The 230686-nt window shown below is 67.4% G+C and carries 199 protein-coding genes, 2 tRNA genes and 1 pseudogene (2 of these 202 cut by a window edge); 142 read left to right on the top strand and 60 right to left on the bottom strand.

All coding sequences use genetic code 11. The features are described 5' to 3' along the window. The 14 genes from VL15_RS07090 to VL15_RS07025 all read left to right on the top strand — a co-directional run. Window positions 1-123: the final stretch of a flavin-containing monooxygenase gene (locus VL15_RS07090; protein ID WP_048244309.1), read on the top strand. It extends 1269 nt beyond the left edge of the window; the window shows 123 of its 1392 coding nt (coding positions 1270-1392); the start codon falls outside the window, past its left edge; it ends in the stop codon at window positions 121-123. Next, window positions 120-836 (top strand): ABC transporter ATP-binding protein, encoded by a 717-nt coding sequence (locus VL15_RS07085; RefSeq protein ID WP_048244307.1) that lies wholly within the window; start codon window positions 120-122, stop codon window positions 834-836. The genes VL15_RS07090 and VL15_RS07085 overlap by 4 nt, the downstream gene beginning before the upstream one ends. Continuing rightward, window positions 833-2242, top strand: a complete 1410-nt coding sequence (locus tag VL15_RS07080; protein WP_048244305.1) for an ABC transporter permease — start codon at window positions 833-835, stop codon at window positions 2240-2242. The genes VL15_RS07085 and VL15_RS07080 overlap by 4 nt, the downstream gene beginning before the upstream one ends. A 49-nt stretch (window positions 2243-2291) precedes the next feature. Then, window positions 2292-3071 (top strand): outer membrane lipoprotein-sorting protein, encoded by a 780-nt coding sequence (locus VL15_RS07075; protein ID WP_048244303.1) that lies wholly within the window; start codon window positions 2292-2294, stop codon window positions 3069-3071. Continuing rightward, window positions 3068-4393 carry a hypothetical protein gene (locus VL15_RS07070; RefSeq protein ID WP_048244302.1) on the top strand — a complete coding sequence of 442 codons (1326 nt, stop codon included), beginning with the start codon at window positions 3068-3070 and terminating at the stop codon, window positions 4391-4393. The genes VL15_RS07075 and VL15_RS07070 overlap by 4 nt, the downstream gene beginning before the upstream one ends. Window positions 4394-4409: 16 nt before the next feature. Continuing rightward, complete coding sequence (locus tag VL15_RS07065; protein WP_048244300.1) at window positions 4410-4826, top strand: DUF4345 domain-containing protein; 417 nt, start codon at window positions 4410-4412, stop codon at window positions 4824-4826. Between the two features lie 67 nt (window positions 4827-4893). Beyond that, window positions 4894-5991 (top strand): esterase/lipase family protein, encoded by a 1098-nt coding sequence (locus tag VL15_RS07060; protein WP_419188654.1) that lies wholly within the window; start codon window positions 4894-4896, stop codon window positions 5989-5991. 3 nt (window positions 5992-5994) lie between these two features. After that, window positions 5995-7011 (top strand): lipase secretion chaperone, encoded by a 1017-nt coding sequence (locus VL15_RS07055; protein WP_048244298.1) that lies wholly within the window; start codon window positions 5995-5997, stop codon window positions 7009-7011. Window positions 7012-7442: 431 nt separating this feature from the next. Further along, window positions 7443-8219 carry a Crp/Fnr family transcriptional regulator gene (locus VL15_RS07050; RefSeq protein ID WP_048244296.1) on the top strand — a complete coding sequence of 259 codons (777 nt, stop codon included), beginning with the start codon at window positions 7443-7445 and terminating at the stop codon, window positions 8217-8219. A 168-nt stretch (window positions 8220-8387) separates the two neighbouring features. Further along, window positions 8388-10787: a putative bifunctional diguanylate cyclase/phosphodiesterase gene (locus VL15_RS07045; RefSeq protein WP_048244294.1), complete on the top strand. Its 2400-nt coding sequence runs from the start codon at window positions 8388-8390 to the stop codon at window positions 10785-10787. Window positions 10788-10806: 19 nt separating this feature from the next. Further along, complete coding sequence (locus VL15_RS07040) at window positions 10807-11544, top strand: TenA family transcriptional regulator (protein WP_048244292.1); 738 nt, start codon at window positions 10807-10809, stop codon at window positions 11542-11544. Between the two features lie 111 nt (window positions 11545-11655). After that, window positions 11656-12405, top strand: coding sequence for a winged helix-turn-helix domain-containing protein (locus VL15_RS07035; RefSeq protein ID WP_048244290.1), 750 nt, complete (start codon window positions 11656-11658; stop codon window positions 12403-12405). A 339-nt stretch (window positions 12406-12744) separates the two neighbouring features. Beyond that, window positions 12745-14571: an acyl-CoA dehydrogenase gene (locus VL15_RS07030; RefSeq protein WP_048244288.1), complete on the top strand. Its 1827-nt coding sequence runs from the start codon at window positions 12745-12747 to the stop codon at window positions 14569-14571. Window positions 14572-14719: 148 nt separating this feature from the next. Further along, window positions 14720-15700 (top strand): NADPH:quinone oxidoreductase family protein, encoded by a 981-nt coding sequence (locus VL15_RS07025; protein WP_048244286.1) that lies wholly within the window; start codon window positions 14720-14722, stop codon window positions 15698-15700. Between the two features lie 52 nt (window positions 15701-15752). Here VL15_RS07025 and VL15_RS07020 read toward each other — a convergent pair whose 3' ends face one another. Next, window positions 15753-16670, bottom strand: a complete 918-nt coding sequence (locus tag VL15_RS07020; protein WP_048244284.1) for a LysR substrate-binding domain-containing protein — start codon at window positions 16668-16670, stop codon at window positions 15753-15755. 180 nt (window positions 16671-16850) lie between these two features. Here VL15_RS07020 and VL15_RS07015 point away from each other — a divergent pair, with 180 nt between their 5' ends. The 4 genes from VL15_RS07015 to VL15_RS07000 all read left to right on the top strand — a co-directional run bounded on the left by VL15_RS07015 (window position 16851) and on the right by VL15_RS07000 (window position 19110). Further along, window positions 16851-17549, top strand: coding sequence for a pirin family protein (locus VL15_RS07015; RefSeq protein WP_048244282.1), 699 nt, complete (start codon window positions 16851-16853; stop codon window positions 17547-17549). Window positions 17550-17598: 49 nt separating this feature from the next. After that, window positions 17599-18015, top strand: coding sequence for a DoxX family protein (locus tag VL15_RS07010; protein ID WP_048244280.1), 417 nt, complete (start codon window positions 17599-17601; stop codon window positions 18013-18015). Window positions 18016-18186: 171 nt separating this feature from the next. Beyond that, window positions 18187-18786 carry an NAD(P)H:quinone oxidoreductase gene (wrbA, locus tag VL15_RS07005; RefSeq protein WP_048244279.1) on the top strand — a complete coding sequence of 200 codons (600 nt, stop codon included), beginning with the start codon at window positions 18187-18189 and terminating at the stop codon, window positions 18784-18786. Between the two features lie 72 nt (window positions 18787-18858). Continuing rightward, window positions 18859-19110 carry a hypothetical protein gene (locus VL15_RS07000; protein WP_048244277.1) on the top strand — a complete coding sequence of 84 codons (252 nt, stop codon included), beginning with the start codon at window positions 18859-18861 and terminating at the stop codon, window positions 19108-19110. A 32-nt stretch (window positions 19111-19142) separates the two neighbouring features. Here the strand turns inward: VL15_RS07000 and VL15_RS06995 are convergent, their stop codons facing one another. Beyond that, the gene (locus VL15_RS06995; protein ID WP_048244274.1) at window positions 19143-19679 is read right to left on the bottom strand and encodes a PadR family transcriptional regulator; all 537 of its coding nucleotides are present in this window, start codon (window positions 19677-19679) and stop codon (window positions 19143-19145) included. Window positions 19680-19828: 149 nt separating this feature from the next. Between VL15_RS06995 and VL15_RS06990 the strand changes: the two genes are divergently transcribed. After that, a complete protein-coding gene (locus VL15_RS06990) occupies window positions 19829-21850 on the top strand; it encodes an FAD-dependent oxidoreductase (RefSeq protein WP_048244272.1) in 2022 nt (673 codons plus the stop codon). Between the two features lie 43 nt (window positions 21851-21893). Next, the gene (locus tag VL15_RS06985) at window positions 21894-22334 is read left to right on the top strand and encodes a nuclear transport factor 2 family protein (RefSeq protein WP_048244271.1); all 441 of its coding nucleotides are present in this window, start codon (window positions 21894-21896) and stop codon (window positions 22332-22334) included. A 34-nt stretch (window positions 22335-22368) separates the two neighbouring features. Here VL15_RS06985 and VL15_RS06980 read toward each other — a convergent pair whose 3' ends face one another. Then, window positions 22369-23802, bottom strand: coding sequence for a PLP-dependent aminotransferase family protein (locus VL15_RS06980; RefSeq protein WP_048244270.1), 1434 nt, complete (start codon window positions 23800-23802; stop codon window positions 22369-22371). A 173-nt stretch (window positions 23803-23975) separates the two neighbouring features. Between VL15_RS06980 and VL15_RS06975 the strand changes: the two genes are divergently transcribed. Both VL15_RS06975 and VL15_RS06970 read left to right on the top strand, forming a co-directional pair. Continuing rightward, the gene (locus VL15_RS06975; RefSeq protein ID WP_048244268.1) at window positions 23976-25136 is read left to right on the top strand and encodes a pyridoxal phosphate-dependent aminotransferase; all 1161 of its coding nucleotides are present in this window, start codon (window positions 23976-23978) and stop codon (window positions 25134-25136) included. Between the two features lie 56 nt (window positions 25137-25192). Continuing rightward, complete coding sequence (locus VL15_RS06970) at window positions 25193-25918, top strand: transporter substrate-binding domain-containing protein (protein WP_048244266.1); 726 nt, start codon at window positions 25193-25195, stop codon at window positions 25916-25918. A gap of 43 nt (window positions 25919-25961) precedes the next feature. On the opposite strand, the gene VL15_RS06965 is transcribed toward VL15_RS06970, so the two are convergent. Both VL15_RS06965 and VL15_RS06960 read right to left on the bottom strand, forming a co-directional pair. Next, the gene (locus VL15_RS06965) at window positions 25962-27029 is read right to left on the bottom strand and encodes a maleylacetate reductase (protein ID WP_048244265.1); all 1068 of its coding nucleotides are present in this window, start codon (window positions 27027-27029) and stop codon (window positions 25962-25964) included. Window positions 27030-27122: 93 nt separating this feature from the next. Further along, window positions 27123-28004 (bottom strand): intradiol ring-cleavage dioxygenase, encoded by an 882-nt coding sequence (locus tag VL15_RS06960; RefSeq protein ID WP_048244262.1) that lies wholly within the window; start codon window positions 28002-28004, stop codon window positions 27123-27125. Window positions 28005-28122: 118 nt separating this feature from the next. Between VL15_RS06960 and VL15_RS06955 the strand changes: the two genes are divergently transcribed. The 5 genes from VL15_RS06955 to VL15_RS06935 all read left to right on the top strand — a co-directional run bounded on the left by VL15_RS06955 (window position 28123) and on the right by VL15_RS06935 (window position 34303). Next, complete coding sequence (locus VL15_RS06955) at window positions 28123-29046, top strand: LysR family transcriptional regulator (RefSeq protein ID WP_048244260.1); 924 nt, start codon at window positions 28123-28125, stop codon at window positions 29044-29046. Between the two features lie 343 nt (window positions 29047-29389). Further along, entirely contained in the window at window positions 29390-31480 is a 2091-nt protein-coding gene (locus VL15_RS06950; RefSeq protein WP_048244258.1) for a TonB-dependent receptor, read from the top strand. A 20-nt stretch (window positions 31481-31500) separates the two neighbouring features. Further along, window positions 31501-32277 (top strand): ABC transporter ATP-binding protein, encoded by a 777-nt coding sequence (locus VL15_RS06945; protein ID WP_048244256.1) that lies wholly within the window; start codon window positions 31501-31503, stop codon window positions 32275-32277. Beyond that, window positions 32274-33266 (top strand): ABC transporter substrate-binding protein, encoded by a 993-nt coding sequence (locus VL15_RS06940; RefSeq protein WP_048244254.1) that lies wholly within the window; start codon window positions 32274-32276, stop codon window positions 33264-33266. The genes VL15_RS06945 and VL15_RS06940 overlap by 4 nt, the downstream gene beginning before the upstream one ends. Next, window positions 33263-34303 carry a FecCD family ABC transporter permease gene (locus VL15_RS06935; protein WP_048244252.1) on the top strand — a complete coding sequence of 347 codons (1041 nt, stop codon included), beginning with the start codon at window positions 33263-33265 and terminating at the stop codon, window positions 34301-34303. The genes VL15_RS06940 and VL15_RS06935 overlap by 4 nt, the downstream gene beginning before the upstream one ends. A gap of 63 nt (window positions 34304-34366) precedes the next feature. On the opposite strand, the gene VL15_RS06930 is transcribed toward VL15_RS06935, so the two are convergent. Together VL15_RS06930 and VL15_RS06925 are read right to left on the bottom strand one after the other, a co-directional pair. Beyond that, entirely contained in the window at window positions 34367-35743 is a 1377-nt protein-coding gene (locus tag VL15_RS06930) for an ATP-binding protein (RefSeq protein ID WP_048244249.1), read from the bottom strand. Then, window positions 35744-36469, bottom strand: a complete 726-nt coding sequence (locus VL15_RS06925; RefSeq protein WP_048244247.1) for a response regulator — start codon at window positions 36467-36469, stop codon at window positions 35744-35746. A gap of 245 nt (window positions 36470-36714) precedes the next feature. On the opposite strand from VL15_RS06925, the gene VL15_RS06920 reads away from it, so the two are divergent. Both VL15_RS06920 and VL15_RS06915 read left to right on the top strand, forming a co-directional pair. Next, the gene (locus VL15_RS06920; RefSeq protein ID WP_048244245.1) at window positions 36715-37461 is read left to right on the top strand and encodes a MipA/OmpV family protein; all 747 of its coding nucleotides are present in this window, start codon (window positions 36715-36717) and stop codon (window positions 37459-37461) included. Between the two features lie 247 nt (window positions 37462-37708). Next, the gene (locus VL15_RS06915) at window positions 37709-38038 is read left to right on the top strand and encodes a hypothetical protein (protein WP_048244387.1); all 330 of its coding nucleotides are present in this window, start codon (window positions 37709-37711) and stop codon (window positions 38036-38038) included. 168 nt (window positions 38039-38206) lie between these two features. Here the strand turns inward: VL15_RS06915 and VL15_RS06910 are convergent, their stop codons facing one another. After that, the gene (locus VL15_RS06910; protein WP_048244244.1) at window positions 38207-39430 is read right to left on the bottom strand and encodes a transglycosylase SLT domain-containing protein; all 1224 of its coding nucleotides are present in this window, start codon (window positions 39428-39430) and stop codon (window positions 38207-38209) included. A gap of 556 nt (window positions 39431-39986) precedes the next feature. Here VL15_RS06910 and VL15_RS06905 point away from each other — a divergent pair. Genes VL15_RS06905 through VL15_RS06890 form a run of 4 tightly spaced genes read left to right on the top strand, consistent with a single transcriptional unit; the run spans window position 39987 to window position 44948 of the window. Next, window positions 39987-40496 carry a sigma-70 family RNA polymerase sigma factor gene (locus VL15_RS06905; protein WP_048244243.1) on the top strand — a complete coding sequence of 170 codons (510 nt, stop codon included), beginning with the start codon at window positions 39987-39989 and terminating at the stop codon, window positions 40494-40496. Window positions 40497-40499: 3 nt separating this feature from the next. Then, window positions 40500-41486 (top strand): FecR domain-containing protein, encoded by a 987-nt coding sequence (locus VL15_RS06900; RefSeq protein ID WP_048244242.1) that lies wholly within the window; start codon window positions 40500-40502, stop codon window positions 41484-41486. Window positions 41487-41539: 53 nt separating this feature from the next. Next, complete coding sequence (locus VL15_RS06895) at window positions 41540-44119, top strand: TonB-dependent siderophore receptor (RefSeq protein ID WP_048244241.1); 2580 nt, start codon at window positions 41540-41542, stop codon at window positions 44117-44119. 55 nt (window positions 44120-44174) lie between these two features. Next, window positions 44175-44948, top strand: a complete 774-nt coding sequence (locus VL15_RS06890) for a hypothetical protein (protein ID WP_048244239.1) — start codon at window positions 44175-44177, stop codon at window positions 44946-44948. 34 nt (window positions 44949-44982) lie between these two features. Here VL15_RS06890 and VL15_RS06885 read toward each other — a convergent pair whose 3' ends face one another. Continuing rightward, the gene (locus VL15_RS06885) at window positions 44983-45873 is read right to left on the bottom strand and encodes a LysR family transcriptional regulator (RefSeq protein WP_048244237.1); all 891 of its coding nucleotides are present in this window, start codon (window positions 45871-45873) and stop codon (window positions 44983-44985) included. Between the two features lie 112 nt (window positions 45874-45985). Between VL15_RS06885 and VL15_RS06880 the strand changes: the two genes are divergently transcribed. Then, window positions 45986-46411, top strand: a complete 426-nt coding sequence (locus VL15_RS06880) for a VOC family protein (protein WP_048244235.1) — start codon at window positions 45986-45988, stop codon at window positions 46409-46411. Between the two features lie 132 nt (window positions 46412-46543). Then, a complete protein-coding gene (locus tag VL15_RS06875; protein WP_048244233.1) occupies window positions 46544-47128 on the top strand; it encodes a flavin reductase family protein in 585 nt (194 codons plus the stop codon). Window positions 47129-47167: 39 nt separating this feature from the next. On the opposite strand, the gene VL15_RS06870 is transcribed toward VL15_RS06875, so the two are convergent. After that, window positions 47168-48064, bottom strand: coding sequence for a LysR family transcriptional regulator (locus VL15_RS06870; protein WP_048244231.1), 897 nt, complete (start codon window positions 48062-48064; stop codon window positions 47168-47170). Window positions 48065-48161: 97 nt separating this feature from the next. On the opposite strand from VL15_RS06870, the gene VL15_RS06865 reads away from it, so the two are divergent. The 3 genes from VL15_RS06865 to VL15_RS06855 are packed head-to-tail and all read left to right on the top strand — an operon-like array spanning window position 48162 to window position 51169. Beyond that, entirely contained in the window at window positions 48162-49460 is a 1299-nt protein-coding gene (locus tag VL15_RS06865; RefSeq protein ID WP_048244229.1) for a CitMHS family transporter, read from the top strand. A gap of 39 nt (window positions 49461-49499) precedes the next feature. Next, entirely contained in the window at window positions 49500-50858 is a 1359-nt protein-coding gene (locus tag VL15_RS06860; protein WP_048244385.1) for an acyclic terpene utilization AtuA family protein, read from the top strand. Then, entirely contained in the window at window positions 50858-51169 is a 312-nt protein-coding gene (locus VL15_RS06855) for a hypothetical protein (protein WP_048244228.1), read from the top strand. Before VL15_RS06860 ends, VL15_RS06855 begins: the two co-directional genes overlap by 1 nt. 34 nt (window positions 51170-51203) lie before the next feature. On the opposite strand, the gene VL15_RS06850 is transcribed toward VL15_RS06855, so the two are convergent. Together VL15_RS06850 and VL15_RS06845 are read right to left on the bottom strand one after the other, a co-directional pair. Then, window positions 51204-52025, bottom strand: coding sequence for a carbon-nitrogen hydrolase family protein (locus tag VL15_RS06850; RefSeq protein WP_048244227.1), 822 nt, complete (start codon window positions 52023-52025; stop codon window positions 51204-51206). Window positions 52026-52216: 191 nt separating this feature from the next. Continuing rightward, a complete protein-coding gene (locus VL15_RS06845; protein WP_048244226.1) occupies window positions 52217-53014 on the bottom strand; it encodes a response regulator transcription factor in 798 nt (265 codons plus the stop codon). Between the two features lie 121 nt (window positions 53015-53135). On the opposite strand from VL15_RS06845, the gene VL15_RS06840 reads away from it, so the two are divergent. Beyond that, the gene (locus tag VL15_RS06840) at window positions 53136-53900 is read left to right on the top strand and encodes a hypothetical protein (RefSeq protein WP_196319548.1); all 765 of its coding nucleotides are present in this window, start codon (window positions 53136-53138) and stop codon (window positions 53898-53900) included. A gap of 61 nt (window positions 53901-53961) precedes the next feature. Next, window positions 53962-54786 (top strand): hypothetical protein, encoded by an 825-nt coding sequence (locus VL15_RS06835; RefSeq protein WP_048244225.1) that lies wholly within the window; start codon window positions 53962-53964, stop codon window positions 54784-54786. Between the two features lie 42 nt (window positions 54787-54828). Here VL15_RS06835 and VL15_RS06830 read toward each other — a convergent pair whose 3' ends face one another. From VL15_RS06830 to VL15_RS43095, 3 genes are all read right to left on the bottom strand, one after another. Beyond that, window positions 54829-55758, bottom strand: a complete 930-nt coding sequence (locus VL15_RS06830; protein ID WP_048244224.1) for a phosphatidate cytidylyltransferase — start codon at window positions 55756-55758, stop codon at window positions 54829-54831. 35 nt (window positions 55759-55793) lie between these two features. Beyond that, a complete protein-coding gene (locus VL15_RS06825) occupies window positions 55794-56426 on the bottom strand; it encodes a lysophospholipid acyltransferase family protein (protein ID WP_048244222.1) in 633 nt (210 codons plus the stop codon). Window positions 56427-56522: 96 nt separating this feature from the next. Then, window positions 56523-56753 carry a hypothetical protein gene (locus tag VL15_RS43095; RefSeq protein ID WP_230684360.1) on the bottom strand — a complete coding sequence of 77 codons (231 nt, stop codon included), beginning with the start codon at window positions 56751-56753 and terminating at the stop codon, window positions 56523-56525. A 123-nt stretch (window positions 56754-56876) separates the two neighbouring features. Between VL15_RS43095 and VL15_RS06820 the strand changes: the two genes are divergently transcribed. Genes VL15_RS06820 through VL15_RS06805 form a run of 4 tightly spaced genes read left to right on the top strand, consistent with a single transcriptional unit; the run spans window position 56877 to window position 61166 of the window. Beyond that, window positions 56877-57482, top strand: a complete 606-nt coding sequence (locus VL15_RS06820) for a CDP-alcohol phosphatidyltransferase family protein (protein WP_048244220.1) — start codon at window positions 56877-56879, stop codon at window positions 57480-57482. Window positions 57483-57541: 59 nt separating this feature from the next. Continuing rightward, window positions 57542-59311 carry a bifunctional alpha/beta hydrolase/class I SAM-dependent methyltransferase gene (locus VL15_RS06815; RefSeq protein WP_048244218.1) on the top strand — a complete coding sequence of 590 codons (1770 nt, stop codon included), beginning with the start codon at window positions 57542-57544 and terminating at the stop codon, window positions 59309-59311. After that, window positions 59308-60714, top strand: a complete 1407-nt coding sequence (locus VL15_RS06810; protein WP_048244217.1) for a phosphatase PAP2/dual specificity phosphatase family protein — start codon at window positions 59308-59310, stop codon at window positions 60712-60714. The genes VL15_RS06815 and VL15_RS06810 overlap by 4 nt, the downstream gene beginning before the upstream one ends. Next, window positions 60714-61166, top strand: coding sequence for a hypothetical protein (locus VL15_RS06805; RefSeq protein ID WP_048244215.1), 453 nt, complete (start codon window positions 60714-60716; stop codon window positions 61164-61166). The genes VL15_RS06810 and VL15_RS06805 overlap by 1 nt, the downstream gene beginning before the upstream one ends. 69 nt (window positions 61167-61235) lie before the next feature. Here VL15_RS06805 and VL15_RS06800 read toward each other — a convergent pair whose 3' ends face one another. Beyond that, window positions 61236-62258 carry a sensor domain-containing diguanylate cyclase gene (locus tag VL15_RS06800; RefSeq protein ID WP_048244381.1) on the bottom strand — a complete coding sequence of 341 codons (1023 nt, stop codon included), beginning with the start codon at window positions 62256-62258 and terminating at the stop codon, window positions 61236-61238. 483 nt (window positions 62259-62741) lie between these two features. On the opposite strand from VL15_RS06800, the gene bcsB reads away from it, so the two are divergent. From bcsB to VL15_RS06755, 9 genes are all read left to right on the top strand, one after another. Further along, window positions 62742-65054, top strand: a complete 2313-nt coding sequence (bcsB, locus tag VL15_RS06795) for a cellulose biosynthesis cyclic di-GMP-binding regulatory protein BcsB (protein WP_048244213.1) — start codon at window positions 62742-62744, stop codon at window positions 65052-65054. A 3-nt stretch (window positions 65055-65057) separates the two neighbouring features. Then, on the top strand, window positions 65058-66278 hold the full coding sequence (gene bcsZ / locus VL15_RS06790) for a cellulose synthase complex periplasmic endoglucanase BcsZ (RefSeq protein ID WP_048244211.1): 1221 nt from the start codon (window positions 65058-65060) through the stop codon (window positions 66276-66278). Further along, complete coding sequence (locus VL15_RS06785; protein ID WP_048244208.1) at window positions 66263-70171, top strand: cellulose synthase subunit BcsC-related outer membrane protein; 3909 nt, start codon at window positions 66263-66265, stop codon at window positions 70169-70171. Before bcsZ ends, VL15_RS06785 begins: the two co-directional genes overlap by 16 nt. 294 nt (window positions 70172-70465) lie before the next feature. After that, window positions 70466-72442, top strand: a complete 1977-nt coding sequence (bcsE, locus tag VL15_RS06780; RefSeq protein WP_048244206.1) for a cellulose biosynthesis protein BcsE — start codon at window positions 70466-70468, stop codon at window positions 72440-72442. Then, window positions 72439-72648 (top strand): hypothetical protein, encoded by a 210-nt coding sequence (locus VL15_RS06775; RefSeq protein ID WP_048244204.1) that lies wholly within the window; start codon window positions 72439-72441, stop codon window positions 72646-72648. Before bcsE ends, VL15_RS06775 begins: the two co-directional genes overlap by 4 nt. Beyond that, window positions 72645-73424, top strand: coding sequence for a cellulose biosynthesis protein BcsQ (bcsQ, locus tag VL15_RS06770; protein ID WP_048244202.1), 780 nt, complete (start codon window positions 72645-72647; stop codon window positions 73422-73424). Before VL15_RS06775 ends, bcsQ begins: the two co-directional genes overlap by 4 nt. Beyond that, the gene (bcsA, locus tag VL15_RS06765) at window positions 73421-75958 is read left to right on the top strand and encodes a UDP-forming cellulose synthase catalytic subunit (protein ID WP_048244201.1); all 2538 of its coding nucleotides are present in this window, start codon (window positions 73421-73423) and stop codon (window positions 75956-75958) included. Before bcsQ ends, bcsA begins: the two co-directional genes overlap by 4 nt. 27 nt (window positions 75959-75985) lie before the next feature. Then, complete coding sequence (bcsG, locus tag VL15_RS06760; protein WP_048244199.1) at window positions 75986-77551, top strand: cellulose biosynthesis protein BcsG; 1566 nt, start codon at window positions 75986-75988, stop codon at window positions 77549-77551. Beyond that, window positions 77533-77730, top strand: a complete 198-nt coding sequence (locus tag VL15_RS06755; RefSeq protein ID WP_048244197.1) for a hypothetical protein — start codon at window positions 77533-77535, stop codon at window positions 77728-77730. Before bcsG ends, VL15_RS06755 begins: the two co-directional genes overlap by 19 nt. 54 nt (window positions 77731-77784) lie before the next feature. On the opposite strand, the gene VL15_RS06750 is transcribed toward VL15_RS06755, so the two are convergent. Genes VL15_RS06750 through VL15_RS06735 form a run of 4 tightly spaced genes read right to left on the bottom strand, consistent with a single transcriptional unit; the run spans window position 77785 to window position 81007 of the window. Then, window positions 77785-78669, bottom strand: coding sequence for a pirin family protein (locus VL15_RS06750; protein ID WP_048244195.1), 885 nt, complete (start codon window positions 78667-78669; stop codon window positions 77785-77787). 31 nt (window positions 78670-78700) lie between these two features. Next, entirely contained in the window at window positions 78701-79093 is a 393-nt protein-coding gene (locus VL15_RS06745; protein ID WP_048244193.1) for an OsmC family protein, read from the bottom strand. A gap of 47 nt (window positions 79094-79140) precedes the next feature. Continuing rightward, the gene (locus VL15_RS06740; protein WP_048244191.1) at window positions 79141-80721 is read right to left on the bottom strand and encodes a cation:proton antiporter; all 1581 of its coding nucleotides are present in this window, start codon (window positions 80719-80721) and stop codon (window positions 79141-79143) included. A 25-nt stretch (window positions 80722-80746) separates the two neighbouring features. After that, entirely contained in the window at window positions 80747-81007 is a 261-nt protein-coding gene (locus VL15_RS06735; RefSeq protein WP_048244189.1) for a XapX domain-containing protein, read from the bottom strand. 275 nt (window positions 81008-81282) lie between these two features. On the opposite strand from VL15_RS06735, the gene VL15_RS06730 reads away from it, so the two are divergent. Continuing rightward, complete coding sequence (locus VL15_RS06730) at window positions 81283-81969, top strand: hydrolase (RefSeq protein ID WP_048244187.1); 687 nt, start codon at window positions 81283-81285, stop codon at window positions 81967-81969. 62 nt (window positions 81970-82031) lie between these two features. Here VL15_RS06730 and VL15_RS06725 read toward each other — a convergent pair whose 3' ends face one another. Next, window positions 82032-82955: a LysR family transcriptional regulator gene (locus VL15_RS06725; RefSeq protein WP_048244379.1), complete on the bottom strand. Its 924-nt coding sequence runs from the start codon at window positions 82953-82955 to the stop codon at window positions 82032-82034. A gap of 125 nt (window positions 82956-83080) precedes the next feature. Here VL15_RS06725 and VL15_RS06720 point away from each other — a divergent pair, with 125 nt between their 5' ends. The 6 genes from VL15_RS06720 to VL15_RS06695 all read left to right on the top strand — a co-directional run bounded on the left by VL15_RS06720 (window position 83081) and on the right by VL15_RS06695 (window position 88802). Beyond that, entirely contained in the window at window positions 83081-83248 is a 168-nt protein-coding gene (locus VL15_RS06720) for a DUF1427 family protein (protein ID WP_048244185.1), read from the top strand. Window positions 83249-83266: 18 nt separating this feature from the next. Beyond that, on the top strand, window positions 83267-85156 hold the full coding sequence (locus VL15_RS06715) for an amidohydrolase (protein ID WP_048244183.1): 1890 nt from the start codon (window positions 83267-83269) through the stop codon (window positions 85154-85156). 1 nt (window position 85157) lies between these two features. Further along, window positions 85158-85619 (top strand): DoxX family protein, encoded by a 462-nt coding sequence (locus VL15_RS06710; RefSeq protein ID WP_048244182.1) that lies wholly within the window; start codon window positions 85158-85160, stop codon window positions 85617-85619. A 26-nt stretch (window positions 85620-85645) separates the two neighbouring features. Then, entirely contained in the window at window positions 85646-86560 is a 915-nt protein-coding gene (locus tag VL15_RS06705; protein WP_048244181.1) for a glyoxalase, read from the top strand. Further along, entirely contained in the window at window positions 86557-87252 is a 696-nt protein-coding gene (locus VL15_RS06700) for a YoaK family protein (RefSeq protein ID WP_048244177.1), read from the top strand. Before VL15_RS06705 ends, VL15_RS06700 begins: the two co-directional genes overlap by 4 nt. Window positions 87253-87335: 83 nt before the next feature. Next, complete coding sequence (locus tag VL15_RS06695; protein ID WP_048244377.1) at window positions 87336-88802, top strand: alginate export family protein; 1467 nt, start codon at window positions 87336-87338, stop codon at window positions 88800-88802. A gap of 110 nt (window positions 88803-88912) precedes the next feature. Here the strand turns inward: VL15_RS06695 and VL15_RS06690 are convergent, their stop codons facing one another. Then, complete coding sequence (locus VL15_RS06690) at window positions 88913-90514, bottom strand: acid phosphatase (protein ID WP_329955933.1); 1602 nt, start codon at window positions 90512-90514, stop codon at window positions 88913-88915. A 209-nt stretch (window positions 90515-90723) separates the two neighbouring features. Here VL15_RS06690 and VL15_RS06685 point away from each other — a divergent pair, with 209 nt between their 5' ends. From VL15_RS06685 to VL15_RS06675, 3 genes are all read left to right on the top strand, one after another. Next, complete coding sequence (locus VL15_RS06685) at window positions 90724-92109, top strand: cytochrome-c peroxidase (RefSeq protein ID WP_048244175.1); 1386 nt, start codon at window positions 90724-90726, stop codon at window positions 92107-92109. A gap of 108 nt (window positions 92110-92217) precedes the next feature. Then, window positions 92218-92604 carry an RT0821/Lpp0805 family surface protein gene (locus VL15_RS06680; protein ID WP_048244375.1) on the top strand — a complete coding sequence of 129 codons (387 nt, stop codon included), beginning with the start codon at window positions 92218-92220 and terminating at the stop codon, window positions 92602-92604. A gap of 11 nt (window positions 92605-92615) precedes the next feature. Beyond that, complete coding sequence (locus tag VL15_RS06675) at window positions 92616-93086, top strand: NUDIX hydrolase (RefSeq protein WP_048244174.1); 471 nt, start codon at window positions 92616-92618, stop codon at window positions 93084-93086. Window positions 93087-93200: 114 nt separating this feature from the next. On the opposite strand, the gene VL15_RS06670 is transcribed toward VL15_RS06675, so the two are convergent. Further along, window positions 93201-94910, bottom strand: a complete 1710-nt coding sequence (locus VL15_RS06670; RefSeq protein ID WP_048244172.1) for a glutamine--tRNA ligase/YqeY domain fusion protein — start codon at window positions 94908-94910, stop codon at window positions 93201-93203. A 252-nt stretch (window positions 94911-95162) separates the two neighbouring features. Between VL15_RS06670 and VL15_RS06665 the strand changes: the two genes are divergently transcribed. Beyond that, window positions 95163-95372, top strand: coding sequence for an ornithine acetyltransferase (locus VL15_RS06665; RefSeq protein WP_006497729.1), 210 nt, complete (start codon window positions 95163-95165; stop codon window positions 95370-95372). A 145-nt stretch (window positions 95373-95517) separates the two neighbouring features. Continuing rightward, window positions 95518-96066 carry an RBBP9/YdeN family alpha/beta hydrolase gene (locus VL15_RS06660; RefSeq protein WP_048244171.1) on the top strand — a complete coding sequence of 183 codons (549 nt, stop codon included), beginning with the start codon at window positions 95518-95520 and terminating at the stop codon, window positions 96064-96066. Window positions 96067-96100: 34 nt separating this feature from the next. On the opposite strand, the gene VL15_RS06655 is transcribed toward VL15_RS06660, so the two are convergent. Further along, window positions 96101-97321 (bottom strand): CaiB/BaiF CoA transferase family protein, encoded by a 1221-nt coding sequence (locus tag VL15_RS06655; protein ID WP_048244372.1) that lies wholly within the window; start codon window positions 97319-97321, stop codon window positions 96101-96103. A gap of 254 nt (window positions 97322-97575) precedes the next feature. Here VL15_RS06655 and alaS point away from each other — a divergent pair, with 254 nt between their 5' ends. Next, the gene (gene alaS / locus VL15_RS06650) at window positions 97576-100200 is read left to right on the top strand and encodes an alanine--tRNA ligase (protein ID WP_048244170.1); all 2625 of its coding nucleotides are present in this window, start codon (window positions 97576-97578) and stop codon (window positions 100198-100200) included. A 211-nt stretch (window positions 100201-100411) separates the two neighbouring features. Here the strand turns inward: alaS and VL15_RS06645 are convergent, their stop codons facing one another. Further along, window positions 100412-101326, bottom strand: coding sequence for a LysR family transcriptional regulator (locus VL15_RS06645; protein WP_048244168.1), 915 nt, complete (start codon window positions 101324-101326; stop codon window positions 100412-100414). Window positions 101327-101454: 128 nt separating this feature from the next. On the opposite strand from VL15_RS06645, the gene VL15_RS06640 reads away from it, so the two are divergent. From VL15_RS06640 to VL15_RS06595, 10 genes are all read left to right on the top strand, one after another. Continuing rightward, window positions 101455-102693, top strand: coding sequence for a YbfB/YjiJ family MFS transporter (locus VL15_RS06640; RefSeq protein WP_048244166.1), 1239 nt, complete (start codon window positions 101455-101457; stop codon window positions 102691-102693). Window positions 102694-103127: 434 nt separating this feature from the next. Then, entirely contained in the window at window positions 103128-104771 is a 1644-nt protein-coding gene (locus tag VL15_RS06635) for a ShlB/FhaC/HecB family hemolysin secretion/activation protein (RefSeq protein ID WP_048244165.1), read from the top strand. Window positions 104772-104833: 62 nt separating this feature from the next. After that, window positions 104834-108112, top strand: coding sequence for a filamentous hemagglutinin N-terminal domain-containing protein (locus tag VL15_RS06630; protein WP_048244163.1), 3279 nt, complete (start codon window positions 104834-104836; stop codon window positions 108110-108112). 320 nt (window positions 108113-108432) lie between these two features. Beyond that, window positions 108433-108969 carry an NUDIX domain-containing protein gene (locus VL15_RS06625; RefSeq protein ID WP_048244161.1) on the top strand — a complete coding sequence of 179 codons (537 nt, stop codon included), beginning with the start codon at window positions 108433-108435 and terminating at the stop codon, window positions 108967-108969. Between the two features lie 139 nt (window positions 108970-109108). Continuing rightward, a complete protein-coding gene (locus VL15_RS06620) occupies window positions 109109-109546 on the top strand; it encodes an acyl-CoA thioesterase (RefSeq protein WP_048244160.1) in 438 nt (145 codons plus the stop codon). A gap of 9 nt (window positions 109547-109555) precedes the next feature. Beyond that, window positions 109556-110491: a branched-chain amino acid ABC transporter permease gene (locus VL15_RS06615; RefSeq protein ID WP_048244158.1), complete on the top strand. Its 936-nt coding sequence runs from the start codon at window positions 109556-109558 to the stop codon at window positions 110489-110491. Beyond that, entirely contained in the window at window positions 110484-111713 is a 1230-nt protein-coding gene (locus VL15_RS06610; RefSeq protein WP_048244156.1) for a branched-chain amino acid ABC transporter permease, read from the top strand. The genes VL15_RS06615 and VL15_RS06610 overlap by 8 nt, the downstream gene beginning before the upstream one ends. Beyond that, entirely contained in the window at window positions 111710-112462 is a 753-nt protein-coding gene (locus VL15_RS06605; protein ID WP_048244155.1) for an ABC transporter ATP-binding protein, read from the top strand. The genes VL15_RS06610 and VL15_RS06605 overlap by 4 nt, the downstream gene beginning before the upstream one ends. After that, window positions 112459-113163: an ABC transporter ATP-binding protein gene (locus VL15_RS06600; protein ID WP_048244153.1), complete on the top strand. Its 705-nt coding sequence runs from the start codon at window positions 112459-112461 to the stop codon at window positions 113161-113163. The genes VL15_RS06605 and VL15_RS06600 overlap by 4 nt, the downstream gene beginning before the upstream one ends. 161 nt (window positions 113164-113324) lie before the next feature. After that, entirely contained in the window at window positions 113325-114071 is a 747-nt protein-coding gene (locus tag VL15_RS06595; RefSeq protein ID WP_048244152.1) for an SDR family NAD(P)-dependent oxidoreductase, read from the top strand. Between the two features lie 56 nt (window positions 114072-114127). Here VL15_RS06595 and VL15_RS06590 read toward each other — a convergent pair whose 3' ends face one another. The 5 genes from VL15_RS06590 to VL15_RS06570 form a co-directional block, all read right to left on the bottom strand. Continuing rightward, window positions 114128-114622, bottom strand: a complete 495-nt coding sequence (locus tag VL15_RS06590) for a heme-degrading domain-containing protein (RefSeq protein ID WP_048244149.1) — start codon at window positions 114620-114622, stop codon at window positions 114128-114130. An 82-nt stretch (window positions 114623-114704) separates the two neighbouring features. Beyond that, on the bottom strand, window positions 114705-115523 hold the full coding sequence (iolB, locus tag VL15_RS06585) for a 5-deoxy-glucuronate isomerase (RefSeq protein WP_048244147.1): 819 nt from the start codon (window positions 115521-115523) through the stop codon (window positions 114705-114707). 53 nt (window positions 115524-115576) lie between these two features. Then, the gene (iolE, locus tag VL15_RS06580) at window positions 115577-116506 is read right to left on the bottom strand and encodes a myo-inosose-2 dehydratase (RefSeq protein ID WP_048244145.1); all 930 of its coding nucleotides are present in this window, start codon (window positions 116504-116506) and stop codon (window positions 115577-115579) included. 59 nt (window positions 116507-116565) lie between these two features. Then, complete coding sequence (gene iolD, locus VL15_RS06575) at window positions 116566-118449, bottom strand: 3D-(3,5/4)-trihydroxycyclohexane-1,2-dione acylhydrolase (decyclizing) (protein ID WP_048244143.1); 1884 nt, start codon at window positions 118447-118449, stop codon at window positions 116566-116568. A gap of 47 nt (window positions 118450-118496) precedes the next feature. Beyond that, a complete protein-coding gene (locus tag VL15_RS06570; protein ID WP_048244141.1) occupies window positions 118497-120452 on the bottom strand; it encodes a bifunctional 5-dehydro-2-deoxygluconokinase/5-dehydro-2-deoxyphosphogluconate aldolase in 1956 nt (651 codons plus the stop codon). A gap of 306 nt (window positions 120453-120758) precedes the next feature. Between VL15_RS06570 and VL15_RS06565 the strand changes: the two genes are divergently transcribed. The 8 genes from VL15_RS06565 to VL15_RS06530 all read left to right on the top strand — a co-directional run bounded on the left by VL15_RS06565 (window position 120759) and on the right by VL15_RS06530 (window position 129794). Continuing rightward, window positions 120759-121685 (top strand): sugar ABC transporter substrate-binding protein, encoded by a 927-nt coding sequence (locus VL15_RS06565; RefSeq protein ID WP_048244139.1) that lies wholly within the window; start codon window positions 120759-120761, stop codon window positions 121683-121685. Window positions 121686-121753: 68 nt separating this feature from the next. After that, window positions 121754-123349: a sugar ABC transporter ATP-binding protein gene (locus tag VL15_RS06560; RefSeq protein ID WP_048244137.1), complete on the top strand. Its 1596-nt coding sequence runs from the start codon at window positions 121754-121756 to the stop codon at window positions 123347-123349. Window positions 123350-123375: 26 nt separating this feature from the next. Then, the gene (locus VL15_RS06555; protein ID WP_048244135.1) at window positions 123376-124401 is read left to right on the top strand and encodes an ABC transporter permease; all 1026 of its coding nucleotides are present in this window, start codon (window positions 123376-123378) and stop codon (window positions 124399-124401) included. A 44-nt stretch (window positions 124402-124445) separates the two neighbouring features. Continuing rightward, window positions 124446-125357, top strand: coding sequence for a sugar phosphate isomerase/epimerase family protein (locus VL15_RS06550; RefSeq protein ID WP_048244134.1), 912 nt, complete (start codon window positions 124446-124448; stop codon window positions 125355-125357). A 59-nt stretch (window positions 125358-125416) separates the two neighbouring features. Then, window positions 125417-126430, top strand: coding sequence for a Gfo/Idh/MocA family oxidoreductase (locus VL15_RS06545; RefSeq protein WP_048244132.1), 1014 nt, complete (start codon window positions 125417-125419; stop codon window positions 126428-126430). A 39-nt stretch (window positions 126431-126469) separates the two neighbouring features. Beyond that, on the top strand, window positions 126470-127396 hold the full coding sequence (locus tag VL15_RS06540; protein ID WP_048244130.1) for a TIM barrel protein: 927 nt from the start codon (window positions 126470-126472) through the stop codon (window positions 127394-127396). A 43-nt stretch (window positions 127397-127439) separates the two neighbouring features. Further along, the gene (locus VL15_RS06535) at window positions 127440-128612 is read left to right on the top strand and encodes a Gfo/Idh/MocA family protein (RefSeq protein ID WP_048244128.1); all 1173 of its coding nucleotides are present in this window, start codon (window positions 127440-127442) and stop codon (window positions 128610-128612) included. A gap of 297 nt (window positions 128613-128909) precedes the next feature. Beyond that, window positions 128910-129794: a MurR/RpiR family transcriptional regulator gene (locus VL15_RS06530; protein ID WP_048244127.1), complete on the top strand. Its 885-nt coding sequence runs from the start codon at window positions 128910-128912 to the stop codon at window positions 129792-129794. A 64-nt stretch (window positions 129795-129858) separates the two neighbouring features. Here the strand turns inward: VL15_RS06530 and VL15_RS06525 are convergent, their stop codons facing one another. Continuing rightward, window positions 129859-131379, bottom strand: coding sequence for a CoA-acylating methylmalonate-semialdehyde dehydrogenase (locus tag VL15_RS06525; protein ID WP_048244125.1), 1521 nt, complete (start codon window positions 131377-131379; stop codon window positions 129859-129861). Window positions 131380-131487: 108 nt separating this feature from the next. On the opposite strand from VL15_RS06525, the gene VL15_RS06520 reads away from it, so the two are divergent. From VL15_RS06520 to VL15_RS06490, 7 genes are all read left to right on the top strand, one after another. Then, complete coding sequence (locus tag VL15_RS06520; protein ID WP_048244123.1) at window positions 131488-132423, top strand: LysR family transcriptional regulator; 936 nt, start codon at window positions 131488-131490, stop codon at window positions 132421-132423. 116 nt (window positions 132424-132539) lie between these two features. After that, complete coding sequence (locus VL15_RS06515) at window positions 132540-132767, top strand: sulfurtransferase TusA family protein (RefSeq protein WP_006402122.1); 228 nt, start codon at window positions 132540-132542, stop codon at window positions 132765-132767. Window positions 132768-132964: 197 nt separating this feature from the next. Then, window positions 132965-133399: a hypothetical protein gene (locus VL15_RS06510; RefSeq protein WP_048244121.1), complete on the top strand. Its 435-nt coding sequence runs from the start codon at window positions 132965-132967 to the stop codon at window positions 133397-133399. Between the two features lie 267 nt (window positions 133400-133666). Beyond that, window positions 133667-134371, top strand: a complete 705-nt coding sequence (locus VL15_RS06505) for a response regulator transcription factor (protein ID WP_006490421.1) — start codon at window positions 133667-133669, stop codon at window positions 134369-134371. Further along, window positions 134368-135729: a FecR family protein gene (locus VL15_RS06500; protein ID WP_048244119.1), complete on the top strand. Its 1362-nt coding sequence runs from the start codon at window positions 134368-134370 to the stop codon at window positions 135727-135729. Before VL15_RS06505 ends, VL15_RS06500 begins: the two co-directional genes overlap by 4 nt. A gap of 10 nt (window positions 135730-135739) precedes the next feature. Further along, window positions 135740-138127, top strand: coding sequence for a CHASE2 domain-containing protein (locus VL15_RS06495; RefSeq protein ID WP_048244117.1), 2388 nt, complete (start codon window positions 135740-135742; stop codon window positions 138125-138127). Window positions 138128-138164: 37 nt separating this feature from the next. Then, a complete protein-coding gene (locus VL15_RS06490; RefSeq protein ID WP_048244114.1) occupies window positions 138165-138779 on the top strand; it encodes a DUF4136 domain-containing protein in 615 nt (204 codons plus the stop codon). Window positions 138780-138833: 54 nt separating this feature from the next. On the opposite strand, the gene galU is transcribed toward VL15_RS06490, so the two are convergent. Both galU and VL15_RS06480 read right to left on the bottom strand, forming a co-directional pair. Next, window positions 138834-139718, bottom strand: coding sequence for a UTP--glucose-1-phosphate uridylyltransferase GalU (gene galU / locus VL15_RS06485; protein WP_048244112.1), 885 nt, complete (start codon window positions 139716-139718; stop codon window positions 138834-138836). Between the two features lie 87 nt (window positions 139719-139805). Beyond that, a complete protein-coding gene (locus VL15_RS06480) occupies window positions 139806-142673 on the bottom strand; it encodes a valine--tRNA ligase (RefSeq protein ID WP_048244110.1) in 2868 nt (955 codons plus the stop codon). Window positions 142674-142886: 213 nt separating this feature from the next. Between VL15_RS06480 and VL15_RS06475 the strand changes: the two genes are divergently transcribed. Together VL15_RS06475 and VL15_RS06470 are read left to right on the top strand one after the other, a co-directional pair. After that, entirely contained in the window at window positions 142887-145250 is a 2364-nt protein-coding gene (locus VL15_RS06475; protein WP_048244108.1) for a UvrD-helicase domain-containing protein, read from the top strand. Further along, complete coding sequence (locus VL15_RS06470; RefSeq protein ID WP_048244107.1) at window positions 145247-146044, top strand: 5'-methylthioadenosine/adenosylhomocysteine nucleosidase; 798 nt, start codon at window positions 145247-145249, stop codon at window positions 146042-146044. Before VL15_RS06475 ends, VL15_RS06470 begins: the two co-directional genes overlap by 4 nt. 66 nt (window positions 146045-146110) lie before the next feature. On the opposite strand, the gene VL15_RS06465 is transcribed toward VL15_RS06470, so the two are convergent. Next, entirely contained in the window at window positions 146111-147349 is a 1239-nt protein-coding gene (locus tag VL15_RS06465; protein ID WP_048244105.1) for an MFS transporter, read from the bottom strand. Window positions 147350-147753: 404 nt separating this feature from the next. On the opposite strand from VL15_RS06465, the gene VL15_RS06460 reads away from it, so the two are divergent. Both VL15_RS06460 and VL15_RS06455 read left to right on the top strand, forming a co-directional pair. Continuing rightward, window positions 147754-149427, top strand: coding sequence for a methyl-accepting chemotaxis protein (locus VL15_RS06460; protein ID WP_048244102.1), 1674 nt, complete (start codon window positions 147754-147756; stop codon window positions 149425-149427). Between the two features lie 225 nt (window positions 149428-149652). Beyond that, on the top strand, window positions 149653-150645 hold the full coding sequence (locus tag VL15_RS06455; protein WP_048244100.1) for an EpsG family protein: 993 nt from the start codon (window positions 149653-149655) through the stop codon (window positions 150643-150645). 36 nt (window positions 150646-150681) lie between these two features. Here VL15_RS06455 and VL15_RS06450 read toward each other — a convergent pair whose 3' ends face one another. Genes VL15_RS06450 through VL15_RS06435 form a run of 4 tightly spaced genes read right to left on the bottom strand, consistent with a single transcriptional unit; the run spans window position 150682 to window position 155567 of the window. Further along, window positions 150682-151557, bottom strand: a complete 876-nt coding sequence (locus VL15_RS06450; protein WP_014897260.1) for an HlyD family secretion protein — start codon at window positions 151555-151557, stop codon at window positions 150682-150684. Window positions 151558-151569: 12 nt separating this feature from the next. Further along, window positions 151570-151773, bottom strand: a complete 204-nt coding sequence (locus VL15_RS06445) for a DUF1656 domain-containing protein (protein ID WP_048244099.1) — start codon at window positions 151771-151773, stop codon at window positions 151570-151572. Then, window positions 151770-153974: an FUSC family protein gene (locus VL15_RS06440; protein ID WP_048244097.1), complete on the bottom strand. Its 2205-nt coding sequence runs from the start codon at window positions 153972-153974 to the stop codon at window positions 151770-151772. Before VL15_RS06440 ends, VL15_RS06445 begins: the two co-directional genes overlap by 4 nt. A 15-nt stretch (window positions 153975-153989) precedes the next feature. Beyond that, the gene (locus VL15_RS06435; protein ID WP_080970740.1) at window positions 153990-155567 is read right to left on the bottom strand and encodes an efflux transporter outer membrane subunit; all 1578 of its coding nucleotides are present in this window, start codon (window positions 155565-155567) and stop codon (window positions 153990-153992) included. A gap of 157 nt (window positions 155568-155724) precedes the next feature. Between VL15_RS06435 and VL15_RS06430 the strand changes: the two genes are divergently transcribed. Both VL15_RS06430 and VL15_RS42625 read left to right on the top strand, forming a co-directional pair. Further along, window positions 155725-156666 (top strand): LysR family transcriptional regulator, encoded by a 942-nt coding sequence (locus VL15_RS06430; RefSeq protein WP_048244095.1) that lies wholly within the window; start codon window positions 155725-155727, stop codon window positions 156664-156666. A 117-nt stretch (window positions 156667-156783) separates the two neighbouring features. Then, window positions 156784-156948: a hypothetical protein gene (locus VL15_RS42625; RefSeq protein ID WP_196319547.1), complete on the top strand. Its 165-nt coding sequence runs from the start codon at window positions 156784-156786 to the stop codon at window positions 156946-156948. A 59-nt stretch (window positions 156949-157007) separates the two neighbouring features. Here VL15_RS42625 and VL15_RS06425 read toward each other — a convergent pair whose 3' ends face one another. From VL15_RS06425 to wrbA (VL15_RS06410), 4 genes are read right to left on the bottom strand one after another with little or no spacing between them, the layout of a single operon-like run. Then, entirely contained in the window at window positions 157008-157838 is an 831-nt protein-coding gene (locus tag VL15_RS06425; RefSeq protein ID WP_048244094.1) for a metallophosphoesterase family protein, read from the bottom strand. A gap of 25 nt (window positions 157839-157863) precedes the next feature. Next, on the bottom strand, window positions 157864-159285 hold the full coding sequence (locus VL15_RS06420; protein WP_048244092.1) for an FAD-binding oxidoreductase: 1422 nt from the start codon (window positions 159283-159285) through the stop codon (window positions 157864-157866). 18 nt (window positions 159286-159303) lie between these two features. Further along, window positions 159304-159696, bottom strand: a complete 393-nt coding sequence (locus VL15_RS06415; protein WP_048244090.1) for a DUF2069 domain-containing protein — start codon at window positions 159694-159696, stop codon at window positions 159304-159306. Beyond that, a complete protein-coding gene (gene wrbA / locus VL15_RS06410) occupies window positions 159693-160304 on the bottom strand; it encodes an NAD(P)H:quinone oxidoreductase (protein ID WP_048244088.1) in 612 nt (203 codons plus the stop codon). Before wrbA (VL15_RS06410) ends, VL15_RS06415 begins: the two co-directional genes overlap by 4 nt. A 144-nt stretch (window positions 160305-160448) precedes the next feature. Between wrbA (VL15_RS06410) and VL15_RS06405 the strand changes: the two genes are divergently transcribed. After that, on the top strand, window positions 160449-161780 hold the full coding sequence (locus VL15_RS06405; RefSeq protein WP_048244086.1) for a YihY family inner membrane protein: 1332 nt from the start codon (window positions 160449-160451) through the stop codon (window positions 161778-161780). Window positions 161781-161787: 7 nt separating this feature from the next. Here the strand turns inward: VL15_RS06405 and VL15_RS06400 are convergent, their stop codons facing one another. Continuing rightward, window positions 161788-162105 carry an Mpo1-like protein gene (locus tag VL15_RS06400; RefSeq protein WP_047900495.1) on the bottom strand — a complete coding sequence of 106 codons (318 nt, stop codon included), beginning with the start codon at window positions 162103-162105 and terminating at the stop codon, window positions 161788-161790. Window positions 162106-162269: 164 nt separating this feature from the next. Between VL15_RS06400 and VL15_RS06395 the strand changes: the two genes are divergently transcribed. The 3 genes from VL15_RS06395 (at window position 162270) to aroC (ending at window position 166152) form a co-directional block, all read left to right on the top strand. Further along, window positions 162270-162725: a CBS domain-containing protein gene (locus VL15_RS06395; RefSeq protein ID WP_048244084.1), complete on the top strand. Its 456-nt coding sequence runs from the start codon at window positions 162270-162272 to the stop codon at window positions 162723-162725. A 139-nt stretch (window positions 162726-162864) separates the two neighbouring features. Continuing rightward, entirely contained in the window at window positions 162865-164799 is a 1935-nt protein-coding gene (locus tag VL15_RS06390) for an MFS transporter (RefSeq protein WP_048244082.1), read from the top strand. A 252-nt stretch (window positions 164800-165051) separates the two neighbouring features. Then, a complete protein-coding gene (gene aroC / locus VL15_RS06385) occupies window positions 165052-166152 on the top strand; it encodes a chorismate synthase (RefSeq protein ID WP_048244081.1) in 1101 nt (366 codons plus the stop codon). Window positions 166153-166288: 136 nt separating this feature from the next. Here the strand turns inward: aroC and VL15_RS06380 are convergent, their stop codons facing one another. Then, a complete protein-coding gene (locus tag VL15_RS06380; RefSeq protein WP_048244079.1) occupies window positions 166289-167962 on the bottom strand; it encodes an electron transfer flavoprotein-ubiquinone oxidoreductase in 1674 nt (557 codons plus the stop codon). A 178-nt stretch (window positions 167963-168140) separates the two neighbouring features. On the opposite strand from VL15_RS06380, the gene VL15_RS06375 reads away from it, so the two are divergent. Both VL15_RS06375 and VL15_RS06370 read left to right on the top strand, forming a co-directional pair. Then, a complete protein-coding gene (locus VL15_RS06375) occupies window positions 168141-168917 on the top strand; it encodes an SDR family oxidoreductase (protein ID WP_048244077.1) in 777 nt (258 codons plus the stop codon). Between the two features lie 32 nt (window positions 168918-168949). Then, window positions 168950-169390, top strand: coding sequence for an acyl-CoA thioesterase (locus VL15_RS06370; RefSeq protein WP_048244075.1), 441 nt, complete (start codon window positions 168950-168952; stop codon window positions 169388-169390). A gap of 106 nt (window positions 169391-169496) precedes the next feature. Here the strand turns inward: VL15_RS06370 and VL15_RS06365 are convergent, their stop codons facing one another. Continuing rightward, window positions 169497-170042, bottom strand: coding sequence for a LuxR C-terminal-related transcriptional regulator (locus tag VL15_RS06365; protein WP_048244073.1), 546 nt, complete (start codon window positions 170040-170042; stop codon window positions 169497-169499). A gap of 221 nt (window positions 170043-170263) precedes the next feature. On the opposite strand from VL15_RS06365, the gene VL15_RS06360 reads away from it, so the two are divergent. From VL15_RS06360 to VL15_RS06295, 14 genes are all read left to right on the top strand, one after another. After that, a complete protein-coding gene (locus tag VL15_RS06360; protein ID WP_011545238.1) occupies window positions 170264-170968 on the top strand; it encodes a CoA transferase subunit A in 705 nt (234 codons plus the stop codon). Between the two features lies 1 nt (window position 170969). Then, window positions 170970-171611 (top strand): CoA transferase subunit B, encoded by a 642-nt coding sequence (locus VL15_RS06355; protein ID WP_048244071.1) that lies wholly within the window; start codon window positions 170970-170972, stop codon window positions 171609-171611. A gap of 198 nt (window positions 171612-171809) precedes the next feature. Continuing rightward, window positions 171810-172706, top strand: a complete 897-nt coding sequence (locus VL15_RS06350) for an alpha/beta fold hydrolase (protein ID WP_048244069.1) — start codon at window positions 171810-171812, stop codon at window positions 172704-172706. 80 nt (window positions 172707-172786) lie between these two features. Further along, window positions 172787-173140, top strand: a complete 354-nt coding sequence (locus VL15_RS06345) for a RidA family protein (RefSeq protein ID WP_014897238.1) — start codon at window positions 172787-172789, stop codon at window positions 173138-173140. Window positions 173141-173179: 39 nt separating this feature from the next. Beyond that, a complete protein-coding gene (locus tag VL15_RS06340; RefSeq protein WP_048244067.1) occupies window positions 173180-175414 on the top strand; it encodes a RelA/SpoT family protein in 2235 nt (744 codons plus the stop codon). An 85-nt stretch (window positions 175415-175499) separates the two neighbouring features. Beyond that, window positions 175500-175576, top strand: a tRNA-Val gene (locus VL15_RS06335). A gap of 271 nt (window positions 175577-175847) precedes the next feature. Then, on the top strand, window positions 175848-177755 hold the full coding sequence (gene thrS, locus VL15_RS06330; RefSeq protein ID WP_048244065.1) for a threonine--tRNA ligase: 1908 nt from the start codon (window positions 175848-175850) through the stop codon (window positions 177753-177755). Window positions 177756-177804: 49 nt separating this feature from the next. Further along, window positions 177805-178329: a translation initiation factor IF-3 gene (infC, locus tag VL15_RS06325; RefSeq protein WP_071734130.1), complete on the top strand. Its 525-nt coding sequence runs from the start codon at window positions 177805-177807 to the stop codon at window positions 178327-178329. Window positions 178330-178518: 189 nt separating this feature from the next. Continuing rightward, entirely contained in the window at window positions 178519-178716 is a 198-nt protein-coding gene (rpmI, locus tag VL15_RS06320; RefSeq protein WP_004191477.1) for a 50S ribosomal protein L35, read from the top strand. A 30-nt stretch (window positions 178717-178746) separates the two neighbouring features. After that, window positions 178747-179106, top strand: coding sequence for a 50S ribosomal protein L20 (gene rplT, locus VL15_RS06315; RefSeq protein WP_004192938.1), 360 nt, complete (start codon window positions 178747-178749; stop codon window positions 179104-179106). Between the two features lie 149 nt (window positions 179107-179255). Then, window positions 179256-180269 carry a phenylalanine--tRNA ligase subunit alpha gene (pheS, locus tag VL15_RS06310; RefSeq protein WP_048244063.1) on the top strand — a complete coding sequence of 338 codons (1014 nt, stop codon included), beginning with the start codon at window positions 179256-179258 and terminating at the stop codon, window positions 180267-180269. A gap of 96 nt (window positions 180270-180365) precedes the next feature. After that, on the top strand, window positions 180366-182795 hold the full coding sequence (gene pheT / locus VL15_RS06305) for a phenylalanine--tRNA ligase subunit beta (protein ID WP_048244061.1): 2430 nt from the start codon (window positions 180366-180368) through the stop codon (window positions 182793-182795). A 73-nt stretch (window positions 182796-182868) separates the two neighbouring features. Then, window positions 182869-183255, top strand: coding sequence for an integration host factor subunit alpha (locus VL15_RS06300; protein WP_046545481.1), 387 nt, complete (start codon window positions 182869-182871; stop codon window positions 183253-183255). A gap of 62 nt (window positions 183256-183317) precedes the next feature. Beyond that, window positions 183318-183734 (top strand): MerR family transcriptional regulator, encoded by a 417-nt coding sequence (locus VL15_RS06295; protein WP_048244059.1) that lies wholly within the window; start codon window positions 183318-183320, stop codon window positions 183732-183734. A gap of 88 nt (window positions 183735-183822) precedes the next feature. Here VL15_RS06295 and VL15_RS06290 read toward each other — a convergent pair whose 3' ends face one another. Together VL15_RS06290 and VL15_RS06285 are read right to left on the bottom strand one after the other, a co-directional pair. Further along, on the bottom strand, window positions 183823-186033 hold the full coding sequence (locus VL15_RS06290; protein ID WP_048244369.1) for a lipoprotein: 2211 nt from the start codon (window positions 186031-186033) through the stop codon (window positions 183823-183825). 348 nt (window positions 186034-186381) lie between these two features. After that, entirely contained in the window at window positions 186382-187197 is an 816-nt protein-coding gene (locus VL15_RS06285) for a tyrosine-protein phosphatase (protein WP_268991178.1), read from the bottom strand. 396 nt (window positions 187198-187593) lie between these two features. On the opposite strand from VL15_RS06285, the gene VL15_RS06280 reads away from it, so the two are divergent. From VL15_RS06280 to VL15_RS06265, 4 genes are all read left to right on the top strand, one after another. Beyond that, window positions 187594-188307, top strand: a complete 714-nt coding sequence (locus VL15_RS06280) for a class I SAM-dependent methyltransferase (RefSeq protein ID WP_048244055.1) — start codon at window positions 187594-187596, stop codon at window positions 188305-188307. Between the two features lie 160 nt (window positions 188308-188467). Continuing rightward, window positions 188468-188544, top strand: a tRNA-Pro gene (locus VL15_RS06275). 140 nt (window positions 188545-188684) lie between these two features. Beyond that, window positions 188685-189896: an outer membrane protein assembly factor BamC gene (gene bamC, locus VL15_RS06270; RefSeq protein ID WP_048244053.1), complete on the top strand. Its 1212-nt coding sequence runs from the start codon at window positions 188685-188687 to the stop codon at window positions 189894-189896. Between the two features lie 526 nt (window positions 189897-190422). Further along, the gene (locus VL15_RS06265; protein WP_048244051.1) at window positions 190423-190713 is read left to right on the top strand and encodes a putative quinol monooxygenase; all 291 of its coding nucleotides are present in this window, start codon (window positions 190423-190425) and stop codon (window positions 190711-190713) included. A gap of 41 nt (window positions 190714-190754) precedes the next feature. Here the strand turns inward: VL15_RS06265 and VL15_RS06260 are convergent, their stop codons facing one another. The 3 genes from VL15_RS06260 to VL15_RS06250 form a co-directional block, all read right to left on the bottom strand. After that, window positions 190755-191012: a hypothetical protein gene (locus VL15_RS06260; RefSeq protein ID WP_034184019.1), complete on the bottom strand. Its 258-nt coding sequence runs from the start codon at window positions 191010-191012 to the stop codon at window positions 190755-190757. A gap of 136 nt (window positions 191013-191148) precedes the next feature. Beyond that, complete coding sequence (locus VL15_RS06255; protein WP_011351789.1) at window positions 191149-191427, bottom strand: hypothetical protein; 279 nt, start codon at window positions 191425-191427, stop codon at window positions 191149-191151. A 221-nt stretch (window positions 191428-191648) separates the two neighbouring features. Beyond that, window positions 191649-192365 (bottom strand): YdcF family protein, encoded by a 717-nt coding sequence (locus tag VL15_RS06250; RefSeq protein WP_048244049.1) that lies wholly within the window; start codon window positions 192363-192365, stop codon window positions 191649-191651. A 157-nt stretch (window positions 192366-192522) separates the two neighbouring features. Here VL15_RS06250 and VL15_RS06245 point away from each other — a divergent pair, with 157 nt between their 5' ends. Further along, a complete protein-coding gene (locus VL15_RS06245; protein ID WP_006495354.1) occupies window positions 192523-192840 on the top strand; it encodes a hypothetical protein in 318 nt (105 codons plus the stop codon). A 193-nt stretch (window positions 192841-193033) separates the two neighbouring features. Here the strand turns inward: VL15_RS06245 and VL15_RS43090 are convergent, their stop codons facing one another. Further along, on the bottom strand, window positions 193034-193285 hold the full coding sequence (locus tag VL15_RS43090; protein WP_048244047.1) for a hypothetical protein: 252 nt from the start codon (window positions 193283-193285) through the stop codon (window positions 193034-193036). Between the two features lie 201 nt (window positions 193286-193486). Next, window positions 193487-193882, bottom strand: a pseudogene (locus tag VL15_RS06235) (transposase); the annotation flags it as partial. A gap of 431 nt (window positions 193883-194313) precedes the next feature. On the opposite strand from VL15_RS06235, the gene VL15_RS06230 reads away from it, so the two are divergent. The 9 genes from VL15_RS06230 (at window position 194314) to truB (ending at window position 206521) form a co-directional block, all read left to right on the top strand. Beyond that, window positions 194314-195216 carry a LysR family transcriptional regulator gene (locus VL15_RS06230; RefSeq protein WP_034190148.1) on the top strand — a complete coding sequence of 301 codons (903 nt, stop codon included), beginning with the start codon at window positions 194314-194316 and terminating at the stop codon, window positions 195214-195216. Between the two features lie 75 nt (window positions 195217-195291). Continuing rightward, window positions 195292-196494, top strand: coding sequence for a pyridoxal phosphate-dependent aminotransferase (locus VL15_RS06225; protein WP_048244045.1), 1203 nt, complete (start codon window positions 195292-195294; stop codon window positions 196492-196494). Between the two features lie 272 nt (window positions 196495-196766). Further along, entirely contained in the window at window positions 196767-197813 is a 1047-nt protein-coding gene (scpB, locus tag VL15_RS06220; protein WP_048244043.1) for an SMC-Scp complex subunit ScpB, read from the top strand. Between the two features lie 60 nt (window positions 197814-197873). After that, window positions 197874-199640: a 23S rRNA pseudouridine(2605) synthase RluB gene (gene rluB, locus VL15_RS06215; protein ID WP_048244041.1), complete on the top strand. Its 1767-nt coding sequence runs from the start codon at window positions 197874-197876 to the stop codon at window positions 199638-199640. 458 nt (window positions 199641-200098) lie between these two features. Continuing rightward, window positions 200099-200557 (top strand): ribosome maturation factor RimP, encoded by a 459-nt coding sequence (gene rimP, locus VL15_RS06210; protein WP_006752291.1) that lies wholly within the window; start codon window positions 200099-200101, stop codon window positions 200555-200557. Further along, the gene (nusA, locus tag VL15_RS06205; RefSeq protein WP_048244039.1) at window positions 200557-202032 is read left to right on the top strand and encodes a transcription termination factor NusA; all 1476 of its coding nucleotides are present in this window, start codon (window positions 200557-200559) and stop codon (window positions 202030-202032) included. Before rimP ends, nusA begins: the two co-directional genes overlap by 1 nt. A 91-nt stretch (window positions 202033-202123) precedes the next feature. Next, window positions 202124-205063, top strand: a complete 2940-nt coding sequence (infB, locus tag VL15_RS06200) for a translation initiation factor IF-2 (protein ID WP_048244037.1) — start codon at window positions 202124-202126, stop codon at window positions 205061-205063. 113 nt (window positions 205064-205176) lie between these two features. Then, window positions 205177-205575, top strand: a complete 399-nt coding sequence (gene rbfA / locus VL15_RS06195; RefSeq protein ID WP_048244035.1) for a 30S ribosome-binding factor RbfA — start codon at window positions 205177-205179, stop codon at window positions 205573-205575. A gap of 13 nt (window positions 205576-205588) precedes the next feature. Then, window positions 205589-206521: a tRNA pseudouridine(55) synthase TruB gene (truB, locus tag VL15_RS06190; protein WP_048244033.1), complete on the top strand. Its 933-nt coding sequence runs from the start codon at window positions 205589-205591 to the stop codon at window positions 206519-206521. A gap of 83 nt (window positions 206522-206604) precedes the next feature. Here the strand turns inward: truB and VL15_RS06185 are convergent, their stop codons facing one another. The 4 genes from VL15_RS06185 to VL15_RS06170 form a co-directional block, all read right to left on the bottom strand. Beyond that, a complete protein-coding gene (locus tag VL15_RS06185) occupies window positions 206605-208164 on the bottom strand; it encodes a DHA2 family efflux MFS transporter permease subunit (RefSeq protein ID WP_048244031.1) in 1560 nt (519 codons plus the stop codon). Window positions 208165-208194: 30 nt separating this feature from the next. Further along, on the bottom strand, window positions 208195-209412 hold the full coding sequence (locus VL15_RS06180; RefSeq protein WP_048244029.1) for an HlyD family secretion protein: 1218 nt from the start codon (window positions 209410-209412) through the stop codon (window positions 208195-208197). A gap of 52 nt (window positions 209413-209464) precedes the next feature. Then, window positions 209465-210961: an efflux transporter outer membrane subunit gene (locus tag VL15_RS06175; RefSeq protein ID WP_048244027.1), complete on the bottom strand. Its 1497-nt coding sequence runs from the start codon at window positions 210959-210961 to the stop codon at window positions 209465-209467. Window positions 210962-211048: 87 nt separating this feature from the next. Beyond that, on the bottom strand, window positions 211049-211540 hold the full coding sequence (locus tag VL15_RS06170) for a MarR family winged helix-turn-helix transcriptional regulator (RefSeq protein ID WP_048244025.1): 492 nt from the start codon (window positions 211538-211540) through the stop codon (window positions 211049-211051). 325 nt (window positions 211541-211865) lie between these two features. Here VL15_RS06170 and typA point away from each other — a divergent pair, with 325 nt between their 5' ends. The 6 genes from typA (at window position 211866) to VL15_RS06140 (ending at window position 221546) form a co-directional block, all read left to right on the top strand. After that, window positions 211866-213692: a translational GTPase TypA gene (gene typA / locus VL15_RS06165; protein WP_048244023.1), complete on the top strand. Its 1827-nt coding sequence runs from the start codon at window positions 211866-211868 to the stop codon at window positions 213690-213692. Between the two features lie 319 nt (window positions 213693-214011). Then, window positions 214012-216876 (top strand): 2-oxoglutarate dehydrogenase E1 component, encoded by a 2865-nt coding sequence (locus tag VL15_RS06160; RefSeq protein ID WP_048244021.1) that lies wholly within the window; start codon window positions 214012-214014, stop codon window positions 216874-216876. A 135-nt stretch (window positions 216877-217011) separates the two neighbouring features. Beyond that, complete coding sequence (gene odhB, locus VL15_RS06155) at window positions 217012-218283, top strand: 2-oxoglutarate dehydrogenase complex dihydrolipoyllysine-residue succinyltransferase (protein ID WP_048244020.1); 1272 nt, start codon at window positions 217012-217014, stop codon at window positions 218281-218283. Window positions 218284-218364: 81 nt separating this feature from the next. Further along, the gene (lpdA, locus tag VL15_RS06150) at window positions 218365-219795 is read left to right on the top strand and encodes a dihydrolipoyl dehydrogenase (RefSeq protein WP_048244018.1); all 1431 of its coding nucleotides are present in this window, start codon (window positions 218365-218367) and stop codon (window positions 219793-219795) included. Window positions 219796-219893: 98 nt separating this feature from the next. After that, window positions 219894-220991, top strand: a complete 1098-nt coding sequence (zapE, locus tag VL15_RS06145; RefSeq protein ID WP_048244016.1) for a cell division protein ZapE — start codon at window positions 219894-219896, stop codon at window positions 220989-220991. A 144-nt stretch (window positions 220992-221135) separates the two neighbouring features. After that, window positions 221136-221546, top strand: a complete 411-nt coding sequence (locus VL15_RS06140) for a transposase (protein ID WP_048244014.1) — start codon at window positions 221136-221138, stop codon at window positions 221544-221546. Between the two features lie 102 nt (window positions 221547-221648). On the opposite strand, the gene VL15_RS06135 is transcribed toward VL15_RS06140, so the two are convergent. The 4 genes from VL15_RS06135 to VL15_RS06120 all read right to left on the bottom strand — a co-directional run bounded on the left by VL15_RS06135 (window position 221649) and on the right by VL15_RS06120 (window position 227316). Next, on the bottom strand, window positions 221649-222110 hold the full coding sequence (locus VL15_RS06135) for a DUF2147 domain-containing protein (protein WP_048244012.1): 462 nt from the start codon (window positions 222108-222110) through the stop codon (window positions 221649-221651). A 167-nt stretch (window positions 222111-222277) separates the two neighbouring features. Next, a complete protein-coding gene (locus tag VL15_RS06130) occupies window positions 222278-223963 on the bottom strand; it encodes a ShlB/FhaC/HecB family hemolysin secretion/activation protein (protein WP_048244010.1) in 1686 nt (561 codons plus the stop codon). A gap of 145 nt (window positions 223964-224108) precedes the next feature. Then, the gene (locus VL15_RS06125) at window positions 224109-225530 is read right to left on the bottom strand and encodes a collagen-like triple helix repeat-containing protein (RefSeq protein ID WP_048244008.1); all 1422 of its coding nucleotides are present in this window, start codon (window positions 225528-225530) and stop codon (window positions 224109-224111) included. A 40-nt stretch (window positions 225531-225570) separates the two neighbouring features. Beyond that, window positions 225571-227316, bottom strand: coding sequence for a collagen-like triple helix repeat-containing protein (locus tag VL15_RS06120; protein WP_048244006.1), 1746 nt, complete (start codon window positions 227314-227316; stop codon window positions 225571-225573). 677 nt (window positions 227317-227993) lie between these two features. On the opposite strand from VL15_RS06120, the gene VL15_RS06115 reads away from it, so the two are divergent. The 5 genes from VL15_RS06115 to VL15_RS06095 form a co-directional block, all read left to right on the top strand. Then, window positions 227994-228164, top strand: a complete 171-nt coding sequence (locus VL15_RS06115; protein ID WP_048244004.1) for a Flp family type IVb pilin — start codon at window positions 227994-227996, stop codon at window positions 228162-228164. Window positions 228165-228253: 89 nt separating this feature from the next. Next, window positions 228254-228748 (top strand): A24 family peptidase, encoded by a 495-nt coding sequence (locus tag VL15_RS06110; RefSeq protein WP_048244002.1) that lies wholly within the window; start codon window positions 228254-228256, stop codon window positions 228746-228748. Continuing rightward, on the top strand, window positions 228745-229239 hold the full coding sequence (locus tag VL15_RS06105) for a TadE/TadG family type IV pilus assembly protein (RefSeq protein WP_048244000.1): 495 nt from the start codon (window positions 228745-228747) through the stop codon (window positions 229237-229239). The genes VL15_RS06110 and VL15_RS06105 overlap by 4 nt, the downstream gene beginning before the upstream one ends. Window positions 229240-229334: 95 nt before the next feature. Next, complete coding sequence (gene cpaB / locus VL15_RS06100; RefSeq protein WP_048243998.1) at window positions 229335-230237, top strand: Flp pilus assembly protein CpaB; 903 nt, start codon at window positions 229335-229337, stop codon at window positions 230235-230237. 53 nt (window positions 230238-230290) lie between these two features. Continuing rightward, window positions 230291-230686 carry the beginning of a type II and III secretion system protein family protein gene (locus VL15_RS06095; protein ID WP_048243996.1) on the top strand. Its footprint extends 936 nt past the window's final position, so the window shows 396 of its 1332 coding nt (coding positions 1-396); it begins with the start codon at window positions 230291-230293; the stop codon falls past the right edge of the window.

Genomic DNA, 230686 nt, shown 5'->3' with positions numbered 1-230686 from the left:
TACCGGCTGCAATTGCGGCGACTGATCCGCACGCTGCCGGCCGTGTCCGGCGCCGCGGCGGCGGGCGCGGACGCATCGCAGCCGGCGCCCGTGCGCGCCGCGCACGCGGGAGGCACATCGTGAGCCTCGTCAACGTCGAGAACCTGTCGAAGACCTACCTGCTCGACAGCGTGCGCGTGACCGGTCTCGCCGACGTGTCGGCGACGCTCGACGCGGGCCGCTTCACCGTGCTGAGCGGCCCGTCGGGCAGCGGCAAGACGACGCTGCTGAACATGATCGGCTGCATCGACCGCCCCGACAGCGGGCGCGTGACGATCGCCGGTCACGACACGGCGGCGCTGTCCGACGACGCGCTGTCCGATTTTCGCGCGCGCCATGTCGGCCATGTGTTCCAGACGTTCAACCTGCTGCCGGTGCTGTCCGCGCACGAGAACGTCGAATATCCGCTGCTGATGGCGGGCTGGGCGCCCGTGCGGCGCGCGGCGCGGGTGCGCGACCTGCTCGACGCGGTCGGGCTGGCGGACAAGGCGCGGCACCGGCCGAGCCAGCTGTCGGGCGGCCAGCGGCAGCGTGTCGCGATCGCGCGCGCGCTGGCGGCCGAGCCGGCGATGGTCCTCGCGGACGAGCCCACCGCGAACCTCGACAGCGCGACCGGGCACGCGATCATCGAATTGATGCGCACGATCCGGCGCGAGCGCGACGTGTCGTTCATCGTGTCGTCGCACGATCCGCAGGTGGTGAGCGTGGCCGACGAGGTGATCCGGATTCTCGACGGCCGCATCGTCGGCCACGAACGGGCCGGCGACGGCGCGGCGACGCAGGAGATGTGCCGATGACCCATACGCTGATGCTCGCGCTGCGCAACCTGCAGCGAAACCGCCGGCGCTCGCTCACGACACTACTCGCGATGATCGTCGGCGTCAGCGCGATCCTGCTGTTCGGCGGCTTCAGCCGCGACATCACGCTCGGGCTGCAGACCGATTTCGTGCAGCGCAGCGGCCACCTGCAGATCCAGCGGCAGGGCTATTTCCTGTACGGCACGGGCGACCCGGCCGCGTACGGAATCCGCGATTATCCGGCGCTGATCCAGAAACTGCGGCGCGACCCGCAGCTCGCGGCGCTGCTGGAGGTCGTCACGCCGACGCTGCAGTTCGGCGGGATCGCCGGCAATTTCGCGGCCGGCGTGTCGCGCACCGTGATGGGGTTCGGCGCGATTCCGGACGACCAGTACCGGATGCAGCAGTGGAACGCGTACGGCTTCCCGCTGCGGCCGCGCACGTTCGCATTGCGCGGCACCGCCGACGACGCGGCGATGGTCGGCCTCGGCGTCGCGCGCGTGCTGCATCTGTGCGGGTCGCTGCGCGTGCCGGATTGCCGCGACGCGCCGCCGGGCCCGGCCGAGCCGGCGGCGGACGGGCCGGCCGCGAACGCGCCGCCCGACGTGCTGGCGCTCGCCCAGGGCGAGGCCGGCACGCAGCCGGCCGATGACGGCGCAACGCACATCGAGGTGCTGACCGCGAGCGCGGGGGGCGCGCCGAACGTCGGCCGCTTCTCGGTCGTGAAAGCCGAGCAGCAGGGCGTGAAGGAACTCGACGACGTCTATCTCGCGGTGCGTCTGGCACAGGCGCAGCGGCTCGTGTACGGCGGCGGTGCGCCGCGCGCGACCGCGATCGAGATCCAGCTCGCGCGCACGGCCGACCTGCCCGCGGCGCGCGCGCGCATCGAACAGTTGCTGCACGGCGGCTTCGACGGCCAGCCGCTCGACGTGGTCGATTTCGCGACGCTGAACCCGTTCTACGACCAGACCAACCGGATGTTCTCGGTGATCTTCGGGTTCGTGTTCGTGCTGATCAGCGCGATCGTGCTGTTCGTGATCAGCAACACGATGAGCACCGCGATCATCGAGCGCACGGTCGAGATCGGCACGCTGCGCTCGATGGGCATGCGCCGCGGCGGCATCCAGGCGCTATTCGTCTGCGAGGGCGCGCTGCTCGGCGTGGCCGGCGCGTCGCTCGGTGTGCTGGTCGCGCTCGCGATTGCCGCGGCCGTCAATCACAGCGGGTTGGCCTGGACGCCGCCCGCGCGGATCGACGCCGTCGCGCTGACGGTGCGCGTGTGGGGCGAGTGGCGAACCATTGCCGTCACGTTCGTCGGGCTCGCGTGCGTCGCCGGGCTGTCGGCATGGTTGCCGTCGCGCCATGCGGCGCGGCTGTCGATCGTCGACGCGCTGCGGCATGTGTGAAGCCGCGTGTGCCGCCGTTTTGATCCAATCCACTTTCGGGAGAGCGTTCGTGCGTCGCCTGTTCGTTTCATGCTGTCTGAGTCTTTCGTTCCTCGCCGGCGTCGCGCATGCGCAGCCGGCACCCGATCCGCAGAAGGTGCTCGCGGCGAGCGACGCGATCCGCACGCCGGAGAAATCGTTCGTGCTGACCGCGACGTTGATCGAGTACCGGTCCGGCAAGCAGGTCGACGGCAATACGCTGTCGATCTATTCGAAGCCCGACGCGCCCGGCGGCGCGTTCCGCACGCTGGTGCGCTTCGTCGCGCCGGCGCGCGACACGGGCAAGCTGATGCTGAAGAACGGCAACGACCTGTGGTTCTACGATCCGGCGAACCAGGCGAGCGTGCGGATCTCGCCGGATCAGCGGCTGCTCGGACAGGCCGCGAACGGCGACGTCGTGACGATCAATCTCGCGCACGACTACACGGCCGAGATGAAGGGCGTCGAGGACATCGCCGACGGCGACCGGCAGATGCGCCGCGCGTACCGGCTCGCGCTTGCCGGACACGGCGACGGGCTCACTTACCGCCGAATCGAGATCTGGATCGACGCGGCGAACAACCGGCCGTTGAAGGCGCGCTTCTATTCGGAAAGCGACCGACTGCTGAAGACCGCGTTCTATCGCCGCTACACGATGCAGCTCGGCGTCGAGCGGCCGACCGAAACCGTCATCATCGACGGGCTCGACAGCAACTGGGTCACGGTCATGCGCTTCTCCGACTACGCGTGGCGCGACATTCCCGACGCATGGCTGCAGCGCGACTATCTGTCCCGCTTCCAGGCGCAATGACGGCGCGGCGCCGATGCCGGATCGCCGTGCTCGCGTTCGCGCTCCTGCCGGTGCTCGTGCGCGCGGCGGATGCGGATGGCGCGGGCGGCGTGGATGCGACCGGCGTGGACACGGCCGACGCCGCGGCGCTCGATCTCGCCGACCGGCCGGCCGCGACGCCGCCCGACACCGCGAAGCCGTGGAAACTCGGCGTGCAGGACGCGCTGCGCACGAGCCGCTATCGCGACGGCGGGGACGCCGGCCGCAATCAGCTTTCGATCGAATTCGAGTACGGTCAGTGGCTGACGCCGTCGTTCGCCGCGCACTTCTCGATGCGCTTCGACCGCTTCGACCGCTTCGATCCGCTCGGGACGTCGAGCACGTCGTCGCGCGACGTGACGCTCGTGAAGGAGGCTTATGTGAGCTGGCGCGCGTCGCCCGCGTTCGTGGTCGACGCGGGGCGCGTGAACGAGCGGCTCGGCGCGGCGATCGGCTACAACCCGACCGACTTTTTCCGCGCGGGCGCGGTGAGCCTCGACGTGCCGCCCGATCCGGACAGCCGGCACACGAATCGGCTCGGCACGGTCGGGCTGCGCGCGCAGCAGGTGTGGGACACGGGTTCGCTCACGGCGCTGCTGTCGCCGCGTCTCGAGCGCCGCGGCCTGCCGGGCGACCCGGCCGCGTCGTCCGACCTGCAGCGGACCAACGGCGTCGACCGCTGGATGCTCGTCGCGAGCCAGCGGCTGAGCGCGGCGATCCAGCCGCAATGGATCGTCTACGGCGAAAGCGGGCAGGCGCCGCAGTTCGGCCAGAATCTGAGCGTGCTGCTCGGCAACTCGGTGGTCGCGTATCTCGAATGGGCGGGCGGCTACCGGCGCTCACTGATCGCGCGTGCCACCGGCGCGGCCGACGATCGTGCGTTCCGCACCAGCTCGTCGGTGGGGGCGACGTGGACGCTGCCGGTCGACCTGTCGCTCACCGCGGAATTCCAGAGCAACGGCGGCGGCGCGGACGCGGCGCAGTGGCGGTCGTTGCAGCGTGCGAACCCGTATGCATGGGGCAGCGCGGTGCAGACGTCGATCGCCGCGCAGGAGTTGCAAACCCGCCACGGACTGTTCGTGATGGCAGCATGGCGCAATGTCGGCGTGCGCCGCCTCGACCTGTCGGGCTTCATGCAGGCCGATCTCGGCGGCGGCCGGCAATACTGGGTCGAGCTGCGGCGGCGCTTCGACCGGTTCGACGTCGCGCTGCAATGGCTGCATCAGGGCGGGCCGTCGTGGAGCCGCTTCGGTGCGATGCCGGAGTCGACGAGTGTTCAGGTGCTGGGTATTTTTTATCGATGATGCAAGGAGAGTTCGAATGAGCAAACGCGCGCTTCAGGCGGCGACCGCCGTGCTTGCGCTGGTCCCGTCGATCACCGGGGTGCTCGGCATGATGGGCATCGGCGATCCGCTTTATGCCTCGCTCGGCATCGCGCTGCCGGCCGACGCGACGCTGGACGGCAACCTGCGTTTCTACGCGGGCGTCTGGCTCGGTGTCGGGCTCGCTGCGTTTTCGGTGATTCCGCGGATCGAGCGTCAGGGGCGGCTGTTCGCGACGCTGTGGACGATGATCTTCCTCGGCGGCGTCGGGCGGCTGATTTCGCTCGCGACGCTCGGGCTGCCGTGGCCGCCGTTCGTCGGCTTCACGGTGCTCGAAGTCGTCGGTGCGCCGCTGTTCATCATGTGGCAGCGGCGGGTGGCGGCGCATGCGGCCTGGGAGAGCGCGAATGCATGATATCGATCCGCGCATTGCGCCGCGCCGCCGTGCCGATGCCGCCGCACGGCGCACCGCGGCGGCCTTCCTGTCGAGCGTGTTACGCGCGGCGATGGCACGGCGCGTGCCGCGCGCGTGCATGCGGTTCGTCGCCCGCGTCGCGTTGCTGGCCTGTATCGGGTTGCTCGCGCCGCAAGCCGGCGCGCAGACGTCGGCCGCCACCGCGGTCGACGACTACGCGGCGACCCGCTATCCGATCATCCTCGTTCACGGCCTGACCGGAACGGACGACTATTTCGGTGTGCTGCCTTACTGGTACGGCATCCAGGCCGACCTTCAGCGGCACGGAGCGACGGTCTACGTCGCCGACCTGTCCGGTTTCCAGAGCGACCTCGGCCCGAACGGGCGCGGCGAGCAGTTGCTGGCTTATGTGAAGCAGGTGCTCGCCGTCACGGGCGCGGCCAAGGTGAACCTGATCGGACACAGCCAGGGCGGGCTGACATCGCGTTATGTGGCTTCGGTCGCGCCCGCGCTCGTCGCATCGGTCACGACGATCGCGACGCCGCACCGCGGCTCGCAGTTCGCCGACTTCGTGCTGGGTGCGCTGAAGCTCGACCCGACCGGCCTGTCGACGCCGGTGTTCGGCACGCTGCTGAACATCATCGGCATCCTGACCAGCGATACGCACAACACGAACCAGGACGCGATCGCCGCGCTCAACGCGCTCGACACGACCTATGCCGTGCAGTTCAACCGGTTGTTCCCGAGTCCGGGGCTCGGCGCCGGCGCGTGCGGCACCGGCGCGCCGGCCGAGACGATCGGCGGGAACGTGCACCTGCTGTATTCGTGGAGCGGGGCCGCGTACCAGCCCGTGTCGCTGCTCGGCATCGTGACGGGCGCCGTCGATACCAGCGTGATTCCGGTCATCGATCCGGCGAACGTGCTGGATCCGTCGACGCTCGTGTTCCTGACGGCCGGCAACATCATGGCACTCGCCGGCGCGGGCCCGAACGACGGCTTCACGTCGACTTGCAGTTCGCGGTTCGGCACGGTGATCTCGACGCGCTACCACTGGAATCACTTCGACGCGATCAACCAGCTGCTCGGCATTCGCGGCGCGTTTGCGGAAGACCCGGTCGCCGCGCTCCGCGTGCATGCGAACCGGCTGAAACTGCAGGGCGTCTGAGCGATGGAGGTCCGGACGACGTTGTCGCGCGCCGTGCTGTACGGCGCCACCGGCATGATCGCGGTCGCGGCCGTGTGGCATGCGCTCGGCAGGCCGACGCAGGCGCCCGAGGCCGCCGGCGCTGCGCGGGCCGTCGATGCCGCGTCGCCCGGTGCGGCGGCGCCACGGCCTGCGCTTGCGGCATCCGCCGTCGTGCTGCCCGCGTCGCTGGCGGGTTCGCGCGCGCCGCGCCTGCCGGTCGGCCCCGACGGGCACTTGGCGAAAGTGCGCGCGGTGCGGGAATTCTTCGATTACTTCTTGCTGGCGCAGCACGACCTGACGGCTGCCGAGCTCGATGCGCTGGTTGCGCGCGAGATCGCCGCGCAACCGGTCGGCGCGCAGGCACGGCGCGAAGCGCTCGACGTATGGCCGCGCTATCGCGCGTGCCTCGCCGCGTTCGCCGCACCGCCGGATGCCGCACCGCCCGGCGGGCGCATCGATCCGGACGGGATCGCGGGCGAGTTCGCACGGCGCGAGGCGCTCGCGAGCCGATGGCTCGGCGACTGGAGCACGCCTTTCTTCGGCGCGGAACGCCAGCGGCAGCGCGACGACCTCGAGCGGATCAGGATCGCGCGCGATCCGACGCTCACCGATGCACAGAAGCGCGAACGCCTCGCCGCACTCGACCTGTCGCTGCCGCCCGGCATGCGCGACGCACGCGAGCGGCTGGCGCGGCAGCACGACGAGATTGCGACGGTCGCGCGGCTCGAAGGGCAGCGCGCGACGCCCGATGCGTTGCGGGCACAGCTCGGCGCCGACGTCACCGCTCGCGTCGTGCGAATGCAGCAGGACGACGACGCGTGGCTGGCGCGCTATCGCGACTACGCGGCCGAACGCGAACGGCTCGACGCGCAGCGGCTTGCGCCCGACGCGCGCGATGCGCAGATCGCGCAATTGCGGCAACGCGACTTCCCGGACCCGGCGGACGCCCTGAGGGCTGCGTCGCTCGACGCCGGCAGCGCGGCGGCATCGGCGCACTAGCGCGCGACATCGCGCCCGGCTCCGGTGCGTGCATTTCCTGCCTGCCACACCCGTCGCCAGGGAAGTGTTGGATATGTCACTTATCCCGCATTGCGTCGATTCTGGAATTATTTTCAGTGATTGATTTTATTGAATTTCGAAGAATTGCTATTCACAAGACATTCGAACTTATTTATTTAGCAATCCTATTTATGCGATAGTTAATTAAATGACTAATCCTTGATTGACAATGCAAGGACATTCGGGTGCCGGATTGAAATGTCAAATTACTTCATGTAACGAAATTGGAATGTCGCGGACGGTTGGCCTGCGTGATACCTTTTTGCTCAATGTCACCGGGAAGAAAACGGAAAAACCGTCAAACCGGTCCGGTGAAAAATGGCATGAAGGTTCGGTGGCCGAGGGCAGGAATACAACGTACGAGGTGCGCCGTGACACATCAGGCAAACAACGTCATCGAGTTGCCGCATGCACTTGGTGCCAATCATTTCCTGTCCGCGCTTGACGGAATAAGTCGTTCGGAATTGGCACCCCATTTGCAGCTTTCGAATCTCAAGACCGGGCAGGTGCTGTGCGATGCCGGCGAGAATCTGGAGGCCGTCTATTTTCCCGTGACGGCCGGCATTTCCCTGCAATACACGGCGGGCGGCAAGACGACGCTCGGCGTAACGGAAATCGGTCGCGAAGGCGTCGTATGCGACGACGTCATCGGCAGTGCGATGCAGCGACGCGCCGTCGTCTATTGCGGCGGGTTCGCGTATCGGCTGCATGCGCGCCGGTTCGACGACGCGTGCGACGCATCGGCGGCCATCCGGAAGCAGGTGTTCGTGCGCATGCAGCTGATTCTTGCCCAGGCGTCGCAAGTGATGTTCTGCAGCCGCCACCACCTGATGCGCCATCAACTGGGCCGGTGGCTGCTGATCGCGTACGAGCGATCGCGCAGCATCGAAATCCCGGTCACGCACGGCATGCTGGGCCAGATGCTGGGCGTGCGGCGCGAGACTGTCACCGATGCCACGCGGCAGCTTCACGAGCTCGGTCTGATCCATCAGCACCGCGGTGCCATCGTGCTGACGGACCTGGCGAATCTCGAACGGCAGGGATGCGACTGTCATCGGGTCATCCGGGACGAAACGTGCCGCATCCTCACGGTCGATTCCGGTATCGAGGCCGGTGAATCGCCGCCGCGCCGCGTGCGGACGACCTAGTCCGTCGCGCCGCGCGGGAGGGCGCGGCCGGCAACGGCTTCTTGTGCCGCGATTGCATGAAAGGCGGCACGTCGCGAGCGTGCGGAATGGGAGATGCCTGAACGCCGGAAGTCCTGGCGTGCGCCAGGCCAGAGACGTCGAGAACAATCAGAAAAGCAGTCATCAGGTATGGAAAACATTTCGAAGCTCCCGAGTCAGCGCAGTTCGTTTCACGTGTGGCCATGGAGTCCGGCGCTGGGCATCCTGCCGATCGTCGTCGTGATCGTGGCGCTGGCCGGGTTCGTCGCCGTCAGCCTGATCGTGATCATGTCGCTGCGCGTGTATGTCGGTGGCGAAAGCAGCTGGTCGAAGGCGCAGAAGGACGAGATCATCCTGCTGAGCCGCTATGGCGAGACCAGCGACGAAAAGCTGTTCGGCGATTACCTTGCGGTCGACCGGACCCTCGTATTCCTCGGCATCGCGCGCCGGGCGATGGTCGGCGTGCCGGCGGATCACGGGGTGGCGCGCCGGGCGATGATCGAGGCCGGCATCAATCCCGTCGATGCGGCGGCGGTGGTGTGGTTCTATCCGATCCTGAGCAGCTTCGCGCGCCTGAACGCCGCGTTGCAGTACTGGGAAGACGCGGACCGGCAGCTGGTCGATCTGCGCCAGGCCGCGGACGCACTGCGCGAATCGGTGCATGCGGGCGACATCCGGCGCACGAGTCGTCTGAATCGCTCGATCTGGGACATCAATTCGCGCATCGAACCACTGCCGAAGCGCTTTTCCGACGAGCTGAGCGCCGAGTTCCGCTCGGCCGTCATCCAGCTGATCCTGTCGTACATCGCGGCGTCGCTGCTGATCATCCTGCTGTCGGTGCGATGGGCGAGCCGCGCGCAACGCCAGCAGCGGTCGATGCAGACCGAACTCGACCGGAGCCAGGCATTCGCGGAAGCCGCGCTTCGCTCGGTTGCCGACGCGATCGTCACGATCGGCCTCGCGCGCAGCATCGAAACGGTCAACCCGGCGGCCGAGCAGTTGCTCGGATCGTCTGCGGATCTGTGCGTCGGCAAGCCGATCAACGATGTGCTGGACCTGATCGACACGTCGACCGGGATGTCGATCAAGCTGCTCGCGTCGCTGAGCAACAGCGGCGACCACACGTTCACCCGCGATCTCGACCTGATTCGCGTATGCGGCTCCGCAGTGGCCGTTCGCGCGTCGCTGTCGAAGATGGACAACGCCGCGGGCCGCTGCGTCGGCTACGTGCTGATCCTGCGCGACATGACGCACGAATACCAGTTGATCGAGAAGCTGACCTGGCAGGCGTCGCATGACGCGCTGACCGGGCTGATCAACCGGACGGCGTTCGAGCTGCGCGTGGGCGAAGTGCTGGTGGAGCGGGCCGGCGGGATGCTGCTGGTACTCGATCTGGACGGCTTCAAGGAAGTCAACGACGTATGCGGGCACGCGGCCGGCGACGCGCTGCTGCGCGACGCGACGGCGGTGTTCCGGCGCTGTCTCGACGACGACGACGTGTTCGGCCGGCTGGGCGGCGACGAGTTCGGCATCCTGCTGCCAGGCAGCCGAAACGTCGCGCCGGACGGCGGCAAGGCGGAGCGGATCCGCGCGAGCCTCGACGACTTCACGTTCTTCTGGGAAGGTGAACCGTTCAAGATCAGCGTCAGCATCGGCGTGCTGGATCTCGCATGCCGCCCCGAGAGTGTCGAGAAGGCCATGCAGATGGCCGACATCGCATGCTATGTGGCGAAGGATCGCGGCCGCAACCGCGTGCACGTCGCGGATTCGCGCGACATGAATTCGAGCCGCCAGGCGTACCACAAGCAATGGAGCCGCCGCGTGAAGACGGCGCTCGAAACGAATTCATTCAAGTTGTACGCGCAACGAATCGTGCCGATCCAGGCCGCGCTCGGCGCACAGGAGCGCGCGGAGATCCTGCTGCGCATTCCGGATGCCGACGGCAAGCTGATCTCGCCGGTATTCCTGCCGGCCGCCGAACGCTACGGCCACATGACGATGATCGACCGCTGGGTCGTGCGCACCGTCATCCAGCGCCTCGCGCGGCTCGAACGGCGTCACTACGTCGAATACAACGTGAACCTGTCGGCGATGTCGATCACCGACGAACGCTTCGTCGAGTTCGTGATCGCCGAGCTGTCCGCGTCGGGGCTCGATCCGTCGCTGCTGTGCTTCGAAATCACGGAGACGAGCGCGGTTCGGAACCTGGAGGTCGCATCGCGCTTCATGTGCGAGCTGCGCGACCTCGGCTGCCGGTTCGCGCTGGACGATTTCGGCGCCGGCATGTCGTCGTTTTCGTATCTGCGCCAGTTGCCGATCGACTACCTGAAGATCGACGGCGGCCTCGTGTCGGACATGACGTCCGACAGCATCAAGCGCGGCATCGCATGCGCGATCAACGACATCGCGCACGTGATGCAGTACCGCACCGTGGCGGAGCACGTCGAGGATACGACGACGGCCGAGATGCTTCGCGCGCTCGGCGTCGACTATTGCCAGGGCTATTACTTCGGCCGCCCCGCGCCGTGGCAGGAAGGGGGATTCCATTGAAACAACGAGGAATGAACGCATGAGTGCTCCATTTGAACTGACCGGCGACCTGACGGATCTGGCCAGCTATCCGGCCTGGCTGCGCGACGTGGTCGGCGCGACCGACGAACTGAAGGCGCGTATCCGGTCGCATCCGGTATTCGCGGCCATGAGCGGCGGAACCCTGCGCGCGCCGCAGTTGCGCGCGTTCTTCGTGACCGGCTGGGCGGTGGTCAGCCAGTTTCCCGAGTACATGGCGATGAACCTGGTGAAGACGGCCGCGTATCGGTCGCGCGGCGACGAGAAGGCCAGGCGCTATCTGATCCGCAATATCCGCGTCGAGCAGAATCACGTCGATCACTGGGCCAACTGGGCCGTCGAATCGGGCGTGACCGTCGACATGATGCTGTGCGGCGACGCGCCGCTGGCCGGGTTCGCGCTGAGCCACTGGTGCTGGAAGAGCGGCAGCGCCGATGCGCTGGCGCCGAGCATCGCCGCGACCAACTATGCGATCGAAGGCGTAACGGGCGAATGGAGCGCGATCCTGTGCGCGTCGCCGTACGAAGAGCAGTTCGATCCGGCGGTGCGGCATCGCGCGATGCGCTGGCTGAAGCTGCATGCCGACTACGACGACCGGCATCCGTGGGAAGCGCTCGACATCGTCGCGACGCTGCTCGGCCAGTCGCCCGCGGCCCGCGACGTGCGGGACGTCGAGACGTCGATCCGCAAGAGCCTGAGCTATTTCCTGACGAGTCTCGATTGCTGCATGCATGTGTAGTCGTCGGCACCGCGCTGTCGCCGGTTCGTGCATGCCGGCCGTTCCGGTCGGCCGGCTGACCGGCGTGATGCCCGGATTCGCGGTCCAGGCTGTCGTGTTGGGCGATTTTCCATGGCCACCCAAGTTCTTGTTGTAGAGCCCGACGCGCGGCTGCGCGACATGATCGGCGTATTCCTGCGCGACTGCCAGATCGACACGTCGGTGCTGGAGGACGTGTCGATGCTGACGGCGCGCGTGGCGGCGGCGCCGCCGACGCTGATCGTGCTGCGCGTCGAACGGCCGACAACGGCGGCCTATATGGCGCTCGGCGCGCTGCGGCGCGCCGGCCACGACATGCCCGTGATCGTGCTCAGCCGTTGCGCGGGCGTGGCCGACAAGGTCGTCGCGCTCGAGATCGGCGCGGACGACTACGTCGTCGAGCCGTTCGAGCCGATGGAGCTCGTCGCACGCGTGCGCAGCGCGATGCGCCGTTATGCGCCGAACGGGTCCGGGCCGCCGCGCGAGCCCGGAATCGCGGAACCCTATGCGTTCGGCGACATCGAGGTGAATTTCGCGAGCCGGCGCGCGACCCGCGCGGGGCGCGATCTCGGGCTGCGCGTCAGCGAATTCGCGCTGCTCGAGCTGTTCATCTCGCAGCCGATGCGCGTGCTGTCGCGCACGGAGATCCTCGCGCTGCTGGGGCTGAAGGCGGCGGGACGCTCCGAGCGCGGGCTCGACGTGCTGATCTTCCGGCTGCGCAACCTGATCGAGCAGCCGGTCGGCGATTATCGCTACATCCGGACCGTGCGCGGGGAAGGCTACATGTTCGTGCCGCTCGGCACGTTGGCGGACGACGACACACCCCCGCCGCAACCCGCCTGAGCGGATCGACCGGGCGCAGGGGATCGCCGCGCGCCGCTTCCCGATCGCCAGGCGCCGGCATGAATCCGGATGAGCGGGCTTGTGCGTGCCGCCGTCGTCGCGGTTCGCCGGCGCGCACCCGGGCATTGTCGTTATAGAACGACCGTGCTAAATTTCCGCCAGCACTTGCAGTCACCGACCGATTCATCCGGCCCCGGCAACCGGAGCCCATGGGCGCGCCTGGAGCGCCGCCCGACAGGAGGCAGACGTGATGGAGCATGCATCGATCGAGCGCAGGCGGATCGACCGGCGGGCGCATGAGCGGCCGTCGCCGACGCGGGCCACCCGGAGGGCGGCACGATGAGCCTGTTGATGTCGCGACGCGATCTCGCGTTCCTGTTGTACGACTGGCTCGACGCCGAAGCGCTCGTCGCGCTGCCGCGCTACGCGGAGCACAGTCGCGAGACCTTCGATGCGGTGCTCGACACCAGCGAGCGGATCGCCGAAGACCTGTTCGCGCCGCATGCCGCGCGCGGCGACCGCGAGGAGCCGCATTTCGACGGCGAGCGCGTGACGCTGATTCCGGAAGTCGAACCGGCCGTGCGGGCTTTCGCGGACGCCGGCCTGATCGCCGCGGGCCACGATGAAACGCTCGGCGGCATGCGCTTGCCGAAGCTGGTCGAAGCCGCGTCGTTCCTGTACTTCCAGGCCGCGAACATCGCGACCGCCGCTTATCCGTTCCTGACCGTCGCCAATGCGAACCTGCTCGTCGCGCACGGCAGTCCCGCGCAGATCGATGCGTTCGCGCGCCCGGAACTGGACGGGCGCTTCCTCGGCACGATGTGCCTGTCCGAACCGCAAGCCGGCTCGTCGCTGTCCGACATCACGACGCGCGCGGATTTCGACGGCGACTCGCCGCTCGGCCCGCGCTACCGGCTGACCGGCAACAAGATGTGGATTTCCGGCGGCGAGCACGAACTGGCGGAGAACATCGTTCACCTCGTGCTCGCGAAGATTCCCGACGAACACGGCCGGCTGCCCACCGGCACGCGCGGTATCTCGCTGTTCATCGTGCCCAAGTACCTGCCGGCCGATGACGGCGCGCGCGGCGAGCACAACGACGTCGTGCTTGCCGGGTTGAACCACAAGATGGGTTATCGCGGCACGACCAACTGCCTGCTGAACTTCGGCGAAGGCACGCGTTATCGTCCGGAAGGGCGTGCGGGCGCCATCGGCTACCTGGTCGGTCAGCCGAACCACGGCCTGGCGTACATGTTTCACATGATGAACGAGGCGCGCATCGGTGTCGGCGCGGGCGCGGTGGCGCTCGGCTACACCGGTTATCTGCACGCGCTCGACTACGCACGCAACCGGCCGCAGGGGCGTCCGCTCGGCCCGGCCGGCAAGGACGCGGCCGCGCCGCAGGCGCCGATCGTCGCGCATCCTGACGTGCGGCGGATGCTGCTCGCGCAGAAGGCCTATGTCGAAGGCGGCCTCGCGCTGATCCTGTACTGCTCGAAGCTGGTCGACGAGGGGCGCGCGCACGACGACGAACAGGTGCGCGCCAACGCTGCGCGCCTGCTCGACATCCTGACGCCGATCGCGAAAAGCTGGCCGTCGCAGTGGTGTCTCGCCGCGAACGACCTCGCGATCCAGGTGCACGGCGGCTACGGCTACACGCGCGACTACGCGGTCGAGCGGCTCTATCGCGACAATCGCCTCAATCCGATTCACGAAGGCACGCACGGTATTCAGGCGCTCGACCTGCTGGGCCGCAAGGTCGCGCAGGACGACGGTGCATTGCTGCGCGCGCTCGACGCGCGGATCGGCGCGACCGTCGAACGCGCACGGGCGCTGGATGCCGACATGCGCGAGCAGGCCGATGCGCTGGCGCAGCGCTGGGCGCGGCTGTGCGACGTCACGCGACAGCTGGGCGCGATCGGCGATCCGCAACAGCGGCTCGCGAACGCGAGCGTTTATCTGGAAGCGTTCGGCCATCTCGTCGTCGCGTGGCTGTGGCTCGACGTGACGCTCGCCGCGCACGGGCATGACGGCGATTTCCACGACGGCAAGCGTGCGGCGGCCCGTTACTTCTTCCGCTGGGAATTGCCGAAGGTGGATGCGCAACTCGATCTGCTGTCGAGCGTCGACACGACGACGCTCGACATGCGCGACGCGTGGTTCTGACCGTCGCCGCGCCGATATTCCGGAATGCTGACGATGTGGCGGTTGCCGATCCTGCCGGCCACCGCGTATTCGTCGTGACCCGGCCGTGCGGGCGTGTCCCGCAGGCTGAACCGATCCGCGGCCACGCCGCGCAAGGAGAGAGAAGAGCATGAAAGCCCTGTTGTGTACCGCATTCGGCCCGATCGACCGCCTGCGTATCGAGGACGTGGCGATTCCGGAACCGGCCGTGGGCCAGGTCCGGATTCAGGTCAAGGCGGCGTCGCTCAATTTCCCCGACGCGCTGATCGTCCAGGGGTTGTATCAGGTGAAGCCGGCGCTGCCGTTCTCGCCGGGCGCGGAGTTTGCCGGCGTGATCGATGCGGTCGGTGAAGGCGTCGCCAAATGGCGGCCCGGCGATTCCGTGGTCGCGTTCACCGGGCACGGCGGGTTCGCGGAACAGTGCGTGGCCGACGTGCACCAGATCGCCGCGCTGCCGCCGGGCATGACGTTCGAGCAGGGCGCGGCGCTCGTGCTCGCCTACGGCACATCGCTGCACGCCCTGCAGCAGCGCGCGCGCCTGCAACAGGGCGAGACGCTGCTCGTGCTCGGCGCGGCGGGCGGGGTCGGGCTCGCCGCGATCGAGATCGCGAAGGCGCTCGGCGCGCGCGTGATCGCGGCGGCATCGAGCGCCGACAAGCTGGCGCTGTGCCGCGAAGCGGGCGCGGACGAGACGATCGACTATGCGACCGAAGACCTGCGCCGCCGCGTGGACGAACTGACCGGCGGGCGCGGTGCCGATGTCGTCTACGATCCGGTGGGCGGCGCCTACAGCGAGGCCGCCTTGCGCGCGACCGCGTGGCACGGCCGGTTCCTCGTGGTCGGCTTCGCGGCCGGCGAGATCCCGAAGATCGCGCTGAATCTGGCGCTGCTCAAGGAGCGCGACATACTCGGCGTGTTCTGGGGCGACGCGGTGCGCCGCGATCCCGCGCAGCATGTCGCGAACATGCGTCTGCTCGCCGAATGGTTCGCGGCCGGCAAGGTACGGCCCGCGATCACCGAGCGCGTGTCGCTGGCCGGCGCGGCCGACGCGATCGCGCGGATCGCGAACCGGCAGGTGAAGGGCAAGGTGGTGATCCTGCCGGACGCATGATCCGGTCCCGGCGCGCGTCATCGCGCTGCGTGTGCGGCCGTGCCGGCGGCCGCTACGCGATCCGGTTCAGTTCCTCGAAGCCCGCGACGAGTGCGTCGAGCAGATGTCGAACGGCGGGCACCATGCCGCGGCGCGTCGGGAAGATCGCGTGGACGAGCGCCGTCGGCGCCGACAGCGCGGGCAGCAGGTGGAGCAGCCGGCCGGCCTGAAGGTCGGCGCTCACCAGTTCGCGCGGCAATTCGGCGACGCCGATGCCGCCGAGCGCCGCAAGCCGCAGACTCCCCAGATCGTCGGTGGCCAGTCGCGGCCGATGCGCGAAAGAGATGGCCCGACCGTCGGCGTCGGCCAGGCTCCACACGTACTTGTCGCCGCTACTGGCCGTTGAAACCGTCGGCCAGTCCTTCAGGCTGTCGATCGACTCGGGTGCCGGAAAACGTGCGGCCAGTGCCGGGCTGGCGACGAGAATCCGGAACGACAGCCCCAGTTGCCGAACCGCGAGATCGGTGTTCTCCAGCGGCGGAACCCGGACCCGGATCGCGAAATCCAGGCCTTCCTCGACCACATCCACGCGCCGGTTGGTCGCATCGAGCAGCACCTGAACCTGCGGATTGTTCTCGATGTAGCGCGCCAGAATCTCCGCGACACCGGAACTCAGCAGCCCGACAGCGCAACTGATGCGCACGGTGCCCTGCGGCTGCGTCCGCGTGCGATCCACGATGTCCTTCGCGGCCTTCGATTCCGCGACCAGCGCGACGCAATGCTGATGGAACTGCCGCCCGGTTTCCGTCAGCGACAGGCTGCGGCTCGTGCGATTGAGCAGGCGCACGCCGAGCTCCTCCTCGAGCGCGCGAATGCGCCGGCTGAGCTTCGAGGTTTGCGCGCCGAGGCTGCGGGCGGCGGCCGTGAAGCTCCCGTGTTCCACCACTTCCGCAAAGAGCCGCAGATCGTTCAGGTCGGCGATGGGGTTCATGGCAACGGCTCCGTTCGATGAGATCGTTCTACTGGGAGCAATGATACGTTGCGATTCAGGAGATATGCGAGCGATCTTTGCGAATTTAGCATTCGTCCAACGTTCGGTGCTTCGCAGATTCCGGTGAGGCACCGCCAGGCAACCGCCCGTCGTTCGGGCAGCAGGAAACAGGAGGCGGACATGCTGACTCATCGACGCTGGGCATCACTGGATGCGGCGAACCATGGCTGGCTGCGTGCGAAATACCATTTCGCGGTCACGGCCGAGGGCACGCCGGAGCACGCGCCGCTGGGCCCGCTGATCGTCTGGAACGACGACGAGATCGCCGTCGGCAGCGGGTTCCCGATGCACGGGCACCGCGACGTGGAAATCATCACGTACGTGCGGCAAGGCGTGCTCGGCCATCGCGACACTTTGGGATCCGAAGGAACGATCAGCGCGGGCAACGTGCAGGTCATGAGTGCGGGAACGGGCATCCGTCATGCCGAGTTCAACCGGGGCGACATGCCGCTCAAGCTCTATCAGATCTGGTTGCTGCCGCGCACGAACGGCGGGGCGCCCGGGTGGGACACGAAGCAGTTTCCGAAAGGCGACCGGTCCGGACGTTTCGTCGTGCTGGCGAGCGGCTTCGCCGGCGACGACGGCGCGCTGCCGATCCGTGCCGATGCACGGGTGCTCGGCGCGACGCTGAAGGCAGGCGAGCAGGTCCGGCAAGGATTGGGCGCATCGCGCCGCGCGTATCTCGTCGCGGCTTCGGGGCGCATCGAAGTGAACGGAGAACGCGTGGGGCCGCTGGATGGCGTCGCGATCACGAACGAGGCCGCGCTCGAGATTGTCGCGGTCGAAGATTCCGAGCTGGTGATGGTGGACGCCGGCTGAGTGCCTTTATTTCCCAGTCCACCGAATCATTTCATTTCAGGAGTTCATCATGGATCGTTACAAGTATCTTCCGCTTCTCGGCCGCATTCTGATCGGCGCGCCGTTTCTGATGAGCGGGCTGAGCAAGCTCGCCGCGCATGCGACAACCGTCGGCTACATCGCGTCCGTCGGCCTGCCGGCGCCGTCGCTCGCTTTCGTGGTCGCGGTGCTGGTCGAGGCGGGCGGCGGCCTGCTGCTGATGTCGGGTTATCGGGCCCGCCCCGTGGCGCTGGCGATGGCGCTGTTCAGTGTGGTGACCGCGGTGTTCTTCCATCACAACTTCGCCGACCAGAACCAGATGATTCACTTTCTGAAGAACGTGATGATGGCAGGCGGCCTGCTGCAGATCGCGTACTTCGGCGCGGGCGCGTTCAGCCTTGACGCACGGATCGGGCGCACCGCGTTGCGTATCGCACCGGCGGCGTGAGCCGAACGGGCCGATCCTCCGGGGCGACTGGGCGCGTGACCGGCACGGCCGTCTCGTCAGGACCACCGCAGGGTGGTTCCGACTTTCATTCCGTCACACCACACGGCGTGCGTCAGCCGGCGCGCGTTGATACCGTCGCGACTGCCTCGCGATCATCGTTAGGAGTTCATCATGTCCAAGGTTCTCGTGCTGTATTACTCGTCGTACGGTCATATCGAGGCGCTCGCGGATGCGATGGCCGAAGGCGCCCGCTCGGCGGGCGCCACGGTCGACGTCAAGCGGGTGCCGGAAACGGTGCCGGAAGCCGTCGCCCAGGCAGCACACTTCAAGCTCGCCCAGCAGGCACCGGTTGCGACGGTGGCCGAACTGGCCGACTACGACGCGATCATCGTTGGCACGCCGACGCGCTTCGGCCGCATCTCGTCGCAGATGGCGGCGTTCCTGGATCAGGCCGGCGGCCTGTGGATGAGCGGCGCGCTGAACGGCAAGGTCGGCGGCGCGTTCACGTCGAGCGCGAGCCAGCACGGCGGCCAGGAAACCACGCTGTTCTCGATCATCACCAACCTGCTGCATTTCGGCATGACGATCGTCGGGCTGCCGTACACCCACCAGGGGCAAATGACGCTCGACGAAATCGTCGGCGGCGCGCCGTATGGCGCGACCACGATCGCGGGCGGGCAGGGGCAGCGCCTGCCGAGCGAGATCGAACTGGCCGGTGCGCGTCATCAGGGCGAACTGATCGCACGGACCGCGAGCAAGCTGTTCGACTGAACGTCGGCGCGCCCCGCGCGGTTTGGCGGGGGCCGCCGTACGCGATGACTTTCCGAATCAGAAGGGCTGACGATGAATAACGTTTCGAACGATGGCGGGCCGAGCGAGCACGTCGTGATGCATCCGCTCGATACGGACGATGCGGCGGTCGCGGCCGGCGTGGATGCGCGGCTCGACGTGTGGCGCGGGATGTCGCATGGATTTGCCGGCGGGATCGGCAAATTGAAGGCGTCCGCACAGGCGCTCGACGCGATCGGGCTGTTTCTCGTCGAACAACTGCAAGCCGGTGGCGGTGCGCGCGTCCGGCCGCGGTCCGCAGCCTGAACGCTACCGCGCGTGGTCGAGACGCGCGCGGGTCAATCCTTCGGCAGACGCAGCGTGTCGAGCGCATCCTGCGAGAACTCGACCCAGAACCGCTCGTTCGCGATGCCGGCCTGCAATACCAGGTGCTGAAGGCGCTTCGCGCGTGAATCGGCGCCTTCCGGGAAATCGCGCGCTTCGATCTGCAGATACAGGTCGAGCTTCTCCTGGTGGAGCGCGATGCGCCGCCTGATTTCTTCCTCGAGCCCCGCCGGGCCCAGCACCGCTTCCGCGCGCAGGCGCACCATCAGCGCTTCGCGCAGCGGCGTCGGATCTTCCGGTTCGGCGATCCAGCGCCGCAGTTCCTTCTTGCCGGCCGGCAGGATCCGGTACGCGCGCTTGCGGCCGCGCCCCGATTCGGCGGGCAGCGATTCGATCCAGCCCGTTTCCTCGAGACGTCCCAGTTCGCGATAGATCTGCTGGTGCGTCGCCTGCCAGAAATAGCCGATCGAGCGATCGAAGCGGTCGGCGAGTTCGGAGCCCGAACCGGGGCGTTCGGCGAGAGCGGTGAGGAGCGCGTGAGGCAGGGACATGTCGGGTCGGAAGCGGCGGCGGAATGAACCGCATCTTGCCATATCGGGGCCACAGTACAAGCGGGGAGTCTTGTTAGTGCAACATGTTGCATAAACAGAATCGGCGAGCTAATATTTCTGCAACTTGTTGCATTAACAGGAGCCGACCGATGACCCGCTATCCGCATTTGACGACCCCGCTCGAACTCGGCTTCACGTCGCTCAGGAACCGTGTACTGATGGGGTCGATGCACGTCGGCCTCGAGGAAGCGCCGAACGGCTTCGAGCGGATGGCGGCGTTTTATGCGGAGCGCGCGCGCGGTGAGGCTGGCCTGATCGTCACGGGCGGCTTCGCGCCGAACGAGCGGGGCCGTCCGGCGCCGGGCGGCGCGATGCTGACGACCGAAGCGGACGCCGAGCGCCATCGCGTCGTGACGCGCGCGGTGCAGGCGGAGGGCGGCAAGATCGCGCTGCAGATCCTGCATTTCGGGCGTTATGCGTATCACCCGGCGCTCGCGGCGCCCAGCGCACTGAAGGCGCCGATCAATCCGTTCACGCCGCATGCGTTGAGCAGCGACGAAGTCGACGAGACGATCGCCGATTTCGTGCGATGCGCGGCGCTTGCGCAACACGCGGGTTACGACGGCGTCGAGATCATGGGGTCTGAAGGCTACCTGATCAACGAATTCATCGCCGCGCGCACGAACCATCGCGACGACGCGTGGGGCGGCGCGTACGAGAACCGCATCCGCTTCGCGGTCGAGATCGTGCGGCGCGTGCGCGAGCGGGTCGGCACGAACTTCATCGTCATCTACCGGCTGTCGATGCTCGATCTTGTCGAAGGCGGCTCGACGCTCGACGAGGTGATCCGGCTCGCGCAGGCGATCGAGGCGGCCGGCGCGACGATCCTCAATACCGGCATCGGCTGGCACGAGGCGCGCATTCCGACCATCGCGACCAAGGTGCCGCGTGCCGCATACGCATGGGTGACGCGGCAACTGATGGGCAAGGTCGGCATTCCGCTCGTCGCGACCAACCGGATCAATACGCCGGAAGTCGCCGAGCAACTGCTCGCCGACGGCTATTGCGACATGGTGTCGATGGCGCGGCCGTTCCTCGCCGATGCCGCGTTCGTCCGCAAGGCGCGGGAAGGGCGCGCGGACGAAATCAACACGTGTATCGGCTGCAATCAGGCGTGCCTCGACCATACGTTCAGCGGCAGGATCACGTCCTGTCTCGTGAATCCGCGCGCCTGCCATGAAACCGAGCTCGTGATCCAACCCGCGCAGCAGCGCAAGCGGATCGCGGTGGTCGGCGCCGGGCCGGCAGGCCTCGGCTTCGCGGTCACGGCGGCCGAACGCGGTCACGCGGTGACGCTGTACGAAGCCGGCGCCGAGATCGGCGGCCAGTTCAATATCGCGAAGCAGGTGCCCGGCAAGGAAGAGTTCCACGAGACGCTGCGCTACTTCCGCCGGCAGATCGAACTGCGCGGCGTGACGCTTCACGTCAATACGCGCGCGACTGCCGAGATGCTGCTGCAGGGCGAATTCGACGAGGTGGTGATCGCGACGGGCATCGTGCCGCGCACGCCGCCGATCGACGGCGTTGGCCACGCGAAGACGCTCGGTTATCTCGATGTGCTGCGCGACCACAAGGCCGTGGGCCGCAACGTCGCGATCGTCGGCGCGGGCGGAATCGGCTTCGACGTCGCGGAATTCCTCGTCCATCGCGACGACGGCCCGCGCATCGACGTCGACCGGTTTTTCGCCGAATGGGGCGTCGATCAATCATACGCAAAGGCCGGCGGCTTGCGCGATGCGCAGCCCGAGCCGGCGGCGCGACACGTGCATCTGCTGCAGCGCAAGGCGTCGAAGGTCGGCGACGGGCTCGGCAAGACCACCGGGTGGATTCACCGCACGGCGCTGAAGGCGCGCGGCGTCGGGATGTCGTCGGCGGTGACATACCGGCGCATCGACGACGATGGATTGCACGTGACGATCGACGGCGTCGAGCAGACGCTGCAAGTGGACAACGTGGTGATCTGCGCCGGGCAGGAGCCGTCGCGCGAGCTGGCGGAGCAACTGCAGGCCGCCGGATGCAAGGTGCACCTGATCGGCGGCGCAGACGAAGCCGCCGAGCTCGATGCGAAGCGCGCGATTCACCAGGGCACGACGCTTGCCGCAACCCTATGAGACCAATTCGTTCTGTTTCCTCCCGACGCTACAGGAGTCTTCGATGACGCATTCACCGATGCATCTTCATCCCGCTGTCGCGACCTCGCTCGACACATGGCATGCTCTGATCGAACGCAAGGACCTTGGCGCGCTGGATTCGATTGTCCATCCGGACGCCGTGTTCCGTTCGCCGATGGCGTTCAAGCCGTACGGCCCGGCACCCGCGCTGCTGATGGCGCTGCGCACGGTGATCACGATCCTCGAGAATTTCACCTATCACCGCCAGTTCGTCGCCGACGACGGCAAGAACGTGGTGCTGGAGTTCAGCGCGAACGTCGGCGACAAGGCGCTGAAGGGGATCGACATGATTCGCTTCGACGACGACGGGCGGATCGTCGAGTTCGAGGTCATGATCCGGCCGTTCAATGCGTTGCAGGCGCTCGGCGCGGAAATGGGCGCGCGGCTCGGGCAGCAGCTTCCGGCGTTCAAGGTCGGCGGCTGAAACGGTCGGCTGCCGGGCGGCAACCGCTGTTCGATCAGCGCGCGAGCTGCGCGTGTGCGAGCCGGCCAAGGCGCCGGATGCCGTCCTCGATGCGTTCGTTCCACACGTGCCCCGCGCTCAGGCGCAGGCAGTGGCGAAAGCGCCGGCTGGCGGAGAAGACGTCGCCCGGTGCGAAGCAGATGCCCTGTTCGAGCGCGGCGTCGAACAGCGCGCGAGAATCGAAACGCTTCGGCAGTTCGAGCCAGAGCACGAAGCCGCCGGCCGGGCGGCTCACTTTGGTGTCGGCCGGAAAGCTGGCTTCGATCGTGCGCGTCATCCGCGCCAGGTTCTCTTCGAACAACCGCCGGATACGGCGCAAGTGCGCATCGTATGCGCCGCTCGCCAGGAAATCCGCGAGCGCGACCTGGAGCAGCGTGGGGCCGCAGAGGCTGAGCGCGAGCTTGCGCTCCATCACCTGTTGCGCGCGGGCGCCCGCGGCGATCCAGCCGATCCGGTATCCGGGCGCGAGGCTCTTGGAGAACGAGCTGCAATAGATCGTATTGGCGCCGCCGTCGAGTGCGATGAACGGCCTGGGCCGATCGCGCCCGAAGTGGATGTCGCCGTAGACGTCGTCTTCGATCAGCGGCACACGATGCCGCGCTAGCAGTGCGAGCAGCGCACGTTTGTCGTCTTCGGTCATCGTCGAGCCGAGCGGATTGCCGAAGCTCGACGACAGCACGCAGGCGGCGATCGGTTCCGATTCGAGCCGCTGCGCGAGCACGCCGACATCGACACCGCGCAGCGGGTCGGTCGGCAATTCCAGCGCCTTCATCCCCAACGCTTCCAGCGTGTGAAGCAAGCCGAAGTAAGTCGGCGATTCCACCGCAATCGTATCGCCGCGTTTCGCGACGGTATTCAACGCAAGCGTCAGCGCTTCGGTGCAGCCGTTCGTGACGAGGATGTCGTCGGCGGACAGCGGATGCCCGAAGCGCATGGCCCGCCTCGCGATTTCGCGGCGCAGCGCCGGCTCGCCGTAAGGCGGGCAGTAGACGTTGTAGCGCATGCCGTGCTGACGCGCCGCGCGAGCGAGTGCGAGATCGAGCCGTTTCGATTGCAGCAGCGCCGTATCGGGCACCGCGCAGCCGAGCGGCACGAGTGCCGAATTGGCGGCGTGTTCGAGCAACGCGGCGACGGCGCCGCTGATCGACACCGTCGACGCCTTCGCGCGTGAGCGCGACGCCGACGGCAACGCGAGCGACCCACCGCGTGCAGCCGCGACGTAAAAACCGGACTGCGGCCGTGACACGAGCACGCCGCGATCCTCGAGCAGACGGTAGGCCTGCAGCGCGGTGGAGACGCTGATGCGCTGCTGCTCGCTCACGGTGCGCACGGACGGCAGCCGCGCGCCGGGTGCGAGCGTGCCGTTGTCGATCATGCCGACGATGAGATCGGCCAGTTGCCTGTAACGGTACGGCGTATGCGTGTCCATGGGGCGCCTGCGGCAGGGGAGTGGCCGATTATCGATCGTGCGCAGGCATCTCGCCAAGCAGAATTGTGTTGGTCCAATCGTCGGAAAATTGTGGCTGTTATGGTTTTCGTGCGAACGCTACGATGGCGCTGTTCCGGTCGGTTGACCAGCAAAGCAAATTGAGGGGCAAGCGCATGCAAGCAACACAGATGCAATCCGGCGAGTGGCGCGGACGATTTCCGTACAACGAAATCATCTCGCTGCTCGATGTGAATCGAACCTTCAACCTGGCGGAGAGCACGTCGCAAGACCTGACGGTCGGCGAGCTGCTGGATCTGGCCGGTCTGGAGCCGGTTCGCAACCTGAAGCTCGGCTACAGCCAGTCGGCAGGCGCGGCCGCGCTGCGCGATGCGATTGCCGATACCTGCAACGTGCCGGCCGCGCAGATCGTGACGACGCAAGGCACCGCGCTCGGGCTGTTTCTGCTCGCCTACGAGCTATGCCGGCCCGGCGACGAGGCCGTGCTCGCGACGCCGTGCTTTCCGCCGAGTCGCGATTGCCTGGTCGGCGCCGGCGCGACGGTGCGCGAGGTGCGACTGTCGTTCGAGAACGGCTATCGACTGGACCTCGCGCAGTTCGAAGCGAGCCTGTCGCCGAAAACCCGGCTGGTCAGCATTGCGTCCCCGCAGAATCCCGGCGGCGTACAGGCGTCGCGCGCCGAGATCGACGGGCTGCTCGCGTTGATGGCGCGGCGCTGTCCGGACGCGATACTGTTCATCGACGAGACCTATCGCGAAGCGACCTATGGCGATGCCGCCGTGGCTGCCAGTTTTGCGGGTGTCGATGCACGCATCGTCACGGGCTCGTCGGTATCGAAGGCGCTGGGTGCGCCCGGTTTGCGGACCGGGTGGCTTACCGTGTCCGACGCGGGGCTTCGGGCGCGCTTGCTCGTGGCCAAGCTGAACACCGTGATCTCGGGTTCCGTACTGGACGAAACGCTTGCCGCCACCTTGCTGCGCAACCGGGAGCGTGTGCTCGCGCCCCGGCGCCGGCTGCTTGCCGATGCGCTCGACGTCGTGTCGGGCTGGTGCGAAGGGGAGCGCGGACGTGTCGAGTGGGTACGGCCGGATGCCGGTGCGTTGTGCTGCGTGCGGCTGCGCGCGGATGCATTCGACGAGCAGGCCGTGTCGCGCTTCTGGCAAGTGCTGCCCGAGTACGATCTGCAACTGGCGTCCGGCACCTGGTTTGGCGAAAGCAGCCGCGTGTTCAGGCTGGGCTTCGGTTATCTTCCACTGGAACGCCTGTCGCCGGCATTGTCGGCGCTGTCGCAGGCGATGGATGCGGCTGTGGCATGAACCGGTCGCCCGGCGGGCGAGCGGGGCGGACATCATTGAACGTCAGGAGTGACACGATGAAAGTAAGGATTGCGTATATCGAGGAGCCGCCGTTCTACTGGACGGCCGACGACGGGTCCGTGACCGGCGCGGATATCGAGCTGGCCGAGGTGGTGCTGCGCGCGATCGGCGTGACGGAAATCGAGTATCACCCGACCTCGTTCGACGCACTGCTGCCGGGCGTGCAGGCAGGCCGCTGGGACATGAACGTGCCGATCTTCGTGACGGCCGAACGCGCGCAGCACGTTGCGTTCAGCGCGCCGGTGTGGGCGATCGGCGACGGGTTTCTGGTTCAGGCCGGCAATCCGAAGGCGCTGACGAGCTACGCGGCCGTCGCGGCACGCGGCGATGCGCGTTTGGGCTGCGTTGCCGCGCAGGTGCAGATCGACTCGGCCCGGTCGGCAGGCGTGCGCGACGCCCAGATCGTCGTGTTCAAGGATCAGCCCGACGCAGTCGCCGCGCTGCTTGCGGGGCAGATCGATGCGTATGCAAGCACGGCGATCGGGAACCGCGTTGTCGCGGGTGCGAACGAAGGTGTGGCGGCCGTCGAACACGAGCGTGGCGCGGGCGCGGCGGTGCCGGTCGGGGCGTTCTCGTTCGGCAGGAACAACGATGCGCTCGTGCAGGCCGTGAATGGGAAGCTGCGCGAGTATCTCGGCTCGGCCGATCATCGCGAGCGGATGGCGAAATATGGTTTTACGCGGGCGGAGATCGACGGCGTGGTGGAGGGCGGTGGCGCGTAGTCGTAGGGTTGCACGCAACGTTACGCGCCAGCCGCAAGCGGGTTCAGCGGACGGTCGAGCGGGGCAGGCTGCCGTCGAATGCATCCTGCAGCAGCGCGCGCAGGCCGTCGCGTTCGATCGGGCGCGGGTTCCAGTACGGATTGGCGGCCGCGAGATCGGCCGCGCGATCGAGGTCGGCTTCCTGCATGCCGATCGCTTTCAACGAGACCGGTGCGCCGTTGTCGAGCGCCAGCGCGTAGATGCCGCGCGCCGCGTCGTGGGTGCCGATTGCGCGGGCGATCCGCTGCATCGCGTCCGGCGCATGCGCGGCGTTGTACGCGAGTGCATGCGGCAGCACGACCGTATGGGTCGGCGCGTGCGGCAGGTTGAAACTGCCGCCGAGCGTGTGACAGAGCTTGTGGTGCAGCGCCATGCCGACGTTGCCGAGGACCATGCCGCACAGCCACGCGCCGTAGAGCGCATCGCTGCGCGCGGCAAGATCGGCGGCGTTGCGGCGCACGCCGGGCAGGCCGCGCGCCAGCGCGCGAATGCCTTCCTCGGCGACGAGGCTCATGACCGGATTCGCGTTGTTCGCGTAGAGGCCTTCCGCCGCGTGCGCGATCGCATTGATGCCGCTCGTCACCGACAGCTCGACCGGCAGCGTGACGGTGAGCTCGGGATCGTAGATCACCGTCTTCGGCAACACGCGCGCGTCGGACCCCGTGCGCTTGACGCCGCCTTCGGTCAGGCCGTAGATCGGCGTCATTTCGCTGCCGGCGTAGGTCGTCGGTATCGCCAGGATCGGCAGGCTGCTTTCGAGCGCGATCGCCTTGCCGAGGCCGATCGTCGACCCGCCGCCGATCGCGATCGCGCAATCCGCGTCGCATGACCGGGCGAACGCCTGCGCATCGCGGGCGATTTCGATCGGCACGTGCATCGTCGCGCGGTCGTACAGCCCGGCGGAACGCGCACCGAGCCGCTCGACGATGCGTTGCGCGAGCGCGCGCTGCCCCGGCGTGCAGAGCACCAGCGCGCGCTGCGCGCCCAGCGCCAGCACTTCGCGTTCGAGATGTTGCAGGCTGCCTGCACCGAAGACGACGCGTGCGGGACGCGCCTGGTAGATGAAGTTCATGTGCTCGTTACTCCGTTGCGTAGTCGACCTGATGCCGCGCGATGCGCAAGCCCGTCAGCGCGTCGCGGTGCGTTCGCGCCCGGTCGTGCCGGATCATGCGGCGCGCTCCGCGCGATTCAGCACGAAGTCGTAATCGAGCGTGTAGAACGGCGTGTCCATGCGCGATCCGTCGGGCGCCGTGCCGGGCGCATGCCGGACCCAGTCGGCGACGAGCGTCGAACGCACGCCGAATACCGCATCGGAGTCGAGGTAGCGGTCCCCGTCGCGGAACACGTGCGTGATCAGCGTTTCGAAGCCGCTCGCCTCGATCATGAAGTGCAGGTGCGCGGGGCGCCACGGGTGGCGGCCGAGCGCATCGAGCATCGCGCCGACGGGGCCGTCGTGCGGAATCGGATACGGTTCGGCGAGGATCGAACGGAACGCGTAACGACCGTCGGCATCGGTTTGCAGCCGCCCGCGTGCGCGATGCGTGACCGAGCCGTCATCGGCCGGCTGTTGCACGTCGTAATGCCCGTCCTCGTCGGCTTGCCAGACTTCCAGCGATGCGTGTGCGACGGGCGTGCCGTGAATGTCGCGCACACGGCCCGACACGAAGCAGGGCTCGCCGCACGCGCCGTTAGCGATGTCGTCGAACATCCCGAACTCGGGGCTGCCTTCGACGTAGAACGGACCGAATACGGTCGCCTCCGTGCAGCCGGCCGGCTTCGCATGATTCTGCGCGGTCACGAGGGTCGACAGCCCGAGCACGTCGGACAGCAGGATGAACTCCTGCCGCTTGTCGTCGGTGATGTGCCCGACCGCCGTGAGGAAGCCGATCGCGGCTTGCCACTCGGCTTCGGTGAGCTTCGTTTCCCGTGCGAACGCATGCAGGTGCTGGACGAGGCTCGTCATGACCGTGCGCAGCCGCTCGTCGCGGCAGTCGCCCAGCGACGCGATCACGGCCTGCGTGATGGTGTCTTCGTTGAGATTGCGCATGGGGGGCGTCTCCTGATGTCGTTCGATCACGCATTGACGTAACATTAATTCCTCCTTTGATCGTAAAAAAGAGGGTTTGGAGGAGTTTTGTTCTCCGCCAGGTGGAAGAATCGAACGCATGGACAAGTGGACGCAGATCGAATTTTTCGTGCAGGTGGCCGAGCTGGGCAGCCTGTCGAAGGCCGCCGAGCGGCTCGGCATGTCGAGCGCGGCGGCGAGCCGCTGCCTGAATGCGCTTGAAGAGCGCCTGGCGGCGCGGCTCGTCGAGCGGACCACGCGCCGCTTGTGGCTGACCGACGCCGGGCACGAGTACCACCGGCGCTGCGTCGCGATCCTGACGGAGCTGTCGGAAGCCGACGCGGCGGTCAACGAGGCGAGCGTCAATCCGGCCGGCACGTTGCGCGTGACCGCGTCGGTGTCGTTCGCGTCGATCTATATCGCGCCGGCGTTGCCGGAGTTTCATCGGCGCTACCCGAACCTGAACGTGCAGATTGTCGCGGCGAACCGCTACCCGGATTTCATCGAGGCCGGCATCGACGTGGCGATCCGCACGCGCGAGCACGAGGCCGATTCGGGCATCACCGTGCGCAAGCTCGCGGAGACGCGGCGCGTGCTGGCCGCGTCGCCCGGGTATCTGGCGAAGCACGGCGCGCCGGCGACGCCCGACGCGCTGTGCGACCATCGGCTGCTGGTCTACAACCTTGCCAACGATCCGTACGTGCTGCATTTCCGCCGCGGTGCGAAGAAGCAGTCGGTCACGATCAGGAGCGTGCTCGATGCGAACGAAGGACAGGTGATCCGCGCCGCGGCGCTCGCCGGGCTCGGCATCCTGATCCAGCCGCTCTACATCATCCACGACGATATCGTCGCGGGGAAGCTGGTGCCGGTGCTTACCGACTGGCAACTACCGACGCTCACCGTCAACATCGCGTACCAAAGCCGCCGTCACCAGCCGGCGAAGATCCGCGTATTCACCGAGTTTCTGATCGAGCGCTTCGAACGCCTCGGACTCGCGCGCAAGTGGAAGGAAGTCGGCCGCTGAGCGCGGGCAGTCGCGATCGGTCCGCGGTTGCGTGACAGGTGGGGGCCTGAGTCGAGCATGGTCGTGAAGTATCGGCGCGTGTTCGCAGCGCGCAACCGGCTGCGGAGTTACAAGCTGACAAAAACCTGACGAATCAAGTTGATATATTGTATCATCGGACGTTTTCGTCGCCTGCCGCCCGGGCCGCCGGGCATGGCCGCGCGCGACGACACCATCCGAAGATCGATACGAAGTGACGAAAGCCAGAAACAAACCGGCGCGAGGGGAGCGGCACCATGCCGCGTCGCGCCGGAACACCGGCGCCTGGCGCGCACGCGGCTGCACGACCTTGCTGGGCTGCGCGATGGCGACCTCCGGCGCATGGGCCGCCGAAGCGGCAGCCCCCGCACCGGACGACCGGCACGCGTTGCCCGCGATCAACGTCACAGCGCGATCCGCGCCGATCGACCCGCTGACGCAACCGCTCGAAACGGGTTCGCGGCTCGGGCTGGCGAGCCTCGATACACCGGCGAGCGTCGAGACGGTCACGGCCGACACGATCGAGGCGCGCGGCGATCGCACGGTGCTCGACGCGGTCACGCGCACGGCCGGTTTCTCGAGCGCGATGGCACCGGGCACCGGCGGCACCGCGATGAGCGTGCGTGGCTTCAGCGGGCAGGAATCGGTGATGACGCTGCTCGACGGCGTGCGGCTCATGCCGGCGGCCGGCACGATCACGTTCCCGTTCGATACGTGGTCGGTCGAGCGCATCGAGGTGCTGCGCGGCCCGGCATCGGTGCTGTACGGCGAAGGGGCGATCGGCGGCGTCGTGAACGTGGTGCCGAAGCGGCCGCGGCGCACACGCGAGACGACGCTGCAGGTCGGCGTCGGCCCCGACGGCGCGAAGCGCGTCGCGTTCGATACGACGGGCGCGCTCGGCCCGCGGCTGTCGTACCGCTTCTACGCGAGCGATGCACGCGCGAACGGTCTCGCCGAGCGGGCCGATACGCATACGACGGCGGTCGGCGGCGCGCTGCGCTTCGACGTGAGCCCGCAACTCACGCTGACGCTCGACTACGACTATGGCCGCCAGATGCCGGCGACCTACTACGGCGTGCCCGCGCCGAACGCCGTGCTCGACCCGTCGCTGCGCAAGCTCAACTACAACGTCGGCGATGCGACGATCGCGTACTACGACCAGTGGACGCGCCTGTCGGCCAGCTACCGGCCCGCGCCCGGCGTGACGATCGACAACCAGCTCTACTACCTGACGTCGAACCGCCACTGGCGCAACGCCGAATCGTATGCGCTCGATCCCGCGACGGGGCGCGTCACGCGCGGCGACTATCTCGACATCGGCCACCATCAGCGGCAGATCGGCGACCGGCTGAGCGCGCGTTTCGACGGCACGCTGTTCGGTCGCGCGAACCGTTTCGTCGTCGGTACGGAATTCAGCCAGATCACGTTCGACGGCACCAACAACTCGCCGTACGGCGGCGAATCGACGGTCGCCGCGCATGGCTTCGATCCCGGCGTGTTCGCGAGCCCCGACCCGACTTTGCCGAAGTTCAGCACGCGTGCGCGGCAGGCCGCGGTGTTCGCCGAGAACCGGCTCGAGGTGCTGCCGCGGCTCGCGTGGGTGAGCGGCCTGCGTTACGACCACATCGCGTTCAGCCGCGAGCAGGCGGCGACCGGCGCGGGCTTCGACAAGCGTTTCGCGAACGTCGGCTGGCGCACGGGTTTCGTGTTCGAAGTCGCGCCGACGTTGAGCGCGTATGCGCAGTACACGACGGGCGCGGAGGGCCTCGGCTCGCTCGTGACGTTGTCCGCGTCGCAGGCGAACTACCGGCTCGCGACCGGCGAACAGTGGGAAGCCGGCGTCAAGCAGACGCTGCTCGACGGCCGCGCGTACTGGACATTCGCGGTGTACGACATCACGAAGCGCAACCTGCTCGGCACCGACCCGTTAAATCCCGCGCTGCGCCAGCAGGTCGGCAGGCAATCGTCGCGCGGCGTCGAGCTGACGGGCGGCGCGCGGCTGCCGCACGGCTGGACGATCGACGCGAACGTCGCGCTGCTGCGCGCGCGCTACGACGCGTTCAACCAGACGGTCGGCGGCGCGACGGTGTCACGCGCCGGCAACGTGCCGTCCAACGTGCCGCAGCAGACGGCGAACCTGTGGCTCGGCTGGGCGTTCGCCGAGCGCTGGCAGGCGAATGCAGGTGTGCGTTATGTCGGCGCGACGTACGGCGACGATGCGAACCGCCTGCAGGTGCCGTCGTACACGGTGTTCGATGCGTCGCTGCGCTGGCAGCCGACGTCGCGCACCGAACTCGCGCTGTATCTGCGCAATCTCGCGAATCGCACGTATGCAGTGACGACGTCGAACGGCGGCGAGCAATGGTTGCTCGGTCCGTCGCGCTCGGCGGAGCTCGTCGCGACGATGCGCTTCTAGTGCGGCGCGGCGAACCTCCCATGGCGCACATGCTCGAAATCGAACGCGTGAGCTGGTCTCCCGGCGGCGCGGTCACCGTGCTCGATGCGGTGACGCTGAACGTCGCCGAAGGCGAGTTCGTCGGGCTGATCGGCCCGAACGGCAGCGGCAAGACGAGCCTGCTGCGCTGCGTGTTCCGTTACGCACGGCCCGACGCGGGCGGTGTCGCGCTCGATGCGCAGGACGTGTGGCGCATGCGGCCGCGCGCGGTCGCGCAGCGCGTCGCGGTGCTGCAGCAGGAGACGCCGGACGATTTCGGGCTGACGGTCGACGAACTGGTCGGCATGGGCCGCACGCCGCACCAGCGGCCGTTCGATGCGGAGTCGGCCGACGATCGCCGGATCGTCGAATCCGCGCTGCACGACGTCGGTCTCGCCGAGCGCCGCGCGCAACGCGTCGCGTCGCTGTCGGGCGGCGAGAAGCAGCGCGCGCTGCTGGCCCGCGCACTCGCGCAGCAGCCCGAGCTGTTGCTGCTCGACGAACCGACCAATCATCTCGATCTGCGTCACCAGCTCGAACTGCTCGCGCGCGTGCGGCGCCTCGGCATCGCGACGCTCGCGACGATTCACGACCTCAATCTCGCGGCTGCGTATTGCGACCGGCTCCACGTGCTCGCGCACGGGCGGGTCGTCGCGTCCGGCGCGCCGGACGATGTGCTGACCGAAGCGCTGCTGCGCGACGTGTTCGGCGTCGCCGCGCTCGTCGACCGCCATCCCGTCACGGGCCGGCCGCGCATCACGCCGCTTCATCCGGAATGACCGCCATGCCGTTTCCTGTCTTGTCCGCCGTATCCCGCAGGGTTGTTGCTGCCGCCGTGCTCGGCTGCGCCGCCGTTCATGCGGGCGCCTATCCCGTCACCGTGCACAGTTGCGATCGCGACGTGACGTTCGAGCGCGCGCCGACGCGCGCGGTGAGCAACGATGTGAACCTGACCGAGATGATGCTCGTGCTCGGCCTGAAAAACCGGCTCGTCGGTTATACGGGCATCGGCGGCTGGAAGACGGGCACCGCGCGCGTGCGCGACGCGTTGCGTGGTGTGCCCGAACTGGCGAGCCAGTATCCGTCGCTCGAGGTGCTGGCTGCCGCGCGCGCCGATTTCTATCTGGCGGGCTGGAACTACGGGATGCATGTCGGCGGCGCGGTGACGCCCGCGACGCTCGCGCTGTTCGGCATCCGTACGTATGAACTGACCGAATCGTGCTCGCACGTGATGAAGCAAACGCCCGCGTCGTTCGACGACGTGTTTCGCGACCTGAACAATCTCGGCCGGATCTTCGGCGTCGAGGCGCGTGCCGCGCAGGTGATCGCCGCGATGCGCGACCGTCTCGCGGCTGTGTCGCGCACGATCGGGCGCCCTGAGCCGCTGCGCGTGTTCGTCTACGACAGCGGCACCGACAAGCCGATGACGGCGGGCGGGCTCGCGATGCCGACCGCGTTGCTGGCGGCGGCAGGGGCGCGCAACGTGATGGACAACGTGTCGCGCAGCTGGACGCAGGTGAGTTGGGAGAGCGTGGTCGAGCGCGATCCGCAGGCGATCGTGATCGTCGACTATTCGGCCGTGACGGCCGCGCAGAAGCAGCAGTTCCTGCTGAGCCAGCCGGCGCTCGCGCGCGTGGCCGCGATCCGCGACCGGCGCTTCGTCGTGATTCCGTACGATGCGGCGACGCCGGGGCCCGAGAATGTCGCGGCGGTCGAGACGCTGGCCCGCGCGTTGTATCCGGCCGCGTTCGCCGGGCCGGCGCGATGAGCGTGCGCGTGCAGGCGTCGCGGCTCGGCATGCGCGTGGTGCTGCCGGCGCTGGCCGTGCTGCTGATCGTGTCGATCGTCGCGTCGGCTGCATTCGGTCCGGCGCCGATCGCGATGCCGGTTGCGGTGCGCATCGTCGCTACGCACATCGCAGCGGCGTTCGGCGACGCCGGCGCGTTCGCGGCGGGCGCGGGCGACGACAGCATCGTGTGGCTGATCCGGATGCCGCGTGCGTTGCTGGCCGCGATCGTCGGCGCGACGCTCGCGGCGGTCGGCGTCGCGTTGCAGGCGGCGACCGCGAACCGTCTTGCCGATCCGCACCTGCTCGGCGTGAGCGCGGGCGCGATGCTCGGCGCCGTCGCGGTCACGGTGGTGGCCGGCGCGGCGTTCGGCCCGTTCACGTTGTCGGCCGCCGCATTCACGGGCGCGCTCGCGGCAACCGCGTGCGTCATCGCGCTCGCCTACCGGCGCGGCCGGCTCGAATCGGACCGGCTGCTGCTCGCGGGCGTATCGGTGTCGTTCATGATGGCCGCGTTCGGCAACCTGCTGCTGTATCTCGGCGACCAGCGCGCCGCGTCGTCGGTGCTGTTCTGGATGCTCGGCGGCGTCGGCCTCGCGCGCTGGGATCTGTTGCCGGTGCCGGCGGTGTGCGCGGTGCTCGCGGGCGGCGCGCTGTACGCGCGCCGGCGCGAACTGAATGCGCTGATGTCGGGCGATGCCGCCGCGGCCGGGCTCGGCGTGCCGAGCGCGCGGATGCGGCGCGAGGTCTTCGTCGTCGCATCGTTCGCGACGGGCGCGATGGTCGCGGTGAGCGGCGCGATCGGTTTCGTCGGGCTCGTGACGCCGCATCTGTGCCGGCGCGTCGTCGGCGCCGAGCACGGCAGGCTGCTGCCGGTCGCTGCGCTGACAGGGGCGATCCTGCTCGTGTGGGCCGACGTCGCCGCCCGCACGCTCGCGGCGCCGGAGGACCTGCCCATCGGGATCGTGACCGCGCTGTTCGGCAGCCTGTTCTTCGTTGCGTTGCTGCGTCGCCGCTGAGCGGCGTGCACGCGCCGGCGGCAAGCCGTCAGGCAAGGGCGAGGCGGTGGCCCGCCGCGCGATTCATCGCGGCGGCGTTGCCCTGCTCGAGCCGTTGCCGAGCGCGTCGGTGTGCGCGATGGTGCCCGCCACGTCGAAGAGGCTATCCGGCAGCGCGCGCGCGGGCAGCGTGATCACGAAGCGTGCGCCGCCGAGCGGCGAATCCTCGAGCCGCACGTCGCCGCCGTGCACCTGCGCGACGCGCCGCACGATCGCGAGCCCGAGCCCGAAGCCGCCGGTTTGCCGGTCGCGGCTCGAGTCGAGCCGCTGGAACGGTTCGAACACGCGGGCGCGTTCGTCGACCGGAATGCCGGGGCCGTCGTCGTCGACGCTCAGCACGAGTGCGCCGGACCGGTCGGCGACCGCGGCCAGCACCACCGTGCGCTGCGCGTAGCGCGCGCTGTTGCGGATCAGGTTCAGCAACGCGCGGGCGACGAGCTTCGGATCGCACACGTGGGTCGCGGGCGCGCCCAGCGTCGACACGTCGAGCGTGACGCCGCGATCGGCGATGTCGTTCGCGACGTTGCCGGCGACGCTGTCGATCAGCGCATCGACGACGACTTCCATCGGCGCGAGCTGGCTCGCACCCTGTTCGAGCCGGCCGATCGTCAGCAGCTCGGTGACGAGTTCGTCGAGTTCGCGCACGTCGCGCCGCAGCGCGTCGCGGCGTTCGCGCATCCGCGCCGATTCGTCGGGCTCGGCGAGCAGCGCGAGCCCGAATTCGAGCCGCGCGAGCGGCGTTTTAAGCTCATGCGAGATGCCGTGCATCATTTCGCGCTGCTGCTTGATCGACGCCTCGATGCGCTCGGCCATGTCGTTGAACTGCTGCGACAGTTCGTCGATGTTCGACTTGCCCGACAGTTTCACGCGCGTCGACAGCATGCCGGCGCCGAACGCGCGTGCGGCGTCCTGCAGCTTGCGCAGGTCGCGCCAGTGGTAGTGAATCCACAGCACCACCGCGAACAGCGTGCTGATCGCGAGCAGCAGGTACGCATAGATCCTGATGTCGAGATCGGGCGCTTCGACCGGCCGTGCATGCAGCACCGTGCCGTCCGCGAGCGGCATGTAGTAATCCTTGCTGTTGTAGCTGATCGCGATCTTGCCGGCATCGAGATCGCGCAGCGGCGCGCCGCTCAGTTGCGCGCGGGCGGCGGCCATCGACATGAAACCGAACCCTTCGTTGCCGTGCTTCGCGAGCTCCCGTAGCGCGAGCTCGCGCTGTCCGCCCGGGTGGCGTTCGAGGTAGTCGTTGAGCACGAACGCGTAGGTCGTCAGCGAGTCGCGCTGCGCCTGCGCGGTGCGCTCGTAGAAGATCCGGTCGAACGACAGCTGGATGAACATGATCGCCGCGATGACGAACAGGATCACGACGAGGTACAGCCTGATCAACGGACGCAGCATTTATTCGTCCCACGCGGAAGGGCTGAACAGGTAGCCGCGGCCCCAGATCGTCTTGATCTTGTGCGGCTCCGATGAAGCATCCTCGAAGCGGCGGCGCAGCTTCGAGATGCCGGAATCGACCGAGCGGTCGAGCCCGTCGAACTCGATGCCGCGCAATTGCTTCAGGATGTCGTCGCGGCTCAGCACGGTGCCGGCCGCGCGCGCGAGGATCAGCAGCAGGTTGAATTCGGCGGTCTTCAGGTCGACCGGCTCGCCGCGCCACGTAACGGTGCGGTTCGGCGGCGAGATCACCAGTTCGCCGAATACGAGCGCCTCGGGCGGCGCAACGGGTGCATCCGCGGCGGCCGGCTGTGCGCGGCGCAACAGCGCGCGGGCGCGTGCGACGAGCACGCGCGGCTCGATCGGCTTCGTCACGTAGTCGTCGGCGCCAGTCTCGAGGCCCGCGACCTGGTCGTAGACGTCCAGGCGCGCGGTCAGGATCAGCACGGGGACGTTGGTGAACGCGCGGATGCGCCGGCAGACTTCCATCCCGTCGAGATTCGGCAGCATCAGGTCGAGTATCACGAGGGCCGGCTGGTGCTCGCGCACCGCCGCGACGGCGAGGTCGCCGCGCCGCACGACCGTGACCGCGAATTCATAACCGTCGAGGTATTCGCGAACGAGCTGCGCGAGCCGGTCGTCATCCTCGATCAGCAGTACACGGTATTTGAGCGGATCTTCGTTCATATTCTCCTCGAGGCGCACGCGCCATCTCGTACCCGGCAGACCGGAGCGCGGCGCGGCACGCGAATTCTATCCGGCGCACCGGAGGCCGGGGGAGCAGGACGACAATCGCGGACAATCGAACACAATTGAGCACAGATTCTCCGCAGATTCTGGACAGTCTCGGCGCAGGGCGGCACCTAGACTGCGGGCTCCGTCACTCTTATCTCAATATTGTGCGCCCATTACTCCGCCGCTACCGCTATTGCATGCCGCTCGCCGGCCTGACCCTTGCCGCCGCCGCTCACGCGGAAAACCAGTATTCGCTGTCCCTCGGCGGCGGGTTCGCGCCACGCTACCAGGGCAGCAATCAGTATCGCGGCGTGGTCGCGCCGTCGTTTTCCGCCACGTTCGGCAACGGCTTCTTCATCGACAGCACCCAGGGCGCCGGCTACCGGCTGGATCTGCCGCACGGCGTGTTCGTGTCGGCGGCCGTGAGCTACGACGCAGGCCGCGCGGACGAGAGCCGCTTCGACCTGCCGGGCTCCGACTACCTGAAGGGCATGGGCCGGATTCCGGGCTCGGTGCTCGTCGGCGTGCGTGCGGGCGTGACGCTGTTCAACGCGGCGGAACTGAGCGTCACGATCGACTCACCGGTGACGCATACGTCGCGCGGCGTATCGGGGCACATGGATCTCGCGGTGCCGGTGTTCAAGACCTCACAGCACGAGATCGTCGTGACGGGCACCGTGCATGCGGGTTCGGGACGCTATACGCAGACGTTCTACGGCGTGACCGATGCACAGTCGATGACGAGCCGGTTCCGGCCGTATTCGACGAGCGGCGGGATCGACAGCGCGTCGATGGCGGTCGCGTGGAACTGGACCCTGTCGCAGCACTGGTCGGTGCTCGCGACCGGCGGCGTCACGCGGCTGCTCGGCCGCTACGGCGACAGTCCGATCGTCCAGTCGCGCAGCAACTACTTCGGCATCGCGGGCGTGACCTACAAATTCTGAGCGGGTTGTCGCGGCATGCATGGACGGGCGCGATCGTCATGTACGCGCCGTCACGCGGGGCAGCGTGCGGTAACATGCAGGCGGCTCCGGCGCGCCGAATTGGCGTGGCCGGCGCGTGCGAGGCCGCGGTTCGCTTGCCGGCATCCGTCCGGAAACGGCGGGCGACGCGCGGCACCGATCATGCATGCAACGCTCGGTCGGCCAGGAACGCCGCACATGCTCCGCCGGGCGCGAAAGGGAGAAACCGATGAAGAAGACGATCGCGATGATGATGGCACTGGTTGCGAGCGCAACGTTTGCGGGATGTGCGGACATGAACGGAAACAACACGAACGCGGGCAGCGTGCCGGCGAATGGCGGGCAGGCGGGCGCGTCGCACGCATGCAAGGCGGACGCGGGGCCGGACGATGCGCTGGTCGGCAAGACCGAGGCCGATGCGGCGGCGCAACTGGACGGCTGCCTGTGGCGCGTGCTCGAGCGCGACGGCAAGGCGCTACCCGGCACGATGGATTACCGTGAGGAACGCCGCAATCTCGGCATTCGCGACGGCAAGGTGATCTGGGTGCGGCGCGGGTGATCGAGCGACACGACGATTCCGCAGCCGGAGTCGTCGACGTCGCGTTATCCGCGTGTGTATTTCAGGAAGAACGGCACGGCCGAACTGCAGTGGGCGGCATGAACGCGCCCAAATTGCCGCCGACCGTGGAGAAATGATCGCCGCGCAATGCGTGCGATCGCGTGCGTGTTACTTCGAGATGTACCACAGCGCATCCGTGCTGACGCGCGAAGGCTGAGCCGCGGGCGCCGGAACCGGCGCGGCGGGCGGCGTGTTCGACGTGACGGCGGTCGGCAGCGTGGCGGGAATATTCGCTGTCGACGGCGATGCCGCATTCGATCCCGATGCCGACGTCGACGGCGTGTTCAAATACCAGAGCGCATCGGTCGACGACGTGCGCTTTGCCGCCGTATTGGCCGCGGCATTCGTCCCCGCATCGGCGGACTTCTTCGAAGCAGCGGCCGCAGCCGTCGGCGAGCCTGCCGTTGCCGGACGCTGCGCCGCCGTACCGGCCTGCGCGGTCATCCCTGCAGCACCGGCCGCGCCACGCTGCGCGCGCGCCTCGAACGGCCCGAGCTGGAAGATTAACGTTTGCGCGGGACGCGTCAGAACGGCATACGGAAACTGCAACTCCCACGACATCAGCACGCGCCCGGCCGACGTCTCGGTGAAGATCGCCGGCACGTGCTTCATGTCGCTGAACTGCACGTAGATGCGCGCGCCGTCGTCGAACACCTGGGTCGGTTTTGCCTGGTCCGCACCCGTGACCGTCCATCCGAAGTTGTACGTGCCGGCCGGGCCGGCGGGGCCGCCCTGCGGCGGCGGGGCCGGCGACACCGTGCGTGCGCGCGTGACCGGCGGCGCGGACACGCTCAGGCTCGCGAACGGGTTGTACGCCTGTTGCTGTTGCGGCGGCGTAAAGGAGGGCGGAAGGATAGGCATGGGAGTATCCGGCGAATCCGGCATGGTCCGGATTGCATCATAGACCTTGCGCGCATACGCGAGGCGCTTGTCGGGCGACGCGGAGTTGTACGCGCCGATCGCGTTCCAGTTGGGACCGAGCTGGCGGATGTTCTGCGACAGGATCCACGCGCCGACATACGCGTTCGTGCACGGATCGAACAGGCTCTGCTGCGTGATGCCTTCGCGCGCGAGCGTCGGCAGCCACGTGCTGTTGATCTGCATCAGGCCGATGTCGACCGTGCCGTTTGTATTGGTGTTGACGGCATTCGGATTCATCCCCGACTCGACCTGCGCGATGCCGCGCATCAGGGCGACGCTCACGTGCTGGAACGCGGCCGCGTCGTCGAGGCAATCGGCCCGCGCGACGCCGTGCAGCGCGCACGACATGGCAATCGTCGAGGCGACTTTCAGCGTTTCGCGGCTGATCGAACGGGTGGTATGACGCGGCATGGCAGGATGGGGCGGAATCCGGCCGCCCGGTGCAAGGAAATTACGCGAGACGCGAAGTTTGCCATAGCGAGCAGACAAATGGCTCGCGTCAAACTTTCCTTTGCATTTGCCCATCAGTTCGCCACGCATTTTTATCGCGTCGGATCACCGGTTGCGGTGACGCTTGATCGGTAAAAATGGCCGGCATTCCGCGCGTATGCCGATGCAGTGAGGTATTCGGAAAACTGACGCATCGCGTCAGTTGCACCGGGAAAGCGGCGGTAAATGGAACAGGACGGAAATCGCCCGGTAATTTTGCGATCGGACCGATAAAGGCGATAAAAAGAGCGGCCGAAACCGCCGGGTAGATAAGCGCGGTTTTGACCGGCCGCGCGGCACGCCGTCCGGGTCCCGCGAAGTCATTGCGGCTTCGTCATGCATCCCGGTTCCGGTGCGCCGTCTGCGTGACCGACCGCGGCCGCCGCGCACCGAAACCCCGGCCGCCGATCCGCTTTTGTATATAATAATCATTCTCATTTACAAAATTGCCGACGCCTGCGCACCCCGGAACCCGGCCATGTCCGCTGATAAGCTGTCTCTCCATCGAGAAATCGACGCCCTCTATGTCGGCCACCACGCGTGGCTGCGCGGCTGGCTGAGCCGCAAGCTCGGTTGCGCGCACCGCGCGGCCGATCTGGCGCACGACACGTTCATGCGCCTGCTCGCGCGCGACGAGCCGATCGGCGCCGACGAGCCGCGCGCGTTCCTGACGACGGTCGCGCAGCGCGTGCTGAGCAACCACTGGCGGCGCGAGCAGATCGAGCGCGCGTATCTCGACGTGCTCGCGCAACGGCCCGAAGCGGTTGCGCCGTCGCCGGAAGAGCGGGCCGTCGTGCTCGAGACGCTGCTCGAAATCGACCGGCTGCTCGACGGGCTGCCGCTCGCGGCGAAGCGCGCGTTCCTGCTCGCGCAGCTCGACGGACTCACGCAGGCCGAGATCGCGCGCGAACTCGGCGTGTCGCTGGCGACGGTGAAGCGCTATCTCGTGAAGGCCGGCACGCAGTGCTTCTTCGCGAAGGCGGCCTGACCGATGGCCGCCCCGGGAGCGCCGGCGGTGCCGCCGCAGGTCGCGCGTCGCGCGGTCGAATGGTGGGTCGACCGGCAGGCCGGCCGCACGGACGACGCGTTCGCCGCCGCGCTCGCGCGCTGGCGCGCCGAGGATCCGGCGCACGATGCGGCCTGGCGTCATATCGAAGCGATGCAGGGCCGGTTCGGCCGGCTGACGGCCGGGCTCGACACGCAGGCCGCGCACGCGGCGCTGCTGCCGCCGCGTGCAAGCCGACGCCGCGCGGCCGTGAAGACGCTGGGCGTGCTGCTGTTCGCGGGCGGCGCCGCGTGGATGGCCGATCCGGTGCGGCGCGCGGCGATCTGGCCGGCCGACCTGCGCACGGCGGTCGGCGAGCGGCGCACGGTGACGCTCGCGGATCGCACGGTCGTCGTGCTCGATACCGACACGGCGCTCGACGTGCGCGTTGACGGCACGGCGCGCCGCCTGCGCCTGCTGCGCGGCACGATCATGGTGACGAGCGGCCACGACGATCGCGTGCCCGCGCGGCCGCTCGTCGTCGCGACCGCGCAAGGCGAGCTACAGCCGCTCGGCACGCGTTTCGCGGTGCGTCAGCGCGACGGCGCGACGCGCGTCGAGGTGTTCGCCGGCGCCGTGCGCGTGCAGCCGGCCGATGCGGCGGCCGGCACGCGCGTGATCGCGGCCGGCGAGGGCGCGTCGTTCACGCGCGACGCGATCGGCGCGTCGGCGCCGCTCGATGCGTATGCGTCCGCGTGGACGGGCGGCATGCTCGTCGCATCGCGCATGCGGCTGGCCGACCTCGTCGCCGAGCTCGATCGTTATCGCCGCGGCAGCCTGCGCTGCGATGCGGCCGTGGCCGACCTGCGCGTGTCGGGCACCTATCCGCTCGACGATCCGGCGCGCGTGCTCGACACGCTGAAGGCGACGCTGCCGATCGACGTCGACTACCTGACGCGCTACTGGGCGACGGTCGTGCCGGCCCGTTCGTGAGCGCGTCGAATTTTTTCTCGCCGACCTGAGCTGTTTCTCGATGTTCGCGTGACATGGGTAGTGAAAGCAGCACTGGCCCATCGTCCACCGACTCCCCGATCATGGTTTCCATCCGTCTCACGTATCGGCGCCGTCCGGCGCCCGCCCGTCATCTGCCGCGCGCATCGCGCCCGGCCGCGCCCGCCGCGCCGGGCCGCCTTGCGCGCCGGCTGGCCGGCGCCGTCCTGCTGTCGGCGCTGCTGCCGCTGCCCGCGCTGGCCGACACCGACGCCGATGCGACACCCGCCGCGCAGCGCGCGTCGCGTCGCGCGTTCGACATTCCGGCCGGCTCGCTCGAAGCGACGCTGAACCGGTTCGGGCGCGACGCGGGCATCCTGCTCGCGTTCCCGGCCGAGCTGACGGCCGGCCTGACGAGCGGCGGCGTGCACGGCCGGTTCGACGTCGATGGCGCGCTCGACCGCGTGCTGGCGGGCACCGGGCTCGTCGCGCTGCGCCAGCCGGGCGGCGGCTACACGCTGATGCGCACGAACGGCTCGGCCGCGCAGCCTGCGGCGACCGGCGCGGCAGCGGCCGCCGAGTTGCCGGCGATCAACGTGCGCAGCACCGCGCTGCGCGCCGAAAGCTACCGGCCGCCGAAGGAAGCGGGCGTGCTGCGCTCGGACATCCCGCTGCTCGACACCGCGCAGGCCGTCAACATCGTGCCCGCGCAGGTGCTGCGCGACCAGCGTCCGCGCAATCTCGACGACGCGCTCGGCAACGTGAGCGGCATCACGCAGGGCAACACGCTCGCAGGCACGCAGGACACGATCATGAAGCGCGGTTTCGGCGACAACCGCGACGGCTCGGTCATGCACAACGGCATGCCGATCGTGCAGGGGCGTTCGTTCAACGCGGCGGTCGACAGCGTCGAGGTGCTCAAGGGGCCGACGTCGCTGCTGTACGGGCTGATGGATCCGGGCGGTGTCGTCAATGTCGTCAGCAAGCAGCCGCAGCTCACGCGCTACAACGCGATCTCGCTCGGCGCGTCGACGTTCGGCCACGGCAAGAACGGCGGCAGCGCGACGTTCGACACGACAGGCCCGGTCGGCGATTCGCGGCTCGCGTACCGGCTGATCGTCGACCAGTCGAACGAGCAGTACTGGCGCAACTTCGGCGAATACCGGCAGACCTTCGTCGCACCTTCGCTCGCGTGGTACGGCCGCGATACGCAGGTCGTCGTGTCCTACGAATATCGCAAGTTCCATTCGCCGTTCGATCGCGGCACCGCGCTCGACCCGCGCACCAACGCGCCGCTCGACATTCCCGCGCGGCGGCGGATCGACGAGCCGTTCAACAACATGGACGGCGAATCGCATCTCGCGCAGCTGAGCGTCGATCACCAGTTCAACGCGGACTGGAGCGCGCATCTCGGCTACAGCTACAACCGCGAAACCTACGACGCGAACCAGTTGCGCACGACGGGCGTCGATCCGGTGAAGGGCACGCTGTCGCGCAGCAACGATGCGACGCACGGCTCGCTCAGCACCGACAGCTACGGCATCGCTTACGTGAACGGCAAGCTGACGCTCGCGGGCATGCGCCACGACGTGCAGTTCGGGCTCGACAGCGAGTACCGCCGCATCTATCGCAAGGACCTGCTGCGGCAGGCGGTGAAGACGCCGTTCAGCTATATCGACCCGGTGTACGGGCTGCTGCCGCCGTCGAGCACCGTGTCCGCGAGCGACAGCGATCAGACCGATACGCTGCACGATACGTCGGTGTTTCTCCAGGACAGCATCCACCTGACCGACAAGTGGATCGTGTCGGGCGGGATCCGCTACATCACCTACAACCAGGTCGCGGGGCGCGGCCGGCCGTTCAAGGCGAACACCGACCTCAGCGGCTCGAAGTGGCTGCCGCGCGCGGGCATCGTCTACAAGTGGACCGAGTCGTTCTCGCTGTACGGCAGCTATTCGCAATCGCTGAAACCGTCGTCGTCGATCGCGCCGATGGCATCGGGCTACGTGATCGACGGTGCGACGCCGCCCGAGGAGGCGACCGCGTGGGAGGTGGGCGGCAAGCTCGACCTGCCGGGCGGGATGACGGGCACGCTCGCGCTGTTCAACATCGACAAGAAGAACGTGCTCGTGTCGCAGTTCAACGACACGACGAAGCTGACCGACTGGCGCACGTCGGGCAAGGCGCGCTCGCGCGGCGTCGAGCTCGACCTGTCGGGCAAGATCGGCGAACGCGTGAACGTGATCGCGAGTTATGCGTACATCGATGCGAAGACGACCGAGGATCCGCTGTACGCGGGCAACCGGCTGTGGAACGTCGCGCGGCACACGGCGTCGCTCGCGGCCGTCTACGACGTCGGCACGCTGGTCGGCGGCGACGACCTGCGCATCGGCGCGGCGGCGCGCTACGTCGGCGCGCGGCCCGGCGATTCGGCGAACAGCTTCACGCTGCCGTCGTACGTGCTCGCCGATGCGTTCGCCACCTACGACACGCGGATCGGCAAGCAGAAGCTGTCGTTCCAGCTCAACGTGAAGAACCTGTTCAACCGCACGTATTACCCGTCGAGCGCGAACCGCTACTTCGTCGCGATCGGCGATGCGCGACAGGTGTCGCTGCTGACCACGCTGCAGTTCTGACCACGCAATCGCCGCGCGGCCGATCCGACGGCGCGCGGCTTCGGAGAAGCTCAAGATGAACCGGAAGATGAAGACCGGCGCCGTGCGCGCCATGGCCGCCGGCGCGCGGCGCCGCGTGTTGCGCGCGATCGCGGGCTCGGTGCTCGCGCTGGGCTTGGGCCTGGGCGCGGGGGTTCCCGCCACCGCGCTTGCAGCCGATGCGCCGCAGGCCGTCACGCGCGTCGCGATGCTCGTGCAACTGCGCGGCCCGAACCTGAAGGTCGACGAACGCATCGTCCAGCATCTCGGCGAGCGCGGTTACGCGGTGCGCCTGATCGACGAGTCGGCCACTCCCGAGGCGGCGCGCGATGCCGACCTGGTCGTGATTTCGTCGACGGTGTCGTCGAAGAACGTGCGGCCCGGCTGGCGCACGCTCGACAAGCCGCTCGTGACGTGGGAAAACGATCTGCTCGACGATCTCGCGATGACGGGCAAGCGTCACGACGTCGACTTCGGCGAAACGGGCAAGGAGCGCTACCTGTGGCTCGTCAACGCGCCGCATCCGATCTCGGCCGGGCTGCCGGCCGGCGCGACCAACGTGTACGGCAAGCAGGCGCCGATGAGCTGGGGCAAGCCGGGGCTCGGCGCGATCACGATCGCGACCGTGTACGGCCAACCCGACAAGGCCGCGATCTTCGCGTACGAGAAGGGCGCGACGATGGACTACGAAGCGCTCGCGCCGGCGCGCCGCGTGATGTTCTTCCTCGACAACGACACGTTCGTGAACCTGTCGCCGGCCGGCGTCGCGCTGTTCGACGCGGCCGTCGACTGGGCGGCCGGGCGGCGCTGATCCGCCACGGCAAGCGCGTCGCCGGGCGCGCGCGTCAGGCCGCCTGCGGTGGCGCGCGCCGCTGCGATGCGGCCTCGATCAACCGGGCCAGCATCTGCGCGGGTTCCGACATCGTGCGCCGCGCGCGATGCACGAGCCCGACGTCGCGGTGAAACGTGTGGTGCCCGAGGTCGAGCGCGCGCACGCCGGCCGGCCAGCGGCGATACACGGCGGTCTGCGGCACGATCGCGATGCCGACGCCGTTCTCGACCAGCTTGACGATCGCGTCGAGTTCGTCGAGTTCGCAGGTGTCGCGCACCGCAATGTGCATCTTTCGCAGGAAACGATCGACCTGACGGCCGCCGAACGATGCGCGGTCGTAGCGGACGAACGGCTCGCTCGCGAGCAGTTCGGCCCAGTCCTTGCCCTTCACGCCGCGCGGCACGATCAGCCGGAACGGTTCCTGCGCGAGCGTCGTCCAGTGCAGGTCGCTCTGCAGCGAAAACGGCGGCCGGATGATCGCGGCCATGTCGATTTCGCCCGCGTCGACCCGGTTGACCAGCTCGATCGACAGCCCCGGTATCACGCGCGTCCGGCAGCCGGGATGGCGGCGATGGAAATCGGCCAGCGCGGCCGGCAGCAGCGCGCTCTGCACCGACGCGATCGCGCCGATCGTCACGCGCACGGCGGCCGGCGAGCCGGGCGCGGTCGAGCTCAGGTTCTCGTACAGGCCGATCAGCGCCTGCGCCTGGTCGAGCACGTGATGGCCCATCTCGTTGAGACGGGCCGACCGGCCTTGCCGGTCGAACAGCGCGAAGCCGAGTTCGGCTTCGAGACGCTGCATCTGCGCGCTTACGGCCGCCTGCGTCAGCCCGATACGGTTGCCGGCCGCGGCGAACGTACCTTCCCGGGCGACGGCGACGAGGGTTTTCAGCTCGCGGATCATTCATCAATTCCGTTTGTGAATTGCAAAACTATATATTGATTTAATTTTTGCGTGGCGTTGTCTACCATGGTGCGATCCGCGCGCCATGCGCGTGTTTCTTCACGAGGCAACCATGAGTCTTTCCCCGTTTCACCTGGCGATTCCGGTCTACGATCTGGCGGCCGCGCGCGATTTCTACGGCCGTGTGTTCGGGCGGGAAGAGGGGCGTTCGAGCGCGCAATGGGTCGACTTCGACTTCTACGGGCACCAGCTCGTGATCCATGAGCATCCGAAGACCGCGTCGCAGGAAGGCGCGCATACGAATGCGGTCGACGGTCACGACGTGCCGGTGCCGCACTTCGGGATCGTGCTCGACTGGGCGAGCTGGGAAGCGCTGGCCGAGCGGCTGCGGTCGTTCGGCGTGACGTTCGTGATCGAGCCGTACGTGCGGTTCCAGGGGCAGGTCGGCGAACAGGCGACGATGTTCCTGTTCGATCCGTGCGGCAATGCGCTCGAGTTCAAGGCGTTCCGCGACATCGGCCAGCTGTTCGCGAAGTGACACGCGGGGCCGTCAGCGCCGATTGAAATTGGGTGCGAGAATGCGGCCTTCGGCCGGGCCGCGCGCACGCGCGCCGGCCGGTGCCGCGCCGCACGGCTTCCGTCCGTGCGCGCCGTTCTCCAAGGAACCCGTATGGACAGTCATATCGCTCCGGTGGAGCTGAAGAAAGCCTACCGTCTCCTCAACCACGGGCCGACCGTGCTCGTGTCGGCCCGCCACGACGGCGTCGACAACGTGATGGCCGCCGCCTGGGCGTGCGCGCTGGACTTCCTGCCGCCGAAGCTGACGGTCGTGCTCGACAAGTCCGCGAAGACGCGCGAGCTCGTCGAGCGCAGCGGCAGGTTCGTGATCCAGGTGCCGACGGCCGCGCAGCTGCAGCTCACGCACGCGGTCGGCAGCCACAGTCTCGCGGAGCGGCCCGACAAGCTGCGCGAAGCGGGCGTCACGCTGTTCGACGTCGACGGCCACGACCTGCCGTTCGTCGCAGGATGCTCGGGCTGGCTCGCGTGCAAGCTGATTCCCGAGCCGCACAACCAGCAGACCTACGATTTGTTCATCGGCGAAGTGGTCGGTGCGTGGTCCGACACGCGCGTGTTCCGCGACGGCCACTGGTATTTCGAATCGGCCGATCCCGCGCTGCGCAGCCTGCACTACATCGCGGGCGGCAATTTCTATGCGATCGGCGAATCGCTGCACGTCGATCCGGACGCGCCGTAAGCGTCACGCGATCTTCCGGTTCCGCTCAGGGCGCGCGGCTCACGCGCGCTTTTTCAATTCCGCCAGCATCGCTTCGGCGAATGCCTGCGCGACGCGCGGCAGCGTGCGTCCGCGCTTCGTGACGAGCGCGATCGGCCGCACGAACGCGGGATCGTCGATCGGCTTCGCGACCAGCTCGGGCTCGGCGCGCACCTCGCGCGCGGTCGCGGGCAGGATCGTCACGCCGAGGCCGCCGCGTACCATCGCGACGGCCGTCATCATGTAGGTCGGCTCGCACGCGATGTCGGGCGTGCAGCCGGCCGCTTTCAGCGCGGCGTCGACGACACTGCGCACGCTCGTGCCCTGCGCGGTGAGCACCAGCGGCACGCTGGCGACATCGGCGGTGGTCACGCGGCGCTTGCGCGCGAGCGGATGGTCTTTCGGGCACACGGCGACGAGCCGGTCGGCGCCCGCATACAGCACCTCCAGCGATGCATCGAACGCGTCGCCGCCCGTCAGCCCGAGATCGGCTTCCTCGTTGCGCACGAGCGCGGTGACGAGGCTCGCGACGCCGTCGCGGATCTCGAAGCCCGCACGCGGCACGTCGCGCCGGAACGACTGGATCAGCTCCGGCAGCACGCTGGACGCGAAGGTCGGCAAGCACGCGAGCCGCACCGTGCCGCTCGTGCCTTCGCCGAGCGCGCGCGCATCGCGCAGTACGCGTTCCATGTCGTCGAGCGAGCGCTGCAGCAGCGGCAGCAGCTCGCGCCCGGTCTGCGTGAGCGCGACGCTGCGGCTGTTGCGGTCGAACAGGCGCGCACCGACGATTTCCTCGAGCCGGCGGATCTGTACGGTCAGCGCCGGCTGCGACAGGTGCAGGCGCGCGGCCGCACGCGTGAAGTTGCCGGCGTGCGCGACGGTGACGAACGCGCGGATGTCGCGGAGATTCAGATCCATAACGATTCATGATTGCTTCGATCAAATCATTTCAATTGTGCTATCGCTGCGCCGACCTTACGCTCGTCTCCAACAAAAGACAAGGTAGGAGACACGGATGCTGCCGTTACTCGGGCTTGGCACGATCGTCGTGCTGCTGGCCGCGATTCTGTCGAAGCGGATGTCGCCGCTCGTCGCGCTGATCATCGTGCCGATCGCCGCGTCGCTGATCGGCGGCTTCGGGCTGCACACCAGCAAGTTCGTCATCGACGGGCTGAAGGGCCTCGCGCCCGTCGTCGGGATGTTCGTATTCGCGATCCTGTATTTCGGCACGATCACCGATGCCGGCACGCTCGACCCGATCATCGACCGCATCCTGCGCGCGGTCGGCACGCGGCCGACGCGCATCGTGATGGGCACGACGCTGCTCGCGCTGCTGATCCATCTCGACGGCTCGGGCGCCGTCTGTTTTCTCGTGACGATTCCGGCCGTGCTGCCGCTGTACGACCGGCTGAAGATGGACCGGCGCGTGCTGGCCGCCGCGGTGTCGATGGCCGCGGGCATCAACTTCCTGCCGTGGACGGGGCCGATGATCCGCGCGTCGGCGTCGCTGCACCTGCCGGTGTCGGCGCTGTTCAACCCGCTGATTCCGATCCAGGCGATCGGGCTCGTGTTCGTGTTCGGCGTCGCGTACTGGCTCGGGCGGCGCGAGGAGAAGCGGCTCGGCCTGTCGCGCGACGCTGCGTCCATTCCGCTGCCGAAGCGCGAGCTGACGCCCGACGAGCAGGCGCTGCGCCGGCCGCACCTGTTCTGGTTCAACCTCGTGCTGACGCTCGTCGTGCTCGGCACGATGGTCGTGATGGGCGAGAAGATCCCGCCCGCGATCATGTTCATGGTCGGGCTGTGCATCGCGCTGATGGTGAATTACCCGGACGTCGACATGCAGAGGAAGCGGATCGACGCGCATGCACGCGCCGCGCTGATGATGGCCGGCATCCTGCTCGCGGCCGGCGTGTTCACCGGGATCATGCAGGGCAGCGGGATGCTGAAGGCGATGGCGCAGGCGGCGGTCGGCTTCGTGCCGCCGTCGATGGCCGGCCACATCCCGGTGGTGCTCGGTTTCGCGTCGATGCCGCTCAGCATGCTGTTCGATCCCGATTCGTTCTACTTCGGCGTGCTGCCCGTGATCGCGGAGGTGGCCGGCCAGCTCGGCGTGCCGGCCGTGCAGGTCGGGCAGGCCGCGCTGCTCGGGCAGATGACGACCGGTTTTCCGGTCAGCCCGCTGACGCCCGCGACGTTCCTCGTCGTCGGCCTGTGCGGCATCGAGCTGGCCGAGCACCAGAAATTCACGTTCCCGCTGCTGTTCGGCGCCTCGATCGTGATGACGATCGCGTGCGTCGTGCTGGGCATTTTTTGATCTTTCCCGGCGGCGTAACCGCCGGACGACGGGATGGACATGACAGCAAAGCAACCTGAACGGCGCGTGCGCATCGGCGCGGGCGCCGGCTACTCGGGCGACCGGATCGAGCCCGCGGTCGAACTCGCCGAACACGGCCAGCTCGACTATCTCGTCTTCGAATGCCTGGCCGAGCGCACGATCGCGATCGCGCAGCAGGCGCGGCGCAAGGACCCGGCGCTCGGCTACGATCCACTGCTCGACGCGCGGATGCGCGCCGTGCTGCCGGTCGCCGTGCCGAAGGGCGTGCGCATCGTGTCGAACATGGGCGCGGCGAACCCGCGTGCGGCCGCGCAACGTACCGCGCAGATTGCGCAATCGCTCGGCATCGCGGGGCTGAAGGTCGCGGCGGTCGAAGGCGACGACGTGCTCGACGTCGTGCTGCGCGGCGCGTTCCGTTTCGAGGAATCGGGCGACGAAGTCGCCGCGTATCGCGACCACATCGTGTCCGCGAACGCGTACCTCGGCGCCGCGCCGATCGTCGACGCGCTCGCGGCCGGCGCGGACGTCGTGCTGACCGGGCGCGTCGCCGATCCGTCGCTGTTCGCCGCGCCGCTGATTCACGCGTTCGGCTGGCGAATGGACGACTGGGACACGCTCGGGCAGGCGACGGTCGTCGGCCATCTGCTCGAATGCGCGGGGCAGGTGACGGGCGGTTATTTCGCCGATCCCGGCTACAAGGACGTGCCGAACCTCGCACGGCTCGGGTTCCCGATCGGCGAAGTCGCGGCTGACGGCGCCGTCGTGATCACGAAGGTGCCGCACGCGGGCGGCCGCGTGAGCGCGGCGACCTGCAAGGAACAATTGCTTTACGAGATTCACGATCCGGCGCGCTACCTGCAGCCCGACGTCGTCGCGGATTTCACGCGGGTCGCGGTCGCCGAAGAGGCGACGGATCGTGTGCGCGTGACGGGCGGGCGCGGTAGCGTGCGGCCCGATACGCTGAAGGTGTCGGTGGCTTATGTCGACGGCTATATCGGCGAAGGCCAGATCTCGTACGGCGGCCCGGGCGCACTGGAGCGCGCGCGTCTCGCGCTCGACATCGTCCGCGAGCGGCTGGCGCTGACCGGCGTCGCCGCGACCGAATTGCGCTTCGACCTGATCGGCGTCGATTCGCTGTATGGCGACGCGACGCCGGCCGTGCGCGGCGAGCCGGCCGAGGTGCGGGTGCGGGTGGCCGGCCGCGCGGCGAGCGCCGGTGAAGCGGCGCGGATCGGCAATGAAGTCGAGACGCTTTATACGAACGGGCCGGCCGGCGGCGGCGGCGCGTTCAAGTCGACGCGCGAGGTGATCGCCGTGCAGTCGGTGCTGCTGCCGCGCGCGGCCGTGACGCCGTCGTTTTCATTCGTGGAGGCATGATGCAACTGCGTGAACTCGCGCATGCGCGCACCGGCGACAAGGGCAATACGCTGAACGTATCGGTCATCTGCCGCGATCCGCGACATTACGACCATCTGCGCGCGCATCTGGATGCGGATGCGGTGAAGGCATGGCTCGCGGGCATCGTGCACGGCGACGTCGTGCGTTACGAGTTGCCGGCGCTCGCCGCGTTCAATTTCGTGCTGCGCGACGCGCTCGGCGGCGGCGTGACGCGCTCGCTTGCGCTCGATGCGCACGGCAAGTCGGTCAGTTCGGCGCTGCTGGCGATCGACGTGCCCGACCCGGCGTGACGAACGGCGTCGACGCCAGGAGCCGGGCAGGCGCTTATGGAATCAGCAGTTCGCGGCGTCCGTCCGCGTGCTCGATGCGTTCGCCGGCGAGGTGCAGGCGCTGATCCTTTCGATAGTCGTAGACCGCGCGCGACGCGGCGATCTGGTCGAGATCGAGTTCGACCGCGTGACGCGATTCGGTGTTGCCGGCTTCGAAGATCACGTTGCCGAACGGATCGACCGCGAGGCTGCCGCCCGCGAACACGACGTCGTGCGCGCTGTCGCCGACGCGGTTGGCGACCACCGCGAACACCTGGTTCTCCATCGCGCGCGCCGATGCCGACGTGCGGTGGACATAGCGGTACGGCTCCATGTTGCCGTCGGTCACGAGGATCAGCTGCGCGCCGAGCGCGGCGAGTGCGCGGCCGGTTTCCGGGAATTCGCTGTCGTAGCAGATCAGCAGGCCGATCCGCACGCCGCGCCATTCGACGGTCGCGTAACGATCGCCGGGCAGCACGACGCCGTGCTCGCTCACCCACAGATGCGTCTTGCGATAGCGCAGCGCGATGCCGTCCGGCGTGACGAACACGGTCGTGTTGTAGAAGCGCCCGCCATCGTTCTCGATCAGACCGACCACGACGGCGACGTCGCGCGCCCGCGCGGCCGCGATGACCGCAGCGATGCTCGGGCCGTCGAGCGGCTCGGCCACTTCGGCGAGATTGGACGGATCGAGGAAGCCGGTGAGCTGCGCTTCCGGAAACATCACGATGTCGGTGCCGGGCGCGCAGGTCGCGATCGCATCCAGCGTGCGCTGCAGGTTGTAGTGCGTGTCGCCGTCGCGGCCGGCGAGCTGGACGATGTCGAGCTTCAGTTTCATGGGCGAATTCGGTGGCAGTGGCCCGTCGCGGCACGCGGCGGAGCGGTTGGAAACAGGGCCTAGTATGCGCCGATCACTGCGGTTTCCTATCCCGCTGACGCGTTAACCCGTCGGGGGTATTGAACTCGCGACAGTCGCACGTCCTGGCGCGCGATGCGCGCGTCGAAGCCGTGATGCGGCGGCGCCCCGCATCACGCATCGGTCTGCGCCTTCAGGAACAGCGAAAACAGCTCCGACTGCGAATTGATCGCGAGCTTCGCGTAGATGTTGCGCCGGTGCACCTTGACCGTTTCCGCCGAAATCGCCAGCTTGTTCGCGACTTCCTTGTTCGAGCGGCCGCTCAGGATCAGCCGGATCACGTCGAGCTCGCGCGCGGTGAGCGGCGTGCCGAGCCGCGCCATCGCGTGCTCGAAGCCGTCCTGCGCGCCGGCACCGGCCCGGCGCGGCGGTGCGGGTTCGGCGGGCGTGCGCTCGTACGCGAGACGCTGGCGCATCAGTCCGGCCACCCAGGGGCGCACCAGGTCGAGCAAGGCGACCTGTTCCGGGCTGAAACGCCGCTTGCTGCCGAGCGACAGGCACAGCGTGCGCGTGTCGTCGAGCACGACGTTGAACTGCACCTCGTCCTCGACGACGTTGTGCGTGAAATAGAGCGTGTAGTACTCGGTGTCGCGAAAGCACTCGGGCGCGACGTCGGACAGCCGGAACAGGCCGCTCTTCGGCGCGTCGCGGTTCGCGATGTAGAACGGGTCCAGCAGGTACAGGCCCTGCACGTAGTCGCGGTACAGCGGGTCGGGGCCGCCGCCTTCGTACGGGCATTCGGCGAACACCTGCGGGCGGTCGTCGCCGAACATCAGCGCGACCCAGCTGTCGACCTCGACGTATTCCTCGATCAGCCGGATCAGCGACAGCCAGAAGCCCGGCTGGTCGAGCGACTCGATGAGCCGTCCGACCGACCGGTGCCATGCGACGTCCTGCAACGTGAGGTTCATGCGTGTGTCCGTGTCGGGCCGGCCGATGCGTTTGCGATGCCGCGCGGTGCGTGTACGCTACGGGCTCGCGGGCACGTTTCCGCACGCGCGGCAGGGGCCGCGCGCATCACCGGATCCTGGAATGAAGAACGAGATCGTAACGCCGGCCGGCGCGAATGGCGAGGCCGTGCGGCGGCGCCGGTTCGCGGCCGTCGCCGCGCGCGTCGCGCTGGCGTGTCTGGGCGCGGTGGCTGCGCAGCCGGCCGTCGCCGCGCCGCCGGCGTCATGCAGCGAGCAATTGACGCAGCTGATCGTGCCGGCGCTGCGGCAGACCGCGATGGACCGGCGTGCGATCCGTGCCGACGTGGACGAGCGTGATGGCGACGTCTACCGCGTCCGCCTGTTCGTCACGCCCGATCATCCGGGCACGCCCAACCAGGAGGCGACGATCGGCTGGGTGACGCTCGATACGCATGCGATGCGCGCGCTCGACATCACGCGCGATCCCGACCGGCCGGACGTGCTGGCGATCGACCGGCGCGCGCTGTCGCGCTTCGTGTCGGCGTGTGCGGCGCCGGCCACGCCGGCCGCGCCCGCGCACAGCGCCGTCGATTGCGACGCGCTGAACCGCCGCGCGCAAGCGCAGGGCGATGTCGTGATGGGCAGCGACGCGGGGCGCGTCGTGACCGGCAAGGGGCGTCTGCCGTTCTTTTCCGCGCCGGACGACGCCTGCCGGATCGACGGGCTGTTCATCGTCGAGCACGACCGCGTCGATGCGCGGGCCGAATACGGCCGTTTCACGTCGGTCGTCTATCTGAATTCGCGCACGCGCGGCAGCGCCGAAGGGTGGGTGCAAACCGCACGCCTGAAGCCGGACGGCACCGGCATCGCGCCCCGGCAACCCTGATCGCGTGCACCGGTTACCACCCGCCGCACGCCGTGCCAATCCAACCGAATCGAACCACGTCATGACTGTCCCGCACCGGAACAAACGTCTCAAGCCGATTGCGGCTTCGCTCGCCGTACTTGGCGCGCTCGCGGTGCTCACGGCACTTTCCGCGTTGTCGCCCGTCTACGCGGCCGATTCGATCCCTGCCGACCGTCAGCTGCAGACGTTCATTCACGACAGCTACGGCAAGTGGCGCGCGGATCGCAAGGGCTGGCAGGCGGACGCCGACGATTTCATCTATGCGCCGTGCGGATCGCTGCGCGTGGCGACTGCGGACGGCCCGCGCACGCTGCTCGCGATGTGCGGTGAAACCGAAGCAGCCGTGCAGAACGGGATGCCAGGGATGGATTCGGACGGCACGGCCGGCACAATCGACCTGTACGTGCTGAAGCCGGCGGCGGACGGCAAGACGCTCGAGCCGGTCGTGAAGAAAACCGGCATCGAATCGGGCAAGCGCGGCGAACCGGGCACGGTGCGCATCGAGCGGCTCGGCCCGCATCTGTTCGGGTTCGTCATCGGCGACGGGATCACGCTGCAGGGCTACACGCAGGCGAGCCGGTCGATCTGGTTGCCGCTCGGCAATGGGATCGTCGAGGCGGCGCCGCGCATCAACGAGACGCTCGACAATGCGGGATCGCTCGATTGCGGGAACGCGAAGTCGCATTGCGAGAGCCGCACGTTCACGATCGTGCCCGACACGACAGGCACCGGCGACGTTTATCCGCTGACGGTCACGGAAACGGGCACGCGCGGCGACAAGGACCTCCACGCGCGCTACACGGTGAAGTTCGATGCGTCGCGCGGCCGCTACATCGTGCCGAAGGCGCTGCGCGAAGGGTATTGAGCGTTCGCGCGCGGGAACGGGCGGCGTTGCGCCGCCCGCGCATCACACGTACAGGTAGCGCACGAGGTGGAAGAACACGGGCGCGGCGAAGCAGATCGAGTCGACGCGATCGAGCATGCCGCCGTGGCCCGCGATCATCGAGCCCCAGTCCTTCGTGCCGAGCGAGCGCTTGACGGCCGACAGCACGAGCCCGCCGACGAAACCCGCGATCACGATCGCGAGCGAGATCCCGAACGCCGCGCCGAAGCTGAACGGCGTCACGCGATACAGCGACGCGCCGCACAGCGTCGCGAGCAGGCCGCCGCCGATGAAGCCTTCGATCGTCTTCGACGGCGATAGCTGCGGCGCGATCTTGCGGCGTCCGAACAGCTTGCCGACGACGTACTGCAGCACGTCGCTGATCTGCACGACGACCAGGAAGAAGAACAGCAGCAGCGCGTTCTGCCCGGTGTAGTGCGGAATGTCGAGGATCAGCACGGCCGGCGCGTGGCTCAGCCCGTACACGCACACCATCAGCGCCCAGTTGATCTTCGCGTTGCGGCTCAGGAATTCGCGCGTGTCCTGCGTGAGCGCGGACACGAGCGACATCGCGAAGAACAGGTGCACGGGCACGAAGATCGAATACATCCCGTACCAGTTGATCCCGAGCAGCAGGTACTGCACGGGGATCGCGACGAAGAATGCGATGAAGAGCGTCGTATGGTCGCTTGCGGTCGTCGGCGTGAGCGTGATGAATTCGCGCAGCGTCAGGTACGACAGCAGCGCGAACACGAAATACGTGACGTTGTTGCCGAGGCCGATCGCGATGGCCATGATCGCGATCATCGCCCACCACGCGCGGATGCGCTGGTTCAGGTTGACGATGGTCGAGCTCGTGCCGCCGCTGCGCGCGCCGAGGATCGCACCGATCACGGTGGCGACGACGAGCACGCCCGTGACGCCCGCGACCAGTTCCCAGAAGAGAGTTCGCATGGAGATATCCGGAAAAGGAAAGGAGGGCGCCGCGTTCAGCCGGCCGGCCGCTGCGGCGGCGCGAGCGCGACGACCGCGTCGTGCATGCGGGCGAGGAACGTCGGTTTTTCTTCCTGGTCGCCGAGCGCTTCGTTCGCGCCGAAGTGCACCTTGCAGATCAGCGGCACGGGCCAGATCGCGCCCTTCGGCATGATGCGCTGCAGGTTCTCGAGGTAGACGGGCGCGAGCGCGACGTTCGGGAACTCGGTCGCGAGATGGAACAGCCCGCTCTTGAACGGCTGCGGAAGCACGTCGGCGCCGCGCGTGCCTTCCGGGAAGATGATGATCGAGTGGCCTTGCCGCAGCGCGTCGCGCACGGGTTCGAGCGGGTCGCCGCCGGACTCACGGTGGCGGTCGATCAGCACGACGTTCAGCAGTTTCTGCGCGATGTGGCGCTTCATGTCGCTGCTGTCCCAGTAGTCGCGCGCGGCGACCGGCCGCACGACCGCGCGCACGTTGCGCGGCAGCGCGGCGAGGATCGCGAGCGTGTCGATGTGGCTCGTATGGTTCGAGAAGTAGATCTTCTGCGTCGGTGACGGCGGCGCCTGATGCCAGACCGGATACGCGCCGGCGACAAGCCGCACGATGGACAGCAGGAAGTCGCGCTGCCAGACGTTGAGAATGTTCATCGGCGCTGCGCCTCCTGCCTGCGTGCCCGGCCGCATGTGCGGCGGGTGGGGCCCCGGAATGCCGGCGCGGCAGGATGCGCGCCGGACGGCCCTTGTTTAAATTTTTTCAAATTCGTGGCTGCCTGTCGCAGGTCCGCGATAATCGGACGGTTCGCCGTCACACGCTGTTGCGTCGCGGCGAATGCGCCGGTCGGCGGCGGGATAATCGGCTGTTGCACGAGTGCCCGTTTGCAGTTCGAATGGATCTCGCTGCGATCGGGCCAGCGGATTATCGCGAGTTTCCGTAAAAAACGCCAGATTGGCGCCACGGGTGCATGCTTGACGCATCGGGGCCACTCGGCGACGATGAGGGCCTTCCATTGAAGGCCGACGAAGGCCGTTTCGCCGCCCGGAGCAGGGTGGCGGGAAACGTGTCCGACTGTGCCGCGCGAATAATACGAATACGAAACGATGAGCCTCTACGCACTCAAACCCAAATTCCAGGACCGTCTGCGCCCGTTCGCGAATTCGCTCGCCGAGCGCGGCGTCACCGCCAACCAGGTCACGCTGTTCGCGGCCGGCGGCTCGATCGTCGTCGGCGCGCTCGCCGGGCTCGGCGTGTTCGCCCGCGCGCTGTTCCTGCTGATTCCGCTGTGGCTGTTCGCGCGGATGGCGCTCAACGCGATCGACGGGATGCTCGCGCGCGAGCACGGGCAGAAGAGCACGCTCGGCGCCTACCTGAACGAGCTGGGCGACATCGTGTCCGATGTCGCGCTCGTGCTGCCGTTCCTCGCGATTTCCGCGTTCGCTCCGGCGGACGTCTGGCTGTTCGCGCTGACGGCGGTCATCGTCGAATGCGCGGGGCTGATCGGACCGCTCGTCGGCGCGAGCCGTCGTTACGACGGCCCGTTCGGCAAGAGCGACCGCGCGCTGGCCCTGGGCGCGTTCGCGCTGTGGATCGGCTTCGGTTTGCCGGTCGGCAGCGTCGCCGCGTGGCTGTGGCGCCTGCTGATCGTGCTGTCGATCGTCACGGTGGTGCGGCGCGTGCAGGCCGGCATCGCCGAAAAGGGCGGTTGACCGACGAGGCGCCGGAGGGCGGCGCCACATGATTCGAATAACGAAACGAGAGAGATCGCATGAGCGCACGCACGGCCCGTGAGGCCGACTTCATCACGCACGACGGCGAAACGCTGTTCTATCGTCACTGGCCCGCAACCGGCCCGCGCTGCCGCAGCGCCATCGTGCTGCTGCATCGCGGCCACGAGCATTCGGCGCGCGTCGCGCACCTCGTCGACGAGCTCGACCTGCCCGATTTCGCGTTTTTCGCGTGGGATGCGCGCGGCCACGGCCGCTCGCCCGGCGCGCGCGGCTACAGCCCGAGCGCGGCCGCGTCGGTGCGCGACCTGCAGACCTTCGTCGAGCATATCCGCGACACGCACGGCATCGCGATCGAGGACATGGCCGTGGTTGCCCAGAGCGTCGGCGCGGTGCTCGCGGCCAGCTGGGCGCACGACTACGCGCCCCCGATCCGCTGCCTCGTCGTCGCGTCGCCGGCCTTCCACATCAAGCTCTACGTGCCGTTCGCGCGGCCTGGCCTGCGGTTGATGCACAAGCTGCGCGGGCTGTTCTACGTGAACAGCTACGTGAAGCCGAAATTCCTCACGCACGACCCCGAGCGGATCGCGAGCTACGCGTCCGATCCGCTGATCACGCGGCCGATCGCGGTCAACATGCTGCTCGACCTGCACGACACCGCGAAGCGGATCGTCGCCGACGCGGCCGCGATCACCGTGCCGACGCAACTGCTGATCTCGGGCGCCGACTGGGTCGTGCATCGCGGCCCGCAGGACCGCTTCTTCGAACGGCTCGGCGCGGCGCGCAAGGAGCGCATCGTGCTGCCGGGCTTCTATCACGACACGCTCGGCGAGCGCGACCGCGCGCAGGCGCTCGCACCGCTGCGCGCCTTCGTGCTGCGCGAGTTCGATGCGCCGAGCCCGCGCGTGTCGCTCGCTGATGCCGACCGGCGCGGCGCGTTCCACGACGAATACGCGGCGCTCGGCCGGCCTCCCGCGAACGTGTTCGCGCGCGCTTACTGGGCGCTCACACGGGCCGGCCTGAAGGCCGGCGGCGCGCTGTCGGACGGCATCGCGCTCGGGCTGCGGCTCGGCTTCGATTCGGGCTCGACGCTCGACTATGTGTATCGCAACCGCGCGCAGGGCCGGCTCGGCGTCGGCGCGCTGATCGATCGCACGTATCTCGATTCGCCGGGCTGGATCGGTATCCGCCAGCGCAAGGTGCATCTGCAGGAACTGATCGGAACGGCGATCGGCCGCCTGCGCGGCCACGGCACGCCGGTGCGGATCGTCGATATCGCGGCTGGGCACGGGCGCTACGTGCTCGACGCGATCGCGACGGCCGCCGAGCGCGACGGCGCGGCGCCCGACGACATCACGCTGCGCGACTACAGCCCGCCGAACGTCGAGGCCGGACGCGTGCTGATCGCGCAGCGCGGCCTGGAGCCGATCGCGCGCTTCGAGCGCGGCGACGCGTTCGACGAAGCGTCGCTCGCGACGCTCGAGCCGCGTCCGACGCTGGCGATCGTATCGGGCCTGTACGAACTGTTCGGCGAGAACGCGCTGATCGAGCGCTCGCTGCGCGGGCTCGCACAGGCCGTACCGCCGGGCGGTTATCTCGTCTATACGGGGCAGCCGTGGCATCCGCAGCTCGAATTCATCGCGCGGGCGCTGAACAATCACCGCGGCGAGGCGACCTGGGTGATGCGCCGCCGCTCGCAGGCGGAGATGGACGAACTCGTCGCGCGTGCGGGCTTCCGCAAGCTCGACCAGCGGATCGATGAAATGGGCATCTTCACGGTCAGTCTCGCGCAGCGGGTCGACGCGTCATGAGCGAGTTCGGCGGCGACGCACGCGGCCTGGCGGCGCAGGCGTCGGCGGCCGGCGCGCGCGACGCGTCGTTCGCGTTGCGCTTCGGCTGGCTCGCGGTGATGGGCGCCGTGTTCTTCTCGACGTACGGCTTCGCGAACTGGCTCGCCGCGCGCCGCGCAGCGGTGCCGACGTTCGCGTTCGGCTGGGAGCATGCGATCCCGTTCGTCCCGTGGACGATCGTGCCGTACTGGTCGATCGACCTGCTGTATGCGCTGTCGTTTTTCTTCTGGACGCGCCGCGCCGATCTGCTCGATCACGTGAAGCGGCTGCTGACCGTGCAACTGGTGTCGGTTGTGTGCTTCATCGCGTGGCCGCTGCGCTTCGGTTTCGAGCGGCCCGACGCGGGCGGCGTGGCCGGCGCGCTGTTCACGCTGCTGATGGGCTTCGACAAGCCGTTCAACCAGGCGCCGTCGCTGCACATCGGGCTGCTCGTCGTCCTGTGGGCCGTTTATTCGAAGCATCTGCGCGGCACGGCCGTGCGCGTCGTGCTGCATCTGTGGTTCGCGGCGATCGGCGTGTCGGTGCTGACGACCTACCAGCATCACGCGATCGACGTGCCGACCGGTGCGGCCGTCGGCTGTCTCGCGTTGTTCCTGTTTCCGTTGCGCGATGCCGCGGGCCGGTTGCCGGGCGCCGATGCGTCGCCGGGCGCGGCCGGCCGCGCGCTCGCGCGTCGTTATGCGCTCGGCGCGGCGCTGGTCGCGCTCGTGGCGCTGTGGTGCGTGCCGCGCGCGCCGGGCTGGGCGCTGGCGGCGGGGTGGGTCGCGCTGGCGCTCGCGTGCGTCGCGTGGATCTACCGGCGCGGCGCGCCCGGCGCCTTCCAGAAGGATGCGCACGGGCGTTTCCCGGTCGTCATCCGCTGGCTGCTCGCGCCGACGATCGCCGGCGCATTCGTCAATTCGCGGCTGTGGACGTTCCGGCAGCCGGCGCCCGTGCGGATCGACGAGCGCGTGTCGATCGGCCGTACGCCGACGACGCGCGACGTGCGGCGCCACGGCTTCACGGCGCTGGTCGACCTGACCGCCGAGATGCCGCGCTGGGCGGCGGCCGATGCGTCGTTTGCCTATGCGGCCGTGCCGCAGCTCGATCTCGTTGCGCCGACCGCGGCGCAGCTCGCGCAGGCCGTCGCGGCGCTCGAGCGCCTGCACGGGGAAGGGCGCGACGTGCTGGTCTGCTGCGCGCTCGGCTACGGGCGCAGCGTGCTGTGCGCGGCCGCGTGGCTCGCGGCACGGCGCGGGCTGGGCGATGCGCGCGACGCGCTTGCCGCCGTGCGCGCGGTGCGGCCTCACGCGGTGTGGTCGGACGACGGCGTGGCCGTGCTGCAGCACTGGATCAATCGCCGTCGCGGCGCGGGAGGCGGGTGATGCGCGATCCGTCCGCGCCATTCAGGATTGCCGCCGCGCGCGGCGCGCTCGACGCGGGTGCGTGGGCGATCGCGGCCGCGCTGGCCGCGGCGGGCGCGGGCTGGTGGATCGCGGCGGGCTGGGCGCCGGCGTCGATCGCCCGCGTGCTGCTGGCCGTCGTCAGCACGGGGTCGGGGATCGCCGCGCTGTGGTACGCGGTGCGCATCGAGATCGACCGCCGGTTGTTCGCCGCGCTCGCGCGGGCGGCCTCCGGTGATGCGTCGGTCGACGACGAACTCGCGGCGCTCGACCGCGCGCTCGCCGATCTCGGCTGGATCGATGCAGGGAAGGCCGGGCGCGCGCTCGACGCGCGTGTGCGCGGCGCGGTCGGGCTGTGCCGGGCCGGCGTGCTCGTCGCGATCGTGCAGTGGCTCGTGGTCGGGCTGGCGATCGCGATGCCGCAGGTCGGCTAACGCCGCTTCACGCGATGATCGGGCGGGCCTGTTCGGCTGCGCCCGCAGCGGACCGCCTTCGGGCCGGCGTTACGCAGGCGTCCTGCGTTGCGATCGCGACCGCTTCGCTTCGTACATCGCCTGATCCGCATGCTCGATCAGCGCGTTCATGTCGGTGCCGTCGTCGGGCAGCATCGCGATCCCGACGCTGACGCCGAGCCGCAGCGGCTGTCCCTCGAATTCGAACGGTTCGCCGACCTGCCGCGCGAGCCGCGTGCTTTGCGCATGCGCGTCGTCGCGATTGCCGATGTTCGGCAGGAGCACCGCGAATTCGTCGCCGCCGACGCGCGCGACCGTATCCGAGCGCCGCACCGCACCCTGCATCCGCGCGGCGATCTCGCGCAGCGCGGCGTCGCCCGCGCGGTGGCCGAAACCGTCGTTGATCGGCTTCAGCCCGTCCATGTCGATGTTGAGAATGCCGAGCCGGCCGTTCGCGCGCAGCGCCGTATGCATCGACTGACGCAGGCGGTCGTAGAACAGCGCGCGGTTCGGTAGGCCGGTGAGCGCGTCGTGCGTCGCGCGCAGGTACAGCTCGTTCGCCTCGTTGCGCGCCGCGTGGAACATCGCTGCGGCGATCAGCTCGGCCGTCAACCGCAGCGTGCCGGCGTCAGCTTGCGAGAAACCGTCGACGTCCGGCGACATCACCTTCAGCACACCGACCGTCGTCTCCGCATGCGTGAGCGGCATCACGAGCATCGAGCGCAGGCCGACCCGGCGGCACGCGTCGCGGTCGACGCGCGGGTCGATTTCCGAATCGCTGCAGTGCAGCAACTCGCCTTGCTGCACACACAGGCCCGACAGGCTGCCCGAGCGGCGCAGCCGCAGCCCGAGCATCCCGGCCGCGGTGCCCGACGCGGCGCGGTACACCATGTCGTCGCCTTCGGCGAACTCGACCGCGGCGGCGCTCGCGCCGGTCAGCTGCGGCACTTGTTCGGCCACATAGGCCATCACGCTGCCGAGGTCGAGGCCGAGCTTTGCGATTTCGGTTTGCACCGCGATGATGCGCAGCAGCGTGTCGGCGGACGGGGTGGCGGTGTTGGCGATTTGATCCAAGTCAGTTTTCTCGCGAAGAAAGATCATCGGGCGGCGCGGGAGTGCGGTAGCATACGCGCCGCCCCGCGGCAGCGCCTTGCGGGCGGTCTGCAACGGACCGCCGCCGGCATGCCGGCCCGGCCGGCCGCGCCGGCAGTATGCCGTTCGGCCCCACCGGCAGCAATGGCGAAAATTTTGCCATTCACTCCTCTTGCGCAGCATTTCCGACCGGTCTGAGGTTTTTTTCGCTTCACCGTCGCGAATCGGGGTAAGTTTTGTCCTATTTTTGAGATAGTGTGACGAATACGCGAGTGCCGGTGCCAGGCGCGCGCAACACGACGCAGGGACCGCTAAAGAATCGGCCGCGTTGTTTCGATATATGAATCAGGCCAGTTAGATATGAGGGGAAGCAGTGGGATTGTGCACTCACGGGCATGGCTGCTTTGCGCGCGCGGATTTCGATGCGAATGAAAACCGGACAAGCCTGACGAAGCGGAGCCGCGCATGAAGCCGGCCGCGTCGCTGTTCGTCCTGTCGGTCGCCGCGCTCGGCGCTTTCCACGCGGCCGCGCTGTCGGCCGCGCCGATACCGGCAGTGCCGGCTGCGGTCGGCGCTTCGGCACCCGCCGCCGTTGCCGCCGCGGCACCGCTCGCGGCCGCGCCGACGGCGGCCAGTGCGCCGTCCGCCGGGCTGCCGGCGTCGACCGTACACCTGCCGTTCGCGTCGCTCGGCGCGTTCGACCCGCTGCGCCTGCGCGGCGCCGACGACGCGCGCACGATCAACGCGGGCGTGCGGCTCGACCGCGTGGTCACGGGCGCGCGGCTGCGCCTGACCTACGCGTATTCGCCGTCGCTCGTGTTCCCGATGTCGCACCTGAAGGTGTCGGTAAACGGCGAGGTCATCGCGACCGTCCCGTTCGACGCCGTGCGCGCGGGCCGCACGGTCACGCAAGAGATCCCGATCGATCCGCGCTACTTCTCGGATTTCAACCAGATCGGCCTGCGCCTGATCGCGCACTACACGCTCGACCATTGCGAGGATCCGTCGAACTCGGCGCTATGGGCCGACGTGAGCCCGACGAGCGAGCTGATCCTCGACGAATCGCCGGTCCGCCTGCCGAACGATCTTGCGCTGCTGCCCGCGCCGTTCTTCGACCGGCGCGACAACGGCCGCGTGCGGCTGCCGTTCGTGCTGCCGGCATCGCCCGATTCGGCGACGCTGCGCAGCGCGGGCGTGCTCGCGTCGTGGTTCGGCGCGCTGGCCGACTACCGGCATACGCGCTTCCCGGTGTCGTCCGCGCTGCCGGCCGACGACCAGGCGGTGGTGATCGGCACGGCCGCGACGCTGCCGGCCGGCCTCGCGCTGCCGTCGGTCAACGGCCCGCTGCTCGCGGTCGCCGACAACCCGGCCGCGCCCGGGCGCAAGCTGCTCGTCGTCACGGGCCGCACGGCGGCCGAAGTCGACGACGCGGTCGCGACGCTCGTGCTCGGCCGCGCGGCGCTGTCGGGGCCGTCGGCGACGGTCGCGCACGTCGATCTCGGCGCGCCGCGCAAGCCGTACGACGCGCCGCGCTGGCTGCCGGTGAACCGGCCGATCACGTTCCGCGAGCTCGTGTCCGATCCGCGCGAGCTGGAAGCGCGCGGCACGACGCCCGACGCGATCCGCCTGAACCTGCGCGTGCCGGCCGATCTCCATTCGTGGAACGGCGCGGGCGTGCCGATCACGCTGCGTTACCGCTACACGGCGCCGACGGTGCAGGACAACTCGACGCTCGCCGTCGAAATCAACGACCAGCTCGTGAAGTCGTACCGGCTCGGGCCGGCCCATGCCGAGGACGCGCGCGGCCGCATGCAGCTGCCGCTGCTGTCGGTACCGGAAGGGCGCGTGACGAGCGACGTCGATATTCCGGCGTTTCGCGTCGGCAGCGGCAACCAGCTGCAGTTCCGTTTCACGCTCGATTCGCAGAAGACGGGCCTGTGCTCGAGCACGGCCTCCGAGCCGCAGCGTGCGGCGATCGATCCCGATTCGACGATCGACTTCTCGCACTTCGTCCATTACGCGCAATTGCCGAACCTCGCGTATTTCGCGAACAGCGGCTTTCCGTTCACGCGCTTCGCCGACCTGTCGCAGACGGCCGTCGTGATACCCGACCGGCCGTCGCCGCAGGAACTCGAGGCCTACCTGACGATGCTCGGCCACATGGGCGAGTGGACCGGTTTTCCGGCCCTGCGCGTGCAGGTCGCGCGGCCCGGCGACGTCGCCGCGCTGTCGGGCAGCAAGGATCTGCTCGTGATCGACGGCTCGCCTGCGTCGCCGCTACTCGCGCACTGGCGCTCGGCGCTGCCGCTCGCGATCGGCGAGCAGGAGGGTGCGGGCACGACGCGTGTCGCGTTCACGGTGAAGGAGCGCTGGCGCAACGGCGTCGGCCTGGCCGACGGCGGTGCGCATATCGAACAGACGGGCCCGCTCGCGGCGCTCGCCGGTTTCGAGCTGCCGGGCAGCCATGGTCGCAGCGTCGTCGCGCTGACGGCGACCGACCAGCCGCGCCTCGGCGATTTGCTGAACGTGTTCGAGAACGCCGGCCTCGTGTCGCAACTGCAGGGCGATCTCGCGCTGGTGCGGCCGGGGCAGGTCGACAGCCTGCGTGTCGGCGAGCCTTACGTGGTCGGCTTCGTGCCGTGGTATGCGCGCGTATGGACGCATGCGGCGCGGCATCCGGTCGTGCTCGGCGCGGTTGGCGTCGTCGCGGGGCTGCTGCTCGCGCTCGGCGTGTTCAGCGTGCTGCAGAGAATCGCCGCGCGTCGACGGGGGATGTAACGGATGGCGCGGGTTATGGCGAAGCGACGGGCAACGCAGCCGGCGCGACGCGTCGGCGCGGCGTTCGCGCTGACGGTCGCGGTGGCGTGCGCGACGGCCGGCATGGCTGCTCGCGCGCAGGCCGCGGGGGCCGACGCGGCCAATGCGGGATGCAGCGCGGCATGGCCGCGCTGGGACGCGTTCAAGCGCGATTTCATCTCGGCCGACGGCCGCGTGATCGACGTCGGCTCGGCCGATTCACGCACGGTGTCGGAGGGGCAGGCGTATGGACTTTTCTTCGCGCTGGTCGCGAACGACCGGCGCATGTTCGACACGATCCTCGCATGGACCGAGAACAACCTCGCGCAGGGCGACCTGAGCGCGCATCTGCCGGCGTGGCTGTGGGGCCGTGCGCCCGACGGCGCGTGGCGCGTGCTCGACGCGAACGCGGCGTCGGACGCCGACCTGTGGATCGCATATGCGCTCGTCGAGGCCGGGCGGCTGTGGCACGAGCGCAGCTATACCGCGCGCGGCACGCTGCTCGCGAAGCGTGTGCTCGACGAGGAAACGGCCACCGTGCCGGGTCTTGGCGTCACGCTGCTGCCGGGGCCGACGGGGTTCAAGCTGGCCAATGGTCAGTGGCGCGTGAATCCGAGCTATTCGCCGCCGCAGGTGATCCGCGCGCTCGGCGCGCGCCTGCCCGACGACCGGCGCTGGGCCGCGCTGGCTTCCAGCACCGGGCGCGTGCTGCTCGACACGGCGCCGAAGGGTTTTTCGCCCGACTGGGCGCTGTATCGCGCGGGCACCGGCTTCGGGCCCGATCCGGAGACGCACGCGGAGAGCGCGTACAACGCGATCCGCGTGTACCTGTGGGCCGGCATGCTCGACCGCGCCGATCCGCTTGCCGCGCCGTTGCTCGCGCGTTTCGCGCCGTTTGCGGACGCCATCGCCGCGCGTGGCGCGCCGCCGGAGAAGGTCGATACGACGACGGGCGTCGCGGGGCCGAACGACGGCAACGCGGGGTTCTCGGCGGCGGCCGTGCCGTTTCTCGACGCGCGCGGCCAGCGCGCGCTCGCGGATGCGCAGGCGGCCCGCGTCGATGCGCTCGCGCGCCAGTCGGCGCCCGGCTACTACACGAGCGTGCTGACGCTGTTCGGGCTCGGCTGGCGCGACGGGCGCTACCGGTTCGGCGCGGACGGCACGCTCGACGCTCGCTGGGGAGGCCGTTCGTGCGCCGCCCGCTGAAGCGTGCCGCGCCGCATGTCGCGGGGTTCGCGTGGCTCGCGTCGTCGGTGTGCGCGGCGGCGCCGGGCGCCGCATCCGATACGACGGCGCCGAAAACCGCCGCGCGAGCGACGTCCGTTTCCGCCGACGCGCAGCGCCAACTCGACACCGCGCGGATGTGGGGCGTCAAGCACCGCGACGACCTCGCGCGCGATGCGCTGCGCAAGGGGCTGCTGATCGCGCCGGGCGACACCGAACTGCTGGCCGAGCAGGTGCGCGTGCTGCTGCGGCTCGGCGACGCGAAAGGCGCGCAGGCCGCGCTCGCGCGCCTGCAGGCGCAGTCGCCCGACGGGCCTGCCACGCGGCGGGTGGCCGACGAATACCGCGTCGCGACGAGCGGGCGCGGCGAGATGGCGCAGATCCGCCTGCTCGCGCGCAGCGGCCGCACCGACGAGGCGGCCCGGCGGGTCGTCGCGCTGTTTCCGAACGACGCGCCGTCCGGCGCGCTCGGCGCCGAGTATTACGAGATCCTCGCGAATGCGCCGGGTACACACGACTCGGCGCTCGCCGCGCTGCGCCGCAGGATCGCGGCCGATCCGCAGGACACCAGCGCGGCCATGGCGCTCGCGCGGCTGCTGAACCAGCATGCCGCCACGCGCGCGGAGGCGAACCGGATCGCATGGTCGCTCGCGAAGCGGGACGACGCCGACCATACGGAGGCGATGTCGCTGTGGCGGCGCGTGCTGCAGGCGGCCGGCAGCGATCCCGCGTATCTCGATGCGCTGCAGGCGTATCTCGCGCTCGTGCCGGACGATACCGAATTCCGCGGCCGGGTTGCCGAACTGGACAGCCGGCGCGATGCGCAGCGCCGGCTCGAACGCGATCCCGGCTACATCGCGCAGCAGCGCGGCCTGCAGGCGCTCGCGCGCGGCGACCTGGCGGGCGCCGATCCGCTGCTCGCCCGTGCCGCGCGCGCGCGGGCCGACGATGCTGACGCGGTTGGCGGCCTTGGCCTGTTGCGTCTGCGCGAAGGCCGGCACGACGAAGCGCGCGCGTTGTTCGTGCGGGCCGCGACGCTCGCGACCGACCAGCGCGACAAATGGCAGAGCCTGGCGCGCACCGCGCAGTTCTGGGGACTGCTCGCGCAAGGCCGCGCGGCGGCCGCCGCGGGACGGTCGAAAGACGCCGAGCGCGCGGCGCGTGCCGCGCTCGCGATGCAGCCGAACAGCCCGGACGCGAAGCTGCAGCTCGCCGATGCGCTGCTTGCGCAGCGCGACTGGGCGCGCGCGGAGCCGTTGCTGCGCGAGTTGCTGGCCGCGCGTTCGCCGAGCCTGCCGGCCGTGCGCGGCGCGGCCATGCTGTATGAGAACACCGGCCGCGCGGACCGGATCGGCCCGCTGCTCGACGCATTGCAAGGACGGGTGACGGGCCGCGACGATCGTCGCGCGCTCGACGGTCTGCGCGCCGACCTGCTCGCGGATCAGGCGCGCGCACTCGCGGACAAGGGCGAACGCGGGCCGGCCGCGCAACGCTACGAGGCCGCCGTGCGTGCGGCGCCCGACGCGCCGTGGACACGTTTCGCGCTCGCGCGTCTCTATCGCGACATGGGGCTGCCGCAGCTCGGCCGCACGGTGATGGACGACGGGCTCGCGCAAAGCGATACACCCGAGATGCGCTATGCGACCGCGCTGTATCGCAATTCGGTCAACGACGTCGCGGGCGCGCAGGCCGCGCTCGCACCTGTCGACGACGCACACCGTTCGGACGGGATGCGCGCGCTGGCGCGCAAGCTCGATGCCGAAGGCACGCTGGCCGACGCGCGCGGCGCGCTCGGGCGCGGCGACCGCGTGGCATTTGCCGCGTCGCTCGCGCATGCACAGGCGAGCGCGCCGGACGATCCCGACATGCTCGCCGCGGTCGGCGCGCAGTGGATCGACGCGGGTGAGCCCGATCGCGGCCTCGCGCCGTTGCATGACTGGATCGTCGCGCATCCGAGCGAAGCCGACGCGGACGTGCGGCTGCGCTACGGCGACCTGCTCGGCAGCGCGGGGCGCGACGACGCGCTCGCCGCGTGGCTCGACGCGCTGCGCCGCGAACCGTCGCTGACGCCCGCACAGACGGCGAGGCTCGAGGATCAATCGCTGCGGCTCGTGCTGCGGCAGACGGACGACGCGATCGCGCGGCAGGACTACGTGCAGGCACGCACACAGCTCGATCGCGCGAGCCCGGCCGGCCGCGCGGACAAGCGCTACGCGCTCGAGCTGGCCGATCTGGAACGCGCGCAGGGGCATTTCGGCGCGGCGCGCGACGCGCTTGCACCGGTCGTCGCGCGCACGCCTGACGATACCGACACGCAGCTCGCGCTCGCGCGCATCGACGAGGACAGCGGCAACCGCGCGGCCGCGCTCGCGCGTGTGCAGGCCGTGCTCGCGCGCACGCCGGACGACGACGTCGATACGCAGCTGTCGGCCGTGCGCCGCCTGAACGCGCTGCGCCGTCCGGACGAAGCCGCGCAGGTGACCGACCGGCTGCACGCCGCGTATCCGGCGCGCGCGGACGTGACGGTCGCGGCCGGGCGCGTGGCCGAAGCACAGGGTCGTTATGACGACGCGGCGTCGTTGTATCGCTTGTCGCTGTCGCAGGAACGCACGGCCGGCGTGAGCCCGGGCCGCGACGGCCTGACGCCCGCGCAGGCCGCGTTCGCGGATCTCGAGCAGCGGCGCAACCCCGAGATCGAGACCGGCTGGACGCCCGCGTACAAGTCGGGCGACGAAGGTATTTCGTCGTATCGCGCGCAGCAGGTGCCGATCTACATGCAGCTGCCGATCCGCTACGACGGGCATGTGTTCGCGCAGATCGACACCGTGCACCTGGACCCGGGCACGCTCGATACCAGCGATCCGAACGCCTATTCGCTCACGACGTTCGGGACCTACGCGGCGCTCAAGGCCCAGAGCGGGCTGCCGCCGCCATTTCAGTCGAATCAGTCGGCCGCCGCGTTGATCGCGAATCCGCCGGGCTCGCTGCACCAGACGGCGACGGGCGTTGCGCTCGGCGCCGGTTATCGCACCGATGCATGGCGTTTCGATCTCGGCACGTCGCCGCTCGGTTTCCCCGTGCATTACCTCGTCGGCGGCGTGCGTTATCGCTTCGATGCGGGTCCGGCGAGCTTCAGCGTGAATGCGTCGCGGCGGCCGGAAACGAGCAGCGTGCTGTCGTACGCGGGGATGCGCGACCCGTGGACCGGCGCGGTGTGGGGCGGCGTGCGCCGCGACGGCGTGAACCTGCGCGCGTCGGTCGATGTGGGCCGCACGAACCTGTTCGCGGAACTCGGCGCGGGCGTGCTGTCCGGCCGCAACGTCGAGCGCAACGCGGAAGTCACGCTGCGCACCGGCTTCACGGTGCCCGTGTACGAGCGCGCGACGATGAAGGTCAGCACCGGGCTCGTCGGCAACGCGTGGCACTACGCGCAGAACCTGCGCTATTACACGTACGGGCAGGGCGGTTACTACAGCCCGCAGCGCTACCTGTCGCTCGGCGTGCCGATCGAATGGGCGGGGCGGCACGACGCGCTGTCGTGGGACCTGACTTTCACGGGCGGGGTCTCGAACAGCTACGAGAAGGATTCGCTGTATTACCCGACGTTCTCGGACCAGCGGGCCGCGCAGGTGGCGGCCGGGTTCGTGTACGCGGGCAGCTCGACGCGCGGCGTGTCGTTCTCGTATGGCGTGAACGGCATCGTCGAATACCGCGTGAATCCGCATCTGAGCGTCGGCGCGCAACTGCATGTCGACCGGTCGCACGACTACGCGCCGAGTTCGGCGCTCGTGTACCTGCGTTATGCGTTCGATGCGCGCGCGCAGCGGAGCTGGCTCGTTACGCCGACGCCGGTGCGGCTTTATTCGGATTACTAGGGTCTGTTTCCATATGGAACACACATGCGAATGCCCGAAATCGCTCGTAGGGCAAGAAGTGAGAAGCGCCGTTTGGCCGCGCCAAACAAGCGACGAACGACGCCGCCATACGGGCGATTTCGGGCATTCCCGTGACATGAATTTTTTAATTTGGGGTTGCCACGAGAACGGCCGCTCGCCGCGTTGCGCTCCTTGCGAATACGTCAGTATTCGCGGCGTCGCGCGCCTCGCGAGCGGCCGTTCTCGTGGCAACGCATGTGTGTTCCATATGGAAACAGACCCTAGGGGACCGTCGTGAATACGGAAATCGATGCCACCCGTCCCGCGCTCGGCGCCGCCGGCCTGCTGGGCCGCCTGCGCGCGCTGCTGCGCACGGGGCCGGCCGGCGGCCGCATCGGCACGCTGAGCCGGCTCGCGATCGACGGATTGCCCGACACCTGGACGCAACTGGAAGCGGGTGGCCTGTACGCGATCTACGCGGCCGGCGGCACGCCGGCCTGCGACGCGCTCGTGTGGGAGAGCGTGCGACAGGCGCGCACACGCGACGTGACGGTCGTGCTCGCACGCGATCCGGAGCGTGTCGCCGAACATCTGCAGGCGCGCGGTTTCGCGGGAGGAGCACACCCGGCCGGCTGGCCGCGCAACCTGAACGTGCTGGCGATGCCGGCGGCGGCCGAGCCGGCCGAGGGAGCAGGTGCCGGCGCGACCGGTGCGACCGGCGACGCGCCGCGCCGCGCGGCGCCGGGCCCGTTCGCGCGACTCACGGGCGGCTTGCGCGCGATGAAGCGCTACGGTTTTCGTGCGCGCTCGCTGTATTTCGTCGAAGGCGCGCAGCGCTGGTTCAGCTGGGACGACCCGGTCGCGCTCGCGGACGAAGCGCACGCACTCGCCGACTGGTGCCGCACGCGCCGGATCGCGCTCGTGCTGCTGCTCGATCCCGAAGCGGCCCGTGCGGGCACCGATGTGCGTACCGATGATCCGCCGCTCGTACGCGATGCGGATCGCACGCCGCGCAGCGGTTTCCACGGCGTCTGCTCGGGCGTCGCGCAGATGCAGCGCACGCACGGCGAACTGCTGTGGATCGTCGATTTCTGGCGCGCGGGCGACACGCTCGCGGCCGGCGAAGTGCGACCGCTGCGCTTTGCACCGGGCGGCCGGCTGTCCGCGAGCGTCGATGGCGGCGCGACCGAGCCGGCGCACCGGATGAAGCTGGCGAGCGACGAGGATCGCGTCGTCGTCAGCCGCGCGGTGCTCGACGGCGCGACTCGCGTGCCCGGCGACTGGGAAATCGTCGACGACAACGCAGCCGTCGTCGCGGCCTGCGCGCAAGCCCAGGCCGCGACCGCGGTGCTCGTGTTCCGCTCGCATGCGCAGCTCGAAGCGTTGTGCGCCGACGTGCACGCGCTGCGCCGGCAGTGCGGCGGCGCGCTGAAGATCGCGGTCGTCGAGCGCGGCGAGGTGCTGCGCCAGCAGTTCGAGATGCTCGTGCTGAGCGTCGGCGCGAACCGCGTCGTCGCGCGCGACCTGCCGGTATCGCGGATGCAGGCCGCCGTGCACGCGCTGCGCGGCCAGCTCTATGCGCGGCCCGTCGCGGCCGACTATCGCGCGGCGCTCGCGGCCGCGCTCGGCGATTCGGTGCTCGGTTATCTGCCGGTCGGCGCGTTCTGCCTGCGGATTCGCGCGGTGCTCGATCGCGGCGCCGTGCTCGCGCTGCCGCACACGCTCGCGAAAATCACGCTGCTGCCGGGCGTGTCGCACGTCGACGCGCTGCGGCATTGCCGGCCGCGTCGCGCGGGCGACGTCGTGACGGCCGATGCCGGGCACCTGTACGTGTTCCTGTTCGCGTGCGAGCCGGTCGATGCCGACGACGCGCTTGCGCGAATCTTCGACGCACCGGTCGACTCGCTGTCCGACCGCGTCGTATGCCTCGGGCAGGGCAGCATCGACACGGAGCTCGATGCGCTGAAGGCCGAGAACCGGCGCGCGCCGATCGCCGACTACAGCGACCTGTTCGCGGTCAAGCAGCCGGCCGGTGCGGCGCGCACCTCGGCTGCGCGCGCCGATTCCGGCGCGGCGTTGCCTGACGCGAGCGAGGTGAGCGATGCGGTCGATGCAATCGATGCCATCGTGTCGCTCGAGGCGATCGGTGCGATGCCGGCGCTCGCGCACCTGGCCGCCGACGCACCGGCCCCGCATCCCGTCAATCCCGCCGCGCGTGCGCGCGGTGCCATCCGCAGCGCGATGCCGCTGCGCAATCCGGAGGGCGCATGATCGCCGAACTCGTCATCGGTTTCATCGTCGGCATCGTGATCGCGGTGCCCGTCTGGATCGTCGCGCAGCACCTCGGCATCGGCCGCGGCTTTCATGCGCCGCGCGGGATCGACCGGCGCGACGCGGTGCCGTGCGAACTGGTGCCGGTCGCGCTGCGCGGGCGGTTGCTACCCGGCGCCGAGCGCGGCGACGAGGCGACCCGATGAAGACGATCGCCATTACGTCGACGACGGGCGGCGCGGGTCGCACGACGCTCGCGGCCGCGCTCGCGGTGCTGCTCGCGCGCCGCGGCCGGCCGGTCGTCGCCGTCGAATTCGATGCGCAGAACCTGATGGGCGCGACGCTCGGCCTCGACACGCTGGCCGAACACGGCCTCGCACAGAGCGTGCTCGGCGGCGCCGAGCCGTGGCACGCCCACACGTGGTGCAATGCCGACGGCGTGCTGTTCGTGCCGTACGGGCAGGTCGACGCGGCCGGCGCCGCCGCCTGCGATGCGCGGCTCGTGGCCGACCGCGCGTGGCTGTCGCGTGCGCTCGACGAGATCGGGTTGCCGGCCGACGGCGTCGTGCTGGTCGATACCGCGCGCTATCCGTCGCCGCAGGCCGAGCAGGCGATTCGCTGCGCGGACCTGACGCTGGTCGTCGTGCCCCCCGAACCGACCGCGTGCGCGACGACCGCCGCGCGGCTCGGCGCGCTCAGGGCCGGCGGCGGCGATCTGCAGATCGTCGTGAACCGGCTGAATCCGGCGCGCGACATGCAGCGCGATGCGCTCGCGATGCTGCGCGCGGTCGCGGGGCCGGGCTCGATGCTCGACCAGCGGATTCACGTCGATGCGGCCGTGCCCGAAGCGCTCGCGCGCGGCAGCTGGATCTTCGACGACGCGCCGTATTCGCAGGCGTCGCACGACCTGAATGGCATCGCGAACTGGGTCGATACGTGGCTGGCCGCCGGTGCGGCCGGTCGCAGCGGAGCGGTGCGATGAAGGCCGCGCGCATGCCGCGACTGCGCGCGTTCGGCCGCCGTGCGGCCGACTGGTTCGCGCGTGGCATCGGGCTGCCGGCGGAACGTACGCGGATCGACTGGCTCGTGCGGCTGTTTTTCCACGTGCCGCCGACGGGCCGCCCCGATCATGTGCGCCGCTGGGTGCGCGTCGCGTTCCTGCGGCTCGCGCACGAGTGGGGCGTGCTGCAGCCGCTCAGCGCGCGCGAATGGCTGTGGCGCTCGATCGTGCGCGCGCCGCGCGCGGCCGACGGCCGGCCCGCGCGCGATCCGCTCGCGTGGTTCGACAAATTCGTCGTGCCCGTCTACGTGGCCGGGCGCGCGGTCGGCCGGCGCGTCGACGCGTTGCTCGAACGCCTGCCGTGGGTGCGCTGGGGCGGCTGGCTCGATGCGCGCGCGAACGGCGTCGGCCGGCGCCGCTGGCTCGCGCCGCTGCTGCTCGTGGTCGGCGCGCTGCTGTGGGCCGCGGCCGGGATGTCGCCGCTGATGCCCGGCGCGCAGTTCGCGTTCTTCGCGATCGTCGCGGTGCTGGCGCTCGCGCTGCGCCGCCTGCCGGGTCACCTGCCGACGCTCGCGCTCGCGTCGCTCGCGTTGCTCTCGACGGTGCGCTACGTGTGGTGGCGCACGACACAGACGCTCGATTTCCGCGGCCCGGTCGAGGCGATCGCCGGTTACATGCTGTACGGCGCGGAAGCCTACACGTGGATGATCCTGCTGCTCGGCTTCGTGCAGACCGCGTGGCCGCTCGACCGGCCGATCGTGCCGCTGTCCGACGATCCCGACACCTGGCCGACCGTCGACATCTATATCCCGACCTACAACGAGCCGCTGTCGGTCGTGAAGCCGACGGTATTCGCCGCGCAGAGCATCGACTGGCCGACGGCGAAGCTGCGCGTGTACCTGCTCGACGACGGCCGGCGCCCCGAGTTCGCGGCGTTCGCGGCCGAAGCCGGCATCGACTACCTGACGCGCGACGACAACCTCCACGCGAAGGCCGGCAACATCAACCGCGCGCTGCCGAAGACGCACGGCGAATACATCGCGATCTTCGACTGCGATCACGTGCCGACGCGCTCGTTCCTGCAGACGACGATGGGCGTGTTCCAGCGCGACCCGAAGTGCGCGCTCGTGCAGACGCCGCACCATTTCTTCTCGCCCGATCCGTTCGAGCGCAACCTCGGCACGTTCCGCGAGATCCCGAACGAGGGCAACCTGTTCTACGGGCTCGTGCAGTCAGGCAACGACCTGTGGAACGCGACGTTCTTCTGCGGATCGTGCGCGGTGCTCAAGCGCAGCGCGCTGGAGGAGGTCGGCGGCGTCGCGGTCGAGACCGTCACCGAGGACGCGCACACGGCGCTCAAGCTGCACCGGCGCGGTTATACGTCGGCGTACCTGCCGACCGTGCAGGCGGCCGGCCTCGCGACGGAGAGCCTCGCGGGCCACGTGAAGCAGCGCACGCGCTGGGCGCGTGGGATGGCGCAGATCTTCCGCATCGACAACCCGTTCCTCGGGCGCGGGCTCGGCCTGATCCAGCGGATCTGCTACGGCAACGCGATGCTGCACTTCTTCTACGGGATTCCGCGGCTGGTGTTCCTGACGATCCCGCTCGCGTACCTGTTCTTCCACCTGTACTTCATCAACGCGTCGTCGCTCGCGCTCGCGAGCTACGTGATCCCGTATCTCGTGCTCGCGAACGTCGCGAACTCGCGGATGCAAGGGCGCTACCGCCATTCGTTCTGGGCCGAGGTCTACGAATCGGTGCTCGCGTGGTATATCGCGCTGCCGACCACCGTCGCGTTCTTCAGCCCGAAGCACGGCAAGTTCAACGTGACCGATAAGGGCGGCAAGATCGACGAAGGGTACGTCGACTGGTCGACGTCGAAGCCGTACCTCGTGCTGTTCGGGCTGAACGTGCTCGCGATCGCGGCCGGGTTGTGGCGGCTCGTGGCCGACCAGGGCGACGAGGCGTCGACGATCCTGATCACGCTCGGCTGGACCGTGTACAACCTCGCGATGCTCGGCGCGGCGCTGGCGGTTGCGCGCGAGACCAAGCAGGTGCGCGTCACGCACCGGATCGCGATGCGCGTGCCGGCCACGCTGCTGCTCGCCGACGGAACGACTGCCGCGTGCTTCACGAGCGACTACTCGACCGGCGGCCTCGGCCTCGAAGCAGTACCGGGGCTGCCGCTCGCGGTCGGCGACACGCTGACGGTGTGCGTGACGCGCGGCGACCGGCCGTTCCCGTTCCCGGTGCGCGTGAGCCGCGTGACGCCGACCCACGTCGGCCTGAGCTTCGAGGAACTGACGCTCGAACAGGAGCGGCAGCTCGTGCAATGCACGTTCGGCCGCGCGGATGCGTGGCTCGACTGGCACGAAGGTCAGCGCATCGACACGCCGCTCGGCGGCCTGAAGGAAGTGCTGCGCGTCGGCGTGGACGGTTATGTACGGATGTGGAAGGGTACGGCGCGCGGCTTGCAGGCCATGCTGGCGCCGAAGCTCGATCGGGCGCGCGACTGACGCGGCGCTCATCATGGAGTGGGTTAGATGACGTTCTGGAATCTGTATTTCATCCTGAAGTTCGCGCTGTTCGCGACCGGGCACCTGCAGCCGCTGTGGCTCGCGAACCTCGCGTTCGCGGTGGCGCTTGCGGCGAGTGCGCCGATCCGGCGACGCGCGTGGCGCATCGTGCGACAGGTCGCGGCGATCGCGATCGCGGTGCCGCTGCTCGCGCACGAGCTGCATGCGCCGCCGCTCGCCCGTCTCGCCGAGGCCGCGCGCGAAATGAGCACGTTCCGGTTCGACTACTGGATGGAGCTGCTGCCGCGCCTGCTGCCGCCCGTGCTGCTGCTGACGGTGGCCGGCGCGCTGATCGTCTATTTCGTCGTCAATCGCTGGCTGCGCGTCGCGACGTTCGTGCTGGCCGTGCTGATCGTGATGCCGCTGTGGCAGGCCGGCAGCGGGCTGATGGCGCGCGTCGTCGCACCGCTCCCGCAGCAGGCGAACGTGACGGGCACGACAACGATGGGGCGCGCCGACCAGCCCGAGGATCACAACGCCGCGCTCGCGACGTTCCGCGCGCAGGAGTCGCAGCGGCAGGTCGCGTTCGGCCATCTCGGCAACGATCCGGCCGCGCAGTTCGACGTGATCGTGCTGCACATCTGCTCGCTGTCGTGGGATGACCTCGATGCGGCGAAGGTGCGCAATCACCCGATGCTGAGCCGCTTCGACTACCTGTTCACGAACTTCAGCACGGCCGCGAGCTACAGCGGCCCGGCGGCGATCCGCGTGCTGCGCGCGAGCTGCGGGCAGGAGGCGCACGAGGACCTGTACAAGCCCGCGCCGCAGCAATGCCAGCTGTTCGCGCAGCTCGCGGGCGCCGGCTATACGGTGCAGTCGCTGCTGAACCACGATGGCCACTTCGACAACTTCCTGCAGGTGATCCACGACAATATCGGGGTGGCCGACGCGCCGATGATCTCGAACGCGGCCGCGCCCGATGCGATGCATGCGTTCGACGGCTCGCCGATCAAGGACGACTACGCGACGCTCGCGAACTGGTATGCGCAGCGCGCGGCGGTGCCGGGCCCGGTCGCGCTGTACTACAACACGATCAGCCTGCACGACGGCAACCGCGTGGTCGGCAGTTCGTTGACCAGCATCGACTCGTATCCGCAGCGCGCGACGAAGCTGATGAGCGACTTCGACCGTCTCGCCGACCTGATCGCGCAATCGGGCCGCCGCGCGGTGATCGTGTTCGTGCCCGAGCACGGCGCCGCGCTGCGCGGCGACAAGAACCAGGTCGCGGGCCTGCGCGAAATTCCGACGCCGCGCATCGTGCACGGGCCGGTTGGCGTGCGGCTCGTCGGCTTCGACGGCAATCACGGCGCGACGACCGTGATCGAGCAGCCGACCAGCTTTCTCGCGCTCGCGCAATTGCTGTCGAACCTCGTGTCGAACAGCCCGTTCAAGCCGGGCACGACGCTCGCGCAATACGCGGCCGACCTGCCGCGCACGCGGATGGTGGGCGAGAACGAAGGCACGGTGACAATGCAGACGGCCGCGGGTTACGCGGTGAAAACTCCGGACGGCGTATGGATCGACGAACAGTAATCCTTCCCGGCGAAAGCGACGACGATCGCCTGTCGCAGCCGAACGACGTGCTCGGTCTCGCGCGGCATCTGCCGGCGCTCGACCCCGAACGTTATGTCGACGAGCAGGCGCGCCGCGCGTTCGTCGAGTCGCTCGATCGCTGGCCGACGCTGGCAAAACTGATGGGATTGAAGCGGTAAACGCATGACGGCCGGCATGCGTGCCGGCCGTCGTTGGCTTGCGATCGGACCGCTTTAGTGCGCGTTGCGTTCCGGCTGGCGCGTCCACGTGTCTTCTTCGCCCGGCACCTTGCCGAACGTCTGCGCGGCCCACGCGACGCGGGCCGCTTCGATCTTCGCGCGCTCGCTCGACACGAAATTCCATTCGATGAAACGCTCGCCCGGCAGGTGTGCGCCACCGAGCAGCATCACGCGCGCGCCGTTCGCGCTGGCGAGCGTCACGGTGGCGCCCGGTTCGAGCACGGCCATCGTCGCGGGAGCGAGCGGCGTGCCGTCGATGGTGAGGTCGCCGTCGACGAGATACACGCCGCGTTCGTCGTGCTCCGCATCGAGCGCGAGTTGCCCGTCCGCCGCGAATTCCGCATACGCATAGAGCGTCGGCGAGAACACCTCGACCGGCGACGTGAGCCCGAACGCGCTGCCTGCAATCACGCGCACGCTTGCGCCGTCGCGCGTGAACGACGGCAGCGTGTCGGCCGGATGATGGACGAACGCGGGCGCGGTGTCCTCGTGCTCGACCGGCAGCGCAACCCAGGTCTGGATTCCGTGGACGGGCTGCTCGTGCGGCCGGTCCTCGTCGGGCGAGCGCTCCGAATGAACGATACCGCGCCCGGCCGTCATCCAGTTCACGTCGCCGGGCACGATCTTCTGCCGGAAGCCGAGGCTGTCGTGATGCATCAGCGAACCGTCGAACAGGTAGGTGACGGTCGCGAGCCCGATGTGCGGATGCGGCAGCACGTCGATGCCGCGCCCGGCCGGCAATACCGCGGGCCCCATCTCGTCGAAGAAGATGAACGGGCCGACGAGCCGCGCGGCGCGCGCGGGCAGCACGCGACGCACGACGAGGTTGCCGATGTCGCTTTCGCGCGGCGTGAGCAGGGTCTTGATCGATGCAGACATGGAGAGGATCTCGTGGTCGATGCGGGGTGCGTCAGGCGATCGCGGTATCGATCGTGATCGGATGCGTGAGGATCTTGTGCACCGGGCACGCGTTCGCGATCTGCAGCAGACGCTCGCGCTGTTCGCCGGACAGGTCGCCGTCGAGCGTGATGCGGCGCACGATCGTGCTGCCCGCGTTGCCCGATTCGTGCGCGAGCTTCACGTGCACTTCGGCGAGCGGCCAGCCCTTGCGTTGCGCATACATCTTCAGCGTGATCGCGGTGCAGGCGCCGAGGCTCGACAGCAGCAGCGCGACCGGGGTCGGTGCCGCATCGCCGCCGCCGAGCGGCGCCGGTTCGTCGGCGCGCCACTGGTGGACGCCATCGCTGAAGTGGACGAGGTAATCGACGGAGCCGATGCTCGCTTCGACGGACAGTTCGCTCATTGCAGTTCCAGGTGGGGAAGGGGGAGGACCGGCGGCGTGGCCGGGCGTTACGGTTCGAGCAGCCGCTGCAGCCGCAGTTCCTCGAAATCGAGCTCCGATTCGATCCGGTGCAGCACGGCGTCGTCGACCTTGCCGTCGCGATGCAGGTCGAGCAGTGTGCGGCGCGATACGCCGACGAGTTCGAGTTCGACGCGCAGCATCCGCGCGCGCACGCCGGCCGGCTCGGCGCCTTGCCGGTGCGCACGTTCGTTGAACGTGACGCGGCTCCGGTATTCGGCGAGCAGGCGGTCGAGCGATGCACGTTCGAGGTTCGATCCGCGCTGCTCGAGCGCGTCGAGTTCGGCGAGCGCCGCGCCGAACGTCTGCGCGCGCACCGCATGCTCGGACATCGTGTGCCGCGCCGCCGGCCGCAACTTCAGCACGCGGATCAGCGGCGCGAGCGTGCCGCCCTGCACGACCAGCGTTGCGATGATCAGCAGGAACGTGCTGAACAGGATCAGGTCGCGGCCGGGGAAGTTGCTGGGCAGCGCGATCGCGGCCGCGAGGCTCACGACGCCGCGCATGCCCGACCAGCCGAGCACGACGGCCTCGCGCCACGACCACGGCGGGTGGCCCGCGCGGGGCGCGCGCAGGCGGCCCGGCAGCCACATCGCGACGAACACCCATACGACGCGCGCGGCGATCGCGGCGGCGGTGGCGGGCAGTGCGACGCGCAGGCCGGCCATCAGCACCGCGCCTTCGTGGTTCACGCGCGCGAGGATTGCGTGCAGCGCGAGCCCGATCAGGATGAACACGAGCGCGTCGAGCAGGAACACGATCGCTTCCCACGTCGCTTTCGCCTTGATGCGCATGTCGGCGTCGAACACGCGATGCTGGCGCACGCCGAGCACGAGGCCGCAGGTCACCACCGACAGCACGCCCGAACCGTCGACGGCTTCCGCGACGCCGTAGCTGCCCCATGCCATCAGGAAGGTCACGACGATACCGAGCATCGGGTCACGCAGGCGCGGCAGTACCCAGGACATCGCATGGCCGCACGCGAGGCCGACCGCGATGCCGATCAGCGTCAGCGAGAAGAACAGGCCGGTGGCGCTCGCGGCCGTGATCGACACGGCGAGTGCGGCCGACACGGCCATCTGGTACAGCAGCAGGCCTGACGCATCGTTGACGAGGCTTTCGCCTTCGAGCACCGCGACGAGCCGCGCGGGCAGCGGGTGGCGCTGCAGGATCGCCTTCGCGGCGACCGCGTCGGGCGGCGACACGATCGCGCCGAGCGTGAAGCACGCGGCCCACGGCAGCGCCGGGTTCGCGGCGTGCACGGCCAGCGCCACCGCGACGGTCGTGAACGCCACCGCGCCGAGCGCGAGCGACGCGATCGATGCGAGCTCCTGCCGGAATTCCTTCCACGCGGTGTAGAACCCGCTCGACATCAGCAGCGGCGGCAGCACGGCCGCGAGCAGCAGCGCCGGGTCCATGTCGGGCACGCGCTTGCCGGCGACCGCCACCACGCAGCCGCCGAGCAGCAGCACGACGGCCGGCGGAATCGAGATCCGTTCGGCGAGCCACGTGAGCGCGCCCGCGCCACAGATCAACAGCAGCAGGTACTGGAACAGCTCGACGTTCGTCATGCGCGGCTGGCGGCGATGGAGGGCATCACGACGGCTTGCGGTCGTTCGCGGCGCCGCCCGGCAGCGTGCCGAACATGTGCTGGCTGCACTGCGCGTCGCGCCACGCGGTATTGAGCCGATGGCCCGCGAACATGCGGCGCGCGACGGGCAGGATCTGTTCGCCGGCCAGCATGCCGAGCAGGCCGGTGAGCGCGATGATCGGCGGCGCCGGCGAATTCACGCCGATCGCGCCGTAGATGGCGCCGGCGAGGAGGCCGGCGAGCAGCGACAGGAAATACGGTTTCATGGTGAGGTCCCGTGATGGCCGACGAGCGGTGTGGTGTACGCCGTCAAGATCCTGAAAGCGTATCGGGTTTGCGTGAAGAAAAAAAGGGCGGGTAGCCCGGAACGGGCATCGATTCCGGAATCGCATCGATTCCGTTTCTTGGATGTTCGCGCCGCGCGTTTGCGGATTAAATATTTCGAGCCGGATGACGATCCGGCGCCGACCCGCACCCGGCTCCTCCCGTTTCGACGGTCGAGGCAGGCCCCTCTTTTCCCGTTCACAGGACGACCCGCGCCATGAGCAACCCGAAGCTTGAAGTACTGACTCCGCAGAACAGCCAGCTGATCTTCATCGATCAGCAGCCGCAGATGGCGTTCGGCGTGCAATCGATCGATCGCCAGACGCTGAAGAACAACGTCGTCGGGCTCGCGAAGGCGGCGAGGGCGTTCGACGTGCCGACCACGATCACGACGGTCGAGACCGACAGTTTCTCCGGCCACACCTTTCCCGAACTGCTGGATGTGTTTCCGAACCGGCCGCTGCTCGAACGCACGTCGATGAACTCGTGGGACGACCAGAAGGTGCGCGACGCGCTCGCCGCGAACGGCCGCAAGAAGGTGATCGTCGCGGGCCTGTGGACCGAAGTCTGCAATACGACGTTCGCGCTGTGCGCGATGCTCGAAGGCGGCTACGAGATCTACATGGTGGCCGATGCATCGGGCGGCACGTCGAAGGATGCGCACGACTTCGCGATGCAGCGGATGGTGCAGGCCGGCGCCGTGCCCGTCACGTGGCAGCAGGTCGTGCTCGAGTGGCAGCGCGACTGGGCACGCCGCGACACGTACGACGCGGTGATGGCGATCGTGCGGGAGCACTCGGGCGCGTACGGGATGGGTGTCGACTACGCGTACACGATGGTCCACAAGGCCGCGCAGCGCACCGCGACGCCGCACGAATCGCTCGCGGCCGTGCCGGCGAAGTAACGGGCGCCGGCCGTGGCTCGCCGCGAGGGCCGCGACGATCCGCGGCCGCCGCCGCCGCGCGTTCAGGCGACAGGCAATGCCCACGGCGCATGCGCGAAGTGCTCCGCGAGGAAGTCGAGCAGCACCGTCACGCGCGCGGCGCGCAGCATGCCGGGCGGCGTGACGAGGTTGACGTTGATGTCGGCGATCTTCCAGTCGTCCATCACTTCCTCGAGCTCGCCGCGCTGCATCGCTTCCCACACCAGGAACTCGGGTTGCAGTGCGAGCCCGTGACCAGCGACGAGCGCGGGGACGATCACGTCCGCGTTGTTGGTGCGGATGCGCCCGTGCACGGACACGCCGACTTCCTCGCCCGATTCCGGGTGACGGAAGCGCCAGTGCTCGGGCGTCGGCAGGTTCGTGTAGGTGAGGCACACGTGCTGTTCGATGTCGCGCGGGTGCGTGGGGCGGCCGCGCCGGTCGAGGTACGCGGGCGACGCGACGAGCGGGCGGCGTACCGCGCAGAGCCGGCGCGAGCGCAGCGACGAATCGCTCAGCTCGGCGATGCGGATCGCGACGTCGAAGCCGCCGGACACGATGTCGACGATGTGATCGGTGAGCACGAGGTCGACGTCGACGCGCGGATAGCGCTCGAGAAACGCGGGCAGCACCGGCGACAGATGGCGCAGCCCGAACGACATCGGCGCATTCACGCGCACGAGGCCGTGCGGTTCGAGCGCCTGCGCGGACGCTTCGCTCTCGATCAGCTCTGCGTCGGCGAGCAGGCGGATCGCGCGGTCGCGCAGCAGTTCGCCGGTCGGCGTGAGCGACAGCTTGCGCGACGTGCGGTACAGCAGCATCGCGCCGAGCCGCTTTTCGAGGCGCGCGATCGCCTTCGACACGGTCGGTTGCGTCACGCCGAGCAGGTCGGCGGCTTTGGCGAACGAGCCGGTCTCCGCGACGCGCGCAAAGATGGCCCAGGCTTCGAGATCAGGAAGGTGTTGCATGGTCGGAACGAATGGCAGGGAAGCGAAACGGATGCGGCGGCAGCGGATCGTGCCGTCGATGCTACGCACCGCGAAGGCGCGCGTGCGATGCAGGTGATTCTAATCCGGCCCGGAGAGAAATCGTTATGGAATCTTATCTACTTTCATTGGGCGCCGGCGTGCTGATCGGCGTCGTGTACAGCGTGATCAAGGTGCGCTCACCCGCACCGCCGCTGATCGCGCTGGTCGGCCTGGCCGGCATGCTGGTCGGCGCACAGGCCATCGCGCCGGTCCGTCACTGGCTCGGCTTCTGACCGCATCGAGGACACTACATGAGCGCAACCGGTACTCAACCCGATCTCATCCTGCACAACGGGCGCATCACGACGCTCGATCGTGCGAACCCCGTCGCGACGGCTGTCGCGATCAAGGACGGCCGTTTCGTCGCGGTCGGCGGCAACGCGGACGTCATGCCACTTGCCGGCCGCACGACGAAGGTCGTCGACCTCGACGGCCGCACGATGCTGCCGGGCCTGATCGACAACCATACGCACGTGATTCGAGGCGGCCTGAACTACAACATGGAACTGCGCTGGGACGGCGTGCGTTCGCTTGCGGTCGCGATGGAGATGCTCAAGCGGCAGGTCGCGATCACGCCCGCGCCGCAGTGGGTGCGCGTGGTCGGCGGCTTTACCGAGCATCAATTCGTCGAGAAGCGCCTGCCGACGATTGACGAACTCAACGCGGCCGCGCCCGATACGCCCGTGTTCATCCTGCACCTGTACGACCGCGCGCTGCTGAATGCAGCCGCGCTGCGTGTCGTCGGCTACACGAAGGACACACCGGAGCCGCCGGGCGGCACGATCCTGCGCGACGCCGCGGGCAACCCGACCGGGCTGTTGCTCGCGAACCCGAACGCGACGATTCTCTACGCGACGCTCGCGAAAGGGCCGAAGCTGCCGTTCGAATACCAGTACAACTCGACGCGCCACTTCATGCGCGAACTGAACCGTCTAGGCGTGACGGGCGTGATCGACGCGGGCGGCGGGTCGCAGAACTATCCGGACGATTACGAGGTGATCCGCAAGCTGCACGATGCGGGCGAGATGACGATCCGGATCGCGTACAACCTGTTCACGCAGAAGCCGAACGCGGAGAAGGAAGACTTCGTGAACTGGACGAAGAGCACGAAGTATCACGACGGCACTGACTACTTCCGCAACAACGGTGCGGGCGAAATGCTGGTGTTCTCGGCGGCCGACTTCGAAGACTTCCGCGTCGCGCGCCCGGATCTGCCGGCGCAGATGGAAGACGATCTCGACGGCGTCGTGCGCGTGCTCGCGCAGAACCGCTGGCCGTGGCGCATGCATGCGACCTACGACGAAACGATCAGCCGCGCGCTGGACGTGTTCGAGAAGGTCAACAAGGACATTCCGCTCGAAGGACTGAACTGGTTCTTCGATCACGCGGAAACCATTACCGAAAAATCGATGGACCGGATTGCGGCACTGGGCGGCGGCATCGCGGTGCAGCACCGGATGGCGTACCAGGGCGAATACTTCGTCGAACGCTACGGCGCACAGGCGGCCGAAGCGACGCCGCCCGTCGCGAAGATGCTGTCGAAGGGCATCAAGGTCTCGGCCGGCACCGATGCAACGCGGGTTGCGTCGTACAACCCGTGGGTGTCGCTCGCGTGGCTCGTGACGGGCAAGACGGTCGGCGGCCTGCGCATGTATCCGCAACGCAACCTGCTCGATCGCGAGACCGCGCTGCGCATGTGGACCGAATACGTGACGTGGTTCTCGAACGAGGAAGGCAAGAAAGGGCGCATCGCGGTCGGGCAGCTCGCCGACCTCGTGGTCCCGGATCGCGATTTCTTCACCTGCGCGGAGGACGATATCGTGGATACGACCGCATTGCTGACGGTGGTCGGCGGCAGGATCGTATGGGGCGCGGGGCCGTTCGCGTCGCACGATGCACCGATCCCGCCCGCGATGCCGGACTGGTCGCCTGTGCGCGAGTACGGCGGTTACGGCGGCTGGGGCGCGACGCAGCGCGGCGGCGCACCGCTGCAGCGTGCGGCGGCTGCCGCGATGTGCGGTTGTGCGAACGCGTGCAACGTGCACCAGCATGCGCATGCCGGTGCGTGGGGGAGCGCTTTGCCGACGTCGGACGCAAAGGGCTTCTGGGGTGCGTTCGGCTGTTCCTGCTGGGCGGTCTGACATGGCCACTTCGACCAACCGCAGCGGCTTCGGCAACCCGGCGTGGGTCCATGCGCTGCTGGCGCAGCCGTGGGTGCTGCCGCTCGTACGGCTTGCGCTGGTCTCAGCCTTTCTGATCGGCGGTGTCGCGAAGGCGCTGGATTTCGACGGCGCGGTCGCCGAGCAGGCGCATTTCGGCCTGCATCCGGCCGCGCTGTGGGCGGCGCTCGCGATCGCGGTCGAGATCGGCGGTTCGCTGTGCGTGGTGTTTCGCCGCTTCACGTGGCTCGGCGCCGGCAGCCTCGGCATGCTGACGTTCGTCGCGATGATCGTGGCGAACGATTTCTGGAACCACACGGGCGCCGAACGCTTCATGGCGCTCAACAGCTTTTTCGAGCATCTCGGGCTGATCGCCGCACTTGTGCTCGCGACCGTGCTCGACGATGCGAAGCGCATGGCCGGCGACGGCCATACCACTCGATGACGATGAAACAACAAGGAATGCCTGTCATGAAAACGATTCGTTCCGCCTTGCTCGCGCTGGCGATCGCCACGGGTCTCGTCGCGGCGCCGGCCGCGTTCGCGAAACCGCCGGTGCCGCCCGCGGCCACGCCGACGCTGGCCGTCGGGCCGCAATACGACACGACGCACGTGTACGTGGCACCCGAGGATTTCGACCGTTTCACCGACAGCTTCGTCGCGACCTTCGGCGGCAGCAAGTCGAAGCAGGGCGTGTTCCAGGTCACGCCGACGCCGAGCCAGACGATGTCGCAGCTCGTGTTCACGCCGGTCGGCACGATCTCCGTGTTCGGCTTCAAGACGCCAGTGCCCTGGCCGTTCGGCGCGGAGCGCACCGGTTATCTCGTCACCGACATGGACGCGGCGATGAAGGTGGCACGCGAGCACGGCGCCGATGTGATCGTCGACACATTCCCCGATCCGATCGGCCGCGATGCGGTGATCTCCTGGACGGGCGGCGTGAAGATGCAGCTCTACTGGCACACGCAGGCGCCGAAGTACGACGCACTGCAGACGATCCCCGAGAATCGCGTGTACGTGTCGCCGCAGAGCGCGCGCAAGTTCGTCCATGATTTCGTCAAGTTCTCGAATGGCAAGGTGGTGTCCGACACCCTCAAGGCACCGGGCATCGAGATCGGCCGGCCGAACGACACCTATCGCCGTATTCGCATCACGTCGGGCTTCGGCAAGATGACCGTGCTCGTGACCGACGGCCATCTGCCTTATCCGTACGGGCACGAGATGACCGGCTATGAAGTGTCCGATCTGGCCGCGACGCTGAAGAAGGCGCAGGCCGCGGGCGTGACCGTGCTCGTGCCGTCGTACACGGCGGACGGGCGTGACGCGGCGATGGTCCAGTTCCCGGGCGGCTACGTCGCCGAGATCCACGCGGGCGCGGCACGATGAAGCACGAGGACACGATCCTTGCCGCGGTGGCCGGCTTTGTCGACACGCTGAGCTTCGTCGCGCTGTTCGGGCTGTTCACCGCGCACGTGACCGGCAACTTCGTGCTGATCGGCGCGGGCGTCGCGGGGTTCGGGCAGGGCATCCTGCTGAAGCTCAGCGTGTTCCCCGCGTTCGTGTGCGGTGTCGTTGCGAGCAGCCTGATCGCCCGCGCGTTTTCCGGGCGGCCCGCATGGCAGGGCACGCGCGCGCTCCACGCGGTGCAGGCCGTGCTGCTGCTCGGCTTTTGCGTGGCCGGCGTGTGGGCGTCGCCCGTCACGCAATCCGACAGCCTGCCGGTGCTGCTGGCCGGCATCGTCGGCACGTTCGCGATGGGCGTGCAGAACGCGCATCCGCGCGTGATCGCGCGCGCCGGCGTGCCGAACACGGTGATGACCGGCAACGTCACGCAGGCGATCCTCGACGTCGTCGACCTGCTGTCCGCCGGCACGGCCGACAGCGTGCGCGCCGCTGCACGCGCGCGCTTCGCGAAGATGTGGCCGGCGATCGTTGCGTTCGCGCTCGGTGCATCGTGCGGCGCACTGGGTTTTCGCCATATCGGATTCTGGGCGCTGCTTGTGCCGACGGGTGCGCTTGCGATGCTGGCGGCCTGCGCGGGGGCATCTGCTCGTACCGCGGCACAGGAGCACGCATGATCGCGCGGCGTGGAAAAGTGCGTCGTCCCCGCGTGCGGCAAGCGAGCCGGATCGACGCGCGCGGTTACGAGCGGATCGCTGCGATGGGCGCGCAGGGCGTCGCGACGACACGACACACTCGCTTCGATCGGGTCGCTCGAGCGTCGGTCGTCGCGGGGCTGCTGCTCGCGGGTTCCGATGCGGCGTTCGCGGATACGACGACGGCCGCCGCCGACAGCGCGCCCGCAACGACCTGCACGGCCAAGCGCCCGACCGTGCTGTTCAACCGCTGGCAGGAAGACTGGTCGGTGCTCGCGAATCCGTGCGTGCCGCGTGCGCCGCTCGACGGGTTGAAGACCATTCCGCTCGGCAACGATCCGGCATCCTATCTTTCGCTCGGCGTGAACCTGCGCGAGCGCCTGGAGACCAACGACGCGCCGCTGTTCGGCATCGGCTCCGCGCAATCGGATACCTACCTGATCCAGCGCGTCGAAGTGCATGCCGACGCGCATCTCGGCCAGCACTGGCAATTCTTCGTGCAGTTGCAGGACGATCGCGCATTCGGCAAGAACACGATCACGCCGGTCGACAAGAACCCGCTCGATCTCGAACAGGCATTCGCGACCTACACCGGGGCGCTCGGCGGCGGCACGTTCAAGTTTCGCGTCGGCCGGCAGGAGATGGCGTTCGACTTGCAGCGCTTCATTGCCGCGCGCGACGGCCCGAACGTACGGCAAGCGTTCGACGCGGTGTGGGCCGACTACGAATATCAGAAGTGGCGCTTCATCGGTTATGCGACGCAGCCGGTGCAGAACCGCACCGTGTCCGCGTTCGACGACGTGTCGAACCGCGACCTCACGTTCAGCGGCGTGCGCTTCGAGCGTCAGTCGGTCGGACCCGGCGACCTGTCGGGCTACTGGTCGCGCTACAACCGCAGCAACGCGCGCTTTCTCGACGCGAGCGGCGCCGAGCATCGCGACGTGTGGGACTTGCGTTACACGGGCACGCAAGGCCGCTTCGACTGGGATCTCGAAACGATGCTGCAGACGGGCACGGTCGGCAGCAGCACGATCCGCGCGTGGGCGGTCGGCTCGATCGCCGGCTACCGGCTCGACGCGCCGTGGTCGCCGCGCGTCGCGCTGCAGGTCGATGCGGCGTCGGGCGACCGGCATCCGCACGACGGCCGCGTCGAAACCTTCAACCCGCTGTTTCCGAACGGCTATTACTTCACGCTCGCGGGTTTCACCGGGTACTCGAACCTGATCCACGTGAAGCCGTCCGTGACGCTGAAGCCGTCGCCGAACCTGTCGCTGCTCGGCGCGCTCGGTTTCCAGTGGCGCGAGACGACCGGCGACGCCGTCTACCAGCAGGGTAACGCCGTGGTGCCGGGCACGGCCGGCAAGGGCGGGTTGTGGACGGGGATGTACGTGCAACTGCGCGCGGACTGGACGATCGCGGCGAACCTGATCGGTGCGATCGAGGCCGTGCATTTCCAGGTCGGCGACGCGATCCGGCAGGCGGGCGGGCACAACGCCGACTATGTCGGCGTCGAGCTCAAGTACGGCTGGTGACGCAGGGGTACGGTAACGCGCCCCAATGAAAAAGGGCGGCCATGAGGCCGCCCTTCGTTCGTGCGGGCCGGCATGGATGCCGGCCCGTTCGCCGTGATGTCGTGATGCCGTTACAGGTTCGGCGACAGCGCGAGCGCGTTCGTCAGGTCGCCCATCGGCTGCGCGCCGTTGGCCTTCAGCGCGTCGTCGCGCTGTTGCAGGCCCGTGAGGCGCGGCAGCGAGAAGCGGCGCGTGATGAAGCGCAGGATCGATGCCGTGTCGTACTGCGTATGGTCGACGAAACCCTTCTTCGAGAACGGCGACACGATGAGTGCCGGAATCCGCGTGCCCGGGCCCCAGCGATCGCCCTTCGGCGGCGACACGTGATCCCAGAAGCCGCCGTTTTCGTCGTACGTGACGACCACGACCATGTTCTTCCACTGCGGGCTGGCCTGCAGGTGCGCGATCAGGTTCGCGATGTGCTGGTCGCCGCTTGCGACGTCCGTGTAGCCCGCGTGTTCGTTCAGGTTGCCCTGCGGCTTGTAGAACGAGACCTGCGGCAGCGTGCCCGCGTCGATCGCCTTGAGGAACTCGCTGCCGTCGGTGCCGCCGTCGAGCAAGTGCTGCGCGCGGCTCGTGCTGCCCGGTGCCTGGTTCGCGTAGTAGTTGAACGGCTGGTGGTGCGGCTGGAAGTTCGGCGCCGTCATGTTCGGGCCGTAGATCACGTTGGCCGTGCCGCTTTGCGCGGCTTGCAGCGCCTGGTTCCATGCGCCGCCGTACCACGCCCACGACACGCCCGCGCTCGTCAGCAGGTCGCCGATGTTCTGCTGCGTCTGCGGCGGCAGTGTCGACGCGGCGGACGGATCGGCGAGGGTCGGGTCGCCGCCCGATGCGGCCTTGTTGCCGCTCGGCTGGTACGGCGGCTGCATCGTGTTGATCGCGAAGAAGTCCGGCGTCAGGTTGCCCGAGTTCACGAACTTCGGAGTCCCGTCGAGCGCGGAAGCCGGCGAGTTGCTCGCGAGCTGCAGCGACTTGCCGTCGGCGCCGACGGCCGAGATCGAACCGGCGGCCGGGCTCTTGTCCGCGTTCGCGTAGAACGGCGCGCACGCGCAGATCAGGTACTGGTGGTTCAGGAACGAGCCGCCGAACGCACCCATGAAGAAGTTGTCGGCCAGCGTGAACTGCTGCGCGATCTTCCACAGCGGCAGCTTCGTCGCGTCGGGCGTGTAGTGGCCCATCACGAGGCCGCCGGAATCGGCCCAGGCGGCGAACATGTCGTTCTTGCCGCCGTTGATCTGCATCTGGTTCTCGTAGAAGCGGTGATACAGGTCGCGCGTCGTCACGCTCATCGGCGTGTTGAAACCGCTCGGATCGTCGATCGCGAACGGCGCGTTCGGCAGGTTGGCCGTCATCGCCTCGGTCACGGCCGGCGTGACGCCCTTCGCGGTCAGGCCGCCCCAGACCTTCGGCAGCGTCGCGAGCGGCTGGCCGTTGCGGTCCTTCTGCTGCGCGCTCGCCGCGGTCACGTTCTGCAGGCCGTTCGCGCCCGGGAAGTTGCCGTACAGGTTGTCGAAGCTGCGGTTTTCCGCATAGATCACGACGACGTTCTTCACCGTCGACAGGCCCTGCTGCTGGACGTCGTCGCCGCCGCAGGCGGTGAGGGCGACGGCCGCGGCAACGGCGATCGGTGTAAAGCGAATCCAGGCGTGGTTTTTCATGCGTTGTACTCTCATCTCTCTCTTGTCGCGTGGGGAACCGGAGCATCCGTGCGCCGCCGGTTCTCGAAGGTGACCGTGGCATGTCCGGCTGTAAGCATTTTGAGGGCGCGATTTGACAGCCGGGTGTAGGCGTCCTTTCGATTGGCTGTCGATTGGCCGTCATGCAACGGTCATGCGGCTGACATAAACTCCGGCCGCTCCTGAACCCACTTTCCGACGAATCGATGAAGCCTCGCCAACCGACAGCCGGCGCATTCGCGCGTTCGTGGCTGCATCTGACCGGCGCGCTTGCGCTGGCCACCACGCTTGCAACCCTTGCCGGCTGTGACGGACAGCCGGGTGCGGGCACGCCGGTCGCGCCGCCCGCGAGTGCGGCGAGTGCGCCGGGCACCGCGAAGTTGGTTGCGTCCGCAACGGTTGCCGCAAGCGGTGCCGTGGTCGCGACGAACCAGCCGCAGACGCGTGCACAAGTTTACGAAGGCGTGCGCCGGATGACGGCGCTCGGCAAGCAACTTTTCTTCGACCCTACACTGTCAGGCTCCGGCAAGCTGGCGTGCGCGTCGTGCCACAGCCCCGATCACGCGTTCGGGCCGCCCAATGCGCTGGCCGTGCAGTTCGGCGGCGACGACATGAAGCGCGCGGGCTTTCGCGCGGTGCCGTCGCTCAAGTATCTGCAGGGCGTGCCGCAGTTCACCGAGCACTTCCACGATTCCGACGACGAAGGCGACGAGAGCGTCGATGCGGGCCCGACGGGCGGCCTCACGTGGGACGGCCGCGTCGACACGGGCGCCGAGCAGGCGCGCATTCCGCTCACGTCGCCGTTCGAGATGAACAGCTCGCCCGCGAAGGTCGCGCGGGCCGTGAAGGCCGCGCCGTATGCGGACGAGTTCCGCGCGGTGTTCGGCGTGAAGGTGCTCGACGACGACGCGGCCACGTTCAAGGCCGTGCTGCGCGCGCTCGAGACGTTCGAGCAGACGCCCGAACTGTTCTCGCCGTACACGAGCAAGTACGACGCGTATCTCGCCGGTCACGCGCAGCTCACGCCGGCCGAACTGCGCGGGTTGCAGTTGTTCAACGACGAGAAGAAGGGCAATTGCGCGAGCTGCCACATCAGCCAGCGCGCGCTCGACGGCACGCCGCCGCAGTTCAGCGATTTCGGGCTGATCGCGATCGCGGTGCCGCGCAACCGCGCGCTGCCCGTCAATCGCGACCCGCGCTTTTACGATCTCGGTGCATGCGGCCCCGAGCGCACCGACCTGAAGGGTCGCGACGAATTCTGCGGGTTGTTCCGCACGCCGTCGCTGCGCAACGTCACGCTGCGCAAGACGTTCTTTCACAACGGCGTGTATCACACGCTCGAGGACGTGATGCGCTTCTACGTCGAGCGCGACATTCATCCGGAGAAGTTCTATCCGGTCGTGCACGGCAAGGCGCAGATCTACGACGATCTGCCGAAGCGTTACTGGCCGAACATCAATCGCGAGCCGCCGTTCGATCGCAAGCGCGGCGAGCAGCCGGCGCTGAACGCGGCCGAGATCAAGGACGTGATTGCGTTCCTCGGCACGCTGACTGACGGATATCAGCAAACGGCCGCGCCGGCCAAGCCCTGAAGGCATCCGTTGCCGCACGCATGCTATGCTCGCTCGCTGACGGGCGTGGCGCGTGCCGGTTCGCCGGCACGCGCCACGCCGTTCGATCGAACATCCAAGGAGAACAACATGTCGATGCGTGCATCCCTTTCCGTCGTCACGCGTGTGCTGGCCGGCGCCGCGTGCGCAGCCGCGATGCTGCCCGCCCATGCGCAGAACAACCTGAACTTCCTGACCAACACGCCGCTCAGCTATTTCAGCAAGGCCGACACGGCGTCGCTATCGAAGGCCGCCGCGAAGGTGCGCGACGAAGGCAAGGACGGCGAAACCACGACGTGGCAGAACAGCGGCAGCCGCACGCAGATCGAAGCGAAGCTCACGCCGACCACGACCGAGACGGACGGCAAGACCTGCCGTGAAATCACCACCGACATCACCGCGAAGGGCCAGACGATGACGCTCAAGCCCGTCTACTGCAAGACGGCCGCGGGCAAGTGGCAGCTGCAGAAGCGCTGAGCACGCGTGTGATGAAGCGGGGCGGCGCGCCGCGCACGGTGTCGTGCGGTGTCGTGATTCTCGATGCGGCCGGCCGCGTGTTTCTCGCGCACGCGACGGACACCACGCACTGGGATATCCCGAAGGGGCAGGGCGAACCGGGCGAGTCGCCGTCCGACGCCGCGCTGCGCGAGCTGCTCGAGGAAACCGGCATCGAATTCGCGCCGGCCCGGCTGCTCGATCTCGGCCGCTTCGCGTACCGGCACGACAAGGATCTGCACCTGTTCGCGGTGCAGGTTGCGGACGGGGAGATCGATCCCGCGCACTGCACGTGCACGTCGATGTTCCCGAGCCGTCGCGACGGCTCGATGATTCCGGAGATGGACGCGTATCGCTGGACCGTGCCGGGCGACATCGACGCGTATGCGAGCCGCAGCCTCGCGCGGCTGTTTCGCACGAAGCTGTCGCTGGTGGAACTGCATCGGCGGCTTTCAGCAGAGTGAGTCAACGCGGCGGCTTCGCTTCGATCCACGCAATAAAAAACCGGCCCTCGAGCCGGTTTTTTGTTGTCGCGCGACGTCGGCCCGTGGCCGTGCGCCGCGTGGCGGAGCAGGCCGTTACGCCGGCTTGCCCCAGCTGTCGCGCAGCCCGACGATCCGGTTGAACACGGGCTTACCCGGTTTCGAATCGACGCGGTCGGCGACGAAGTAGCCGTGCCGCTCAAATTGCAGGCGCGTTTCCGGTGCGACGTCGTCGTTGCCCGGCTCGACGTACGCCTGCACGATCTTCTTCGAATCGGGATTCAGCGCTTCGAGGAAGTTCGCGCCGCCCGCGTCCGGATGCGGCTCCTTGAACAGGCGGTCGTAGATCCGCACTTCGGCCGGCTGCGCATGCTTCGCGCTGACCCAGTGGATGTTGCCCTTGACCTTGTACGTGTTCGCGCCGTCGGTGCCCGACTTGCTGTCCGGGAAGTAGTTGCAGTGCACGGCCGTCACGTTGCCGTCGGCGTCCTTGTCGAAGCCCGTGCATTCGATCACGTAGCCGTAGCGCAGGCGCACCTTGTTGCCCGGGAACAGGCGGAAATAGCCCTTCGGCGGGTTCTCGACGAAATCCTCGCGTTCGATCCACAGCTCGCGCGAGATCGGGAACGTACGCACGCCGCGGTCCGGATGGTGCGGATGCACGGGCGCCGTGCACGCTTCCTCGAGGTCTTCCGGATAGTTGTCGATCACGAGCTTCAGCGGATCGAGCACCGCGACCGTGCGCGCGGCCTTGTCGTCGAGGTCGTCGCGCAGCGCGCCTTCGAAGATGCTCATGTCGATCCACGAATCGATCTTCGTCACGCCGATCCGCTCGCAGAACAGGTGGATGCTCTCCGGCGTGAAGCCGCGGCGGCGCACGCCGACGATCGTCGGCATCCGCGGGTCGTCCCAGCCGTCGACGTGGCCTTCGGTCACGAGCTGCAGCAGCTTGCGCTTGCTGGTGATCGCGTACGTGAGGTTCAGCCGCGAGAATTCGATCTGTTGCGGCAGCGGGCGCGTGAACATGCCGGCTTCCGCGAGTTCGTTCAGCACCCAGTCGTACAGCGGGCGGTGATCCTCGAATTCGAGCGTGCACAGCGAATGCGTGATGCCTTCGAGCGCATCCGAGATGCAGTGCGTGTAGTCGTACATCGGATACACGCACCATGCGTCGCCGGTGCGGTAGTGGTGCGCGTAGCGGATCCGGTAGATCACCGGGTCGCGCATGTTCATGTTCGGCGAAGCCATGTCGATCTTCGCGCGCAGCACGTGCTCGCCTTCCTTGAACTCGCCAGCCTTCATGCGGCGGAACAGGTCGAGGTTTTCGTCGGGCGTGCGTTCGCGGAACGGCGACGGCTTGCCGCCTTCCGTCAGCGAGCCGCGGTTCGCGCGCATTTCATCCGCGCTCTGGCTGTCGACGTAGGCCTTGCCGCGCTTGATCAGCAGTTCGGCGAACTCGTACAGCTTGTCGTAGTAGTCGCTCGCGAAGTACTGGTGATCGACCGCGTCCTTGCGCCAGTCGAAACCGAGCCAGCGCACCGCGTCGACGATCGAGTCGACGTACTCGACGCTTTCCTTTTCCGGGTTCGTATCGTCGAAGCGCAGGTGGCACACGCCGCCGTAGTCGCGCGCGACGCTGAAGTTCAGGCAGATGCTCTTCGCGTGGCCGATGTGCAGATAGCCGTTCGGCTCGGGCGGGAAGCGCGTTTCGACGCGGCCGCTCCATTTGCCGGTGCGGTTGTCGTCGTCGATGATGTTGCGGATGAAATTGGAAGCCGCGGGGGCGTCGTTGCGTTCGGTGCTCATGCGGTTGGCGTCAGGTTGTGTCGGCGCGTCGCGCCGGTTTAATCCTGTAATTCTACCTGACCGGGGTCCGTCCCGCGCGGCTTGCGGGTCGGGAGCGATGCATTCGCGATGCGTACCGCAATATCTCGATAGTGTGTCGGCTGTAACACGACGTAAATCGGATTGCCCGCGCCGTTCGAGTTTTCCTATGATGGCTTTACCGATTCAATGCCGCCATTCGCATCATTGCATGGCGGGAGGAAGCCAATAACCATGATGAAGAAGACCACTTTTCTCGTTCGTACCGCGGTGATCGTCGCGGCCCTGTCGCAACTCGGCGCATGCGCGATGACGCATACGCAACGCAATGCCGGTATCGGCGCGGCCGCGGGCGGCGCGCTCGGTTACCTGATCACGGGCGGCCCGGTCGGCACGGTGGCCGGCGCGGCGGCTGGCGGCCTGGTCGGCGCCGGCGTGCGCTGATCGCCGCGCGGTCGTGACGCCCGCCTGAGCGCGTCACGACCCGCCGCACAACCCTCCGGTTTTTGACAGGCAGCATCAGGGAGAGGAGGGTGTGCGACACTGCGTCGACATCACACAACGACACCATTCGTCGACGCATCCTTCCATGAGCGCCCCCCTCGTTTTCGTCCTGCCGGGCTACGCCAATTCGGGCCCGCTTCACTGGCAGAGCCGCTGGGAGCGCGCCGATGCGCGCTTCTCGCGCGTCGTGATGCCCGACTGGGATCGCGCGTTCCGCAACGGCTGGTGTCTCGCGCTCGACCGCGCGGTCGAGGCCGCGCGCGGGCCCGTGCTGATCGCCGGCCATAGCCTCGGCACGCTGACCACCGCGTGGTGGGCGACGCGCTACGCGCGCCCGGCCGCGCTTGCGAAAGTGCGCGGCGCATTGCTCGTCGCGCTGCCCGATCCCGCCGGGCCGGCGTTTCCGGCCGACGCGCACGGGTTCGGGCCCGTCCCGCATGAGCGGCTGCCGTTTCCGACCTGCGTGGTCGCGAGCAGCGACGATCCGTACGGGTCGATCGCATTCGCGCGCGGCTGCGCGCAAGCATGGGGCAGCACCTTCCACGACATCGGCCCGCGCGGCCACATCAATGCGGACAGCGGGCTCGGCGACTGGCCGGCCGCACGCGGCTGGCTGGACGCGCTCGCGCGCTAGGCACCGCCGCGCGAGCGCCTGAAGCGGCCGATCGTCAGATCGCCTGCTTCGCCTTCAGCGCCGCGATCCGCGCGTCGTCGTAACCGAGCATGTCGCGCAGCACGTCGTCGGTCTGAGCGCCGAGCAGCGGCGGGGCCGTGCGCGCGTCGGGCGGCGTCGCGCTCATCCGGATCGGATTGCGCACGAGCTGCACGTCCGCGCCGCACGGGTGCGGCAGCGATACCTGCATTCCGCGCGCGACGACCTGCTCGTTGTCGAACACCTCGTCGAGATCGTTGATCGGGCCGCACGGCACGCCGGCCGCTTCGAGCACGCCGATCCAATCGGCCTTGCCGCGCGTCTTCACCATCTCCGCGAGGATCGGCACCAGCGTGTCGCGGTGGCGCACGCGCGACGGGTTCGTCGCGAAGCGCTCGTCGTCGGCCAGCTCGGGCCGGCCGCCGGCCTCGACGAACTTGCGGAACTGCCCGTCGTTGCCGACCGCGACGATGATCCACCCGTCGCGCGTCTGGAACGTCTGGTACGGCACGATGTTCGGATGCGCGTTGCCCCAGCGCGCCGGCGGCTTGCCGCTCGCGAGGAAGTTGGTGTTCATGTTCGCGAGCAGCGCGACCTGCACGTCGAGCAGCGCCATGTCGATGTACTGGCCTTCGCCCGTGCGGTCGCGGTGCGCGAGCGCGGCGAGCACGGCGATCGTCGAGTAGAGGCCGGTCGCGAGATCGGCGATCGCGACGCCGGCCTTCTGCGGGCCGCCGCCCGGCTCGCCGTCGCGCTCGCCGGTGATGCTCATGAAGCCGCCGATGCCCTGCACGATGAAGTCGTAGCCCGCACGGTGCGCATACGGGCCCGTCTGGCCGAAGCCGGTGACCGAGCAGTAGACGAGATCGGGCTTCACCGCGCGCAGCGATTCATAGTCGAGCCCGTATTTCTTCAACTGGCCGACCTTGTAGTTCTCGAGCACGATGTCGCTTTGCGCAGCGAGTTCGCGCACGATCTGCTGGCCTTCGGGCGTCGCGATGTCGATCGTCACCGAGCGCTTGTTGCGGTTCGCCGCGAGGTAGTACGCGGCTTCGGCGGTATCCGCGCCGTCCGCGTCCTTCAGGTACGGCGGCCCCCAATGGCGCGTGTCGTCGCCGGCGCCCGGGCGCTCGACCTTGATCACGTCCGCGCCGAAATCGGCAAGCGTCTGCGCGCACCACGGGCCTGCGAGTACGCGGGTGAGGTCCAGCACGCGGATATGGCTCAGGGCACCCATCGTCGAATCGTCTCCTTTCATGGCTGGCCTTCCTTGTCGGGTAAGGCCGATTGGCATGAAGCGCATCTTAAGGCGAATCGGCCATCCGGGTGGCCCAGCCGGGCCATCCGGCCGGCCGGGCCGCTTTGCCCGCGCTTTGCCCGGAAGCCGGTCCCGATCCCGTATAATCGATCGTTTCCGAATCCATGCCGCCGCACGCCCCGCCAAGGGCGCCGGCGTTTGAAGCCGTCTTTGCCAGACTGTCCCCGCACGCCATGAAAGCTGCCGAAATCCGCGAGAAATTTCTCAAATTCTTCGAATCGAAGGGCCATACGATCGTTCGCTCGTCGAGCCTCGTGCCCGGTAACGATCCCACGCTGATGTTCACGAACTCGGGCATGGTCCAGTTCAAGGACGTGTTCCTCGGGACGGACCCGCGCCCGTACTCGCGCGCCACGACGGCGCAGCGCAGCGTGCGCGCGGGCGGCAAGCACAACGACCTCGAGAACGTCGGCTACACGGCGCGTCACCACACGTTCTTCGAGATGCTCGGCAACTTCTCGTTCGGCGACTACTTCAAGCACGACGCGATCCGCTTCGCGTGGGAGCTGCTGACCACGGTCTACCAGCTGCCGAAGGAAAAGCTGTGGGTCACCGTCTACCAGGAAGACGACGAGGCGTACGACATCTGGGCGAAGGAAGTCGGCGTGCCGGCCGAGCGCATCATCCGTATCGGCGACAACAAGGGCGCGCGCTACGCGTCGGACAACTTCTGGACGATGGGCGACACGGGCCCGTGCGGCCCGTGCACGGAAATCTTCTACGATCACGGCCCGGACGTGTGGGGCGGCCCGCCGGGGTCGCCTGAGGAAGACGGCGACCGCTACATCGAGATCTGGAACCTCGTGTTCATGCAGTTCAACCGCGACGCGCAGGGCAACATGACGCGCCTGCCGAAGCAGTGCGTCGACACCGGCATGGGCCTCGAGCGCCTCGCCGCGGTGCTGCAGCACGTGCACAGCAACTACGAGATCGACCTGTTCCAGAACCTGATCAAGGCCGCCGCGCGCGTGACCGAGATCGGCGACCTGACCAACAACTCGCTGAAGGTGATCGCCGATCACATCCGCGCATGCTCGTTCCTGATCGTCGACGGCGTGATCCCCGGCAACGAAGGCCGCGGCTACGTGCTGCGCCGGATCGTGCGCCGCGCGATCCGCCACGGCTACAAGCTCGGCCGCAAGGGTTCGTTCTTCCACAAGCTGGTGGCCGACCTCGTCGCCGAGATGGGCGTCGCGTATCCGGAGCTGAAGGAAGCCGAGCAGCGCGTGACCGACGTGCTGCGCCAGGAGGAAGAGCGCTTCTTCGAGACGATCGAGCACGGCATGTCGATCCTCGAGGGTGCGCTGGCCGATGTCGAGGCGAAGGGCGGCAAGGTGCTCGACGGCGAACTCGCATTCAAGCTGCACGATACCTACGGCTTCCCGCTGGACCTCACGGCCGACGTGTGCCGCGAGCGCGGGATGACGGTCGACGAGCCGGCGTTCGACGACGCGATGGCGCGCCAGCGCGAGCAGGCGCGCGCGGCCGGCAAGTTCAAGGCCACGCAGGGCCTCGAGTACACGGGCGCGAAGACCACCTTCCACGGCTACGAGGAAATCGCGTTCGACGACGCGAAGGTCGTCGCGCTGTACGTCGACGGTTCGTCGGTCAACGAAGTGAAGGCCGGCCAGGATGCGGTCGTCGTGCTCGACCACACGCCGTTCTACGCGGAATCGGGCGGCCAGGTCGGCGACCAGGGCGTGCTCGCGAATGCGTCGACGCGCTTCGAGGTGGCCGACACGCTGAAGGTGCAGGCCGACGTGATCGGTCATCACGGCTCGCTCGAGCAGGGCACGCTGAAGGTCGGTGACGTGCTGCGCGCGGAAATCGACGCGCACCGCCGCGCCCGCACGCAGCGCAACCACTCGGCTACCCACCTGATGCACAAGGCGCTGCGCGAGGTGCTTGGCGCGCACGTGCAGCAGAAGGGTTCGCTGGTCGACGCGGAAAAGACTCGTTTCGACTTCGCGCACAACGCACCGATGACCGACGACGAAATCCGTCGCGTCGAGCAGATCGTCAACAACGAAATCCTCGCGAATGCGCCGGGTATCGTGCGCGTGATGCCGTACGACGAAGCGGTGAAGGGCGGCGCGATGGCGCTGTTCGGCGAGAAATACGGCGATGAAGTGCGCGTGCTCGACCTCGGCTTCTCGCGCGAACTGTGCGGCGGCACGCACGTGCACCGCTCCGGCGACATCGGCTTCTTCAAGATCGTCGTCGAAGGCGGCGTCGCGGCCGGCATCCGCCGCGTCGAGGCGATCACCGGCGACAACGCGGTGCGCTTCGTGCAGGATCTCGACGCCCGCGTGAACGAAGCGGCGGCCGCGCTGAAGGTGCAGCCGTCGGAACTCACGCAGCGTATCGCGCAGGTGCAGGAGCAGGTGAAGTCGCTCGAGAAGGAACTGGGCGCGCTGAAGTCGAAGCTCGCATCGAACCAGGGCGACGAACTCGTGCAGCAGGCCGTCGAAATCGGCGGCGTGTACGTGCTGGCTGCCACGCTCGACGGCGCGGACGCGAAGACGCTGCGCGAAACGGTCGACAAGCTGAAGGACAAGCTGAAGAGCGCGGCGATCGTGCTGGCGGCCGTCGAAGGCGGCAAGGTCAGCCTGATCGCGGGCGTCACGCCGGACGCGAGCAAGAAGATCAAGGCCGGCGAGCTCGTGAACTTCGTCGCGCAGCAGGTCGGCGGCAAGGGCGGCGGCCGTCCGGACATGGCGCAGGCTGGCGGCACCGAGCCGGCGAACCTGCCGGGCGCGCTGGCTGGCGTCAAGGGCTGGGTCGAAGAGCGGCTCTGATCGACTCGACCGGCGCGGTGCCCGTCAGGGCAGCGCGCCGTCCGGTACCGCGCGGTTCCGTCGACGGAATCGCATGAAACGACCCGACCGGCATGGGTGCCGATCGGGTCGTTTTGCGTTTACACGCGGTGCGGGGGCGATCTGCCACCCTGTCCGGCCCGCAATCGGGCGGTGCGCGAGTGCGCGGCCGCGTGCCGGTTGGCGGGTCGCGTCAGGCCGGTTGCGCCACGCGCGGTTTCTGTACCGCGTCCGGCTGCCGCCCGGCCTCCCCAAGCGCGTCGCGCAGCGCGGCGAGCGCCGCCGACGCATAACCTTGCCGCCACGCCAGCAATGTATCGATCCGTTCGAATTCCGGAATCGCATGCGCCGTGATGTGGTCGATCTCGGGCTGCAGGTCGAGCACCGAGCGCGGCGCGACCGCGACGCCCGCGCCGGCCGCGACGCACGCGACGATCGCGTGGTAGGACCCGAGTTCGAGCACCCGTGCCGGCTTCAGCCCGTGCGCCGCATACCACTGCTCGACGTACTTGCGGTACGTGCAACCGCGCTCGAACGCGATCAGCGTCGGCAGGATCACGTCGCGCGGCGTGCGCACCGGCGGATGGCCGCGCGGCGTCAGCAGCACCAGTTCTTCGCTGAACACGGGCACCACGTCGAGCGTGTCGGGCAGCGTGTCCGGCGCGGGCGGGCGCGCGAACAGCGCGGCGTCGATCTCGAACGTGCGCACTTTCTCGATCAGCCAGGCCGTCGTGCCCGTCACGAGTTCGAGCGACACGTCGGGCCATGCGTGGTGATAGCGCGCGAGCACGGTCGGCAGCCGGCTCGCGGCCGTGCTCTCCATCGTGCCGAGCCGCAGCCGCCCGCGCGGCGTGTCCTCGCGTACCGCGTCGCGCGCTTCGTCGGCCAGCGCGAGCAGGCGCTCCGCGTACGGCAGCAGCGTGTGCCCGGCCGGCGTCAGCACGAGCCGGCGGCCATCGCGAACGAACAGCGCCGCGCCGAGTTCTTCTTCGAGCTGCTTGATGCGCGTCGTCACGTTCGACTGCACGCGATTGAGCTTCGCCGCCGCGCGCGTCACGCCGTTCTCGCGCACGACGGCCCGGAAAATCGCCAGCGCCGCCAGGTCCATGATTCTCTCCAAGGGATGGCTGGATTCTCAATTATTCATTTTTCGAGAACGATTGGTCAAGCTAGGATGACGCCATCCTGATTCTCGTCCCGGCCGGCGCATCGTATGCGGCGGCCCGCGCTGCCGCCATGTCCCGTTTCGATGCACCGCCCGCCGCTCACGCGCTTTCGTCAGACGAAGCCGACCGCCGCGCCCGTACGGCCGCGCTGGCCTGCATGATCGGGCTGGCCGTCGCGCTCGGCGTCGGCCGCTTCGCGTTCACGCCGCTGCTGCCGCTGATGCTCGCCGACGGCTCGATCGGCCTGAAGGCCGGCAGCTGGCTGGCAGCGGCGAATTACGCGGGTTACTTCGCCGGCGCGGTCAGTTGCGCGGCGCTGCGCGTCGCGCCCGCGCGGATGGTCCGCTTCGGGCTCGCGGCCACCGTGCTGCTCACGGCCGCGATGGGCGTCGGCCATCTGCTGCCGCTTTGGCTTGCGGTGCGCTTCGTCGCCGGCGTGATCAGCGCGTGGACGTTCGTGTTCGTGTCGCAATGGGGGCTGCGCCGGCTCGCGGAACTGCATGCGCCGGAGTGGAGCGGGGTGATCTACGCGGGGCCCGGCGTCGGCATCGTGCTGACGGGGCTGGTCGGCAGCGCGCTGGCCGGTCATCGCGCGGCGCTCGGCTGGTTCGGGTTCGCGGCGCTGTCGATCCTGCTGTCGGTCGCGATCTGGCGCACGTTCGCCGTGTCGGCGGCGGCGAGCCCGCTGCCGTCCGGCGCGGTGTCGCACGCAGCGGCCGTGGCTGCGCCGGACACCGCCCGCCGCCATCGCGCGGATGCCGCATGGCTCGTCGTGCTGTACGGGATGCCGGGCTTCGGCTACATCATCACGGCGACCTTCCTGCCGGTGATCGCGCGCGCGGCGCTGCCGGCCGGCTCGCCGTGGCCCGACCTGTTCTGGCCGATGTTCGGCGCGGCGCTGATCGTCGGCGCGCTCGCCGCCGCGCGGCTGCCCGGGCACTGGGACAACCGGCTGCTGCTCGCGCTCGGCTGCGCGACGCAGGCGCTCGGTATCGGGTCCGGCATCGTGTGGCCCAACGCAGCGGGTTTTTCGCTCGGCTGCGTGCTGCTCGGCCTGCCGTTCACCGCGATCACGCTGTTCGCGATGCGCGAGGCGCGGCGCCTGCATGGCGAGCGCGCGGCCGGGCTGATGGGTTATGCGACCGCTTCGTACGGTGTCGGGCAGATCGCGGGGCCGCTCGTGGCGGCGCCGCTGGTCGCGCGATATGGATCGTTCACGCCGGCCCTGTGGGTCGCGGCCGCGACGCTGCTGGCCGGGGCCGCGGGGTTCGCGGTTATCGCGGCGGCCGCCGCACGTCGGCGACCGTGAACCTGATGGTCGGCGCCGGCGGATCGCGTGTTGCGTCGACGAGCGTTGCATCGCCGGTTATGACGGAAAGGTGCAGGACCTTATGGTCGATGTCGATGCGGGGCCGGGTAATTGAATAGGATTACTGTATTTCATTCGGCATGACTTCGTACGCGACGCGATTTGAACGAAAGGTGCCGCCCAAATTTCGTACCTGATCTACATACATCCGGAATGTCTGTCTGTAGCATCCGCCGAATAAATTGATCGCTGGAGTGTGTCCGGCGGTTGCATTTCGGATGCTGTGGCGTATGTGGGTAGATCAAACAAGAATCGTCGTCCGTTGCCGCAATGACATCGGCAGTTTCGTCATCGCGGGCTCTCGCGCAGTCGGTTCGTCGACCGTGGCTGTCGACAACAGTGGCGCTCCGCGCGCGCGTAGAGGCGTCGGCAGCATGCTGTGCCTGTCGCTGTTGTGGAGTGCGGGCGCCGCAAGCCTGCCTGGGCAAGCGCACGCACAAGCGCCGAACGCCGGCACGACGATGCGCGACGTCGAAACGTCGCGGCCGGCCCTGCCGCCGGAAGCCGCCCCCGATCTCGAGATCGTCCCGTCCGACAGCGCCGCGCAGCCGCCCCCGGAAGCCGGGCCGCGCATCGTAGTGCGCGCGTTCGAGGTCGGCGGCAACACCGTATTCGACAGCGCAACGCTGCAGGCGCTCGTCGCCGGGCTCGCCGGCGACACGCTCGGGTTCGCCGACCTGCAGCGCGCGGCCGAGCGGATCACCGCCTACTATCGCGAGCGCGGTTACGTGCTTGCGCGCGCCTATTTGCCGAAGCAGGACATCGAGGACGGTGTCGTGCGCATCGAAGTCGCCGAAGGGCGCTACGGCAAGATCGAGATCCAGAACCATTCCCGCGTATTCGACGCCGTGCTGCGGCAGCCACTTTCCACATTGCATTCGGGCGATGTCGTGCGCGGCTCCAGTCTCGAGCGCAGCCTGCTGCTGCTCGACGATCTGGCGGGCGTCGGCGCGCGCGGCACGCTGCGCCCGGGCGAAGCGCCCGGTACGACCGATCTCGTCGTCGAGGCCGATCGCGCGGCGCCCGCGTCAGGGTCGCTCGAATTCGACAACTTCGGCGTGGTATCGACGGGGCGCTACCGCGTCGGCGGCAGCGTCGACGTCAATGCGCCGTTGCGGCTCGGCGATCGGCTGAGCCTGCGCGGGCTTGTCAGCGACGAACGGCAGCGCTATTACCGCGCCGCGTATCAGGTGCCGGTCGGGCCGGCGTCCACGCGGGTCGGCGTCGCGTATTCAGCGCTGCGTTACCGAGTCGCCGGAAGTTTCTCCGATCTCGATATGAGCGGGCGCGCCAGCGTGCAGACCGCTTATGTCGTACAGCCGCTTGTGCGTGCGCGCGATCTCAACCTCACCGCGCAGGTGCAATACGAAAACAAGAACTTCCGCGACGAATACGGTGCGTTCGAGCTCCGCAATGACAAGAACGTCGGCCTGTGGACCGTCGGGCTCAGCGGCAACAGCCAGGACGGCTGGCTGGGCGGTGGCCGCAACGGCTTCTCGGTGATGTTCGGCGTGGGGCGGTTGCGCAGCAGCGACGTGTTCGCGGCGAACGAACTGACGAAGGCGATCGGCAGCTTCACGAAGCTGAACCTGAGCGTGCAGCGGATTCAGGCGTTGGGCGGCCGGTTCCAGGTGTATGCGCAAATCGGCGCGCAGCTCGCGTCGCGCAATCTCGATTCGTCCGAGAAATTCAGTCTGGGCGGCCCATATGGCGTGCGCGCGTATGCGCTGGGCGAAGGCAGCGGCGATCAGGGCTGGCAGGCCAGCGCCGAACTGCGTTATCTCGTCGCGCCTGCATGGCAGGTCAGCACGTTTGTCGACGCGGGCCGCATACAGATCAACCGGCATCCGTGGAAGCGCGAACGGAATATGCAGCACATGCAGGCGGCGGGTGTCGGCGCGAGCTGGTATGGCGCGAAGCGGCAAGTCACGCTGACGGCCGCATTGCCGCTCGGCAGGGGGAGCGATTCGCCAGCTCGCTCGCCGAGCGTATGGGTTCAGGCCGCCCAGTATTTCTGAGCGTGCATGATCGGTTGCTCGTTTCCCGCGAGCATTCATAAAGCAATTAAAGAGGATTCCAAATGAATAAGGCCTATTCACTGGTATGGAACGAAGCACAGGGCGGCTGGTGCGCGGTGAGCGAAACCGCGTGCCGTCGCGGCAAGAGGGGCGGCAAGCGCCTGCTGGCGGCGGGGGTGTCGCTGCTGAGTCTGGCGGCAACGAGCGCATACGCGTTGCCGACGGGCGGTGCGGTGGCGTCGGGGCAAGCCGACATCGCGACGTCGGTGGACGGCAAGACGATGTCGATCAACCAGCACACGGACAAGCTGATCACGAACTGGCAGGACTTCAGCGTGGCGGGCGGGGAGCGCGTGTCGTTCCAGCAGCCGACGAGCCAGTCGATCGCGCTGAACCGGGTGATCGGCACGAACGGCAGCCAGATCCACGGCCAGATCGACGCGAACGGCAAGGTGTTCCTGGTGAACCCGAACGGCGTGGTGTTCGGCGCGGGCGCGCAGGTGAACGTGGGTGCGCTGGTCGCATCGACGAAGGACGTGTCGGACAAGGATTTCCTCGCAGGCAACTACCGGTTTGCGGGTGCATCGGGCCAGTCGGTGGAGAACGCGGGGAAGATCACGGCGGCCGAAGGCGGCAGCGTGGCACTGCTGGGCGCACGGGTGTCGAACACGGGCGTGATCCGTGCGCAGGCCGGCAGCGTGGCGCTGAGCGCGGGTAACGCGTTCAACGTGAACTTCGACGGCAACGGTTTGCTGAACCTGCAGGTGGAGGGTGGCGCGATCGATGCGCAGGCGCACAACGGCGGGAAGCTGAACGCGGCAGGCGGCGCGGTGACGACGCGCGGCGAGCAGGTTCATGTGTCGAGCGATGCGCAAGTCGATACGCGCAGTGCGTCGGGCCGCACGGGTACGTGGACGATCGAATCGGCGAATGCGAACGTGGGGCATGCGGACGGCACGCAGCACATTTCGACGGTCGATAGGACGGAGACGAACGCCAATAGTGCGGACGCGGCGATCGGTGCGACGACGCTGTCGCGTGCGTTGAACACGACGAACGTCGCGTTGACGAACACGGCAGGCGATCTGTCGGTAAACGGCGCTGTGAACTGGACGGGCGATCATGTCTTGACGCTCACGTCGCAAAAGGGCGACGTCGCGCTGAAGCAGTCGTTGACGGCGAGCGGTGCAAAAGCGGGCGTGTCGGCGAATTCGGCAGGCGAGATCCGCGTGGACGACAAGCTTGCGCTGACGGGCGAGCAGGCACGACTGGAACTGAATTCGACGAAGGGTCACCGGTTCACGCAGGACAACGCGTCGGCAACGCTGTCGGGCCGCGATGCGTCGTTCTCGTCGAACGGTGACGCGTATCAGGTGATCCACGACGTCGCGGGCCTGCGCAATGTCGACCGCAACCTGAGAGGCCGCTACGTGCTCGGCAACGCGATCGACGGCCAGGGCGCGGCGTTCCGGAGCATCGGCGCGAACGGCGCGTTCGACGGCGTGTTCGACGGCCTTGGCAATACCATCGGCGATCTGTCGATCTCCAATCAGGGCGGTAACGCCGTCGGCCTGTTCGCGTTCAACGCGGGCCGCATCGCCAACCTCGGGCTGGACAAGGTGTCGACGCGCGCGGTCGTGCCGTCCTATTGGTCGCCCGTCAGCGTCGGCACGCTGGCCGGCTACAACATGGGCACGATCTCGGACGTGAAGGCGACCAACGTCGCCGTAAGCGGCGACGGGCGCACGATCGTCGGCGGCCTCGTCGGCAGCAACTTTGGTGGCGCGATCGAGCGCGCATCCGTGGCGGGGCGCGTCGACGGCGGCAGGGATGCGCTGAACGTCGGCGGCCTGGCCGGTGAAAACATCGCGTTCGTCTCGCTCGACGACGCGGTGATCCGCAACAGCCGCGCCGACGTCCAGGTCGTCAGTTCGTCGAGCGGCAGCGCAGGCGGGCTGGTCGGAGACAACCGCGGGAGGGTCGATGCGTCGACGGTCACCGGCACCGTGACGGCGCTCGGCACCGGCGCCCGCGTCGGCGGCCTCGCCGGCGCCAACAACGGCGGTGCGATCAACGCATCGACGGCCGCCGCGGATGTGCGGGCCGCACGCAACGCATCGGTGGGCGGTCTGGTCGGCCACAACGCGGGCCGGGTGGATGCGTCCGGGTTCAAGGGCATCGTGGCGGCGAGCGACAGTGCTCGCGTGGGCGGTCTGGTCGGCGAAAACCGTGGCGTCGTCAATGCATCGACGGCCGCCGGCCGGGTGATGGCCGGTGCGTCGAACGTCGGCGGCCTCGTGGGCGCCAACTTCGCGAGCGTCCGCGAATCGACGTCCAGCGCCGCTGTGGAAGCCGACACTGCCGGCGTGGCCGGCGGGCTGGTCGGCCATAACGCCGGCAAGATCGATGCGTCGAGCGCGAACGGTTACGTCGCGGCGGGCGCGAAGGGTATCGCGGGCGGGCTGGTCGGCCGCAATGCGGCGACCGGCGAAGTGCTCGCGTCGTCCGCGAGCGGCGACGTCTCCGTACGCGACTACGCAACGGCGGGCGGCCTCGTCGGCGTGAACGACGGCGCGATTCGCGCATCGTCGGCGCGCGGCACCGTGGTGGCAGGCATGAGCGGACAGGCCGGTGGGCTCGTCGGCGTCAATGCGGGCACCGTGCGGGCATCCGATACGACGGGTTGGGTGGCGGGCGATATCTCGAGCGTCGCCGGTGGCCTCGTGGCGACCAACAGCGGCGTCATCGACGAGTCGTCGGCAGCGGGCGAGGTCTGGACCGCATTCGACAGCATCGCCGGCGGGCTGGTCGGCCGCAACACGGGTTCGGTGCTCAAGTCCGACGCGAAGGGTGCGGTCACCGTGGTGGGCGCGGGCAAGGCGGGCGGCCTGATCGGCTTCAACGCCGGCCGCGTGGCCGGGTCGAGTGCATCCGGCGACGCCGCAGCCGGCTCGTCCGGTTATGTCGGCGGCCTGATCGGCGAGAACTACATGGGCGCGTCGGTCGAGGCGTCCAGCGCGACCGGTTCGGCAACCGGCGGCCACTACAGCTCGGTCGGCGGCCTGGTCGGTTTCAACAGCGGGGCGATCGCATCGTCGTCGTCGTCGGCCGGCACGGTTTCCGGCGGCTACTACGCGCGGCTCGGTGGTCTGGCCGGGGGGAATTTCGGCTGGATCGACAGTTCGACGACGAAAACCCGCGTCGCGCTGACGCCGGGGTACGCGCAGCAGTCCGGCGCGCTCGTGGGCCTGAACTTCGGCAACGTGACGGGCAGCAGCACGACCGGCAACAACGCCGGGATGCCGCTCGCCGGTATCAACTACGGCAGCATCCGCGACTGACCGGTGCCGTCCGTGCCGGCTACGGTCTGACCGGCCCGCCGGCGATTCGGACGCCCGCGACGGCCTGAGCGGGACGTCAGGCCGCCGCATGCCGAAAGGAGGGCGCGGCGCGTCGGGCATGTGCGTTCGCATGCGCATCGGCGCGTCGCCCGGCCGGGGCGAACACGGGCGAATCGCGTCGCCCGTGTCGTTCCCGCCGGCCCATCCTGTCATCGCTGAAAGCCTCGGCGCGGCGCAAACTCGCTAGAATCGAGACTTTCCCGCGCCGAGCGCGAACGGGGCCGCCACTGCAGGCGGCCCCGTTCGCCCTGTCTCCATCGATGACCACCGCCGACTACCGTTTTTGTCCACGCTGCGCAAGCCCGCTGACCGAGCGCGCCGATCCCGACCATGAAGGCGGCCGCGTTCGCCAGGCCTGCCCCGACGACACCTGCGGCTACGTGCACTGGAACAACCCGCTGCCCGTCGTTGCGGCGATCGTCGAACTCGACGGCAAGATCCTGCTCGCACGCAATGCGGCCTGGCCCGAAGGGATGTTCGCGCTGATTACCGGCTTCCTCGAGAACGGCGAAACGCCCGAGGACGGCATCGCACGCGAGGTGTTCGAGGAAACGGCGCTGAAGGCCGAGCACGTGTCGCTCGTCGGCGTCTACGAATTCATCCGCAAGAACGAACTGATCATCGCGTACCACGTGCGCGCGTCGGGCACCGTCGCGCTGTCGCCGGAACTGCTCGAATACAAGCTCGTCGATCCGCCGCTGCTGCGCCCGTGGCGCGCCGGCACCGGCGTCGCGCTCGCCGACTGGATGCGCGCGCGCGGCCTCGATTTCGAGTTCGTCGACCGGCCGGGGCAGTGACGGGCCGGCCCGTGCGCAGCGTTTCATCCGCCGTGCCGCGCGCGATCGCGACGCGGCGCTTCGCTTCCTGCCGGCGCGCCGCGCTGTATGGCCGCGGCGCTTCGTCCGCATCGCTCCCATCGTCCTGACCACCATCGCCATGTCCGACAAGCCGCAGCCGCGTCCGCGCGACGCCTACCGCCACTTCCTGCCGATCACGACCCGCTGGATGGACAACGACGTCTACGGGCATGTGAACAACGTCGTCTACTACAGCTACTTCGACACCGTCGTGAACGCGTACCTGATCCGCGCGGGCGTGCTCGACGTCGAGCACGGACAGACGATCGGGCTGGTGGTCGAGACGCAGTGCAACTACTTCGCGCCGCTCGTGTTTCCGCAGTCGGTCGACGCGGGGCTGCGCGTCGTCAAGCTCGGCACGTCGAGCGTGCGCTACGAGGTCGGGTTGTTCGCGCAAGGCGACGCCGCGCCCGCCGCGCAGGGGCATTTCGTGCACGTGTACGTCGATCGCGGCACGCGCCGCCCGGTGCCGCTGCCCGACGCGCTGCGTGCCGCGCTCGATCCGCTCGCGGCCTGACGGTTCGCGGTGCACGCGTTTGCGCTCCAGGCCTTCAACGGCCTCAGCTACGGCTTGCTGCTGTTCATGCTGTCGGCCGGCCTCACGCTGATCTTCAGCGTGCAGGGCGTGCTCAACTTCGCGCATGCGAGCTTCTACATGCTCGGCGCGTATGTCGGCTACAGCATCGCGTTGCGCGCGGGTTTCTGGCCCGCGCTCGTGCTCGCGCCGCTCGCGGTCGGGTTGCTCGGCGCCGGCTGCGAACGCTGGCTGCTGCGCCGCGTGCAGGCACGTGGCCATACGAGCGAGCTGCTGCTGACCTTCGGCCTCGCCTACCTGATCGGCGAGGGCGCGAAACTCCTGTGGGGCCTCGCGCCGCTGCCGGCACCCGTACCGCCGCTGTTCGACGGTGCGCCCGTGACCGTGTTCGGTCTCGCGCTGCCGCGTTACCGTCTGTTCATGATGGGGATGTCCACGGCGATGCTGGTCGCGCTCGGCGCGCTGCTGCGCGTGTCGCGCGTCGGGCTCGTGGTGCGCGCCGCGCTCACGCACCGCGCGGCCGTCGAAGCGCTCGGCTACAACGTGCCGCGCGTGATGACGGGCCTGTTCGGCGCGGGCACCGCGCTCGCGGCGCTGGCCGGCGTGATCGGCGCGCCGCTGGCGGTGATCGAACCCGCGCTGGCCGAGACCGTCGGGTCGGTCGTGTTCGCGGTCGTCGTGATCGGCGGGCTCGGCTCGCTCGGCGGCGCGTTTGCCGCGTCGCTCGCGGTCGGTTTCGCACAGACCTTCGCGGCCGCGAGCGACACGTCGCTGCGCGACCTCGCGTTATGGGCCGGCATCGTGCTGCCCGACAGCGTAGCCGCGGTGTCGATCGCGCAGCTTGCACCTCTCGTGCCGTACCTGCTGCTGGTCGCGGTGCTGGTCGCGCGGCCGCGCGGGCTGTTCGGCGAGCGTGCCGATGCGTAGCCGCACGCTCGCCGGCCTCGCGCGCTGGTCGCTGTTTTCCGCGTGCGTCGCGCTGCCCGCATGGCTGTGGCCGCATGGCGCGGTGCTCGGTTATCTCGCGCAGACGGCCGCGCTCGTCGTGCTCGCGCTGTCGTACAACCTGCAGCTCGGCACGACCGGGCTGCTGTCGTTCGGCCATGCGGCATTCGCGGGCCTCGGCGCCTTCGCGGCCGCGCACTGGTTCAACCGCTTCGGCGGCCCGCTGCCGCTGTTGCCGCTCGTCGGCGGCGCGGCCGGGGCGGGCTGCGGATTCGTCGCCGGGCTGCTCGCGACGCGCCGTTCCGGCACCGCGTTCGCGATGATCACGCTCGGGCTCGGCGAATGCGTCGCGGCCGCCGCGTGGAGCGTGCCCGCGTGGTTCGGCGGCATCGGCGGCGTGCCGATCGACCGCGCGAGCGGCACGCCGTGGGGCAACTGGCATTTCGGTGCGCCGGCGCACGCGTATGCGGTGATCGCAGCGTGGTGCGTCGCGTCGGCGTGGGCCATGCACGCGTTAACGCGCACGCCGCTCGCGCGGCTCGCGAACGCGGTGCGCGACAACCCCGTGCGGGTTGCCGCGCTCGGCACCGATCCGCGCCGCGTGCGGCTCGCGATGGTCACCTGCGCGTCGTTTTTCGCGGGTATCGCCGGCACGCTGACACTGATCGACGTCGAGATCGCGACGCCCGACAGTGTGTCGATGGCGCGCTCGGCGACCGTGCTGATCGCCGCGGTGATCGGCGGCACCGGCGCGTTCTTCGGGCCGGCGGCCGGCGCCGCCGTGCTGACCGCGTTGAGCGTCGTCGTCGCGGGCGTGTCGCGCGCGTGGGCACTGTATCTCGGTGTGCTGTTCGTCGTGATCGTCGTGGCCGCGCCGGGCGGGATCGCGGGCATCGCGCAAGTGCTCGCGCATGCAATGCGGCGCGACGCGTCGGCGGCCGAGCGGTGGCGCATGCTGTGCGGCGTCGGCGCGTGCGTGTTCTGGGGCGTCGCGATCGTCTGCGCGGCCGAGCTCGGTTATGCGTGGCGCTTCGCGCAGGACGACGGCGCGGGTCTTGCGTTCGGCGCATGGGGCATCGACGCCGATACGCCGGCCGGCTGGGCCGTCGCGTGCTCGGCGGCCGGCATCGGCACGCTGCTGTGGGGCTGGCGCGCGCGGCTCGTGCCGGGCGGGCAGGCCGGCAAGCGGGAGGACGGGCGATGAACGGCAACGCGATCGCACTTCATGGCATCGTGCAGCGTTTCGGCACGCAGACGGTGCTCGACGGCGTCGAATTGAGCATCGCGGCCGGCGAGCGCCATGCGCTGATCGGGCCGAACGGCGCGGGCAAGTCGACGCTGTTCGGCGTGATCGCGGGCGCAACGCGGCCGACGCGCGGGCGCGTCGTGCTGCACGGCGTCGAGTTGCGCGGGCGCGGGCCGGTCGTCGCGAGCCGCCTCGGCATCGGCCGCAGTTTCCAGCAGACGAGCGCGTTCGCGCGGCTGACCGTGCTCGACAACCTGCGCTGCGCGGCGCTGCATGCGCCGTCCGAACGGCGGCGCTGGTGGAACCGGCTGCGCGAAGCGGCGTCGGTCGATCTCGCAGCCGCGCGCGTGCTGCACGACATCGGCCTCGATGCGCGGCGCGACACGCCGGCCGCCGAACTGAGCTATGCGGAGCAGCGCGCGCTCGATCTCGGGATCGCGCTCGCGAGCGGCGCGCGCACGCTGCTGCTCGACGAGCCGACGGCCGGCATGAGCCGCGCGCAGGCGGCGCGGATGATCGCGCTGATCCGGACGACGACGCAGGGCCGCACGGTGCTGATGATCGAGCACGACATGGATGCGGTGTTCGGTTTCGCCGAGCGCATCACGGTGCTCGTGCGCGGCACCGTGGTCGCGACCGGCGCGCCCGATGCGATCCGCGCGGATCCGGCCGTGCGTGCCGCGTACCTCGGCGAGGGCGGCGCATGAGCAAACTCCTCGACATTCGCGGCTTGCGCGCGTGGTACGGGATGCAGCCGGTGCTCGACGGCGTCGATCTTGCGCTCGCGCCGGGCGAGACGCTCGCGCTGCTCGGCCGCAACGGCTCGGGGCGCTCGACGCTCGCGAAGGCCGTGATGGGGCTCGTACGCACGGCCGGTTCGGTGCGCATCGCCGGCGCCGAGTGCGTGGGCGCGCGCACGTTCGAGATCGCGCGGCACGGCGTCGCTTACGTCGCTGAAAGCCGCGATGTGTTTCCGCTGCTGACGGTGCGCGACAACCTGCGGCTCGGGCTGCGCGGCGCACGCGGCGCGACCGAAGGCGCGGCGCTCGAACGCCTGTTCGACCGCTTTCCGCTGCTGGCCGCGCGCGCGGACGTGAAAGCCGGGCGGCTGTCGGGCGGCGAGCAGCAGGTGCTCGCGCTGGTCCGTGCGCTCGCCGGCAGCCCGCGCGTGCTGATCGTCGACGAACCGGCCGAAGGGCTCGCGCCGCTCGCGGTCGACGAAGTCGGTGCGTGCCTTGCCGCGCTACAGGCCGACGGTGTCGCGATCGTGCTGATCGAGCAGCGGCTGCAGTTCGCGCCGCGGCTCGCGCATCGCGTCGCGGTGATGGGGCGCGGACGGATCGTCTACGACGGCGCGCTCGACGGCCTCGGCGGTGAGGTCGCCAACGCGTGGCTGAGCGCCGGCTGATGGCGTCGGCTCGATTGTTCGGCTGGCCCCACCAGTCAATTCGCGTCGAGCCGCTTTATTGCCGCCATGCGACGCCGTACATTGCCAGCCATGCCGGTGCGCCGCGTCAGCGCGGCAACGGGCGTTTTCCATCGAGCGTCTTCTGACTGAGGAATGAAATCATGAGCAAGCTGGCAGGCAAGGTAGCGATCGTCACGGGCGGATCGAAGGGCATCGGCGCAGCGATCGCCAGGGCGCTGGCCGCGGAAGGTGCGTCGGTCGTCGTCAACTATGCGAGCAGCAAGACGGGCGCCGACGCGGTCGTGAGCGCGATCGTCGAAGCCGGCGGCCGCGCGGTCGCGGTCGGCGGCGACGTGTCGAAGGCAGCGGACGCGCAGCGCATCGTCGAGTCGGCGATCGACACGTACGGCCGTCTCGACGTGCTCGTCAACAATTCCGGCGTGTACGAATTCGCGCCGATCGAGGCGATCACCGAAGAACACTACCGCCGGCAGTTCGACACGAACGTGTTCGGCGTGCTGCTCGTGACGCAGGCGGCCGTCAAGCATCTCGGCGAAGGCGCGAGCATCATCAACATCAGCTCGGTGGTGACCAGCATCACGCCGCCCGCCAGCGCGGTGTACAGCGGCACCAAGGGCGCGGTCGACGCGATCACCGGCGTGCTCGCGCTCGAACTCGGCCCGCGCAAGATCCGCGTGAACGCGATCAATCCGGGCATGATCGTGACCGAGGGCACGCACAGCGCGGGCATCATCGGTTCCGATCTCGACAAGCAGGTGCGCAGCGAGACGCCGCTCGGCCGCCTCGGCGAGCCGGACGACATCGCGTCGGTCGCGGTGTTCCTCGCGTCGGACGATGCGCGCTGGATGACCGGCGAGCACCTCGTCGTGAGCGGCGGGTTGAACTGATCCTGCGGGACGGCGGATCGGCGCGCATGCGCCGGTCACGCCAACGACATCGTTCGTTACGCGAGCATCGCCAGCGCATACCCGCCGACGTGCCACTGCAGGCTTTCGACGACGAGCGCGTGATTGTCCTGGGAGTCGAGCCCCGCGATCGTCATCGCGCCGACGATGCCGGCCCCGGCGATCCGCAATGGCACGCCGCCGCCGTCGAGCGCATAGTCGTCTTCCGATAATCCCTGCGACTGCAGCGACCAGCCGGCGCGGCGAAAGCGCTCGCCGACCGCGAGCGAACTCAATCCGAAACGCAACACCGTGTTCTGCCGCCGGCGGATCGCACCGCTATCGTCCGCGTGGCTGCCGTCGAGCGCGCAGTAGAAGAGCGGCGCCTGCTCGCCGACGATGCTCACCGCGATCGGCAGCCCGCGCCGCGTGGCGAGGTTGACCGCGATTTCGCCCATCCGGCGGGCGACGGCGGCATTGAAGCGCGGCAGCGCCGGATTCGACGCGTCATCGTCGAAGGGAGGGGGTTCGAGGCGAAAGAGGGTCGTGACCATGGCGGCTCCGTGTCGTCGCCGGCTCTGTCTGCGCGCGCCGGGCGTCGCGTCGTCACGGGCCGCGCGCGGGCCCGTCTTTCGTTCAGCGCTTCGGCGCGGCGTCGAGCATCCACTCGTGCGCGGGATCGTTCTTGAACGCCCACGCGCGGCTCGGCCCGGCCATCACGTTCAGGTAGTACAGGTTGTAGCCGTGCGGCGCGACGACCGGGTGGTAGCCGCGCGGCACCATCACGACGTCGTGGTTCTCGACCGCGCAGGCTTCGTCGAGGCTGCGGTCGTCCGTGTACACGCGCTGGAACGCGAAGCCCTGCGGCGGATCGATCCGGTGGTAATAGGTTTCCTCGAGCGAGGTTTCGTCGGGCGCCGCGTCGCGGTCGTGCTTGTGCGGCGGATAGCTGCTCGAATGGCTGGCCGGCGTCACGACTTCGACCACGAGCAGCCGGTCGGCCGCCGGGTTGTCGCCCATCAGGATGTCGCACACGTAGCGCGTGTTGGTGCCTTGCCCGCGCACCGAGCGGCTCATCCGTTCGCCGTCGAGGCGCCGTACCGGCTTGTCGCCGCTCGCGTACGGCGCGGTGCACAGCGCGATTTCCGCATCGCGCGTCGCGACCAGCGTGACGGTCTTGCCGCCCGGCACGTACAGCGCGTCCGGCGAGACGTCCTCGAATACGCTGTCGCGCTTGCCGAGCGCGTCGTATGTTTCGCCGTCGACGCTCGCGCGCACCGTGCCCGTGAGCACGACGACGCACAGCTCGCGCGTGCCGGTGTCGAGCGTTTCGGTGTCGCCCGCCTTCAGGCGCAGCGCGCGAAAACCGACGTGCTTCCAGCCGGCCGACTCGGGCGTGACGTTGCAGATTTCGCGGTCGGAAGATGCCTTGACCAGCAGGGGAGAAATCGTCATGGGGTGGGGCTCCGCAACAGGGTGAGGCTCAAGGGTCCAGGGGCGCCAGGGCGTTACGCGCTCAACCGGTCGACGATCGCGCGCAGCGATTCGTAACCCTTCTTCGCATACGCATAGCTCGGCGCGACGGCCGGATCCTGCTCGGCTTCCACGACGAGCCAGCCTTCGTAACCGGCGTCCTTCAGCGTGCGCAGCGTCGCGTCGTAGTCGAGCGCACCGTCGCCCGGCACCGTGAAGGTGCCGTTGATCACGCCGTTCAGGAAACTCCAGCCGTCGTTGCGCGCCTGCGTGACGACCTGCGCCCGCACGTCCTTGCAATGCACATGGACCACGCGCGACACGTGCTTCTTCAGCAGCGTTACCGGGTCGGCCGCGCCGCCGAAATACGCGTGGCCCGTGTCGAACAGCAGGAACACCTTGGCCGGGTCGGTCAGCGCCATCAGCCGGTCGACGTCGTCGGGCGACTCGACGTACGCGCCCATGTGGTGATGGTAGGCGAGCTTGATCCCGTACGTGTCGAGCAGGTGTGCGCCGAACGCGTCGAGGCGCGCCGCGTAGCGCTGCCACGCGGCATCGTCGACGAAGCGCGGCCGCTTCGCGACCGGCGTGTCGATGTTCCCCTGGATCGTGCCCGCGCATTCGCCGTAGACGACGACCTTCACGTCGTTGTACTGCAGCTTCGTCAGGTGTGCGCGGCAGCGTTCGATTTCGGCCGCGACCGCATCGGCGTCGCTCATGCCCGGTTCGACTTCCGCGAGAAAGCCCGAATACCAGCCCGACACGCACACGAGCCCGAACTCGGCGAGCTTCGCCTTCAGCTCGGGGCCCGTCTTCGGAAACTTGTTGCCGAGCTCGAAGCCCGCGTAGCCGATTTCGGCGCCTTCCTTCAGCGCCGTTTCGAGCGGCGTCTCGCCGCCGAGCGACGGCAGGTCGTCGTTCATCCACGACAGGGGATTGATGCCGATGCGGACGTTCCAGCTCATGGCGTGCTTCCTTGGTTCGAATGTTGGGTTCGCGATGCGGGTTCGTGGGTGGCGCGGCATCAGCGCCGCTGCCGGATCTTCGCGTCGATGTACGCGCGGTGCGCCTGCTCGACGCCGGCGCGCGCGGACACCTGCGGCACCGCGACTTCCCACCACGCGCCGCCGTCGTCGGTCGTGCGCGTGTGCGTGGTGTCGATCACGAGCACCTGGCTTGTCGTTGCCGCGCGTGCGCGCTTCATTTCGCTGCGCAGCTCGCCGACGTCGCGCACGTGCACGGCTTCGGCGCCCATCGCGCGCGCATGCATCGCGAAGTCGATCGTCGAGCGTTCGCCGCCTTCCGGCACGCAGTCGTCGAGCATGTTGTTGAAGCTCGCACCGCCGCAATTCAGCTGCAGCCGCTCGATGCAGCCGTAGCCGCGGTTGTCGAGGATCACGACGATGAGCTTGCGGCCGAGCATCACGGAGGTGGCGAGTTCCGCGTTGAGCATCATGTACGAGCCGTCGCCGACGATCACGATCACTTCGCGCTCGGGCCGCGCGAGTTTCGCGCCGAGGCCGCCCGCGACCTCGTAGCCCATGCACGAGTACGCATAGTCCATGTGGTAGTTGCCCGGCACGCCGCTGCGCCACAGCTTGTGCAGCTCGGCCGGCAGCGTGCCGGCCGCGCACACGACGAGATCGTCGCGCGCGCTGTCGCGCCCCGCGTCGGCCGCGGAATCGCGCACCGCGCCGATCACTTCCGCGTCGTACGGCAGCATGTCCTGCGGCACGCGCGTCGTCAGCTCGGTCACGCGCACGTTCCATGCGACGGCCTGATCGCGGTTGGCGGCCGTCCATGCCGGATCGGCGCGCCAGCCGGCCAGCGCGGCCGACAACTGGCCGAGGCCAGTGCGCGCATCGGCAACCAGTTGCCGGCCGCGCTTCTTGCCCGCGTCGAACGGCTGCACGTTCAGGCTCAGCAGCGTCGCGTCGCCATAGAGCGCGTGCGAGCCGGTGGTGAAGTCCTGCAGCCGCGTGCCGACCGCGAACACGACGTCGGCCTGCGCGGCCGCGCGGTTCGCGGCGGGCGAGCCCGTCACGCCGATCGACCCGAGGTTCAGCGGATGGTCCCACGCGAGGCTGCCCTTGCCGGCCTGCGATTCGGCGACCGGCACGCCGTGCGTATCCGCGAACGCGCGCAGCGCGTCCCACGCCTGGCTGTACAGCACGCCGCCGCCGGCGACGATCAGCGGTTTTTTCGCAGCCTTCAGCACGTCGAGCGCATCGGCGAGTTCGAGCGCGTCGGCCGGCGTCCGGCGCATCCGGATCACCGGCGGCGCGAAGAAATCCTCGGGCCAGTCGTACGCGAAGGTCTGCACGTCCTGCGGCAGCGCGAGACACACGGGGCCGCACTGCGCGGGGTCGGTCATCACCTGGATCGCGCGCGGCAGCGCGACGAGCAGCTGCTCGGGCGACGTGATCCGGTCGAAGTAGCGCGTGACGGGGCGGAAGCAGTCGTTCGCGCTGACGTCGCCCTGTTCGAAATCCTCGACCTGCTGCAGCACCGGGTCGGGCAGCCGCGACACGAACACGTCGCCGGGCAGCAGCAGCAGCGGCAGGCGGCCGACGTGCGCGAGCGCGGCCGACGTCAGCATGTTGGTCGCGCCGGGGCCGATGCTCGACGTCGCGGCCATCATCCGCTGGCGGAAGTTCGCTTTCGCGAACGCGACGGCCGCGTTGGCCATCCCTTGTTCGTTGTGCGCGCGGAACGTCGGCAGCCGGTCCCGCTCGGCGTGCAACGCTTCGCCGAGCCCGGCCACGTTGCCGTGGCCGAAGATCGCGAACACGCCGCCGCAGTACGGCAGGATCTCGGTGCGGCCGTCGGGCTGGACGACTTCGGCGCGCAGGGCGGCCAGGTAGCGCACGAGCGCCTGGCTGACGGTCAGTCTCACGGTAGGGGTCATCGTCGGTCAGTGAAGAAGGATCGGATCGGTCATGACGGGCACGCGCATCAGGCCGCGGCGGCGCGCGCGGCGCCGCGGCGGCCGAGCCATGCGTCCACGAGCTGCGCGAAGTTGCCGGCGACTTCGTCGACCAGCGCCTGGTCGTCGATCCGGCCGGCGAACCAGTTCAGCGACGCATCGACCCACAGCGTGCGCCCGACCATGAAACCCTTGACGATCGGGTTGGTCGCCGAGCGGAAGCTGTCGACCAGATATTGCAGCGGCTGGTTCAGCCCGAGGATCACCGCGCCGCGGCAATGCGGGTCGCGCTCGGCGATCAGCGCGGCGAGTCGCGTCCAGCCGTCGGCGCTCAGCGGCGTAAGCTTCCACCATTCGGGCATCACGCCGAGGTTGTAGAAGCGCGCAATCGTGCGCAGCACCGCGTCGTCCTCGGTGCCGGCCGGTGTGACCGCGCGCGGCGGAATCATTTCCAGCAGCAGCTCGTTGCCGCTGGCACGCGTGGCTTCCCACAGTTCCAGCACGCGCTGCTCCTGTTCGACGCGCAGGTCGACCTGGTCGTCGGGGTGATAGTGAACGAGGCACTTCACGACCTGTTCGGTCGGCCAGTGCGTGAGCGACGAGCCGACCGAGCGCGTGTCGTCGAAACGCAGCGGCCGCGAGCCCGGCAGCTCGACCGGGCGGCCGACCCACCAGCCGCGTCCGGTGGCCGACGCAAGCGCGTCGCTGCCGTAGCCGCCGCCGTCGATCAGCACGCCGACATGGCCTTCGATATGACGATCGCGCTCGACCTGCTCGACCGCACGCACGAGCAGGCGCTTCAGCGTCTTGATCCGCGCTTCGTCCGCGCCGGCCTGCACCGCGAGTTCGTAGAACTGGCTGCGATGGTCGAACGCCATCACGCACAGGTCGTCCCATTCGCGGCGCGGCACCGTGACGCGATGCAGGTGCGCGAGCGTGCGATCGGCGTCGACCACCGGATTGCGGTTGCCGTCGAACCAGTGCGCGAGTTCGGCCGGCGTCGGCATCGCGGCCGAGCACGCATGGCGCGACACGACGATCGCGCCGCACGCGTTCGCGATGCGCGTCGACTCGGCCCAGTCGCGGCCGCGCAGCAGCCCCGACAGCAGGCCCGACAGGAACGCGTCGCCCGCGCCGAGCACGTTGAGCACCTCGACGCGTTCGCCGAGAAACGTCGGCGCATCGTCGATGCGCGCGGGGATGTCGCCCTCGATCACGCAGCAGCCGAGCGCGCCACGCTTGACGACCAGCGCGGCGTTCGTGATCCCGCGCACCGCCCGCAGCGAACCGATCAGGTCGTGCGGCACGCCGCCCGCGATCAGGAATTCCTCCTCGGTGCCGACCAGCAGGTCGAATTCGCCGAGCACCTGCTGCAACTGCCGCGTCACCTGCGCGTCCGGCACGTAGCGGTTCTCGCCCGCGCCGCGCGCAGTCAGCCCCCACAGCACCGGCCGGTAGTCGATGTCGAGGATCCGCACGACGCCGTGGCGGCGTGCGTAGCCGAGCGCGGTCAGCGACGCTTCGCGCGTGGCCGGCGTCGAAAGATGCGTGCCGGTGATTGCGAGCGCGCGGCAGCCGGCGATGAAGTCCTCGCGGATCTCGTCGGCGCGCACGGCCATGTCCGCGCAGTTCTCGCGCACGAACAGCAGCGGGAACGTGTCGCGATCCTTCAGTCCGAGCAGCACCAGCGCGGTGAGGCGCTCGCGGTCGGTCTGCAGCTGGCTCGTGTCGCAGCCTTCGCGCTCGAGCGTCTCGCGCAGGAAGCGGCCCATCTGCTCGTCGCCGACGCGCGAGATCATCGCGGTCTTCAGCCCGAGCCGGGCCACGCCGAACGCGACGTTGCCCGACGAGCCGCCGAGATACATCTGGAAGCTGCGCGCGTCCTCCAGGCGGCTGCCGTACTGCTGCGCATAGAGATCCACGGCCACGCGGCCGAGGCAGGCGAGATCGATGGGGCGGTCACTCGGAAAGTTCAGCAGGCTCATATCACGTGTCACGCTCGCGGCCGGCGTTCGGCGCTGCCGGCAGATTAGGGGACCGATCCGCCGGTGGCGGTCCGCATCGTGCGCTGCACGACGCGAGGCTGCCTGCCGCAAGGAATCGGGCTACGGACGCAGTCTAGACTTTTTGGAAATCCAGTTCCCTAGGTGAAATCACGTAGAAATAAATTTCCAAAATTTCGAGGAAGTGATCTACAGTTTCATCCGGATGCTTCAGTCCGTATCGGACTCGGCCCGGCGGCGCGCAACGTGCCGTCTTCCGCCCCCCGGAGATGAGGAGACAGAGTGATCATGAAGACCAAGCTGATGGCCGTCGCGGCCGCCGCGATCCTGGCTGCGCCGCTCGCGCATGCCGAGAAGATCGGCGTGACGATGGCGTCGTTCGACGACACGTTCCTGACGATCCTGCGTAACAGCATCACCGACGCGGCGAAGAAGGACGGCGCGACGGTGCAGATCGAGGATGGCGGCAATGACGTCGGCAAGCAGTTGAGCCAGGTCCAGAACATGATCGCGCAGAAGGTCGACGCGATCATCGTGAACGCGGTCGACACCGACGCGACGCCGAAGATCACGAAGATGGTGACGGCCGCGAAGATCCCGCTCGTCTACGTGAACCGCAAGCCGGTCGATTTCGACAAGCTGCCGGCCGGCGTCGCGGTCGTCGCGTCCGACGAGAAGCAGTCGGGCACGCTGCAGGCGCGCCAGGTGTGCAAGCTGCTCGGCGGCAAGGGCGACATCCTGGTGCTGATGGGCGAGCTGTCCAACGAATCGGCGCGCGCCCGCACCAAGGACATCGAGGACGTGATCGCGACGAAGGAATGCTCGGGCATGAAGATCGTCGACAAGCGCGAAGGCAAGTGGAGCCGCACGCAGGGCCAGGACATCACGATGAACTGGCTGAGCTCCGGGACGAAGTTCGACGCGATCGTGTCGAACAACGACGAAATGGCGATCGGCGCGATCAACGCGCTGAAGGCCGCGCGCAAATTGACGCCGAAGACCGTCGTCGCCGGCATCGACGCGACGCCGGACGGCCTTGCTTCGATGAAGAGCGGCGAACTGAAGGTGTCGGTGTACCAGAACGCGGCCGGGCAGGGCGCGCAGGCGGTTGCCACGGCGCTCAAGCTCGCGAAGAAGCAGAACGTCGATCGCTACGTGAACGTGCCGTTCGAACTCGTGACGCCCGAGAACATGAACCAGTACGCCAAGCACTGATCGGTTTTCCGTTGAACTGCGCGAACCCGGCATGGCCGGGTTCGCGTGCGACTTGTCGAGGAACGTCCATGTTTACAGCCAGGATCGCGCGCCCGATGGCCGGCGGCGACGCGCCGGCCTCTTCGTCCGGAGGATCGCCCGGCGCGTCCGGATCGTCCGGTTCACCGGCTTCTTCCACCGCCGACTGCGTGCTCGAGGTGCGCGGCGTCGGCAAGTCCTTTCCCGGCGTCGTCGCGCTCGACGGCGTGCAGTTCCGCGTGCGCCGCGGCACCGTCCATGCGCTGATGGGCGAGAACGGCGCGGGCAAGTCGACGCTGATGAAGATCATCGCGGGCGTCTACACGCCCGACCAGGGCGAAATCCTGATCAACGGCGAACCCGTCGTGCTGAACGGTCCGCTCGATGCGCTCAATCGCGGGATCGCGATGATCCATCAGGAACTCAACCTGATGCCGTACATGACGGTCGCGGAGAACATCTGGATCCGCCGCGAACCGAAGAACCGCTTCGGCCTGATCGATCACGCGGAACTGCGCCGCCGCACGGCCGCGCTGTTCGAGCGGCTGTCGATCGACATCGATCCGGAAACCGACGTGCGCACGCTGACGGTCGCGAGCCGCCAGATGGTCGAGATCGCGAAGGCCGTGTCGTTCGACTCGGACGTGCTGATCATGGACGAACCGACGTCGGCGCTGACCGACAAGGAAGTCACGCACCTGTTCCGGATCATTCGCCAGCTGCGCGAGCAGGGCAAGGGCATCGTCTACATCACGCACAAGATGAACGAGCTGTTCGAGATCGCCGACGAATTCTCGGTGTTCCGCGACGGCAAGTACATCGGCACGCATGCATCGACCGACGTCACGCGCGACGACATCATCCGCATGATGGTCGGCCGCGAGATCACGCAGATGTTCCCGAAGGAGGAGGTGCCGATCGGCGACGTCGTGCTGTCGGTGAAGAACCTCGGCGTCGACGGCGTGTTTCGCGACGTGAGCTTCGAGCTGCGCGCGGGCGAGATTCTCGGCGTCGCGGGCCTGGTCGGCTCGGGGCGGTCGAACGTTGCGGAGGCGCTGTTCGGCGTCGTGCCGGCCACGACCGGCGAGATCCGGATCGACGGCAAGCCGGTGCGGATCGCGACGCCCGCGCAGGCGATGAAGCACGGGATGGCATTCCTGACCGAGGACCGCAAGGACACCGGCTGCTTCCTGAATCTCGACCTGCTCGCGAACATGGAAGCGGCCGTGCTCAGCAACCGCTACGTGAAGTTCAACTTCGTGCGGCAGGCGCAGCTCAAGCGCGACTGCGAGGAAATGAGCCGGACGCTGCGCGTGAAGACGCCCGGGCTGCACGAGGAGATCCAGAACCTGTCGGGCGGCAACCAGCAGAAGGTGCTGATCGGCCGCTGGCTGCTCACGCAGCCGCGCATCCTGATCCTCGACGAACCGACGCGCGGCATCGACGTCGGCGCGAAGGCGGAGATCCATCGGCTCGTCAGCGCACTCGCCGGCAAGGGCGTCGCGGTGCTGATGATCTCGTCGGAGATGCCGGAGGTGCTGGGCATGAGCGACCGGATCATGGTGATGCACGAAGGGCGCATGACCGGCATCGTCGAACGCAAGGACGCCGACCAGGTCCGCATCATGGATCTCGCGTCGCGCTGAGCCGAACCAAGATTGGAGACAAAGAAATGGGCAACCTGAACCCGGTCGCGGATGCGCAGACCATGACGATCAAGGCGCGGCACACGAAGTGGCCGCCCGAGCTGAGCATCTTTCTGGTGCTGGTCGGCATCAGCCTGTTCTTCGAGATCGTCGGCTGGATCGTCGTCGGCCAGAGCTTCCTGTTCAACGCCGAGCGGCTCGAGATCATCGTGCTGCAGATGGCCGTGATCGGCATCATCGCGGTCGGCGTGAACCTCGTGATCATCACCAGCGGGATCGACCTGTCGTCGGGGTCGGTCGTGGCCGCCGCGGCCGTCGTGTCGGCGAGCCTCGCGCAGGTGTCCGACTTCCCGCGCGCGGTGTTTCCGCACCTGACCGACCTGCCGATCATCTGGCCCGTGCTGGCCGGCGTGTGCGTCGGGCTGTTGGTCGGCCTGCTGAACGGCTCGCTGATCGCGCTGACCGGCATCCCGCCGTTCATCGCGACGCTCGGCACGATGGTGGCCGCACGCGGGTTCGCGAAATGGTTCACCAACGGGATGCCGGTGTCGATGCTGACCGACCCGTTCGCGGCGATCGGCGCGGGCGCCAACCCGGTGATCATCTTTCTCGTGATCGCCGCGATCTTCCACGTCGTGCTGCGCTACACGCGTTTCGGCAAGTACACGTACGCGATCGGCGCGAACCGTCATGCGGCCGTCGTGTCGGGCATCAACGTCACGCGTCACCTGATCTTCGTCTACGCGATCGCGGGCCTCCTGAGCGGGATCGCCGGCACCGTGACGGCCGCGCGCGCGATCTCGGGCCAGTCTGGCATGGGCGTGATGTACGAACTCGATGCGATCGCGGCGGTCGTGATCGGCGGCACGTCGCTGTCGGGCGGCCTCGGCCGCGTGACGGGCACGGTGATCGGCGTGCTGATCCTCGGCGTGATGACGTCGGGTTTCACGTTCATCCGCATCGACGCGTATTACCAGGAGATGGTCAAGGGCGCGATCATCGTCGCGGCCGTGATCGCCGACCAGTACCGCAACAAGAAGTCGCGTCGCTGACCTTTGCCGGTCCGACCGGAATCCGCTATCGACAAGGAATCCTGATGAAGATCGCGCTGGACCCTTACATGATTCGCCACCTGCCGCTCGACCGGCTGCCGCACGCGGTGGCCGAGCTCGGCTACGACCAGATCGAGCTGTCGCCGCGCAGCGACTTTCTCGACTGGTGGGTGATGCCGCGCGCGACGCGCGAGCGCATGGCCGGGTTCCGGCAGGCGATGCGAGCGAGCGGCGTCGGCCTCGCGTCGCTGCAGCCGATGTACCGGTGGGCGAGCCCGTTCGAGGACGAGCGGTCATGGGCCGTGCGCTGCTGGAAGCGGGCGATCGAGGTCGCGGTCGAGATGGAGTGCACGCTGATGGTGTCGGAATTCGGCCGCGGCGCGTCGCCCGAACGCTCGGTCGGCGAGCGGCCCGGCGCGAACCCGAAGGAGCTGTGCGAAGCCGCGTGGTTCCGGTCGATGGACGAGCTGCTGCCGATCCTCGAGCGCGAGCGCATCGTGCTGTCGGTCGAGCCGCATCCGGAGGACTGGATCGAGCAGCTGCAGCCGGCCATCGACATCGTCACGAACCTCGGCTCGCCGTCGCTGAAACTGTCGTACATCGCGCCGCACACGTTCTACTACGGCGACGACATGGCCGCGATGATCGCGCAGGCCGCGCCGATCCTCGCGCACGTGCGCGTGGCCGACACCTTCGACCACCGCAAGAGCAGCCAGCTGCGCTACATCGTGAACCCGCCCGGTTCGAACCAGATCCGCGTGCACCAGCATCTCGACATCGGCCAGGGCGAGATCGACTGGGACGTGTTCTTCCGCGCGCTCGGCGCCGCGGGTTTCGACGGCGTGATGTCGTCGTGCGTGTTCGCGTGGGAGGACCGCGCGGAAGCGTCGTCGCGCTACATGCGCGACACGATCCAGCGCTACGTCGATCGCCATTTCGATCGCGCGGCGCGCTGAACGATTGTTGATCGGCGCGGCACGGGCCGCGCCGCTGATGAATGACTGGAGACCTCTAGATGACCTTGCAAATCGGCGTGATCGGCTGCGGCGCGATCGGCCAAGACCACATCCGCAGATTGACCCGTACGCTGTCCGGCGCGCGCGTCGTGGCCGTCAACGACATCGATCCGCAGCAGGCGCGCGATGCGGTGTCGAAGTTCGGGCTCGATGCCGAGATCTATGCCGACGGCCATGACGTGGTCGCGGCCGCCGACGTGCAGGCCGTGCTCGTCACGTCGTGGGGGCCGACGCACGAAGCGTTCGTGCTCGACGCGATCGCGCACGGCAAGCCGGTGTTCTGCGAGAAGCCGCTCGCCGTCACGGCCGAAGGCTGCATGCGGATCGTCGAAGCCGAAGTCGCGCACGGCAAACGGCTCGTGCAGGTCGGCTTCATGCGGCCTTACGACGAAGGTTATCGCGCGCTGAAGCGCGTGATCGACAGCGGCGAGATCGGCGCGCCGCTGATGCTGCATTGCGCGCACCGCAACCAGTCGGTCGGCGACCGCTACACGACCGACATGGCGATCACCGACACGCTGATCCACGAGCTCGACGTGCTGCGCTGGCTGCTCGGCGAGGACTACACGAGCGCGCAGGTCGTCTATCCGAAGAAGACGCGCCATGCGTCGGCGCATCTCGCCGATCCGCAGATCGTGCTGCTGGAAACCGCGAGCGGCGTGCGCATCGACGTCGAGATCTTCGTGAACTGCCAGTACGGCTACGACATCCAGTGCGAGGTGGTCGGCGAGCAGGGCATCGCGAAGCTGCCCGATCCGCCGGCCGTGGGGCTCAAGCGCGCGGCGCGGCAATCGGTCGAGATCATGACCGACTGGAAGGAGCGTTTCATCGCGTCGTACGACGTCGAGCTGCAGGCGTTCATCGACGGCGTGCGGCAGGGTGCGCTCACCGGCCCGTCCGCATGGGACGGCTACGCGGCGGCGGTCGCGGCCGACGCGTGCGTGCGTGCACAGCGCAGCGGCGCGGTCGAGCCGATCGCGATGGCCGATCGCCCCGCGTTCTATCGCGGCTGAACCGTGGCCGCGCGCCGCTGACCTGCCGGACTGACCGACATGACGATGAAGATAGGTTGCGCACCGTGCTGCTGGGGTGTCGACGACGTGAAGAACCCGCACCTGCCGCCGTGGCGGCACGTGCTCGCCGAGGCCGCGCAGGCCGGCTATTCGGGCATCGAGCTTGGGCCCTACGGCTATATCCCGCTCGAACTCGACGTCGTGAGCGCCGAGCTCGAGCGGCAGCGCCTGAGCATCACCGCCGGCACGATCTTCGACGATCTCGTGTCGCCGGAGAACCTGCCGAACCTGTTGCGCCAGACGCGCGAGATCTGCGCGCTGATCACGCGGCTGCCGAAGCTGCCGACGCAGCAGGGCCAGCGCTACGCGGCGCCGTACCTGGTCGTGATGGACTGGGGGCACGAAGAACGCGATTACGCGGCCGGCCATGCCGATCGCGCGCCGCGGCTGTCCGACGAACGTTGGGCGCGCATGGTCGACCACGTCCGGCAGATCGCGACGCTCGCGCGCGACGAGTTCGGCGTGCGCGCGGTGATCCATCCGCATGCGGGCGGCTACATCGAGTTCGCGGACGAGATCGACCGGATCGTTGCCGATCTTCCGGCCGACACGGCCGGCCTCTGTCTCGACACGGGCCACCTGCATTACTCGGGTATGGACCCGGAGACGTGGCTGCGCCGCCATGCGGCGCGCCTCGACTACGTGCATTTCAAGGACATCGACGCGGCCGTGTACGACGCGGTGATGGGCGAGCACATCGCGTTCTTCGCCGCGTGTGCGCGCGGCGTGATGTGCCCGATCGGCACCGGCGTGCTCGACTACCGGGCGATCCGGCGCGCGCTCGACGACATCGGCTACGCGGGCTATATCACGATCGAACAGGAGCGCGATCCGCGCAATGCCGGCACGAGCCTGCGCGACGTCGCCGCGAGCCGCGCGTTTCTCGCGTCGGCCGGCTTCGCATGAGCTTCGCATGAACCCCTGAACACGGACCAGGAACACCACCATCATGATTGACGGACAGATTCTGCTTGGACATTCGATTCGCTGGGGCATGGTCGGCGGCGGGCTCGGCAGCCAGATCGGCTACAGCCACCGGTCGGCCGCGTTGCGCGACGGCAGCTTCCAGCTGGTTGCCGGCGCGTTCGACATCGATCCCGAGCGCGGCCGCCAGTTCGGCGTGAAGCTCGGCGTCGCGGCGGACCGTTGTTATCCCGACTACGCGACGATGTTCGAGGCCGAGGCGCGCCACCCGGACGGCATCCGCGCGGTGTCGATCGCGACGCCGAACAACACGCACTTCGAGATCTGCCGCGCCGCGCTGAACGCGGGGCTGCACGTGGTCTGCGAGAAGCCGCTGTGCTTCACGACCGAGGAGGCCGAGACGCTGCAGCGCCTGTCGGTCGAGAAGAATCGGATCGTCGGTGTCGCATACGGCTACTCGGGTCACCAGATGATCGAACAGGCGCGCGAGATGATCGCGCGCGGCGATCTCGGCGAGATCCGCATCGTGCAGATGCAGTTCGCGCACGGGTTCCACAGCGAGGGTGTCGAGGCCGCGAGCGCGGCCGCGCGCTGGCGCGTCGACCCGAAGTTCGCGGGCCCGAGCTACGTGCTCGGCGATATCGGCACGCATCCGCTGTACATCTCCGAGGTGATGGCGCCCGAGCTGAAGATCCGGCGGCTGATGTGTTCGCGGCAGAGCTTCGTGAAGAGCCGCGCGCCGCTCGAGGACAACGCGTTCACGATCATGGAGTACGAATCGGGCGCGATCGGCTACGTGTGGTCGAGCGCGGTGAACGCCGGCTCGATGCACAGCCAGAAGGTGAGGGTGATCGGCTCGAAGGCGAGCGTCGAATGGTGGGACGAACATCCGAACCAGTTGCGCTACGAAGTGCAGGGGCAGCCCGCGCAGGTGCTCGATCGCGGGATGGGTTATCTGCATCCGCACGCATTGCGCGAGGATCGCATCGGCGCCGGGCATCCGGAAGGGCTGTTCGAGGCCTGGTCGAACCTATACCAGCGCTTCGCGCTCGCGATGGACGCGGCCGATCGCGGCGACGCCGCGGCGTTGAAGTCGATCCGCTTTCCGGACGTCCACGCGGGCGTCGAGGGCGTTCGGTGGGTCGAGAACTGCGTGCGTTCCGCCGACGCGGGCAGCGTGTGGGTCGACTATCGCTGAGTCGAACCCGACGGGCCGGCTGCGGCGCTGCGTACCGCTTCGCACCGGCAGCCGGCCTCGATGGGCACTCGGTAGACGCCCTAATCTTTACGACGCCGCGAGAGCGTTGGACAATCGCTTCCAGTCCTGCCGTGGAGCGTGTGCAAGTGATGATCGAGCGCGTGGGAGCGAACCGCGCGGCGCGGGCCGTGCCGCAAACGTGATTAAATTCGCCCTTCACGCATGTATCCAGGTGAGTCCCGGGCCGCGTCCGTCCGTATCGCGCGCGCATCGGGGCCGTCAACTTCGCGCTATCCGATGAGTTCATCCGAGAAACCTCCCGCCACCGTCGAGCAGTTCCTGCAGCATCTGACGCAGGAATACGACGGCCTCAGCAATCGCCTGAAGGTCATTGCGCGCCACGTGGAAACCCATCGGGACCAACTTGGGCTGGAAGGCATCCAGTCGCTCGCGGAGGCGTGCGGCGTCCAGCCGTCCGCAGTCGTGCGCTTCGCGAAGCATTTCGGCTTCTCCGGCTTCTCCGAGATGCAGCGGGTGTTCCGCGAAGGGCTCGCGCAGCAGATCGCGCCGGGGCGCGCATACAACCTGCGGTTGCGCGACGTGATCGAATCGGGCTCGTCGAGCCTGCAGCCCGAGCAGATCGCCGACGAATTCATCAAGGGCAGCATTGCCGGGATGCAGCAGCTGCGGCAGACGCTCGACCCGCAGGCGCTCGCGCAGGCCGTCGACCTGCTCGCCGACACGCAGGCCATCTGGATCGCGGGCTCGCGGCGCGCGTTTCCGATCGCCGTGTATCTCGACTATGCGCTGCAGCACACCGACAAGCGCATCGGGCTGTTCAGCGCGCTCGGCAGCATGCATCTCGGGCAGATCCGGTCGGTGCGCAAGGGCGACGTGATGATCGTCATCTCGTTCATGCCGTATGCGGACGAGACCGTGCAGGTCGCGCAGCAGGCCGTGCAGCGCGGCGCGCGCCTGATCGCGATCACCGACAGCCGGATGAGCCCGCTCGCGCGGGAGGCCGAGGTGACGCTGATGGTGCAGGACAGCGAGACGTTCGGCTTCCGCGCGCTGACGGCCACGATGGGCCTCGCGCAGAGCCTGTTCGTCGCGCTCGCGTACCGGCTCGAACTGTCGTACCTACCGACCGCGGACGGTGCGCACGGCACCAAAGCCGGCTGACGGGTTACGGGTTCTACCGGCACACCGCCCGCGCAATCGATCGGCGGGCGGCGTACCGCCTGGCTTACTTCGCGGTCGGCATCGCGAATTCGGCGCCCTTGCCGATGCTCGACGACCAGCGCTGCATCACCGACTTCTGGCGCGTATAGAAACGCACGCCTTCCTCGCCGTACGCGTGCATGTCGCCGAACAGGCTCTTCTTCCAGCCGCCGAAGCCATGCCACGCCATCGGCACCGGAATCGGCACGTTGATGCCGACCATCCCGACCTGGATGCGCCGCGCGAATTCGCGCGCGATACCGCCGTCGCTCGTGAAGCACGACACGCCGTTGCCGAACTCGTGCGCGTTGATCAGGTCGACCGCTTCGCCGAAATCCTTCACGCGCACGCAGCCGAGTACGGGCCCGAAGATTTCTTCCTGGTAGATCCGCATGTCGGGCGTCACGTGGTCGAACAGCGTGCCGCCGGTGAAGAAGCCTGCTTCGCGGCCCGGCACGCGCAGCCCGCGGCCGTCGACCACCAGTTGCGCGCCTTCGCTCACGCCTTGCTCGATATAACCTTCGATGCGCTTCAGCGCTTCGCCGGTGACGATCGGGCCCATCTCGACTTCCGGCGACATGCCGTCGCCGATCACCAGCTTGCGCGCGCGCTCGGCCACGGCCGGCACGATCTTGTCCGCGACGTCGCCGACCAGCACTGCGACGCTGATCGCCATGCAGCGCTCGCCGGCCGAGCCGTACGCGGCGCCGATCAGCGCGTCGACGGCCTGCTCGATGTTCGCATCGGGCATCACGACCAGATGGTTCTTCGCGCCGCCGAGCGCCTGTACGCGCTTGCCGGACTGCACCGCGCGCTGCTGCACGTAGGCCGCGATCGGCGTCGAGCCGACGAAGCTCACGGCCTGCACGTCCGGGTGGTCGAGCAGCGCGTCGACCGCGCCCTTGTCGCCCTGCACGACGTTGAACACGCCGGCCGGCAGCCCGGCCTGCGTGAGCAGGTCGGCGATGAACAATGCCGCCGACGGGTCGCGCTCGCTCGGCTTCAGCACGAACGTGTTGCCCGTCGCGATCGCGACCGGGAACATCCAGCACGGCACCATGCACGGGAAGTTGAACGGCGTGATGCCCGCGACGACGCCGAGCGGCTGGCGCATCGTCCAGTTGTCGATGCCGGTGCTGACCTGGTCGGTGAAATCGCCCTTCAGGAGCTGCGGCACGCCGCACGCGAATTCGATGATGTCGATGCCGCGCGCGACTTCGCCCTGCGCGTCGGAGAACACCTTGCCGTGCTCGGCCGTGATGATCGCCGCGAGCGTGTCCTGGTGCTCGTTCATCAGCTGCAGGAAGCGGTGCAGCACGCGCGCGCGACGGATCGGCGGCGTCGCGGCCCAGGCCGGGAACGCGGCGTGGGCGGAGGCGACGGCCTGCTGCACTTCGCTGTCGTCGGCGAGCGCCACGCGGCGCACCGCGCGGCCGAGCGCCGGGTTGAGGACGTCCTGGAAGCGGCCGCTGCGGCCGGCAACGGGCGCGCCGTCGACATAGTGGCCGACGTCGGCATCGGACGTATACGCGGGAACCGGATTCATCGTGTCTCCTGGGGATGAGGGGGAACGGAACCTAGTCTAGGGAAACCGGCAGGGCGGGAGAAGACCGCGCAACTTGATTCACTGTTCAGAATTCTGAATAATCGATGGATGAATCAGCAAAATGTCCAGGCGCTCTGGCCGCATATCCATTCGCTGACGGTATTGGCCGCGGCCGGCAGTTTCACGGCCGCCGCGCAGCGGCTCGGCATCAGCAAGGCCGCGATGAGCCAGCGCATCGCCGATCTCGAAAAGGCGGCCGGCGTGCCGCTCGTGCGCCGCACGACGCGCAGCGTGCGGCTCACCGATGCGGGCCAGACGCTCGTCGACAGCACGCGCGACGCGTTCGAGTCGATCGGGCAGCATTTCGCGCGCGTGAAGGATCTCGCCGGCGAGCCGCGCGGCCTGCTGCGCGTGACGGCACCGGTCGCGCTCGGGCGCCAGCAGGTCGTGCCGCATCTGCCCGATTTCCTGCGGCAGCATCCTGGCGTGCACATCGAGCTCGACCTGTCGGACCGGCTGCATTCGCTGACGCAGGAGGGTTTCGACCTCGCGATCCGCCATACCACCATCGCGCCGCAGACCCACGTCGCGTGGAAGCTGTGCGACACGCGCTCGCTGCTCGTCGCGAGCCGCGACTATCTCGACGCGCGCGGCGCGCCGAGGCACCCGAGCGAACTCGTCGATCACAGCTGCCTGTGCTACCTGCGCGACAACGAGCCGGCCGCATGGAGCTTCGAGCCGGACGGCCGGCGGCGCCAGCGCGTGAGCGTGCCGGTGCGCGGCAGTTTCGCGGCGAACAACAGCGAGGCGATGCGCGAGGCCGCGCTCGGCGGGCTCGGCATCGCGCTGCTGCCGGATTTCAGCGCGCGGCGCGATCTCGACGCCGGCCGGCTCGTCGCGCTGCTCGACGGCTGGCGGCCGTCGGGCGCGTTCGGCGACCACATTTTCGCGATCCGTCCGTACAGCCCGGTCGTGCCGAGCGCGGTGCGCGCGCTCGTGCGGCACTTGCGCGAACGGCTCGCGGGCGGCTTTTCCGGCACGTGACGCCGGTGCCCGCGGGCGCCGGGCCGCGGCCGCCCGGGCGGCCGCGGCGGCGCTGCGGTAAAATCGCTGCTTCCTCCCGCGCCGCGTGTGGCGCGTCATTCGAAGGTCGACAGCCGATGCAGATTCACAAGGAAGTGGACGCGCGCGGGCTTAATTGCCCGTTGCCGATCCTGCGTGCCAAGAAAGCGCTTGCCGATATGGAAAGCGGGCAGATCCTCAAGGTGCTCGCGACCGATCCGGGTTCGCAGCGCGATTTCGCCGCGTTCGCGAAGCAGACGGGCAACGAGATCGTCGAATCGACGACGCAGGACAAGACCTTCGTGTTCCTGATGCGCCGCCGCTGACGGCCCGCATCGCGTGTCCGCCGCGCCCGGCGCCGGCCGGCCGCGCCTCTGACAATTCTTAAACCTCGCTTCGTTGCCTGCTGCGTATACTGACGCGGCCGGTCATCCGCTCGCAGCGGAGGCACCGGCCACGGTACGTCACAGGGCGGGCACGGGGGCCATGCCTGACGCTACCGTCGTACAAACGGGGAGAGGACATGTCCTTCAGACCAGGGACCATTCGAAGTCCATCCGAAGCGGGATGCATCGCGCCTGTGCGCGCGTCGGAGCTGAGCCGTATCGAGCTCGATCCGCAACAGGATCGCCACGCGCGTGCCGCGCTGGAGGCCTACGCGGATTCGGCCGCGGCCGAGATGCCGTGGCTGGCCGAGTGGCTCGACGAACGGCTGCGCGATGCCGCGCAGGACGACGGCTCGGGCCCGACCTACTGCGGTGCGACGATCGAGCGGGTGTTCGATCTGGCGCAGGCGTGGGCGGCGGGCCAGCCCGACTACGCGGCCAGCGCGTGGGAACGCGTGCGCGGCCAGTTGCAGCGGATGCTCGCGCAACCGGCGCCGCCGGAACCGCTGTCGCACCGGGTGACGGCCGACGATTTCGCCGAGCCGGTAGCCGGCATCGCGGGCGCCGACTAGGCGTCCGATTGAACGACGGGAAGGATTATTCGAAAAAGGACGGTAGTCCGCGCAATTTCTTGGCGAATTTCATACTACTATGATGAAATCGCCGGTTCGTCCGTGCCCCGTTTTTGAGATATTTAGCCGGGGTCGCCGGTTTGCGCAGTTGGCGCGAGCGGCGAACGACGGCTCACCGGCCGGTATCCGGAATCCGCGCACGTGCTGCGCGGCGGGGTGGGCGCGGGGAGCTGAACTGGACGAATCGCTTTTGATTTGCGGGGTGCTATGAGAATTGCTGTACTGGATGACGATCCGGCCCAGACGGATTTCGTCAGTCAAACGCTGACGGCCGTTGGCCATACGTGCTATGCGTTCAAGGAAGGCAAGGCCCTGAAGAAGCGTCTGCAGCGCGAGACGTTCGATCTGCTGGTGCTCGACTGGAACGTGCCCGACATGTCAGGCGAGGAAGTGCTGAAGTGGGTGCGCGCCAATCAGACCGAGCACAGCCTGCCGATCATCTTCATGACGAGTCGCGACGACGAAGCGGGGATCACGCAGATTCTCAACGCCGGCGCCGACGATTACGTGGTCAAGCCCGTCTCGGGCCCGATCCTGCGCGCGCGCATCGGCTCGCTGCTGCGCCGCGCCTATCCGGTCAATGCCGAGGCGACCGTTCGCGAGTTCGACCAGTTCCGTTTCGACGTGAACCTGAAGCAGGCGTACGTCGGCGACAAGGCGGTGAGCCTCACGCAGAAGGAATTCGAACTCGCGCTGCTGCTGTTCCAGCATCTCGACCGTCCGCTGTCGCGCGCGCACATTCTCGATCTCGTGTGGAAGCAGGCGACCGACATTCCGTCGCGCACGATGGATACGCACATCTCGATGCTGCGCACCAAGCTCGGCCTGCGACCCGAAAACGGCTATCGCCTCGCGCCGATCTACGGTTACGGCTACCGGCTCGAGCGGGTCGGCCAGGGAGAACCGGAGTGATCGCGGGCGTCACGCAGCGCACGGCGAACCTGCGCACGGTGGCGCTGCGCACGGCCTGCGCGGTCGCGTTCGCGTTCGCCGCGCAACATGCGGCTGCGCAGCCGCATGCCGACGCCGGCAAGATGGTGGTCTACCGCACGCAGGCGGGCGACACGCTGTACGACGTCGCCGCGCGCTACCTGCAGGGCGCGGACGACTGGCAACTGCTCCAGCGGATCAACGGCGTGCCCGCGCCGAAGCACCTGCAGCCCGGCGTCGCGCTGAAGCTGCCGGTCGCGCGGCTGCGCAAGGAAAAGCTGACCGCGCGCGTCGTCGCGGTGCAGGGCACGGCCGAACGCGCGTCCGGCGGCGCTTACGCGCCGCTCGCGAACGATGCGACGCTCGCCGAGGGTGACCGCGTGCGCACCGGCCCGAACGGTTTCGTCACGCTCGAGCTGACCGACGGCACGCACATGAGCCTGCCGCCCGACAGCCAGCTCGACCTGAAGTCGCTACGCCGCACCGTGCTGACCGGCACGCTCGATCGCGAGTTCGAACTCACGCGCGGCTCGGTCGAAAGCGAAGTCACTCATCTGAAGAAACGCGACGACCGCTTCCAGATCCGTTCGCCGTCGGTCGTCGCCGGCGTGCGCGGCACGCGTTTTCGCGTGAACTACGACGCGGCCGGCAATGCGTCGACGCGCGTCGAAGTGCTCGACGGCACCGTCGGCGTCGCGGGTCACCGGCCGGCGGCCGACCCGACACTCGTGCATGCGAACTTCGGCAGCGTCGCGACGTCGTCCGGCGCGGTCGGTGCGCCCGTCGAACTGCTGGCCGCACCGGCGCTCGCGCATCCCGACAAGGTGCAGGACGAGCCCGACGTCGCGTTCGACGTCGCGCCGCTCGCACAGGCGCATGCGTACCACCTGCAGATCGCGCACGACGCGGGGATGCTGGACCCGTTCCGCGAAACGCGCACCGTCTCGTCGCACGCGGTGTTCCGCGACGTGCCGAACGGCACGTATTTCGTGCGGGTGGCCGCGATCGACGAGAACGGTCTCGAAGGCGTACCGCGCATCTATGCGTTCGAGCGGCGCCTGATGGGGCTCGACGCGAGTGCGTCGCCCGGCGCGGGCGGCTACGAATTCCGCTGGTCGCCGAACGGTTCGGGCAAGGATGCGCGCTACCGGTTCGTGCTGTCGCGTTCGAAGGATCTGAGCGCGCCGGTCGTCGACCAGGTCGGCCTGCAGGCGCGCAAGATCACGATCGCGCACCTGCCGCCCGGCGACTACTACTGGGCCGTGACCGTCGAGGAATACGAAGGCGGCAAGTTCTACGAGAAGACCAGTCCGGTCAGCGCGTTCACGCTGTCGCGCTGATCCGCGGCGCATGAAACCCGACTCCGTTTCCCCGCGGCGGCATCTCGGCCGCCGCTTCCTGATCGAATGGATCGCGATCGGCTGCCTCGGGATCGCGGTGATTCTTGCGTGTGCGCTCGGCCGCCTGTCGTCGAGCGTCGACGGGCTGATCTACGACCGGCTGCTGATGCTGCGCAGCCTGCCGCTGTCGCCCGACGTGGTCGTCGTCGACATCGACAACCAGAGTGTATCGGCGCTCGGCCGCTGGCCGTGGTCGCGCGACGTGCATGCGCGGCTGCTCGACACGCTGGCCCGCGCGCAGCCGTCCGCCGTCGTCTACGACGTGCTGTTTACCGAACCGTCGCCGCAGGATCGCGCGTTCGCGGACGCGATGACCCACGTGCCGACCTTCCTGCCGGTGTTGCTGAGCCCCGAGCAGGCGGACGGCACGCGCACCGTCGATCCGCCGGTGGCCGCGCTCGCGGCGCGTGCGATGGGGCTCGGCCACATCAACCTCGAAGTCGATCGCGACGGCATCGTGCGCAGCGTCGCGCTGTTCGAAAGCGACGGCCGCGTGCGCTGGCCGCAACTGATGGTGCCCGTCTATCGCGCGATCCAGGGCGGCCGGCTGCATCTGGCCGGCGGCGCGCCGGGCGCGGGTGCGCACGACCTGTCGCGCGACGCGGCCGGCGAGGGCCGCTACCTGATCCCGTTCAGCCGCAACACGCCCGCCTATCCGACGCTGTCGTTCGATGACGTGCTCGAAGGGCGCGTGAAGCCCGACGCGCTGCGCGGCAAGATCGTCGTCGTCGGCGTGACGGCGTCGGGGCTGTACGACCGCTTCGCGACGCCCGTGTCCGGCGATTTCGGCCCGCTCGCCGGCGTGTACATCCATGCCAACGTGCTCGACATGCTGGCGACCGGCAGCGCGATCTCGCCCGCGTCGCGCCTGGGACTGTTCGCCGCGTCGCTGCTGCCGCTCGCCGCGCTGCTGGGCGGCTTCCTGATGCTGTCGCCGTGGCGCGCGCTGCTGCTGACGCTGAGCCTCGCCGCGCTCGCCGTGGTCGCGAGCACGGCGCTGCTGTTCGAGGCGCGCATCTGGCTGTCGCCGGCGCCCGCGATCTTCGGGCTGATCGCCGTCTACCCGATCTGGAACTGGCGGCGCCTGGAAATGACGATGTCGTACCTGCGCCGCGAGCTGCAGCGGCTCGCCGACGAGCCGCACCTGCTGCCCGAGGCGCCGCGCACGCGCAGCGTCGGCGGCGACGTGCTCGAGCGGCAGATGGCGCTGATGGCGCAAGCCGCGCAGCGCGTGCAGGACATGAAGCGCTTCGTGTGGGACAGCCTCGACAGCATGCCGGAACCGATCTTCGTGACCGACCTGGCCGGTACGGTGCTGATCGCGAACCATGCGGCGAAGCGCTACGGGTCGCGGCTCGCGCTGCCGTTGCCGGAAGGGCGGCCGCTGCGCACCGCGCTCGGCGAGTTGACGTTCATGAAGACCGTCGACGGCAACGCCGAGCACGACGCGGCGATCGGCGAGCACTGGCCGGCCGCGCTCGACCCGACGCTCGAGGCCGAGCACGACGCAATGGCGCGCGGCATCGAGGTGCGCGATCGCGACGGCCTCGACCATCTGTTACGCTACGCGGCTTGTACGAACGCGCAGGGCCGCGTGACGGGCTGGATTGCCGGCCTCGTCGACGTGACCGAACTGCATGCGGCCGAGCGGCATCGCGAGGAAGCGCTGCACCTGCTGTCGCACGACATGCGCTCGCCGCAGGCTTCGATTCTCGCGCTCGTCGAGATCGAGCGCGACCGCGTCGAGACCGACGCGACGCGTGGGCTGCTCGCGCGGATCGAGCGCTATGCGCACCGCGCGCTGTCGCTCGCCGACGAGTTCGTGCAGTTGGCGCGCGCGGAGTCGCAGGCGTACCAGTTCGAAGTGACGAGCCTCGTCGACGTGCTGATCGATGCGAGCGACGAGGTGTGGCCGCAGGCGCAGGCGAAGCACATCCGCATCGACACCGAGGTCGGCGCCGACATGTGCTGGGTGCGCGCGGATCGCTCGCTGATCACGCGCGCCTTCGTGAACCTGATGAACAATGCGGTCAAATACAGTCCGTCCGACACCGTGATCGCGTGTACGCTGACGGTCGAGCACGCGTCGAAGCGGATGTTCTGTACGATTCGCGATCAGGGGTACGGCATTGCGCCGGAAGATCAGCGGCATCTGTTCGAACGTTTCAAGCGATTCCACGCCGGCGAGCGGCCCGAGATTTCGGGTTCCGGGCTCGGCATGGCATTCGTGAAGACGGTTGTCACGCGCCATGGGGGCAGCGTGACGGTCGACAGCGAAGTGGGGGTCGGCACCGCGGTGACGGTGTCGCTGCCCTCGATCGACGAGCCGTCCGCCTGACAGGGCCGGGCGCGACGGCAGGCATTTGGGGAAAGCCATGAGAAAGCAATGGGCAGCGGCCGCGCTTGCGGCGTCGCTGTTGGCGGGTTGCGCCGGCGTGACGAGCGGCGTGAGTGCGGTCGGGCAGCCGAATGCGTTTGCATCCGGCGCGCACGGTTACGATTTCGTGCGGACGGCCGCGCAGGCCAATGATGCGGAATACCGGCAGATCGAGACGCTCGTGCGCGACGAACTCGTGCGCCGCGGCTTCGACGCGCAGCCGCTCGCGGCCGCGCGCTACCGGCTGTCGATCGCGTATGCCACGCAGCCGGCCTCGGTCGCGGCGAGCGCCGACCGGTGCGGCGCCGCGAGCAGCGCGTGCGTGACGGTCGACGGGCCGGCGCCGTTCGCGCTGCCGTTCATGGGCACCGTGTATCGCCACGTGCTGACGCTGCGTTTCGTCGATGCGAAATCGGGTGCCGACGTCTACCGCGTGTCGGCCGCGCTGCGCGATCGCGATCCCGGCACGCAGCAGGCCGCGCCGGCACTCGTGAAGAGCGCGCTCGCGAAGGTGCCGTACGGCGCCGGCGGCGGCTGGCTCGTCAAGACGAAAAAAGACGACGCGGGCGCAATGCCGGGCGTCGTCTCGGTGAAGCCGGCCGAAGCGCGCTAAAGCGTCGGCCGGTGAGGTGAGGGCGGGCCCGCCGGGGCCGAGCCCTTGCCGCGTTCAGGCGGCCGGATGCGTGCCGCCGCGCGTGCGCAGGTAGGCTTCGAATTCCGCACTGACTTCCGGGTGGCGCAGCGCGAATTCGACCGTCGCCTTCAGGTAGCCGAGCTTGCTGCCGCAGTCGTAGCGCGTGCCCTGGTACTTGTAGGCCAGCACCTGTTCATCGGTGAGCAGCGCCTGGATCGCGTCGGTGAGCTGCAGTTCGCCGCCCGCGCCGGGCTTCAGCGCGCGCAGGTGTTGGAAGATCCGCGGCTTCAGGATGTAACGACCGACCACGCCGAGGTTCGACGGCGCGACTTCCGGTGCCGGCTTCTCGACGATCGCCGACATCTTCACGATCGACTCTTCCCATTCCTTGCCGTCGACGATCCCGTACGACTTCGTCTCCGACGGCGGGATCTCTTCGACGCCGATCACCGAGCTGTGATAGTGGTCGAACACATCGACCATCTGCTTCATCACGGGCGGGTTGCCATCGAGCAGGTCGTCGGCGAGGATCACCGCGAACGGGTTGTCGGCGACAAGCTTTTCCGCGCACAGCACCGCATGGCCGAGGCCGAGCGCTTCCGGCTGGCGCACGTAGAAGCAGTCGACATGGCTCGGCTTGATGCTGCGCACGAGCTCGAGCAGCTTTTCCTTGCCGCGTGCCTCGAGTTCCGCCTCGACCTCGTACGACTTGTCGAAGTGATCCTCGATCGCGCGCTTGCTGCGCCCGGTGACGAAGATCATCTCGGTGATGCCGGCGGCAATCGCTTCCTCGACCGCGTACTGGATCAGTGGCTTGTCGACGACCGGCAGCATTTCCTTCGGGCTCGCCTTCGTTGCCGGGAGGAACCGCGTGCCGAGACCGGCAACGGGAAATACCGCCTTGGTGACTTTCAACATGATCGAACCTTTATTCCTGTAATCGACTTGTCAGACGATGTATGTTCACGTCCCCATTATAGTGAACGCAAACGGCCTTACCGATTGTTACGCAGGCAACCGATCGAGCTGCGCACGCAGTTTTTCGAGCGTGCTCTGGAATTCCGCGACGCGTTTCTGCTCCTGTTCGACCACGGCCGGCGGCGCTTTCGCGACGAATGCCTCGTTGCCGAGCTTCGCGTTGCACTTCGTGATCTCGCCCGTCAGGCGCGCGATTTCCTTCGACAGGCGCTCGCGTTCGGCCGCGACGTCGATTTCCACCTTCAGCACCAGCTTGTTCGGGCCGACGATCGCGATCGGCGCGCCGTGCGCTTCCTTGTCGAGCGTTGCCTCGTCCGCGAGAATCTGCACTTCCGACAGGCGCGCGAGGGCCTGAACGTACGGCGCGAACGAGCGCAGGCGCTCGGCATCGCCGGCCGCGAGCAGCGGCACCTTCGTCGCCGGCGACAGGTTCATCTCGCCGCGCAGGTTGCGGCAGGCGTCGACGATCGCCTTCAGGTCGGCTGCCCATTGCTCGGACGCCTCGTCGATCTTCTGCAGGTTGGCGACCGGATACGCCTGCGTCATCAGCGACGCTTCGCCCTCGGCCTTGCCTTGCGGATAGCGGCCCGCGAGCGGCGCGACCTTCTGCCAGAGCGCTTCGGTGATGAACGGGATGACCGGGTGCGCGAGGCGCAGCACCGTTTCGAGCACGCGCAGCAGCGTGCGGCGCGTTGCGCGCTGCTGTTCCGGCGTACCGTTCTGGATCTGCACCTTCGCGAGTTCGAGATACCAGTCGCAGTACTCGTCCCACACGAACTTGTAGATACTGGTCGCGACGTTGTCGAAGCGGTAATCGGCGAAGCCCTTCGCGATGTCGGCCTCGGTGCGCTGCAGCAGCGACACGATCCAGCGGTCGGCCGCCGAGAAGTCGAGGTAGCCGCCCGGGCCGCAGTCGCCCGCGCCGCAGACTTCCGGCTTGTCGCTGCCGCAGTCGTGGCCTTCGCAGTTCATCAGCACGAAGCGGGTCGCGTTCCACAGCTTGTTGCAGAAGTTGCGATAGCCTTCGCAGCGCGCGAGGTCGAAGTTCACGTTGCGGCCGAGCGTCGCCATCGACGCCATCGTGAAGCGCAGCGCGTCGGTGCCGAACGCGGCGATGCCGTCCGGGAATTCCTTGCGCGTCTTCTTCTCGATCGTCGCGGCCTGCTTCGGGTTCATCAGGCCCGTCGTGCGCTTCGCGACCAGCGTCTCGAGGTCGATGCCGTCGACGATATCGATCGGGTCGAGCGTGTTGCCCTTGCTCTTCGACATCTTCTGGCCTTCCGCGTCGCGCACGAGACCGTGCACGTAGACGGTGTGGAACGGCACCTTGCCGGTGAAGTGCGTGGTCATCATCACCATCCGGGCGACCCAGAAGAAGATGATGTCGAAGCCCGTGACGAGCACCGACGACGGCAGGAAGTGCTGCAGTTCAGGTGTTTCGTTCGGCCAGCCGAGCGACGAGAACGGCACGAGCGCCGACGAGAACCACGTGTCGAGCACGTCTTCGTCGCGCTTCAGCGCACCGGCGTAACCCTTCGCGGCGGCCTGCGCGCGCGCTTCTTCCTCGTTGCGTGCGACGAACACCTCGCCGTTCTCGCCGTACCACGCGGGAATCTGGTGACCCCACCACAGCTGGCGCGAGATGCACCAGTCCTGGATGTTCTCGAGCCATTGGTAGTAGGTGGTCGTCCAGTTTTCCGGGACGAACTTGATCTGGCCGCCGCGCACGACGTCGAGCGACGTTTCGGTGATCGACTTGCCCGGGTTGAACGTGCCTTCCGGTGCCGGCTTCGTCATCGCGACGAACCACTGGTCGGTCAGCATCGGCTCGATCACGACGCCCGTGCGGTCGCCGCGCGGCACCATCAGCTTGTGCGGCTTCACGGAGTCGAGGAAGCCCTGCGCGTCGAGGTCGGCGACGATCGCCTTGCGCGCGTCGAAGCGGTCGAGGCCGCGATACTGCTCGGGGCCGTTGTCGTTGATCTTCGCGTCGAGCGTCAGGATCTCGATCGGCGCGAGGTTGTGGCGCAGGCCGACCTGGTAGTCGTTGAAATCGTGCGCGGGCGTGACCTTCACGACGCCCGTGCCGAACTCGCGGTCGACGTAGTCGTCGGCGATCACCGGGATCTCGCGGCCCGTCAGCGGCAGCGTGACGAGCTTGCCGATCAGGTGCGCGTAGCGCTCGTCCTCCGGATGCACCATCAGCGCGACGTCGCCGAGCATCGTCTCGGGACGCGTCGTCGCGACGGTCAGCGAGCCGGAGCCGTCGACGAGCGGGTAGCGGATGTGCCACAGGTGGCCGTTTTCCTCTTCGCTCGCGACTTCGAGATCCGACACGGCGGTCAGCAGGACCGGATCCCAGTTCACGAGGCGCTTGCCGCGGTAGATCAGGCCCTGTTCATAAAGCGTGACGAACACGTCGCGCACGGCGGCCGACATCTTGTCGTCCATCGTGAAGTATTCGCGCGACCAGTCGGTCGACGCGCCGAGGCGGCGCACCTGGCCCGTGATCGTCGAACCGGACTGCTGCTTCCATTCCCACACGCGCTCGACGAACTTTTCGCGGCCGAGGTCATGGCGCGACACGCCCTGCGCGTCGAGCTGGCGCTCGACGACGATCTGGGTGGCGATCCCAGCGTGGTCGGTGCCGGGCACCCACAGCGTGTTTTCGCCGAGCATCCGGTGGTAGCGGGCGAGGCCGTCCATGATCGTCTGGTTGAACGCGTGGCCCATGTGCAGCGTGCCCGTCACGTTCGGCGGCGGCAACTGGATCGCGAAATCAGGACGGGCCGGGTCGAACGCCGGGGCGGCATAACCGCGTTTTTCCCACTCCGGCCCCCATTGGGCTTCGATGGTGTGGGGTTCGAAACTCTTCGCAAGCGTGTTGTCGCTCATGTTGGAAATCTGCCGAAATATGCGTGAATTGGATGCCGAATCTGACAATTATAAGGGGATGCCCATCGGCCAGCCATCGCCTTGCCCGCACGGGCCCGTCACGAGACGGCCGCAACGTGCTCGCGACACGCGATCGAACGGATCGGGAACGGCGGCGCGCGGCCGACTTATAATGTCGGGTCCGCATTTTTCTCGCCCGCCCGCTGCCGCTCCATGCCCGATCTGCTCGCCAATCTGAACCCCGAACAACACGCCGCCGTCACGTTGCCGAACGAACCGGCGCTGATCCTCGCAGGGGCGGGCAGCGGCAAGACCCGCGTGCTGATCACGCGCATCGCGTGGCTGATCCAGCAGGGCTACGCGTCGCCGCCCACCGTGCTCGCCGTCACCTTCACGAACAAGGCCGCGCGCGAGATGATGGCGCGCCTGTCGGCAATGATGCCGATCGACACGCGCGGGATGTGGATCGGCACGTTCCACGGCCTCTGCAACCGGATGCTGCGCACGCACTGGCGCGACGCCGGGCTGCCGCAGACGTTCCAGATCCTCGACACCGCCGACCAGCTGTCCGCGATCAAGCGGCTGATGAAGGCGGCGAACGTCGACGACGAGAAGTACCCGCCGAAGAACGTCCAGTACTTCATCAACAACGCGAAGGAGCAGGGGCTGCGTCCCGACAAGGTCGACGCGACCGACAGCTTCAACCGCAAGTTCGTCGAGCTGTACCAGGCGTACGACCAGCAGTGCCAGCGCGAGGGTGTCGTCGATTTCCCCGAGCTGCTGCTGCGCTGCTACGAGCTGCTCGCGTACAACGCGCCGCTGCGCGCGCACTACCAGGCGCGCTTCAAGCACATCCTGGTCGACGAGTTCCAGGACACCAACAAGCTGCAGTACGCGTGGCTCAAGATGCTCGCGGGCGGCCAGAACGCGATCTTCGCGGTCGGCGACGACGATCAGTCGATCTACGCGTTCCGCGGCGCGAACGTCGGCAACATGCGCGACTTCGAAGACGAATTCCGCGTGCGCAACCTGATCAAGCTCGAGCAGAACTACCGGTCGCACGGCAACATCCTCGACGCGGCGAACCAGCTGATCTCGAACAACGCGCACCGCCTCGGCAAGAACCTGCGCACCGACGCGGGCCACGGCGAGCCCGTGCGCGTGTACGAGGCCAGCACCGATTCGCAGGAAGCCGGCTGGATCGTCGAGGAGATCCGCTCGCTGATCAACACCGGGATGGCCCGCAGCGAAGTGGCCGTCCTGTACCGCAGCAACGCGCAGTCGCGGTCGATCGAGCACACGCTGATGTCGTCGGGCATCCCGTACCGCGTGTACGGCGGCCTGCGCTTCTTCGAGCGGCAGGAAGTGAAGCACGCGCTCGCGTATCTGCGCCTGATCGACAACCCGAACGACGACACGGCGTTCGTGCGGGTCGTGAACTTCCCGACCCGCGGGATCGGTGCGCGCTCGATCGAGCAACTGGCCGACGCCGCGCGCCTGTACGGCTGCTCGATGGCCGCCGCGATTCCGTACGTGACCGGCAAGGCCGGCACGAGCCTCGGCGGGTTCGCGAACCTGGTCGCGAAGATGCGCGCCGACACGCAGCAAATGAACCTGCCCGAGACCGTCGAGTACGTGGTGCGCGCGAGCGGCCTTTCCGATTTCTACCAGGGCGAGCGCGAAGGGCAGGACCGCCTCGAGAACTTGCAGGAACTCGTGAACGCGGCCACCGCGTTCGTCGCCGAGGAAGGTTACGGGCTCGATACGCCGGCCCGCTCGATCCCGCTGCGCGCGGGCGCGATCGCGGCGCCTGAACTCGGCGCGGCGACCGACGATGCCGCGGTCGACGTGCTCGACCCGGCGTCGCTCGGCGACCCGGCGCAGAACCCCGACACGATGACGCCGCTCGCGGGCTTCCTGTCGCATGCGTCGCTGGAAGCCGGCGACAACCAGGCGCAGGCCGGGCAGGATGCCGTGCAGCTGATGACGGTGCACGCGGCGAAGGGGCTCGAATTCTCGGCCGTGTTCATCACGGGCCTCGAGGAAGGGCTGTTCCCGCACGAAAACAGCGTGCTCGAATCGGACGGCCTCGAGGAGGAGCGACGGCTGATGTATGTCGCGATCACGCGCGCGAAGGAGCGGCTCTACCTGTCGTTCGCGCAGAGCCGGATGCTGCATGGCCAGACGCGCTACAACGTGCGCTCGCGCTTCTTCGACGAACTGCCGGAGCACGTGCTGAAGTGGCTGACGCCGAAGGTCGAGGCCGGTTCGCGCTGGGGCGGGCGTTCGGACAACGCCGGGTACGGGCGCGACTGGTTCGCGCGGCCGGGCGGCGGCGGGCGCGAGCAGATCGTCGACGCGGCCGTGTCCGCGCCGCTGCCCGCGTTCGCGAACAAGCAGCGCGCGGCCGACACCGGCTTCCGGGTCGGCCAGCAGGTGTTCCATACCAAGTTCGGCGAAGGCACGGTGACCGCGCTCGAAGGCAACGGCACCGATGCGAAGGCACAGGTGAAGTTCAAGCGGCACGGCGAGAAGTGGCTCGCGCTCGCGGTCGCGAAACTGCAGGCGGTGGAATGATGGGTATCGACACGGATGTGACGCCGGCGGCGCGCCCGCTCGGCATTCTGGCCGCGCTGCCCGAGGAACTCGGCGACCTGATCGCCGCGATGCGCGCCGACGGCGCGATGAAGACGGTCACGCTCGGCCGCCGCGATTATCACGTCGGCACCGTGCACGGCGCGGCCTGCGTCGTCACGCTCGCGCGGGTCGGCAAGGTCGCGGCCGCCGCGACGGTCAGCGCGCTGATCCACGTGTTCGGCGTCGCCGGTGTCGTGTTCACCGGCGTCGCGGGCGGCGTGTCGCGCACGGTGCGCGTCGGCGACGTCGTCGTGGCCGACACGCTGTTGCAGCACGACCTCGACGCGTCGCCGCTCTTTCCGCGCTACGAGGTGCCGCTGCTCGGCATCACGCGTTTCGCGACCGACGCGGAGCTGACGACCCGTCTCAGGGCCGCGTGCACGCTGTTCGTCGCGGAAGAGGGCGCGTTGTTCGCCGAGCGCTTCGGGCTGGCCGGCGCGCAACTGCACGCCGGGCTCATCATCAGCGGCGACCGGTTCGTGTCGAGCGAGAGCGAGGTCGTCGCGCTGCGCGATGCGCTGCCGGACGCGCTCGCGGTCGAAATGGAAGGGGCGGCGATCGCGCAGGTGTGCGCGGAACACGACGTGCCGTTCGCGCTCGTGCGCACGATCTCCGATACGGCCGACGATCACGCGACGCAGTCGTTCTCGCACTTCCTGTCGGCGATCGCGAGCAGCTATTCGTCCGGCATCCTCAAGCGTTTCCTGACGCTGCATGCGACGACGGCGGCCTGAAGCCGCCGCCGTTTTCTCCTTTCAAGCCGGTCGACCGGCCGCGGCGCGCACGCCGCGGCCGGCTTGTCACGCCTTCTTGCGCCGGCTGCTTTCGAGGTTCGGCAGGAACACCGTCAGCACGCCGATCAGCGGCAGGAACGAGCACACCTTGTAGACAAACGGGATGCTCGTCGCGTCGGCGAGCTGGCCGAGCACGGCCGCGCCGACGCCGCCCAGGCCGAACGCGAAGCCGAAGAACAGGCCCGCGACCATCCCGACCTTGCCGGGCATCAGTTCCGTCGCGTAGACGAGGATCGCGGCAAACGCCGACGCCAGCACGATGCCGATGATCACGGTCAGCACGCTCGTCCAGAACAGGTTCGCGTACGGCAGCAGCAGCGTGAACGGCGCGACGCCGAGAATCGATACCCAGATCACGTACTTGCGGCCGATCCGGTCGCCGACGGGCCCGCCGATCAGCGTGCCGGCCGCCACGGCCGCGAGGAACACGAACAGGTGGATCTGCGCGGCCTGCACCGACAGGTGGAACTTGTCGATCAGGTAGAACGTGAAATAGCTGTTGATGCTCGCAAGGTAGAAGTACTTCGAGAACACGAGCAGCACCAGCACGCCGATCGCGCCGATCACGCGGCCGCGCGACAGCGTCGGGTGGCCGGCCGACACGGCCTTCTTCTTCATCGACGGATGCTTCTTGTACCAGTGGCCGATCTGCGTGAGCACGACCATCGCGACGAGCGCGGCCGCCGAGAACCACGCGATGCTGTGCTGGCCGTGCGGAATGATCACGAGCGCGGCGAGCAGCGGCCCGAGTGCGGAACCCGCGTTGCCGCCGACCTGGAACACCGACTGCGCGAGCCCGTGCTGGCCGCCCGACGCCATCCGCGCGACACGCGACGATTCAGGATGGAACACCGACGAACCGCAGCCGACGAGCGCCGCGGCCACCAGCAGTACCGGGAAGCTCGGCGCGACCGACATCAGCAGCAGCCCCGCAAGCGTGAAGCCCATGCCGACCGGCAGCGAATACGGCTTCGGGCGCTTGTCGGTATAGAGGCCGACGAGCGGCTGCAGCAGCGACGCGGTGATCTGGTAGGTGAGCGTGATCAGGCCGATCTGCGCGAACGACAGCGCGAACTGGCTCTTGAGCATCGGGTAGATCGCGAGGATCAACGACTGGATCATGTCGTTGAGCATGTGCGAGAAGCTGATCGCGCCGAGCACCGGATAGACGGTGCGGGCAACGGGTGGCGCGGACGGCTGGGCGGCGGCTGCGCCGGCGGCTCCGGTGTCGAGGCTGGTTTCCATGTGAGCTGAACGAGTTGAGGTGACGGGCGCGCTCTGATGGGGATCGGCGCGTTTTGAATCGTTGCTGCGTCAAAGAAGTGTAATGTGGCGTATCGAGAATGTCAGGCCAAGTTTTATCGCGAATCGGACATTCATGTGACGGATCGGCCGGTGCCGTTTTTTTTGACCGGGTATAACGCTGGCGGCGCGTCCGCCTGTCCGCGGAGCCGCGCCGGGGCCCGGATCCGTGTATGACCGGACTCAAGAAACGGCGGTGGCGGCCGTAGATGAACCCAATGACAACAGGCGCGCCGCGCCCGGCACCGGCTACCCGCCGTGCGGGCGCAGGACGCGCGGCATGGCCAGCCGTCGCGGACCGCCGGAACCGACCTTTCCGGCAGCGTGATCCATACGGGGATATATCGATGAAAGCAGCATCATTGCATCCGCAGCCAGGTGCGGCCGCCGCCGCACCCCGCGTTGCCGCCGGTCGCGCCGCACGGCGCCCGCGAGCGGCGCGTCGCGAGCGCCGGCCGTGGGCCGTCAAGTCAACCTTGCGCGCCGCATTCGCGATCCTGCTGGCCGGCACGCTCGCGATCGGCGTGTTTTCGCTGTGGCAGATCAGCCGGCTGAACGCGTCGATTGCTTCGGTCTACGAGCAGGGCCACGTCGCGAGCCGCGCGGCGCAGGAGGTCCGGGCGGAGCTGCTGCGGGCGAGCCGTGCACAGAAGATGCTGCTGACCGCCACCACCGCGAAGGAGCGCGACGAACTGGGCGCCGAGGTCGGCGCGGGGCTCGCGTCGATCGGGCAGGCGCTCGGCACGCTGCAGCGCTACGCCGATCCGGCCGATGCCGACGATTCGGCGCGGCTGCGCGCGTTCTCGACGGCTGTCGGCACGTGGAGCGCGCATCTGCGCGATTTCGTCGCGCTGGTGCGCGCGCAGCCGCTCGACCTGTCGCAGATGAACTGGCAGGTCGGTACGCAAGACGTGTCGCTGCTGGTCGAAACCGGCAAGCTCGAGAAACTCGTCGCCGACCTCGTGAAGACGCGCGGCGCGAAGTCGAAGGCGACGCTCGATGCGTCCGCCACCATCTTCTCGTCGTCGTTCGCGATGATCGCGGCGATGACGGCCGCGCTGATCGTGCTCGCGATCGTGATTGCAGAGCGCGTCGTGCGCCGCCTCGCGTCGCAACTCGGCGGCGAGCCCGCGCATGCGAAGGCGATCGCCGCGGACATCGCGCGCGGCGACCTGACGCGGCCGATCACGCTCGGCCGGCACGACCGCGACAGCATGGTGCGCGCGCTGGCCGAGATGCAGACCGGGCTCGCGGCGACCGTCGGCGAGATCGCCGTCAGCGCCGAGGCCATCGCGTCCGCGTCCGGCGAGATCTCGACCGGCAACCTCGACCTGTCGCGGCGCACCGAGCAGCAGGCCGTCGCGCTCGAGCGCACCGCGGCCAGCATGGAGCAGCTCACGTCGACCGTGCGGCAGAACGCCGAGAATGCGCGCCAGGCGAGCACGCTCGCGGCCAATGCGTCGGCCGTCGCGGAGACGGGCGGTGAAGTCGTCGGGCGGGTGGTCGCGACGATGAGCGAGATCGACGACAGCGCGAAGAACATTCGCGACATCATCGGGACGATCGAGGGGATCGCGTTCCAGACCAACATTCTCGCGTTGAACGCGGCAGTCGAGGCCGCGCGCGCCGGCGAGCAGGGGCGCGGCTTCTCGGTGGTCGCGGGCGAGGTGCGCCTGCTCGCGCAGCGCGCGGCGACCGCGGCGAAGGAGATCCGCGCGCTGATCGGCGCGTCGGTCGAGCGCGTCGCGAACGGCGCGGCGCTCGCGCACGATGCGGGCCGCACGATGGGCGACGTCGTGCGCGCGGTCAAGCGCGTGACCGACATCATCGGCGAGATTTCCGCGGCATCGGACGAGCAGAGCGCCGGGATCGAAGAGATCGGCCGTGCGGTCACGCAGATGGACTCAGGCACCCAGCAGAACGCGGCACTCGTCGAACAGGCGGCCGCCGCGGCGAACGCGCTCGACGAGCAGGCCCAGGCATTGAAGTCGCTGGTCGGGCGCTTTCGCATCGCGGCCTGACCGCAGCGCGGTCGCGGGCCGGTCGCCCGCGACGCGCGTTTCCCGCCGGCTACCCGCCGATCGATGACGAAATCGGCGGCCGCACGGCGCGCATTCCCCTACAATGCGCGTCCACACAGTAGGGGCCAGAACCCGCCGCGCGCGCATCGACACCGATGCACCGACGCACCGAGCGGGTCATTCATAACAATGACAGTAACGATTTACCTGAGCGGATACCTGTGCATGCTGGTCTCCGCCGCGATCGGCATGCGCACGCGCATGGCCGCATGGCGGTGGCTCGCGGCGGGCGTTGCGCCGGCCGCCGCGTTCGCCGTGCTGCGCGGCCGGACGGGCACCGACACGGCGATTTACCAGAACATCGTGGCCGGCATCTGGAGCGGCAACCTGAAGGTCGTGCCGCGTACGCTCGAGCCCGGCTTCGTGTGGCTCGTGCGTACGCTCGAATGGGTCGGCCACGATCCGCGCATCGCGACGGCGATCCTGTCGCTGCTGATCGTCATCACGTGTGTTGTCGCGTTCGGGCGGACCGCCGAGGACGCGTGCGTGTTCGCCACGCTGATCTTTCCGCTGTTCTTCTACGACATGGCGATGAGCGGGCTGCGCTATGGCCTCGCGTTCTGCGCGGCCAGGATCGCGTCGGACGCCTGGACGCACCGGCGGCGCGGTGCGTCGATCGCGCTGGCGGCCGCGGCGGCCAGCATGCATGTGTCGGCGGTGCTGCTCGTCGTGCTGCTGCAGGTCCGGCGTCTGCGTCTGCTGCGCTATGCGGGGCTGGCGGCCGCGATCGGCGGCGTGCTGTTCGCGATGCATCACGACGCGCTGCTCGCGAAGGTCGGCCTCTATGCGGCGTTCACTCCGCCGGCGCAGATGTCGGGCATCGCGCCGCTCGTGCTCGCGCTGCTGACGCTCGTGGCCGGCTGGGCGCTGCTCGCGCGCATGCCGCGCACGCTCGGGTTCCTGTTCGCCTGCGAGATCGCGAGCTTCGCGCTTGCGCGGGTCAGCTATGCGGGGCTGCGTTTCCAGTGGCTCGTGCTGTTCGCGATGAGCTGCCAGTTCGTGCCGCTGCAGCGTGTGCCGGGCATCCGGCGCCGCTACGTGATCGTCGCACTCGTCGTGATCGGCGCCATCGGCTTCGCGATGCGGTTGCGCAACATGCTCGGCGAATCCGGGCTCGGCCCGTCGCCGTTCCTGCCTTACCGGTTCTTCTGGGAATGACGCAGCCGGGCGGGGCGCCACCCGGCCGTACCGCGCTTACGACTTCTTCTGCTTGTCGGGATCGATGATGACCGTGCAGGTCGTGCCCGCCGACAGCACCACGTCGGCCGGCACCTCGTCGATCCGGATGCGCACCGGCACGCGCTGCGCGAGGCGCACCCAGTTGAACGTCGGGTTCACGTCCGCGACGAGGTCGCGGCTTTGCGGGTTGTCGCGATCGTAGATGCCGCGCGAGATGCTCTCGACGTGGCCCTTCATCACGCCGCCGCTCATCAGCCGCATTTCGGCCGGCGCGCCGATCTTCACGCGCGGCAGCTTGGTTTCCTCGAAGTAGCCGTACACCCAGAACGAGTGGCTGTCGACGATCGCGAGCTTCGCCTGGCCGGCCACCGCGTAGTTGCCCTTGAACGTCTGCAGGTTCGTGATGTAGCCGTCGACCGGCGCGACGACGCGCGTGCGCTCGAGGTTGAGCTTCGCGGCATCGAGCGCGGCGATCGCCTGCTGGTATTGCGCATCGGCGCTCGACGCACTGTGCGCGGCGTTCTCGCGGTTTTCCTTCGATACGACGAGCGCATCGAGATCCGCGCGGCGGGCCGCGTCGTCGCGGCGCATTTGCAGTTCCGCGCGGCGGGCGGCAACGGCGGCCTGCGCCTGCTCGACCGCGATCTGGTAGTGCGACGGGTCGATCTGCATGATCAGGTCGCCCTTTTTCACGAGCTGGTTGTCATGCACGGGCAATTCGACGATCGCGCCCGACACGTCCGGCGCGACGTTGACGATCTCCGCGCGCACGCGCCCGTCGCGCGTCCACGGATCGTCCATGTAGTGCACCCAAAGCGAGCGCCCGATCAGGATCGCGACGAGAAGGATGACGGCGGTCGCGACGAAGCCGAAGAGTTTTCTGAGAATCATGATGGTTCGGAATCAACGGTAAACGGCAAGACTCAGTCCGCCGCAAATGCAGACGAGAAGACAGGCCCGGAACAGCGACGGGTGCCAGACGACCCGGTAGAGGCCCGTATAGGCAAGCAGGCGGTCGACGGCCCAGGTCGCGAGCGCGCCCAGGACGAACATCAGCACCACCGTGGGCATGTAGGCATCGAGAATGGCGATTTCACGCGGCATCATGACGAGGCTCCAGGTTGGGAACGCACGGGGCGGTTGCGGTAAAGCGGCTCGAGCGGCGATTCAGGATCGAGCAGTGCCGTGCGCACGAAATGAAGATGGCTCAGGATGCGCTGCAGCCGGTGGCGCTCGTCGCGCGACGGTGCGAACACGTCGAGTGCCTGCCGGGTCGCGTCGATCGCCGCATTGGTCGCGGCGAGCGTCGCATCGAAGCGTGCGGCGCTCGGCTTCGAGAACAGCGTCGCCAGCGCGCCGCGCATCGTCTCGATCGCACGACGCCACGGCATCGACGGCGCATAACGCGGGTCGGGCGGCAGCGCCGCCAGCTCGTGGCGCAGGTCGATCGCCGCGTTGCCGGTTTCGAGCACCGCGAACATCCAGCGCAGCGCGTCGCGCTGCACGTCGGGCTGGTCGGCCGACAGCGTGTGCGCCTGATACATCAGGTCGCGTGCACCGCTCTCGAAACGCGTGCGCAATCCGGCGAGCCGCGCATGGCAGGCCGCGACGGCCTGGTGGCGCAGGTCGGCGAACAGCCGCTTCTTGAGCCACGGCGCGGTCGGCGGGAACAGCACGGCGAACGCGATCGCCGACACCAGCATCGACAGCACGAGCGCGAGCGCGTCGTTCATGAAGCTGGTCGGGTCGTAGTGCGTGATGTTGTCCGGGCCGGCGAGGAAGCTGAAGAAGATCAGGTAGCCCATCCCGTAGCCCGCGAGCTTCGGCTTCAACGTCATGAAGATGCCGATCGCGAGGAGCGGCGCGAGGGCGACGCACAGCAGCGGGAATCCGTCGATGTGCGGATAGATGCCGAACGTCAGCAGGAAGCCGGTACAGACGGCGAGCGCCGTCCCCATGCCCATCTGCGCGGACATCGCGGTCGGCCGCGGCGTCGACGACGCGAGCGCGCAGGTGGCCGCCGCCGTCAGCGTGAGCGTCACGCCGCTCGGCCAGGCCGTCTCGATCCAGAACCAGCCGAGCAGGAGGATCACGGTCGCGGTGCGGATCGCCGCGATCACCATCGCCGTCATGTTGGTGCGCGGCTCGTAGCGTTCGATCCAGCGCTCGCGTTCGTGCGTCGGCGTCGACAGCGATGCGTAGGTGGCCGCGTACTCGTGCAGGTCGGTAATGAAGCGGTACAGCAGTTCGGCGGCCGTGTCGAAGTCGAGCAGCGGAAAGTCCGGCTGCGTTTCGAGCGCCGCGCGCGTCGCGCGGATGCGGCGCGGCAGCGCATCGCGCCACGCGAGCAGTTGCTCCGCCGCGTGCCCCGCGTCGGTCGACGTGCGCACGGGTTCGCCGGCCGGCGTCAGCAGCAGCGGCGCGATCTCGCGGAAGTACGGCTCGATCGCGTCGATCGCGGCCTGCGCGCCGATCGCATGCAGCCGGTTCATCAACTGGTGCAGTGCATGGAAACGGCTCGACGCGCTCATGAATTCGCTGTTCAGCCGCGCGAGGCGGCCGCTGCGCATCCGCGTGTCCGGATCCTCGAACACGGCCATGCTGCGCGCGGCTTCGAACCCGACCACGTCGGCGACGAAGCGCGTATGGATGGTTTCGATATGCGCGCGGTCGAGCTTGCCCGACAGCGCCGACGCGACGTAGTCGACGAAGCTGCCGAAGCGTTTGCGCACTGTCGTGCGCATCTGCTCGCCCGTGTACTGCGGAAACACGAGCGCGCTGACCACGCCGGCCGACACGATCCCGACCATGATTTCGGCCACCCGCGTCAGCGCGCTCATGAACGCGCCGTCCGGGTGCTGCGAAGCGGGCAGTCCGATCAGCGCGGTCGTATAACCGGCCAGCAGGAAACCGTAGCTGCGGAAGTTGCGGTTGCGCGCGGCGCCGGCCGTGCACAGCGCGACCCACAACGCGACCGCCAGCAGGAACAGCTGCGGCTGCTGCGGGAACAGCCCAACGAATGTGAGCGTCGCGATGAGCCCGAAGATCGTGCCGGCGACGCGATAGAAGCTCTTCGCGAGCACCGCGCCGCTTTGCGGCTGCATCACGATGAACACCGTCGTCATCGCCGTTTTCGGTGCGGGCAGGTCGAGCCGCATCGACACGCCGGTTGCGATGAACGCGGCGAGCAGCGCCTTGAACAGATAGAGCCACGCGGCACCGTCGGTGCGGGCCCAGTCGCCGAACGCGGCGTACCAGGCCGCGAGCGGACCGCCGGCGTGCGTGGAAGCGGAGGAGGAGGCTGACATGGCGGGCGCTCCGCGTTACCGTGCGGCCGGCACGCCGGACGCGCCGGCGGTGGCGACCTGCGCGGGCCGGGCGACCGCCGCGGCGGGTTTTGCACCCGACGCGGCGGCCGCAGCGGGTTCGTCATTCGGCGGATGGCCGCCCCGAACGTCGCGGCCCGTTTCTACACCGCCGCCGAGCGCGGCCATCAACTGCGCATGCGCGGCGAGGCGTTCCGCATCGATGCGGGCGGCCGTCTCCTGCGCGCGCAGCAGTTGCTGTTGCGCGATCAGCACGTTCACGTAATCGGTCAGCCCGCGGCGGAAGCCTTCGCGCGACAGCTGGTAGCTGCGGTCGTTGGCGGCCACCGAGCGTGCGGCGTCCTTCTTCTGCGTATCGAGCGAACGGATCCGCACGACCTGGTCGGCGATGTCCTTGAGCGCGCCGACGATCGTCTGGTTGTAGCGCTCGACTGCCTGGTCGTAGCCGGCCGTTGCCGCGCCGAGCTGCGCGCGCAGCCGGCCGCCTTCGAAGATCGGCAGCGACAGCGCGGGGCCGGCCGTCCAGCCGCCGTTCATCGCGCGCAGGAAGTCGGTGAACGGCGCGGTCACGCCGAAGCCGCCGACCGTCGCGAGCAGGTCGATGTTCGGGTAGAACGACGCCTTCGCGACATCGATGCCGCGCGCCTGCGCGTCGACCGTCCAGCGCGCCGCGACCACGTCGGGGCGGCGGCCGAGCAGGTCGGCCGGCATGGCCGACGGCAGGCCGGCCGGCGCGTCGAGCGAGAGCTGCGGCCGCTTGATCGCGTCGCCTGCGCCCGGGCCCTTGCCGGCCAGCGCGGCGAGCTGGTGGCGCGCGAGCTGGATCGCTTCTTCGTAGCTGTCGATCTGGCGTTCGTAGTCGGGCAGCGTCGATTCCGCCTGGCTTACTTCGAGCTGCGTGCCGAGGCCGGCCTGCAGCCGCTTGCGCGCGAGATCGGCGAGCGAGCGCTGGCGTTCGAAGGTTTCGTGCGCGAGGTCGAGCAGCGCATAGTTCATCGACATGCCGACATACGCGCGCACGACGTTGACTTCGAGCTCGAGCTTCGCCGCACGCGCGTCGGCGGCGGTCGCATGCGCGGTGTCGAGTGCGCGCTCGGTCGTGTTCTTGTCCTTGCCCCACAGGTCGAGGTGGTACGACAGGCCGAGCGTGCCCGTGTTGTTCCAGGTATCGGCGTTCGCGAGCGGGCCCGGGCCGTAGTACACGTTGTCGGGCCAGTGCTCGCGCATCAGCGACAGGTTGCCGTTGATCTGCGGCAGTTCGGCCGAGCGGGCGACACGCGCCATTGCCTGCGCTTCGCGCACCCGTGCCTCGGCGGCCGCGAGCGTCGGGTTGCTGGCCTGGGCGGCGGCGACCCACGTGTCGAGTTGCGGATCGCGGTAGGCGCGCCACCAGTCGGCCGCGGGCCAGCCCGCGTCACGGTCGGCCGCGCGGATGGCCGCCCCGGCGTCGAGCGCGTTCGCTTCGAGGCGGGCCGACTGCGGCTTGTTGTCGCCCATGCTGGCGCATCCGGCCATTATTAATGAGACTGCAAGAACCGCCAGTGCGAGCGTCCCTTTTGTTGCCGGAGACTGCACGATTTTCTCCCTTTCGGATATAGATGAGCCGGATGCGATTATATTTTTCAGCGATTCCTGAATAAATGGACAACGGTGCAAGTCATTTTTACGAATCCTGAGATAATATTTGTTGGCCTCTGTGCAACAATCCCTCCGGATTCAAACGGGTATTGGGATGGATACGTTACAAAACATGCGGGTATTCGTCCGTGTGGTCGACGCGGGAAGCTTTACCGCGGCCGCCCAGCAGATGAATTCGACCACCGCCTACGCGTCGCGCGCGGTCTCGGATCTCGAGGCGCACCTGCGCACGCGTCTCCTGAACCGCACGACGCGGCGGATCGCGCTGACCGAAGCCGGTGAGCGCTATCTGCAGCGTTGCGAGCAGATCCTCGCGTATGTCGACCAGGCCGAAGCCGAGGCGGGCGACGCGCACGCGCGGCCGTCGGGCAAGCTGAAGGTCCATTGCTTCACGAGCCTCGGCCAGCACTACCTGGTGCCGGCCATCGCGCGCTATCGCGAGCGCTATCCGGACGTGCACGTCGAGTTGACGCTCGCGCAGCGGATGCCCGATCTGCTCGACGAGGGGTACGACGTCGCGATCGTCGTCGGCCGCGATCTGCCCGATTCGGGGCTCGTGTCGCAGCGGCTCGGCGAGAGCTACAGCGTGGTGTGCGCGTCGCCCGGCTACGTCGAGGCGCACGGCGTGCCGCTGCGGCCGGCGGATCTCGCGCAGCACGTGTGCCTCGGGATGGTCGCGCCGGGCTTTCACTACGACGAATGGGTGCTGGCGGGGCCGAACGGCGACGAGATCGTCCCGATCACGGCGCCGCCGTTTCGCGTGAACGTCGCCGAGGCGCTCGCGGTGGCCGTGCGGGAGGGGATGGGGGTCGGCGGGCTGCCGCTTTATTCGGCGATCGGCTGGCTGCGCAGCGGACACATCGTGCGCGTGATGCCCGAGTACCGGTCGCACGTGATGAACATCTACGCGTTGTACCCGTCGCGCCAGTACCTCGACGCGAAAATTCGCACCTGGGTCGATTTCCTGCGCGACGAGCTGCCGACCACGCTCGAAGCCGACGAAGCCGCGCTCGAGCAGTACACGCGTGCGACATGAGCGCGCGGTCGACCGCAATCTGACCAGATTTGTCCTTCACGCAACATTTTTTTACGAACGCGTGCCAGACAGTTTGATACTGTGGGAATTATCGAGATACGTCACACCGGAGTAGCAATGGATACGCACCTGATGATCGGCCTTGGCGTCCTGCTTGGCGCGGCCGCTGCCGCCGCGGCGACCCGCGACCTGCTGCGTGCGATGAAGGCGAAGGCGCAGATGAAGCCGGTGCCGGTGCGCGTGCGCGAGGCCCAGCACGGCGCGCGCCGTAACGACCGCTGATCGGGTCATATCAGCTCGGGTCGGAGTAGGCCGCGCAACGCGGCCGGGCGGGCCGGCGTTCAGCCGAGCTCGACGACCTTGTCCCACGCGAACGCGGTATTTTCCCGTTCGCCGGTGCGCCGGTGGATGTAGCCGCGCGGGTTGCACACCACGCGTGTGCCGCCGTCCGCAACGTAGTCGAATGACGTATGCGTGTGGCCGTGGAGCCACAGATCCACCGGCGGCCGCACCAGTTCCGCCATGTCCGTGACGAATCCCGCCGAAGCGAGGTCTTGCGCATAGCGTTCCGCCAGCGAGCGCCGGTGCGGCGCATGATGGGTGACGACGATCGTCCGGCCCGCGAACGGCACCGCGAGCTGCGCTTCCAGCCACGCGCGGCCTTGCCGATGCAACGCGATCGCGTCGGCGGGCGAGAAATCCCGTTCCGCGGCGCCCGGTGCCGCATGCAGCGCCGCGTCGTGCGGCCAGGTCACCTGGATCAATCCCTTGAAATCGAGCATCACGCGCAGCGCGGCGTCGATTGCATTGGCGATGCTGGCGTCGTCCGCGCCGAACAGTGAGAAATCGGCCCAGAGCGTCGTGCCGAGCACGCGGAAGCGCTGTTCGGGATCGACGTAGACGCCGTTGTTCAGGTAATGCACGTTGTCGAGCGTATGCGCGGCGTCGCGCATCGCCGTCTCCAGCGCGCCGAATTCCCCGTCGTAGTACTCGTGGTTGCCCGGCACGTAGATCACCGGCACGTCAGGGTCGAACGTCTCGGCGGCCCAGCGCAGCCCTTCCGCGTGATTGTGGATGTCGCCGGCCAGTACGACGAGATCCGCGTCGGCATGCGCGATGGTGTCGGGCTGGTTGCTTTCGAGATGCAGGTCGGACAGGACGCGGACTTTCACGGGCTTCGCTCCGGAGTGGGCGGGTTCAGCGCAGGACCTTGCCGGGGTTCATCAGGCCGCGCGGGTCCAGCGCGGTCTTCAGCGTGCGCATCAGCGTCGTTTCGACCGGCGACTTGTAGCGCTGCGCATCGTCGATCTTCAGCTGGCCGATGCCGTGCTCCGCACTGATCGTGCCGCGGTGGCGGTGCACGTTGTCGTAGACGATCCGGTTGATCGGTGCCTGGAACGCGGCAAGGAACGCTTTCGGATCGCCGCCTTCGGGCATCTGCACGTTGTAGTGCAGGTTGCCGTCGCCGAGGTGGCCGAACGTGACCATCCGCGCGCCCGGCGCGGCCTGCTGGATTGCCGCGTCGGTCTCGTCGATGAAACGCGCGACCGACGAGATCGGCACCGCGATGTCGTGCTTGATGTTGAGCCCTTCGTCGGCCTGCGCGAGCGGGATGTGCTCGCGCAGGTCCCAGAACGCGCGCGACTGCGCGAGATTCTCCGCGACCACCGCGTCGACCACGAGCCCGGCCTCGAACGCTTCTTCCATCAGTTTCTCGAACAGCGCGCGCGCATGGGCTTCGCTTTCGTTGTCGGACAGTTCGAGCAGCACCGTCTGCGCATGCGTCTGCGCGAACGGGTAGCGCAGTTGCGGGTAGTGCTTGCCGACCAGCTGCATGCAGAAATCCGACATCAGCTCGAAGCCGGTCAGCAGCGGCCCGGCCGCGCGCTGCGCGAGCGCGAGGAAATCGAGCGCCGCGTGCGGTGACTCGAGCGCGGCCAGTGCCGTGACCTGCGCGGCCGGCAGCGGGTGCAGCTTCATCACGGCCGCGGTGATGATCCCGAGCGTGCCTTCCGCGCCGATGAACAGGTCGCGCAGGTCGTAGCCCGTGTTGTCCTTGCGCAGTCCGCGCAGGCCGTCCCAGATCTCGCCCTGCGGCGTCACGACCTCGAGCCCGAGGCACAGCTCGCGCGCGTTGCCGTAGCGCAGCACCGCGGTGCCGCCCGCATTGGTCGACAGGTTGCCGCCGATCGTGCAGCTGCCTTCCGCCGCGAGGCTCAGCGCGAACAGCCGGCCGCCTTCGCGGGCGCGCGCCTGCACGTCGGCGAGGATCACGCCGGCTTCGACGGTGATCGTGTTGTTGTGCGGATCGAGCGCGCGCAGGCGGTTCAGCCGCGCGACGCTCAGGACGGCCTGGCTGCCGCTCGCGTCGGGCGTTGCGCCTCCGGCGAGGCCCGTGTTGCCGCCTTGCGGCACGAGCGCGATGCCGTGCGCGTTGGCCAGCTTCACGAGCGCGGCAACTTCGGTCGTGTCGGCGGGCTTCAGCACCGCGCACGCGGCACCCTTGTAGCGGCGCCGCCAGTCGGTCAGGAACGGTTCGGTATCGTGCGGGTCGGTCAGCACGTGGTCGGCGCCGATCGCGTCGCGGCACGCGGAAACGAAAGCTTCGGAGGACATCATCACCTTGTCGCGTAAGGGTCAGGACGCGGCACGCGCTTTTTTCGCCGCGCGCTTGAACGGCGCGACGTACGCCAGCGCCGCCACGAAGAAGCCGACGGCGAGCGCGGTCTCGCACCAGCCGAGCGTGGCGGACAGCCCGCGATCGGACATGCCGCGCACGATGCCTTCGGCGAAATAAACGAGAATCAGCATGCTCGCCCACTGCAACGTATAGATGTTACGCCGCCAGACGCCGGGCAGCGCGAGCGCGAGCGGCACGGCCTTGAGCATCAGCGCGGAGCCGCCCGGGCGCAGCGGCGCGAGCCACAGCTCCCATGCGAGCGACAGCGCGATCAGCGCGACGAGGCACGCGGCGGCGGCCAGCGCATAACGCGGCCGGGCCGCGACGGCGGGGCGGGCGGGGGCGTTCATGCGGCCTCGGCGGCGGCGAGGGCGGCCGCCGCGCGCGCGAGCCGCACGCCGAGAGCGGCCGCGAGTGCCTTTTCGTCCGCCGACAGCCCGCCGGGCGCGTCGCGATCGTGATGCGACACATGCGATGCGCCGTACGGCGTGCCGCCGGTGCGCGTCGTGCTGAGTGCGGATTCGGTGTACGGGATGCCGACGATCATCATCCCGTGATGCAACAGCGGCAGCATCATCGACAGCAGTGTCGATTCCTGGCCGCCGTGCAGGCTGCCCGTCGACGTGAACACGCTCGCCGGCTTGCCGGTCAGTGCGCCCGACAGCCATTGCGGCGTCGTGCCGTCGAGGAAATACTTGAGCGACGCGGCCATGTTGCCGAAGCGGGTCGGCGAGCCGAGCGCGAGGCCCGCGCATTCCTCGAGGTCGCGCAATTCCGCGTACGGCGGGCCGTCGGCGGGGATGTCGGGGGCGGTGCTTTCGCAGACGGTCGACACGGGCGGCACGGTGCGGATGCGCGCCTGCATGCCCGGCACGCTGTCGATGCCGTTCGCGATCGCGAGCGCGAGGTCGCGCGTGGCGCCGTGACGGCTGTAATAGAGGACGAGGATGTCTTTCATGGGCTACGGAGCCGCGTGCGGCCGCGCGCGTGCCCGGTGCAGTCGGCCCCTGCTGGATCGAGCGGCTATTATAGGGGCTGAAGCCGTCGCGCAGCGCGGCGGCGGCGCGCCATCAGGCGCGCGGCATCAGGAAGGAGAAGCCGTTTGCCGAAGTTGAGCGTCGATCTCGACACCCTCAAGCGCCTCGCGCAGTTCGCGGCCCGGCGCAGCGCCGAGGATCGCATCCCGCAAGTGGCGGGCAGCCTGACATTCACGACGATGCTGGCGCTCGTGCCGCTCGTGACGGTTGCGTTCGCGCTGTTCACCGCGTTCCCGATGTTCGCGTCGTTCCAGATCTCGCTGCAGGGGTTCCTCGCGGATCACCTGATGCCCGCGCAGTTCAACGTCCAGATCTTCAAGTACCTGAACCAGTTCGCGTCGAAGGCCAAGGGGCTGACGACGGCCGGCTTGATCGTGCTCGTCGTCACGTCGGTGATGACGATGATGACGATCGAATCGGCGTTCAACCTGATCTGGCGCGTGCGCAAGCCGCGGCCGTTCGCGCAGCGCGTGCTTGCGTACTGGGCGCTGATCACGCTTGGCCCCTTGCTGTTCGGCGTGAGCCTGTCGATCTCGTCGTACCTGTTCACGCAGTCGCTCGCGTTCACCGGCGCGGGGCCGTCCACGTCGATCGTCGAGTGGCTGCTCGCGCTCGCGTCGCTGCCGCTGACGGTGCTCGCGTTCACGCTGCTGTACGTGTACCTGCCGAACTGCACGGTCGCATGGCGCGACGCGGTGATCGGCGGGCTGTTCGCGGCCATCGCGTTCGAGTTCGCGAAACGCGGCTTCGGCTACTACGTGCGGCGCATTCCGACCTATACGGCCGTCTACGGCGCGTTCGCGGCGCTGCCCGTGTTCCTGCTGTGGGTGTACCTGAGCTGGTTCATCGCGCTGCTCGGCGCGATGGTGGCCTCCGCGCTGCCGGCGATCCGCGTCGGCCAGTTCCACCGCATCCACTATCCGGGCAGCGACCTGCTCGACGCGCTCGAGCTGCTCGCCCGGCTGGCCGAGGCGCGCGCGGCCGGCAAGCGCGGTTACACGGCGATGCGGCTCGCGACGATGTTGCGGTGCGACATGGAAACCGCGCAGCGGTTGCTGACGACGATGGAAGAGCGGGAATGGATTGCGCGCCTCGACGGCGGCGGCGACGCCACGCCGCGCTTCATCCTGCTCGCGAACCCGGAAGAGTTGACGCTCGCGCAACTGTTCGACGTGCTGGTGATCGACCGCACGGAGCTGACCTACCAGTTGCAGCGGCGCCGCAGCCATGTCGACGGTGCGGCGCTGCTCGCGGTGCTGTCGAGCGACCGCTTCGACGTGTCGCTCGCCTCACTGATCGCCGCGCACCGGCTCGCGGGCGCGCAGCCGGCGGGTATTCCCGGGCAGTCTCCGGACGGCGTACCCGATCCGCACGCGCGGCCGCCGCGGCCCGCGTGAACGGTGATTACAGCGGAATCTTGCCGGTGCAGATGTCCTTGAACATCACCCAGTCACCCATCAGGCTGTAGATCGGGTGCCGGAACGTGGCCGGGCGGTTTTTCTCGAAGAAGAAGTGCCCGACCCACGCGAACCCGTAGCCGCAGACGACCGCCGCCGGCAGCCACAGCCAGTGGCCGGTCGCGATCGCCATCGCGACGCAGCCGATCACGCCGAGCGAGCCGATGAAGTGCAGCCGCCGCGACGTCAGGTTCTGGTGTTCGTTCAGGTAATACGGGTAGAAATCGGCGAAGCTCGCGAATTGCTCCGAATGCGTATGCGCCATGGCCGTCTCCTCGGGCGGCTGTCGATGGGATCATTGTGCGGCGGGCGGCCGGCATCCGCAAGCGGGGGGCGGCTGACCGCACCGGCCTGAGCTTTCCTTTTGACAGGCTTTCCGATACGATCGAAAGAGGTTTTGCATTCGCATTCAAGCATGAGGGGACTAAGATGCGCGTCAGCGATATTCTGAAAGTGAAAGGCAACACGCTGTTTACGGTGACGCCCGATATGCCGCTGCGCGAGGCGGTCGATACGATGGCAGAGCACGATATCGGTTCGCTCGTCGTGATGGAGTACGGCGATCTCGTCGGGATGCTGACGTTCCGCGAGATCATCCTGCGCCTGCACACCAACGGCGGCGCGATCGGAGACGTGCAGGTGCGCAAGGTGATGGACGAGCCGCTCACGTGCACACCGGAAACCGACGTCAACGAAGTGCGCCGGATGATGCTCGAGCGCCACGCGCGCTACATGCCCGTGCTCGACAAGAAGGTGCTGATGGGCGTCATCTCGTTCTACGACGTCGCGAAGACGGTCGTCGAGGCGCAGAGCTTCGAGAACCGGATGCTGAAGGCATACATCCGCGACTGGCCGGAATCGGAAGCCGAAGCGCACAAGCCGTGAACCATGCCGCGCCCGTCGCCGTGATGCGTGGGCGCCGCCATCCGGCACGCGGCGGCGCAGGTTTGTCCTGCGCCGCCGTTTTTTCAACGACAACACAAGGCCCGCGCAGCTTCGCCCAGACGACGCACGCGTATTCCGCATGAGCGATCAAACGCAAGCCACATCGGGGCAGCGCGCAGAACGGCGCGCCCACGCGTCCCAGTTCGACCTGCTGCGCGAGCGCCGTTTCGCGCCGTTCTTCACGACCCAGTTTCTCGGCGCGCTGAACGACAACGTCTTCAAGATCGGCTTCACGTCGCTCGTCACGTATCACACCGCACGGTTCTCCGGCGTCGATGCGAAGACCGCCGCATTCCTGATTTCCGCCATTTTCATTCTGCCGTTCGTGCTGTTCTCGGCGACGTCCGGCCAGATCGCCGACAAATACGACAAGGCGACCCTCACGCGTTTCGTGAAGACCTTCGAGATCGCGCTGATGCTGGTCGGCGCGGCCGGTTTCGTCACGCACAGCGCGGCCCTGCTGTATCTGTGTACGTTCATGATGGGGATGCACTCGACGCTGTTCGGGCCCGTCAAGTATTCGTACCTGCCGCAGCATCTCGCCGAGCATGAGCTGGTCGGCGGCAACGGCCTCGTCGAGATGGGCACGTTCATTGCGATCCTGATCGGCACGCTCATCGGCGGCGCGGCCGCCGGCATCGAAGGCAGCGGCGAGCGCGTGCTCGCGGTGAGCGTCGTCGTGATCGCGCTCGCGGGGCGGCTCGTCGCGCAGCGCGTGCCGTCCACGCCGGCGCCGCAGCCCGATCTCGTGATCAACTGGAATCCGGTCAGCGAGACCTGGCGCAACCTCGGGCTCGCGCGCCAGAATCGCACCGTGTTCCTGAGCCTGCTCGGCATCTCGTGGCTGTGGTTCGTCGGCGCGACGTTCCTCACGTCGTTCTTCAATTTCGCGAAGGACGTGCTGTCCGCGAGCCCCGACGTCGTCACGATTCTGCTTGCGACATTCTCGGTCGGCATTGGCCTCGGCTCGCTGCTGTGCGAGCGGCTGTCGCAGCGGCGCGTCGAGATCGGTCTCGTGCCGCTCGGCTCGATCGGCATCAGCGTGTTCGCGATCGAGCTGTATTTCGCGAGCCACGCGCTGCCGTCGCCCGGCCATCTGCTGTCGGTCGGCGAATTCCTGGCCGGCGCGCGCCACTGGCGCATCCTTGCGGACCTGTTCCTGCTGGCGATGTTCGGCGGCTTCTACAGCGTGCCGCTGTACGCGCTGATCCAGAGCCGCAGCGCGCCGACGCACCGCGCGCGGATCATCGCCGCGAACAACATCCTGAACGCGCTGTTCATGATCCTGTCGGCGTTGATGGCGATGGGGTTGACCAAGGCCGGCGTCGGCATCCCGGGCCTGTTCCTCGTCACCGCGTTGCTGAACGTCATCGTCGCGGCGTATATCTACCTGCTCGTGCCCGAATTCCTGCTGCGCTTCGTCGCGTGGGTGCTCGTGCACACCTTCTACCGGATTCGCCTCGTGCACGCGGAGCGGATCCCGGAAGAGGGCGGCGCGGTGCTCGTGTGCAACCACGTCAGCTACGTCGACGCGCTCGTGCTGGCCGCCGCGAGCCCGCGCCCGATCCGTTTCGTGATGGATCACCGGATCTTCAAGACGCGCTTCGCGGGCTGGGTGTTCCGTCATGCGAAGGCGATCCCGATCGCGCCGCGCCACGAGGATCCCGCGATGCTCGCGCGCGCGTACGACGCGTGCGAGGCCGCGCTGAAGGATGGCGAACTCGTGTGCATCTTCCCCGAGGGCAAGCTGACGAAGACGGGCGACATCAACACGTTCCATCACGGCATCACCGAGATTCTGACCCGCACGCCGGCGCCGGTGATTCCGATGGCGCTGCGCGGGCTGTGGGGCAGTTATTTTTCACGGCATTCCGATGCGCGGATGCCGCGGCCCATCAAGCGCGGCGTGATGAGCCGCCTGACGCTGGCGGTCGGCGAACCGGTCCCGGCATCGGTCGCGACACCCGAGGCGCTGCAGGCTGCGGTCACCGAACTGCGCGGCGCGCGGAAGTAGGCGGGCGCCCGCCGGCGGCGCTCCGGGCAGGCATTCGGCTGCAACCAACCGGGCCTGAACGGACTTCCGGCCGCACCGTCGGGGCCGTACGTGCACGCCCCCGTGCGCCCGGCCTGCGTTTCATGCGGCCCGCGCGCCCGGGACGGCTGGCATAATAGCGCCTTACCTCTTTTTCTCGACCGGCAAACGATCGACCTGCCTGCGGCCCGGGCAGCGCATCGGTTTGCCCATTTCTATTTGGGCGGTTCCATCATGTCCGGCAATACCCTCGGCACGCTTTTCACTGTCACGACCTTCGGCGAATCGCACGGTCCCGCGATCGGCTGCGTGATCGACGGCTGCCCGCCGGGGATGGGGCTGACCGAAGCCGACATCCAGGGCGAACTGGATCGCCGCAAGCCCGGCACGTCGCGGCACGTGACGCAACGGCAGGAGGCCGACGAGGTCGAGATCCTGTCGGGCGTGTTCGAAGGCTTGACGACCGGCACGCCGATCGCGCTGTTGATCCGCAACACCGACCAGCGCAGCAAGGACTACGGCAACATCGTCGAGACGTTCCGCCCCGGCCACGCCGATTACACCTACTGGCAGAAATACGGCATTCGCGATTATCGCGGCGGCGGCCGTTCGTCCGCGCGCCTGACCGCGCCGATCGTCGGCGCGGGTGCGGTCGCGAAGAAGTGGCTGCGCGAGCGCTTCGGCGTCGAGGTGCGCGGCTACATGAGCGGCCTCGGCGAGATCGACGTGCCGTTCGTCGACTGGTCGCACGTGCACGAGAATCCGTTCTTCTCGCCGAACGCGGCGGTCGTGCCGGAGCTCGAGGCCTACATGGATGCGCTGCGCAAGGACGGCGATTCGATCGGCGCGCGTATCGATGTCGTCGCGTCGGGCGTGCCGGTCGGCTGGGGCGAGCCCGTGTTCGATCGGCTCGATGCGGACATCGCGAAGGCGATGATGAGCATCAACGCGGTGAAGGGCGTCGAGATCGGCGCGGGTTTCGGCAGCGTCGCGCAGCGCGGCTCGGTGCACGGCGACGAACTGACGCCGAGCGGCTTCGTCGGCAACCATTCGGGCGGCGTGCTGGGCGGGATCTCGACGGGGCAGGACATCACCGTGTCGATCGCGATCAAACCGACGTCGAGCATCCGCACGCCGCGCCGTTCGATCACGAAGGCCGGCGAACAGGCGACGGTGGAGACGTTCGGCCGCCACGATCCGTGCGTCGGCATTCGTGCGACGCCGATCGCCGAGTCGATGCTCGCGCTGGTGCTGATCGACCATGCGCTGCGCCATCGCGCGCAGTGCGGCGACGTCGAGACGTCGACGCCGAAGATTTCGGGCAGCGCGACCTGACGCAAGCGGGCGGGGCGCGGCCGCCCCGTCTCGACCGTCGGGCGACGAATGCAAACGGGGCGCTGCTTGATGCAGCGCCCCGTTTCGTTTGCGGTGGCAAAAAAACGCGCCGCTCGCGGCGGTGCGTTCCGGCAGCTTACATGTTCGGGTAATTCGGCCCGCCGCCGCCTTCCGGCGTGACCCACACGATGTTCTGCGTCGGGTCCTTGATGTCGCAGGTCTTGCAGTGCACGCAGTTCTGCGCGTTGATCACCAGCCGATCGCTGCCGTCGTCGTTCTTCATGAACTCGTACACCGCCGCCGGGCAGAACCGCGCCTCCGGCCCCGCGTACGTGCGCAGGTTCACGTTCACCGGCACGCTCGCATCCTTCAGCGTCAGGTGCGCCGGCTGGTTCTCCTCGTGGTTCGTGTTCGAGATGAACACCGACGACAGCCGGTCGAACGTCAGCTTGCCGTCCGGCTTCGGATACTCGATCGGCTCGCACTGCGACGCCGGTTTCAGCATCTCGTGGTCCGCATGCTGGTGATGCAGCGTCCACGGCACGTTGCCGCCCATCACCTTCTGCTCGATCCCCACCATCAGCGTGCCCAGGTACAGGCCCTTCGCCATCCACTGCTTGAAGTTGCGCGCGCGGTACAGCTCCGTGTACAGCCACGACTGCTTGAAGGCGTCCGGGTATGCGTTCAGTTCGTCCGACTGACGGCCGGCCTGCAGCGCGTCGAACGCGGCGTCCGCCGCCAGCATGCCGGTCTTGATCGCTGCGTGGCTGCCCTTGATCCGCGATGCGTTCAGGAAGCCCGCGTCGTCGCCGATCAGCGCGCCGCCCGGGAATACCGTCTTCGGCAGCGACAGCAGGCCGCCCGCCGTGATCGCACGCGCGCCGTACGACACGCGCTTGCCGCCTTCCAGGAACGCGCGGATCGACGGGTGCGTCTTGTAGCGCTGGAATTCCTCGAACGGCGACAGGTACGGGTTCGTGTAGCCGAGGCCCACCACGAAGCCGACCACGACCTGGTTGTTGTCCATGTGATACAGGAACGAGCCGCCGTAGGTATCGGACTTCAGCGGCCAGCCGGCCGTGTGGATCACGAGGCCCGGTTTGTGCTTGGCCGGATCGATTTCCCACAGTTCCTTGATGCCGATCCCGTACGCCTGCGGCTCGGCGTTCGCGTCGAGCTTGAACGTCGAGATCAGCTGGCGGCCGAGGTGGCCGCGGCAGCCTTCGGCGAACAGCGTGTACTTCGCGTGCAGCTCCATGCCGAGCTGGAAGTTCTCGGTCGGCTCGCCGTCCTTGCCCACGCCCATGTTGCCGGTCGCGACACCCTTCACGGAGCCGTCGTCGTTATAGAGAATCTCGGCGGCCGGGAAGCCCGGGAAGATCTCGACGCCCAAGGCTTCCGCCTGCTGGCCGAGCCAGCGCGTGACGTTGCCCAGCGAGATCACGTAGTTGCCGTGGTTCTGGAAGTTGGCGGGCAGTGCCCAGTTCGGCGTCGTGACCGCGCTTTTCTCGGACAGGAACAGGAAGCGGTCTTCGGTCACCTCGACGTCCAAAGGCGCGCCCCGTTCCTTCCAGTCGGGGAACAGCTCGTTGATCGCGCGCGGATCCATCACCGCGCCCGACAGGATGTGCGCACCGATCTCGGAACCCTTCTCGAGCACGCACACGCCGATCTCGGTGCCTTTCTCGGCGGCCAGCTGCTTGAGCCGGATCGCCGCCGACAGCCCGGCGGGGCCGCCGCCGACGATCACGACGTCGTATTCCATCGATTCGCGCGGGCCGTATTGCTCGATGAGGCTTGCGGGGGTCATTGGCGTTCCTCTAACCGTTAGAATGCTTTTATTCGGGAGCGTATTGTCTGCGAAACGAAACGCTTGCCGCAACAGCATGCGGCTAGATTAGCACGATCGTTCTATTTTTGTGCTACGGTAATGCCGCTCGGGCCGTGCTGCCCGTGGCGGCGAAATGACATCGAAAGGGGATGTGCAAATGGGTCGATCGATCAATCTGGAAGGCAAGGTTGCGCTGGTCACGGGCGCGTCGAGCGGCCTTGGGCAGCGCTTTGCGCAGGTACTGTCGCAGGCCGGTGCGAAGGTCGTGCTCGCAAGCCGCCGCGTCGAGCGCTTGAAGGAACTGCGTGCGGAAATCGAAGCGGCGGGCGGTGCCGCGCACGTCGTGTCGCTCGACGTCACCGACGTCCAGAGCATCAAGGCGGCGGTCGCGCACGCGGAGACGGAAGCCGGCACGATCGACATCCTCGTGAACAATTCGGGCGTTTCGACGATGCAGAAGCTCGTCGACGTGACGCCGGCCGATTTCGAGTTCGTGTTCGATACCAACACGCGCGGTGCATTTTTCGTCGCGCAGGAAGTCGCGAAGCGGATGATGATGCGCGCGAACGGCAACGGCAAGCCGCCGTACCGGATCATCAACATCGCGTCGGTGGCCGGGCTGCGCGCGTTCCCGCAGATCGGGCTGTACGCGATGAGCAAGTCCGCGGTCGTGCAGATGACGCGCGCGATGGCGCTCGAATGGGGGCGCCACGGGATCAACGTCAACGCGATCTGTCCGGGCTATATCGATACCGAAATCAATCATTACCTGTGGGAAACCGAGCAGGGCCAGAAGCTGCAGTCGATGCTGCCGCGCCGGCGCGTCGGCAAGCCCCAGGATCTCGACGGGTTGTTGTTGCTGCTCGCGGCCGACGAGTCGCAGTTCATCAATGGCTCGATTATCTCCGCCGACGACGGCTTCGGCCTCGCCTGAGCGGATGACATTCAGCAATTAAGAAGACTGCAATGAGTGCAACAAGCGATTATTCACCCGTATTTGAGATGTCGATGCCGATCCGCTGGGGCGACATGGACGCGTTCGGCCACGTGAACAACACGGTCTATTTCCGCTATATGGAGCAGGCGCGGATCTCGTGGTTCGAGGAGCTCGGCATTGCCGGCGGCAATGGCGAGGGGCAGGGGCCGGTGATCGTCACGGCGTCGATGGAGTTTCTCAAGCAACTGCACTATCCGGGCGACGTGATCGCGAAGATGTCGGCCGCGAAACCGGGCCGAAGCAGCTTCGACACCGGTTTCGAGCTCACGCGCGCGGACGATCCGCAGCACGTCTATGCGCGCGGCAAGGCGCGTTGCGTATGGGTCGACTACGCGCTCGGCAAGTCGGTGCCGTTGCCGCAACTGCTGCGCGACACGATCGAGCGCGCGCTCGCGACGAAGATCGGCTGAGCGTCGACAAGGGTGAGGCCGGCGCCGGGGCGCCGGTCACACCCCATGACCGTTGTTTCCCGAATCGGCCGCTTCATGCGGCCGATTGTCATCCGGGAGCCGCCATTCAGTGCCCGAGCAGGCGCTGCAGCAGCTCCGGCGTATTGTTCGTCCCGTATTTGCGCATCAGCCGTGCGCGGTAGATGTCGACCGTGCGCGAGCTGATGTCGAGCACGCGCCCGATCTGCTTGCTGGTCTTGCCGGTCGCGAGTTGCGCGGCGATCTCGCGTTCGCGCGGGGTCAGTTCGACGGCGACCCGGCGCGTCGCGCTCAAATCCTCGAAGGTCCAGACGCCGGCCGCGAGCGGCGCGGTGCGGTCGAGCGCGCGGCCCGTCACGTGACACCAGAACAGCTCGCCGTCCGCCCGCTTCATGATTCTGTCATCCGAGTAGATGCCGTTCGCGGCCATCACGCGCGCGATTCGCTCGCCGATTCGCTGGAATTCGTCCGTCGACGGGTAGAGCACCTCGTACGATTTCCCGATCAGGTCGGCCCGCGCGCAGCGGAAGATCGACGCGAGCGCGTCGTTGCAGTCCTCGATCACGCGATCGCGCGACAGGACGAGGCCGAGCGGCGCGAGGTGGAAGGCAGTCTGGTAATCGAGAGCGGGCATGGCGCGGGCAAGCGGAGGCAAACGCTTATGTATTTTTGCGTATTGTGCCGCATCCGCGCCGCATCGTACCCTTTCAGGCATCTCGCGGCGGTTTGCCGCGACATAAAAAGCGCGCCTCGACGCAGGTATCGCCGTGCATGCATAGAATGATGCGGCGGGCTTGCGGGCCACGTGGGCGCGTGAACCGGTTTTGCTGGTTTCCATAAAGGAAGGGACAACAGATGAACAAAGTCTATCCAAGCGCGGCTGCCGCGCTGGAAGGGATCGTCCGCGACGGACAGACCTTCGCGGTGGGCGGCTTCGGCCTGTGCGGGATTCCGGAGGCGCTGATCGCGGCGTTGCGCGATTCGGCCGTCAAGGGCATCACCTGCATCAGCAACAATGCGGGCGTCGACGGTTTCGGCCTCGGCCTGCTGCTGGAAACGCGCCAGATCAAGAAGATGATCTCGTCGTACGTCGGCGAGAACAAGGAGTTCGAGCGCCAGTACCTGGCGGGCGAACTCGAGCTCGAATTCACGCCGCAAGGCACGCTCGCCGAAAAGCTGCGCGCGGGCGGCGCGGGCATCCCCGCGTTCTTCACGAATACCGGCTACGGCACCGTGATCGCGGAAGGCAAGGAAACGCGCCAGTTCGGCGATCGCCACTACGTGCTCGAGCCGTCGCTGACGGCCGACGTCGCGCTCGTGAAGGCCTGGAAAGCCGACAAGTCCGGCAACCTGATCTATCGCCGCACCGCGCGCAACTTCAACCCGATGTGCGCGATGGCCGGCAAGATCACCGTGGTGGAGGTCGAGGAGATCGTCGAGAACGGCACACTCGATCCGGACCAGGTCCATACGCCGGGGATTTTCGTGCAGCGCATCGTGCTGAACGCGACGCCCGAAAAACGCATCGAACAACGCGTCGTACGCGCGAAAGGAGACTGACATGGCCTGGAATCGAGACCAGATGGCCGCGCGCGCGGCGAAGGAACTGCAGGACGGCTTCTACGTGAACCTCGGCATCGGCCTGCCGACGCTCGTCGCGAACCACGTGCCGGAAGGCGTCGAGGTGTGGCTGCAGTCGGAGAACGGCCTGCTCGGCATCGGCCCGTCGCCGACCGAAGACGAAGTCGACGCCGATCTCATCAACGCCGGCAAGCAGACCGTCACGACGCTGCCGGGCTCGTCGATTTTCTCGTCGGCCGACTCGTTCGCGATGATCCGCGGCGGCCACATCAACCTCGCGATCCTCGGGGCGATGCAGGTCAGCAAGCAGGGCGACCTCGCCAACTGGATGATCCCCGGCAAGATGATCAAGGGGATGGGTGGTGCGATGGACCTTGTCGCCGGCGTGAAGCGCGTCGTCGTGCTGATGGAGCATGTCGCGAAGGGCGATCAGCACAAGATCCTCGAAGAGTGCAACCTGCCGTTGACCGGTGTTGGCGTGGTCGACCTGATCATCACCGATCTCGGCGTGATCGAAGTGACGCCGACCGGCCTGAAGGTCCTCGAGCTCGCCGACGGCGTGAGCGCCGACGAGATCCAGGCGAAGACGGGCGCGCCGCTCGACGTCAGCGCGGTCGCTTAAGTTCTCCGCGCGCAAGCGCGGTTTCGACGCCCCGCATGCCGGACGACGGCATGCGGGGCGTTTGTGGTTGCGCGTGGCCGCGCCGCCTGCCCGGTGCCCGGTGGGCCGACCCGTGCGGCGGAAGCGGTTTACAATCGTTTGCATCGGGCGTCGCAAGCGTTGCCCCGCGCGTCGCCCCCGTTCGACAGGATGCCAACGATGCCAACAACTCCAGCGAATCCCCCGGTTCCTCGCCAGCGGCGCGTGCAGTGTGCGAGCGCTGCCGGCCTGCACCACGTTGCCTATACCGAGTGGGGCGATCCCGCCAACCCGCGTGTGCTGGTCTGCGTGCATGGCCTGACCCGCTCCGGGCGCGATTTCGACCGGCTCGCCGCCGCGCTGTCCGACACGTATCGCGTCGTTTGCCCCGATGTCGTCGGGCGCGGCCAGTCCGACCGGCTTGCCGATCCGCGGCTCTATGCGATTCCGCAATACGTGGCCGACATGGTGACGCTGATCGCGCGGCTCGACGTCGAATCGGTCGACTGGTTCGGCACGTCGATGGGCGGCCTGATCGGCATGGCGCTCGCGGGGCTGCCCGGTTCGCCGCTGCGCCGGATGATCGTCAACGACGTCGGCCCGCGCATCGAGCCTGATTCGCTGACGCGCATCGGCGAATATCTCGGCGTGCAGCCGCGCTTTGCGACCGAACAGGAGGGCATCGACTACCTGACGTCGCTGTCGTTGCCGTTCGGCGCGCTGACCGGCGACGAGTGGCGCGAGATCAACGGACCGCTGCTGCGCGAGCTGCCCGAAGGCGGCTGGACGATGCGCTACGATCCGCGCATCGCCGAACCGTTCAAGGCGACGACGCCCGAACTGGCCGCACTCGGCGAGGCGGCGCTGTGGCGCGCCATCGAGACGACGGACGCGTCGCTGCTCGTCGTGCGCGGCGAGACATCCGACCTGTTGTCGCGCGACACGGTGGCCGAAATGGTGCGTCGCGGCCGGCATGTGACGCAGGCCGAGATTCCGGGTGCGGGCCACGCGCCGGCGTTCATCAGTGCCGACCAGATAACGCTCGCACGGCGGTTTTTCGTCGAAGGCGTCGCATAAACGCGTCATAATATGCGGTTCGGCGGCACGCGGGCCGTGTCGCCGTCCGATTCATCATCCACTCACGACCGGAACATTCCATGGCAGTCATTCGTCACCACGTCGGGGCCCGTCTCTCCGAAACCGCGATCCACAACGGTACCGTGTATCTGGCCGGCCAGATCGCCGAAGACACCACGCAGGACATCAAGGGCCAGACGCGCGAAGTGCTCGGCCACATCGACCGCCTGCTCGCCGAAGCGAACAGCGACAAGGCGCATCTGCTGTCGGTGCAGATCTATATCTCGGATCTGGCGAACTTCGAAGGCATGAATGCGGAGTGGGACGCGTGGGTCGCGCAGGGCAACACGCCGCCGCGCGCCACCGTCGAGGCGAAGCTCGCGGATCCGGCGCTGCTCGTCGAGATCGTGGTCGTCGCCGCACAGCGGAGCTGAGCGTCGTTAGACGATGACCGTATTACGCCAGGCCGTGCAATGACCGAGTCCGTTTCCGCTTCCCCCGTTTCGGCACCGTCGTTCGACGACGTGCTCGCATTCGTGCGCGAGCGGGCCGGCGATGCACGCCTGTCGTCGGGCGAACTGCTCGCCGACCACTCGGCAGGCACGGCGTCGATCATGCGCACGCTGAACGTCGATCCGTCCGCGATGCAGGCCGCAGCGCTGTTCGTGCTGACGCCGCACCTGAGCGACCCAGAGCGCGAGCTGACCGAGCGTTTCGGCGACGAAGTGGCGCGGCTCGTGTCCGACGTGCGCAAGCTGTTGCGACTCGGCACCGTCAGCCTGCGCGCCGCGCAGAATGCGGTGGCCGACGCGGGGCGCGATGCGGCGGAAGAGCGGCGCACGCAGATCGAGGCGTTGCGCAAGATGCTGCTCGCGTTCGCGCAGGATATCCGCGTGGTGCTGATCCGGCTCGCGTCGCGGCTGCAGTCGCTGCGCTACTACGCGGCCGCGAAGATCGACCCGCCGCCCGACGTCGCGCGCGAGACGCTCGAGATCTATGCGCCGCTCGCGAACCGTCTCGGTATCTGGCAACTGAAGTGGGAGCTCGAAGATCTCGCGTTCCGCTTCGAGGATCCCGTCACCTACAAGCGGATCGCGAAACTGCTCGACGAAAAGCGGATCGAACGCGAGGCGTACGTCAGGCAAGCGATCGAGCGGCTGCAGCACGAGCTGGCGGATGCGCACATCCAGGCCGACGTGAGCGGCCGGCCGAAGCATATCTACAGCATCTGGCGCAAGATGCGCGGCAAGGAACTCGATTTCGCCGAGCTGTACGACGTGCGTGCGTTCCGCGTGATCGTGCCGGACATCAAGGATTGCTACGCGGTGCTCGGTATCGTGCATCACCTGTGGCAGCCGGTGCCGAAAGAGTTCGACGACTACATCTCGCGGCCGAAGCCGAACGGCTACAAGTCGCTGCATACGGTCGTGATCGGCGACGACGGCCGTGCGTTCGAAGTGCAGATCCGCACGCACGAGATGCACCGCTTCGCCGAGTACGGCGTTGCCGCGCACTGGCGCTACAAGGAGGCCGGCACGCGCGGTTACGGCGGCCAGTTCTCGGCGAGCGACAAATACGACGAGAAGATCGCGTGGCTGCGCCAGTTGCTCGCGTGGAAGGACGACGTCGAGGACGGCACCGAGGTGTCGGGCGACCAGGCGTGGGCGCAATTGCGCGAGACGTCGCTCGACGACGACCACATCTACGTGCTGACGCCGCAGGCGCGCGTGATCGCGTTGCCGCAGGGCGCGACGCCGGTCGATTTCGCGTACCACCTGCACAGCGAACTCGGCCATCGCTGCCGCGGCGCGCGCGTCGACGGCGTGATGGTGCCGCTGAACACGTCGCTTGCGAACGGCCAGACGGTCGAGATCGTCGCGGTGAAGGAGGGCGGGCCGTCGCGCGACTGGCTGAACCTGCAGCTCGGTTACCTGAAGAGCCCGCGCGCGCGGCAGAAGGTGCGTGCGTGGTTCAACTCGATCGAGCAGGAAGAAAACGTCGCGCATGGCCGGGCGCTCGTCGAAAAGACGCTGCAGCGCGAGGGCAAGACGTCGGTCAGTCTGGACAACCTCGCTGCGAAGCTCGGCTTCAAGTCGCCCGAGGAGTTGTTCTCGGTCGTCGGCAAGGAAGAGTTCAGTCTGCGTCATGTCGAGCACGCGCTGTCCGATGCGCCGCCGCCTGAGCCGGTGCCCGAGGCGCCTGCCGATTTCGAGAAGCGCAGCAGCGGCGCGAGCGTGGCGCACGGCGCGTCGACCGGCGTGCTGGTCGTGGGCGTCGACGCGCTGCTGACTCAGCTCGCGCGCTGCTGCCGTCCGGCGCCGCCCGATCCGATCAGCGGTTTCGTCACGCGCGGCAAGGGGATGTCGATCCACCGCACCGACTGCCCGACGTTTCGCCGGATGGTCGAGCGCGCGCCGGAACGCGTGCTGCAGACGACCTGGTCGGCCGACGTGCTCGGCGGGCGCGGTGCATCCGTCTATCCGGTCGACCTGATGATCGAGGCGAGCGACCGGCAGGGGTTGCTGCGCGACATCTCCGAAGTGTTCGCGCGCGAAAAGATGAACGTGGTCGGCGTGAAGACGCAAAGCCGCCGCAATGCGGCATTCATGCAGTTCACGGTCGAGGTGTCGAATTCGGCGCAGGTGCAGCGCGCCTGCACGCTGCTCGGCGAGGTGCAGGGCGTCGTGCGGGCGGGGCGGAAGGCATGATGGGGTTGGAACACGGTTATTTTGCTGCGACCGCATAAAAAGGCTTGCCAAACGAACAGCAGCTCCATATAATTTCAGCTTCTCTAGGCTCGTAGCTCAGCTGGTTAGAGCACCACCTTGACATGGTGGGGGTCGTTGGTTCGAGTCCAATCGAGCCTACCAACGAATTGAGAATGCCCGGTTTCCGGGTATTCGATGCAGTAAATAACTCAACGCAAACAAGGCGAATACGGTTATGACACCGCGAACGTTGACCGAAACCTTTTCGGACCGACGCTAGTCGAGGAACGTTTTCGCCCTTTCAGTTTGAGTGAAGTATCGAATGCGGCCCCTCGAAAGCGGGGCCGCATTTTTTTTGTCGCGAAATTTTCGCGCGTGACTTTTATATCGCGTGCTTGGTCTGCCGCCCACTGTCGGCATCACGGAGATTGCTATGGTTTCGATACGCTTGCCTGACGGCTCAGTTCGACAATACGAGCATCCGGTGACAGTTGCCGAGGTTGCAGCCTCGATCGGTCCCGGGCTTGCGAAGGCTGCGCTTGGTGGCAAGCTCGATGGCGAGCTCGTCGATACGTCCGCGGTGATCGACCGCGACGCATCGCTCGCAATCGTCACGGACAAGGACGCCGACGGCCTCGACATCATCCGTCACTCGGCCGCGCACTTGCTCGCGTACGCGGTGAAGGAGCTGTATCCGGAAGCGCAGGTGACGATCGGTCCCGTGATCGACAACGGCTTCTATTACGACTTCGCGTATCAGCGTCCGTTTACGCCGGAAGATCTCGAGAAGATCGAAAAGCGCATGCTGGAGCTCGCCAAGAAGGACGAGCCCGTGACGCGCCGCGTCGTGTCGCGCGACGAGGCCGCGGGATACTTCCGCAGCATCGGCGAGAAGTACAAGGCCGAGATCATCGAATCGATTCCGCAGAGCGACGACATCAAGCTGTATTCGCACGGTGGCTTCACGGATCTGTGCCGTGGCCCGCACGTGCCGTCGACCGGCAAGCTGAAGGTCTTCAAGCTGATGAAGGTCGCAGGTGCGTACTGGCGCGGCGATTCGAAGAACGAGCAGCTGCAGCGCATCTACGGTACCGCCTGGACGAAGAAGGAAGACCAGGACCAGTACCTGCACATGCTCGAGGAAGCGGAAAAGCGCGACCACCGCAAGCTCGGCAAGCAGCTCGACCTGTTCCACATGCAGGAAGAGTCGCCGGGCATGGTGTTCTGGCATCCGAAGGGCTGGGCGCTGTGGCAGCAGGTCGAGCAGTACATGCGCCGCCGCGTGAACGAAGCCGGCTACCTCGAGATCAAGACGCCGATGATCATGGACCGCTCGCTGTGGGAGGCGTCGGGCCACTGGCAGAACTACCGCGAGAACATGTTCACGACGGAGTCGGAGAAGCGCGACTACGCGATCAAGCCGATGAACTGTCCGGGGCACGTCCAGGTGTTCAAGCACGGCCTGCGCTCGTACCGCGACCTGCCGCTGCGTTACGCGGAATTCGGTTCGTGCCACCGCAACGAGGCATCGGGCGCACTGCACGGCCTGATGCGCGTGCGCGGCTTCGTGCAGGACGATGCGCACATCTTCTGTACGGAAGACCAGATCATTGCCGAGTCGATCGCGTTCAACAAGCTCGCGATGAGCGTGTATGGCGATTTCGGTTTCGACCACATCGACATCAAGCTGTCGCTGCGTCCTGAGCAGCGCATGGGTTCCGACGAAACGTGGGACCGTGCCGAGCAGGGTCTGCGTGAAGCGCTGACGGCGTGCGGCCTCCAGTGGGAAGAGCTGCCGGGCGAGGGTGCGTTCTACGGTCCGAAGATCGAGTATCACATCAAGGACGCGCTCGGCCGTTCGTGGCAGTGCGGTACGCTGCAGCTCGACATGATGCTGCCGGAGCGTCTCGGTGCCGAGTACGTCGCGGAAGACAACAGCCGCCGCCGGCCCGTGATGCTGCACCGTGCGATCGTCGGTTCGATGGAGCGATTCCTCGGCATTCTGATCGAGCACCACGCTGGTGCGATGCCGGTCTGGCTCGCGCCGATTCAGGCTGTTGTGCTCAATATCGCCGAAAATCAGGTCGAATATGCGAAGTCTCTGGCCCAAACGTTGCAAAAACAAGGGGTTAGAGTGACGGCCGATTTGCGCAACGAGAAGATTAGCTATAAAATACGCGAGCACACGCTGGAAAAGGTGCCTTATCTCCTCGTCGTGGGTGATAAGGAGCGTGATGCGCAAACGGTAGCCGTGCGTGCCCGTGGCGGCGTCGATCTTGGCGTGATGCCGGTCGATGTCTTCGTTGAGCGTCTGCAGGAAGACCTGCGCTCGTTCAAGTAACCGCCCTGGCAGCGCGGCTCGTTTTTTTAATTTTTAGAGGAAACGTAACATCGCTACTGATAAGTCGTCGCATCGCATCAACGGTGAAATCACTGCGCCGGAAGTGCGTCTGGTCGGGATCGAGAACGAACCGCTCGGTATCGTAAAACTCGCTGATGCTTTCCGTAAATCGGAAGAACTGGATGTTGACCTGGTGGAAATCGCGCCGCAAGCGGTTCCCCCGGTTTGCCGTCTGATGGATTACGGCAAGTTCAAGTACCAGGAATCGAAGAAGCAGCACGAAGCGAAGCTGAAGCAGAAGGTCATCCAGGTCAAGGAAGTCAAATTCCGCCCGGGTACCGATGACGGGGATTACAACGTCAAGCTCCGCAACCTCGTGCGCTTCCTCGAAGAAGGCGACAAGACGAAGATCACGTTGCGTTTCCGCGGTCGCGAAATGGCTCACCAGGAAATCGGTATGCGGATGCTTGAGCGTCTGCGCACGGATCTCGAGGAAGTCGGCCAGGTCGAGCAGATGCCGAAGATGGAAGGGCGCCAGATGATCATGGTGCTCTCGCCGAAGAAAAAGAAGTAACGGGCCCGCGCGCTTCGCGCGCAGGTTCGACAGTGGTTCGGCGCGTTGCCCGGTCAGGGCGGCGTGCCAACAATGACGGCGGCTGCGCAAGCGGTTCGCCGTACACAAGTGGACTGGGTTTCGAAGGGCGGGTCAAGGGCGCAAGCCAACCGCACACCCATCGCCATCTAATAAACTGGAGTTGTCGTCATGCCGAAGATGAAGACCAAGAAGAGTGCTGCAAAGCGCTTCGTGGTGCGTCCGGGCGGTACCGTCAAGCGCGGTCAGGCCTTCAAGCGCCACATCCTGACCAAGAAAACCACGAAGAACAAGCGTCACCTGCGCGGCGCAACGGCAGTTCATGATTCCGATCTGAACTCCGTCCGCGCAATGCTGCCGTTCGCGTAACCCCTCAATCGATACTCTAAGGAGAGAAATATGCCTCGAGTCAAACGTGGGGTAACCGCACGGGCCCGCCACAAGAAGATCATCAACCTGGCCAAGGGTTATCGCGGCCGTCGCAATAACGTCTATCGCATCGCCAAGCAGGCGGTGATGCGCGCTGGCCAGTACGCGTACCGCGATCGCCGCAACAAGAAGCGTGTGTTCCGCGCACTGTGGATCACGCGTATCAACGCGGCAGTTCGCCAGCACGACATGACCTACAGCGTGTTCATCAACGGCCTGAAGAAGGCGTCGATCGAACTCGACCGTAAGGTTCTGGCCGACATGGCGGTGTTCGACAAGGCTGCTTTTGCTGCGATCGTCAAGCAGGTGAAAGCCGCCGTTGCAGCCTAATTGCGAAATTAGCACTGCGTGGTTAGTTGCAGCGATGCTCCGGTAGTCTCGGCCGCTGCAGCGAAAACGGGGCTCTTCCGAGCCCCTTTTTTGTTTGGATGGGCGGTTTCGCTCGCCAAGACCGAATGACGTTGGAAATGATGGGATCTATGGATCTGGACCAGATTGTCGCCGACGCGCAGCAGTCCTTCGAACAGGCTGCCGACATCACCACGCTCGAAAACGAGAAAGCACGATTTCTCGGCAAGTCGGGTGCGCTGACCGAGTTGCTGAAGGGCCTCGGCAAGCTCGATCCCGAAGCACGCAAGACCGAAGGCGCACGCATCAACGTCGCGAAGCAGCAGGTTGAAGCCGCGCTGACCGCACGTCGCCAGGCACTGGCCGACGCGCTGTTGAACCAGCGCCTCGCCGCCGAGGCGATCGACGTGACGTTGCCGGGCCGTGGCGCCGGTGCAGGCAGCCTGCACCCCGTGATGCGCACGTGGGAGCGTGTCGAACAGATTTTCGGCTCGATCGGTTTCGATGTGGCCGACGGCCCCGAAATCGAGACCGACTGGTACAACTTCACGTCGCTGAACAGCCCGGAAAACCATCCGGCGCGTTCGATGCAGGACACCTTCTACGTTGAAGGCAAGGACGCCGACGGCCGCCAGCTGCTGCTGCGCACGCACACGAGCCCGATGCAGGTGCGTTACGCGCGCATGAACCGTCCGCCGATCAAGGTGATCGCACCGGGCCGCACGTATCGCGTCGACAGCGATGCGACCCACTCGCCGATGTTCAATCAGGTCGAGGGGCTGTGGATCGACGAAAACATCAGCTTCGCCGACCTCAAGGGCGTCTATACCGATTTCCTGAAGAAATTCTTCGAGCGCGACGACATCCTCGTGCGCTTCCGTCCGTCGTATTTCCCGTTCACGGAACCGTCGGCCGAGATCGACATGATGTTCGAGCAAGGCAAGAACGCCGGCAAATGGCTCGAGATCTCCGGCTCGGGGCAGGTGCATCCGACCGTGATTCGCAACATGGGCCTCGATCCCGAGCGCTACATCGGCTTTGCGTTCGGCAGCGGCCTCGAACGCCTGACGATGCTGCGCTACGGCGTCCAGGATCTCCGGCTGTTCTTCGAGAACGACCTGCGTTTCCTGCGCCAGTTCGCATAACGCCGCTCGCCGCGCCGACCTGTGCCCGCGCATGCCCCGACGGACGATCCGATGGGGCCCGGGCGTCGATCTAACCTGTTTCGAACGTAGACATCCATGCAATTCCCTGAATCCTGGTTGAGAACCTTTGTCGACCCGCAGCTGACGACCGACGAACTGTCGCACGCGCTGACGATGGCGGGGCTCGAAGTCGAATCGCTGAGCAAGGCTGCGCCGCCGACGTCGAAGATCGTCGTCGGCCGCGTGCTCGAAGTCGCCAAGCATCCGGATGCGGACAAGCTCAATGTCTGCCAGGTCGACGCCGGTACCGGCGCGACGCTGAATATCGTCTGCGGCGCGCCGAACGTGGCGCCCGGCATCAAGGTGCCGGTCGCGCTGGTCGGCGCGGAACTGCCGCCGGCAGAAGAGGGCGGCAAGCCGTTCGCGATCAAGCTGTCGAAGTTGCGCGGTGTGGAGAGCCAGGGGATGCTGTGCTCGGCGCGCGAACTGAAGCTGTCCGAGGATCACAGCGGCCTGCTGATCCTGCCGGAAGACACGCCGGTCGGTCAGGACATCCGCGAGACGCTCAATCTCGACGACACGATCTTCGAAATCAAGCTGACGCCGAACAAGGCAGACTGCCTGTCCGTGTTCGGTATCGCGCGCGAGACGGCCGCGATCACCGGCGCGCCGCTGACGCCGGTCGATATCCGCCCGGTGCGCGTCGAGCTCGACGAGACGCTGCCGGTGCGCATCGACGCCCCCGATCTGTGCGGCCGCTTCTCGGGTCGCGTGATCCGCGGCGTGAATGCGCATGCGAAGACGCCGCAGTGGATGGTCGAGCGCCTCGAGCGTTCGGGCCAGCGCAGCGTGTCGGCCCTCGTCGACATTTCGAACTACGTGATGTTCGAGCTCGGCCGCCCGTCGCACGTGTTCGATCTCGACAAGATTCACGGCGGTATTGAAGTGCGTTGGGGCAAGCGCGGCGAATCGCTGAAGCTGCTCAACGGCAACACGGTCGAACTCGACGAAACGGTCGGCGTGATTGCGGACGACCGCCACGTCGAAAGCCTGGCCGGCATCATGGGCGGCGACAGCACGGCCGTCACGCTCGACACGACCAACATCTACCTGGAAGCCGCGTTCTGGTGGCCGGACAGCATCCGCGGCCGCGCGCGCAAGTACAACTTCTCGACCGATGCGGCCCATCGCTTCGAGCGCGGTGTCGATTACGCGACGACCGTCGAGCACGTCGAGCGCATCACGCAACTGATTCTCGAGATCTGCGGCGGCAAGGCCGGCCCGGTCGACGATCAGTCCGTGAACCTGCCGCAGCGCGCGCCGGTGAAGATGCGCGTGTCGCGCGCGAACCGCATCATCGGCGTGAAGATCGGCGCCGACGAGATCGCCAGCATCTTCACGCGCCTCGGCGTGCCGTTCGAGCGTGACGACGACGCGTTCCTCGTCACGCCGCCGTCGCACCGCTTCGACATCGAGATCGAGGAAGACCTGATCGAGGAAGTGGCGCGCATTTACGGCTTCGAGAAGATCCCGGCGCGTCCGCCGGTCGCGACGAGCGAAATGCGTGCGACCAACGAGACGCGGCGCTCGATCCACGACATCCGTCACGCGCTTGCCGCGCGCGACTACGCGGAAACCGTCAACTTCAGCTTCGTCGATGCGGAGTGGGAGAGCGATTTCGCGGGCAACGACAACCCGATCAAGCTGCTGAACCCGATCGCGAGCCAGCTTTCGGTGATGCGCACGACGCTGTTCGGCAGCCTGATCGCCGTGCTGCGCCACAACCTGAACCGCCGTGCCGACCGCGTGCGCGTGTTCGAGTCGGGCCGCGTGTTCCTCGCCGATCCGTCGGTGAAGGCCGGCGAGCTGGCGGTGGAAGGCCATGCGCAGCCGAAGCGCGTCGGCGCGCTTGCCTATGGCCCGGCGCTCGACGAGCAGTGGGGCGCGGCAACGCGTGCGGTCGATTTCTTCGACGTGAAGGGCGATCTCGAGGCGCTGCTCGCGCCCGCGGCCGCACGCTTCGTGAAGGCCGAGCATCCGGCCCTCCATCCGGGCCGCAGCGCGCGCATCGAAGTCGATGGCCGTGCGGTGGGCTGGATCGGCGAGCTGCACCCGCGCCTGATGCAGAAGTACGAGCTGCCGCATGCGCCGGTGATGTTCGAGATCGATGCGGACGCGCTGATTGCGCGTGCGCTGCCCGCGCCGACCGACGTGTCGAAATTCCCGCCGGTCCGTCGTGATATCGCCGTTGTCGTCGATCAGGCGGTCGAGGTTCAGGCACTTTTCGACGAAATGAAGAAGGCGCTTGCCGAAGAGGCCTGCCGATTCGTTCAGAAGGTTGTACTCTTCGACGAATTTCGTGCAAAATCAAATACTTCCGGTGGTCTCGCCGCGCACGAGAAGAGCCTTGCCTTCCGCGTGACGCTGCAGGACGCGGCTGGCACGCTACAGGACGAGGTCGTCGATCAGGCGATCCAGACGCTGGTCGAGCGGATGGCTCACGCCGGTGCGCGTCTGCGCGGCTAAGGAGAGGGTCCGCCCGTTCGCGGGCGGCTTTTTCCCCATCGTAAGTTTTGATTTAACGCGCTGTATGGCAGATATGAACGACATGACCTCGAGTGAATTCGAAGCCCTCCTGACGGCGCAACGCAGCGCCATGAACCGCGACGCTTCGGCGCCGGCGTCCACCGAGACGCCCACGCTGACGAAGGCGGAACTGGCGGAGCTGCTGTTCGACAGCGTCGGGCTGAACAAGCGTGAAGCGAAGGACATGGTCGAGGCGTTTTTCGAAGTCATCCGCGACGCGCTCGAAAACGGCGAAAGCGTCAAGCTGTCGGGGTTCGGCAATTTTCAGCTGCGCGACAAGCCGCAACGCCCGGGCCGCAATCCGAAGACGGGCGAGGCTATTCCGATCGCGGCACGCCGGGTGGTAACCTTCCACGCGAGCCAGAAGCTGAAGGCGCTGGTCGAAAACGGCACGGAGTAACACGCCGCGCGCCGACGTCTCCGCGCGGCCGCCGCGCACCCTTTACCGACGGTTAACCGACGATGACCACTACGGTTGAGAAAGTCGTCTTGCCTCCGATTCCCGCGAAGCGCTACTTCACGATCGGTGAAGTCAGCGAACTGTGCGGGGTCAAGCCGCATGTACTGCGATATTGGGAACAGGAATTCACTCAGTTGCGGCCGGTGAAGCGGCGCGGCAATCGTCGCTATTACCAGCATCACGAGGTGCTGCTGATCCGGCGGATTCGCGAGTTGCTGTACGAGCAGGGGTTCACGATCAACGGCGCGCGCAACCGGCTCGATTCGCCGGGCGGCGAGCGCGCCGCGGCGGCAGCACCCGTCGAGCAGGACGTTCAGGTCGCCGATACGCGGGTGCCGGGCAAGCCGGGCACCACTGTCGATGTCATTGCGTTGCGGCAGGCACTGCTCGACGTGATCGACGGACTGAAGCACGGCTGAGCGCGAAGAACGAAGCCCGAATCATGAAATGAAAAGCCCGGTTGGCGAAGCGCCACCGGGCTTTTTTCATGCGTGTCGCGCATGCGCATCAGCGCGTCGCGAGCGGATTCTTCTGTCCCATGTCGACGACCAGCGTGCCGTCCGGCAGCATCCGCACCGAGCCCTGCGCGACCTGGCTGCGGTAGCCGTACAGGTCGAAACGCATCGGGCCGGCCTCGGCCGAATTCCGGATCAGCGCGCGCACGTTCAGTTCGAGCACGTTGAACATCTTCATGTCGCCGCCTTCCATCCACATGTAGCTCGGCGCGTCGATCTGCGGCCGCTTCGGCGCGGGCGCGCCCGCCGCGCGCCGAAACGTGAGGCGCAGCCCGTCACGCTCGACCGTTGCTTGTCCGAGCTTGCCGTTCAGCACGGGCGGCGGGAACACCGTGTATTGGTCGAGCACGAGCGTGTCGCCGCGCAGTTCCGCGCCGCGCCGCTGCAGCGGCGTCAGCGAAGCGAGCTCGATGCCGAGCGAGCGCAGCAGCTTCGCCTGCGGAATGCCGAGCACCGACACCTGGGCCGGCTTGAACGCGAGGTGGCGGTCGTCGAGCACGGTCAGCGAACCCTTCATGTCGGTCGGCAGCCAGACGCCCGGCACGTGATTCCACAGCTTGATGCCACCCTGGACACGCAGGTTCTGGCCGTCCGCGCTCAGTTGCAGGTCGTTCAGTGAGCGCGGCGAGTAGTCGAGCAGGTAGTTGTTGAAGAGCGCGGACATCGCCTTCCACGACTCGACGACCGTGCCGCCGAGAATGCGGATGTCGTACTGGTTCGGATCGTCGAGATCGACGGGTTCGCCGGGTCGCTTCGACACGAGTTCCACGTCGAGATCCTCGACATGGAAGCCGATATCGCCGGACAGGTTGAAGTCGACGTTGCGCAGATGGATCGTCGGGTTGCGGTTCGACACGTGGCGTTCGTCGAACGGCGTGGTCGACGAGCGCCGCATCGCGACCTTCTGCATGCCGGGTCGCACGGTGTCCGCCGCGAGCGCGTACGCTTCCCAGTGCTGGCGCACGTCGCGCAGCGCATTCTGCTGCGCGGCGAGGAAGCTGTCGTTCAGGCGCGCGGCTGCGTTGCCGAGCAGTGCGCCGCTGGCCGGGCCCGTGTACGGCGGCATCCGGATTGCCATCGCACCGCTTTCGTCGAAATTGAAGTAGCCGGCCGAGACCTGGTCGCGATAGTGATACAGGTCGAACACGAAAGTCTGGTCGCGCTTCGCCGGATCGACCGGACCGATCAGGATGTCCGCGTTCATCGGCATCGAGCGCATGAACTTCACGTCGCCGCCGCGAATGACCATCGCCTGCTGCGGCGCGTTCGCGGGCATCGCGAAGCTGGCATGCGTGCCGTCGTCGAGCGTCAGGTCGAGGCCGGCCGGCGTCACGCGCAGCGCGGTGATCGTGAGCTTCAGGCGCGGCGGCGGCATCAGCTTGTCGACCGACATCACGAGATCGTCGCCGGCGAGCCGCGCGATCGGCGTCTGGACCTTCAGCAGGTCGGCCATCTTCACGTTGGCCGCGCGCATCACGGGCTGTGCGTTGATCCCCGACACGCGCACGCCGGTCGGGTGGAACACGAGCTGGCTGCCGTCGCGGATCGCGAGCGTGCCGGTCAGCGAGAACGGCACCCAGCCATCGCGCTGCATTTCGCCTTGCAGATGGATCACGCCGTCGCCGGCCGATACCGAGAGGTTGCGTAGCGGCGCGTTGCGGTAGCCGAAGATATAGGTGTTGAAGAGGGCGGTCAGCTTCGCATTGTCGAGCGTGACCGTGCCTTCGTGCACGTCGATCTGGAAGCTGGTCGGATCGTCGAACACGATCGGCGCACCGGCCTGTGTCGGCACGAGCGTGGCCGACAGCTGGTGGATGAAGAAACCGAGGTTGTTGACGATGCGGAAATCGACGTCACGCAGGAACGTCATCGCGCCGTTCTGGCCCGAGTCGCGCAGCGAAAACGGGCGCGGTTGCGTGAGGCTGATCGACGCGAGCGACGGTACAGTGCGCGCGATCTGCTGCTCGCGGGCGAGGCGTTGGGCCTTGGTGCGTTCGATCTTCGTCGACGCGACCGGCGGGTTGCCGTCGCGTTGCGCGGACGATTCCGCACAGCCGGCGCAGAGCAGCGCGAGTGCAAGCGCGCCGCAGCCGAACACGCGGGTTGTCTTGTGCCTGACCGGGGCGGCCGCGCGTTGCGGGCCGGAAATCCAGTCGAAAATTGCCAAAGGCGAGCGATGGCCGCGCCGGACCGCATTCCGCATCGTCTGTCTCCATGTCTTGTCGTGATCGACGGCGGTGCGCGCCAACGCGCGGCGCGAGCGTCGATGCCGTGCAGTGTGTCATAGCGCGCTAGAGCGGCGTTACCAAACAACGGGCGCGCGGGCGCGGCGAGCCGGCGCGCTGCGGGACAATGGATTCGGGCTGGCCGGGCGACCGGATCAAACGGTCGTTTGGTTGGTGCGGACCGTCGGCTGGCGTGTTTTGAGACGACCGGACAAACCCGCCGCCAGCCTTGACCGGAGCGGGTTTCACCGGATTAGCGATGCGCCGGCCGGTGCGGTCGAACGCCGCGTGCGATCCGGCCCCGTCGGGGTCGCCCGCGGGCCGGGTCAGACCAGCATGCGCTGCCGGATGGCGCTCAGCGTTGCCTGGTCGAGTTGCAGGCCGTTGTCGATGTACGACGTCATCGAGCCGTACGACGCCGTGACCTGGTCGAATGCCGCCTGCAGATAGTCGGTGTGAGCGCCTTGCAGCGCGGTCATCATGTCCGCCGCATTTTGCCCCCCGGCCTTTTGAGCCTGGGCAACAGAGGCGGCGATTTCGGATGCGCTATAGACGTTGGTCAGCAGGTAGTCGGCGAGAATCGTTTGCTGAGGGATGCCGAGGATCGTGTGCAGGATGGCGGTCGCCCAGCCGGTGCGATCCTTCCCGGCCGTGCAGTGGAAAATCAGGTTTTCGCCGACGCCGGCGAAGCCGGTGAATAGCGCGTGATAGCTTGCATGTGCGGTGTCCGACGTCACGAACGCCCGGTACATGCTCAGCATGAACGCCGTCGCGGTTGCACCCGTGGTCGGAATCGGGTCGATGCTGGCGGCGCCGAGCACATTGAGGTTTTGCCAGGTGGCGCCGGCCAGCAGCACATCCGGCTGCGTCTTGATCTCGGCGGGCGTGCGCAGGTCGCAGACCTGCTTGATGCCCAGTGTGCCGACGGTGGCGACGTCGGCGGCGGATAACGCGAGCGCGGACGACCGATAGATCAGGCCTTTCTTCATCGTCGCGCCGCTGGTCGTCACATAGCCGGTTCCGTCCGGTCCGGCCGTGTCGCGAAAGTTCGAAGCCGAACTCAGCCGTGGCGTCGTGACAGGCGCGACCGAAATCGAGTCGCCGCCGCATGCGGACAAAAGCGACGTGCTCCCCAGTGCCACGCCGATCGTGCCGGCGCTTAGCCGGAGAAAATCTCGACGGGAGATTTCGTTTTTCTGATGCATTCAATGCCCTTTGTCGAAGACGATTACAAGAAGTCGCGACCGCGGTGGTGACCGAAGCCGCTCCCTGTATCGCGCGCGACGCGGCAAAGCCGGGGCGGGCCGGATCGATCGGCATGCAGTCGGACGGTTCGCCGTGCGCGTGGATGTCGCGCCGGGTAACCGCACGGTAGCGATCTGTGGCGAAGCGGCCATCGTCCCTTTCGATTAGGGACGAATGCGGGTTGCTGTCGCGGGCCGTGCATCGTTGACGGTTACGATCGGCGGCGGCGGCGAGTAAGATCGGCATCAGTGGCTGGATCGAACAAAGCACGGTAGCCATCACGGGGAAGCGCCATGGATCTGAAGGAAGTCGACGTATTGGGTGCGGGGGTGGGCGATCACTGGTACTACGCGTCGAAGGCGAGCGCGATCCGCCGGTTCCTCGGCGCGTCGGGCGCGAACCGGATACTCGACGTTGGTGCCGGCTCCGGCTTTTTCTCGAAGCATTTGCTCGAGCGCACGCAGGCGACGGAAGCGTGGTGTGTCGATACGAGCTACGCCGACGATACCGATGGCGAGGCGGCCGGCAAGCCCATCCATTTCCGGCGGTCCGTCGAACGATTCGATGCCGATCTCGTTTTGTTGATGGACGTGCTCGAGCATGTCGACGACGACGTCGGGCTGCTGTCGCAGTATGTGGCGGGGGCGCCTCCGGGCAGCCGGTTCCTGATCACGGTTCCCGCGTTCCAGTTCCTCTGGAGCGGGCATGACGATTTTCTCGAGCACAAGCGCCGCTATACGCTCGGCGGTCTCGAGGATGTGGTTCGTCGTGCAGGGCTCGACGTCGAGCGCGGCGCCTACTACTTCGGTCTCACGTTCCCGCTTGCGGCGGCATTGCGGCTGGGCGAGCGGGCGCGCCCGCATCCGCGCGAGCCGGCGTCGCAATTGCGCCGCCACCATCCGCTCGTCAACGGCTTGCTCAAGATGATCTGTCGTATCGAGTTGCCGATGTTCCGCTTCAACCGCGTTGCCGGCCTGACGGTCATCTGCGTCGCGCGCAATCGGTGAGCACGAGGCGCAAGCCGTGCAGTCGGGGCGCAGGTCGTGCCGGCAGGGGCGTCTGCGCCCGTATCGGTGCCGTCACGCCAAAAAATTTCACAAGAACATTCACAAAATGCATGCGACCCGATTCTAAATAGGAAAAGTGTCTGTTATACTTTTCTTCTTTCGGGGCGTAGCGCAGCCTGGTAGCGTACCTGCATGGGGTGCAGGTGGTCGGAGGTTCAAATCCTCTCGCCCCGACCAGACAAGAACCCGCGTCGGCTTAGGCTGACGCGGGTTTTTTCTTGCCGGTCGCTTTTTTGCACATCGCGGCGCGGCCCCGGTAAAATCCAAGGTTGATCCACGGAAAGCGCCGTGATTTAGCGGAAGAGGATTCCCCGAACATGACTGATCTTCGTCTTACCATGCGGTTCGCTGCAGTGCTCGCCACCGGCGCGCTCGTTGCCGGTTGCGGTACGTCGTCGCCCACGAAAGTGGACTACAAGAGCGATTCGAAATCGAAAGAAGCGTCGCTCGCAGTGCCGCCCAACATGCTCGACGAGACGGCCGATCAGCGTTCGCTGCCGCCCCAGGGCGGCGCGACTTCCCTGTCTGCGCTTCAGCAGGTCCAGAAGGCGGCGCCCGCCCTGGACACCGTCGCTCCGGCCGTGACCGGCATGCATATCCAGCGCGACGGCACCGAGAGCTGGCTCGTGATCGACGGCAAGCAGCCGGCCGCCGTCTGGCCGCAGGTCCGCCGTTTCTGGCAGGAGCAGGGCTTCCTGCTCGTCGTCGACCAGCGCGACAAGGGCGTGATGGAAACCGACTGGAACGAAACCCATCCGCAGATCAACGACGGCCTGATCCGCAGTGTGATCTCGAAGGCAATGGGCAACTCGTACGTGACGGCCGAGCGCAACAAGTACCGCACGCGTCTCGATTCGGCGCCGAACGGCGGCACCTACGTGTTCATCAGCCAGAAGGGGATGCGCGAGGCGATCACGGGCTCGAACAACGATTCGAGCAAGTGGGAACCGAAGCCGAACGATCCGGCGCTCGAGACCGAGTACCTGAAGCGGCTGATGGCGGTACTCGCACAGAACGAGCAGCGCGCGAAAAACGGCGAGCCGCCGATTGCGAACATCAAGGACAACGTTGTGCCGAAGGAAAAGAAGGCCGAGGACGACGCATCGTCGAAGGCCGCCGCCGCGATTGCCGCGCAGAACGTGTCGCGCACGTCGGCGCAGGGCAACGATGCAGCCGATGCGGCTGCCGTGCCGTCCGAGGTCACGCTGGGCGAGCCGTACGACCGGTCGTGGCTGCACGTCGGTCTCGCGCTCGATCGCGCGAACTTCACGGTCGACGATCGCGATCGCTCGAAGGGCCTGTATTTCGTGCGCTACGTCGATCCGAAGGATCTGACCTCGGCCGAGCAGGGCTTCTGGAGCCAGCTGTTCCACGGCAAGAAGGAAAAGCAGGCGAAGCAGTACCGCGTCAACGTGAAGGCGCTCACGGGCGACCAGACGCGCGTCGCGGTCGTCGACGATTCGGGAGCGCCCGACACGTCGTCAGCGGCTCGCCAGATCATGGGGCTGCTCGTGAATCAGCTCCGCTGATCTCGACGCTTCTCCGCACCTGCGAAAAGCCCGCCATTTGGCGGGCTTTTTTCATGGTCGCTCGCCGGCGCGCACGTGTGCGAGAGGTTCGGTCCCTCCTCGTGACGTTACGTAACATCCGCGCGTTACGGCGGCAGAGCACGCGTCACATTGGCGTGGGTGAAGAAATTGTCCTTATAAATCAATGGCGTGATCGGCGTGCGATGCCTGGCACGCAACCTGCTTTATATGTTGGAATCGTTAGAGCAGGGAGGATGGCGTCAGGTACCGGGTGTGCGCCGCGAGCGCCAGATCAACGGTACCGACGTCTTCAAATGCCGGCGCGACAAGCGCCGGTGCAACTGATGACGATCCGCGCCAGCGTGCGGATCTCGATGGCCCCGTCGCCTATCCTCGTAGGGCGACGGTTTCGCCCGCGCTTCTCTGAAGCGCGGGCTATTTTTTTGGGCCGTCGTGCAGCGGCGCATCGGCGCGGCCGATGCGTGATTCGCGTATTCTCGGACTTTTCTCAAAGAAGGAGTCGGGAATGGCGGAAATTGCAGTCGTGGCGCTGATCGTGGCGAAGCCGGGCGCCGAGGAAAAACTGCGCACCATGCTCGAAGGGATCGTCGAGCCGACCCGCAACGAAGCGGGGGCATTGCAGTACGACCTGCATCGGGACCTGAAGGAGCCCGCGCGGTTCGTATTCGTCGAGCGCTGGGAGAGCGAGGAGGCGCTTGCCGCCCATGCGCGTTCCGCGCACATTCTCGCGTATCGCGAAGCGGCCGCGGACTGGATCGAACGTTCCGAAATCCGCGTGCTGTTGAAGCTCGTCTGAGCTGGGTGGGGCGACCGGACGTATCCGGTCGCCGCGGCGCGTCAGTGCGACGTGCCGGGTACGTCGAGAATCAGGATGATCGTCCAATCGGCGTCGCCGTCGTGATGATACTGGCGCTCGGCAACGATGAACGGTTGCTGCTTGCCTTGCGGGCCGAGGAAAAGCACATCGCCCTCCATCGGCAGGCACTCGATCGGCGGCAGCGCGAGAAACGCGTCGGCCGAGCCGCGGGGCATCAGTTGCTTGATCTGGCGAGTGGCGGCTTCGGTCCACTCGATGTCGAGTTGAATGTTGCTCATGCTGTCCTCCGCACCGGGGTGCGCACGGGTGGAAAATTTCGGTGCGCGACTTTAGCACAGCGCACGGGCACCGCAACCAAAAAAGCCGAACCCGGTTGCCCGGATTCGGCTTTTTACTTGTGCGGTGCCGCCGAACTTACTGGCTGGCAGCGTCTGCGGCCTTGGCGGCCTTCTTGCCGGCCTTCTTCGCCGCTGCCTTGTGGTGAGCAGCCTTCTTGCCGTGGTGATGCTCTTCTTGCATCGCCGGCTGAGCGGCCTCGGCCGCTTGCTGCTGTTGCAGGGCTTGTGCGCGCTGCTCGATCTCGGAGATCTTGGCCGGATCGGTAATGGTCTTGATTTCCGTGCTCTCTTGCGCATACGCTGCGCCAGTCAGCGCCGACATCGCTACCAGGATAGCCAGGGACGTCTTCTTCATTGCTTTACCTCCGCTAAGTGGTGATGAACCCGAGTGTTGCCGTTTTGTCTGGCGACTGCAATCGAGTGCGTGTCGAGTGTAACAAAAGTGACGGATCAATGTGCATCGGATCGCGGCGCAACGCAAGGCCCCGTTGAAGTCGCGCAACAGTTTGTGAATTTCGTCACGCGCTTGCCATCCTGATTGGCGTCGCTATTTCCGCTCCCGTTTCCGCGCAGTCGTCAGAACCATCCGAGCCATCGATAGACGTGGAATTGCGCGATGCCGACCAGTTCGTGCAGCGCTTGCTCGGCGTTGGCCAAATTGCGCCAGCGCGGCAGCCAGCCCGTCTGCGCGCGCCGGAGATTCGCATAAACAGGCTGCGGATCGATGCCGAAACGGTGGAAATCGAGCAAGGCGCGGCGCATCTGGTACGACGACGTGACGAGAATGCGTGCGTCGTCATACTGTGGGCGTAGTATAGACGCAGTGAATTTCGCATTTTCGTAGGTTGTACGGCTGTTCGGTTCGAGAACGAGGTCGGCGGGGGCGATGCCTTCCGCCACGAGTTGGCGGCCGTATACGACCGCCTCGGTTTCGCCGTGGTGCTGCGGGTCGCCGCCCGACATCACCACGGTGCAGCGCTCGGCCTGCTGCCGGCACATGCGATAGAGCGCCGCAACCTTGTGGATGCGCGCGACTCCGTCGGGTGGCGGCCGCAGCCCGGTGTCGGTATGACGCGTTCCGGCGCCGATGAGAATCAGCGTGGTTCGCCCGTGCATGTCAGGGTGTTCGACCGGCGTGACGCCTGCCTCGGTCCAGGCGATCAGCGGTGCCGCGAGCCAGCCTGTCGCGAGCAGCCAGAACAGCGCAACGGCGGCGATCGAGATGGTTCGCCGCCGCTTGCGGCAGAGCATGAAACAGATGAAGAGAAGTACAAATGAATCGAACAGAATCAATTTGATTGGGGTATGGTGTCTTTTTATGGACGGCTGATGATCCGGCCCTGATGCGACGCCGAACGTCGGCCCCCAGAACCGGTGGCGGTATCGGCGGGCGGAGACCCCGCCCGGCGCGCCGCTTCGCATTGTCGCTGCACTTTAAGAAAGAATCGAGATGGCCACGTATTCCAACGAAGCGGTGCTCGACGCATTGAGACGAGTGCAGTACCGCCAGGTTCCGTGGGCACGCCGCCCGGGCGTGTTCGAGTATCTCCGGTCGCTCGGGCTGATGGACACGGTCAGGCAGAAGACCGTTGCCCCCGCGCCGGGTTTCCACGCACCGGTCGACATCGCGGTGCTGACCGATAGCGGTCGAGCCGAATTTTCGCGCCTCGAACGCGACGAGAAATTACTTTCCTGGACCGATCGCCGTATGGACGACTACGCATTGAGCGAAGCGAGCGCCGTGGCGATTCTCGAAAGCCGCCTGTAGCGGCGCACCATCCCGCTCGGGCGTCGCCGCGCAGCCGGCGAGGTCAAAAAAAAGCCCGTATCGCGAGGATACGGGCGTACCGGATACTTTTGCTGCTGCCACGCTGTGCTCATGGCAACGATGTGACTCGTCGCATGCGGCGCAGTTCCCCAAAGCGGGCATTTTCTTTGATGAAATCCTGAGGTTCGCAGTTCTATGGATGACGCGGCATGTCGGACGGCTGCGAGCTGATGCGCGCACGTGCGTTGCTGGCAATGTCGCCGCGCAGGTCGCCACGCGGCACGGTCTGCCGGCCCGACTGCGCAGCGGACGGCGGCTGGCGGACGGTATTCCGGTGATCCTGCTGGCGATGGGGCGGTTTCACGCGATCATCGGCGTGAACTGGAGCGGCCAGCGCCAGGGAAATGACAATGCCGCACGTGACGAGCAGTGACATTGTTTTCATGGCGGGGCTCCCTTCAAGCCGTCGACGCGGCCTGTTGATATATCGCTAAGGTAAGCGTGGGAGTGCAGGCTAGCTGTAAATATTGGTAAATAGATGTATCGCGGCACGACAACGGTAATCGACGGCAATGCAGGCGTCGCGAAAAGGTCGCGTCGCAGAAAGAAACCGGGCGGCCGAAGCCGCCCGATCGAGCATTCGTTACGCCATCTTGACGGGCGCGCGCCAGGATTCCGGGTTGGTCCAGAAGGCGCCGCGCAGCCGGTCGCGGCTCGGCGGTGCGGGCGGCTTCGCAGCGCTTGCGCCAATGCGCCCGCGCAACGAGATCTGCCGGCCGCTCGTACCGAGTCGCTTCACGATTTCGGCGAGCGTGCCGTCCGCCTGCCATTCGTCGAAGCGACGGCGGCAGGTCGGCGGCGACGGATAGCGTCCCGGCAGCTTGGACCAGCCTTCGCCCGTCGACAGCACCCACAGCACGGCATTCACCACCGAGCGGGCTTCCACGCGGGGACGGCCGCGTCGCTCACTCCGTGCGGGTTCCGAGCAAAACAGACCTTCGACCAGCGCCCACTCGTTATCTCTCAAATCGTCGAACAGCATCATGTCCTCACCTCAGCGAAGCTAACTCCGGTGCGCTGCCCTGCGCCGCGCACTCTTCAAGCACTCGATCGTCGAGTGCCGGGTGGGGGCGTCCGGTTGGCCGGCAGCGGCGTTTCTGCTCTTCCGTCCGACGAAACCTGCGCCCTGTGCGCCAGGTAATGCACGAAGCGTGCCATGTCGGAGGTGAATCCCTCGAGAGCCGCTTGGCAGCGAGCTAACGGCTAAGTCAGCTAGGGGCGTATAAGACGCCAAAATAACCCGCCAGCAAATCGGGACAATCACCAATCTTGTGCAGTTCGCCCGCACCACGTGCGTTTGCGTAGATATTGCACCGCAGCGAAACATGTGCGGCAGGTGCCGGATTCGTACATCGGCACCGGGTTCACGCATTAAAATCGCGCATTGATATCGACGATTGATGAGGTCAGGAGATGAACGTCACGCTGCGCCAGCTTCGCGTATTCATCGAGGTAGCGCGGCTCAAGAGCTTCAGTCGCGCGGGCGACGAGATCGGGCTCACGCAGTCCGCGGTCAGCCGCTGCGTGCGTGAGCTCGAGGCCGAGCTCGGGCTGAAGCTGATCGACCGCACGACGCGCGACGTGCAATTAACCGACGTGGGCGCGAACCTGATCGCGAGCGTGTCGCGTCTGCTCGACGATCTCGACGACACGCTGCGCGAGATTCGCGAGATCGGCGAGCAGCGCCGCGGGCGCGTGATCGTCGCGGCGAGCCCGACGATCGCGTGCAGGCTGATGCCGCGCGTGGTTGCATCGTGCGAGCGCCAGTTTCCGTTCGTGACGCTGGGCCTGCGCGACGACGTGCAGAGCGATGTGTTGCGCAAGGTGAAGTCGAGCGAGGTCGATTTCGGCGTCGTGATCGGGCCGCTCACGGTCGCCGATCTCGTCTGCGAACCGCTGATGACCGATTCGTTCTGCCTCGTCGCGCGTGCCGACCATCCGCTCGCGGCACGTGCCGAGGTGCCGTGGACGGCGCTGGACGGCGAGCGCCTCGTGCTGCTCGATCATGCGTCGGGAAGCCGGCCGCTGATCGATGCCGCGCTGGCTGCCCATCACGTCAATGCGACGGTCATGCAGGAGCTCGGGCATTCGGCGACCGTGTTCGGGCTCGTCGAGGCCGGGGTTGGTGTGAGCGTGCAGCCGTGGCTGTCGCTGCCGCTGCCGGCCGGCTCGACACTCGTCGCGCGGCCGCTCACGCCGCGCACCGAACGCACCGTCGAGCTGGTGCGCCGCCGCGACCGGTCATTGTCGCCCGCGGCGCAGGCGATCTGGGAGCTCGTGCGGCAGATGCCGGCGAGGGCGGAAGATCTCGACTGACGTGCCTCGGCGTGCGCCGGCCCGGCTCACAGGCCGGTACACTACGCGGATCGTGTCCCTGGGCGATGGTTCTCGATGACGCATTCTGCAGATTCCTTTCCGGTGACCGGCGAGCCGGCGGCACGCGCCACGGTGAGCGCGCTGCGTCCGTCGCTGATCCGCGAGGTGGCGAACGCCGGCTTCGGCGTGCCGGACATGCTGCCGTTCTGGTTTGGCGAATCCGATCGCGTGACGCCGGACTTCATCCGCGACGCCGCAGCGGCGGCGCTGCGCGACGGCGCGACCTTCTACACGCACAACCTCGGCACTGCGCCGCTGCGCGACGCGATCGCTGCCTACGTCGGCGCGCGGCATGGTGCGACGGCGGCCGACGCGGTGGCCGTGACCAGTTCGGGCGTGAGCGCGCTGATGCTGGCCGCGCAGATGCTGGTCGGGCCGGGCGAACGTGTGGTCGCGGTGACGCCGCTCTGGCCCAATCTCGTCGAGATCCCGAAGATCCTCGGCGCGCAGGTCGAATGCGTGCCGCTCGACTATGGCGACGCGGGCTGGCAGCTCGATGTCGGGCGGCTGCTCGCGGCGCTGACGCCCGATACGCGGATGCTGCTGATCAACTCGCCGAACAATCCGACCGGCTGGACGATGTCGCGCGACGATCAGCAGGCCGTGCTCGCCCATTGCCGCCGTCACGGTATCTGGCTGGTCGCCGACGAGGTATATGAACGGCTCGCGTTCGGCGCGGGCGGCGCGCCGTCGTTCCTCGATATCGCTTCGCGTGACGAGCGGGTCGTCGTCGTGAATTCGTTCTCGAAGGCGTGGGCGATGACGGGCTGGCGGCTGGGCTGGCTGATTGCGCCGGCATCGGTGATGGGCGATCTGTCGAAGCTCGTCGAATACAACACGTCGTGTGCGCCGGGCTTCGTGCAGGCCGCGGGCGAGGTCGCGCTGCGCGACGGCGAGCCGTTCGTGCGGTCGTTCGTCTCGGCGCTGCGCGATGCTCGCGATCACCTGGTCGCCGCGCTGCGGACGCTGCCGGGTGTCGAGGTGCCGCCTCCGCCGGGCGCGATGTACCTGTTCCTGCGTCTGCCGGGCGCGGCCGACAGTCTCGCGTTCTGCAAGACGCTGGTGCGCGAAGCGGGGCTCGGTCTTGCGCCCGGGCGTGCATTCGGTCCGGAGGGGGAAGGCTTCGTGCGCTGGTGCTACGCGTGTGATCGGGCACGACTCGACGCGGGCGTCGAGCGGTTGCGCCAGTTCCTCGCGCGCGGCGCGGCTGCCCGCTGAAGCAGGGCCGGAGCGGACGCGGCGCACTGGCGGTGGCCCGCTCGGTCCATCTTTACGCACCGGGCAATTTTGCGTAATATGGCGCTCAGTCACGCGGTTCCGTCGTTGAGCCGTGCTGTTCCGTCCGGTTTGGGCCTGGCCTGAAGTTGGTTCGCCGCCCCCGGTTCGTGCTCCCATCAATATGACCGATCAGAATCGGGCGAGCGCGTCTTCCGTTCATTTCGTCTGTTTGTTGATCCGGTTCGTTTGACCACAGGGTCTGGCCTAGCTGCATGAATACCCAAGAGGCGAAGATCGTCCTCGAGACTGCTTTGATCTGCGCGCAGGAACCGCTGAAGCTCGGCGATTTGCGCAAGCTCTTTGCCGACGGCGTGTCGGCTGACACGGTCCGCACGTTGCTCGAAGATCTGAAACAGGATTGGTCCGGCCGCGGGGTCGAACTGGTGGCGCTGGCGACCGGCTGGCGCTTTCAGAGCAAGCCGGCGATGCGTCACTATCTGGATCGCCTGCATCCCGAGAAGCCGCCGAAATATTCGCGCGCGGTGCTCGAAACGCTCGCGATCATCGCGTACCGGCAGCCCGTCACACGCGGCGACATCGAAGAGATTCGCGGCGTGACGGTCAATACGCAGGTGGTCAAGCAGCTCGAGGATCGCGGCTGGATCGAGGTGATCGGTCATCGTGACGTGCCGGGGCGTCCGGCGTTGTACGCGACGACCAAGCAGTTTCTCGACGATCTCGGCCTGAAGGCGCTCGACGACCTGCCAGCGCTCGAAGAGCCGGCCGCGAACATCGAGGCCGCGCTGCTTGCGCAGCAGGCAATCGACTTCGAGGGTGACGTGTCGGCTGCCGACGACGCAACGGACGATGTGCCGCAAGCGCAGGCGGAAGAAGTGTCCGCCGGCCGATCGGTCGAATTGCCGGGCGATGGCGTGACGGACGTCGCGACGACGCAGGAAATCCCGAGCCGCGATACGCTCGATGCTGATCGCGGGCAAACGGAACAAATGGAACAAGCGGAACAGGTTGGTGCCGAAGTAGCGCCGACCGGTGCGCAGCCCGAGCCGCTGCGCGCGGATTGGAGCGAGGAAGATCGCAAGGCGGCCGCCGAAACGGCTGCCGGAGACGGAGCGGAAGCGGCCGGCGACATGCCCGGCGAGGCTGTTCAGGCCGACGCGTCCCGTTCCCGTCCCGCGGACTGCGAGATGCTGGACGACACGTCCGACAGTCTCGCGGATGCCGTACGAAGCGCCAGTGCGCCCATCGGCGCCGACGCGCTGCCGGACGACGAAGCAGAACCCGAACAGCGTCGCGCCTGAACGCGGCCAACTTCTTGCCGCGCCCGCGCCGGGCGCGAGACCTGACATTTTGAGGTTGTTTTGACAGATATCCACGATATTGAATCGTCCGCGCCTGCCGTGCAGGCAGCGCGTGCCGACGATGCACCGGAGCAGGACGCTTCGGCCGCGGGTGGCGACGACCGTCCCCGCCGCGGTCTGCGGCGAGGTCCGCGCAGCCTGATCGCGCGCCGTCGCGCGGCGGCCAAGTCGAAGGGCGCCGAAGGCGAGTCGCAGGGCGGCGAAGGCGCGGACGCGCAGCCGGTCGAGGCCGTCGAAGCGCAGCCGGCGCGTGCGCCGCGCAAGGAAGGTACGGCCAAGGGCGGTCGCAAGCCGGCCGCCGGCGGCAAGCGCGAAGGCGCGGCCAAGGGCGGCCAGGGTGCGCAGGGCGGCCAGGGTCGACGCGGTGGTGCACCGAAGGCCGAAGGTGGCCCGGTAAAGGCGGAGGGCGATGCGTCCCAGGACGAACTGTTCGCATACGTGACGTCGCCGGCATTCGACGCGGACAACTCCGCGGGCGGTAGCGGCGTGCGTGCGCCGATGCTGCGTCGCGGCCGCAGCCAGCCGGCGAACAAGCGCGTGCTGTCGCCGGACGACGACGCGCCGAAGCTTCACAAGGTGCTGGCGGAAGCGGGCATGGGCTCGCGCCGCGAAATGGAAGAACTGATCGTCGCCGGCCGCGTGTCGGTGAACGGCGAGCCCGCGCACATCGGTCAGCGCATCATGCCGACCGATCAGGTGCGGATCAACGGCAAGCCGGTCAAGCGCAAGCTGCCGAACAAGCCGCCGCGCGTGCTGCTGTACCACAAGCCCACGGGCGAGATCGTCAGCCATGCGGATCCGGAAGGCCGTCCGTCGGTGTTCGATCGCCTGCCGCCGATGAAGACGGCGAAATGGCTGGCGGTGGGCCGCCTTGACTTCAATACCGAAGGTCTGCTGATGCTGACGACTTCGGGTGATCTCGCGAACCGCTTCATGCATCCGCGCTACAGCGTGGAGCGCGAGTACGCGGTACGCGTTGTTGGCGAGCTGACCGAGGGCAACCGGCAGAAGCTGTTGCACGGTGTCGAGTTGGATGACGGCCCGGCGAACTTCCTGCGTATTCGCGACGGCGGCGGCGAAGGCACGAATCACTGGTATCACGTCGCGCTGGCCGAAGGCCGCAACCGCGAAGTGCGGCGGATGTTCGAGGCGGCCGGCCTGATGGTGAGCCGGCTGATTCGTACGCGTCACGGCCCGATCCCGCTGCCGCGTGGCCTGAAGCGCGGCCGCTGGGAGGAGCTCGACGATGCGCAAGTGCGCAAGCTGATGGCGACCGTCGGCCTGAAGGCGCCGTCCGAAGAGAAGGGCAAGCGCGGCGGTGAGCAGGCCGAGCGGCGCCAGCCCGATCCGATGGAGACGTCGATGGGGTTCCTCAACCGTGAGCCGGTGTTGACGACGCACGGTCAGCTAGACCAGCCGCGTCGCGGCGGTGGTCGGCGCGGCGGGCCGGGCATGCCCGGCCTGAGCGGCTACGGTAGCCTGCCGGTCACGCCGTCGGGCTACGGCAATCGTGCAGGCGGCGGCCGCGATGGCAACCGCTCGGGGGGCGGCCGTGACGGCAATCGCGCTGGCGGTGGTCGCGATGTCGACGGCAATCGCGCGTCTTATGGCGCAGGCCCCAAGCGCGAAGGCGCGGGCGGCAAGCGCAGTGGTCCTCCCAAGGGCGGCAATCGCAATCCGAACGGCAATCGTCCGGAAGGTGGTGGCAACAGCGGCGGCCCGCGTGGCGGCCAGCGTCCGCAACGCACCCGTACGCGCAGCCGCTGAGCGTTCGGGCACGCGGCGGCGCAAAGCCGCCGGCGTGCCGGCACGATCGGCATCCGTCCGGTTTTGTCGGCACGACGCATTGCGTTGATTGCTTTCGACTGTATATATATGCCGCGTGCCGCTGGATGGTCGTCGGCATGGCCGATTTCCGGCGCGGCAGGATGGCGCCGGTCGATCGGGCAGTCCGATTTCGCATTTTCGGTCCGTAAAGGCAGGCGACACGCTGCTTTTACCGGCTGGCTTGGCGTTTGCGCCAAAAATCGCTATAATCGCGGAGTCGCTGGGCGTACGGATTCAATGTGCGGCTCAGGTGCGACCACCAGTAAGAAGATGGGCGTTCCGCCCATTTTTTTTTGCTGAAACGGTTAGGCATCTCGGGTAGCGCTTCCTGCGCCGGCTAAGGCGCGCGCCCGCGGGTGTAATCGCGAGCGGCGGGCGCGAACACCTGAGAGGACACAGTGCAACTGACGGAACTGATAGAAACCACGGTCACCGGGCTCGGCTACGAGCTGGTGGATCTCGAGCGCACCGGGCGCGGCATGCTTTGCATCTATATCGATCAGCTTGCCGGCATCTCGCTCGAAGATTGCGAAAAGGTCACGCGTCAGCTCCAGCACGTCTTGACGGTCGAAAACATCGATTACGAACGGCTCGAAGTCTCGTCCCCGGGGCTCGACCGCCCGTTGAAGAAGCTGGCCGACTTCGAGCGCTTCGCTGGCAGCGAAGTTTCCGTGACCTTGAAAAAGCCGCTGGACGGGCGCAAGACGTACCGGGGCATTCTGCACGCGCCGAATGGCGAAACGATCGGTTTGGAATTTGAAGGGAAGAAGGGCGAGGCGGCCATGCTGGATTTCACGCTGGCCGATATCGATAAAGCCCGCCTGATTCCGCAAGTTGACTTTAGGAGCCGCAAATAATGAGTCGCGAAGTGTTGATGCTGGTGGATGCGCTGGCGCGCGAGAAAAACGTCGAAAAGGATGTGGTGCTGGGCGCCCTCGAGGCTGCGCTCGCGTCCGCGTCCAAGAAGCTGTTCGACGAAGGCGCCGAAATCCGCGTCCATATCGATCGCGAAAGCGGCGAGCACGAAACCTTCCGTCGCTGGCTCGTCGTGCCCGACGAGGCAGGCTTGCAGGAGCCGGATCGCGAGATCCTGCTGTTCGAAGCACGTGAGCAGAAGCCCGACGTCGAAGTCGGCGAATATGTCGAGGAACCCGTACCGTCGATCGAGTTCGGCCGCATCGGCGCGCAGGCCGCGAAGCAGGTGATCCTGCAGAAGGTGCGCGACGCGGAGCGCGAGCAGATCCTGAACGATTACCTCGAGCGTGGCGAAAAGATCATGACGGGTACGGTGAAGCGCCTCGACAAGGGCAACTTCATCGTCGAATCGGGCCGTGTCGAGGCGCTGCTGCGCCGCGATCAGCTGATCCCGAAGGAAAACCTGCGCGTGGGCGACCGCGTGCGTGCGTACATCGCAAAGGTCGACCGCACCGCGCGCGGCCCGCAGATCGAGCTGTCGCGTACGGCGCCCGAGTTCCTGATGAAGCTGTTCGAGATGGAAGTGCCGGAAATCGAGCAGGGCCTGCTCGAAATCAAGGCAGCGGCCCGTGACCCGGGCGTGCGCGCGAAGATCGGCGTCATCGCATACGACAAGCGGATCGATCCGATCGGCACCTGCGTCGGCATCCGCGGCTCCCGCGTGCAGGCCGTGCGCAACGAGCTCGGTGGCGAAAACATCGACATCGTGCTATGGTCGGAGGATCCCGCCCAGTTCGTGATCGGCGCGCTCGCGCCGGCAGCCGTCCAGTCGATCGTCGTCGATGAAGAAAAGCACTCGATGGACGTGGTCGTCGACGAGAACGAGCTGGCTGTCGCGATTGGCCGCAGCGGTCAGAACGTTCGCCTTGCCGGCGAACTGACCGGCTGGCAGATCAACATCATGACGCCGGACGAATCCGCCCTGAAGCAGGGTGAAGAGCGCGACCGGCTGCGTGCGCTGTTCATGGCGCGTCTCGACGTCGACGAAGAAGTTGCCGACATCCTGATCGACGAAGGCTTCACGAGCCTCGAAGAAATCGCTTACGTGCCGCTCAACGAAATGCTCGAAATCGAGGCGTTCGACGAGGACACCGTGCATGAACTGCGCAACCGCGCACGCGACGCGCTGTTGACGATGGCCATCGCGAACGAAGAAAAGGTCGAGAACGCAGCGCTGGATCTCAAGAGCCTCGACGGCATCACGCCGGAGTTGCTCGCGAAGCTGGCCGAACACGGCATGCAGACGCGAGACGATCTCGCCGAGTTGGCTGTGGATGAACTGGTCGACATGACCGGGATGGAAGAGGATGCCGCTAAGGCGTTGATCATGAAAGCACGTGAACACTGGTTCCAGTGAGAAATGACCATGGCGCACTGATTTGATGGCGGCCGTATGGCCTGACCCGATGCTAACAGCAAGGAATCGGTCCTTGCACTAAGAGGAATGAATGGCGAGTAACAACGTAGCCCAATTTGCCGCGGAACTGAAAATGCCTGCTGGTGTGCTGCTCGAACAGCTGCAGGCAGCGGGCGTCCAGAAAGCGAGTGAAGACGATGTGCTGTCCGAGACGGACAAGGCGCGTCTGCTCGATCATTTGCGCAAGTCGCACGGCGCAACCGACGGCGATAAGCGCAAGATCACGCTGACCCGCAAGCATACGTCGGAGATCAAGCAATCTGACGCGACGGGCAAGGCTCGCACCATTCAGGTCGAGGTCCGCAAGAAGCGTACGTTCGTCAAGCGCGACGACGTGAGCGAGGGTGCGGAACAGGGTCAGGCGCAGGTCGCCGAAGCGGACGACGATGCAGAACTGAAGCGTCGCGAGGAAGAAGCGCGCCGCGAGGCCGAGCTGCTCGAGAAGCAGGCGCAGGAACTGCGCGAACGCCAGGAACGCCTGGAGCGCGAGGAAGCCGAGCGCCGCGCCCGCGAGGAAGCGGCCGAAGCCGAGCGCCGTCGCGCCGAGGAAGAAGCTGCGGCGAAGCGTGCCGCGGCCGAAGCCGCTGCGGCACAGCAGCAGGCGGCAGCGCAGCAGCAGGCCGCCGCGGCCGAGCAGGAAGCACCGGTTGCGCAGTCCGCGCAGGACGAAGCGCGCGCGGCCGCCGAAGCACGTGCGGCTGCCGAACGCGCGGCGCAGCGCGAAGCGGCGAAGAAGGCCGAGGATGCTGCCCGCGAGGCGGCGGACAAGGCGCGCGCCGAGCAGGAAGAGATCAGCAAGCGCCGTGCGGCCGCCGAGGCCGAAGCGCGTGCGATCCGCGAAATGATGAACACGCCGCGCAAGGCCGTGGTCAAGGCAGTCGAGCCGCCGAAGCCGGTCGAGCCGCCGAAGCCGGCCGAAGCGAAGGGCACGCTGCACAAGCCGGCGAAGCCGGAAGGTGCGCAGGCACGTCCGGCGGTGAAGAAGCCGGCCGGCGCTGCACCGGCAACGACGCAGGCACCGGCAGGCGCGGGCGATCGCAACAAGAAGCCGGGCGCAGGCAAGGGCGGCTGGCAGGACGACGCGGCGAAGCGTCGCGGCATCAAGACGCGCGGCGATTCGAGCGGCGGCGTCGACCGCGGCTGGCGCGGCGGCCCGAAGGGTCGCGGCCGTCACCAGGACAGCGCATCGTCGTTCCAGGCGCCGACCGAACCGATCGTCCGTGAAGTGCACGTGCCGGAAACCGTTTCGGTTGCCGATCTCGCGCACAAGATGTCGATCAAGGCCTCGGAAGTCATCAAGGTGATGATGAAGATGGGCCAGATGGTCACGATCAACCAGGTGCTGGACCAGGAAACGGCGATGATCGTCGTCGAGGAACTGGGTCACCGCGCGGTTGCCGCGAAGCTGGACGATCCGGAAGCGCTGCTCGTCGAAGGCGAAACGACCACCGATGCGGAGCAACTGCCGCGTCCGCCGGTCGTCACGGTGATGGGTCACGTCGACCACGGCAAGACCTCGCTGCTCGACCACATTCGCCGCGCGAAGGTTGCGGCGGGCGAGGCGGGCGGCATTACGCAGCACATCGGCGCTTATCACGTCGACACGCCGCGCGGCGTCATCACGTTCCTCGATACGCCGGGTCACGAAGCGTTCACGGCAATGCGTGCACGCGGTGCGAAGGCGACCGACATCGTCGTGCTGGTGGTGGCGGCCGACGACGGCGTGATGCCGCAGACGAAGGAAGCAATTGCCCACGCGAAGGCGGGTGGTGTGCCGATCGTCGTCGCGATCAACAAGATCGACAAGCCGGAAGCGAATCTCGATCGCGTCAAGCAGGAGCTGGTCACGGAAGGCGTCGTGCCGGAAGAATACGGTGGCGATTCGCCGTTCGTGCCGGTGTCGGCGAAGACGGGTGCGGGCATCGACGATCTGCTCGAGAACTTGCTGCTGCAGGCCGAAGTGCTGGAACTGAAGGCACCGGTCGAAGCACCGGCCAAGGGTATCGTGATCGAAGCGAAGCTCGACAAGGGCAAGGGCCCGGTCGCGACGATCCTCGTGCAGTCCGGTACGCTGAATCGTGGCGACATCGTGCTCGCGGGCTCGGCCTACGGCCGCGTGCGCGCGATGCTCGACGAGAACGGCAAGCCGACGAAGGAAGCCGGCCCGTCGATCCCGGTCGAAATCCAGGGTCTGTCGGAAGTGCCGGGCGCGGGCGAGGAAGTGATCGTGCTGCCGGACGAGCGCAAGGCGCGTGAAATCGCACTGTTCCGTCAGGGCAAGTTCCGCGACGTGAAGCTCGCGAAGCAGCAGGCCGCGAAGCTGGAAAGCATGCTCGAGCAGATGGGCGAAGGCGAAGTGCAGAACCTGCCGCTTATCGTCAAGGCCGACGTGCAGGGTTCGCAGGAAGCACTCGTGCAGTCGCTGCTCAAGCTGTCGACCGACGAAGTGCGCGTGCAGATCGTGCACGGCGCGGTGGGTGGCATCAGCGAAAACGACGTCAACCTTGCAACGGCATCGAAGGCGGTCATCATCGGCTTCAACACGCGTGCGGATGCGCAGGCGCGCAAGCTCGCGGAAGCCAATGGCGTCGATATCCGCTACTACAACATCATCTATGACGCAGTGGATGAGGTGAAGGCGGCGATGTCGGGCATGCTGGCGCCGGAGAAGCGCGAAGTCATCACCGGTACGGTCGAGGTGCGCCAGGTGTTCAAGGTGCCGAAGATCGGCGCGGTCGCAGGCTGTATGGTCACGGACGGTATCGTCAAGCGCTCGTCGTCGGTTCGCGTGCTGCGCAACAACGTCGTGATCTTCACGGGCGAACTCGAATCGCTGAAGCGCTTCAAGGACGACGTGAAGGAAGTCAAGCAAGGCTTCGAGTGCGGCATGTCGGTGAAGAACTTCAACGACATCGTGGAAGGCGACCAGTTCGAAGTCTTCGAAGTGACCGAAGTCGCGCGTACGCTGTAATCGTCGCGTATCGGCTCATGGGCGGGGCAGGCTTGGGCTTGTCCCGCCCATTTTTCATGGCGACCCGCCAAAAGGCGGCCGCATTATCCTGATAAACGAATCAGGGATCGATCATGTCCAGGAAACGAACTTCCCCCAATCGCAACGTTCAGATCGCCGACCAGATTCAGCGCGATCTGTCCGAACTCATCATGCGCGAGGTCAAAGACCCGCGTATTGGCATCGTCACCATCCAGAGCGTGGAACTCACGCCGGACTACGCGCACGCGAAGATCTACTTCACGGCGCTGACCGGCGATCCGGCCAAGACGCAGGAAGCGCTGAACCACGCATCGGGTCACTTGCACAACCTGTTGTTCAAGCGCCTGCACATCCATACGGTGCCGACGCTGCATTTCCACTACGACCAGACGATCGAGAAGGCCGTGGAAATGTCGCGCCTGATCAAGGAAGCGAACTCGACGCGCGCGAAGGACGACGACGAGGCTGACGCACCCACCAAGGACGATTGAGCGCGACCGGCCTATGACGACTGCAGCACCCCAACGTCCGCGCGTGCCCCGGCGCGCGCTGGATGGCGTCCTCCTGCTCGACAAGCCGGTCGGCCTGTCGAGCAACGATGCGCTGATTCGCGCGAAGCGTCTGCTGCTCGCGAAGAAAGCCGGTCATACCGGCACGCTCGATCCGCTGGCCTCGGGCCTGCTACCGCTGTGCTTCGGCGAGGCGACGAAGTTCTCGCAGGACTTGCTCGAAGCCGACAAGACCTACGAAGCGACGATGCGTCTCGGCCTGCGCACGGCCACCGGCGACGCGGAAGGTGAAGTGATCGACACGCGGCCCGTCGAATGCGACCGCTCGGCGGTTGAAGCCGCGCTCGTGCGCTTCACCGGCGAGATCGTGCAGGTGCCGCCGATGTATTCGGCGCTCAAGCGCGACGGCAAGCCACTGTACGAATATGCGCGCGCGGGCCAGACCGTCGAGCGCGAAGGGCGCAACGTGACGATCCATGCGCTCGACCTGCTCGCCTGCGAGCTGCCCGACGTGACGTTTCGTGTGACCTGCAGCAAGGGTACCTATGTGCGCACGCTGGCGGAGGATATCGGCGAGGTGCTGGGTTGCGGTGCGCATCTGACGATGCTGCGTCGCACGGGTGTCGGTGCGCTGACGCTCGAGCATGCGGTGACGCTCGATGCGCTGTCGGACGCCGACGAATCGGCGCGCGATGCGTGGCTCCAGCCGGTCGATGCATTGCTGTCCACGTTTCCGTTAGTTCGGCTCGACGACGCGGGTGCTAAGCGGTTCCTGCACGGCCAGCGTCTGCCGCTGTCGGAACTCGCGCAGATCGATGCGGCCGAGGGCGAGCGCGTGCGCGTCTACGACGCAACGCGGCTGCTTGGTGTGGCGCGCAAGGCGAACGGTGTGCTCGCACCGGAACGGCTCGTCGTGACCACTGCATGATCAGGCGGCGCGAGTGCGCCGTCGGAGCAAAAAAAAGCCCGGTCGATTTCGACCGGGCTTTTTTGTTTGGTGCGCGGTGATGCTCAGTGCGCCGCCGATGCCGCTGCGCCGGCATCGCCGCCGCCCGCGCGTTCGGGCTTCGTGATCCAGATCAGCGCAATCAGCAGCACGAAGATCGCCGCCGAGATGTAGAACAGGTCGTTCACGCCGAGCTGCGCGGCCTGCTGCGTGGCCAGGTTGTTGATGAGGCCGTGCGCCTGGTCCTGCGTCAGCCCGAGACTGCCCATCTGCGTGACGGCCTGGTTGAACGTCGGGTTGTACACGTTCGCCTGCTCGACCAGCTGCGCGTGGTGGAAGTTGTTGCGATGATCCCACGCAGTCTGGAAGATCGACGTGCCGATACCGCCGCACATGATCCGCACGAAGTTCGACAGACCGGACGCCGCCGGGATGCGGTGGCCGGGGAGGCCGGACAGCGTGATCGACACCAGCGGAATGAAGAAGCCGGCCATCGCGACACCTTGCACGAGCGTCGGCAGCGTGAGTGACCACTCGTCGACGCTCGTCGTGTACCCCGATCGCATCCAGAAGCACAGCGCGAATATCAGAAATGCGGCGGTCGCGATGTAGCGCGGATCGGTGCGCGGCAGGAACTTGCCGGTCAGCGGCGACAGCAGGATCGCGAACAGCCCGACCGGCGCCATCACGAGACCGGCGTCGGTTGCCGTGTAGCCGATCTGGGTCTGCAGCCACAGCGGCAGCAGCACGAGGTTGCCGAAGTAGAGCCCGTAACCGACCGCCAGCGCGATCGTGCCGCCCGTGAAGTTGCGCCGGCGGAACAGCGACAGGTCGACGACGGGGTGCTCGGCGGTCAGTTCCCAGATCACGAAGAACGCGAACGAGATGATCGCGATCAGCGCGAGCGCGACGATCGTCGTCGACGCGAACCAGTCCAGATCCTTGCCCTTGTCGAGCATGACCTGCAGCGAGCCGACCCACAGCACGAGCAGCGCAAGGCCGACGCCGTCGATCGGTGCGCGGCGCACCGTCGATTCGCGCGTGCGATAGATCGACCACGTGGCGAGTGCGGCGGCGATGCCGACCGGGATGTTCACGTAGAAGATCCACGGCCACGAGTAGTTGTCCGAGATCCAGCCGCCGAGGATCGGGCCCGCGACCGGCGCGATCAGTGTCGTCATCGACCACAGCGCGAGCGCCATCGGTGCCTTGGCACGCGGGTAACTCGACAGCAGCAGCGATTGCGACAGCGGAATCATCGGCCCCGCGACCGCACCCTGGAGGACGCGCGACGCGAGCAGGAACGGCAGGCTCGGTGCGAGTCCGCACATCCACGACGAGATGACGAACAGGATGATCGACGCGAGGAACAGGCGAACCTGTCCGAAGCGGTCGGTCAGCCAGCCCGTCAGCGGCACGGAGATCGCGTTCGCGACCGCGAACGACGTGATGACCCACGTGCCCTGGTCGGACGACACGCCGAGGTCGCCCGAGATGGTCGGGATCGCGACGTTCGCGATGGACGTGTCGAGCACGTTCATGAACACCGCGAGCGATACCGCGATCGTCCCGATCACGAGTTTCCCACCCTGCAAGGGCGGGTGGGAGACAGGAGCCTGTGCCATGTGTCGGTAGTTTTTCCGGAGTCGGAGCGGTTACATCATCTTCGCGGCGCTGTTCGACTTCGCCGCGGCCGGTGCCGCTGCATTGCCGCCCGCGTTCTCGGCGATGATGCGCGCGATTTCGGCGTCGGCTTCGTCGCCGTACTTCGCGAACACGTTGGTCTCGTAGACGGTGTTCGGCGCGTTGACGAGCTGGTCGCCGCGTTCGTCCTTGATGTCCACGTCGACCTGCATCGACAGGCCGATGCGCAGCGGATGCTTGTCGAGATCCTTCGGGTCGAGCTCGATACGCACCGGCAGGCGCTGCACGACCTTGATCCAGTTGCCGGTCGCATTCTGTGCCGGCAGCAGCGAGAACGCGGAGCCGGTGCCGGCCGAGAAGCCGACGACCTTGCCGTGGTAGGGGACCGACGAGCCGTAGATGTCGGCCGTCAGTTCGACCGGCTGGCCGATGCGCATGTGCTTGAGCTGGACTTCCTTGAAGTTCGCGTCGACCCACACGGCATTCAGCGGCACCACCGACATCAGCGGCGTGCCCGGGGACACGCGCTGGCCAACCTGCACCGAGCGCTTCGCGACATAACCGGTGACCGGCGCGGGCAGCACGTTACGCGCGTTCGCGAGGTAGGCGTCGCGAACCTTCGACGCCGCGGCGAGCACGTTCGGGTGCGATGCGACCGTCGTGTTCGCGGTCAGCGCGCGGTTCGATGCGAGCTGCTGCTGCGCGGCGTCGAGCGACGCCTGCGCGGCCTTCACGGCGTCACGCGCATGCGAGATTTCTTCCTGCGACACCGCGCCCGTCTGTGCAACGGCCATGCGGCGGCGCAGGTCGTCGTCGGCCTTCGACAGGTCGGACTGGCGCAGCGCAACCTGCGCGCGGTACTGGTCGTCGTTGACGAACAGGCCGCGCACCTGGCGCACCGTCTGCGCGAGGTTGGCTTCCGCCTGCTGCAGCGCGACCTGCGAATCGGCCGGGTCGAGCACGACCAGCGGATCGCCGGCCTTGACGGTCTGCGTATCGTCGGCCTTCACGGCGATCACGGTGCCGGTGACCTGCGGCGTGATCTGCACGACGTTGCCGTTCACGTAGGCATCGTCGGTTCCTTCATGGAAGCGGGCGACGAGGAAGTAGTACAGGCCGTACGCGATGGCCGCGATCACGATGACCGCGACGAGCAGCGTCATCATCCGCTTGCGCTTCCCGTTGTTCTGCGACTGTGCGCTGGCGGCGTTTTGTTGAGGGTCGCTCATGGCGATTTTCTCCGTCCGTTATTTCGAGTGTCTGCGTAGTGGTGGCGCCGGATCAGTTGGCGGCCTGTTTTGTCGGCTTGTCGGCGTCGGGCGAGGCGAGCGGCGTGCCGGTCGCGTCGAACCCGCCGCCCAGCGCCTTGATCAGCGCAAGCTGCATGTCGCGTCGGCGCATCTTCAGGTTGGTCACCGTCTGCTCCGATGCGAGGCGGTTGCTGTCCGCGGTCAGCACCTGCAGTTGCGGCGACAGGCCGGCCTTGTAGCGAATCACGGCGAGATCGTACGCGCGCGTCGACGCGTCGAGTGCGCGTTGCGCGTCGCCCATCTGGCGATCGACCGAGCGGATCGACGCGACTTGCGTCGCGACGTCGTTCAGCGCGTTGATCAGCGTCTGGTTGTAGTTCGCCACCGACAGGTCGAAGTCCGCATAGCGACCCTTGAGCTGTGCGCGCAGCGCGCCGGCGTCGAAGATCGGCAGGTGGATCGCCGGGCCGAACTGCGCCTGGCGGCTCGCGAAGTTCAGGAATTTGCCCCAGCCGAACGCATCGAAGCCGAAGCCGGCCGCGAGGTTCACGTCGGGGTAGAACTCGGCTTTCGCTTCCTTCACGTCGTGCATCGCGGCCTCGACCTGCCAGCGCGCGGCGACGATGTCGGGGCGGCGCGAGACGAGGTCAGCCGGCAGGTTGCCGGGCAGCGCGACTGCGCCGCTGGGGTTCATCACGGGCGCCGCGATCTGCAGCCCGCGATCCGGACCCTTGCCGAGCAGCGCGGCGAGTTGATAGCGCACGGTCGTGATCTGGCCGTCGAGATCCGACAGCGAAGCCTGGGTCGTCGCGATATTGCCGCGGGCCGTCTGGCGTTCGACGTTGGTATCCAGGCCGGCCGACACGCGGCCGTCGGTGATCTTGCCGACCGTCTCGCGGTTGGAGATCTCGCGTTGCGCGATGTCGCGCAGCGCATAGAGCTGCGCGAGCGAGTTATAGGTGCGCGCGACCGACGATGCGAGCGTGATGCGTGCCTGCTGCATGTCGGCTTCGGCCGCCTTTTCCTGCGACACGGCGGTGTGCAGGCGTTCGCGGTTCTTGCCCCACAGGTCGAGTTCCCACGATGCGCTCGCGAGCACGTTGTTCTCGCTGTACCACTGGCCGCCGTAAGGCGGCGGGAACAGCGCGTTCGACGAATACAGCTCGCGCGTCCACGAATAGCTGGCCTCGGCCTTCGGCAGCAGGTTCGAACGCGACGATTCGATGTACGACGACGCCTTCGCGATGCGCGCCTGCGCCTGCGCGATCGACGGACTGCCCTGAAGGGCCTCGTCGATCAGCTTCGGCAATTGCGGATCGCCGAACTGGCTGGCCCAGTCGAGCGCCGGCCACTGGCCGCCCTGGGCCGGCAGGCTCTGGGCGGATTCGAATTGCGACGCGGGGGCGATCTGCTTGTCGCTCTTGATGCCGATGTAGTTCGCGCAGCCCGCCAGCGCGAGTGCGGCGACCGCGGCGGCGACGGCGGTGCGGCACGACCCGGTGCGCACGGACAACGGGGAGGTTTTCATCGCGCTGACCCCTGACTCGGAATGAATGATGGACACTGCAAGGATTTCCTTACATTAATCTGTCAAAAGTAATTGTTATGGCAACTATTACGCGATGCTGCCGCCGGCCGTCTCGCAATAGTTGCTGAGAATGCGGCGCAGCATGCTCTTCAGGAACCCGACTTCTTCCGGCGTGAACCCGTCCAGCACCTGGTCGAGCACGCTGCGGAAAATGGGCGGCAGCCGTTCGGCAAGCGCGCGGCCTTCGTCGGTCAGCTCGAGGCGCACGACGCGCCGATCCTCGATGCTGCGGACGCGGGACAGCAGGCCGCGTTTTTCGACCCGGTCGAGCAGGCGCGTGACCGCGCTCGCATCGATCCCGTATTCGCGCGCGAGTTCGGCGGCCGTCGAGCACTTGCCGACCGCGATCATGAACAGCATGCTCGCCTGCGTGCCCGTGATGCCGAGCTCTTCCTGCGTACGTTGCGTGACGAGGTTGGTCATCACCGACTTCACGCGCGACATCAGATAACCGACGCTGTCGTTCATCTGATACGAAGACAGCGGCGAAACGGGCGATGAGGTAGAGGAATCCGACATAAAAACCTGAAACTGCAATAGTTGACTAGGCAGCAGTATAGGTACAATTGCTTGCCGCGGCAAATGTTAATCGAACGGCAAAGGGCGCGCTTTGTGTTGCAAGAAGCCCTTGTCGTGGTAAGGTTTTTCGGCTTGCCGAAGGCGGCGCCTTCAGTCGATTTGCGCGTTCGGGGGAGGGTGGGCAGGCCCGATTTGTTGCGCTGCAACGTACTCGCCAGCTCTCGACACGCCCACGTGCTATAATTTCATGCTTTCCAAACTGCAATGCGCGCGCCCGTGAAAACGAGCGGGCGCGTTTGCGCGTTCAAACGATTTCCAGGTTTCTATGACCCGCGCCCTTCGCAATATCGCCATCATCGCCCACGTCGACCACGGCAAGACCACGCTCGTCGACCAACTGCTCCGCCAGTCCGGCACCTTCCGCGAGAACCAGCAGATTGCGGAGCGGGTGATGGACTCGAATGACATCGAAAAGGAGCGCGGGATCACGATTCTCGCGAAGAACTGCGCGGTCGAATACGAAGGCACGCACATCAACATCGTCGACACGCCGGGGCACGCGGACTTCGGTGGCGAGGTCGAGCGCGTGCTGTCGATGGTCGACTCGGTGCTGCTGCTCGTCGACGCGGTCGAGGGCCCGATGCCGCAGACGCGCTTCGTCACGAAGAAGGCGCTCGCGCTCGGCCTGAAGCCGATCGTCATCGTCAACAAGGTCGACCGTCCGGGCGCGCGGATCGACTGGGTCATCAACCAGACCTTCGACCTGTTCGACAAGCTTGGCGCAACCGAAGAGCAGCTCGACTTCCCGATCGTCTACGCATCGGGCCTGAACGGCTATGCGTCGCTCGACCCGGCTGCGCGCGAAGGTGACATGCGCCCGCTGTTCGAGGCGGTCCTCGAGCACGTGCCGGTCCGCCCGGCCGACCCGGAAGCGCCGCTGCAGCTCCAGATCACGTCGCTCGACTATTCGACGTACGTCGGCCGGATCGGCGTCGGCCGCATCACGCGCGGCCGCATCAAGCCGGGCCAGCCGGTCGTGATGCGCTTCGGCCCGGAAGGCGACGTGCTGAACCGCAAGATCAACCAGGTGCTGTCGTTTACGGGCCTCGAGCGCGTGCAGGTCGAGTCGGCCGAAGCGGGCGATATCGTGCTGATCAATGGCATTGAAGACGTCGGCATCGGCGCGACGATCTGCGCGGTGGATACGCCGGAAGCGCTGCCGATGATCACCGTCGACGAGCCGACGCTGACGATGAACTTCCTCGTCAACTCGTCGCCGCTCGCCGGCCGCGAAGGCAAGTTCGTGACGAGCCGCCAGATCCGCGACCGCCTGATGAAGGAACTGAACCACAACGTCGCGCTGCGCGTGAAGGACACCGGCGACGAAACGGTGTTCGAAGTGTCGGGGCGTGGCGAACTGCACCTGACGATTCTCGTCGAGAACATGCGTCGCGAAGGCTACGAGCTGGCCGTGTCGCGTCCGCGCGTCGTGATGCAGGAAATCGACGGCGCGAAGCACGAGCCGTACGAACTGCTGACGGTCGACGTCGAGGACGAGCACCAGGGCGGCGTGATGGAAGAGCTCGGTCGCCGCAAGGGCGAGATGCTCGACATGGCGTCGGACGGCCGCGGCCGCACGCGTCTGGAATACAAGATCTCGGCGCGCGGCCTGATCGGCTTCCAGAGCGAATTCCTGACGCTCACGCGCGGCACGGGCCTGATGAGCCACATCTTCGACTCGTACGCACCGGTCAAGGAAGGCTCGGTCTTCGAGCGCCGCAACGGCGTGCTGATCTCGCAGGACGACGGCGCCGCCGTGGCATATGCGCTGTGGAAGCTGCAGGATCGCGGCCGCATGTTCGTGAAGCCGGGCGATGCGCTGTATGAGGGCATGATCATCGGCATCCACAGCCGCGACAACGACCTCGTCGTGAACCCGATCAAGGGCAAGCAGCTGACCAACGTGCGTGCGTCGGGCACCGACGAAGCCGTGCGTCTCGTGCCGCCGGTCCAGATGTCGCTGGAATACGCGGTCGAGTTCATCGACGACGACGAACTGGTCGAAGTGACGCCGCAGTCGATCCGTCTGCGCAAGCGTCACCTGAAGGAGCACGAGCGTCGCCGCGCGAGCCGCGAAGGCGCGGTCGACTAAGCGTTTCGACCGTTCCCGTGCATGACGGAAAAGGCTGCCCCCGGGCAGCCTTTTTTGCATCTGCGCGGAGCGCAATCGGGTTGTCCGCAAAGCACTGTTACCGGGGCGCGTGGCAATCCGGCAAAACCCCGCCACGCGGTGCTTTCAGGCACATTTCGCCGTGAACTTTGGTATCGGTTCTGTGATATGCTGCGCGCACGCAAGTTTTAGGTCCTTCCAAGCAAGACTTGATTCGCAATCCGCTAAACGGTCAGGCCGTGTCGCGGAAGGTTGAGTAACCCGCTATTTCTCGAGAAGCTCGAAGAAAGGTGAGCGTAAAATGTCAGATGTAATGAAGCAGTTTCAGCTGAACTCCTATCTGTTCGGCGGCAATGCTTCGTACGTTGAAGAACTGTACGATGCATACCTCAATAATCCGGCGTCAGTGCCCGAGAACTGGCGAGAGTATTTCGACGCGCTGCAGAATGTGCCTGCAACGGACGGTTCGAATGCCAATGACGTCGCGCATTTCCCGATCGTCGAATCGTTCGCCGAGCGAGCGAAGGCCAATGCCTTCATCCCGCGCGAAAGCGGCACCAATCTGGCCGCGGCGCGCAAGCAAGTCCACGTCCAGTCCCTCATCAGCGCATATCGCTTCCTTGGTTCGCAATGGGCCAATCTGGATCCGCTGAAGCGTCGCGAACGTCCCGCCATTCCCGAACTCGAACCCGCGTTCTACGACTTCTCCGAAGGCGACCTCGACCAGACGTACAGCGCGAGCAACCTGTATTTCGGTTTCGACCAGGCTTCGCTGCGCGACATCGTCAAGGGTCTGCGCGACACGTACTGCGGCACGATCGGCGCCGAGTACATGTACATCAGCGATCCGGAGCAGAAGCGCTGGTGGCAGGAGCGTCTGGAGTCGACCCGCGCGACGCCGAACTTCTCGGCAGGCGAGAAGAAGCACATCCTGAATCGCCTGACGGCCGCTGAAGGCCTCGAGCGCTACCTGCACACCAAGTACGTCGGCCAGAAGCGCTTCTCGCTCGAAGGCGGCGAAAGCTTCATCGCGTCGATGGACGAAGTCGTCCAGCACGCGGGTAAGCGCGGCGTGCAGGAAATCATCATCGGCATGGCCCACCGCGGCCGCCTGAACGTGCTGGTCAACACGCTGGGCAAGATGCCGGCCGACCTGTTCGCCGAATTCGAAGGCAAGCACGTCGACGACCTGCCGGCCGGCGACGTGAAGTACCACAAGGGCTTCTCGTCGGACGTGTCGACGGAAGGCGGCCCGGTCCACCTGTCGCTCGCGTTCAACCCGTCGCACCTCGAAATCGTGAACCCGGTGGTCGAAGGTTCCGCGAAGGCGCGGATGGACCGTCGCGGCGACGAAGACGGCCTGCAGGTGCTGCCGGTGCAGATCCACGGCGACGCGGCCTTCGCGGGCCAGGGCGTCGTGATGGAAACGCTGAACCTTGCGCAGACGCGCGGTTACGGCACGCACGGCACGCTGCACATCGTCATCAACAACCAGATCGGCTTCACGACGTCCGACCCGCGCGATGCGCGTTCGACGCTGTACTGTACCGACGTGGTCAAGATGATCGAGGCGCCGGTGCTGCACGTGAACGGCGACGATCCGGAAGCCGTGATCCTCGCGACGCAGATCGCGATCGATTACCGGATGCAGTTCCACAAGGATGTCGTGATCGACATCGTCTGCTTCCGCAAGCTGGGTCACAACGAGCAGGACACGCCGGCCGTCACGCAGCCGCTGATGTACAAGAAGATCGCGCAGCACCCGGGCACCCGTGCGCTGTACGCCGAGAAGCTCGTGCAGCAGGGCGTGATCACCGCGGAAGACGCCGACAACTTCGTGAAGGCGTACCGCAAGGCGATGGACGACGGTCACCACACGGTCGACCCGGTCCTGTCGAACTACAAGAGCAAGTACGCGGTCGACTGGGTGCCGTTCCTGAACCGCAAGTGGACGGACGCAGCCGACACGGCCGTGCCGCTCGCCGAACTGAAGCGCCTCGGTGAACGCATCACGACGGTTCCGGAGAACTTCAAGGTTCACCCGCTCGTCGAACGCGTGATCAACGACCGCCGCAACATGGCGCGTGGCGACCAGCCGCTCGACTGGGGCATGGGCGAGCACCTCGCGTTCGCGTCGCTCGTCGCATCGGGCTACTCGGTACGCCTGACCGGCCAGGATTCGGGTCGCGGCACGTTCACGCACCGTCACGCGGTGCTGCACGACCAGAACCGCGAGCGCTGGAACGACGGCACGTACGTGCCGCTGCAGAACATCGCCGAAGGCCAGGCGAAGTTCACGGTGATCGACTCGGTGCTGTCGGAAGAAGCGGTGCTGGGCTTCGAATACGGTTACTCGACCGCCGAGCCGAACACGCTCGTGCTGTGGGAAGCGCAGTTCGGCGACTTCGTCAACGGCGCGCAGGTCGTGATCGACCAGTTCATCTCGTCGGGCGAAGTGAAGTGGGGCCGCGTGTCGGGTCTCACGATGCTGCTGCCGCACGGCTATGAAGGCCAGGGTCCGGAGCACTCGTCGACCCGTATCGAGCGTTTCCTGCAACTGTGCGCGGATCACAACATGCAGGTCGTTCAGCCGACGACGCCGGCGCAGATTTTCCACCTGCTGCGCCGCCAGATGATCCGCCTGTTCCGCAAGCCGCTGATCGTCGCGACGCCGAAGTCGCTGCTGCGTCACAAGGAAGCCGTGTCGGACCTGTCGGAACTGGCGAAGGGTTCGTTCCAGCCGGTGCTGGGCGAAACCGACGGCGGCATCGATGCGAAGAAGGTCAAGCGCGTGCTGGCATGCTCGGGCCGCGTGTATTACGACCTCGTCGCACATCGCCGCGAAGCGAAGGCGAACGACGTCGCGATCATCCGTATCGAGCAGCTGTATCCGTTCGCGCACAAGCAGTTCGAAACGGAAATGAAGAAGTACGAGAACGCGACTGAAGTGGTCTGGGTGCAGGACGAGCCGCAGAACCAGGGTCCCTGGTTCTACGTCGAGCACCATCTGAAGGAAGGCATGAAGGACGGGCAGAAGCTGGCATACAGCGGCCGTCCGGCTTCGGCCTCGCCGGCGGTTGGCTACTACGCGAAGCACTACGAGCAGCAGAAGGCCCTGATCGAAGGTGCTTTCGGCCGCCTGAAGAGCGCATCGATCGCGAAATAACCGACGGAAGCGAAACGGGAAGGCGCGCTGCGCTTTCCCGTCTCTTTTGGCCCGCCGGGCGCGTTGCGCGCCGCTTCGGCCGAAGGAATCGCACGAACCTCGTCACACCCCAGATTAAGCATCCAGGAAAATCACATGGCTATCGTAGAAGTCAAAGTCCCCCAGCTTTCGGAGTCGGTTTCGGAAGCCACCATGCTGCAGTGGAAGAAGAAGCCGGGCGAAGCAGTCGCGCAGGACGAAATCCTGATCGAACTCGAGACCGACAAGGTCGTGCTCGAAGTGCCGGCACCGGCCGCGGGCGTGCTCGCGCAAGTGCTGCAGAACGACGGTGACACGGTCGTTGCCGATCAGCTGATCGCGACGATCGACACCGAAGCGAAGGCAGGTGCCGCCGAAGCAGCGGCGGGCGCCGCCGAAGTCCAGCCGGCAGCAGCGCCTGCCGCAGCCGCACCGGCAGCACAGCCGGTCGCCGCAGCGGCATCGTCGACCACCGCATCGCCGGCCGCATCGAAACTGCTGGCCGAGAAGGGCCTGTCGGCGGGCGACGTCGCAGGTTCGGGCCGCGACGGCCGCGTCACGAAGGGCGACGCGCTGGCCGCGGGCAGCGCACCGAAGGCCGCTCCGGCTGCCGCACCGGCCAAGGCCGCTGCGAAGCCGTCGCTGCCGGACGTGAAGGTGCCGGCGTCGGCAACGACCTGGCTGAACGACCGTCCGGAACAGCGCGTGCCGATGTCGCGCCTGCGTGCGCGTATCGCCGAGCGTCTGCTCGAATCGCAGCAGACCAACGCGATCCTGACGACGTTCAACGAAGTCAACATGGCTCCGGTCATGGAACTGCGCAACAAGTACAAGGACAAGTTCGAGAAGGAACATGGCGTGAAGCTCGGCTTCATGTCGTTCTTCGTGAAGGCGGCCGTGCATGCGCTGAAGAAGTTCCCGCTCGTGAACGCGTCGATCGACGGTAACGACATCGTCTACCACGGCTACTTCGACATCGGTATCGCCGTCGGCTCGCCGCGCGGCCTCGTCGTGCCGATCCTGCGCAACGCGGATCAGCTGAGCCTCGCCGACATCGAGAAGAAGATCGCCGAATTCGGCCAGAAGGCTAAGGACGGCAAGCTGTCGATCGAGGAAATGACGGGCGGTACGTTCTCGATCTCGAACGGCGGCGTGTTCGGCTCGATGCTGTCGACCCCGATCATCAACCCGCCGCAGTCGGCAATCCTCGGCGTGCACGCGACGAAGGAACGTCCGGTCGTCGAAAACGGCCAGATCGTGATCCGCCCGATCAACTACCTCGCGCTGTCGTACGACCACCGGATCATCGACGGTCGCGAAGCCGTGCTGTCGCTCGTCGCGATGAAGGATGCGCTCGAGGATCCGGCCCGCCTGCTGCTCGACCTGTAAGCCGAGTTTCACCGCATTGACCCGCTCCGCACGGGCGCGCAGACGCGCGACCGTGCGGATGCACAAGAAGAAAGGATTGTCATGTCCAAGGAATTTGACGTCGTCGTGATCGGCGCCGGCCCCGGCGGCTACATCGCCGCGATCCGTGCCGCGCAGCTGGGCAAGACCGTTGCCTGTATCGAAAAGTGGAAGAACCCGGCCGGCGCGCTGAAGCTCGGCGGCACCTGCCTGAACGTCGGCTGCATCCCGTCGAAGGCGCTGCTCGCCTCGTCGGAAGAGTTCGAGAACGCGTCGCACCACCTGGCCGACCACGGTATCGCGGTCGACGGCGTGAAGATCGACATCGCGAAGATGCTCGGCCGCAAGGACGGCATCGTCGAGAAGATGACGAGCGGGATCGAGTTCCTGTTCAAGAAGAACAAGATCACCTGGCTGAAGGGCCATGGCAAGTTCGCCGGCAAGACCGATGCCGGCGTGCAGATCGAAGTGAGCGGCGAGGGCGAAACCGAAGTCGTCACCGCGAAGAACGTGATCATCGCGACGGGCTCGAAGGCGCGTCACCTGCCGGGCGTCCCGGTCGACAACAAGATCGTGTCGGATAACGAAGGCGCGCTGACGTTCGACTCGGTGCCGAAGAAGCTCGCCGTGATCGGCGCAGGCGTGATCGGCCTCGAACTCGGCTCGGTGTGGCGCCGCCTGGGTGCCGAAGTGACGGTGCTCGAAGCGCTGCCGGCATTCCTCGGCGCAGCCGACGAAGCGCTCGCGAAGGAAGCGGCCAAGCTGTTCAAGAAGCAGGGCCTCGACATTCACCTCGGCGTGAAGATCGGCGAAGTGAAGGCGACCGCGGACAGCGTGTCGATCGCCTACACGGACAAGGACGGCAACGCGCAGACGCTCGACGCCGACCGCCTGATCGTGTCGGTCGGCCGCGTGCCGAACACCGACAACCTCGGCCTCGAGGCGATCGGCCTGAAGGCGAACGAGCGCGGCTTCATCGACGTCGACGACCACTGCCGCACGGCGGTGCCGAACGTCTACGCGATCGGCGACGTGGTGCGCGGCCCGATGCTGGCGCACAAGGCGGAAGACGAAGGCGTGCTGGTCGCGGAAGTGATCGACGGCCAGAAGCCGCACATCGACTACAACTGCATTCCGTGGGTGATCTACACGTACCCGGAAATCGCATGGGTCGGCAAGACGGAGCAGCAGCTGAAGGCGGAAGGCCGCGAGATCAAGTCGGGCAAGTTCCCGTTCTCGATCAACGGTCGCGCGCTCGGCATGAATGCACCGGACGGCTTCGTGAAGATGATCGCGGACGCAAAGACCGACGAGCTGCTCGGCGTGCACGTGATCGGCGCGAACGCGTCGGACCTGATCGCGGAAGCCGTCGTGGCGATGGAATTCAAGGCGGCGTCGGAAGACATCGCCCGCATCTGCCATCCGCACCCGTCGATGTCGGAAGTGATGCGCGAAGCGGCGCTCGCCGTCGACAAGCGCTCGCTGAACAGCTGAGTACGGTGTAGCGCCTGCCGGCCATCGGCCGGCGCAGCCGTTTCATGACGAAGGCGGGCGGGGTTTCCCGCTCGCCTTCGTTCTTTCCGGTTTGCCCGATGAACGTCACCGAATACTACACGCGCGAACTGACCACGCGCGGCTATCAGTCCGATCCCGCACAGCGCGCGGCCGTCGATCGCCTGCAGCGCTGTTTCGACGAGTGGGTCGAGTACAAGGCGCGCCGCTCGAACGCGTTCAAGAAGCTCATCAATCATCCGGACCTCCCGCGCGGCGTCTACATGTGGGGCGGCGTCGGGCGCGGCAAGAGCTTCCTGATGGATAGCTTCTACGCGGTCGCACCCGTGCAGCGCAAGACGCGTCTGCATTTCCACGAATTCATGCGCGAAGTGCACCGCGAGCTCGAGGAGCTGAAAGGGCAGGCCGATCCGCTCGACGAACTTGCTCGGCGCATCGCGAAGCGCTACCGGCTGATCTGCTTCGACGAATTCCATGTGTCGGACATTGCCGACGCGATGATCCTGTACCGTCTGCTCGACCGCCTGTTCAACAACGGCGTGCAGTTCGTGATGACGTCCAACTACGATCCCGACGACCTGTATCCGGACGGGTTGCATCGCGACCGCATGCTGCCGGCGATCGCGCTGATCAAGGACAAGCTCGACGTGCTCAACGTCGACGCGGGCGTCGACTATCGCCAGCGCACGCTCGCGCAGGTGAAGATGTATCACACGCCGCTCGGCGCGGACGCCGATCGCGAACTGCGCCACGCATTTGCGCAGCTCGCCGCGGTACCCGACGAGAGCCCGATCCTGCATATCGAGAAGCGCGAGCTGAAGGCGCTGCGCAAGGCGGACGGCGTCGTATGGTTCGACTTCGCGACGCTGTGCGGCGGCCCGCGATCGCAGAACGACTATCTCGAACTCGCGAGCCGCTTCCACGCGATCGTGCTGTCCGAGGTGCCGCAGATGTCGCCGCGGATGGCGTCCGAGGCACGCCGCTTCACCTGGCTCATCGATGTACTGTACGACCACAAGGTCAAGCTGCTGATGTCCGCGGCGGTGCCGGCGGAGCAGTTGTACGTCGAAGGCCCGATGGCCAATGAATTTACGCGCACGGTCTCGCGAATCACCGAGATGCAATCGAAGGAGTATCTCGAAACGCCGCGCCGCATCGTCGATACTTCGCTGACTTGATTGCGATTTCCGACAATTGACGGGATTCAAACGTCAATTCCGGTCAAATACTCGGAATCTCGGGGTATTTTCGGATTTGTCTTATATTCATCGTTGAGGTGAGCCGATATCGTTGTGTCATGGTTACCAAGGCTGGAGATGTCCATGACACCGTATCGCGATTTGACCGACCACGAGTGGCGCTGCGTCGTGCCGCTTCTGCCCGAAATGCAGCCGCGCACCGAGTTGCGCGGCCGGCCGTTAGCCAATACGCGTGCCGTTCTGAACGGCGTGCTATGGGTGATCTACAGCGGCGCAACGTGGTCGGCCATGCCGCGCCGTTACCCTTCGTATCAGACGTGCCATCGCCGCTTCAAGGCCTGGCACGAGACGGGCACGTTGATGAATATCATGCGTGAACTCTATGGCGACGCAGGCATGAATCTGTGCAACGAATTGTCCGCACGGATGCGCAAGCACACGCAATCGAAGGCGGCGGAGGCGCGTAGCAACGCGGCACCCGCATATCGCACACCGGGTGGTTATGCGTCGGACACGATGAAGCACGCGGCGTGACGCCTGTCGGTTTCTGCTGCGCATGCATCCAAAGAAAATCGGCCTGACGACTTCGTCGCAGGCCGATTTTTCATTGAGCCGCGCGTTTCAGCGCATACCGCATTATTGCTGGCGAACCCAGGTCTGCGACCGGCCGAGCAGCGACACGCCGATGTAACCGCGCACGACAAGTTTCTGGCCGCCGTCTTCCAGCGTCATCTTGCACTTGTAGACCTTGCCGTTTTCCGGGTCGAGAATGTTGCCGCCGTCCCAGTGATCGCCGTCCTTCTTCATCGCCTTGATGATCGTCATGCCCTTGATGAGCTGATCCTTGCGCTCGTCCGAGCAGGCGGTGCAGCGGCGATCGGGCGTATCGTTCGCGCCGAGGCCCTTGACGACCTTGCCCGACAACGCACCTTCTCCGTCGTCGGCGATCTGCACGAGTGCCTTCGGCTTGCCCGTATTGTCGTCGATTGTCTGCCACATGCCGATTGGGTTGTCGGCTTGTGCGAATGCGTGGGCAGCACAGGCGAGCAATGCGCCGGCGACAGCCATCGCGCGCAACGGGCGGGTCAGTTGAATCATTGTCATCCTCCTTGTTTTTGCATGTCGTGTTCGATGCGCCCGCACGACCGTCTGCATGGGGCGGGCATGTTGCGAGCTTCGCCAGAATACGTGAAACCGCGCGCGACGTTTGATAGAGGGGACTCTAATCGAAACAGCCCGCGTGACGCGGGCTGTTTGGTGAACGATCAGTTGAGCTGATACGAGAATGCTGCGTTGATGCGCGGGCTGCGCGATGCGCTTTCCACGGGCGCATCGCCGACGGGTTTCGCGACGTTCAGGTCGAGACTGTAGAAACGGCTGTCGGTGAACCGCACGCCGATGCCGACCGACGACATGCGGCTCGGTGATGGCGTGCCCGCGTGCAGATACACGCGCGCCATGTCATACGCGATGTACGGCGTGACGGATTTCATGTATGTCCAGCCCGGCGTGAAGCCGCGGTTGACCTCCAGCGACATCCCCCATCCCGAGTCGCCCGATGCTTCGCCGGGCTGATAGCCGAGCGCGTAGCGCGTCGAGCCGAACGAGATCTGCTCGGACGTCGGCAGCGAGTCGGGGCTGTATTGCCCGGTCAGCGAAACCGACGTGCCGATCCGGAACGGCCATTCGTTGGTTTGCGTGAAGGTCGCGCCGGTGCGCACGAAGGTCAGAGATGTCGGGTCGGCATAGGTCGTCGTGGTGCCGCCGTTCGTGCCGATTTGCGATTTCGATGCGCCGAGGATGTCGAACGCCTTGGCGACGTTGACGCTCAGCTTTCGCACCTGTTTCGGCTGGACGTTCGTGTAGTCGAGTTGCAGTTGCAGCACGCGAACCTGCGACCGGTTGTCGAGCGTCGCGCCGTTGATCTGGTTCTGGTAATTGTCTTCGTTGTGCGCCGCGTAGCCCGATACCGTGCCGAGCAGGCTGCGCTGGTTGTTCAGCAGTATCGGATAGGATGCCGAAAGACCGAGCTTTTCGTTCTTGACCGTACGCTGGACGTACGACGGCAGCCCCGGGTTGTCGGTCGGCTTGCCGCGATAGGTGCTCGCGTCGAGGCGCGTGATCAGGCCGCTGCTGCCGACGGGCACCGCACCGCTGAACGCGAAATAGGTTTGCTTGTCCCGCCCCGGCGGCGCCAGCGCGGAGATGCTCAGTTGCTCGCCGAACGACGTGAGGCCGTTTTCGGTCGCGGTGATGAGGCCCTGGACACCCGGGTGATTGAAGTCGATACCGGTGCTGACATTGAACGGCTTGCGGTCGACCGCGAGCTCGAGTGTCGTGGCGCCGTCGGTGGTTTGCGGCGGCGGCACGTTCGCCTTCACCGTAAGGCCGGGCAGCAGGCCGAACGTATTCACATAGCGCTCGAACGTCGCGCGGCGCAGCGGGCGATCGGCCGTGATATGCGCGGCGATCGCGCGAATTTTCGATTCCATCGCACCGGGCTTGCCGGTGACCTTGACGTCCGACACGTAGCCTTCGACAACCGTGATGCGCACGACGCCGTTCTCGAACGTCTGCGCGGGAACGAACGCGAACGACAGCGCGTAGCCGCGATCCTGGTAGAGCTTTGTCACGCCGTTGGCGGTTTCGATCAGCTCGCCGATCGTGATGTCCTTGCCGACGAGGGGCGTGAAGCGACGCGAGATTTCGTCGAACGGCACCGACTTCACGCCTTCGACCTGGAACGTCTTCGGCGTCAGGCGCCGCGACAGCAGCTCCTGCAGTTGCGGTGCCTGGGGCGCGACCTGCACGGTGACGTTCGGGCCGGTTTTCGGCGCGTTGATCTGGGGCAGGGAGTCGAGCGGGTTACCTCCGACGCGCGTTTGTGCTTGTGCCGTGCTTGCTGCCGCGATGGCGAGCAGCATCATCCATCTGTCGAGTCTGGATTTCATTGTTCTTCCTCGTAGGCCTTGCTTTTCGTCTTCTTTCTAATGCGGGCGCGCGACACCAGGGTGTCGCGCGCCGCGTGCCGCCATGCCGGATGTATTGGTACGGCCGCGCCATCCGCTCCGGCTGCGGAGGTGCGACCGTCCTCCTTTACTTGCCAACGCTACCCAGCGTGCCCAGCAACCCCGTTACCGGCGCCAGTAGACCTGTCGAGCCGCCGCCCGACGATGCCGTACCCGAGACGCTGCCGATCAGCGACGTGACCGGCGCGAGCGGGCTCGAGCCCCCGGATCCCGCTGCACCGCCGACTGCCCCCGTGACAGTATTCAGCAAACCGGTGACCGGCGCGAGAGGGTTTGCACTGCCTGCGCCGCCCGTTGCGCCGCCGAGCGTACCGGTGACCGTCGACACGAGATTCGTGACGGGGGCAAGCGGGCCGCCGCTGCCGCCGGCTGCGCCACTGAGTGCGCCGGTAACCGTGGAGACGAGGCCGGTGACCGGTGCGAGCGGGCCGCTGCCCGAGCCGCCCGCTGCACCGCCAAGTGCGCCCGTGAGCGAGCCGAGCGGCGTCGAGCCGAGACCCGACAGCAGGCCACCGAGCGGGTTCGTCGAGCCGGAACCCGACGACGTGCCGTTCTGGACGTTAGCCGTCGAGCCGCCGACGAGGCTCGTGATCAGGCCGGGGATCGGTGCCGCGCCGTTCGGACCGTTCGGGTTGACGAGGCCGCCCGCGTTGGTCACGGTGTTGCCGACCGCGGTCACGAGCTGACCGACGTCGCCGACGAGCAGCTGGCTCGACGTGCCGCCGACTTGCTTGCCGGCCGAACTGATCGCACCGCCGACCTGGCCGAGCAGGCCCGAGACGGGTTGACCGAGGCCGGTCGTCGTGCCGACCTGTTGCGTGACCTGGCCGGCCGTGATCACGAGTGGCGTGATCGCCGAGCTGAGCGGCTGCGTAACCTGCTGCACGGCACCCGACGACAGCGTCGAACCGATCGTCGTGCCGGCGGCCGTCAGGCCGTTGGCGACCGTGTCGAGCACGGTGCCGACCGGGGTCGTGACCGGCGCGAGCGGCGCGAGCGGGCCCGTGCCGAGCGCCTTGACCGTCGAGCTCAGGCCGGACACCGTGTTGCTCGTGGCACCGACGACATTGCCGAGACCGGCAACCGTGGTGCCGACCGGATCCTTCGTCGAGCCGATCTGTCCCAGCCCGTTGCTCACGGCATCGGCAGCTGCGCCGACGATCGTGCCGGTGCTGGAGAGCGTGCTGCCGACGCCCTTCGTCACGCCGTCGCCGAGGCCCGGCAGGCTGATGTTGCCAACCGTGCTGCCGAGATCAGTGGCCGTCTGGCCGACCGTGCTGACGACACCCTTCGTGCCGGTCGACGTGCCGCTGGTGCCACTCGTGCTGGGCGTGCCGCTCGCGCTGCTCGGGCCGTTGTTGCTGCTGGTCGGCGGCGAGCTGACGCCGCCGCCGCCGCAGGCGGCCAGCAGGCAGGCTGCGGCGAAGGCGGTGAGGGGCACGCGCCACTGGCGCAGGGCGGCCGTCGTGAGGGAACGTTGCTGGGACATGAAGGACTCCTCGCTGTCTTTTCGATGAATGGATATTGGTTTACTTGCCGTGCGTGCCGCCGAGCAGGCCGCCGATCAGCGACGTGACGGGCGCGAGCGGATTCGACGACGAGCCCGAGTTCGTGACTGCGCCCGTGCCGCCGGTCAATGCAGGTGCACCGACCGCGCTGGTGACCGTGGACACCACGTTCGTCACCGGAGCGAGCGGGCTGCTGCCGCCCGAGCCGCCCGTCGCGCCGCCGAGTGCGCCCGTGACTGCGCCGAGGAGACCCGTGACCGGAGCGAGCGGGCCGCCGCTCGTACCGCCCGTTGCGCCGCCCAGTGCGCCGGTGACCGTGGAGACGAGGCCGGTGACCGGGGCGAGCGGGCCACCGCTACCGCCTGCTGCACCACCCAGTGCGCCGGTGACCGTGGAGACGAGACCGGTGACCGGGGCGAGCGGGCCGCCGCTGCCGCCTGCTGCGCCGCCCAGTGCGCCGGTAACGGTGGACACGAGACCGGTGACCGGAGCGAGCGGGCCGCTGCCGCCACCCGTTGCGCCGCCGAGTGCGCCGGTGACGGTGGAGACGAGGCCGGTGACCGGAGCGAGCGGGCCGCTGCCGCCGCCCGTTGCGCCGCCGAGTGCGCCGGTGACGGTGGAGACGAGGCCGGTGACCGGGGCGAGCGGGCCGCTGCCGCCACCCGTTGCACCACCCAGTGCGCCGGTGACCGTGGAGACGAGGCCCGTGAGCGGTGCGAGCGGGTTGGTCACGCCACCGGTGCCGCCCGTGAGCAGGCCGCCGACGGCTTTCACGGTGTTGCCGGTCGAAGAGACGGTGTTGCCGAGGCCCGTCGTGACTGGGTTGCCGCCCGTCGACGCGAGCAGCGCTCCGGCCTGGTTCAGGCCATTGCCGATCGTGCCGAGCAGCGTGTTGACCGGCGCGCCGAGGCCCGTCGCCGTGCCGATCGTCTGGGTCGTCTGGCCGACCATCGTCGTGATCGGCGTGATGGCCGAGCTGACCGTCTGCGTGACCTGCTGGATCGGGCCGGTCGACAGCGCGTTGGTGAGCGTGTTGCCGCCGTTCGATACGGCGCCGCCGAGCGTCGACACGAGGCCGCCGACGGCACCCGTGACCGGTGCAAGCGGCGACAGCGGGCCGCTGCCGAGGCTCGTGACCAGGTTGCCCGTCTGCGTGACTGCGCCGCCGAGCTGATTGACCACGCCGCCCGTGCTGGCGACCGTGGTGCCGATCGGATCCTTCGTCGCGCCGAGTTGGCCGAGACCGTTGCCGAGGCCGTTGCCGAGTGCGGTAACGGCGCCGCCTACGCTTTGCACGATGCCGCCCGCGGCTTGCGTGGTGGCCGGGTTGACGCCCGGCAGTGACTGGCCGGAGATGACGGTGCCGAGACCCGAGACGGTCCCGCCGACACCCGTGACGATATTGCTGCCGCTTGCGAGGACAGTTCCCACTGCGTTCGACGACACACCCGAGGTGCCGGAGGTGCCGCTCGTTCCCGAGGTACCGCTGGTGCCGGACGTGCCGCTCGTTCCCGAGGTGCCGGTGCCGCTGGTGCCGGAGGTTCCGCTCGTGCCCGACGTACCACTGGTGCCGGAGGTGCCGCTCGTGCCCGAGCCGCCGCCGCCCGACGTGGAGAGCGCATCGCTGCCGCCCGAACTCGAGCCGCCGCCGAGGCCTTGGCTGATGGAACCGGAGCCGCCGCACGCGGAGAGGGAAAGCATGGCTGCAACGGTGGCCGCGATCAGAGTCGTCCGGAACACGCCATGAGGGATAACCTTGATGTCCATTTCATCCTCGCATTAAAAATGTCTTGTGAACTTCGTTGTGTTGAGTGGTGCGAGGACTACTCTGCAACTGTCGTGCCATTTCGATGCCCGACGGTTCGACAACAGGTTTTAAACGAGGCAATTCCTTGTCGGAAAAGGAAGTTATGGAAATTGAAAGATTGTTGAATCTGTTTAAGAGCAGACGAATGAGAACGGTTTCGGACGTTTCGTAACGTAACGTCACAACATTGGCGTTACGCGTGCGACGTAACGTGGGGCCCCTGCGGGCTTGGTGGACAGGGCAATTGTTTTACTGGTGGATTAGGTGTGCACATCTAACCTATCGTAAATCCTATGTGTAAGACGTACCGAAACGCCGTACAAATACGTTGTGCTCACGGTCATTTTTTTCGATCCATGTCGTTAAAAGAGGTTGGAAGTTAAATAGGATCGGATATAGAATCCGGAGCAGATGTAAGCAAATGTACGGTTCGGTACACAACGTTCGAGGAGGGTCACTATCGCGAATGTTAACTTGCATCAAATCGTGAGACATGCCCTTCGGGGCGACCTATAAAGAAAGCGCACCCGGTTGACGCTACGGCAGATGTGGCGAACGACGCGGGGCAAGGGCCAGATATGCGGGGATGTATACGTATAAAAGGCCAAAGAACGTAAATACAGGCACGAGGAATAAAATGAAAGCAATCATCAAGCGTTTCCTTAAGGAAGAAAACGGGGTTACCGCAGTCGAGTACGGACTCATCGCCGGACTGGTCGCCGTTGCTCTCGTCACTGCCGTCGGTTCGTTGACGACTGGCATCTCGGGGGCGTTCACCTACATCGCGAGCCAGTTGCCGAAGGCATAACGAGCGAGCTTTTTGCTCATCTCCCTGTTGTTAGGGGCGCGGATTGCTTCGGCAATCCGCGTAGGTAAGTTTTGCCGCTCGGGGCGTAAATGATCCTGCTAACTGGCGTCGGGGTTTTCCTCGCGTGGGCGGTGCTTGTCGCGCTCGAGGACATCCGTCATAGGCGTATACCGAATTCACTGGTGATCGGTGGATTCGTGTCTGCATTTGTACTCTCCGGACATAATCCATTTGGCATATCCGTGAATCAGGCGCTCATTGGCGCATTGATCGGCATTGTCAGTCTTTTCCCATTTTTCGTACTGCGCATAATGGGTGCCGCGGATGTCAAGGTATTCGCGGTGCTTGGCGCATGGTGCGGCCCTCATGCGTTGTTTTGGTTCTGGATCGTGGCGAGCCTGCTCGCGTTCGCCCATGCCGGTACGCTGATCTTCGCAACCCGTACACCTGTATCTGCGTTGTGGCAGCGGCGCTCGCCGACGCTGGAGATCGCCGGTTTCCGGGCATCGCCGTATGCAGCGTTTCTCGTGATTCCGGCGGTGCTGTGGTGCGGGTACCGGATTGCGACCGGGGGGATGCAATGACGATGTTTCGTTCTGCCCCCGGAATGCGGCGTCACGAGCGTGGTTCGACGGCGGTCGAATTCGCGCTGATGCTGCCGGTGTTCTTTCTGATCCTGTACGCGATCATCACGTACGGAATGATCTTCGCCGCGCAGCAAAACCTGACGCTTGCGGCGACGGAAGGCGCACGTGCCGCGTTGAACTATCAGCAGGTCGGAGCGGCCGCGTCGGTGCAGGCAGCGCAGCAAGCCGCGCTCGCGGCGCGGGCCCAGGCCGCCTGCACGGCCGCAACGAATCTGACCACGTGGCTGAAGGGTGCGACGTGCGCGCAGACGCAACAAGGCAACTGTTCGTACGACGCGACGATGTTGTGCGTGCAGATCACGCTGACCTATCCGTACTCGCAGAACCCACTGATCCCGTCGTTCCCGCTGCTCGGTTCGCTGTTGCCGGTGCCGTCGACGCTCACCGGAACGGCGATGGTGCAGATCAGCCCGGTCAACATCATTTAGACGACAGCGATGGTGTCGTGCCGGGTCGAGGGCGCCCGGTCGTCAACGTTGCGCGGAGAATTCAATCGTGAGTAGCGGGGAAACATAACAACATCATGGCCAACAATCTGACGAAGATCATTGCGGGCTTGCTGATCGCGATCGCGGTCCTGCTCGGCGTCTATGCGTGGATGCTCGGACGCAAGCCCGCGGACGTCACGCCGGTTGCGTCGACGGTCGTGACGCAAAGCGTGCCTGTCGTCGTGGCAACACGGCCATTGCAAGCCGGCCAGCCGATTCCGGCCGATGCGCTGAAGGTTCAGCAGTCGACCGCCGCGCCGCAGGGCGCGTTCGCCGATCCGCTGCAGCTTGTCGGCCGTATCCCGGCTGCCGACATTCCGGCGCAGGCGGCCGTGGTGGCAAGCGCACTGTCGTCCGGCCTTGCCGAGCAGATCGCACCGGGAGAGCGAGCCGTCGCGATCAAGGTCGACGAAACCAACGCGGTCGGTAACCGTGTGCGGCCCGGCAACTATGTCGACGTGTTCCTGAACCTGAAGCGCGACGGGACTGGTATGGCGATAGGCGGGACGTCGACGGCCGAGATCGCGAATACCCAGGCACGGCTGCTGATGTCGAAGATCCGCGTGCTGTCGTTTGGCGACGCAACGACCGAGCGCGACAGTTCGAATGGCTCCGTGGTCGGCATGCGGACCGCGGTGCTTGCCGTGCCGACCGCGCAGGTTGACGCACTGACGCTCGCCGAGCAGAGCGGCCGGCTCGTGCTCGCGCTTCGCAACTCGCGCGACGACGATGTCGCGGCGCAGACCGTCGCGGTTCGTGTGGGTGACGACAAGAGCCCGTCGGCGCTTGCTGCTTCTGGCGTGATGCTCGGAGAGTTGTCGAAGAGTGCGACGACAGCGCCGGCCCCGCGTGCGGCGCCGCGGCTGGTCACGCGGCATGCGAGCGGCGGCAGCATCGAAGTGATTCGGGGTGGGCGGACCGAAACGGTCGCCTACTGAGCGGCACGAAGACGACAACCAGAGAAGGGGGGCGGTTCGATGCCTCCAAAACAATGAAAAAGAAACTGATTGGATTAGCTATTGCATTGAGCGCGCTGGCCATGCCGCCGTTGTCGGACGCGGCCGACACGAGCGGGACGATCAGCCTGGCGGTCGGCGCGCAACGGCAGATCGCGACGGGGCGTGCGCTGCAGCGGGTTGCGGTCGGCGATCCGTCGGTTGCCGACGTGCTCGTCGTGAAGGGCGGGCGAGGCGGCGTGCTGCTCGTCGCGAAGAACGCCGGGGCGACGAACGTGATGATCTGGGAGCGCGGTCGCGACGAGCCGACCGTCTACAACGTGAATGTCACGAGCGGCGCGGCACGTGCGCTGCTCGACGGCGCATCGCCGAGCGTGAATACGTACAGCGGTACGACCGTGATCGGCGGTGCGTCCGGGACGCTCGACGGG

The sequence above is a fragment of the Burkholderia cepacia genome (assembly GCF_001039005.1).
Taxonomy (GTDB): Bacteria; Pseudomonadota; Gammaproteobacteria; order Burkholderiales; family Burkholderiaceae; genus Burkholderia; species Burkholderia theae.
This window is presented reverse-complemented; position numbering and strand designations above follow the sequence as displayed.

Coding starts and splice junctions, on each gene's coding strand:
- bcsB (WP_048244213.1), top strand. CDS start 62,742: ATGAAGCCGGCCGCGTCGCTGTTCGTCCTGTCGGTCGCCGCGCTCGGC.
- VL15_RS07015 (WP_048244282.1), top strand. CDS start 16,851: ATGCTGACTCATCGACGCTGGGCATCACTGGATGCGGCGAACCATGGC.
- VL15_RS06395 (WP_048244084.1), top strand. CDS start 162,270: ATGCGCGTCAGCGATATTCTGAAAGTGAAAGGCAACACGCTGTTTACG.
- VL15_RS06280 (WP_048244055.1), top strand. CDS start 187,594: ATGGATCTGAAGGAAGTCGACGTATTGGGTGCGGGGGTGGGCGATCAC.
- VL15_RS43095 (WP_230684360.1), bottom strand. CDS start 56,753: ATGCGTCAAGCATGCACCCGTGGCGCCAATCTGGCGTTTTTTACGGAA.
- VL15_RS06545 (WP_048244132.1), top strand. CDS start 125,417: ATGACCTTGCAAATCGGCGTGATCGGCTGCGGCGCGATCGGCCAAGAC.
- zapE (WP_048244016.1), top strand. CDS start 219,894: ATGAACGTCACCGAATACTACACGCGCGAACTGACCACGCGCGGCTAT.
- lpdA (WP_048244018.1), top strand. CDS start 218,365: ATGTCCAAGGAATTTGACGTCGTCGTGATCGGCGCCGGCCCCGGCGGC.
- VL15_RS06970 (WP_048244266.1), top strand. CDS start 25,193: ATGAAAGTAAGGATTGCGTATATCGAGGAGCCGCCGTTCTACTGGACG.
- VL15_RS06680 (WP_048244375.1), top strand. CDS start 92,218: ATGTCGATGCGTGCATCCCTTTCCGTCGTCACGCGTGTGCTGGCCGGC.
- VL15_RS06950 (WP_048244258.1), top strand. CDS start 29,390: ATGGCGACCTCCGGCGCATGGGCCGCCGAAGCGGCAGCCCCCGCACCG.
- VL15_RS06475 (WP_048244108.1), top strand. CDS start 142,887: ATGCCCGATCTGCTCGCCAATCTGAACCCCGAACAACACGCCGCCGTC.
- VL15_RS06230 (WP_034190148.1), top strand. CDS start 194,314: ATGAACGTCACGCTGCGCCAGCTTCGCGTATTCATCGAGGTAGCGCGG.
- VL15_RS06840 (WP_196319548.1), top strand. CDS start 53,136: ATGAAGAACGAGATCGTAACGCCGGCCGGCGCGAATGGCGAGGCCGTG.
- VL15_RS06910 (WP_048244244.1), bottom strand. CDS start 39,430: ATGCCGCGTCATACCACCCGTTCGATCAGCCGCGAAACGCTGAAAGTC.
- VL15_RS06295 (WP_048244059.1), top strand. CDS start 183,318: ATGACCACTACGGTTGAGAAAGTCGTCTTGCCTCCGATTCCCGCGAAG.
- VL15_RS07070 (WP_048244302.1), top strand. CDS start 3,068: ATGACGGCGCGGCGCCGATGCCGGATCGCCGTGCTCGCGTTCGCGCTC.
- VL15_RS06855 (WP_048244228.1), top strand. CDS start 50,858: ATGCAACTGCGTGAACTCGCGCATGCGCGCACCGGCGACAAGGGCAAT.
- iolD (WP_048244143.1), bottom strand. CDS start 118,449: ATGACCCCTACCGTGAGACTGACCGTCAGCCAGGCGCTCGTGCGCTAC.
- VL15_RS06875 (WP_048244233.1), top strand. CDS start 46,544: ATGGACAGTCATATCGCTCCGGTGGAGCTGAAGAAAGCCTACCGTCTC.
- VL15_RS06985 (WP_048244271.1), top strand. CDS start 21,894: ATGACGCATTCACCGATGCATCTTCATCCCGCTGTCGCGACCTCGCTC.
- VL15_RS43090 (WP_048244047.1), bottom strand. CDS start 193,285: ATGAAAACAATGTCACTGCTCGTCACGTGCGGCATTGTCATTTCCCTG.
- wrbA (WP_048244088.1), bottom strand. CDS start 160,304: ATGAAAGACATCCTCGTCCTCTATTACAGCCGTCACGGCGCCACGCGC.
- VL15_RS06620 (WP_048244160.1), top strand. CDS start 109,109: ATGTCCGACAAGCCGCAGCCGCGTCCGCGCGACGCCTACCGCCACTTC.
- VL15_RS06360 (WP_011545238.1), top strand. CDS start 170,264: ATGAACAAAGTCTATCCAAGCGCGGCTGCCGCGCTGGAAGGGATCGTC.
- VL15_RS06440 (WP_048244097.1), bottom strand. CDS start 153,974: ATGTCAGCCTCCTCCTCCGCTTCCACGCACGCCGGCGGTCCGCTCGCG.
- VL15_RS06640 (WP_048244166.1), top strand. CDS start 101,455: ATGTCCCGTTTCGATGCACCGCCCGCCGCTCACGCGCTTTCGTCAGAC.
- VL15_RS06180 (WP_048244029.1), bottom strand. CDS start 209,412: ATGAGCGACCCTCAACAAAACGCCGCCAGCGCACAGTCGCAGAACAAC.
- VL15_RS06685 (WP_048244175.1), top strand. CDS start 90,724: ATGAAGCCTCGCCAACCGACAGCCGGCGCATTCGCGCGTTCGTGGCTG.
- VL15_RS06925 (WP_048244247.1), bottom strand. CDS start 36,469: ATGAACGAAGATCCGCTCAAATACCGTGTACTGCTGATCGAGGATGAC.
- VL15_RS06520 (WP_048244123.1), top strand. CDS start 131,488: ATGAATCAGCAAAATGTCCAGGCGCTCTGGCCGCATATCCATTCGCTG.
- VL15_RS06805 (WP_048244215.1), top strand. CDS start 60,714: ATGCGCGATCCGTCCGCGCCATTCAGGATTGCCGCCGCGCGCGGCGCG.
- bcsG (WP_048244199.1), top strand. CDS start 75,986: ATGACGTTCTGGAATCTGTATTTCATCCTGAAGTTCGCGCTGTTCGCG.
- VL15_RS06135 (WP_048244012.1), bottom strand. CDS start 222,110: ATGATTCAACTGACCCGCCCGTTGCGCGCGATGGCTGTCGCCGGCGCA.
- bcsZ (WP_048244211.1), top strand. CDS start 65,058: ATGGCGCGGGTTATGGCGAAGCGACGGGCAACGCAGCCGGCGCGACGC.
- VL15_RS06110 (WP_048244002.1), top strand. CDS start 228,254: ATGATCCTGCTAACTGGCGTCGGGGTTTTCCTCGCGTGGGCGGTGCTT.
- VL15_RS06375 (WP_048244077.1), top strand. CDS start 168,141: ATGGGTCGATCGATCAATCTGGAAGGCAAGGTTGCGCTGGTCACGGGC.
- VL15_RS07010 (WP_048244280.1), top strand. CDS start 17,599: ATGGATCGTTACAAGTATCTTCCGCTTCTCGGCCGCATTCTGATCGGC.
- VL15_RS06720 (WP_048244185.1), top strand. CDS start 83,081: ATGGAATCTTATCTACTTTCATTGGGCGCCGGCGTGCTGATCGGCGTC.
- VL15_RS06505 (WP_006490421.1), top strand. CDS start 133,667: ATGAGAATTGCTGTACTGGATGACGATCCGGCCCAGACGGATTTCGTC.
- VL15_RS06345 (WP_014897238.1), top strand. CDS start 172,787: ATGGCAGTCATTCGTCACCACGTCGGGGCCCGTCTCTCCGAAACCGCG.
- VL15_RS06850 (WP_048244227.1), bottom strand. CDS start 52,025: ATGAAACTGAAGCTCGACATCGTCCAGCTCGCCGGCCGCGACGGCGAC.
- iolB (WP_048244147.1), bottom strand. CDS start 115,523: ATGACGATTTCTCCCCTGCTGGTCAAGGCATCTTCCGACCGCGAAATC.
- VL15_RS06450 (WP_014897260.1), bottom strand. CDS start 151,557: ATGATTCTCAGAAAACTCTTCGGCTTCGTCGCGACCGCCGTCATCCTT.
- VL15_RS06825 (WP_048244222.1), bottom strand. CDS start 56,426: ATGAACATTCTCAACGTCTGGCAGCGCGACTTCCTGCTGTCCATCGTG.
- VL15_RS06725 (WP_048244379.1), bottom strand. CDS start 82,955: ATGCAACACCTTCCTGATCTCGAAGCCTGGGCCATCTTTGCGCGCGTC.
- VL15_RS06130 (WP_048244010.1), bottom strand. CDS start 223,963: ATGAAATCCAGACTCGACAGATGGATGATGCTGCTCGCCATCGCGGCA.
- VL15_RS06255 (WP_011351789.1), bottom strand. CDS start 191,427: ATGAAGAAGACGTCCCTGGCTATCCTGGTAGCGATGTCGGCGCTGACT.
- wrbA (WP_048244279.1), top strand. CDS start 18,187: ATGTCCAAGGTTCTCGTGCTGTATTACTCGTCGTACGGTCATATCGAG.
- VL15_RS06555 (WP_048244135.1), top strand. CDS start 123,376: ATGGGCAACCTGAACCCGGTCGCGGATGCGCAGACCATGACGATCAAG.
- VL15_RS06740 (WP_048244191.1), bottom strand. CDS start 80,721: ATGACGAACGTCGAGCTGTTCCAGTACCTGCTGCTGTTGATCTGTGGC.
- bamC (WP_048244053.1), top strand. CDS start 188,685: ATGACTGATCTTCGTCTTACCATGCGGTTCGCTGCAGTGCTCGCCACC.
- VL15_RS06160 (WP_048244021.1), top strand. CDS start 214,012: ATGTCAGATGTAATGAAGCAGTTTCAGCTGAACTCCTATCTGTTCGGC.
- VL15_RS06820 (WP_048244220.1), top strand. CDS start 56,877: ATGAGCCTCTACGCACTCAAACCCAAATTCCAGGACCGTCTGCGCCCG.
- VL15_RS06420 (WP_048244092.1), bottom strand. CDS start 159,285: ATGATGTCCTCCGAAGCTTTCGTTTCCGCGTGCCGCGACGCGATCGGC.
- VL15_RS07055 (WP_048244298.1), top strand. CDS start 5,995: ATGGAGGTCCGGACGACGTTGTCGCGCGCCGTGCTGTACGGCGCCACC.
- VL15_RS06570 (WP_048244141.1), bottom strand. CDS start 120,452: ATGAGCCTGCTGAACTTTCCGAGTGACCGCCCCATCGATCTCGCCTGC.
- VL15_RS07040 (WP_048244292.1), top strand. CDS start 10,807: ATGAGTGCTCCATTTGAACTGACCGGCGACCTGACGGATCTGGCCAGC.
- VL15_RS06645 (WP_048244168.1), bottom strand. CDS start 101,326: ATGGACCTGGCGGCGCTGGCGATTTTCCGGGCCGTCGTGCGCGAGAAC.
- VL15_RS06975 (WP_048244268.1), top strand. CDS start 23,976: ATGCAAGCAACACAGATGCAATCCGGCGAGTGGCGCGGACGATTTCCG.
- VL15_RS06535 (WP_048244128.1), top strand. CDS start 127,440: ATGATTGACGGACAGATTCTGCTTGGACATTCGATTCGCTGGGGCATG.
- VL15_RS06845 (WP_048244226.1), bottom strand. CDS start 53,014: ATGAACCTCACGTTGCAGGACGTCGCATGGCACCGGTCGGTCGGACGG.
- VL15_RS06340 (WP_048244067.1), top strand. CDS start 173,180: ATGACCGAGTCCGTTTCCGCTTCCCCCGTTTCGGCACCGTCGTTCGAC.
- VL15_RS06990 (WP_048244272.1), top strand. CDS start 19,829: ATGACCCGCTATCCGCATTTGACGACCCCGCTCGAACTCGGCTTCACG.
- iolE (WP_048244145.1), bottom strand. CDS start 116,506: ATGAGCTGGAACGTCCGCATCGGCATCAATCCCCTGTCGTGGATGAAC.
- VL15_RS06865 (WP_048244229.1), top strand. CDS start 48,162: ATGCTGCCGTTACTCGGGCTTGGCACGATCGTCGTGCTGCTGGCCGCG.
- VL15_RS06905 (WP_048244243.1), top strand. CDS start 39,987: ATGTCCGCTGATAAGCTGTCTCTCCATCGAGAAATCGACGCCCTCTAT.
- pheT (WP_048244061.1), top strand. CDS start 180,366: ATGCAATTCCCTGAATCCTGGTTGAGAACCTTTGTCGACCCGCAGCTG.
- VL15_RS06930 (WP_048244249.1), bottom strand. CDS start 35,743: ATGCTGCGTCCGTTGATCAGGCTGTACCTCGTCGTGATCCTGTTCGTC.
- VL15_RS06105 (WP_048244000.1), top strand. CDS start 228,745: ATGACGATGTTTCGTTCTGCCCCCGGAATGCGGCGTCACGAGCGTGGT.
- VL15_RS06610 (WP_048244156.1), top strand. CDS start 110,484: ATGCGTAGCCGCACGCTCGCCGGCCTCGCGCGCTGGTCGCTGTTTTCC.
- VL15_RS06390 (WP_048244082.1), top strand. CDS start 162,865: ATGAGCGATCAAACGCAAGCCACATCGGGGCAGCGCGCAGAACGGCGC.
- VL15_RS07020 (WP_048244284.1), bottom strand. CDS start 16,670: ATGAACCCCATCGCCGACCTGAACGATCTGCGGCTCTTTGCGGAAGTG.
- VL15_RS06665 (WP_006497729.1), top strand. CDS start 95,163: ATGATGAAGAAGACCACTTTTCTCGTTCGTACCGCGGTGATCGTCGCG.
- VL15_RS06490 (WP_048244114.1), top strand. CDS start 138,165: ATGAGAAAGCAATGGGCAGCGGCCGCGCTTGCGGCGTCGCTGTTGGCG.
- VL15_RS06660 (WP_048244171.1), top strand. CDS start 95,518: ATGAGCGCCCCCCTCGTTTTCGTCCTGCCGGGCTACGCCAATTCGGGC.
- VL15_RS06380 (WP_048244079.1), bottom strand. CDS start 167,962: ATGACCCCCGCAAGCCTCATCGAGCAATACGGCCCGCGCGAATCGATG.
- VL15_RS07035 (WP_048244290.1), top strand. CDS start 11,656: ATGGCCACCCAAGTTCTTGTTGTAGAGCCCGACGCGCGGCTGCGCGAC.
- VL15_RS06590 (WP_048244149.1), bottom strand. CDS start 114,622: ATGGTCACGACCCTCTTTCGCCTCGAACCCCCTCCCTTCGACGATGAC.
- VL15_RS06635 (WP_048244165.1), top strand. CDS start 103,128: ATGCTGTGCCTGTCGCTGTTGTGGAGTGCGGGCGCCGCAAGCCTGCCT.
- VL15_RS07080 (WP_048244305.1), top strand. CDS start 833: ATGACCCATACGCTGATGCTCGCGCTGCGCAACCTGCAGCGAAACCGC.
- VL15_RS06185 (WP_048244031.1), bottom strand. CDS start 208,164: ATGGCACAGGCTCCTGTCTCCCACCCGCCCTTGCAGGGTGGGAAACTC.
- VL15_RS06775 (WP_048244204.1), top strand. CDS start 72,439: ATGATCGCCGAACTCGTCATCGGTTTCATCGTCGGCATCGTGATCGCG.
- VL15_RS06400 (WP_047900495.1), bottom strand. CDS start 162,105: ATGGCGCATACGCATTCGGAGCAATTCGCGAGCTTCGCCGATTTCTAC.
- VL15_RS06895 (WP_048244241.1), top strand. CDS start 41,540: ATGGGTAGTGAAAGCAGCACTGGCCCATCGTCCACCGACTCCCCGATC.
- VL15_RS06815 (WP_048244218.1), top strand. CDS start 57,542: ATGAGCGCACGCACGGCCCGTGAGGCCGACTTCATCACGCACGACGGC.
- VL15_RS06175 (WP_048244027.1), bottom strand. CDS start 210,961: ATGAAAACCTCCCCGTTGTCCGTGCGCACCGGGTCGTGCCGCACCGCC.
- VL15_RS06745 (WP_048244193.1), bottom strand. CDS start 79,093: ATGAGCGAACTGTCCGTCGAAGCGAGCATCGGCTCCGTCGATTACCTC.
- VL15_RS06860 (WP_048244385.1), top strand. CDS start 49,500: ATGACAGCAAAGCAACCTGAACGGCGCGTGCGCATCGGCGCGGGCGCC.
- VL15_RS06695 (WP_048244377.1), top strand. CDS start 87,336: ATGGGCGCGCAGGGCGTCGCGACGACACGACACACTCGCTTCGATCGG.
- VL15_RS07045 (WP_048244294.1), top strand. CDS start 8,388: ATGGAAAACATTTCGAAGCTCCCGAGTCAGCGCAGTTCGTTTCACGTG.
- odhB (WP_048244020.1), top strand. CDS start 217,012: ATGGCTATCGTAGAAGTCAAAGTCCCCCAGCTTTCGGAGTCGGTTTCG.
- VL15_RS06525 (WP_048244125.1), bottom strand. CDS start 131,379: ATGAATCCGGTTCCCGCGTATACGTCCGATGCCGACGTCGGCCACTAT.
- aroC (WP_048244081.1), top strand. CDS start 165,052: ATGTCCGGCAATACCCTCGGCACGCTTTTCACTGTCACGACCTTCGGC.
- bcsQ (WP_048244202.1), top strand. CDS start 72,645: ATGAAGACGATCGCCATTACGTCGACGACGGGCGGCGCGGGTCGCACG.
- VL15_RS06750 (WP_048244195.1), bottom strand. CDS start 78,669: ATGTCTGCATCGATCAAGACCCTGCTCACGCCGCGCGAAAGCGACATC.
- VL15_RS06600 (WP_048244153.1), top strand. CDS start 112,459: ATGAGCAAACTCCTCGACATTCGCGGCTTGCGCGCGTGGTACGGGATG.
- VL15_RS06115 (WP_048244004.1), top strand. CDS start 227,994: ATGAAAGCAATCATCAAGCGTTTCCTTAAGGAAGAAAACGGGGTTACC.
- VL15_RS07025 (WP_048244286.1), top strand. CDS start 14,720: ATGAAAGCCCTGTTGTGTACCGCATTCGGCCCGATCGACCGCCTGCGT.
- rpmI (WP_004191477.1), top strand. CDS start 178,519: ATGCCGAAGATGAAGACCAAGAAGAGTGCTGCAAAGCGCTTCGTGGTG.
- VL15_RS06415 (WP_048244090.1), bottom strand. CDS start 159,696: ATGAACGCCCCCGCCCGCCCCGCCGTCGCGGCCCGGCCGCGTTATGCG.
- typA (WP_048244023.1), top strand. CDS start 211,866: ATGACCCGCGCCCTTCGCAATATCGCCATCATCGCCCACGTCGACCAC.
- VL15_RS07000 (WP_048244277.1), top strand. CDS start 18,859: ATGAATAACGTTTCGAACGATGGCGGGCCGAGCGAGCACGTCGTGATG.
- VL15_RS06890 (WP_048244239.1), top strand. CDS start 44,175: ATGAACCGGAAGATGAAGACCGGCGCCGTGCGCGCCATGGCCGCCGGC.
- VL15_RS06455 (WP_048244100.1), top strand. CDS start 149,653: ATGCTGGTCTCCGCCGCGATCGGCATGCGCACGCGCATGGCCGCATGG.
- scpB (WP_048244043.1), top strand. CDS start 196,767: ATGAATACCCAAGAGGCGAAGATCGTCCTCGAGACTGCTTTGATCTGC.
- infB (WP_048244037.1), top strand. CDS start 202,124: ATGGCGAGTAACAACGTAGCCCAATTTGCCGCGGAACTGAAAATGCCT.
- VL15_RS06120 (WP_048244006.1), bottom strand. CDS start 227,316: ATGGACATCAAGGTTATCCCTCATGGCGTGTTCCGGACGACTCTGATC.
- VL15_RS06655 (WP_048244372.1), bottom strand. CDS start 97,321: ATGGGTGCCCTGAGCCATATCCGCGTGCTGGACCTCACCCGCGTACTC.
- nusA (WP_048244039.1), top strand. CDS start 200,557: ATGAGTCGCGAAGTGTTGATGCTGGTGGATGCGCTGGCGCGCGAGAAA.
- VL15_RS06125 (WP_048244008.1), bottom strand. CDS start 225,530: ATGTCCCAGCAACGTTCCCTCACGACGGCCGCCCTGCGCCAGTGGCGC.
- VL15_RS06880 (WP_048244235.1), top strand. CDS start 45,986: ATGAGTCTTTCCCCGTTTCACCTGGCGATTCCGGTCTACGATCTGGCG.
- VL15_RS06670 (WP_048244172.1), bottom strand. CDS start 94,910: ATGAGCACCGAACGCAACGACGCCCCCGCGGCTTCCAATTTCATCCGC.
- VL15_RS06480 (WP_048244110.1), bottom strand. CDS start 142,673: ATGAGCGACAACACGCTTGCGAAGAGTTTCGAACCCCACACCATCGAA.
- galU (WP_048244112.1), bottom strand. CDS start 139,718: ATGTTGAAAGTCACCAAGGCGGTATTTCCCGTTGCCGGTCTCGGCACG.
- VL15_RS06470 (WP_048244107.1), top strand. CDS start 145,247: ATGATGGGTATCGACACGGATGTGACGCCGGCGGCGCGCCCGCTCGGC.
- VL15_RS06565 (WP_048244139.1), top strand. CDS start 120,759: ATGAAGACCAAGCTGATGGCCGTCGCGGCCGCCGCGATCCTGGCTGCG.
- VL15_RS42625 (WP_196319547.1), top strand. CDS start 156,784: ATGGATACGCACCTGATGATCGGCCTTGGCGTCCTGCTTGGCGCGGCC.
- VL15_RS06530 (WP_048244127.1), top strand. CDS start 128,910: ATGAGTTCATCCGAGAAACCTCCCGCCACCGTCGAGCAGTTCCTGCAG.
- bcsA (WP_048244201.1), top strand. CDS start 73,421: ATGAAGGCCGCGCGCATGCCGCGACTGCGCGCGTTCGGCCGCCGTGCG.
- VL15_RS06705 (WP_048244181.1), top strand. CDS start 85,646: ATGAAAACGATTCGTTCCGCCTTGCTCGCGCTGGCGATCGCCACGGGT.
- VL15_RS06365 (WP_048244073.1), bottom strand. CDS start 170,042: ATGCCCGCTCTCGATTACCAGACTGCCTTCCACCTCGCGCCGCTCGGC.
- VL15_RS06700 (WP_048244177.1), top strand. CDS start 86,557: ATGAAGCACGAGGACACGATCCTTGCCGCGGTGGCCGGCTTTGTCGAC.
- VL15_RS06515 (WP_006402122.1), top strand. CDS start 132,540: ATGCAGATTCACAAGGAAGTGGACGCGCGCGGGCTTAATTGCCCGTTG.
- VL15_RS06945 (WP_048244256.1), top strand. CDS start 31,501: ATGGCGCACATGCTCGAAATCGAACGCGTGAGCTGGTCTCCCGGCGGC.
- rplT (WP_004192938.1), top strand. CDS start 178,747: ATGCCTCGAGTCAAACGTGGGGTAACCGCACGGGCCCGCCACAAGAAG.
- VL15_RS06755 (WP_048244197.1), top strand. CDS start 77,533: ATGGATCGACGAACAGTAATCCTTCCCGGCGAAAGCGACGACGATCGC.
- VL15_RS06265 (WP_048244051.1), top strand. CDS start 190,423: ATGGCGGAAATTGCAGTCGTGGCGCTGATCGTGGCGAAGCCGGGCGCC.
- VL15_RS06955 (WP_048244260.1), top strand. CDS start 28,123: ATGGACAAGTGGACGCAGATCGAATTTTTCGTGCAGGTGGCCGAGCTG.
- VL15_RS06225 (WP_048244045.1), top strand. CDS start 195,292: ATGACGCATTCTGCAGATTCCTTTCCGGTGACCGGCGAGCCGGCGGCA.
- VL15_RS06445 (WP_048244099.1), bottom strand. CDS start 151,773: ATGATGCCGCGTGAAATCGCCATTCTCGATGCCTACATGCCCACGGTG.
- VL15_RS06625 (WP_048244161.1), top strand. CDS start 108,433: ATGACCACCGCCGACTACCGTTTTTGTCCACGCTGCGCAAGCCCGCTG.
- VL15_RS06675 (WP_048244174.1), top strand. CDS start 92,616: ATGAAGCGGGGCGGCGCGCCGCGCACGGTGTCGTGCGGTGTCGTGATT.
- VL15_RS06430 (WP_048244095.1), top strand. CDS start 155,725: ATGGATACGTTACAAAACATGCGGGTATTCGTCCGTGTGGTCGACGCG.
- VL15_RS06730 (WP_048244187.1), top strand. CDS start 81,283: ATGAGCAACCCGAAGCTTGAAGTACTGACTCCGCAGAACAGCCAGCTG.
- VL15_RS06245 (WP_006495354.1), top strand. CDS start 192,523: ATGGCCACGTATTCCAACGAAGCGGTGCTCGACGCATTGAGACGAGTG.
- VL15_RS06980 (WP_048244270.1), bottom strand. CDS start 23,802: ATGGACACGCATACGCCGTACCGTTACAGGCAACTGGCCGATCTCATC.
- VL15_RS06260 (WP_034184019.1), bottom strand. CDS start 191,012: ATGAGCAACATTCAACTCGACATCGAGTGGACCGAAGCCGCCACTCGC.
- VL15_RS06465 (WP_048244105.1), bottom strand. CDS start 147,349: ATGGAAACCAGCCTCGACACCGGAGCCGCCGGCGCAGCCGCCGCCCAG.
- cpaB (WP_048243998.1), top strand. CDS start 229,335: ATGGCCAACAATCTGACGAAGATCATTGCGGGCTTGCTGATCGCGATC.
- VL15_RS06510 (WP_048244121.1), top strand. CDS start 132,965: ATGTCCTTCAGACCAGGGACCATTCGAAGTCCATCCGAAGCGGGATGC.
- VL15_RS06495 (WP_048244117.1), top strand. CDS start 135,740: ATGAAACCCGACTCCGTTTCCCCGCGGCGGCATCTCGGCCGCCGCTTC.
- rbfA (WP_048244035.1), top strand. CDS start 205,177: ATGTCCAGGAAACGAACTTCCCCCAATCGCAACGTTCAGATCGCCGAC.
- thrS (WP_048244065.1), top strand. CDS start 175,848: ATGGTTTCGATACGCTTGCCTGACGGCTCAGTTCGACAATACGAGCAT.
- VL15_RS06965 (WP_048244265.1), bottom strand. CDS start 27,029: ATGAACTTCATCTACCAGGCGCGTCCCGCACGCGTCGTCTTCGGTGCA.
- VL15_RS06355 (WP_048244071.1), top strand. CDS start 170,970: ATGGCCTGGAATCGAGACCAGATGGCCGCGCGCGCGGCGAAGGAACTG.
- VL15_RS06550 (WP_048244134.1), top strand. CDS start 124,446: ATGAAGATCGCGCTGGACCCTTACATGATTCGCCACCTGCCGCTCGAC.
- VL15_RS06935 (WP_048244252.1), top strand. CDS start 33,263: ATGAGCGTGCGCGTGCAGGCGTCGCGGCTCGGCATGCGCGTGGTGCTG.
- VL15_RS06885 (WP_048244237.1), bottom strand. CDS start 45,873: ATGATCCGCGAGCTGAAAACCCTCGTCGCCGTCGCCCGGGAAGGTACG.
- VL15_RS06940 (WP_048244254.1), top strand. CDS start 32,274: ATGACCGCCATGCCGTTTCCTGTCTTGTCCGCCGTATCCCGCAGGGTT.
- VL15_RS06595 (WP_048244152.1), top strand. CDS start 113,325: ATGAGCAAGCTGGCAGGCAAGGTAGCGATCGTCACGGGCGGATCGAAG.
- VL15_RS06540 (WP_048244130.1), top strand. CDS start 126,470: ATGACGATGAAGATAGGTTGCGCACCGTGCTGCTGGGGTGTCGACGAC.
- VL15_RS06915 (WP_048244387.1), top strand. CDS start 37,709: ATGAAGAAGACGATCGCGATGATGATGGCACTGGTTGCGAGCGCAACG.
- VL15_RS06715 (WP_048244183.1), top strand. CDS start 83,267: ATGAGCGCAACCGGTACTCAACCCGATCTCATCCTGCACAACGGGCGC.
- VL15_RS06920 (WP_048244245.1), top strand. CDS start 36,715: ATGCCGCTCGCCGGCCTGACCCTTGCCGCCGCCGCTCACGCGGAAAAC.
- VL15_RS06835 (WP_048244225.1), top strand. CDS start 53,962: ATGACTGTCCCGCACCGGAACAAACGTCTCAAGCCGATTGCGGCTTCG.
- VL15_RS06900 (WP_048244242.1), top strand. CDS start 40,500: ATGGCCGCCCCGGGAGCGCCGGCGGTGCCGCCGCAGGTCGCGCGTCGC.
- VL15_RS06140 (WP_048244014.1), top strand. CDS start 221,136: ATGACACCGTATCGCGATTTGACCGACCACGAGTGGCGCTGCGTCGTG.
- VL15_RS06710 (WP_048244182.1), top strand. CDS start 85,158: ATGGCCACTTCGACCAACCGCAGCGGCTTCGGCAACCCGGCGTGGGTC.
- VL15_RS06605 (WP_048244155.1), top strand. CDS start 111,710: ATGAACGGCAACGCGATCGCACTTCATGGCATCGTGCAGCGTTTCGGC.
- VL15_RS06870 (WP_048244231.1), bottom strand. CDS start 48,064: ATGGATCTGAATCTCCGCGACATCCGCGCGTTCGTCACCGTCGCGCAC.
- VL15_RS06300 (WP_046545481.1), top strand. CDS start 182,869: ATGAACGACATGACCTCGAGTGAATTCGAAGCCCTCCTGACGGCGCAA.
- alaS (WP_048244170.1), top strand. CDS start 97,576: ATGAAAGCTGCCGAAATCCGCGAGAAATTTCTCAAATTCTTCGAATCG.
- VL15_RS06735 (WP_048244189.1), bottom strand. CDS start 81,007: ATGAAACCGTATTTCCTGTCGCTGCTCGCCGGCCTCCTCGCCGGCGCC.
- pheS (WP_048244063.1), top strand. CDS start 179,256: ATGGATCTGGACCAGATTGTCGCCGACGCGCAGCAGTCCTTCGAACAG.
- VL15_RS06350 (WP_048244069.1), top strand. CDS start 171,810: ATGCCAACAACTCCAGCGAATCCCCCGGTTCCTCGCCAGCGGCGCGTG.
- VL15_RS07030 (WP_048244288.1), top strand. CDS start 12,745: ATGAGCCTGTTGATGTCGCGACGCGATCTCGCGTTCCTGTTGTACGAC.
- VL15_RS06170 (WP_048244025.1), bottom strand. CDS start 211,540: ATGTCGGATTCCTCTACCTCATCGCCCGTTTCGCCGCTGTCTTCGTAT.
- VL15_RS06290 (WP_048244369.1), bottom strand. CDS start 186,033: ATGCGGAATGCGGTCCGGCGCGGCCATCGCTCGCCTTTGGCAATTTTC.
- truB (WP_048244033.1), top strand. CDS start 205,589: ATGACGACTGCAGCACCCCAACGTCCGCGCGTGCCCCGGCGCGCGCTG.
- VL15_RS06960 (WP_048244262.1), bottom strand. CDS start 28,004: ATGCGCAATCTCAACGAAGACACCATCACGCAGGCCGTGATCGCGTCG.
- VL15_RS06560 (WP_048244137.1), top strand. CDS start 121,754: ATGTTTACAGCCAGGATCGCGCGCCCGATGGCCGGCGGCGACGCGCCG.
- VL15_RS06630 (WP_048244163.1), top strand. CDS start 104,834: ATGAATAAGGCCTATTCACTGGTATGGAACGAAGCACAGGGCGGCTGG.
- VL15_RS06830 (WP_048244224.1), bottom strand. CDS start 55,758: ATGCGAACTCTCTTCTGGGAACTGGTCGCGGGCGTCACGGGCGTGCTC.
- VL15_RS06995 (WP_048244274.1), bottom strand. CDS start 19,679: ATGTCCCTGCCTCACGCGCTCCTCACCGCTCTCGCCGAACGCCCCGGT.
- VL15_RS06460 (WP_048244102.1), top strand. CDS start 147,754: ATGAAAGCAGCATCATTGCATCCGCAGCCAGGTGCGGCCGCCGCCGCA.
- VL15_RS07065 (WP_048244300.1), top strand. CDS start 4,410: ATGAGCAAACGCGCGCTTCAGGCGGCGACCGCCGTGCTTGCGCTGGTC.
- VL15_RS06690 (WP_329955933.1), bottom strand. CDS start 90,514: ATGAGAGTACAACGCATGAAAAACCACGCCTGGATTCGCTTTACACCG.
- VL15_RS06370 (WP_048244075.1), top strand. CDS start 168,950: ATGAGTGCAACAAGCGATTATTCACCCGTATTTGAGATGTCGATGCCG.
- VL15_RS06810 (WP_048244217.1), top strand. CDS start 59,308: ATGAGCGAGTTCGGCGGCGACGCACGCGGCCTGGCGGCGCAGGCGTCG.